Origin of the sequence: Streptosporangium sp. NPDC000396 (assembly GCF_042898655.1) — a bacterium.
Classification (GTDB): Bacteria; Actinomycetota; Actinomycetes; order Streptosporangiales; family Streptosporangiaceae; genus Streptosporangium.
In genome coordinates, this window is sequence record NZ_JBIAZA010000003.1 from 340,551 (window position 1) to 516,770 (window position 176,220).

165 protein-coding genes and 1 riboswitch (1 of these 166 cut by a window edge) are annotated in these 176,220 nt (G+C 70.6%); of the genes, 88 read left to right on the plus strand and 77 right to left on the minus strand.

The window, feature by feature from the left end; all coding sequences use genetic code 11:
- Window positions 1–1,247, minus strand: the 5' portion of a protein-coding gene (locus ACFY2X_RS06490; RefSeq protein ID WP_389933215.1) for a sensor histidine kinase. Its footprint begins 286 nt before the window's first position; the window shows 1,247 of its 1,533 coding nt (coding positions 1–1,247); it begins with the start codon at window positions 1,245–1,247; its stop codon lies off the left edge, out of view.
- A gap of 222 nt (window positions 1,248–1,469) precedes the next feature.
- Here ACFY2X_RS06490 and ACFY2X_RS06495 point away from each other — a divergent pair, with 222 nt between their 5' ends.
- Genes ACFY2X_RS06495 through ACFY2X_RS06520 form a run of 6 tightly spaced genes read left to right on the plus strand, consistent with a single transcriptional unit; the run spans window position 1,470 to window position 8,168 of the window.
- Complete coding sequence (locus tag ACFY2X_RS06495) at window positions 1,470–3,272, plus strand: ABC transporter substrate-binding protein (protein ID WP_389933218.1); 1,803 nt, start codon at window positions 1,470–1,472, stop codon at window positions 3,270–3,272.
- A gap of 3 nt (window positions 3,273–3,275) precedes the next feature.
- Window positions 3,276–4,286, plus strand: coding sequence for an ABC transporter permease (locus ACFY2X_RS06500; protein ID WP_389933220.1), 1,011 nt, complete (start codon window positions 3,276–3,278; stop codon window positions 4,284–4,286).
- Entirely contained in the window at window positions 4,283–5,185 is a 903-nt protein-coding gene (locus tag ACFY2X_RS06505) for an ABC transporter permease (protein WP_389933223.1), read from the plus strand. The genes ACFY2X_RS06500 and ACFY2X_RS06505 overlap by 4 nt, the downstream gene beginning before the upstream one ends.
- A gap of 33 nt (window positions 5,186–5,218) precedes the next feature.
- Window positions 5,219–6,295 carry an ABC transporter ATP-binding protein gene (locus tag ACFY2X_RS06510; protein WP_389933224.1) on the plus strand — a complete coding sequence of 359 codons (1,077 nt, stop codon included), beginning with the start codon at window positions 5,219–5,221 and terminating at the stop codon, window positions 6,293–6,295.
- Window positions 6,292–7,302, plus strand: a complete 1,011-nt coding sequence (locus tag ACFY2X_RS06515; RefSeq protein ID WP_389933225.1) for an ABC transporter ATP-binding protein — start codon at window positions 6,292–6,294, stop codon at window positions 7,300–7,302. Before ACFY2X_RS06510 ends, ACFY2X_RS06515 begins: the two co-directional genes overlap by 4 nt.
- A gap of 5 nt (window positions 7,303–7,307) precedes the next feature.
- The gene (locus ACFY2X_RS06520) at window positions 7,308–8,168 is read left to right on the plus strand and encodes a GNAT family N-acetyltransferase (RefSeq protein ID WP_389933228.1); all 861 of its coding nucleotides are present in this window, start codon (window positions 7,308–7,310) and stop codon (window positions 8,166–8,168) included.
- Between the two features lie 20 nt (window positions 8,169–8,188).
- On the opposite strand, the gene ACFY2X_RS06525 is transcribed toward ACFY2X_RS06520, so the two are convergent.
- Window positions 8,189–9,334 carry an exo-beta-N-acetylmuramidase NamZ domain-containing protein gene (locus ACFY2X_RS06525; RefSeq protein ID WP_389933231.1) on the minus strand — a complete coding sequence of 382 codons (1,146 nt, stop codon included), beginning with the start codon at window positions 9,332–9,334 and terminating at the stop codon, window positions 8,189–8,191.
- Window positions 9,335–9,401: 67 nt separating this feature from the next.
- Between ACFY2X_RS06525 and murQ the strand changes: the two genes are divergently transcribed.
- Both murQ and ACFY2X_RS06535 read left to right on the plus strand, forming a co-directional pair.
- On the plus strand, window positions 9,402–10,331 hold the full coding sequence (gene murQ / locus ACFY2X_RS06530; protein WP_389933234.1) for an N-acetylmuramic acid 6-phosphate etherase: 930 nt from the start codon (window positions 9,402–9,404) through the stop codon (window positions 10,329–10,331).
- Window positions 10,324–11,382 (plus strand): serine hydrolase domain-containing protein, encoded by a 1,059-nt coding sequence (locus ACFY2X_RS06535; protein ID WP_389933237.1) that lies wholly within the window; start codon window positions 10,324–10,326, stop codon window positions 11,380–11,382. Before murQ ends, ACFY2X_RS06535 begins: the two co-directional genes overlap by 8 nt.
- A 123-nt stretch (window positions 11,383–11,505) precedes the next feature.
- Here ACFY2X_RS06535 and ACFY2X_RS06540 read toward each other — a convergent pair whose 3' ends face one another.
- Both ACFY2X_RS06540 and ACFY2X_RS06545 read right to left on the minus strand, forming a co-directional pair.
- Window positions 11,506–12,399 carry a MurR/RpiR family transcriptional regulator gene (locus tag ACFY2X_RS06540; protein ID WP_389933240.1) on the minus strand — a complete coding sequence of 298 codons (894 nt, stop codon included), beginning with the start codon at window positions 12,397–12,399 and terminating at the stop codon, window positions 11,506–11,508.
- Window positions 12,400–12,426: 27 nt separating this feature from the next.
- The gene (locus ACFY2X_RS06545) at window positions 12,427–14,010 is read right to left on the minus strand and encodes a glycoside hydrolase family 3 protein (protein ID WP_389933242.1); all 1,584 of its coding nucleotides are present in this window, start codon (window positions 14,008–14,010) and stop codon (window positions 12,427–12,429) included.
- A gap of 199 nt (window positions 14,011–14,209) precedes the next feature.
- Between ACFY2X_RS06545 and ACFY2X_RS06550 the strand changes: the two genes are divergently transcribed.
- Both ACFY2X_RS06550 and ACFY2X_RS06555 read left to right on the plus strand, forming a co-directional pair.
- Complete coding sequence (locus ACFY2X_RS06550; RefSeq protein WP_389933244.1) at window positions 14,210–15,763, plus strand: glycoside hydrolase family 10 protein; 1,554 nt, start codon at window positions 14,210–14,212, stop codon at window positions 15,761–15,763.
- A 528-nt stretch (window positions 15,764–16,291) separates the two neighbouring features.
- A complete protein-coding gene (locus ACFY2X_RS06555; protein ID WP_389933247.1) occupies window positions 16,292–17,248 on the plus strand; it encodes a hypothetical protein in 957 nt (318 codons plus the stop codon).
- Between the two features lie 97 nt (window positions 17,249–17,345).
- Here ACFY2X_RS06555 and ACFY2X_RS06560 read toward each other — a convergent pair whose 3' ends face one another.
- A complete protein-coding gene (locus tag ACFY2X_RS06560; protein ID WP_389933249.1) occupies window positions 17,346–18,290 on the minus strand; it encodes an N-acetylglucosamine kinase in 945 nt (314 codons plus the stop codon).
- Window positions 18,291–18,405: 115 nt separating this feature from the next.
- Window positions 18,406–19,152, minus strand: coding sequence for a metallophosphoesterase (locus tag ACFY2X_RS06565; RefSeq protein ID WP_389933252.1), 747 nt, complete (start codon window positions 19,150–19,152; stop codon window positions 18,406–18,408).
- 604 nt (window positions 19,153–19,756) lie between these two features.
- Here ACFY2X_RS06565 and ACFY2X_RS06570 point away from each other — a divergent pair.
- The 3 genes from ACFY2X_RS06570 (at window position 19,757) to ACFY2X_RS06580 (ending at window position 21,446) form a co-directional block, all read left to right on the plus strand.
- On the plus strand, window positions 19,757–20,293 hold the full coding sequence (locus tag ACFY2X_RS06570) for an NAD(P)H-dependent oxidoreductase (RefSeq protein ID WP_389933255.1): 537 nt from the start codon (window positions 19,757–19,759) through the stop codon (window positions 20,291–20,293).
- 94 nt (window positions 20,294–20,387) lie between these two features.
- A complete protein-coding gene (locus tag ACFY2X_RS06575) occupies window positions 20,388–20,849 on the plus strand; it encodes a cupin domain-containing protein (RefSeq protein ID WP_389933258.1) in 462 nt (153 codons plus the stop codon).
- A 90-nt stretch (window positions 20,850–20,939) separates the two neighbouring features.
- Window positions 20,940–21,446: a hypothetical protein gene (locus ACFY2X_RS06580; protein WP_389933261.1), complete on the plus strand. Its 507-nt coding sequence runs from the start codon at window positions 20,940–20,942 to the stop codon at window positions 21,444–21,446.
- Between the two features lie 15 nt (window positions 21,447–21,461).
- On the opposite strand, the gene pgm is transcribed toward ACFY2X_RS06580, so the two are convergent.
- From pgm to ACFY2X_RS06600, 4 genes are all read right to left on the minus strand, one after another.
- Window positions 21,462–23,111: a phosphoglucomutase (alpha-D-glucose-1,6-bisphosphate-dependent) gene (gene pgm / locus ACFY2X_RS06585; protein WP_389933264.1), complete on the minus strand. Its 1,650-nt coding sequence runs from the start codon at window positions 23,109–23,111 to the stop codon at window positions 21,462–21,464.
- 174 nt (window positions 23,112–23,285) lie between these two features.
- Window positions 23,286–23,723, minus strand: a complete 438-nt coding sequence (locus ACFY2X_RS06590; RefSeq protein WP_389933267.1) for a DUF4345 domain-containing protein — start codon at window positions 23,721–23,723, stop codon at window positions 23,286–23,288.
- Window positions 23,724–23,927: 204 nt separating this feature from the next.
- Window positions 23,928–24,341, minus strand: coding sequence for a DUF6463 family protein (locus ACFY2X_RS06595; RefSeq protein WP_389933269.1), 414 nt, complete (start codon window positions 24,339–24,341; stop codon window positions 23,928–23,930).
- The gene (locus tag ACFY2X_RS06600; protein WP_389933271.1) at window positions 24,338–24,898 is read right to left on the minus strand and encodes a TetR/AcrR family transcriptional regulator; all 561 of its coding nucleotides are present in this window, start codon (window positions 24,896–24,898) and stop codon (window positions 24,338–24,340) included. Before ACFY2X_RS06600 ends, ACFY2X_RS06595 begins: the two co-directional genes overlap by 4 nt.
- A gap of 284 nt (window positions 24,899–25,182) precedes the next feature.
- Between ACFY2X_RS06600 and ACFY2X_RS06605 the strand changes: the two genes are divergently transcribed.
- Window positions 25,183–25,854 (plus strand): fasciclin domain-containing protein, encoded by a 672-nt coding sequence (locus ACFY2X_RS06605; RefSeq protein ID WP_389933274.1) that lies wholly within the window; start codon window positions 25,183–25,185, stop codon window positions 25,852–25,854.
- Between the two features lie 132 nt (window positions 25,855–25,986).
- On the opposite strand, the gene ACFY2X_RS06610 is transcribed toward ACFY2X_RS06605, so the two are convergent.
- The 3 genes from ACFY2X_RS06610 to ACFY2X_RS06620 all read right to left on the minus strand — a co-directional run bounded on the left by ACFY2X_RS06610 (window position 25,987) and on the right by ACFY2X_RS06620 (window position 28,339).
- The gene (locus tag ACFY2X_RS06610) at window positions 25,987–26,805 is read right to left on the minus strand and encodes an SAM-dependent methyltransferase (RefSeq protein ID WP_389933277.1); all 819 of its coding nucleotides are present in this window, start codon (window positions 26,803–26,805) and stop codon (window positions 25,987–25,989) included.
- 106 nt (window positions 26,806–26,911) lie between these two features.
- Window positions 26,912–27,724: an SAM-dependent methyltransferase gene (locus ACFY2X_RS06615; RefSeq protein WP_389933280.1), complete on the minus strand. Its 813-nt coding sequence runs from the start codon at window positions 27,722–27,724 to the stop codon at window positions 26,912–26,914.
- A 111-nt stretch (window positions 27,725–27,835) separates the two neighbouring features.
- The gene (locus ACFY2X_RS06620) at window positions 27,836–28,339 is read right to left on the minus strand and encodes an ATP-binding protein (RefSeq protein WP_389933283.1); all 504 of its coding nucleotides are present in this window, start codon (window positions 28,337–28,339) and stop codon (window positions 27,836–27,838) included.
- Between the two features lie 228 nt (window positions 28,340–28,567).
- Here ACFY2X_RS06620 and ACFY2X_RS06625 point away from each other — a divergent pair, with 228 nt between their 5' ends.
- The 3 genes from ACFY2X_RS06625 (at window position 28,568) to ACFY2X_RS06635 (ending at window position 31,390) form a co-directional block, all read left to right on the plus strand.
- On the plus strand, window positions 28,568–28,813 hold the full coding sequence (locus tag ACFY2X_RS06625) for a DUF397 domain-containing protein (protein ID WP_389933286.1): 246 nt from the start codon (window positions 28,568–28,570) through the stop codon (window positions 28,811–28,813).
- 108 nt (window positions 28,814–28,921) lie between these two features.
- The gene (locus ACFY2X_RS06630) at window positions 28,922–29,827 is read left to right on the plus strand and encodes a helix-turn-helix domain-containing protein (protein ID WP_389933289.1); all 906 of its coding nucleotides are present in this window, start codon (window positions 28,922–28,924) and stop codon (window positions 29,825–29,827) included.
- A 60-nt stretch (window positions 29,828–29,887) separates the two neighbouring features.
- A complete protein-coding gene (locus ACFY2X_RS06635; RefSeq protein ID WP_389933293.1) occupies window positions 29,888–31,390 on the plus strand; it encodes an SDR family oxidoreductase in 1,503 nt (500 codons plus the stop codon).
- Here the strand turns inward: ACFY2X_RS06635 and ACFY2X_RS06640 are convergent.
- Both ACFY2X_RS06640 and ACFY2X_RS06645 read right to left on the minus strand, forming a co-directional pair.
- Window positions 31,351–31,653, minus strand: coding sequence for a TetR-like C-terminal domain-containing protein (locus ACFY2X_RS06640; protein ID WP_389933296.1), 303 nt, complete (start codon window positions 31,651–31,653; stop codon window positions 31,351–31,353). The two genes, ACFY2X_RS06635 and ACFY2X_RS06640, sit on opposite strands and share 40 nt — an antisense overlap.
- A gap of 82 nt (window positions 31,654–31,735) precedes the next feature.
- Window positions 31,736–32,128: a VOC family protein gene (locus tag ACFY2X_RS06645; protein WP_389933299.1), complete on the minus strand. Its 393-nt coding sequence runs from the start codon at window positions 32,126–32,128 to the stop codon at window positions 31,736–31,738.
- 265 nt (window positions 32,129–32,393) lie between these two features.
- Between ACFY2X_RS06645 and ACFY2X_RS06650 the strand changes: the two genes are divergently transcribed.
- The gene (locus ACFY2X_RS06650) at window positions 32,394–33,215 is read left to right on the plus strand and encodes a MerR family transcriptional regulator (protein ID WP_389933301.1); all 822 of its coding nucleotides are present in this window, start codon (window positions 32,394–32,396) and stop codon (window positions 33,213–33,215) included.
- A 97-nt stretch (window positions 33,216–33,312) separates the two neighbouring features.
- On the opposite strand, the gene ACFY2X_RS06655 is transcribed toward ACFY2X_RS06650, so the two are convergent.
- Window positions 33,313–33,855: a TetR/AcrR family transcriptional regulator gene (locus tag ACFY2X_RS06655; RefSeq protein ID WP_389933304.1), complete on the minus strand. Its 543-nt coding sequence runs from the start codon at window positions 33,853–33,855 to the stop codon at window positions 33,313–33,315.
- 82 nt (window positions 33,856–33,937) lie between these two features.
- Here ACFY2X_RS06655 and ACFY2X_RS06660 point away from each other — a divergent pair, with 82 nt between their 5' ends.
- Both ACFY2X_RS06660 and ACFY2X_RS06665 read left to right on the plus strand, forming a co-directional pair.
- Window positions 33,938–36,451, plus strand: coding sequence for a molybdopterin-dependent oxidoreductase (locus tag ACFY2X_RS06660; RefSeq protein ID WP_389933307.1), 2,514 nt, complete (start codon window positions 33,938–33,940; stop codon window positions 36,449–36,451).
- Window positions 36,448–37,374: an FAD binding domain-containing protein gene (locus ACFY2X_RS06665; RefSeq protein WP_389933310.1), complete on the plus strand. Its 927-nt coding sequence runs from the start codon at window positions 36,448–36,450 to the stop codon at window positions 37,372–37,374. The genes ACFY2X_RS06660 and ACFY2X_RS06665 overlap by 4 nt, the downstream gene beginning before the upstream one ends.
- On the opposite strand, the gene ACFY2X_RS06670 is transcribed toward ACFY2X_RS06665, so the two are convergent.
- On the minus strand, window positions 37,355–38,041 hold the full coding sequence (locus ACFY2X_RS06670) for a response regulator (RefSeq protein ID WP_389933694.1): 687 nt from the start codon (window positions 38,039–38,041) through the stop codon (window positions 37,355–37,357). The two genes, ACFY2X_RS06665 and ACFY2X_RS06670, sit on opposite strands and share 20 nt — an antisense overlap.
- Window positions 38,038–39,216 (minus strand): sensor histidine kinase, encoded by a 1,179-nt coding sequence (locus ACFY2X_RS06675; RefSeq protein WP_389933313.1) that lies wholly within the window; start codon window positions 39,214–39,216, stop codon window positions 38,038–38,040. The genes ACFY2X_RS06670 and ACFY2X_RS06675 overlap by 4 nt, the downstream gene beginning before the upstream one ends.
- A 167-nt stretch (window positions 39,217–39,383) precedes the next feature.
- Between ACFY2X_RS06675 and ACFY2X_RS06680 the strand changes: the two genes are divergently transcribed.
- From ACFY2X_RS06680 to cobM, 11 genes are all read left to right on the plus strand, one after another.
- Window positions 39,384–40,325 (plus strand): ABC transporter ATP-binding protein, encoded by a 942-nt coding sequence (locus ACFY2X_RS06680; RefSeq protein WP_389933315.1) that lies wholly within the window; start codon window positions 39,384–39,386, stop codon window positions 40,323–40,325.
- A complete protein-coding gene (locus ACFY2X_RS06685; protein ID WP_389933318.1) occupies window positions 40,322–41,113 on the plus strand; it encodes an ABC transporter permease in 792 nt (263 codons plus the stop codon). Before ACFY2X_RS06680 ends, ACFY2X_RS06685 begins: the two co-directional genes overlap by 4 nt.
- Before the next feature lie 227 nt (window positions 41,114–41,340).
- Window positions 41,341–41,907 (plus strand): NifU family protein, encoded by a 567-nt coding sequence (locus ACFY2X_RS06690; protein WP_389933321.1) that lies wholly within the window; start codon window positions 41,341–41,343, stop codon window positions 41,905–41,907.
- Entirely contained in the window at window positions 41,904–42,533 is a 630-nt protein-coding gene (locus ACFY2X_RS06695) for a DUF5947 family protein (RefSeq protein WP_389933324.1), read from the plus strand. The genes ACFY2X_RS06690 and ACFY2X_RS06695 overlap by 4 nt, the downstream gene beginning before the upstream one ends.
- Entirely contained in the window at window positions 42,526–43,164 is a 639-nt protein-coding gene (locus tag ACFY2X_RS06700; protein ID WP_389933327.1) for a DUF6084 family protein, read from the plus strand. The genes ACFY2X_RS06695 and ACFY2X_RS06700 overlap by 8 nt, the downstream gene beginning before the upstream one ends.
- Window positions 43,164–43,289, plus strand: coding sequence for a hypothetical protein (locus ACFY2X_RS06705; protein WP_389933330.1), 126 nt, complete (start codon window positions 43,164–43,166; stop codon window positions 43,287–43,289). Before ACFY2X_RS06700 ends, ACFY2X_RS06705 begins: the two co-directional genes overlap by 1 nt.
- Window positions 43,290–43,310: 21 nt before the next feature.
- On the plus strand, window positions 43,311–43,415 hold the full coding sequence (locus ACFY2X_RS06710; protein ID WP_389933333.1) for a DUF6893 family small protein: 105 nt from the start codon (window positions 43,311–43,313) through the stop codon (window positions 43,413–43,415).
- A gap of 195 nt (window positions 43,416–43,610) precedes the next feature.
- Window positions 43,611–44,009: a TIGR03618 family F420-dependent PPOX class oxidoreductase gene (locus ACFY2X_RS06715; RefSeq protein WP_389933336.1), complete on the plus strand. Its 399-nt coding sequence runs from the start codon at window positions 43,611–43,613 to the stop codon at window positions 44,007–44,009.
- A gap of 110 nt (window positions 44,010–44,119) precedes the next feature.
- Entirely contained in the window at window positions 44,120–44,512 is a 393-nt protein-coding gene (locus ACFY2X_RS06720) for a pyridoxamine 5'-phosphate oxidase family protein (protein ID WP_389933339.1), read from the plus strand.
- On the plus strand, window positions 44,505–45,734 hold the full coding sequence (gene cbiE, locus ACFY2X_RS06725) for a precorrin-6y C5,15-methyltransferase (decarboxylating) subunit CbiE (protein ID WP_389933341.1): 1,230 nt from the start codon (window positions 44,505–44,507) through the stop codon (window positions 45,732–45,734). Before ACFY2X_RS06720 ends, cbiE begins: the two co-directional genes overlap by 8 nt.
- On the plus strand, window positions 45,731–46,474 hold the full coding sequence (gene cobM / locus ACFY2X_RS06730) for a precorrin-4 C(11)-methyltransferase (protein WP_389933344.1): 744 nt from the start codon (window positions 45,731–45,733) through the stop codon (window positions 46,472–46,474). Before cbiE ends, cobM begins: the two co-directional genes overlap by 4 nt.
- Window positions 46,475–46,603: 129 nt before the next feature.
- On the opposite strand, the gene ACFY2X_RS06735 is transcribed toward cobM, so the two are convergent.
- On the minus strand, window positions 46,604–47,677 hold the full coding sequence (locus ACFY2X_RS06735; RefSeq protein WP_389933347.1) for a cobalt-precorrin-5B (C(1))-methyltransferase: 1,074 nt from the start codon (window positions 47,675–47,677) through the stop codon (window positions 46,604–46,606).
- Window positions 47,678–47,745: 68 nt separating this feature from the next.
- Between ACFY2X_RS06735 and ACFY2X_RS06740 the strand changes: the two genes are divergently transcribed.
- On the plus strand, window positions 47,746–48,519 hold the full coding sequence (locus ACFY2X_RS06740) for a cobalt-precorrin-6A reductase (protein ID WP_389933349.1): 774 nt from the start codon (window positions 47,746–47,748) through the stop codon (window positions 48,517–48,519).
- On the opposite strand, the gene ACFY2X_RS06745 is transcribed toward ACFY2X_RS06740, so the two are convergent.
- The 3 genes from ACFY2X_RS06745 to cobG all read right to left on the minus strand — a co-directional run bounded on the left by ACFY2X_RS06745 (window position 48,507) and on the right by cobG (window position 52,107).
- On the minus strand, window positions 48,507–50,036 hold the full coding sequence (locus ACFY2X_RS06745; protein WP_389933352.1) for a precorrin-2 C(20)-methyltransferase: 1,530 nt from the start codon (window positions 50,034–50,036) through the stop codon (window positions 48,507–48,509). The two genes, ACFY2X_RS06740 and ACFY2X_RS06745, sit on opposite strands and share 13 nt — an antisense overlap.
- A complete protein-coding gene (locus ACFY2X_RS06750) occupies window positions 50,033–50,659 on the minus strand; it encodes a precorrin-8X methylmutase (protein ID WP_389933355.1) in 627 nt (208 codons plus the stop codon). The genes ACFY2X_RS06745 and ACFY2X_RS06750 overlap by 4 nt, the downstream gene beginning before the upstream one ends.
- The gene (gene cobG / locus ACFY2X_RS06755) at window positions 50,656–52,107 is read right to left on the minus strand and encodes a precorrin-3B synthase (protein WP_389933358.1); all 1,452 of its coding nucleotides are present in this window, start codon (window positions 52,105–52,107) and stop codon (window positions 50,656–50,658) included. Before cobG ends, ACFY2X_RS06750 begins: the two co-directional genes overlap by 4 nt.
- Window positions 52,072–52,268, plus strand: a riboswitch (cobalamin riboswitch). Its footprint overlaps the gene before it by 36 nt.
- A gap of 113 nt (window positions 52,269–52,381) precedes the next feature.
- On the opposite strand from cobG, the gene cobN reads away from it, so the two are divergent.
- Window positions 52,382–56,131 (plus strand): cobaltochelatase subunit CobN, encoded by a 3,750-nt coding sequence (gene cobN, locus ACFY2X_RS06760; RefSeq protein ID WP_389933361.1) that lies wholly within the window; start codon window positions 52,382–52,384, stop codon window positions 56,129–56,131.
- 82 nt (window positions 56,132–56,213) lie between these two features.
- On the opposite strand, the gene ACFY2X_RS06765 is transcribed toward cobN, so the two are convergent.
- From ACFY2X_RS06765 to ACFY2X_RS06780, 4 genes are all read right to left on the minus strand, one after another.
- On the minus strand, window positions 56,214–57,281 hold the full coding sequence (locus ACFY2X_RS06765) for a TauD/TfdA family dioxygenase (protein ID WP_389933364.1): 1,068 nt from the start codon (window positions 57,279–57,281) through the stop codon (window positions 56,214–56,216).
- Window positions 57,278–62,698: an amino acid adenylation domain-containing protein gene (locus ACFY2X_RS06770; RefSeq protein WP_389933367.1), complete on the minus strand. Its 5,421-nt coding sequence runs from the start codon at window positions 62,696–62,698 to the stop codon at window positions 57,278–57,280. Before ACFY2X_RS06770 ends, ACFY2X_RS06765 begins: the two co-directional genes overlap by 4 nt.
- A gap of 27 nt (window positions 62,699–62,725) precedes the next feature.
- Window positions 62,726–67,678 (minus strand): amino acid adenylation domain-containing protein, encoded by a 4,953-nt coding sequence (locus tag ACFY2X_RS06775; RefSeq protein ID WP_389933369.1) that lies wholly within the window; start codon window positions 67,676–67,678, stop codon window positions 62,726–62,728.
- A gap of 146 nt (window positions 67,679–67,824) precedes the next feature.
- Window positions 67,825–68,025 (minus strand): MbtH family protein, encoded by a 201-nt coding sequence (locus tag ACFY2X_RS06780; protein WP_389933372.1) that lies wholly within the window; start codon window positions 68,023–68,025, stop codon window positions 67,825–67,827.
- Between the two features lie 227 nt (window positions 68,026–68,252).
- Here ACFY2X_RS06780 and ACFY2X_RS06785 point away from each other — a divergent pair, with 227 nt between their 5' ends.
- Together ACFY2X_RS06785 and ACFY2X_RS06790 are read left to right on the plus strand one after the other, a co-directional pair.
- Window positions 68,253–68,771 carry a YbhB/YbcL family Raf kinase inhibitor-like protein gene (locus ACFY2X_RS06785; RefSeq protein WP_389933375.1) on the plus strand — a complete coding sequence of 173 codons (519 nt, stop codon included), beginning with the start codon at window positions 68,253–68,255 and terminating at the stop codon, window positions 68,769–68,771.
- A gap of 130 nt (window positions 68,772–68,901) precedes the next feature.
- Complete coding sequence (locus ACFY2X_RS06790; RefSeq protein ID WP_389933378.1) at window positions 68,902–69,297, plus strand: hypothetical protein; 396 nt, start codon at window positions 68,902–68,904, stop codon at window positions 69,295–69,297.
- On the opposite strand, the gene lysA is transcribed toward ACFY2X_RS06790, so the two are convergent.
- Entirely contained in the window at window positions 69,288–70,568 is a 1,281-nt protein-coding gene (lysA, locus tag ACFY2X_RS06795; RefSeq protein WP_389933381.1) for a diaminopimelate decarboxylase, read from the minus strand. The genes ACFY2X_RS06790 and lysA overlap by 10 nt on opposite strands.
- A gap of 143 nt (window positions 70,569–70,711) precedes the next feature.
- Here lysA and ACFY2X_RS06800 point away from each other — a divergent pair, with 143 nt between their 5' ends.
- From ACFY2X_RS06800 to ACFY2X_RS06820, 5 genes are all read left to right on the plus strand, one after another.
- Complete coding sequence (locus tag ACFY2X_RS06800; protein WP_389933384.1) at window positions 70,712–71,596, plus strand: ABC transporter substrate-binding protein; 885 nt, start codon at window positions 70,712–70,714, stop codon at window positions 71,594–71,596.
- Window positions 71,593–72,507, plus strand: a complete 915-nt coding sequence (locus ACFY2X_RS06805) for an amino acid ABC transporter permease (protein WP_389933386.1) — start codon at window positions 71,593–71,595, stop codon at window positions 72,505–72,507. Before ACFY2X_RS06800 ends, ACFY2X_RS06805 begins: the two co-directional genes overlap by 4 nt.
- Entirely contained in the window at window positions 72,507–73,271 is a 765-nt protein-coding gene (locus tag ACFY2X_RS06810) for an amino acid ABC transporter ATP-binding protein (RefSeq protein WP_389933389.1), read from the plus strand. Before ACFY2X_RS06805 ends, ACFY2X_RS06810 begins: the two co-directional genes overlap by 1 nt.
- Before the next feature lie 232 nt (window positions 73,272–73,503).
- Window positions 73,504–75,108, plus strand: a complete 1,605-nt coding sequence (locus ACFY2X_RS06815; RefSeq protein WP_389933392.1) for an amidohydrolase family protein — start codon at window positions 73,504–73,506, stop codon at window positions 75,106–75,108.
- Between the two features lie 115 nt (window positions 75,109–75,223).
- The gene (locus ACFY2X_RS06820; RefSeq protein ID WP_389933396.1) at window positions 75,224–76,021 is read left to right on the plus strand and encodes a serine hydrolase; all 798 of its coding nucleotides are present in this window, start codon (window positions 75,224–75,226) and stop codon (window positions 76,019–76,021) included.
- Window positions 76,022–76,068: 47 nt separating this feature from the next.
- Here the strand turns inward: ACFY2X_RS06820 and ACFY2X_RS06825 are convergent, their stop codons facing one another.
- Both ACFY2X_RS06825 and ACFY2X_RS06830 read right to left on the minus strand, forming a co-directional pair.
- The gene (locus ACFY2X_RS06825; RefSeq protein ID WP_389933399.1) at window positions 76,069–76,980 is read right to left on the minus strand and encodes a LysR family transcriptional regulator; all 912 of its coding nucleotides are present in this window, start codon (window positions 76,978–76,980) and stop codon (window positions 76,069–76,071) included.
- Between the two features lie 81 nt (window positions 76,981–77,061).
- Entirely contained in the window at window positions 77,062–77,991 is a 930-nt protein-coding gene (locus ACFY2X_RS06830) for a siderophore-interacting protein (protein ID WP_389933402.1), read from the minus strand.
- A gap of 180 nt (window positions 77,992–78,171) precedes the next feature.
- Here ACFY2X_RS06830 and ACFY2X_RS06835 point away from each other — a divergent pair, with 180 nt between their 5' ends.
- The 3 genes from ACFY2X_RS06835 (at window position 78,172) to cydB (ending at window position 81,238) form a co-directional block, all read left to right on the plus strand.
- A complete protein-coding gene (locus tag ACFY2X_RS06835) occupies window positions 78,172–78,621 on the plus strand; it encodes a hypothetical protein (protein ID WP_389933405.1) in 450 nt (149 codons plus the stop codon).
- A 197-nt stretch (window positions 78,622–78,818) separates the two neighbouring features.
- Window positions 78,819–80,207, plus strand: a complete 1,389-nt coding sequence (locus tag ACFY2X_RS06840) for a cytochrome ubiquinol oxidase subunit I (RefSeq protein ID WP_389933408.1) — start codon at window positions 78,819–78,821, stop codon at window positions 80,205–80,207.
- A 32-nt stretch (window positions 80,208–80,239) separates the two neighbouring features.
- Window positions 80,240–81,238, plus strand: a complete 999-nt coding sequence (gene cydB, locus ACFY2X_RS06845) for a cytochrome d ubiquinol oxidase subunit II (RefSeq protein WP_389933411.1) — start codon at window positions 80,240–80,242, stop codon at window positions 81,236–81,238.
- 98 nt (window positions 81,239–81,336) lie between these two features.
- Here the strand turns inward: cydB and ACFY2X_RS06850 are convergent, their stop codons facing one another.
- Window positions 81,337–81,798 carry a universal stress protein gene (locus ACFY2X_RS06850; RefSeq protein ID WP_389933414.1) on the minus strand — a complete coding sequence of 154 codons (462 nt, stop codon included), beginning with the start codon at window positions 81,796–81,798 and terminating at the stop codon, window positions 81,337–81,339.
- A 250-nt stretch (window positions 81,799–82,048) separates the two neighbouring features.
- Window positions 82,049–82,648 (minus strand): HPP family protein, encoded by a 600-nt coding sequence (locus ACFY2X_RS06855; protein ID WP_389933416.1) that lies wholly within the window; start codon window positions 82,646–82,648, stop codon window positions 82,049–82,051.
- Between the two features lie 334 nt (window positions 82,649–82,982).
- On the opposite strand from ACFY2X_RS06855, the gene ACFY2X_RS06860 reads away from it, so the two are divergent.
- Window positions 82,983–84,164 carry a globin domain-containing protein gene (locus tag ACFY2X_RS06860; protein ID WP_389933418.1) on the plus strand — a complete coding sequence of 394 codons (1,182 nt, stop codon included), beginning with the start codon at window positions 82,983–82,985 and terminating at the stop codon, window positions 84,162–84,164.
- A 92-nt stretch (window positions 84,165–84,256) separates the two neighbouring features.
- Here ACFY2X_RS06860 and ACFY2X_RS06865 read toward each other — a convergent pair whose 3' ends face one another.
- Complete coding sequence (locus ACFY2X_RS06865) at window positions 84,257–85,177, minus strand: LysR family transcriptional regulator (protein WP_389933421.1); 921 nt, start codon at window positions 85,175–85,177, stop codon at window positions 84,257–84,259.
- A 77-nt stretch (window positions 85,178–85,254) separates the two neighbouring features.
- Here ACFY2X_RS06865 and ACFY2X_RS06870 point away from each other — a divergent pair, with 77 nt between their 5' ends.
- The gene (locus tag ACFY2X_RS06870; RefSeq protein ID WP_389933424.1) at window positions 85,255–85,947 is read left to right on the plus strand and encodes an aspartate/glutamate racemase family protein; all 693 of its coding nucleotides are present in this window, start codon (window positions 85,255–85,257) and stop codon (window positions 85,945–85,947) included.
- Window positions 85,948–86,007: 60 nt separating this feature from the next.
- Here ACFY2X_RS06870 and ACFY2X_RS06875 read toward each other — a convergent pair whose 3' ends face one another.
- Together ACFY2X_RS06875 and ACFY2X_RS06880 are read right to left on the minus strand one after the other, a co-directional pair.
- The gene (locus ACFY2X_RS06875; RefSeq protein ID WP_389933428.1) at window positions 86,008–86,469 is read right to left on the minus strand and encodes an ATP-binding protein; all 462 of its coding nucleotides are present in this window, start codon (window positions 86,467–86,469) and stop codon (window positions 86,008–86,010) included.
- Between the two features lie 125 nt (window positions 86,470–86,594).
- Window positions 86,595–87,296 carry a DUF3152 domain-containing protein gene (locus ACFY2X_RS06880; protein ID WP_389933431.1) on the minus strand — a complete coding sequence of 234 codons (702 nt, stop codon included), beginning with the start codon at window positions 87,294–87,296 and terminating at the stop codon, window positions 86,595–86,597.
- 225 nt (window positions 87,297–87,521) lie between these two features.
- Here ACFY2X_RS06880 and ACFY2X_RS06885 point away from each other — a divergent pair, with 225 nt between their 5' ends.
- Window positions 87,522–88,592 carry a class I SAM-dependent methyltransferase gene (locus ACFY2X_RS06885; RefSeq protein WP_389933434.1) on the plus strand — a complete coding sequence of 357 codons (1,071 nt, stop codon included), beginning with the start codon at window positions 87,522–87,524 and terminating at the stop codon, window positions 88,590–88,592.
- Between the two features lie 47 nt (window positions 88,593–88,639).
- Here ACFY2X_RS06885 and ACFY2X_RS06890 read toward each other — a convergent pair whose 3' ends face one another.
- Entirely contained in the window at window positions 88,640–89,182 is a 543-nt protein-coding gene (locus tag ACFY2X_RS06890) for an RNA 2'-phosphotransferase (protein ID WP_389933437.1), read from the minus strand.
- A gap of 128 nt (window positions 89,183–89,310) precedes the next feature.
- Here ACFY2X_RS06890 and ACFY2X_RS06895 point away from each other — a divergent pair, with 128 nt between their 5' ends.
- Window positions 89,311–90,174, plus strand: coding sequence for a hypothetical protein (locus tag ACFY2X_RS06895; protein ID WP_389933440.1), 864 nt, complete (start codon window positions 89,311–89,313; stop codon window positions 90,172–90,174).
- A gap of 15 nt (window positions 90,175–90,189) precedes the next feature.
- Here the strand turns inward: ACFY2X_RS06895 and ACFY2X_RS06900 are convergent, their stop codons facing one another.
- A complete protein-coding gene (locus ACFY2X_RS06900; RefSeq protein WP_389933442.1) occupies window positions 90,190–90,633 on the minus strand; it encodes a type II toxin-antitoxin system PemK/MazF family toxin in 444 nt (147 codons plus the stop codon).
- A gap of 20 nt (window positions 90,634–90,653) precedes the next feature.
- Window positions 90,654–91,676 (minus strand): alanine racemase, encoded by a 1,023-nt coding sequence (locus ACFY2X_RS06905; RefSeq protein WP_389933445.1) that lies wholly within the window; start codon window positions 91,674–91,676, stop codon window positions 90,654–90,656.
- 179 nt (window positions 91,677–91,855) lie between these two features.
- On the opposite strand from ACFY2X_RS06905, the gene ACFY2X_RS06910 reads away from it, so the two are divergent.
- From ACFY2X_RS06910 to ACFY2X_RS06930, 5 genes are all read left to right on the plus strand, one after another.
- Window positions 91,856–93,157, plus strand: a complete 1,302-nt coding sequence (locus ACFY2X_RS06910; RefSeq protein WP_389933447.1) for an ABC transporter substrate-binding protein — start codon at window positions 91,856–91,858, stop codon at window positions 93,155–93,157.
- Complete coding sequence (locus tag ACFY2X_RS06915) at window positions 93,154–94,089, plus strand: carbohydrate ABC transporter permease (protein ID WP_389933450.1); 936 nt, start codon at window positions 93,154–93,156, stop codon at window positions 94,087–94,089. Before ACFY2X_RS06910 ends, ACFY2X_RS06915 begins: the two co-directional genes overlap by 4 nt.
- The gene (locus tag ACFY2X_RS06920; RefSeq protein ID WP_389933452.1) at window positions 94,086–94,883 is read left to right on the plus strand and encodes a carbohydrate ABC transporter permease; all 798 of its coding nucleotides are present in this window, start codon (window positions 94,086–94,088) and stop codon (window positions 94,881–94,883) included. Before ACFY2X_RS06915 ends, ACFY2X_RS06920 begins: the two co-directional genes overlap by 4 nt.
- 222 nt (window positions 94,884–95,105) lie before the next feature.
- On the plus strand, window positions 95,106–95,870 hold the full coding sequence (locus ACFY2X_RS06925) for an IclR family transcriptional regulator (protein WP_389933455.1): 765 nt from the start codon (window positions 95,106–95,108) through the stop codon (window positions 95,868–95,870).
- An 86-nt stretch (window positions 95,871–95,956) separates the two neighbouring features.
- Window positions 95,957–96,922 (plus strand): endo alpha-1,4 polygalactosaminidase, encoded by a 966-nt coding sequence (locus ACFY2X_RS06930; protein WP_389933458.1) that lies wholly within the window; start codon window positions 95,957–95,959, stop codon window positions 96,920–96,922.
- A 117-nt stretch (window positions 96,923–97,039) separates the two neighbouring features.
- Here ACFY2X_RS06930 and ACFY2X_RS06935 read toward each other — a convergent pair whose 3' ends face one another.
- The 12 genes from ACFY2X_RS06935 to ACFY2X_RS06990 form a co-directional block, all read right to left on the minus strand.
- Window positions 97,040–98,275: a cytochrome P450 gene (locus ACFY2X_RS06935; protein ID WP_389933461.1), complete on the minus strand. Its 1,236-nt coding sequence runs from the start codon at window positions 98,273–98,275 to the stop codon at window positions 97,040–97,042.
- 38 nt (window positions 98,276–98,313) lie between these two features.
- Window positions 98,314–99,708, minus strand: a complete 1,395-nt coding sequence (locus ACFY2X_RS06940) for an NAD(P)/FAD-dependent oxidoreductase (protein WP_389933464.1) — start codon at window positions 99,706–99,708, stop codon at window positions 98,314–98,316.
- Entirely contained in the window at window positions 99,701–99,928 is a 228-nt protein-coding gene (locus ACFY2X_RS06945; protein WP_389933467.1) for a ferredoxin, read from the minus strand. The genes ACFY2X_RS06940 and ACFY2X_RS06945 overlap by 8 nt, the downstream gene beginning before the upstream one ends.
- Before the next feature lie 156 nt (window positions 99,929–100,084).
- Window positions 100,085–100,891 (minus strand): isocitrate lyase/phosphoenolpyruvate mutase family protein, encoded by an 807-nt coding sequence (locus ACFY2X_RS06950; RefSeq protein WP_389933469.1) that lies wholly within the window; start codon window positions 100,889–100,891, stop codon window positions 100,085–100,087.
- A gap of 258 nt (window positions 100,892–101,149) precedes the next feature.
- Window positions 101,150–101,494 (minus strand): RNA polymerase-binding protein RbpA, encoded by a 345-nt coding sequence (locus ACFY2X_RS06955; protein ID WP_389933472.1) that lies wholly within the window; start codon window positions 101,492–101,494, stop codon window positions 101,150–101,152.
- Between the two features lie 146 nt (window positions 101,495–101,640).
- The gene (locus ACFY2X_RS06960; protein WP_389933475.1) at window positions 101,641–102,996 is read right to left on the minus strand and encodes an MFS transporter; all 1,356 of its coding nucleotides are present in this window, start codon (window positions 102,994–102,996) and stop codon (window positions 101,641–101,643) included.
- A 57-nt stretch (window positions 102,997–103,053) separates the two neighbouring features.
- The gene (locus ACFY2X_RS06965) at window positions 103,054–103,851 is read right to left on the minus strand and encodes a glycerophosphodiester phosphodiesterase (protein WP_389933478.1); all 798 of its coding nucleotides are present in this window, start codon (window positions 103,849–103,851) and stop codon (window positions 103,054–103,056) included.
- Between the two features lie 80 nt (window positions 103,852–103,931).
- Window positions 103,932–104,492, minus strand: a complete 561-nt coding sequence (locus tag ACFY2X_RS06970) for a TrmH family RNA methyltransferase (RefSeq protein ID WP_389933480.1) — start codon at window positions 104,490–104,492, stop codon at window positions 103,932–103,934.
- Window positions 104,493–104,574: 82 nt separating this feature from the next.
- Window positions 104,575–105,186, minus strand: a complete 612-nt coding sequence (locus ACFY2X_RS06975) for a class I SAM-dependent methyltransferase (RefSeq protein ID WP_389933484.1) — start codon at window positions 105,184–105,186, stop codon at window positions 104,575–104,577.
- Between the two features lie 32 nt (window positions 105,187–105,218).
- The gene (locus ACFY2X_RS06980; RefSeq protein ID WP_389933487.1) at window positions 105,219–106,166 is read right to left on the minus strand and encodes a VWA domain-containing protein; all 948 of its coding nucleotides are present in this window, start codon (window positions 106,164–106,166) and stop codon (window positions 105,219–105,221) included.
- On the minus strand, window positions 106,163–107,122 hold the full coding sequence (locus ACFY2X_RS06985) for a DUF58 domain-containing protein (protein WP_389933489.1): 960 nt from the start codon (window positions 107,120–107,122) through the stop codon (window positions 106,163–106,165). The genes ACFY2X_RS06980 and ACFY2X_RS06985 overlap by 4 nt, the downstream gene beginning before the upstream one ends.
- The gene (locus ACFY2X_RS06990) at window positions 107,119–108,123 is read right to left on the minus strand and encodes an AAA family ATPase (protein ID WP_389933492.1); all 1,005 of its coding nucleotides are present in this window, start codon (window positions 108,121–108,123) and stop codon (window positions 107,119–107,121) included. Before ACFY2X_RS06990 ends, ACFY2X_RS06985 begins: the two co-directional genes overlap by 4 nt.
- Window positions 108,124–108,249: 126 nt before the next feature.
- On the opposite strand from ACFY2X_RS06990, the gene ACFY2X_RS06995 reads away from it, so the two are divergent.
- Both ACFY2X_RS06995 and ACFY2X_RS07000 read left to right on the plus strand, forming a co-directional pair.
- The gene (locus tag ACFY2X_RS06995; protein WP_389933494.1) at window positions 108,250–109,014 is read left to right on the plus strand and encodes a hypothetical protein; all 765 of its coding nucleotides are present in this window, start codon (window positions 108,250–108,252) and stop codon (window positions 109,012–109,014) included.
- A gap of 67 nt (window positions 109,015–109,081) precedes the next feature.
- Window positions 109,082–109,978 carry a DUF2268 domain-containing protein gene (locus ACFY2X_RS07000; RefSeq protein ID WP_389933499.1) on the plus strand — a complete coding sequence of 299 codons (897 nt, stop codon included), beginning with the start codon at window positions 109,082–109,084 and terminating at the stop codon, window positions 109,976–109,978.
- On the opposite strand, the gene ACFY2X_RS07005 is transcribed toward ACFY2X_RS07000, so the two are convergent.
- A complete protein-coding gene (locus ACFY2X_RS07005; protein WP_389933503.1) occupies window positions 109,955–110,596 on the minus strand; it encodes a response regulator in 642 nt (213 codons plus the stop codon). The two genes, ACFY2X_RS07000 and ACFY2X_RS07005, sit on opposite strands and share 24 nt — an antisense overlap.
- A 149-nt stretch (window positions 110,597–110,745) precedes the next feature.
- On the opposite strand from ACFY2X_RS07005, the gene ACFY2X_RS07010 reads away from it, so the two are divergent.
- The 4 genes from ACFY2X_RS07010 (at window position 110,746) to ACFY2X_RS07025 (ending at window position 114,518) form a co-directional block, all read left to right on the plus strand.
- Window positions 110,746–111,756, plus strand: coding sequence for a DNA topoisomerase IB (locus tag ACFY2X_RS07010; RefSeq protein ID WP_389933505.1), 1,011 nt, complete (start codon window positions 110,746–110,748; stop codon window positions 111,754–111,756).
- 95 nt (window positions 111,757–111,851) lie between these two features.
- Entirely contained in the window at window positions 111,852–112,244 is a 393-nt protein-coding gene (locus tag ACFY2X_RS07015) for a ChaB family protein (RefSeq protein ID WP_389933508.1), read from the plus strand.
- Window positions 112,245–112,418: 174 nt separating this feature from the next.
- The gene (locus ACFY2X_RS07020) at window positions 112,419–114,080 is read left to right on the plus strand and encodes a catalase (RefSeq protein ID WP_389933512.1); all 1,662 of its coding nucleotides are present in this window, start codon (window positions 112,419–112,421) and stop codon (window positions 114,078–114,080) included.
- Between the two features lie 153 nt (window positions 114,081–114,233).
- Window positions 114,234–114,518, plus strand: a complete 285-nt coding sequence (locus ACFY2X_RS07025) for a WhiB family transcriptional regulator (RefSeq protein WP_389933514.1) — start codon at window positions 114,234–114,236, stop codon at window positions 114,516–114,518.
- Window positions 114,519–114,650: 132 nt separating this feature from the next.
- Here ACFY2X_RS07025 and ACFY2X_RS07030 read toward each other — a convergent pair whose 3' ends face one another.
- The 3 genes from ACFY2X_RS07030 to ACFY2X_RS07040 form a co-directional block, all read right to left on the minus strand.
- Entirely contained in the window at window positions 114,651–115,592 is a 942-nt protein-coding gene (locus ACFY2X_RS07030) for a DUF72 domain-containing protein (protein WP_389933517.1), read from the minus strand.
- A gap of 85 nt (window positions 115,593–115,677) precedes the next feature.
- Window positions 115,678–116,727, minus strand: coding sequence for an NAD-dependent epimerase/dehydratase family protein (locus tag ACFY2X_RS07035; RefSeq protein WP_389933521.1), 1,050 nt, complete (start codon window positions 116,725–116,727; stop codon window positions 115,678–115,680).
- Window positions 116,728–116,800: 73 nt separating this feature from the next.
- Window positions 116,801–117,613 carry an SAM-dependent methyltransferase gene (locus ACFY2X_RS07040; protein WP_389933524.1) on the minus strand — a complete coding sequence of 271 codons (813 nt, stop codon included), beginning with the start codon at window positions 117,611–117,613 and terminating at the stop codon, window positions 116,801–116,803.
- A gap of 229 nt (window positions 117,614–117,842) precedes the next feature.
- Between ACFY2X_RS07040 and ACFY2X_RS07045 the strand changes: the two genes are divergently transcribed.
- The gene (locus tag ACFY2X_RS07045) at window positions 117,843–120,158 is read left to right on the plus strand and encodes a phosphoketolase (protein WP_389933527.1); all 2,316 of its coding nucleotides are present in this window, start codon (window positions 117,843–117,845) and stop codon (window positions 120,156–120,158) included.
- A gap of 266 nt (window positions 120,159–120,424) precedes the next feature.
- On the plus strand, window positions 120,425–121,606 hold the full coding sequence (locus ACFY2X_RS07050; RefSeq protein WP_389933529.1) for a zinc-dependent alcohol dehydrogenase: 1,182 nt from the start codon (window positions 120,425–120,427) through the stop codon (window positions 121,604–121,606).
- Window positions 121,607–121,842: 236 nt separating this feature from the next.
- Here ACFY2X_RS07050 and ACFY2X_RS07055 read toward each other — a convergent pair whose 3' ends face one another.
- Window positions 121,843–122,130 (minus strand): Fe-S cluster assembly protein HesB, encoded by a 288-nt coding sequence (locus tag ACFY2X_RS07055; protein ID WP_389933532.1) that lies wholly within the window; start codon window positions 122,128–122,130, stop codon window positions 121,843–121,845.
- 202 nt (window positions 122,131–122,332) lie between these two features.
- On the opposite strand from ACFY2X_RS07055, the gene ACFY2X_RS07060 reads away from it, so the two are divergent.
- Complete coding sequence (locus tag ACFY2X_RS07060) at window positions 122,333–123,322, plus strand: GlxA family transcriptional regulator (protein WP_389933535.1); 990 nt, start codon at window positions 122,333–122,335, stop codon at window positions 123,320–123,322.
- A gap of 163 nt (window positions 123,323–123,485) precedes the next feature.
- On the plus strand, window positions 123,486–124,901 hold the full coding sequence (locus ACFY2X_RS07065; protein WP_389933537.1) for a DJ-1/PfpI family protein: 1,416 nt from the start codon (window positions 123,486–123,488) through the stop codon (window positions 124,899–124,901).
- 129 nt (window positions 124,902–125,030) lie between these two features.
- Here the strand turns inward: ACFY2X_RS07065 and ACFY2X_RS07070 are convergent, their stop codons facing one another.
- Both ACFY2X_RS07070 and ACFY2X_RS07075 read right to left on the minus strand, forming a co-directional pair.
- Window positions 125,031–125,258 carry a hypothetical protein gene (locus ACFY2X_RS07070; protein WP_389933540.1) on the minus strand — a complete coding sequence of 76 codons (228 nt, stop codon included), beginning with the start codon at window positions 125,256–125,258 and terminating at the stop codon, window positions 125,031–125,033.
- Between the two features lie 173 nt (window positions 125,259–125,431).
- On the minus strand, window positions 125,432–126,682 hold the full coding sequence (locus tag ACFY2X_RS07075; protein WP_389933543.1) for a sensor histidine kinase: 1,251 nt from the start codon (window positions 126,680–126,682) through the stop codon (window positions 125,432–125,434).
- A gap of 119 nt (window positions 126,683–126,801) precedes the next feature.
- Between ACFY2X_RS07075 and ACFY2X_RS07080 the strand changes: the two genes are divergently transcribed.
- The gene (locus ACFY2X_RS07080) at window positions 126,802–127,566 is read left to right on the plus strand and encodes a TSUP family transporter (protein ID WP_389933546.1); all 765 of its coding nucleotides are present in this window, start codon (window positions 126,802–126,804) and stop codon (window positions 127,564–127,566) included.
- Window positions 127,567–127,577: 11 nt separating this feature from the next.
- Here ACFY2X_RS07080 and ACFY2X_RS07085 read toward each other — a convergent pair whose 3' ends face one another.
- On the minus strand, window positions 127,578–128,753 hold the full coding sequence (locus ACFY2X_RS07085) for an MFS transporter (RefSeq protein WP_389933549.1): 1,176 nt from the start codon (window positions 128,751–128,753) through the stop codon (window positions 127,578–127,580).
- A 15-nt stretch (window positions 128,754–128,768) separates the two neighbouring features.
- Window positions 128,769–129,545, minus strand: a complete 777-nt coding sequence (locus ACFY2X_RS07090) for a DeoR/GlpR family DNA-binding transcription regulator (protein WP_389933552.1) — start codon at window positions 129,543–129,545, stop codon at window positions 128,769–128,771.
- Between the two features lie 39 nt (window positions 129,546–129,584).
- On the opposite strand from ACFY2X_RS07090, the gene ACFY2X_RS07095 reads away from it, so the two are divergent.
- On the plus strand, window positions 129,585–130,568 hold the full coding sequence (locus tag ACFY2X_RS07095; protein WP_389933554.1) for a helix-turn-helix transcriptional regulator: 984 nt from the start codon (window positions 129,585–129,587) through the stop codon (window positions 130,566–130,568).
- A 97-nt stretch (window positions 130,569–130,665) separates the two neighbouring features.
- Here ACFY2X_RS07095 and clpX read toward each other — a convergent pair whose 3' ends face one another.
- The gene (gene clpX, locus ACFY2X_RS07100; RefSeq protein ID WP_389933557.1) at window positions 130,666–131,964 is read right to left on the minus strand and encodes an ATP-dependent Clp protease ATP-binding subunit ClpX; all 1,299 of its coding nucleotides are present in this window, start codon (window positions 131,962–131,964) and stop codon (window positions 130,666–130,668) included.
- A gap of 237 nt (window positions 131,965–132,201) precedes the next feature.
- Here clpX and ACFY2X_RS07105 point away from each other — a divergent pair, with 237 nt between their 5' ends.
- The 4 genes from ACFY2X_RS07105 (at window position 132,202) to ACFY2X_RS07120 (ending at window position 135,285) form a co-directional block, all read left to right on the plus strand.
- Window positions 132,202–133,296 (plus strand): TetR/AcrR family transcriptional regulator, encoded by a 1,095-nt coding sequence (locus tag ACFY2X_RS07105; protein ID WP_389933560.1) that lies wholly within the window; start codon window positions 132,202–132,204, stop codon window positions 133,294–133,296.
- Between the two features lie 232 nt (window positions 133,297–133,528).
- A complete protein-coding gene (locus ACFY2X_RS07110; protein WP_389933563.1) occupies window positions 133,529–133,813 on the plus strand; it encodes a trypco2 family protein in 285 nt (94 codons plus the stop codon).
- A gap of 209 nt (window positions 133,814–134,022) precedes the next feature.
- The gene (locus tag ACFY2X_RS07115; protein ID WP_389933566.1) at window positions 134,023–134,409 is read left to right on the plus strand and encodes a TraR/DksA family transcriptional regulator; all 387 of its coding nucleotides are present in this window, start codon (window positions 134,023–134,025) and stop codon (window positions 134,407–134,409) included.
- A 114-nt stretch (window positions 134,410–134,523) separates the two neighbouring features.
- On the plus strand, window positions 134,524–135,285 hold the full coding sequence (locus ACFY2X_RS07120; protein ID WP_389933569.1) for an HAD family hydrolase: 762 nt from the start codon (window positions 134,524–134,526) through the stop codon (window positions 135,283–135,285).
- A gap of 53 nt (window positions 135,286–135,338) precedes the next feature.
- On the opposite strand, the gene ACFY2X_RS07125 is transcribed toward ACFY2X_RS07120, so the two are convergent.
- From ACFY2X_RS07125 to ACFY2X_RS07135, 3 genes are all read right to left on the minus strand, one after another.
- A complete protein-coding gene (locus tag ACFY2X_RS07125) occupies window positions 135,339–135,530 on the minus strand; it encodes a ferredoxin (protein ID WP_389933570.1) in 192 nt (63 codons plus the stop codon).
- A gap of 10 nt (window positions 135,531–135,540) precedes the next feature.
- Window positions 135,541–136,737, minus strand: a complete 1,197-nt coding sequence (locus tag ACFY2X_RS07130; protein WP_389933573.1) for a cytochrome P450 — start codon at window positions 136,735–136,737, stop codon at window positions 135,541–135,543.
- Window positions 136,738–137,002: 265 nt separating this feature from the next.
- On the minus strand, window positions 137,003–137,611 hold the full coding sequence (locus tag ACFY2X_RS07135; protein WP_389933576.1) for a class I SAM-dependent methyltransferase: 609 nt from the start codon (window positions 137,609–137,611) through the stop codon (window positions 137,003–137,005).
- 438 nt (window positions 137,612–138,049) lie between these two features.
- Here ACFY2X_RS07135 and ACFY2X_RS07140 point away from each other — a divergent pair, with 438 nt between their 5' ends.
- The 6 genes from ACFY2X_RS07140 (at window position 138,050) to ACFY2X_RS07165 (ending at window position 143,239) form a co-directional block, all read left to right on the plus strand.
- Window positions 138,050–138,664, plus strand: a complete 615-nt coding sequence (locus ACFY2X_RS07140; protein ID WP_389933578.1) for an HAD family hydrolase — start codon at window positions 138,050–138,052, stop codon at window positions 138,662–138,664.
- Window positions 138,665–139,269: 605 nt separating this feature from the next.
- Complete coding sequence (locus ACFY2X_RS07145) at window positions 139,270–140,556, plus strand: hypothetical protein (RefSeq protein WP_389933581.1); 1,287 nt, start codon at window positions 139,270–139,272, stop codon at window positions 140,554–140,556.
- Between the two features lie 53 nt (window positions 140,557–140,609).
- Complete coding sequence (locus ACFY2X_RS07150) at window positions 140,610–141,002, plus strand: hypothetical protein (RefSeq protein WP_389933584.1); 393 nt, start codon at window positions 140,610–140,612, stop codon at window positions 141,000–141,002.
- Between the two features lie 191 nt (window positions 141,003–141,193).
- Window positions 141,194–141,592 (plus strand): plastocyanin/azurin family copper-binding protein, encoded by a 399-nt coding sequence (locus ACFY2X_RS07155; RefSeq protein WP_389933587.1) that lies wholly within the window; start codon window positions 141,194–141,196, stop codon window positions 141,590–141,592.
- A 302-nt stretch (window positions 141,593–141,894) separates the two neighbouring features.
- Window positions 141,895–142,320 carry a hypothetical protein gene (locus ACFY2X_RS07160; protein ID WP_389933589.1) on the plus strand — a complete coding sequence of 142 codons (426 nt, stop codon included), beginning with the start codon at window positions 141,895–141,897 and terminating at the stop codon, window positions 142,318–142,320.
- A gap of 187 nt (window positions 142,321–142,507) precedes the next feature.
- Entirely contained in the window at window positions 142,508–143,239 is a 732-nt protein-coding gene (locus ACFY2X_RS07165) for a class I SAM-dependent methyltransferase (RefSeq protein ID WP_389933592.1), read from the plus strand.
- A 127-nt stretch (window positions 143,240–143,366) separates the two neighbouring features.
- On the opposite strand, the gene ACFY2X_RS07170 is transcribed toward ACFY2X_RS07165, so the two are convergent.
- Together ACFY2X_RS07170 and ACFY2X_RS07175 are read right to left on the minus strand one after the other, a co-directional pair.
- Window positions 143,367–145,802 (minus strand): glycoside hydrolase N-terminal domain-containing protein, encoded by a 2,436-nt coding sequence (locus ACFY2X_RS07170; RefSeq protein ID WP_389933595.1) that lies wholly within the window; start codon window positions 145,800–145,802, stop codon window positions 143,367–143,369.
- A gap of 61 nt (window positions 145,803–145,863) precedes the next feature.
- Window positions 145,864–146,874: a LacI family DNA-binding transcriptional regulator gene (locus ACFY2X_RS07175; RefSeq protein WP_389933598.1), complete on the minus strand. Its 1,011-nt coding sequence runs from the start codon at window positions 146,872–146,874 to the stop codon at window positions 145,864–145,866.
- A 276-nt stretch (window positions 146,875–147,150) separates the two neighbouring features.
- Here ACFY2X_RS07175 and ACFY2X_RS07180 point away from each other — a divergent pair, with 276 nt between their 5' ends.
- From ACFY2X_RS07180 to ACFY2X_RS07200, 5 genes are all read left to right on the plus strand, one after another.
- Complete coding sequence (locus ACFY2X_RS07180; protein WP_389933601.1) at window positions 147,151–148,449, plus strand: ABC transporter substrate-binding protein; 1,299 nt, start codon at window positions 147,151–147,153, stop codon at window positions 148,447–148,449.
- A 12-nt stretch (window positions 148,450–148,461) separates the two neighbouring features.
- Entirely contained in the window at window positions 148,462–149,418 is a 957-nt protein-coding gene (locus ACFY2X_RS07185) for a carbohydrate ABC transporter permease (protein WP_389933605.1), read from the plus strand.
- 14 nt (window positions 149,419–149,432) lie between these two features.
- The gene (locus ACFY2X_RS07190) at window positions 149,433–150,278 is read left to right on the plus strand and encodes a carbohydrate ABC transporter permease (protein ID WP_389933608.1); all 846 of its coding nucleotides are present in this window, start codon (window positions 149,433–149,435) and stop codon (window positions 150,276–150,278) included.
- Complete coding sequence (locus ACFY2X_RS07195; protein ID WP_389933610.1) at window positions 150,275–152,158, plus strand: DUF5107 domain-containing protein; 1,884 nt, start codon at window positions 150,275–150,277, stop codon at window positions 152,156–152,158. Before ACFY2X_RS07190 ends, ACFY2X_RS07195 begins: the two co-directional genes overlap by 4 nt.
- 151 nt (window positions 152,159–152,309) lie before the next feature.
- The gene (locus ACFY2X_RS07200) at window positions 152,310–154,766 is read left to right on the plus strand and encodes an RICIN domain-containing protein (protein WP_389933612.1); all 2,457 of its coding nucleotides are present in this window, start codon (window positions 152,310–152,312) and stop codon (window positions 154,764–154,766) included.
- A gap of 68 nt (window positions 154,767–154,834) precedes the next feature.
- Here ACFY2X_RS07200 and ACFY2X_RS07205 read toward each other — a convergent pair whose 3' ends face one another.
- From ACFY2X_RS07205 to ACFY2X_RS07220, 4 genes are all read right to left on the minus strand, one after another.
- The gene (locus tag ACFY2X_RS07205) at window positions 154,835–155,020 is read right to left on the minus strand and encodes a hypothetical protein (protein WP_389933614.1); all 186 of its coding nucleotides are present in this window, start codon (window positions 155,018–155,020) and stop codon (window positions 154,835–154,837) included.
- Between the two features lie 89 nt (window positions 155,021–155,109).
- A complete protein-coding gene (locus ACFY2X_RS07210) occupies window positions 155,110–155,892 on the minus strand; it encodes a hypothetical protein (RefSeq protein WP_389933616.1) in 783 nt (260 codons plus the stop codon).
- A gap of 54 nt (window positions 155,893–155,946) precedes the next feature.
- Entirely contained in the window at window positions 155,947–157,257 is a 1,311-nt protein-coding gene (locus ACFY2X_RS07215) for an NAD(P)/FAD-dependent oxidoreductase (protein ID WP_389933618.1), read from the minus strand.
- Window positions 157,258–157,412: 155 nt separating this feature from the next.
- The gene (locus ACFY2X_RS07220) at window positions 157,413–157,715 is read right to left on the minus strand and encodes a hypothetical protein (protein ID WP_389933621.1); all 303 of its coding nucleotides are present in this window, start codon (window positions 157,713–157,715) and stop codon (window positions 157,413–157,415) included.
- A 213-nt stretch (window positions 157,716–157,928) separates the two neighbouring features.
- Here ACFY2X_RS07220 and ACFY2X_RS07225 point away from each other — a divergent pair, with 213 nt between their 5' ends.
- The 3 genes from ACFY2X_RS07225 (at window position 157,929) to ACFY2X_RS07235 (ending at window position 159,808) form a co-directional block, all read left to right on the plus strand.
- On the plus strand, window positions 157,929–158,714 hold the full coding sequence (locus ACFY2X_RS07225; RefSeq protein ID WP_389933624.1) for a DeoR/GlpR family DNA-binding transcription regulator: 786 nt from the start codon (window positions 157,929–157,931) through the stop codon (window positions 158,712–158,714).
- An 84-nt stretch (window positions 158,715–158,798) separates the two neighbouring features.
- The gene (locus tag ACFY2X_RS07230; RefSeq protein ID WP_389933627.1) at window positions 158,799–159,152 is read left to right on the plus strand and encodes a hypothetical protein; all 354 of its coding nucleotides are present in this window, start codon (window positions 158,799–158,801) and stop codon (window positions 159,150–159,152) included.
- Window positions 159,149–159,808 (plus strand): NUDIX domain-containing protein, encoded by a 660-nt coding sequence (locus ACFY2X_RS07235; RefSeq protein ID WP_389933630.1) that lies wholly within the window; start codon window positions 159,149–159,151, stop codon window positions 159,806–159,808. Before ACFY2X_RS07230 ends, ACFY2X_RS07235 begins: the two co-directional genes overlap by 4 nt.
- 65 nt (window positions 159,809–159,873) lie before the next feature.
- Here the strand turns inward: ACFY2X_RS07235 and ACFY2X_RS07240 are convergent, their stop codons facing one another.
- Window positions 159,874–160,761 carry a PaaX family transcriptional regulator C-terminal domain-containing protein gene (locus ACFY2X_RS07240; RefSeq protein ID WP_389933633.1) on the minus strand — a complete coding sequence of 296 codons (888 nt, stop codon included), beginning with the start codon at window positions 160,759–160,761 and terminating at the stop codon, window positions 159,874–159,876.
- Window positions 160,762–160,934: 173 nt separating this feature from the next.
- On the opposite strand from ACFY2X_RS07240, the gene ACFY2X_RS07245 reads away from it, so the two are divergent.
- The gene (locus ACFY2X_RS07245; RefSeq protein WP_389933636.1) at window positions 160,935–161,942 is read left to right on the plus strand and encodes an alpha/beta hydrolase family protein; all 1,008 of its coding nucleotides are present in this window, start codon (window positions 160,935–160,937) and stop codon (window positions 161,940–161,942) included.
- Between the two features lie 313 nt (window positions 161,943–162,255).
- A complete protein-coding gene (locus ACFY2X_RS07250; protein WP_389933639.1) occupies window positions 162,256–164,304 on the plus strand; it encodes a phosphocholine-specific phospholipase C in 2,049 nt (682 codons plus the stop codon).
- A 52-nt stretch (window positions 164,305–164,356) separates the two neighbouring features.
- Here ACFY2X_RS07250 and ACFY2X_RS07255 read toward each other — a convergent pair whose 3' ends face one another.
- Window positions 164,357–165,538, minus strand: coding sequence for an MFS transporter (locus ACFY2X_RS07255; RefSeq protein ID WP_389933642.1), 1,182 nt, complete (start codon window positions 165,536–165,538; stop codon window positions 164,357–164,359).
- Between the two features lie 763 nt (window positions 165,539–166,301).
- Here ACFY2X_RS07255 and ACFY2X_RS07260 point away from each other — a divergent pair.
- Window positions 166,302–166,943 carry a polysaccharide deacetylase family protein gene (locus ACFY2X_RS07260; RefSeq protein WP_389933696.1) on the plus strand — a complete coding sequence of 214 codons (642 nt, stop codon included), beginning with the start codon at window positions 166,302–166,304 and terminating at the stop codon, window positions 166,941–166,943.
- 44 nt (window positions 166,944–166,987) lie between these two features.
- On the opposite strand, the gene ACFY2X_RS07265 is transcribed toward ACFY2X_RS07260, so the two are convergent.
- On the minus strand, window positions 166,988–167,956 hold the full coding sequence (locus ACFY2X_RS07265; RefSeq protein ID WP_389933645.1) for a cation diffusion facilitator family transporter: 969 nt from the start codon (window positions 167,954–167,956) through the stop codon (window positions 166,988–166,990).
- Between the two features lie 180 nt (window positions 167,957–168,136).
- Between ACFY2X_RS07265 and ACFY2X_RS07270 the strand changes: the two genes are divergently transcribed.
- Complete coding sequence (locus ACFY2X_RS07270) at window positions 168,137–168,496, plus strand: ArsR/SmtB family transcription factor (RefSeq protein WP_389933648.1); 360 nt, start codon at window positions 168,137–168,139, stop codon at window positions 168,494–168,496.
- Between the two features lie 84 nt (window positions 168,497–168,580).
- Here the strand turns inward: ACFY2X_RS07270 and ACFY2X_RS07275 are convergent, their stop codons facing one another.
- From ACFY2X_RS07275 to ACFY2X_RS07290, 4 genes are all read right to left on the minus strand, one after another.
- Window positions 168,581–168,853, minus strand: a complete 273-nt coding sequence (locus ACFY2X_RS07275; RefSeq protein WP_389933649.1) for a GlsB/YeaQ/YmgE family stress response membrane protein — start codon at window positions 168,851–168,853, stop codon at window positions 168,581–168,583.
- A 183-nt stretch (window positions 168,854–169,036) separates the two neighbouring features.
- Window positions 169,037–169,741, minus strand: a complete 705-nt coding sequence (locus ACFY2X_RS07280) for a hypothetical protein (RefSeq protein WP_389933652.1) — start codon at window positions 169,739–169,741, stop codon at window positions 169,037–169,039.
- A gap of 260 nt (window positions 169,742–170,001) precedes the next feature.
- Entirely contained in the window at window positions 170,002–172,890 is a 2,889-nt protein-coding gene (locus ACFY2X_RS07285) for an ankyrin repeat domain-containing protein (RefSeq protein WP_389933654.1), read from the minus strand.
- Between the two features lie 131 nt (window positions 172,891–173,021).
- Window positions 173,022–173,375, minus strand: coding sequence for a LysR substrate-binding domain-containing protein (locus ACFY2X_RS07290; RefSeq protein WP_389933656.1), 354 nt, complete (start codon window positions 173,373–173,375; stop codon window positions 173,022–173,024).
- 27 nt (window positions 173,376–173,402) lie between these two features.
- Here ACFY2X_RS07290 and ACFY2X_RS07295 point away from each other — a divergent pair, with 27 nt between their 5' ends.
- Window positions 173,403–173,819 carry a hypothetical protein gene (locus tag ACFY2X_RS07295; RefSeq protein ID WP_389933659.1) on the plus strand — a complete coding sequence of 139 codons (417 nt, stop codon included), beginning with the start codon at window positions 173,403–173,405 and terminating at the stop codon, window positions 173,817–173,819.
- A gap of 141 nt (window positions 173,820–173,960) precedes the next feature.
- Here ACFY2X_RS07295 and ACFY2X_RS07300 read toward each other — a convergent pair whose 3' ends face one another.
- Window positions 173,961–174,860, minus strand: a complete 900-nt coding sequence (locus ACFY2X_RS07300) for a LysR family transcriptional regulator (protein ID WP_389933662.1) — start codon at window positions 174,858–174,860, stop codon at window positions 173,961–173,963.
- Between the two features lie 72 nt (window positions 174,861–174,932).
- On the opposite strand from ACFY2X_RS07300, the gene ACFY2X_RS07305 reads away from it, so the two are divergent.
- Window positions 174,933–175,334, plus strand: coding sequence for a RidA family protein (locus tag ACFY2X_RS07305; RefSeq protein ID WP_389933665.1), 402 nt, complete (start codon window positions 174,933–174,935; stop codon window positions 175,332–175,334).
- Between the two features lie 262 nt (window positions 175,335–175,596).
- Here ACFY2X_RS07305 and ACFY2X_RS07310 read toward each other — a convergent pair whose 3' ends face one another.
- A complete protein-coding gene (locus tag ACFY2X_RS07310) occupies window positions 175,597–176,028 on the minus strand; it encodes a CBS domain-containing protein (RefSeq protein WP_389933667.1) in 432 nt (143 codons plus the stop codon).
- Between the last annotated feature and the right edge of the window lie 192 nt (window positions 176,029–176,220).

Here is a 176,220-nt window from a genome sequence, read left to right on the forward strand (position 1 = left end):
AGCGGGGCCAGGACGGTCTGCGCCAGGCGGCGGCGCATCTGCCGCTGGGCGTGCGCCAGCTCCCTGGCCGAGGTGGTGGGGTAAGGGGCGGCGGGGAGCGGTGCCGCGCCCGTGGCGGCCGGCAGTTCGGCCGCGACCTCGAACCCGCCGTCGGGGGTGGGGCCCGCGCGCAGCACGCCGCCCGCCAGCCGTACCCGCTCGTCCAGCCCCACGAGCCCGGCGCCGCCCGAGGCGACACCCGCCAGCGGCGCCGCCGCGGCGGGGGCGTTGACCACGCTGAGGCGCAGCGTCCCGGCGTCGCGTACGAGCCTGACGCGCACCGCCGCGCCGGGCGCGTGCTTGGCGGAGTTCGTCAGGGCTTCCTGCACGAGGCGGTGTACGGCGAGGCCGACCATGGGGGGCAGGCCCTCCAGGTCGTCCAGGCGTTCCGCGGTGACCGCGACTCCGGAGGCTCGCGCGCGCTCGATCAGCGCCTCGGGGCCCTCGCCGGGTGGGCTCCCGGGTGCCTGCTCGTCGTCCACCCGCAGTACGCCGATGATTTCCCGCAGCCGTTCGGTCGCGCCCGCGGCGGCTTCCCGCAGCTCGGCGACGGCCGCCTGATGCCGGGGATCCAGTGTGGGATCGAGCTGCAGGGCGCCGGCCCGTACGGCCAGCAGCGTCAGGTCGTGGCCGAGCGAGTCGTGCATGTCGCCCGCGATGCGGGCCCGCTCGCGGATGCGGGCGCGGTCGGCGGCGGTTTTCTGCTCGCGCTCCATGCGGTCGGCCAGCCGCCACCCGGCACGGGCCAGCGCGGCGTACTGGCGACGGTATCGGCCCAGCAGCATCGGCAGCCCCGCGAACAGGAGCAGCATCAGCAGCAGCGTGGGCCAGCCCCACAGGTGATCGGGTGAGAGGAGGACGCACAACGGCAGCCCGGTGACCGCGACGGCCGCGAAGAACCACAGCGCCGGACGGGCCGTCGTCATCCGGTCTCCGGCCAGGTAGCCGAGAACCGCCAGTGCCGTCCAGTACGGCGGGGCGAGCATCTCCACGTTCAGGGCCAGGCCGAGCGCCACCGGAATGGCCAGCGCCGCCAGCGGCCACCGCCGGCGCGACGCCACCGCGACCCCCAGCAGCGGGACCCCCGCCGCCGACACCAGCGCGGCCCTGCCGTGCAGGAGGACGGCCCCCAGGACCGGCGGTGTGCTCACCAGCAGCCACAGCCCGGCGTCACGGTGCCGGGCGAGCCGGCCGAACAGATCGCGCATGCCGTGCATGCTCTCAGACCGTCGGCGGCGGGCCACCGCGATCTTTCCGGCCGGGGCGAACGGATCATGCCGGGACGGCGTGAAGGCCCCCTGAGCAGGCAATGAAGGAAAGCTCCACAATGTTAAAGAAAATTGGAGATAATTGACATAGCTCCGCCGGTGAACGTAAGGTCCGGACAACCCCAGCTCCCGGACCAGGAAAGACCTCTCACGGAGCGGTTCATGAAGCGACTAGCGGCTGTAGCGGCGTCACTCGGTCTCGCCGCCGTCACGGCGTGTGGCGGTGCCGGAGGCAAGTCCGCCGAGAGTGGTGATCTTTACACCACGATCGACGCCCTCAAACCGGGGATCGACGCGAACGCGCCGATCAACCCGTTCAACCCCAAGGGCAACGCCTTCCGGGGATACAACTCCATGTCGCTCGGGTGGACCAAGAACCACCTGACCGATCCCAACCAGTTCTACCCGGGCATCGCGGAGAGCTGGGAGATCGCCCCCGACCAGTCGTCGATCACCATCAGGCTCCAGCGGGACAACAAGTGGTCCGACGGCAGGCCCGTCACCGCCGAGGACGTGAAGTTCTCGATCGGCCTGGCCTACACCCAGGGCGGCACCGCCTACGCCCTCAACCCGGGCGCGGCGGGCGCGGCCTCCGACATCCAGGTCGTCGACGACAAGACGATCAAGGTCACGCAGTCGGCGGAGAACCCGAGCGCCACCTTCGTCCGGAGCATCATGGAGACCGTCGTCGTCCCCGCTCACGTCTGGGCCGGCGTGCTTCCCGCCGACTTCTGGGAGAAGGTCAAGCTCGCGCGGGGCGAAGGCCCCCGGGCCGAGGCCGCGCGGGCCGAGATCACCGCGCTGGCCGAGAAGGTCACGTCCTTCGCCCCGCCGAAGGACGTCTCGGCCGGGCCGTTCGTGCTCAAGCGGGTGAACCCGGGTGAGGCGCTGCTGGTCAAGAACAAGAACTTCTACAACACCGCCAAGATCGCCCCCTCCTATGTGAAGATCCTCAACTACACCGGCAACGAGCAGGTCTGGAACTACCTGATCGCCGGGAAGCTGGACAACGCGCCGTTCATCGCGGCTCCGGCCGGCGTGATGAAGCGCATCGGCGAGACCTCCGGCAGCGGCATCGTCAAGGGCTACTCGCCGGTCGGCGAGGCGCTGGCGTTCAACCGGTCGAAGAAGCCCTACGACAACGTGCACGTCCGCCGGGCGCTGGCCTACATGATCGACCGCGAGCAGGTGACCAAGATCGCCTCGCCGGAGGGCGGCGCCGCCTCGGTGACGACCTCGGGCATGCACCAGAGGGCCGGCAAGGCGTGGCTGGGCGACGGGTTCGCCGCGCTGGAGCCGTACAAGGTCGACCTCGCCAAGGCGGGGGAGGAGCTCAGGGCCGCCGGCATGAAGAAGAACGGTGCCAGGTGGGTCATGCCGGACGGCAGGCCCTGGAAGGTCACCATCGCCGTGCCCGCGCCGTTCTCCGACTGGCTGGCCGGGGCGAAGGCCGTCACCAGCCAGCTCAACGACGCCGGGGTGGAGGCCGAGGTGGTCACCACCGCCGACTATCCGCTCTACCTCGAAGAGCTGGCGGCCGGCAAATACGACATCGGGTTCTGGCTGGTCGCGCTCGGGCCCGCGCCGTACAACATCTTCCAGCGTCTGTACGGCGCGTCGAACGGCTGGCAGCTCTTCGGCGGCAGGCTCAGGCACGTGGCCCCCGGCAAGGAGGGCAACTGGATGGGCGGCCCCGAGACCCTCGACGTCGAAGGCGTCGGCAAGGTCAACCCCGGGGAGCTGGCGGTCAAACTCAACTCGGCCCCGGAGGCCGAGCAGAAAAAGATCATCGCGATCCTCGCCAAGGCCGCGAATCAGGACCTCCCGGTGATCCAGTTGTGGGACTACGTCAACACCCAGTTCGTCAACACCACGCGCTTCACCGGTTTTCCCGGGACCGACAGCGACCTGCTGCGGCTCACGTCGGGTGTCTGGCTCCAGCTGGGCATGATCAAGAAGAAGTAGCTTATGACGCTAATCGCACGCCGACTCTCGGGCCACCTGGCCCGCGGGTTCGTCATGGTCCTGGTGGTCACCACGATCAGCTTCGTGATCATCAGAAACATTCCCGGCGACCCCATGCTCGCCCGCTACGAGAAGCTGATCGAGCAGGGCATGTCGCCGGAGCAGGCCGAGAGCGCCACGGCCGTGATGTACGGCTTCATGCCGAAGGGCACCCTGTGGGAGCAGTACGTCGACTACATGTCGGGCCTGCTCCGCTTCGACCTGGGCCAGTCGGTGAGCACGCCGGGCGCCTCGGTCGTCGAGGTGCTCGCCTCGGCGGCCAAGTGGACCATCCTGCCGGTCCTGGTCGGCACCCTGCTGAGCTTCCTGGTCGGCATCACGATGGGCGTATACGCGGCGATCAAGCGGTCGGGCAGGCTGGGCGACGTCCTGGCCGTCTCGGGCTCGCTCCTGCACGGTGTGCCGCAGTACGTTCTCGCGCTGCTGCTCGGCGCGATCTTCGCGACCCTGTGGCCGATCCTCCCGTCGAGCGGCACGGCGGACATCATGTTCGACCCGGGCTTCAACGCCCAGTACATCGGCTCGCTGATCGAGCACGCCACGCTCCCGATCGTGACCTACGCGCTGGCCAGCTACGGAGGCTGGACCCTGGCGATGAAGTCGAGCGTGGTCACCGTCCTCGGCGACGACTTCATCCTCGCCGCCGAACTGCGCGGCATCAAACGCGGTGTCATCTTCCGCTACGTGGCCCGCAACGCCATCCTGCCGCTGTTCACCATCCTCGCGCTCTCGATGGGGCTGCTCTTCGGCGGCGCGATCTTCATCGAGCGGATCTTCACCTATCCCGGGCTGGGACTGCTGCTCATCGACAGCGTCACCAACCGTGACTACGCGCTGATGGGCGGGGCCTTCCTGCTGATCACCGCGGCGATCGTCGTCGCCAACATCGTGGCCGACATGCTCTACACCGTGATCGACCCGCGCGTGCGGAGCGGAGAGGAGGTGGCGGGATGACCGAGTCGGTCATCACCGCGGGCGGGTCCCGCGCGGCACTGCGGCGCAACTTCTGGCGCGGGGTCTGGCGGGTGCTCAGGCGCAAGCCCAGCCGGATGCTGGGCGTGGCCATCATCGCCGGGTTCGCGCTCATGGGCACCCTCGGGCCGATGCTCTACCCCGAGCGGCTGCCGCGCGAAAGGGACGCCCTCTACGCCCCGCCGAGCTGGGGACACCCCTTCGGCACCGACTTCGAGGGCACCGACGTGCTCGCGCTGGTGATCACCGGATCGCGGTACGTGCTGATGACGGCCCTGGTGACCGCGGTCATCACGGTCGTGCTGGGCACCGCGATCGGGCTGTTCGCCGGGTTCAGGCGCGGGCGCTGGGACAACGTGCTCATGCGGCTCACCGACATGAAGCTGACCATCCCGGGCCTGCCGCTGCTGCTGGTGCTGTCGACCGTGTGGAAGTTCAACAGCCCGATCGAGATGGGACTGGTGCTCGGGATGCTCGGCTGGGGCGGTGTGGCGCGGGCCGTGCGCTCGCAGACCCTGTCCCTGCGCGAGCGCGGCTTCATCGAGGCGGCCAGGGGGCTGGGGCTGCCCACGACGCACATCATCGGCAGGGAACTGCTGCCCAGCATGGCCCCCTTCATCGCGATGAACATGCTCATCGCCGTCACCGGCGCGGTCTACGCCCAGGTGGGCCTGTTCTTCCTCGGGGTGCTGCCGTTCGAGGCCAACAACTGGGGCGTGATGCTCAACCTCGCGGTGTTCGGGGGCGGCGCGATGTCGTCGACCGCCGCGCTGCCGTACATGATGGCGCCGCTGCTGGCGATCCTGCTGCTGACCCTGGGCATCGTGCTCATCGTCGACGCCATGGACGAGATCTTCAATCCCCGCTTGCGTGAGGAGTGACCGGTGTACTTGACCTCTGAAAAGCCGGCGCCGGTGACCTCTGTGAAGAAGGCGCCGGGAGTGCGTGTCAACGGCCTGTCCGTCGTCTACCGGACGCCGGCGGGCGAGCTTCCCGCGATCTCCGGGATCGACCTGGAGCTCGTGCCCGGGTCGATCACCGGGGTGGTCGGCGAGTCGGGCTCCGGCAAGTCCACCCTCGCGCTGTCGCTGCTCAACGCCGTCCAGCCGCCCGGCAGGATCAGCGCGGGCAGCGTGGAGATCGACGGTCTCGGTGACGTCGTGAAGCTGAGGGGAGAGGACCTGCGCAAGGCGAGGGGGCGGCACATCGGATACGTCTTCCAGGCCGCGCAGAACTCCCTCAACCCCCTCAAGACGGTCGGAAAGCAGCTGCTCGATCTGGGCCGTTCGCACGACGTGGAGGACCTGCGCGCGCTCGTCAGGGACGCCAAGGACCTGCTCGGCCGGATGGGCATGGACGGCGCGCGCGTTCTCGACTCCCACCAGCACGAGCTGTCCGGCGGGATGCGCCAGCGGGTCGGCATCATGCTCGCGCTGGTGCTCAACGCCCATCTCGTGGTGCTGGACGAGCCCACGACCGCGCTCGACATGATCACTCAGGCGAACATCCTGCGGATCATCCGCGAGGTCCACGAGGAACGCGGGCTCACCACGATGGTCATCACCCACGACCTCGGCGTGGTGGCCGAGGTGGCCGACCGGCTGGCCGTCATGTACGGCGGGAGCCTGGTCGAGCAGGGCCCGACCAGGGACGTGCTGAGCGCCCCCCGCCACCCCTACACCCAGGGCCTGCTCCAGGCGATCCCGCGTCTGGTGGGCGACATCGACGAGGCCAGGGCGCTGCCCGGCCGCCCGCCGACGCTGGGCACGATCCCGGAACGGGGCTGTGTGTTCAGGGAGCGCTGTGTCTCGCGCATGGACGTCTGCGAGACGGAGAAACCGCCCGTCGTCTCCGACGGGGCGTCGATCGTGGCGTGCCACGTGGCTGGTACGGGCCGGTACGGGCAGGCGGGACAGGAACACCGCGTGCGGCAGGCCGTGGGGGCGCGGGGCGCCACCGGGGTAGAAGGAGTGCGGAGGGAGCGGGCGTGATCACGGGGAAAGGCATCACCAAGACCTTCAGGCAGCGGGGCAGTGTGCTCGGCGGCCGAGAGGTGATGGCGCTGCGCGGTGTCGACTTCGCCATCGAGAAGGGCGGAGCGGTCTCGTTCATCGGCGAGTCCGGCTGCGGCAAGACGACGCTGGGACGGATCCTCGCCGGGCTGGAGAGCCATGACTCCGGCGAGATCACCATCGACGGGACTCCCATGTCGTCGCTGCGGCCACGGCAGCGGCAGCAGTACTTCCGCCGGATCCAGCTCATCCACCAGGACCCGTACTCGGCGCTCAACCCGACCCGCACGGTGCACCAGACGCTGAACGCGCCCCTGGCCCTGCGGGCGAAGCAGACCGGCCGCCCGCAGTCGTGGGTCGACGAGCGGGCCGGAGAGCTGCTGGCGCTGGTCGGGCTCGACCCGGGCTACGTGCTGCCGCGCTATCCCCACCAGCTGTCCGGCGGCATGCGCCAGCGAGTGGTCATCGCCCGGGCGCTCACGATGGATCCCGAGATGCTCGTCGCCGACGAGGCCACCTCGATGATCGACGTGTCGCTGCGGCTGGGCATCCTGGCGCTGCTGAAGGATCTGCGCGAGCGGCTCGGCGTGAGCGTGCTGTTCATCACCCACGACGTCGCGACCGCGCGCTACATCGGTGACGACGGCGAGCTCTACGTCATCTACCGGGGGCAGGTCGTCGAACGGGGCCGCGTGGAGACGGTCATCTCCGACCCCGTCCACCCCTACACGCAGTCGCTGCTGTCGGCCATTCCGGTGCTGCACGGCCTGGAGCGGCCGGGTGAGCAGCCGGTGACGCCGACCGAGGCGCTGAACGAGAGCCATCACGACGCGGGCTGCCTGTTCGCCCGGCGCTGCCCGTTCCGCACCGGCCGCTGCGAGTCCGAGCGTCCGGTGCTCGGCCACGGCGAGGGCACGCCCCAGGAGCACGCCTGCTTCCACCCCGAACGCCGCAGCGTCGTCGCCATGCCGGTGGGCCGAGGGTGAGCCCCGTGGAGAAGGCCGCGGCGGCCGACATGACGGCGCTCGGCGAGCTCGCCGGAGCCGCGCTCACCCTCGACGCCGGGGAGGGGGCGCACCTGGTGGCCCGGCTCTCCTCGCCGCCGCCGGAGCGCCGGTGGGCCGCCCTGGCCGACGGCGATCTCGACGGCGTGGTGTTCACCTCGATGTCGGCGCGCGAGGCAGGGGTCGGGCACATCGACCTGCTCGCCGTACGCCCCGAGGTGCAGGGCCGGGGGCGTGGCCGTGCGCTGGTCGCCGCGGCCGAGGAGTGGCTGCGGGCCGAGGGGGCGACCGAGGTCCGGTTCGCCGGCAACCCGCCCTGTTACGCCTGGCCGGGCATCGACGTGCGCTACACCCCGGCGGCCTGCCTGGCCGAGAGCCTCGAGTACGAGCGGTACAGGGTCGCGTGGAACATGACCGTCGACCTCACGGCCGACCTGTCCACCGACGCCGATCTCGTACGGCTGGCGGAGGCGGGGGTCACCGTGCGCGCGGCCGGGCCCGGGGATCGCGCCGCCGTGACCGCCTTCGTCCGGGAGCACTGGAACGACAACTGGGCCTGGGAGGCGGAGCAGGCGAGCGGCTGTCACTACGCCCACCGGGGCGGGGAGATCCTCGGCTTCGCCGCGTGGGGCACCAGACCCAGCTGGTTCGGGCCCATGGGCACCGCGCCGGCCGCGCGGGGCCTGGGCGTCGGCCGCGTGCTGCTGCGCCGCTGCCTGGCCGAGCAGCGGGCGGCCGGCCAGGTCAGCGCGCAGATCGCCTGGGTGGGGCCACTGGGGTTCTACTCCCGGGCGGTCGGCGCGACAGCCGAGCGGGTCTTCTGGCTCTACCGCCGCGGCCTGCGGTGACGGCTGGGTGTTTTCCGATGTCAGTGGTAGAGCAGCGGTCCGCCGTCCGTCCAGACCTCCGGGTGTTCCGGCGGCGGGCACAGGGCGCGCGGGTCGCCTCCCGCGTCGATGACGCGGCGCAGCGTGTCGGAGCCCCACAGCAGGTCCGCGAAGTACGGCCCGCCGTCCTGGCCGTCGTGCCAGGCGAACTCCTCCGGGTGGAGCGAGCGCGCCAGGCCCAGCATCGACACCCCCGTCAGCACCGGCCGGAACGCTTCCGGGTCGTGCACGTGGAGCTGCACGCCCCGCACGGTCACGCCCGCGTGTTTGTGGAAGGTCGGCGCGAACCACATGTCGCGGAACCGCACGCCGGGCAGGCCCAGGCCGTTCAGCTCGGCGGCGAACCTGCCGTCGAGGTAGGGGGCGCCGACCAGCTCGAAGGGCCGGGTGGTGCCACGGCCCTCCGACAGGTTGGTGCCCTCGAACAGGCCGGTGCCCGGATAGACCAGGGCGGTCTCCAGGGTCGGCATGTTCGCCGAGGGCATCACCCACGGCAGGCCCGTGGCCGCCCACGGTGTGTCCCGTCGCCAGCCCTCGGCCGCGATCACCTGAAGGTCGGCGCCGAGAAGCCGGTTGACGTGCACGGCCAGCTCGCCGGCGGTGAGGCCGTGCCGTATCGGGACGGCGGCCCGGCCCACGAAGCTGGCGTAGGCGGGGTCGAGTGCGGGCCCCTCCGCGACGGTCCCTCCGAGGGGGTTGGGCCGGTCCAGTACGGCGAAGCGCAGCCCGAGCCGGGCGGCCGACGCCATGAGGTCGTACATCGTCCAGACATAGGTGTAGAACCGCGTGCCGATGTCGGCGATGTCGAAGACGAGGGCGTCGATCTCGGAGGACGCCACCAGCTCGTCCAGGGCGGGGCCGTCCTTGCCGTAGGTGTCGAAGACCGGCAGGCCGGTCACCGGATCGGGTCCGGCCGGCTCGCCGTGGCCGGCCTGAGCCGCGCCGCGTATTCCCTGCTCGGGACTGAACAGCGCGGTCAGCGGCACGCCCGCCGACCGCAGGGTGACCGCGCCCGGCGTCAGGTCGGGCAGGACGCCCGTGGGATTGGTGACGAGGCCGATCCGGCTATGGGGAAGGAGGCCGGGATCGGACACAAGTCGCTGGAGTCCGGTGCGCACAAGTGACATGACTCCATTCTTGGAAGACAATTTGCATAAGAGAAGACTTTAATGAAAATTAGCAACATGAGGTGCCATGATTGATCCATTTTCCGACCTGTCAACCGAGCAGAGCGATCCCCGCTACGGAGAGATCGACCGGCTCTCCACCGAGCAGGTGGCCCGGCTGATGAACGCGGCCGACGCCATGGTCCCCGCGGCGGTGTCCACGGCGGTCCCGGCGGTCTCCGCGGCGATCGACGCCATCGTCGACCGGATGAAGAGAGGCGGGCGCCTCATCTACGTGGGGGCGGGAACCTCGGGCCGGCTGGCCGTGCTGGACGCCTCCGAGTGCCCGCCGACCTTCGGCACCGACCCGGAGCTGGTGCAGGGCATCATCGCGGGCGGCACGCCCGCGCTGACCCGCTCGGTCGAGGGCGCCGAGGACGACGCCGCCGCGGGAGCCGCCGCGATCGGCGACCGGAAAGTGGGCGAACTCGACTCGGTGGTGGGTGTCTCCGCCAGCGGCCGGGCGCCGTTCGTGCTCGGCGCGCTCGCGGAGGCGAGCCGTCGCGGAGCCCTGACCGTGGGGCTGTCGTGCAACGCCGGAACCCCGCTCTCCGGAGCGGCGCTGCACCCGATCGAGGTGGTCGTCGGCCCCGAGGTGGTGGCCGGCTCGACCAGGCTCAAGGCCGGGACCGCGCAGAAGCTGGTCCTCAACATGATCTCCACGATCTCGATGGTGAGGCTGGGCCGTACCTACGGAAACAGCATGATCGAAGTGTCGGCGGCGAACTCCAAGCTCGCCGACCGGGCCACGCGGATGGTCAGTGACATCACCGGCGCGGGCCTGCCCGTCGCCCGCCCCGCGCTGGAGGCGGCCGGGTGGAACGTGAAGGTCGCGGTGCTGATGATCGAGCACGACCTCGACGCCGACGACGCCCGGACCCTGCTGGAGGCCCACGATCACCGGCTGGAGGCGGCGCTGGCGGCCGAGCGGGAGGTGGAGGACGTGCGAGGTGCCTGACCCGCTCGGCGATGTCCTGGCGGCTGCCGTGCCGGGGGTGTGCTCCGCGGCGGTCGCCGTGGTCGCCGTGGACGGAACCATGGTGGCCGCCGCGACGGCGGGAGAGCTGGAACGATACTCGGGGGCCTCGGAGGCGCTTCTGGCCGACCGCCCGGCCGTCGGCGAAGACTCGATCTTCGACCTCGCGTCGGTCACCAAGCTCTTCACGACGGCCGTCATCCTGTCCCTGGCCGAGGAGGGCCTCCTCGATCTGGACGAACCCGTCACGACCTGGTTGCCCGGCGGGCCCGGCGGGGTCACCCTGAGGCACCTGCTCACCCACACGGCAGGCCTGCCGTCCAGCCGACGGCCCGGCCACCAGGCTCTCGGAAGCGGGCCCGAGACCCGTGCCGCCCATCTGGAGCACGTCCTGTCCACGCCGCCGCTGAACCCGCTCGGGGAGCGCTACCTCTACTCCGACGTGGGCATGGTCATCGCGGGCCGGGTGGCGGAGATCGCCGGGGGAGACTCCCTGGACGAGCTGCTCCGCGGCCGGATCACCGGTCCGCTGGGCCTGCGCGACACCGGCTACCGGCCCGCGCCGTCACTGCGTCCCCGGATCGCAGCCACGGAGGACAAAGCCGAACGCCCCGGCCCGGGATGCGTGCGCGGCGAGGTGCACGACGAGACCGCATACGACCTGGGCGGGATCGCCGGGCACGCTGGAATCTTCTCCACCGCGGGCGACGTGCTGCGCTTCGCCGAGGCTTTGCGCACCGGCGGAGGCCCGATCCTGCACCCCGGAACCGTCACCGAGATGACCCGCGACCACGGCGTCAAGGGCGCCGGTTTCGGGCAGGGGCTCGGGGTGCGCATCGGCGACCCCGCCATCGTCGGCCCGCTGGGCGGCGCCTACGGCCACTCCGGGTTCACCGGCACCTCGCTCGTCGTCGCCCCCGAACGAGCCCTGACGGTCGTTCTGCTGACCAACAACGTCCACCCGCTCCGAGGCCGCGCGGGCATTCGCGATCTGCGGCACGCCGTCGCCGCCGAGGCTCTGCGCCTGTCGTGACGAGCGCGTGCGCCGCCGAGGCTGCACCTGCCGTGACGAGCGCGCGGCCACGGGTTCCCGCCTCCGGGGCGGGACCGGAGCGGTGAGGCCGAGCCGCCCGCCCCGCCTGCCCCGCCCGCCGCGCTAACGGTTGCGGCGGCGCGTGTCCGTCATGTATCCGTCGAGCGCGTCCCGGGTGGCCCGCAACGCCGCGTCCGAGGTTTCGAACGTGCGCTGTGCGATGCCGACGAAGATGCAGTCCACGATCAGGAGCTGGCTGATCCGGCTGGCCAGCGCGCCGGGACGGAACGCGGTCTCCCGGCCCGCCGAGACCAGGACGTGGTCGGCGAGCTCCGCCAGCGAGGAGCGCGGGTTGTTGGTGATCGCCACCGTGGTCGCGCCGGCCTTGCCCGCCAGGCGCATGGGCGCGAGCACGTCGGGGGTCTCGCCGGTGCAGCTCACCCCCACCGCGACGTCGTCCTGACGGGCCAGCGCGGCACTGGTCAGCGCGAGGTGGGCGTCGGTGAAGGCGTGCCCGGACAGGCCGATTCGCATCAGCTTCTGCGCCATGTCGACCGCCACCAGGCCGGAGGCACCGACCCCGTAGACGTCCACCCGGCGGGCGTCGGCCATGGCCTCGACCACGATGCTCAGCCGGTCGGGGTTGAGCTGCGCCGCAGTGTCGGCCAGCGCCTCGGACTCGGCCCTGGTCACTTTCGCGATCACGTCGGTGAGCGGGTCGTCCGGCCCCAGGTCGCCGGGGACGAGCCGTTCGGGCTCCTCCCTGGCCACCGCGGCGGCCAGGGCGAAGCGCAGCTGCGAGTAGCCCGCGAAGCCGAGGGCCCTGGCGGTGCGCACGATCGTGGCCTCGCTCGTCCCCGAGACCCCGCTCAGCTCGGTGATGGTGCTGCGGGCCACCATGCCCGGATCGTTGAGGATGAGGCGGGCGATGGCCTGGGCCGCGGGGGTGAGGGAGGGCAGGAGCGCCCTTACCGTTGCCACCAGATTCCCCGGGGTGGGGTCGTCGTGGTCGTTCATGCGAAACCTCTTCTGTCGAGATCAAGCTTATTGGCCACCGGTCAGCCATAGGGCAACAGCTTGGGCCGAAGCTCGCGAAATCCCGTGTGTGGCGATATATACGGCACCGGCGGGCTCGCCGGGCAGCCCGGTCTCGACCACGATCGCGTCGGGGCGCAGCCGTACGGCCTGTGCCAGCAGGTCCCGGACCCAGGCGTGGCGCAAGGCGTCGTGCACCACCAGCACGAGCGGCCGTTCGCGGTCGCCGAGGTCGGGGAGCTTCGCCGTCTCGGCGGTGACGGTGTGTCCCGTGGTATCGGGCAGCAGTTCGATCATGGCGCCGATGAGGCCGGTGGGGGTGGCGGGATCGACCGCCGGATTCAACCGCGGGGCGATGTCGACGACCAAGGGCGGCCGGGACAGGATGGGCGGGGCGGGCGGAGCGGACAGGGCGGACGGGGCGGGCGGAGCGGACAGGGCGGACGGGGCGGCGGAGCCGTCCTTCGCGACGACCACGCGCATGGCCGCGCGGGCGGCTCGCAGGCCCAGCTCCTCGCCCTCTTCCTCCCTTCGCGCCCGCGTCGCCTCCCGCGGGCCCTCCGGGAGGACGTCGTGCGCCCGCGCGGCGTTTCCGGCGTGCCAGCCCGCCAGGGCGAGCACCCGTGCCGCGGCCTCGGCCAGGCGGTCCTCGGGCAGCCTCCCGTCGTGTACGGCCTCCACGATCGCCTCGCGCAGCGCGTGGACGCTCTCCCCGCCGGGGGAGGAAACGCCGACGCAGATCGCGTCCGCCCCCGCCGCCAGCGCGCGGGCCGCGATCTCGCCGGGAGGGTGCAGGGCGGCGACGGCGCCCATCTCGATCGCGTCGGTGACCAGCAGGCCGCCGAAACCCAGCTCCTCTCTGAGCAGGCCGGTCAGGATCCGCCTGCTCAGAGAGGAGGGGTTGTCCGGGTCGAGGGCGGGCACCAGCAGGTGACCGCACATCACGGCCTGAACCCCGGCCTCGACCGCCGCGCGGAACGGCGGCAGGTCACGTTCCCTGAGGAGTTCGAGGTCGGCGTGCACGGTCGGCAGCGCGTGGTGGGAGTCGGTGACGGTGTCGCCGTGGCCCGGGAAGTGCTTGGCGCAGGCCGCCACTCCGGCGCTCTGCAGCCCCGTGATCCAGGCCGCGGCATGCCGGGAGACGAGCCCGGGGTCGGGGCCGAAGGAGCGGATGCCGATCACCGGGTTGGCCGGGTTGGCGTTGACGTCCACCACGGGGGCGTAGTTCAGGGTGATGTCGGCCGCGGACAGGAGGCGGCCGATCTGGCGGGCGACCCGCTCGGTGAGCTCGACGTCGTCGGCCACGCCGAGCGCCCGGTTGCCCGGCCAGGAACTGCCGGTCCTCGCCTCCAGGCGGGTGACCGCCCCGCCTTCCTCGTCCACCGCCACCACCACGGCCGGGTTCTCCCGCCGCAGCCCGGTGACGAGTTCGGCGGTCTGCTCCGGGTCGGCGAGGTTGCGGGCGAACAGCACGGCCCCGCCTAGGCCCTCGCCGAGCGCCCGGCGCAGCCAGTCGGGCGGCGCGGTGCCGTCGAAGCCGGGCTGAAGCACGGTCATGGCCAGCCGGGCCAGGTCGGGACTGCTATGAGGCATGGGGCACCTTCTCAGGAGACGTCTCCGGGCAGGTTACACATCAATGACACTTTCTTTCATCCTCGTTGCCTGGAAAGTAAATTTCTGTCATTCTCGCCGTCGAGACCCTCGTGATCAGCTTCGTGTTCGTCCAACGGCGCCTGGCCCGCGGCCTCACACCGCAGGAGGCCAGGAACCGAGCACCCCCCTTGGAGTCTGCATGAGCTCACCCACCCGGCGCACCGTCCTGCGCGGCCTCGCCCTCGCGACGGCGGCGACCGCCGTACCCCTGCCTGCCTTCGCCTCAGTCTCCACCTCCCCGGCCGAATATGTGCCGCCGCTGCGCCAGATGCGCGGCATGTGGATCGCCTCGGTCGTCAACATCAACTGGCCGTCGAAGGCCGGGCTGACCGCCGACCAGCAGAAGGCCGAATATCTCGCCTGGCTGGACCTGGCGCAGGCCCGCAAGCTGAACTCGGTGTTCGTGCAGATCCGGCCGACCGCCGACGCCTTCTGGCCCTCGCCGTTCGAGCCCTGGTCGCAGTATCTGACCGGTACCCAGGGTCAGGACCCCGGATACGATCCGCTGGAGTTCCTGGTCAGGGAAACGCACAGGCGGGGCCTGGCCTTCCACGCGTGGTTCAACCCCTATCGGGTGTCGATGCAGGCCGACCCCGCCAAGCTCCACCCCGACCACCCGGGCAGGAAACACCCCGACTGGATCGTCCCCTACGGCGGCAAGCTCTACTACAACCCGGGCATGCCCGAGGTCCGCGCGTTCGTGCAGGACGCGATGATGGACGCGGTCACCAAGTACGACATCGACGGCCTGCACTTCGACGACTACTTCTACCCGGTCAACACCGCCGCCTTCGACGACAGCGCGGCCTTCGCCAAATACGGCCAGGGCTTCCCCGACCTCGCGGCCTGGCGGCGCAACAACGTGGACCTGCTCGTGCAGGAGATGCGGCAGCGAGTACGGCAGGCCAAACCGGAGATCGCCTGGGGCATCAGCCCGTCCGGCATCTGGCGGAACAAGGCGACAGACCCCCTGGGCTCGGAGACGAGCGGCAGCCAGTCCTACGACAACCTGCACGCCGACACCCGGGGCTGGGTCAAAAAGGGCTGGCTGGACTACATCGCGCCGCAGCTCTACTGGTACATCGGTCAGTCGAACGCCGACTACGCCAAGCTGGTTCCCTGGTGGTCCGACGTCGCGGCGGGCACCGGCACGCAGCTCTGGATCGGCCAGGCGGCCTACAAGGCGGGGGCGGCCGGGCAGCCCGTCCAGTGGTCCCAGCCGGAGGAGCTCACCAAGCACCTGACCCTCAACCGGAACCACCCGGAGGTCGGCGGCGACATCTGGTACAACTCGGGTGACGTGCGCGAGGACCGGCTCGGCTCGATCACCACCGTCGTGGCCGACCACTACACGCGCCCCGCGCTCGCCCCGCTGCTGCCCAGGCTCGCGGAGGGCCGGGCCCCGCGCCGCCCGGTGCTGGTGTGGGCGCGCCGGGTGGACGGCGGCGCCGAGCTGCGCATCCTCGCCACGGACAAGGACGTCCCGTTCCAGTACGCGATCTTCCGGTTCGACCGGCCCGCCAGGCCCGAGAACTTCACCGACGCCCGCAACCTGGTCGCCGTCATCCCCGCCGACCGGCACGTGCGCTGGGTCGACCCGGCGGGAGCCAGGGGCGCCTACTACTACGTGACGGCCGTCGACCGGGCCAACAGGCAGAGCCCGCCGAGCCACGGCCGCCGCGTGCAGTGGTGATCTCCTGAGAGGCGCCGCCCCTGCGCGCCGCGAACCCGTCCTCACGGGAACCGCAGCGCGCCGGGGCGCCGCCGTTCGGCGAACGGCCGCCCAGGTTTCGAGGTGAATCTCCCGGGAAAGGTGCTGCCTTGAGAGCGAGCCCCCCTGGCCCGTAGGCGAAGGGGAGCTGGGTCGGTTGAATTCACAGGCGGCACCCTCACACCGGCGGGCACCTCGGCTCCGGCGCGCGGGCTTCGGATTCCTCTTCGCGATCGCAGGCGTGGCCGCACCGGCCGCGTGCGGTGGCAGGTCCGATTCGCCCACGGTGACCGTCACGATCGTGACATCCTCCCCTTCCCCCACGGAAGGGCGACCGAGCACGTCGCGCACGCACGGCGGGGGCGACGACGTTCCCGAGCCTCGTCCGTCGGTGATGGAATCGCCGTCGCCAGAGCCGGACGTCGAACCCCCTCCCACTCCCACCGAGCCTTCTCCCTCCGGCTCGTCCCCGGCGTCCGCATCTCCCACGGATCAGGACTCGGAACAGCCGTGACCGGAGCAGGGGCAGGCGGCGGGTCCTCTCCCGCCGAGGACGCGGGCGCCGCGCCGAAGCGGGCCCCGCAAGATTCCCCGCACCGGGAGCTGAGAGCGGTCATCGGTTTTCTGACGGGGGCCGCCTCCCTGGCCGCCGCCACCCTCGTCTACATGGGCTGGGCGTATACCGACGCATATCTCGGCCATTTCTATCTGCGGGCCCTCGACCTGGAATTCGGGTTCCTGGAATACGCGCTGCGGGGGCTCACCCTTTTCACGCCGAATCTGGTCACCGTCGCCGTGCTCGTCATCCTCCTTCTCGCGGCACTGGCGAGGCGGTCGGCGCTGCGGTCGCTCCTGCCGCGAAAGGCCAGGGACTTCGAGACGAGAATGGTGGAACGATCAGGTCTCAGGAGGAACGCCGATCGCGTGGCCCGGGTCTCGGGGGTTCTTCTCACGGTCGGAGGGCTCGTCCTGCTGATCTGGCTGGCTGACCGGATTCCCGGCCGATCCCACGAGAAGACGTATGCCGTTCTGGCCCTGCTCGGGTTGGGGCCGCTCGTTTTGACCTGGTCGATTCGAGGGACGCCCGCGGGCAGGATCGCCTTCACCATGGCCCTGGTGACAGCGAGCGTGTGCTTGTTGTGGGCGGCCTCGCTGCATGCGAATGCCACGGGGATATCGAGCGCGAATCGGATGATCGCCAAGCTGCCCTGGAGTCCCTCGGTCTCCATATATAGCGTCGACCAGCTGGCTCTGAAAGACGACAGCGTGAACCGGGTGGACCTGCGGCACGGCAGATACAGGTACCGGTATGACGGGTTACGGCTCCTGATGATCCGCGGGGGCCGCTATTACCTTCTTCCCGTCGTCTCCCGGGACGATTGGGCGAAGGGCGGCGGGCGTGTCATCGTGATCACCGATGACGACGAGGTGCGCGTCGAAATCCTGCCGGGCTACAGGCCGCCCTGACCGGTCGGCGGCGCGTGAGCGCCCTGGCCGCCACCTCCACCGGCAGGTCCTCTCGCGCGGCATGCCGGGGCGGGGCCCGCACGGACGGGGACGGGGGTCAGGGTTCCTGGGCGATCAGCCGCCGGTGGGCGGCGAGGGGCCGCGGGCTGATGCCGTGCAACGCGAGGGCGGCGGCGCCGGCGGCGCTGTCGCGGGCGGTGATCACGGTGCCGTGGGCGACGGCTCCGGCACCGTCCAGCTCGGCGCGGACCTTCGCGGCGAGCAGGGTGGGCTCGGTGAGCAAGGAGCCCGCCAGCACCAGCGGCCCGGAATCGGGGCCCAGCGACCGGGCGGTGCCGACGAGTGACCGCGCGGCCTCCTGAAGGATCGCGAGGGCAGCCGCGTCGCCCGCTCTCGCCGCCGATTCCACCGACGGCGCCAGCCGCGCCAGCCAGGCGGGCCCGGCCTCGGCGACCCCCTCGTGGACCATGCTCACGATCCGCTGGGGCGAGGTGTCATCGAGGATTCCCCCGCGCAGCGCGGTGGGCCCGGCCCGGCCGTCGAGCGAGGCCAGCACGGCCTGTACGGCACGCCGTCCGATCCACGTCCCCGATCCCTCGTCGCCGAGCAGCCAGCCGTATCCGTCGGCCCGGCCGGTGACCTGCCTGCCTTCGACCCGGGCGGCCACCGCGCCGGTGCCCGCGATCAGGACCGTCCCTGCGGGCTCCTCGGTGGCCCCGGCGAAGGCCGCGAGCATGTCGGGCACCACAGCGGGCCGCCCCGGCAGACCTGCTGTGCGCCATACCTCCGTGACGAGGGCCTCAGCCTGTTCGCGTGCCGATCCGGCGCCCGCCAGCCCGAACACGCCGCCGGCCACCAGCCCCGGGTCGAGGTCCCCCAGCGCGGTCCGCAGTGCCGCGCGCAGGCTTCCGCCGGGGTCGGCGGCCGAGAGCGTGTTGGCTCCCTGCCCGTATCCCCGCCCGGCCACCTGCCCGGACTCCGTCGCCACCACGCAGCGGGTGCTCGTCCCGCCTCCGTCGACGCCGATGACCAGTGTCGTCACGCGCACCCCACATGCAGATAATCTCCTGAGGTCTATATTCTTATGAAGATTTTCTGCGCAGAGAAGGCCCCCGGGCCTTTTCGTGGAGCGCCGGGCCGCGCCTCGGCCGAAGCGGTCAGGTGACCACCCGGTAGTGGGTCGTCAGCCGCCCGTCGTCGAGGACGTGAAAGGCCAGGGCGGGAGGAAGCCGGTAGTCGACGTAGTCGTCGCTCGGGCCGTGTTCCCAGGGAAGCCTGAGGGTGGAGGCGACGCCAGGCGCCACGAGCAGGGGCCGCCCCGCGAACGTGGTCGCCGCCGGGGTGTGGGCGTGCCCGCACAGGACCGCCGCGACATTCGGGTGCCGGGTGACGAGCTCGGCGAGCCGCTGCTCGCCGTTCAGCCGGATGGCGTCCAGGAACGGGCTGTGCAGGGCGACGGGCGGGTGGTGGAAGGCGATGAACACCGGCACGTCATCCGCCGTTTCGCCGAGGAGGGCCTCAAGCCAGGTGACGGTCTCCTCGGCGAGGTGGCCGTCGTCCTGCCCGGGGATCGACGAGTCGCAGAGGGCGAAGACCGCCCCGGGGGTGTGGTACGCCCGGTTGATCGGGTCCTGCGTGGCGGGCTCGTCGAGCAGGACCTGGCGGAACGCCGCACGGACGTCGTGGTTGCCGGGGCAGGTGAGCACCGGATGCCGCGAGCCCAGGAGCTTGCGCGCCTCCTCGTATTCGGAGACCAGGCCGTGGTCGGCGATGTCCCCGGTGACCAGCACCGCCTCAAGGTCGTACGGCAGGCCGTTGAGATAGTCCATGACCGCTCTCATGCGATCGGCGCTGCGCGGGGTGCCGTCGATATGGGTGTCGCTGAGGTGCGCGAACACGAGCACGTCGTGGTCCTTCCTGGTGGGAGATGACGGCGAGCCTATGCACCCACCGGGCCAATCATAAGATCCAGTGTCATGCCGGAAGATTGGTCCACTTCCGGACCGTCCGCACGTCGAGGTCGGCACCGCCGCGGGGGCGCCGCCCCGGCCCGGAAGGCGCCTGCGCGCGAGGCCGTACGGGACGGGCGCCTGGCGGGACTCCCGGGTCACGCCCACCCGGACGCTCGCCACGGCGATCCGAGGCCTGTCCGGCGCACACGCTGTGCTTGGTGAAGAAATAGCCGTTTTATGCTCGATCACTACTGTCGGATCCCGTTCGATGACCCTTTTTGAGGGCAGGTCCAGGGCGTGACGGAGCGTGAAGTCCGGCGGCGGTGACGCGGCGGTGACGAGCAGGACATGCCCGGTGTCATGGGTCCCGTGAGCGGCTGGGCGGCTGCGGCTCCGCCGTAGGCGAACCTTCCGCGATGGATCACGTAACGCCGTTCAGCGGTTTTTCCGGAACAGTGTGGGGTTCTCGTATCGCCGGCCGCGTTCGCGTGACCGAAGTCCATGGGGCGCCCCTCGCTCGTGGTGTCGCGTCACCGCGACAGGGATGAGGTCGGAGATGAAGATCATCGGAATCGCGGGCAGCATTCGCTCGCGGGCATACATCCACAGGCTGCTGGAGGCCTCGGGGCGGGAGCTGCCCCCATCGGTGGACTTCGAGATCTGGGACGGGCTGGATCAGATGCCGCCGCTGGCGGACGGCCCGCTTCCGCCCGGGGTGGACGAGCTGTGTCACACGCTCGCCACGGCGGACGGCCTGCTGGTCGCGGCGCCGGCGCACAGCGCCCTGCCGTCCCAGCTCGGTCACGCGCTCGACTGGGTGTCGTCCGGGCGTGGCGGCGCGATCCTGGTAGGCAAACCGGTCGTCGTGGTGACCGGCTGCCTGCGCGCCCATGAGGCATTGTGGACACAGGCCGAGCTCGGCCGGGCCCTGGCCGCCGCCGGCGCGATCGTGTACGGCGTCGACCTGACCGTGTCGCCGACCGTGAGCCATTTCGACTCCACCGGCAGGCTCGTCGACCCGGCGTTCCGCGACCGGCTGGGCAGGGCGCTGGAGGAACTGTGCTCGGAGGCGCTCGCGAGGTCTTCCGTGTGAGCGTCACGCCCGCCGGCCAGACCGGCGGGCCGTCGCCCGCTCTCCGCGAGGACCGGGGAGAACCCCGTCCTCCCGACGGCACCAGGAGCCGCTGATGACGATCATCCTTCCCGAGGATCCTTTCCACCGCCGGCTGCACCACATCGCACCCGGCGGGCTGACCTCGGAGACGGCGCAGAGCCCGGGAATGCGCCGGCGTGCCGCGATCAGCGGTGCCACCGTCGGATCCAGGCGCCTGTGGATGGGCCAGAGCCATGTCGCGCCGGCCACCGTATCCGCCAACCACCATCACGGGGAGTCCGAGACCGCCATCTACGTCGTCAGCGGCACCCCGTCGTTCGTCTTCTTCGACATCGACGCCGACGAGCCCGCCGAGGTGCGCATCGACACCAAGCCGGGTGACTACGTCTTCGTGCCGCCCTACGTCCCGCACCGGGAGGAGAACCCCGACCCCGAACTGGAGGCGATCGTGGTGATCGCGCGCAGCACGCAGGAGGCGATCGTGGTCAATCTCGACGAGCTGAGATGGACCGGCCCGGTCCTGACCACGGGCTGACGTCCCGGTCGCGGCGCCGGACCGGGCCGTACGGAAGACGTTCCGGCCGTGGCGCCGCGCCGTACGAGAACGGGAGGCAGGGAGGTCGTCGTGGATGACCCGGCGGAGGAGCGGGCGCTGCGGGAGCTGCGGGCGGTGCTCGACGCGAACGCTCCGATCGTCCGCCACGAGCGCGAGGAGTTCCCCGAGGGCACGCCGTTCCTCCGGGTGAGCCTTCCCGGGACGGACGATGTGGCCGTCTTCCTCGACGACCGTCAGTGGATCTGCCTGAGCGAGCCGAAGCCCGGACGTGTGCCCGTGGAGTTCGTCGCCGGCCGGATCGACGACGATCCCGTGCTCGTCGTCGATCGGCTGGTGTCCGCCCTGGTGCCGGCCCGCAGGCGGTCCAGCGACCTCGCGCGCACCCTGAAGGCGTCCGGGGTCGGCCTCGCCGCCGGTACCGGCGTGGGCCTGCTGGGCATGTTGGTCATGGCGGTACTTGTCGGGGGCAGCGGTTACCTCTCCGACACGACGATCGCCGCCGTGTATGTCCTGGCCATCCTGCTCGGCGCCGGTGCCGGCCTCTGGGCCGCCATCCGCTGGTGGCATCTGGGCTGACCCGGCGCGGCCCCGTCATCCCCCGCTTCGCCCGAGCGACTCCGACACCAGCTTCCTGGCCGCATCCTGCACCTCGGCGAGGTGCTCGGGCCCCTTGAAGGACTCGGCATAGATCTTGTACACGTCCTCGGTGCCGGAAGGCCGGGCGGCGAACCAGGCGTCGGCCGTGCTGACCTTGACCCCGCCGAGGGGGGCTCCGTTGCCGGGGGCCGAGGTGAGCACCTCCGTGATCGGCTCACCGGCGAGCGTCGTGGCGGTGACCTGCTCGGCCGAGAGCTTGGAGAGTACGGCCTTCTCCTCCCGGCCGGCCGGAGCGTCGACCCGGGCGTAGGCCGGATCGCCGAACCTGGAGGTCAGGCCGGCGTAGTGCTCGCTGGGCGAACGGCCGGTGGTCGCGATGATCTCCGATGCCAGCAGCGCCAGGATGATGCCGTCCTTGTCGGTGGTCCACACGGAGCCGTCGCGGCGCAGGAACGACGCCCCCGCGCTCTCCTCGCCGCCGAAGCCCAGCGAGCCGTCGAGCAGCCCGGGTACGAACCACTTGAATCCGACGGGCACCTCCATCAGCCGCCTGCCCAGATCGGCCGCCACCCGGTCGATCATGCTGCTGCTCACCATCGTCTTGCCGACCCCGGCGTCCGCGGGCCAGTCGGGCCGGTGGGAGTAAAGGTAGGAGATCGCCACGGCGAGGTAGTGGTTGGGATTCATCAGGCCCCCGTCGGGAGTGACGATGCCATGGCGGTCGGCGTCGGCGTCGTTGCCCGTGGAGACGTCGAACGCGTCACGGTTGGCGATGAGGGAGGCCATCGCGTACGGGGACGAGCAGTCCATCCGGATCTTGCCGTCCCAGTCCAGCGTCATGAACCGCCACGTCGGGTCGGTCAGCGGGTTCACCACCGTGAGGTCCAGCCGGTGCCGATCGGCGATCTCGCCCCAGTAGGCCACGCTCGCCCCGCCCAGCGGGTCGGCGCCGACGCGCACCCCGGCGTTCCTGATCGCCTCGATGTCCAGCACCGAAGGCAGGTCGTCGACGTATTCGCCGAGGAAGTCGTGGCGGCCGGTCGTGTCGGCGGTCAGGGCCCTGGCGTAGGGGATTCGCCTGACCTCCTTCAGCCCGCCCGCGATCAGCGCGTTGGCGCGGTCCTGGATCCAGGAGGTGGCGTCGGTGTCGGCCGGGCCGCCGTTCGGCGGGTTGTACTTGAAGCCGCCGTCGCTGGGCGGGTTGTGCGAGGGGGTCACCACCACGCCGTCGGCCGGCCCCGCCGTACGCCCCCGGTTGTAGGTGAGGATCGCGTGGGAGACCGCCGGCGTCGGGGTGTGACCGTCGCGGCTGTCGATCAGGACCCTGACCCCGTTGGCCGCGAACACCTCCAGCGCCGACACCTGCGCGGGCTCCGACAGGGCATGGCTGTCGGCGCCGAGGAACAGCGGGCCGTCCACTCCCTGCGCCGCGCGGTACTCCACGATGGCCTGGCTGGTCGCAAGGATGTGATCTTCGTTGAAGGCGGTGTTCAGAGATGAGCCGCGATGCCCTGAGGTTCCGAACGCCACCCGCTGGCCGACCTCCGAGGGGTCGGGGTGCAGGGCGTAGTAGGCGGTCACCAGGCGGGCCACGTCGACCAGGTCGGACGGCTGCGCCTGCTGTCCCGCGCGCTCGTGGGTCATTGCAATCTCCTTATGTCATCACGGCCAACGGTACCCATCCTCAAACGGGCAGAACTCCATTGAAAGCCGTTGTTTCCCCCTTGATCCTCTCCTTCCCTCAGAGTTCGGGAAACATCAAGAGGAGCCGCGCGGGTTTCCAGGTCGGCGGCTCTCGCCGACCGCATGACGGCCGGCCTACGAGGCGACGGGGCTGCTCACCGCCGAGCTCCCGGAGCGGGCCAGGCGGCTCTGCCAGACGACCAGCACGAGCGGGGTCAGCAGCTCCACGCCGATGAACGCGGCGAACAGCGGGTGCGGCGGACCGGCCACGGCAAGGGAGAGAACCCGGGCCAGCCCGCCCAGGAACACGGCGCCGCAGACCGCGCGCAACGCGGGCCCGGAGTGCTCCACGCGGCGGGCGAGCGTCAGCATGACGATGCCGAGGGCGAACCAGACGCCCGCGAAGAAGCGGTAGTTACTGTCGAGGGTCGCGTTCACCTGGGTCTGGGCATGGTCGGGCAGCGCGGCGGGCCCGAACGCGATGTCGTTCACGGCGGTTCCCAGGACGACCAGGCCCAGCAGGACGACGGCCGTCTGAAGCGCTCGGCGGGACAACACGGTAGCGACCTCCATCAGGTCTAGTGAGGGGACTGCCGGGTTCACCCGGCAGGGGAATCGCTTCCCCGTCATGGTTCCTTCGTTTGAAACGGTCAGGGCTTGGCCGTCGCCTGCCTCTGCCGAGGGGGGCGAGAAGCCGCTCTCTTCAGGGAGCGGAGGAGTCACCGGCCTCGGTGTCGAAGATCCGGGACGAATATGGAACGGGAACGGTGGGTGCCCTCACCTCGAGAGGGCGCCCTCGCCGCCGCGCGGCCCGGCCGGCCGGCGGGCGGCGATCAGCGCGAGCACGCCGATGACGACCAGCGCCCAGCTGCCGGTGACCGGGAAATAGATGGCGCACATGGGTACTCCGGTCGCCAGCAGATACCACCCGACCTGCGCGGGAAGTCGCCCGGTCGTCCGGACCACGTGCAGGGACAGCGTGCCCATGGCGAGGATCACGATGCCCGCCGCCATGAACCAGATGCTCGCCTCGCGCGGGTAGTACTCGGGCGCGTTCGGGTCGATGGCCGTCCTGACGAATCCGTCTCCGACGATTCCGGCCCAGTCGTTGGGCTGGGCTAACGCCCAGACGAAGTGCAACACCGCCGTTGCGATGATCAGCCGGGGTACCCAGCGGGCCAGCGGGTTCATTCACTCCTCCTCGGGTTGTCGCCCGGAACCAGGCGCAGCGCCAGCCTGTAGATGTCGCGCAGGTCTTCGACGGACACCGGCGGGACGACGTGTCCGGCCCCGACGAGCACCAGATACAGCAGGCGGGCCATGGGCGTGTCGTCCGCCTCGGCGCCGCCGGCCTCCCGCCACAGGGAGCTCAGGTAGTCGATGCGCAGACGGTCGACGCGTTCCTGTGCCGCGCGGACCTCCGCGTCCTGCGCGGCCCAGGCGCGTATGGCGACCTCCAGACCGAGTCCGTCGCCCAGCTCGGCCAGGACCAGCTCCAGCAGATGATCCAGCCTGGCCTGCGGCGGACCCGCGGTGTGGTCCGCCGCGTCGAGATATCGGACGGTGCGCTTCTCCTCGAAATGCTGGAGCAGGTCGGTTTTGAACCCGGCCATGCCCTTGAAGTGGTGGTAGAAGGAGCCCTTGGTCAGGCCGAGCCGCCCGCACAGCCGCTCGACGGTCAGCGCGGGCGCCCCCTCCTCGCTCAGCACCTTGAACCCTTCCTCCAGCCAGTCGTGCCTGCTCGCCATCTGTCCTGCCCGTTCGTCCTCCGGCTTGGGAGATCAAACATACCATACGGTACGGTATGGCCTCGATCCGGTGCTCGGTGCTCACCTGATTGCTTCATATTCGTACGGCAATATGCCTCTGTGATCTCATATCTGATCGTTTAGGGAGATAAGTGGTCAAGAGTCCCTTTGTGGGGCATTTATCGCAAAAGTAGAGGGAATCGATCTACGAATAGACCGATGAGCGCCCTCGGGACCGGACCCATGGATCCCGGAGCGTTCATCAGCCAAGCAAGGAGATCATCGTGAAGAAGAAACCTCTTCTCGCCTCGGCCCTGGCCGCGCTCATCCTGACCGCAGTCCCGGCCGCCCAGGCGGCCACCACGAGTTCCCTTCCCGGCCTCTCTCCCACGCCTGTCCCCACGGACATGACCTCGCCCGAGCCCTCGGACATGATTTCCGCCTCGCCTTCGGAGGGGATGGGGGAGCCGATCGGCTCCGGTTGCGCCTCCCTGCCGAACCAGGGCAAGGGCCTGGAGGACAGGCCGATCGCCTCCGCGCTGGCCGACATCCCGGCGCTGGAGCCTCTGGTCAAGGCCCTCCAGGAGTCCCAGCTGGCCGAGACTCTCAACTCCGCCAAGGAGATCACGGTGTTCGCGCCCACCAGGGAGGCGTTCGCCAAGGTGCCGAAGGAGACCCTCACCAAGCTCATGGGCGACAGGGCCCAGCTCAAGGAGATCCTCACCTATCACGTCGTCCCGAAGAAGGTGACCCCGACGGATCTCGAGGCCGGGATGCTGGAGACGCTCCAGGGCGGCAAGCTGACCGTCAAGGAGGAGAACGGCGAGTACATGGTCAACGACGCCAAGGTCGTCTGCGGCAACATTCCCACCAAGAACGCCACCGTCTACATCATCGATTCGGTGCTGATGCCTCAGGCCGAAGCGTCACCGACTTCCGAGGTGTCGCCGAGCTGAGCGCCCTTCCGGAGCATCGCCGATCCGAGCAGCTGGAGGGGTGCCCGTCGGGCGCCCCTCACCATGCCTCCTGCCGTAGGGCCGGTGCGCCCGTTCGCGGACGTCGATCCGGCCGGCCTTCCGGCGGCCCCGTCAGTCCTCGGCCTTGCGGGCGACTCCGCCCACGGTCCACGTCTTCTCCGGACCCTGGACGGTGAGGGGGTTGTCGGGATGCCAGTGGCGGAGGTAGACGAGCCCGGGGTCGACCAGCTCCAGCCCGTCGAAGAAGCGCAGCACCTGCTTGCGCGTGCGTGAGGCGTCTTCGGTCCGGTTGAGGATCTGCCGGTAGATGTCGACGATCGGCCCCGCGGCCTCCGGGCGCATGTCGAAGACGGCGTGGGCGATGACGAGGTGGCTGCCGACCGGCAACGAGTCGCGCAGCAGGGCCACGCTCTTGAACGGGTCGTCCTCGTCGGGAATGAACTGGAGCGCGGACGTGATCAGGACGGCCACCGGCCGGTTCAGGTCGATGAGCTTCCGCAGCTCGGGGTCGGCGAGCAACTCGCCGGGATGGAGCACGTCGCCCTCGACGACGGCGGTGTCGGGATTCGTGGCGAGGAGGGCCCGGGCGTGGGAGAGCACGATCGGGTCGTCGGCGACGTAGACCACGCGGGTGCCCGGCACGAGCGACTGGGCGACCTGATGGACGTTCTGCTGGGTGGGAAGTCCCCAGCCGACGGCCAGGAACTGGGTGAGGCCCCGCTCGACGAGATAGCGCACCACCCGGCCGAGAAAGGCCTGGGCCTCCTTCGCCATGGCCTTGATCTCCGGGGCGATGGCGAGAACTCGGTCGGCGGCCTCGCGGTCGGCTGCGAAGTTGTCCTTGCCGCCGAGGAAGTAGTCGTTCATGCGGGCGATGTTCGGCACGGTCGTGTCCAGACTCGCCGGTGGCCGCCGGGCCGCGTCGCTCATGCGTCATCTCCTAGGTTCTCTGCGAGATTAGAGAACCGCGACGCCCGTGGATAGATGCCAATTGCCAGTTGATGAGAGAAAAACGTTGATTGGTCCGCGGGGTGAGTCACTTCTTGCGGCCGACGCCACCGACGATCCATATGGAATCGGGCCGGTGGAGCATGGTCTCTTCGGGCCGCCACTGCGGGACATAGACGACTCCGGGCTCGACGAGCGTGAGCCCGTCGAAGAAGTGCTCGACCTCGGCCTTGGTGCGAAGGTTGTCACGGTGGGGTCCGGTGATCGAGCCCCGGGCCTGGTAGAGGGCGGCGAGTTTCGCGGTCGTCTCCGGGCGCAGGTCGGAGACCGCGTGGGAGATGGCCATGTGGCTGCCCGGCGTGATCGCCTTGTGCAGGTCGGTGACGACCTGCATGGCCAGGACGTCGTCGGTGATGTCCTGCAGCAGGGCGAAGAGAAGGATCGCCACGGGCTGATCGAAGTCGATCATGCCGGTGAGCCCCGGATGGGCGAGCATCCGCTCGGTGTCGCGCACGTCGGCTTCGACGACCGTGGTCAGGGGGCCGTCCGGAAGCAGGGCCTGGGCGTGGACGACGACCATCGGGTCGTTGTCGACGTGCACCACCCGCGCGTCGGGTGCGACGGCACGGACGATCTCGTGCACGTTGCCCTGGGTCGGCAGGCCGCAGCCGATGTCGACGAACTGCCGGATGCCGGCGCCGGCGAGGAAGCGGACCGCCCGGCCGAGGAACCGGCGGCCCTCCCTGGACATGGCGGGAAGCTCTGGCGCGAGTGCGAGCGCCACCTGGGCGGCTTCGCGGTCGGCTGCGAAGTTGTCTTTGCCGCCGAGGAAGTAGTCGGCTATCCGCCCGGCGTTCGGGATCGTGGTATCGAACCTGGGCCGCTCAGGCTTCGACGACACGATGACGCCCTCCGTCCAGCGCTGCGAGTTTTAGCGGACCTTATCCGTCTTTAAGTCAGCACGGGACCTATTTCGGCTAATCGGCGCTCCGGCGCCGTGTGCGTATGGGTGTCAGCGGCAGGCCTCCAGATGGCGTGCCGTCCTCGCCGGGAGGGTGAACGCCGCCCACACGGCCTTGCCGTGGGAGGCGAGGGGAGCCCATCCCCACATCTGGCTGATTCCCTGGACGACCTGGAGCCCGCGTCCGCTTTCCGCCTCGTAGTCGGGTTCGCGCAGGCTGGGCCCCTGGTCGCTGGGGTCGGTGACCGCGCACAGCACCGAGCGCTCGGCGTGGCACAGGATGACTCTGACGTCCTCGGCGGAATGGGCGCCGACCCGGCCTCGCACGCCGTGCCGTACGGCGTTGGTCACCAGCTCGGAGACCACCACGCCGGTGTCGTCGACGAGGAGGTCCAGCTCCCAGGCGCGTAGGGCGGTGGAGGTGAACTCGCGGGCGGTCCGTGCCGCGCACGGATCGTGACGGAGACTCCGTACGGCCATCTGCATGTGGTCGAGATGGCTGTCGCCGTCCGCCCAGGGCGGCAGGCCACTTGGCGGGAGGATGTGATCGAGCATTGACAACCACCGTTCCCACCCGCCGATCTCTGTATGAATGGGGGTGGCTTGATGTCTTTGGTAACCAGTCATCGGCGACCTTGGGGAGGTGTGGCGATCGCGTAACACGGCAATCCGTCTAGTTATCTTGCCTGTGACGATGTGCATAAGCAAGTACAGATGCACGTGCATCTGCACAAAGCTCTATGCTGTATCTGTGTTTTTCCTGCCTAACGGTGAGAGGCGAGGATGAATCAGCTGTATAACGGCATGTCGGCGGCTCTGCTGGCCGGGGCCCTCTGGCGCAAGAGTCACTTCAGCAATCCCAGCGGCAACTGTGTGGAGCTGGCCGCGCTGCCGGGCGACCGGATCGCGATCCGCAATTCGCGAGACCCGGAGGGGCCCGCGCTGATCTACACTCGCCGTGAGATCGACATCTTCGTCCGAGGCGTGAAGGGTGGCGACTTCGACGACCTGCTTGCCTCGATTGATTGAAGAATAAAATTCTGTGTAGCCGTGAACGCGTGACCGGAGTACCGTGAAGGCTCGCGGCGACCACAAAGGGTGGACAGGGGCTCGCAATCCGCGCTTGAAGGACTGTAGATGATCGCACCTTACGCCGATGGCGAGCCGGTTCGCCCGACATCCATAGCCGTGCCGCGAGGAAGCTCGACCGTGCTGAGGATCGTGCTGGGCGCGCAGCTCCGCCGCCTCCGCGAGCGGCGGCAGATCACCCTGGAAGCGGCGGGGCACGCCATCCGCGCCTCCCACTCGAAGATCAGCCGGATGGAACTCGGCAGGGTGAGCTTCCGGACCAGAGACGTGGCCGATCTGCTCACGCTGTACGGCGTGACGGACGAGGAAGACCGGCAGGCCCTGCTGGCCCTCGTCGAGCGGGCCAACGTCACCGGATGGTGGCACAACTACAACGACATCCTGCCCAGCTGGTTCGAGACCTACGTGGGCCTGGAGGAGTCGGCCACCGGCATCCGCAACTACGAGGTCCAGTTCGTGCCCGGCCTGCTCCAGAGCGAGGACTACGCGCGGGCCGTCGTCCGGCTGGGCTTCCCCAACGCCCCCGCCGCGGAGATCGAGCGGCGGGTGCAGCTGCGCATGGCGCGCCAGAGGCTCCTGCACAACCCGGATCCGCCCCACCTGTGGGCGGTGCTGGACGAGGCGGTGCTGCGCCGCCCGCTCGGCGGGGCCGAGGTGATGCGGGGCCAGATCGACCACATCCTCCAGGCGCTCGAACTGCCCAACGTGACCGTCCAGATCGTGCCGTTCAACGTCGGCGGTCACGCCGCGGCCGGTGGGCCCTTCAGCATCCTGCGGTTCTCCCAGCCCGATCTGCCCGACGTGGTCTACATGGAGCAGCTCACCAGCGCGGTGTATCTCGAAAAGCGCGATGACGTGGAGCGCTACCTTGAGGTGATGGAGCGCCTGTGCATCGAGGCCGAGCCCGCGACGCGCACGCGGGAGATCCTCACCCGGATCCGCGAAGAACTGTAGGGACGCAAACGAGGCGCCCGCGCCGGCAACCTTCCAGGGCGGCCGTACGAAGATAGTCAGATGAGATGTCTCGTGACCGGCGCGACGGGATACATCGGTGGGCGGCTCGTGCCCGAGCTGCTCGACGCGGGTCATGACGTCCGGTGCATGGTGCGTGAGGCGAGCCGCCTGCGCGATCAGCCGTGGGTATCGCGTGTGGAGATCGCCCAGGCCGATGCGACCGACGCCGCCCGGACGGGAAAGGCGCTCGACGGCGTCGACGTGGCCTACTACCTCATCCACACGATGGGCGGGGGAGAGGACTTCGCCGTCGCCGACCGCCGTGCGGCCACCACGTTCGCCATAGCGGCCGGGGAGGCGGGGGTACGCCGCATCCTCTACCTCGGCGGTCTCGCACCGCAGGACGAGCTCTCGCCCCACATGCGCTCCCGGACCGAGGTGGGGGAGATCTTCCTGCGCTACCAGGTTCCGGCCGTGGTGCTGCGAGCGGCCGCCATCATCGGATCGGGGTCGGCCTCGTTCGAGATGCTGCGCTACCTCACCGAGCGGCTGCCGGTGATGACGACGCCGCGGTGGGTGGGCACCAGGACGCAGCCCATCGCGATCCGCGACGTCCTGCGCTATCTCGTGGGGTGGGCGGTCATCGAGGAGGAGGTGAACCGCTCCTTCGACATCGGCGGCCCGGACATGCTGACCTACGCCGACATGATGCGCGTCTACGCCGACGTCGCCGGGCTGTCGCGCCGGTTAATCATTCCGGTCCCGCTGCTCACCCCCGGTCTGTCGAGCCACTGGGTGGGGTTGGTCACCCCCGTCCCCGCGAAGATTGCCCGGCCCCTGGTGGAGTCGCTGCGCAATGAAGCCGTCTGCCGCGAACATGACATCGTCGGCTACGTCCCGGATCCGCCCGGCGGCTTGATCGGGTTCAGGGAAGCCGTCGCGCTGGCTCTGCAGCGGATCAAGGATGCGAAGGTCGCCACCCGCTGGTCCTCCGCCTCGACGCCGGGAGCGCCGAGCGATCCACTGCCGACCGACCCCGCCTGGGCGGGCGGCAGCCTCTACGTCGACAGGCGGGCCCGCCTCGTCGGGGCCTCCCCGCAGGCGCTCTGGGTGGTGATCGAGGCGATAGGCGGAGAGATGGGCTGGTACTCCCTGCCCATCGCCTGGCGCCTCCGAGGCTTCCTCGACCGGCTCGTCGGCGGTGTAGGGCTGCGCTGTGGACGTCGTGATCCGCGCCGGCTTCGCGTGGGCGACTCGGTCGACTTCTGGCGGGTCGAGGAGGTCGATCCCGGACGCCTGCTCCGGCTGCGCGCGGAGATGCGCCTGCCCGGCCTCGCGTGGCTGGAGCTGAGCGTGCACCAGAGCCGGGGCCGAACCGTGTACGGCCAGCGCGCGATCTTCCATCCCCGGGGGCTGGCGGGTCATCTCTACTGGTGGCTGATCTCGCCCTTCCACGGCCTGATCTTCGGCCGGATGCCGCGCAATGTGGCGGCGGCGGCCGAGCGCGGCGATATCCGCGGGGCTCAGGATCGGCCGACCTGGCTGGGATCGCCGATGAGGTGATCGATCAGCAGGTCGAGCCCTCCGAACGCCTCCTTCAGCGGTGCGGGGGTCTCGCTGGTTCCCCCGAAGGTCACGTCGATGGGCATAACGAACATCGCCTCGTACAGGGCCGGCCGGGTGACCGCGAAGTTCAGGTAGGTGTCCGCCAGGCGGCGTGTCGTCACCGCGTCCCAGCCTTCGGCCTCGGCCAGTTCGCGTGCGGCCGTGATGATCAACTGGCGGGGCTGGGCTCGCTCGCGCTCACGACGTGTCTTTATGGACATCGCATGGCCTTAGCATTGCTATGCAATATATCTATGTTATTCAGAACCTCCTTGATATGGTTCCTAGCTCTGCTAGAGAAGGTCACCCGTTCGTGACGTAGGGATGGGTGAGGAATTCGATGGCATGCCCGTCAGGGTCGTCGACATACACACCCCGGCCACGGTGGAGGTGATTAATCCGCTGAGGCTCCTGGTGGCCGGGGTCGGCCCAATGGGGCAGTTCGCGCTCGACGATCCGGGCGTAGATCTCGTCGAACTCGTCCTCGGAGACGAGAAACGCCAGATGCTGCGAGACGATCCGGTCGGGGGCGACGAGGGAGTCGGCGTAGTCGACGGTCACGCCGTTGGCGAGCGGGACGGTGGCGAACGGCCCGTACGCCTTGGGCTCGGGCGCCCCGAGCAGGTCGGTGACGAAGCGCGCGGAGGCGAAGCGGTCGCTGCTGTGCACGATCAGGTGGTCGAGCTGCGCGGGCATGGGATCTCCAGACGGTCGGCTGTGAAGTGACCTCGCACCTTTGACATTACGACCGGAGCCCGTGCCCGGCATCGGACCTTCGTCCTAGGGCTTGTTCTCAACAGGCGGGTCACGGTCATTCGTCGGTGCAGCGGCTCCAGGACCGCCCACTGTGCGGCGGTCGGGTTCCCGCGACTCACCCATGGATCTTGGAACAGGTCCTAGGTTGACCTTGTCCCTGGGGCAGACCACACGCTCGTGGTGACAAGGACGAGGGAGGCGGGCCATGGAGTGGCTGACGATCGGAGCGTTCTCGCGAGCGTCGCGGCTGTCGCAGAAGGCGTTGCGGCTCTACGACGAGTTGGGCCTGCTGGTCCCGGCACGAACTGATCCGTTCAACGGCTACCGGCTCTACGACCCCGCCCAGCTCGACCGCGCCAGGCTCGTGGCCTGGCTGCGCCGGCTCGACATGCCCCTGGCGCGGATCAAGGCCGTGTGCGACCTGCCTCCCGGGCAGGCGGCCGGCGAGGTCGCGGCCTACTGGGCGCGGGCCGAGCGCAAGCACACCGAACGCGCCGAGCTGGCCGCCCTCCTCGTCGAGCACTTATCGGGAAGGACATCCCACATGTTCGACGTCAAGCTCCGCCACATCCGGGAACGCGTGATCATCTGCGCCAAGCGCCACCTCACCGCCGACGAGCTCGCCGGCTTCGCCATGGAGCTGACCAGGCGCGCCGGTGACGGCACCGTACCCGCCCTGCCAGGACTCGACGGTGCGCCGTTCCTCATCTACCACGGCGAGGTGGGCGCCGACAGCGACGGCCCGGTGGAGTGGTGCAGGCCGGTGCCCGCCGACCACGCGCAGGAGATCGCCGCCCGCTTCCCCGACCTGGAACTGCGTACCGACCCTGCGCACACGGAGGCTTTCGTACGGCTGTGCAAGGGACGACTCGACGCGGCTCATTCCCTGCGTGCCCTGCAGACGCTGGGCGCCTGGGAACGGGCCGGGGAGTTCACCGGCCCGCCCAGGCAGGTCTTCTTCGCCGACCCCAGGACGGCGGGAGAAGACGAGCCGGTGAGCGACATGGTCGCGCCACTACCCGAGTGACAGTGATCCATTTTTGAAACAGGCGCTGCTCCGGAGGCCCGGTGCCGGATGTCCCAAGCCGTACGGCGCCGGGCGCCCGGAACGGCGGACGCGATCCTCATGACGCCACCAGGACGTCGATGACGTCCTGGTGGCTGAGCCCCTTGTGGGTGAGATGCCCGGTCGTGGCCAGCTCGGCCAGGCCGTGGGCGGTGCACAGCAGGGCCATCGTCGCGGCCTTGGAGGCGGACTGGTCGGCGGCGACCTCCACGCCGAGCGCCGTCATCACCTCGTCGACCGCTCTCTCCAGCTCCGGATGGTCCCCGATGAAGAACTCCGGGGCGAACACGAGCCGGTACTCCTCGCGGTGCCCCACGGCGTATTCGACGTAGCTCGCGTAGAAGGCGCGCAGCCGGTCGTGGCGGCCGGTCTGTTTCAGGACCGCTTCGGCGACGTGTGCGCTGAGATCCGCTATGACCCGGACCGCGAGCGCGGCGAGCAGCGCGGTCTTGTCGGTGAAGTGGCGGTAGGGGGCCATACGGGACAGGCCGGTCAGGTCGCCGACCGCGCGCAGCGTCACGGCGTCGAGGCCCTCTTCGCGCAGCAGGCTGAGGGCGCTCTCGACCAACCGGGTTCTGGTGTCGTCCACCACGTCGTTCACCTTCTCACACTCCTTGTGTTGACAACGTCAACGTTGAGGTTGACACTGTCAACACGACGTTGACGACGTCAACTGGAGAGCTATGAAGATCATGGTGAACGGCGCCCAGGCTGCGGCGGACGCCGACCGGGACGACGCGATCGTGGACGTCCTGCGCGACGGCCTGGGCCTCACCGGGACCAAGGCGGCCTGCCGTACCGGAGTGTGCGGGGCGTGCACGGTCATGGTGGACGGCACGCCGCAGGTGAGCTGCCTGCTGCCCGCCGCCGCGGTGGAAGGACGGGAGATCGTCACCGTGGAGGGGCTGGACCATCCCGTCCAGCGGGCGTTCGCGGCCCACGACGGCCTGCAGTGCGGCTACTGCACCCCCGGGTTCGTGGTGGAGGCCGCCGCGTTCGTGGACGAGTGGCGCCGCGAGCACGGCGACGTCACGCCGCCGCGCGAGCGGGTCGCCGCCGCCATGGCCGGTCACCTGTGCCGCTGCGGCGCCTACGAGGGGATCCACGCGGCGATAGCGGCAGCCTGCCGGGGAGAGCATGACACCGCCGCCGAGGCCCCCGCGCGGGTGGAGGCGATGGACAAGGTCACCGGCCGCGCCCGCTACACCACCGACATCCGGTTGGACGGCCAGCTGGAGGGCGTGATCATCCGCTCCGCGAGGGCGCACGCGCGGGTCGTGGCGGTGAGGGTGGACGGCGCCCGGCCGGTCGACCTGCTGCCGCCCGACCGGATCGTCCGCTACGCCGGCCAGCCCGTCGCGGCCGTCGCCGCGCCCACACGCCGCCAGGCGCTGGCGATCGCGGCAGGCGCGGAGATCGACTACGACCCGCTACCGGCCGCGCTCGACGACACGCCCGGCGCGCCGCCGGTCTACGACGAGCGGAGCAGGCAACACGCTCCCAGCTCCAGCGAGGGAGTCGACCTGCCGGGCGGCTGGAACGGCAACGTGCGCGGCCCCTTCACCCTGGCGAGCTGGCGCGGCCGTACCGCGACGAGCCGGATCGAGACCGCCCGGCGGCGCGCCGACCCCCGCCTGGTGACCGGGACGTTCACCACCGCGGTGCAGGTCCACACGCCGATGGAGCCGCATGCGTGCGTGGCCCGGTGGGACGCCGAAGGCGACCTCCACCTGCACCTGTCGACCCAGACCGTGGGTTTGGCGGCCGAGCAGGCCGCCAAGCGCTGGAACCTCGCGGTGGAGCGGGTTCACATCGTCACCGACCACGTCGGCGGCGGGTTCGGGGCCAAGAGCGGGGTCACCGCGGAGACGATCGCGGCGGTCGAGCTCGCGCGGGCCTGCGGCGCGCCGGTGCGCGTGGTGCTGAGCCGCGAGGAGGAACTCACCGACGCGGGGAACCGGCCCGGCACCCGCACCCGGCTCGAGCTGCTCACCGACGACAGGGGCGACCTCGCCGCACTCGCCATGGACGTCCACGGCCGCGGAGGGGTGTCCATCGGATCGGCGGTCGCGCTGTTCGCCCGCCTCATGTACGGCACGGCGCCCCGGCGGCTACGCGACTTCGACGTGGTCACCAACGAGCCGCCCGGCACGCCGTTCCGCGGGCCCGGAGCGCCGCCCATGCTCTGGGCCCTGGAGCAGGCCGTGGACGAGGTGGCCCACCGCCGCGGAGAGGATCCGATCGCGCTGCGCCGCCGCTGGGACGGCAACCGCAAGCGGCACGCGCTCTACGACTGGGCGGCGGGCCTCCCCACATGGCTCGACAGGCCGCGGACCGGCTCGCAGACGGGCCGGTTCCGCAGGGGGGTCGGGGTGGCCGCCGCCAACTGGGCCTACATGCTCGATTCCGCCACCGAGGTCGAGCTCGAAGTCGAGGGGGACGTGGTCGTCGCCCGCACGACGACCCAGGACATCGGGACCGGCATCCGCAGCGTCATCGCCGAGGTCCTGCGCGAGGAACTCGGCCTGCCGCCCGAGCGGATCCGCGTGGAGATCGGCAGGACGGGCACCGTGCACGGACCGCCCTCCATCGGCAGCCGCACCACGGCCTCGGTGGCGCCGGCCGTGCGGGACGCCGCGCGGCGGCTGCGGGCGCAGGGCCTCGGTGACGGCCGCAGGGTCGTCGGCAGGCGCCGGGGCGACCGGCGCGGCTACCTCACCCCGATCGCGATGGCCGGTACGACGCTGGGCCGGGGGTTCAGCGGGGCGGTCCACGTCACCGAGGTCGAGGTGGACACCCGTCTGGGCACGATCAGGCCGCTACGGGTGTGGGGCGGGATCGCGGTCGGCCACATCTACGCCGAGCGGCTGGCACGCAGCCAGTGCGAGGGCGGCATCGTCCAGGGCATCGGCTACGCGCTGTACGAGGAGCGCCACGTCGACCCGGTGACGGGAGCCGTGCTGACCACGAACCTGGAGGACTACCGGATCCCCGGCATCGGGGACACCCCGGAGATGGTCATCCACTTCCACGAGGACGGATGGGAGCACGTCAACGGCCGCGGCGTCGGGGTGGGCGAGGTCTCCACGATCGGCGTGGCAGCCTCGGTGGGCAACGCCGTCCACAACGCCACCGGCTGGCGTCCTCATGACCTGCCCATCCGGCCCGACCGGCTCCTCGAAGGGATCAGCCGTTGACCGCCCTCACCGACATCGGCGAAGCCGCCCGGCGCGGAGGCGAGTTCCGCGCGGGCGGCACCGATCTGATGGCCCGGCGCCCGGCCGGGCCGTACGTGGACCTGCGCGGGCTGCCGGATCTGTCCGGCATGACCTGGCGGCCGGACGGCTCGGTCCGGATCGGCGCGCTGACCACGGCGGCGGAACTCGCCGGCGACGTACGGCTCCGCGCCGCCCACCCCTCCCTGGCCCTGACGGCGGCGGCGCTGGCGACTCCCCAGATCCGGGCGGTGGCCACCATCGGCGGCAACCTGCTCCAGCGCAACCGCTGCTGCTACTACCGCAACCCGTCCTTCTCCTGCCACCAGAACGGCGGCGACTCCTGTCCGGCCCGGACCGGGCTCACCCTGCACTCCGCGGTGATCGACACCGGACCCTGCGTGGCCCCGCACCCGTCGTCGCTGGCGATGGCCCTGCTCGGCTGCGACGCGTCCGTCGAGGTTCACGGCAGGGATCCGTTCCCGGTCCGGGACCTGTACGGAGACGGCTCCGACCCGGCCCGCGACCACCTGCTGGAGCCGGGCGAGATCCTCGTCGCGATCGACCTGCCGCCACCCGTGCAGGGCGAACGGGCCGCCTACCACCGCGCGATCGGCAGGTCCGAGGCCGAGTGGCCGCTGGTGGAGGCGGTGGCGCGGCTGGCCTCGGACGGTGAGAGGATCACCTTCGCCGCGGTGGCCGCGGGCGGCGTCGCCCGCGTCCCCGTGCGCCTGCCCGAGGTCGAGGAGGCGATCCTGGCCGGTGAACCCCTCGACCGCGCGGCCGAGACGGCCACCGCCCGATGCGCCCCGACGGCCCAGAACGGTTACAAGGTGGGGCTGCTCGCCGCGACGGTCCTGGAGGTGCTGGAGCGTGCCGCCGGGGTCACCGGCGGCCCGGCGTGACCGATCGCGGCGCGGCCGAGACCAGGCCGGTCTCGTAGGCGACGATGACCAGTTGAGCCCGGTCACGGGCGCCGAGCTTGCCGAGCAGCCTGCCGATGTGCGTCTTGACGGTCGCGAGGCTGAGGTTCAGGTGATCGGCGATCTCGGTGTTGGACAGCCCCCGGGCGATGAGGGCGAGCACGTCGCGTTCCCGATCGGTGACGCCGTCGAGCTCGCGCGCGAGCGGCCGTGCCGGCTCGGGACGCCGGGAGAACTCGGCGATGAGGCGGCGCGTCACCGTCGGGGCGAGCAGCCCTTCACCGGAGGCGATGACGCGGATCGCCGCCAGCAGCTCGCCCGGCGGCGTGTCCTTGAGCAGGAAGCCGCTGGCTCCCGCCCGCAGCGCCGCGTAGACGTATTCGTCCAGGTCGAACGTGGTGAGCATGAGCACGCGAACGCCCGCCGTGTCGGCCGAGCCGCAGATGCGCCGGGTCGCCTCGATCCCGTCCATCTCCGGCATGCGCACATCCATGAGCACCACGTCCGGGGACTCGCTGCGGGCCAGGTCGACGGCTTCGACCCCGGTCCCGGCCTCGCCGACCGCCGTCAGGTCGGGGGCGGTGTCCACCAGGATGCGGAAGCTGCCGCGCAGCAGGGCCTGGTCGTCGGCGACCAGCACGCGGATCACGCGGTCTCCCCGTACGGCAGCCACGCCGACACCTCGAACCCGCCTTCCGGCCGTCGCCGGGCCGTGAAGCTTCCGCCGTACATGATGACCCTCTCCCGCATCCCGATCAGCCCGTGGCCCGGTCGTCCCGGCAGGACCCGATGGCCCGGCCCGTCGTCGGTCACCTCGATCCGCACCGCGTTCCCGTCAGCCTCGACCACCACCCGGCACCGGGCGGGGGCCGCGTGTTTGACCACGTTCGTCAGAGCCTCCTGCACGATCCGGTAGACCGACAACTCGACGCCCTCCGGGAGCGTCGTGGCGGTGACGTTCAAGTCGACGTGGACCCCGGCCATCGCCGCCCGGCCGGCGAGCGCGGGCAGGCCGGAGAGCCCGGGGGCGGGGGAGAGGCCGGAGACCGTGTCCGCGGCCGGGTCGGAGCCGGAACGCATCACACCCAGCAGATGACGCATCTCGGTGAGCGCGCTCCGGCTGGTGGTCTCGATGACCCGTAGCGCGTCCCTCGCCTCCTCCGGCCGGGCCTCCGCGACGTGGTTGGCGATCCCCGCCTTGACCGCGATGAGGCTCATGCTGTGCGCCACGACGTCGTGCAACTCGCGCGCGATGCGCAGGCGTTCCTCGGTGACCGCCCGGTCGGCGAGTTGCTCCGCCGAGCGCGCCGCGTACGCGCGCCGCTCGCGTACGGCGCGGCCGATCGCCCAGGCGCAGCCCATGCACGCCGCGTCGGCCAGGAACACGCCGAGGTCGGGGGCCCACCAGACGGGGGCGGAGCCGCCCGCCACCGAAAGCAGGAGCAGGACCGCCGCGCTGAGCGCACCGATCGCGGCCGTGGGTTCCCACCGGAGCCGGGGCCGGGTGAGCGCGACGGGATAGAGCGCGAACGCCGCCGCGACGAACCCGTCGTGCACCAGGTCGAAGAACGCCGACACCAGGGAGATCCCGAGGGTGACGCAGAAGACGGGCAGGGGCCACAGCCGCCGTACGGCGAGCGCCGCCCCGGCCCCGGCCCCGAGCAGGCACTGTGCCCACAGGGGGAGGGCCGCGGCGGGACGCGCGACCGCGAACAGCGTGAGCACGATCGCGTATCCCGCCCCGACCAGGGCGTCGAACGCCATGAGCTGACCGTCGCTCCATCGCCGGAGGAAAAGCGAATCGTCCACGTTGAGATCGTCCACCTTGAGACGGTATCCACTCGGGTCCGCTCCGGCCTCCCCCCGGAGACCGTCATCCTCAGGTCTGACTTTCCACGGGCAGGGCCGTCATCGCCGGACCGGGAGCCGACGGTGAAGTGCGGTCCGTGGTCCGACGCGCCACAGGTCCCGCGTGCGAAACCCTCGGCAGCATGATCGAAGTCAAGGAACTGACCAAACGCTACGGCCCGGCCGTCGTGGTGGACGGGCTGTCGTTCCAGGTGAAGCCGGGAGTGGTGACCGGTTTCCTGGGGCCCAACGGCGCGGGAAAGTCGACCACCATGCGCATGCTGCTCGGCCTGGACACGCCCACCTCGGGGGAGGGGCTCGTCAACGGCCGCCGCTACGTCACGATCCGGCGCCCGATGCGCGAGGTGGGTGCGCTGCTCGACGCGAACGCCGTTCACCCGCACCGCAGCGCCTTCAACCATCTGAGCTGCCTGGCGCGGAGCAACCGCATCGGCGTGCGGCGGGTGGTGGAGGTGCTGGAGCAGGTCGGCCTGGCCGGGGTCGCGCGTAAGCGGGCCGGCGAGCTCTCCCTCGGAATGCGGCAGAGGCTGGGGATCGCCACGGCACTGCTCGGCGATCCGGGTGTGCTGATGTTCGACGAGCCGGTCAACGGGCTGGATCCGGAGGGCGTGCGATGGATCCGTCACCTGATGCGCTCGCTGGCCGCGGAGGGCCGTACCGTCCTGCTCTCCAGCCACCTGATGAGCGAGATGGCGCTCACCGCGGACCGTCTCGTCGTCATCGGGCGCGGCCGGTTGATCGCCGAGACCTCGGTCGGGGATCTGGCCGCCCGCTTCGATCGGGGTGTGCTGGTGCGCTCCCCGCGCGCCGCGGAGCTGACCGGTGTGCTTGAAGCCGCCGGAGCGACGGTCCTGGTGGAGCCCGACGGAGGGCTTGCCGTGAAGGGGCTGGAGGTGGCGGAGATCGGCGACCTCGCCGCCGGGTACGGGCTCGCCGTACATGAGGTGACGCCGCGCAGCGCCTCCCTGGAGGAGGCGTATATGGAGCTCACCGGTGACAGCGTCGAGTATCGGGCGGCCGGACGGCCCGGTGAGGGCATCGGCCGGCGGGAGGCGGGGCGATGATCGACGCGCTCGCCTCCGAGTGGCTGAAGCTGCGCTCCGTCCGCTCCACCTGGCACATCCTCGGCGCCGTCGTGGCCTTCGTGCTGCTCATGGCCGGATTCACGTTCTACGTGGGGAGCCTCTGGGACGGCCTGCCGGCCGGGCAACGGGCCACCTTGCGAGCCGCCCAGCCCGAGCGGCTCATCCTGATGCCCGCGCAGATCTGCCTGGCGGTGCTCGGCGTCCTCACGATGACCTCGGAGTACGCCACCGGGATGATCCGCACCAGCCTCGTGGCGGTGCCGCGGCGGCACACGGTGCTGGCGGCAAAGGCGGCGGTCGTCGCCGCCGTCGCACTCGTCGCGGGGGAGGTGAGCGTGTTCGTGACGTTCTTCACCGGCCGGGCGATCATAGGGGATCGTCTCATCCGCGATTTCGCGGCACCGATGGCCGAGGAACTTCCCAAACTGTTCGCCACGGGTCTGTCCGTGCCGATGCTCGCCATGGTCGGGCTCGGTCTGGGCGCCGTCCTGCGATCCACGGCGGGGGCGATCACCACCGTCGTCGGCCTGCTGTTCGTGGTTCCGCGATTCGTCGTTTTCCTGCCCAGTCCCTGGAACGCCCGGGTCGGCTCGGTGCTGCCGGAGGATCTGACCCTCCAGGCGGCGGGCGAGGTTCCCCTGGCGGTGGGCCTCGGAAAGGCCGCCGGGGTCGGCCTGTCCCCGGCGGCGGCGTTGACCGTGATGGCCCTGTACGCCGTCGCCGCCCTCGGCACGGGAGCCGTCATGTTCACCCGAACAGACGTCTGACCTGGGAAGGCGCCGAACGGGGAGGGGCCGGCGAGATCGGATCGCTTGGGACTCCGAAAAGAAGAGTACTTTTACGAAATATCCGATTTTTATTGCGTTTAGCCCTTACGTCCGGTCGTACGGTCGGTAGACGGAACGACGTTCATCTGAAGGAACCGTGAGGAAGTGGTCCGCGATGGACCAGGCGGTGCCGACCTCCGTACAGGAAGTCAAGGAAGCCGGGGCAGATGCGGCAAGCCCATGACGTTCAGGCGGCCGGGGACCGGGTCGAGGCGCTGCTGGCCGAGTTGGCCGGGCTCGGCGGCCCGGCGCGGGACGCGGCCGAGGAACTGGTCCGGGTTCTGGTCGAGTTGTACGGCGCGGGCCTGGAGCGGGTCATGGAGATCGTCACCGAGGCCGAGGCGGCCGAGGTGCTGCGCCGCCTGGCCGCCGACGATCTGGTCGCGGCGCTGCTGGTGCTGCACGACCTGCACCCGCTGAGCACCGAGGAGCGGGTGCGCGCGGCGCTGGAGGACATCCGGCCCTATCTCGGCACCCATGCCGGGGACGTGGAGCTGGTGAGCGTCGAGGAGACGGGCGTGGTGCGGTTGCGGCTGCGGGGCACCTGCCACGGCTGCCCCTCCTCACAGCTCACGGTGAAGCTGGCGATCGAACGGGCGATAGCGGAGGCGGCACCCGAAGTCTCCCACGTGGAGGTGGAGGGCATGGTCGGCCAGGAGGCCCCGCTGCTCCAGATCGAGACGCGGCCACCGCCCGGCCCGTGCCCGGTTCCCGACAGGACGGCAGCGCGGTGAGCACGGGACTCCGGCGGTTCAGGGAACCTCGCCCCGCACCGCTCCAGGCGGCGGAGGAACGCTGCGAGATGTGCGCCGAGCCGATCGGCGCCGAGCACGGTCACGTGGTGAACGTCGAGACACGCGCCCTGATATGCGCCTGCCGGAGCTGCTATCTGCTCTTCACGGTGGAGGGCGCGGCGATGGGGAAGTTCCTGGCGGTGCCGGACCGCTATCTGTACGATCCGTCGTTCCGGCTGAACGCGGCCGACTGGGACGAACTGCAGATCCCGGTGCGCATGGCGTTCTTCTTCCGCAACTCCGCGCTCGGCCGTACGGTCGCCTTCTACCCGAGCCCCGGCGGGGCCACCCAGTCCGAGCTCCCGCTGGAGACCTGGGAGCGGGTCCTGGCGGCCAACCCGGCGCTGGCCGGCGCCCTGCCCGACGTCGAGGCGCTGCTCATCGACCGCCGCGGAGACGGGTGCGCCTGCCATCTCGTCCCGGTCGACGCCTGCTACCGGCTCGTCGGCCTGGTCCGGACGCGCTGGAAGGGCTTCGACGGCGGCCAGGAGGCATGGCAGGCCATCGACGGCTTCTTCGCCGACCTGCGTGAGCGCAGCCGCATAGTGGGCGGTGACCATGGCTGATCTCGATTTCACCTGCGTCGACGTCCGAGCCGACCGCTTCGCGGCCTCCCCGACGCTCCAGTGCCGGCTGCGGCTCACCGAGGCGAGCGGCGGCGTCGTGCAGGCCATCGCGCTGCACTGCCAGATCCGCATCGAGCCGCAGCGGCGCCGCTACACGCCCGAGGAGGCCGCCTTGCTCGGTGACCTGTTCGGCGACCTCTCCCGGTGGGGCGCCACGCTGAAACCCCTGCAGTTCGCCAACGTCTCGATCATGGTCCCCGGCTTCACCGGGACGACGGAGGCCGACCTGCCGGTACCCGTCACCTACGACCTTGAGGTGGCCGCGGGCAAATACTTCGCCGCGCTCGACGACGGCGAGATTCCCCTGCTCATGCTCTTCAGCGGAACCGTGTTCACCAAGGCGCCCGCCGGCTTCTCGGTCGATCGGGTGCCGTGGGACCGCGAGGCGCGCTACCGGCTGCCGGTGGCCGTGTGGCGGGAGCTGATGGATCACTACTTCCCCGGTGAGGGATGGGTACGGCTGAGCCGGGACACGCTGCGTGCCCTGAACCGCTTCAAGTCCACCCGGGCGCTCGCGACGTGGGACGAGGCCATGCGGGCGCTGCTGGCGCAGGCAGAGGAGACGGCCTGATGAGCACCCCGCTGGAGATCGCGCGCAAGGTGGCAGACGCGGTGCTGCGCGTGCGGGCCGACCGGCTCGCCGTGCCGTTTCCTCTACTTCTCACCCGACGAGGCCGAGCCGCTGGGGGATGGTGAGTGACCGAAAAGGGGGGAACCATGATTCGACGCCTGCTGATCGGGGCGATCGTCATCGGGATAGCGATTGTGATCGTGCAGTCCCTGCCCGACATCGTCCGCTACAAGCGGATCAGGGACATGTGAGCGGTGACCGGCGACACGCGCACCCTCTCGGCGAGGGCGCCGCGCTCATCGGCCACGTCAAGGACGACCCGCCCGGAGCCCGCCGAGGCCTTGGGCGCGAGAGCCGTTTCCCGATATTCGCGTGTGGCGATGGATCATTCGCGGGCTGTGATGTGTGATTGTCTCGCAGACACACCGCTGATTGTGGAGGTACCCGTGGGAAAGCTGAACGAGGAAGTGAAGGCACTGTTCAGGCAGCCGATCTACGGCTGGGTGACCACCGTTCGGCCTGACGGCTCGCTGCACAGCACGGTCGTCTGGGTGGACGTCGACGGAGACGACGTCATCTTCAACACGGCCGTCGGCCGCGCCAAGGAGCGCCACCTGCGCGACGACCCGCGGGTGTCGGTGAGCGTGCTGGACCCCAAGGACGCCTTCCACCTGGCCAGCGTCTCGGGCAACGCGAAGCTGGAGCTTGAGGGCGCCGACGGGGTCATCGACGGGCTGGCGAAGAAATACCTCGGCGTGGACACCTACCCCTACCGGCAGCCGGGCGAGCAGCGCATCACGGTCAGGGTGACGCCCGACCAGGTGATCTACAGCCCCGGAAGCTGAACGGCGATCCACGACGGCCCGATCCCGGCGCCCCCGGCGGAGGCGGTCCTCCGCCGGGATTCTCTCCCGGCTAGCATGTCGCGCGATACCGGGACATCGGGAAGGGCTGGGTGTTGAAAGATCTCGGAGATGGGTTCCGCGGCTTCTGGCGGGAGCGTCACCTGTCCACGCTGACCACCGTACGGGCCGACGGCACGCCCCACGTCGTCCCCGTGGGGGTGACGCTGGACGCCGACTCCGGGGTCGCCCGGGTGATCACCTCTGGCGGCTCCCACAAGGTTCGCCACGTGCTCGCCGCCGGAGACGAAGGAGCGGCGGTCGCGCTCTGCCAGGTGGACGGGCGTCGCTGGTCGACCCTGGAGGGACGGGCGACGATCCGCCGGGACGCCGAGTCGGTGGCCGACGCCGAGCGCCGGTACGAAGAGCGCTACCGCCGGCCCCGCGAGAACCCCGCCCGTGTCGTGATCGAGATCCGTGTCACCCGGGTGCTGGGCAATGTCTGACCTGGTCACCGTGGTCGGCATCGGAGCCGACGGCTGGGCGGGCCTGTCGCCCGCGGCGCGGCGCGAGCTGCACGCGGCCGAGGTCCTGATGGGCAGCGCCCGGCAGCTCGCACTGGTCCCAGAGCCGACCGCCGAGCGCGTCGCCTGGCCCTCGCCGTTGCTTCCGGCCCTGCCCGCGCTGATCGCCTCCCACCAGGGGCGCCGGGTGTGCGTGCTGGCCAGCGGCGACCCCATGTTCCACGGCATCGGCACGACGCTGGTCAGGCTGCTCGGCGCGGATCGGGTCAGGGTGCTGCCGCACCCGTCGTCCGTCTCGCTGGCCTGCGCGCGGCTCGGCTGGGCCGCCGACCAGGTCGAGGTGGTCAGTCTCGTGACGCGACCGGTCGAGTCGGTGCACACGGCGATCCACGAGGGGCGCCGGGTGCTGGTCCTCAGCGCCGACGGCCGCACCCCGGCCCAGGTCGCCGCGCTGCTGACCGCGCGCGGGTACGGCGGGAGCCCGATGACGGTGCTGGAGCGGCTCGGTGCCGCCGAAGAGCGCGTGATCTCCGGCACGGCCGGTCGCTGGCCGCTGTCGGTGGCGCATGACCTCAACATCGTCGCCGTGGAGTGCCGGGTGGACGCCGGAGTCGTGCCCCTGCCGTGCGTCCCCGGACTGCCGGACGGGGCGTTCGAGCACGACGGCCAGCTCACCAAGAGCGAGGTGCGCGCGGTGACCCTGTCCCGGCTCGCGCCCGCCCCCGGGGAGCTGCTGTGGGACGTCGGCGCCGGAGCGGGCAGCGTCGCGATCGAGTGGATGCGTGGCCACCCGGCCAACCGGGCGGTGGCGGTGGAGGGCCACCCCGAGCGGGCGGAGAGGATCGCCCGCAACGCCCGTGGGCTCGGCGTGCCCGGTCTGAACGTGGTGACCGGGACGGCTCCCGAGGCGCTCGCCGGGCTGGAGCCGCCCGACGCCGTCTTCATCGGCGGCGGGGTGACCATTCCCGGTGTGGTGGAGGGCTGCTGGGAGGCGCTGCGGCCCGGCGGCAGGCTGGTGGCCAATGCGGTGACCGTCGAGTCCGAGGCCGTACTGGCCTCCTGGCACGGCGAGCTCGGCGGTGATCTGGTGCGGCTGGCGGTCAGCAGGGCGGCCCCGGTCGGCGGGTTCACCGGCTGGCGGCCCATGATGCCGGTGACGATCTGGACCGTGGTCAAGCCCGTTCTTCCGGAGGTGGAGCGATGACGGTGCGGTTCGTCGGGGCGGGCCCGGGCGCCGCGGATCTGATCACCGTGCGCGGGCAGCGGGTGATCGCGTCTTCGCCGGTCTGCCTGTATGCCGGTTCCCTGGTCCCGGCCGAGCTGCTGGAGTGCTGCCCTCCGGGGGCGCGGCTGGTGGACACCGCCAAGATGGCGCTGGAGGAGATCGTGGCGGAGATGCTCTCCGCCCACGCCGCCGGTCATGACGTGGCCCGGCTGCACTCCGGTGATCCGTCGGTGTTCAGCGCGATGGCCGAGCAGATGAGGCGGCTGGACGCGGAGGGGGTGCCCTACGAGGTGGTCCCCGGCGTGCCCGCGTTCGCCGCGGCCGCCGCGTCGCTGAAACGGGAGCTCACCGTGCCCGGGGTGGGTCAGACGATCGTGCTGACCCGGACCTCGGTGCGTGCCACGCCCATGCCCGAGGGTGAGGACCTGGACACGCTCGGCCGTAGCCGGGCGACGATGGTCCTCCACCTGGCCGTGCAGCGCATCGAGGCGGTCGCCGAGGAGCTGATCCCCAATTACGGCGCCGACTGCCCGGTGGCCGTGGTGGCCCGGGCCAGCCGGGACGACGAGGTGATCCTGCGCGGAACCCTGGCCGACATCGCCGGCAAGGCCCGCACCGCCGGGATCGTCCGCACCGCGGTGATCGTCGTCGGCCGCGTGCTGACCGCGTCGGAGTTCCCCGACAGCCACCTGTACTCGGCCGCCCGCTGCCGTGACTGAACCCGGCACCCCCCGTGCCGGGGCGTCCTCGCCCGCCGCACCCGGACGCCGCCCCGGGCCGTTCCGTCCGGCTCGTGTGGCGGGCGCGTGGCCGTACCGGGGCACTCCTTCGGCGATCGCACGGCCGGGTCAGCCCGCGCGGCCGACGATCGTGCCCGCGCGGTCGATGACCACCACGTCCACCGTCACGGGAGCCTCGCGCAGCACGCCGGCGGCCGTCAGGCGGGCCCGCTCAGCGACCAGGTCGCCCAGCGGCAGGCCCGCCTCCTGGCAGAGCCGGAGCGCGTGCAGGGCCGTGTTGGCCTCCAGCACCCGCCCGGCCAGCGCCTCGTCCCCGCCCGCCGAGCGGACGATCTCGGCGAGCATGCCCGGATTGACCTGCGAGCGGCCCGAGTGAAGGTCCAGATGACCGTCGGCGAGTTTGGAGAGCTTGCCGATGCCCCCGGCGACGGTCAGCCGGGGCACGGGGTGCCTGCGCAGATACTTCAGCACGGCTCCCGCGAAATCCCCCATGTCGAGCAGGGCGTCCTCCGGCAGCCCGTACAGTTCGGCCGCGACCCTCTCCGACGTGCTGCCGGTGCAGCCGGCGACGTGCTCGTGGCCCGCCGCCCTGGCCACGTCGATGCCGCGCCGGATGCTGTCGATCCAGGCCGAGCAGGAGTAGGGCACCACGATGCCGGTCGTTCCGAGGATCGACAGCCCGCCCAGGATCCCCAGCCGGGGGTTCCAGGTCTTCCTCGCCAGCTCCTCGCCGTGCGCCACCGAGATCTCCACGATCACGTCACCGGTCCCGCCGTGCCGGGCGGCCACCTCGGCGACATGCTCGCGCATCATCCGCCGGGGAACCGGATTGATCGCCGGTTCGCCCACGTCCAGTGGGAGTCCCGGCTTGGTCACGGTGCCGACCCCGGGCCCCGCGGCGAACACCACGCCGGTGCCGGGGGCGCCGTGCCGTACGGTCGAGGAGATCAGGGCGCCGTGCGTCACGTCGGGGTCGTCGCCGGCGTCCTTGACCACCGCGGCCATGGCCGCGCCGTCCCTCAGCGCCTCCTGGGCCAGCGCGAACGCCGGGCGCTGCCCCTTGGGCAGGGCGATCTCCACCGGGTCGAGGAAGTCGCCGGTCAGCAGTGCGGTGTAGGCGGCGGTGGTGGCCGCGGTCGCGCAGGCGCCGGTGGTCCACCCGTGGCGCAGCGGCGCGCTCATGGTTCGATCACCATCGGGTACGGCAGGGCGACGTCCTGCGACGGAAAAGTCGGAAGAAAGGCGGCGATGTGCTGAACATTCTGGTGCTGGGCGGCACGGACGAGGCCAGGCGGCTGGCCGCCGCCCTCGCCGGACGTGCCGGAACGCACGTGGTCTCCTCGCTGGCGGGCCGGGTGCGCGACCCCAAGCTGCCGGTCGGCGAGGTGCACGAGGGCGGCTTCGGCGGTCCCGACGGGCTCCGGGCGTGGATCGGGGAACGCCGGATCGACGTCGTGGTGGACGCCACCCACCCGTTCGCCGCCCGGATGACCGCCTCGGCGGTCGAGGCGACCGGCCGCGCCGGGGTGCCGCTGCTGATTCTGCGGCGGCCGGGCTGGCAGGCGGGCCCCGGCGACGACTGGCGCTGGGTGCCGTCGCTCACCGCGGCCGCCGAGCTGCTGCCCGCGCTGGGGGAGAGGGTGTTCCTGACCACCGGGCGCCGGAGCCTGCCGGTTTTCGCGGGCCTGGACGGCCTGTGGTTCCTGGCCCGTTCCGTGGACCCGCCGGAGCCCCCCGCCCCGCGCCGCCTGGAGGTGCTGCTCAGCCGGGGCCCGTTCACGGTGGAGGGCGAGCTGGCCCTCATGCGCGAGCACCGCGTGGACATGGTGGTCACCAAGGACAGCGGCGGAGAGATGACCACGGCCAAGCTGCTCGCCGCCCGCGAGCTCGGGCTGCCGGTCGTGATCGTACGGCGTCCGCCCTCGCCCGCGGGCGTCCCCGCGGTGGAGACGGTCGAGGCGGCGGTCGGCTGGCTGGATCGGCATGGGACCGATGACCGGAGCGAGGCCGGTCACGCCGGGTAACGGCGAGGGGTGAACACCACCCGGCCGCCGTCACCCCGCTCGACCAGCCGGGTGGTCGAGGAGCCCACCAGCAGCAGGCAGCGCATGTCCACCATGGCCGGATCGAGCTCGGCGAGGGTGGTGACGGTCATGCTCTCACCGGCTCCGCCGACGTCACGGCCGATGACCACGGGAGTCTCGGGCGCGCGGTGCTCCAGCAGCAGGTCGCGCGCCGCGGCCACCTGCCAGGTGCGGCTCTTCGAGGCGGGGTTGTAGATCGCCAGGACCAGATCGGCCTTCGCCGCGGCGGTGATCCGGCCGGCGACGACCTCCCACGGCTTGAGCAGGTCCGACAGCGACAGCACGCAGTAGTCGTGGCCCAGCGGCGCCCCCGCCCGGCTCGCCACCGCGTGCGCCGCGGTCAGACCCGGCAGCACCCGCACCGGGACGTCCGCGAACCGTGGCTCGCAGGCCACCTCCAGCACGGCGCTGGCCATCGCGAACACCCCGGGGTCGCCCGAGGACACCACGGCGACCCGGGATCCGGCCGCCGCCAGCTCCAGCGCGTGCGCGGCACGTTCGGCCTCCACCCGGTTGTCGGTGGGATGGCGGCGCTGGCGCGGGTTCGGCGGGACCCGGTCCAGGTAGGGGCCGTACCCGATGAGCTCGTCGGCGGCGGCCAGCGCGTCCTGCGCCTCCGGGGTCAGCCACGGCCGCCCGGCCGGGCCGAGCCCGACCACGACCACCTCGCCGGAGCCGACGGCCGGGGGCGCGGGCTCGGCTTCCTCCGCCGGCGCGGGCCGCGCCGCGTTGACCGGGCTCGGGATCAGCGCCAGCGAGAAGTACGGCACGCCGTCCGGGTCCACCTCGGCGAGCGGGGCCAGGCGCTGGCCGCCGGTGGTGGCGCGCTCCACGTACCAGGCCTCGTCGAGGCGACCGGCCTGGGCCAGCGCGTCACGCACCTTGGTGAACGTCCGGCCGAGCTTGAGGATCGCCACCGAGTCGGTGGCGGCGACGCGCTCGGCGAGGACCTCCGCGGGAAGCGTCCCGGGCAGCACGGTGAGCGTCTCGTCCCGTTCGACCAGAGGCCGGCCGAGGACCGCCGCGGCACCGCTCACCGAGGTCACCCCGGGGACCACCTCGGTGACGTAGCGATGGGACAGGCGCTTGTGCATGTGCATGTAGGAGCCGTAGAAGAGCGGGTCGCCCTCGCACAGCACCACCACGTCGCGGCCCGCGTCCAGGTGTGCGGCCAGCCGCAGCGCGCAGTCGGCGTAGAAGTCGTCGATGGCACCCTGGTAGCCGCCGGGATGATCGGTGGTCTCCGTGGTGAGCGGGTAGATGAGGGCTTCCTCGATCTGACCGTCACGCAGGTACGGCGCGGCCACCGAGCGGGCGATGCTCCTGCCGTGGCGGGCGCTGTGGAAGGCGATCACGTCCGCCTCACCGATCAGGCGGGCGGCCTTGACGGTCACCAGCTCCGGATCGCCCGGCCCGAGCCCCACTCCCCACAGCCGTCCGGTCACGTTGTCGCTCATTCTTCCTCGCTCGCGATCGCGTTGACCGCGGCGGCGGTCATCGCGCTTCCACCCCGGCGGCCGTGCACGACCAGGTACTCCAGGCCCGCCGGGTGCTCGGCCAGGGCCTGCTTGGACTCGGCGGCGCCGATGAAGCCGACCGGGATCCCGAGCACGGCGGCCGGCCGCCCGGCGCCCTCCTCGACCATCTCCAGCAGCCGGAACAGCGCGGTCGGCGCGTTGCCGATCGCGACCACGGATCCCTCCAGCCGGTCGCGCCACAGCTCCAGCGCCGCGGCGCTGCGGGTGGTGCCCAGCCGCTCGGCGAGCTCCGGCACGCCCGGCTCGCCCAGCGTGCAGATCACCTCGTTGCCGGCGGGCAGCCGGCGGCGGGTCACCCCGGAGGCGACCATCATCGCGTCGCACAGCACCGGCGCGCCCGCGCGCAGGGCCGCGCGCGCCGAGGCGACCACGCCGGGTGACCATCCGAGGTCGGTGACCAGGTCGACCATCCCGCAGGAGTGGATCATGCGGACCGCCACCTGGGCGACATCCGCGGGCAGACCTCCCAGGTCGGCCTCGGCGCGGATGGTGGCGAAGGAACGGCGGTAGATCTCCGCGCCGTCGCGGACGTAGTCGATCACGTTCCTCCTCTGACGGCCGTCAACGCGGCCGTGGTCTCTTCGATGCCCGCACAGGTCACGCCGCGGCCGTCCAGGTCCACGCGGTAGCCGTCGCCGGTGGCGACCACGTCGGCGACTCGCCCCCGGGGACGGCCGCAGCGCCGTTCGCAGCCCGCCCAGTGCACGGGGAGCGTACCGGTGCGCGGGGAATCCGCCACACGCGGGGCGACGGCACGGGCCGCGTCGGCCTGCACGTCGGCCAGCGACCTGGCGCAGCCGGGGCGGCCGGTGCAGGCCGTCACGCCGATCCACGGCGAGGCGGGGTCGGTGACCAGGCCCGCGTCCGCCAGCAGGCCGATCGCCCGGGAGACTTCGGCACGGGCCAGACCGGGCAGGACCACGCCCCGCCACGGCGTCAGCCGTACCTCGCCGGAGCCGGAGGAGGCCAGGCGGGCGAGCAGTTCCGCCTGGGCGGAGGTCAGCCGCCCGAGGGGTATCGCGACCCCGAGGGCGACCTCTGGGCCGGTGGTGGTGCGCGATCGTTCGATGACGCCTACCGGGCCGAGCGTGACGGGGCGAAGCCGTACGCGGTCGGAGGACGTGAGCGCGGCGCGGGACGGCACCGGCGCGGGGGCGGCGGGATCGGCGGGCGCGGTCGTGGCGCGGGTCTGACCGACGCCGACGGCCGGGGCGGCGGAGGCGAGCATGGCGCCGGCCCGGGCCGCGACCCGTGCGGGACCGTCGGCCAGCTCGCCGATCCGCCAGGCGCCGGTTCCCTGGGCGGACGACTCCGCGAGGAACGCCTCGGCGGCGGCGAGCAGGGCGGGCACCATCGAGACCGCCGGCACGCGCAGGCCGCTGTCGGTGCCCGCGAGGATGACGGCGGCCTCCTCCGGGCCTGCCGGCAGGAGGCAGGCGTCGGCGCCGAGCCCGGCCACGTCCCCCCGGCCGTCGTCGAGGGCGAACATGAACCGCCCCGAGAGGGCGGCGAGGGCGGGCCGGGCGCACAGGCGCCGGTCCAGTTCGGCGACCAGGGGGGTGACGTCGAGAAGCCCGTCGCCGTCGAGCCCGGTCAGCGGGGAGGCGAGGATGTTGCGGACTTTCTCGTGGGTGGGCGACGGCAGCAGCCCCGCCGCGGCCATCCGGCTCGCGAACGCGTCCACGCCTCCCGGGCCGCCCGCCGGACCGGGGCCGGTGGCGAGGCCGCGGATCTGGACGTTCGCGCGGGAGGTCAGCTCGATGACGCCGCTCCCGCAGACGGTGGCGGCCTCGGCGAGGTCGCGCAGCTGGGAGGCGGTCAACCGGCCGCCGGGAATCCTGATCCGCGCCAGGCCGCCGTCGGCGGCGGCGTGCACCTGAAGTGCCCCCGGACATGCGTCTGAGCGCGATCGTCCGAAAGAGTCGCCTGTGACCACGCTGAGGATGTTAACTCCAGTTTCTTGCAAAGAGCCGGGCTGCCGTAGTCTCATCGTGGCGACGGCACAGGGAGGAAGCCGGTGTGAATCCGGCGCGGTCCCGCCACTGTAACCGGGGAGCGAACCCCACCCAGGCCACTGTCCGGCGACGGACGGGAAGGCCGGGGGGAGCACCGATCCGGGAGCCAGGAGACTCCAGCCGTCGTGGCCGACGACGACCCGGGGCGAGGACCCCGAGGGAGGAAGCTCTGTTGCGCTTTTCGCCGTTCCCCTGCGCCCCCGCGGCACCGCTGGGCCGTACCGCCTCGCTTCCCGTGGAGCGTGGCGCGTGATCCTCCTGCTCTCGACCTCGGACACCGACCTGCTCAGCGCCCGCGCGAGCGGCGCGGACTACCGGCTGGGCAACCCCGCCCGGCTCACCGCCGAAGATCTGCCGTCCCTGACGGAGGGCGCCGACCTGGTCGTGGTCCGGCTGCTCGGCGGGCGCCGCGCCTGGGAGGAGGGCCTGGACGCCCTGCTCGCCGGGCCCCGCCCCGTCGTCGTCCTCGGCGGCGAGCAGGCGCCGGACGCCGAGCTGATGGAACTGTCCACCGTGCCCGGCGGCGTCTGCGCCGAAGCGCACGCCTACCTCGCGCACGGCGGACCGGCCAACCTCGCCGAGCTCCACCGCTTCCTGTCCGACACCCTGCTGCTGACCGGACACGGGTTCGCCGCGCCCGCCCCCACCCCCGCCTGGGGCGTGCTGGAACGCCAGGCCCGCCGCGAGGACGGCCCGGTCGTCGGGGTGCTCTACTACCGGGCACACCATGTCGCGGGGAACACCGCCTTCGTCGAGACCCTCTGCTCGGCCGTCGAGGACGCGGGCGGCCGGGCTCTGCCCGTCTACTGCGCCTCCCTGCGCAGCGCGGAGCCCGGCCTGCTGGAGACCCTGCGCGCTGTGGACGCCCTGGTGGTGACCGTGCTCGCGGCCGGTGGCACCCGGCCGGCCACCGCGTCGGCGGGCGAGGACGACGAGGCCTGGGACGTCGGCGCGCTCGCCGAGCTGGACGTGCCGATCCTGCAGGGTCTGTGCCTGACGAGCAGCCGGGCGTCCTGGGAGGACAACGACGACGGCCTGTCCCCGCTCGACGCGGCCACCCAGGTCGCGATCCCCGAGTTCGACGGGCGGATCATCACGGTCCCGTTCTCCTTCAAGGAGATCGACGAGGACGGGCTGACCGTCTACGCGGCCGACCCGGAGCGCGCTGCGCGCGTGGCCGGCATCGCGGTACGGCACGCCGTGCTCCGGCACGTCCCGGCCGGCGAGCGGCGGATCGTGCTGATGCTCTCGGCCTATCCCACCAAGCATTCCCGGATCGGCAACGCCGTCGGCCTGGACACCCCCGCGAGCCTCGTCAGGCTGCTGGCCGCCCTGCGCGAGCACGGTTACGACATCGGCGCAGAGGGCGAGCTGCCGGGCGTGGCCGAGCAGGACGGCGACGCGCTGATCCACGCGCTCATCGCGGCGGGCGGGCAGGACCAGGAGTGGCTCACCGAGGAGCAACTGGCCGCCAACCCGGTCCGCGTCGCGGCGAGCCGGTACGCCGAGTGGTACGGCACGCTGCCGGCGGACCTGCGAGCCGGAATGGAGGAGCACTGGGGCCCCGCGCCGGGCGAGCTGTTCGTGGACAGGTCGCAGGACCCGGACGGCGAGATCGTGCTGGCCGCGCTGCGCGCCGGAAACGTCGTGGTCATGGTGCAGCCGCCGCGCGGGTTCGGCGAGAACCCCATCGCCATCTACCACGACCCCGATCTGCCGCCCAGCCATCACTACCTGGCGGCCTACCGCTGGCTGGCCGACGACTTCGGCGCGCACGCCGTGGTGCACGTGGGCAAGCACGGCAACCTGGAGTGGCTGCCCGGCAAGTCCGCGGGGCTGTCCGCCTCCTGCGGCCCCGACGCCGCGCTCGGCGACCTGCCGCTGATCTATCCCTTCCTCGTCAACGACCCCGGCGAGGGCACCCAGGCCAAGCGCCGCGCCCACGCCACCCTGGTCGACCACCTCGTTCCTCCGATGGCCCGCGCCGACACCTACGGGGACATGGCCAGGCTGGAGCAGCTCCTCGACGAGCACGCCTCCATCGCCGCGATGGACCCGGCGAAGCTTCCCGCGATCCGCGCCCAGATCTGGACCCTGATCCAGGCCGCCAGGCTCGACCACGACCTCGGCATCGAGGACCGCCCGCACGACGCGGAGTTCGACGACTTCCTGCTGCACGTCGACGGCTGGCTGTGCGAGGTCAAAGACGTCCAGATCCGTGACGGGCTCCACGTGCTGGGCGTGGCGCCCGAAGGCGGGACGCGCGTCGACCTGGTGCTCGCGATGCTCCGCGCCCGTCAGATATGGGCCGGCAGCCAGGCAACGGCGGGACTCCGCGAGGCCTTGGGCCTGACGGAGGACGGTACGGCCGGCCGTACCGGCACGGATGAGGCCGAGACCCTCGCCCGCGCGCTGGTCGAGGCGATGGAGGAGCGGGACTGGGACCCGGCCGCCGCCGCCGAGGTGACCACCACCGTCCTTCGTCCGGCCTCGTCCCCCGCTTCGGCTGACGTGACCGCCCCGGCTGCGGCCGCGCCTGCCGCCGCAGGGGAGGAGACCGCCACTGCTCCGGGGACGGCCGCCACCGCTCCGGGGACGGCTGTCGCCGATTCCGAGGCGGAGCCGAGGACGGGCGCCCCGGCGGACCTCGGGATGGTGGAGCGGATCCTGCGGTTCGCGGCCACCGAGGTCGTGCCCCGGCTGGCCCGGACCACGGATGAGATCGGCGCGATCCTGCACGCCCTCGACGGAGGGTATGTCCCGGCGGGGCCGAGCGGGTCGCCGTTGCGCGGGCTGATCAACGTGCTTCCCACCGGCCGTAACTTCTACTCGGTCGACCCCAAGGCCGTGCCGAGCAGGCTGGCCTGGGAGACCGGGCAGGCGATGGCCGACTCCCTCCTGGAGCGTTACCGGGCGGACACCGGCGACTGGCCGCGCTCGGTCGGGCTGTCGGTGTGGGGGACCAGCGCCATGCGCACGGCCGGGGACGACGTGGCGGAGGTGCTGGCGCTGCTCGGCGTGCGGCCGGTGTGGGATGAGGCGTCGCGACGGGTCACCGGGCTGGAGGCGATCCCCGCCGAGGAACTGGGGCGCCCGCGCGTGGACGTCACTGTCCGGATCAGCGGATTCTTCCGCGACGCGTTCCCGCACGTCGTGGCCCTGCTCGACGACGCGGTACGGCTGGCCGCCGGGCTTGAGGAGCCCGAGGAGCTCAACTACGTCCGGGCGCATGTCCTCGCCGACCAGGCACGTCACGGGGACGGGCGCAGGGCCACCATGCGGATCTTCGGGTCCCGGCCGGGAGCCTACGGCGCCGGGCTGCTGCCGCTGATCGACAGCCGTAACTGGCGCGACGACGCCGACCTGGCCGAGGTCTACGCGGTGTGGGGTGGCTTCGCCTACGGCCGGGGCATCGACGGGGTCCCCGCCAGGCAGGACATGGAGACGGCCTACCGGCGGATCGCGGTGGCGGCCAAGAACGTCGACACCCGCGAGCACGACATCGCCGACTCCGACGACTACTTCCAGTATCACGGCGGGATGATCGCCACCGTCCGCGCGCTCACCGGGAAGGCGCCGGCCGCCTACATCGGCGACAGCACCCGCCCGGACGCGGTCCGCACCCGGACGCTCTCGGAGGAGACCTCCAGGATCTTCCGCGCCCGGGTGGTCAACCCCCGCTGGCTGGCCGCCATGCGCAGGCACGGCTACAAGGGGGCCTTCGAACTCGCCGCCACCGTCGACTACCTGTTCGGCTACGACGCCACCACAGGCGTGGTCGCCGACTGGATGTACGACAAGCTGGCCGCCACCTACGTGCTGGACCAGGAGAACCAGGACTTCCTGATCAGGTCCAACCCGTGGGCGCTGCACGGCATCGCCGAACGCCTGCTGGAGGCGGCGAACCGCGGAATGTGGGAGCACCCCGATCCCGGCATCCTGCGTGATCTCCAGGAGGTCTACCTCAAGTCGGAGGGAGACCTGGAGGACGGCGCCTGATCGGAGAGCCCGGTGTCTCCCCGCGGTTTCGTTCCGCGGGGAGACACCGGGCCGCCGTCAGGAGCGGCCGAACCAGCGGCTGTCAGGAGCGGCGGCCGAACCAGCGGCGCCCCTTCGCGGGCTTGGCGGCCTCCCCGGTCCCGGCCTTGGCGAAGCCGGCCTGCGGCGGGACGGTCGGGGAGCAGGCGTCCAGGGCGACCGGGTCGCCCATGGTGACCACGATCTTGCGGGAGCCCTTGAAGGCCTCGCGCGCGTGCGCGGACAGGATGTTGTCGACGATCAGGATGTCGCCCGGCCGCCACGTCTCCCTGACCGTCGCCTGGCGGTAGGCCTCGTCGATGGTCTCCACGTCCTCCTTGGAGATCGGCTCGCCGTCGCCGTAGGCGGTGTTGAAGGGCAGGTTCTCGTGCCCCAGATCCTCCAGGAACACCTCGCGGACCTCCGGCTCAAGCGTCCACTCGTTCCAGAAGACCGTGTGGTTGAACCAGACCTCCTCGCCGGTTCCGGGGTGGCGGATGGTCGCCGAACGGCGCTGGACGGTGCGGAGCTGGTCGTCGCCCACCCACTCGTGGGCGATGTGGTTCTCGGCGCAGTAGGCGGCGACCTCCTCCCTGTCCTCGGTGCCGAAGGCGGTGCGCCAGCCGAGGCTGATGTGGTCGCCGTAGTTGCGCACCAGGGACCAGCCGTGCGCGCGGAACCGGTCGGCGAGCGGTTGCGGGATGCTCCTGAGCACCTTGCGCACGTCGGTCACCGGGGTCGCGCCGCCCTCGTCGGGGGCGATCAGGCAGCCGAACATCAGCAGCCCGGGGAAGTTGAGCGCGTAGCTGTTCTCGTTGTGCGGGCGGATCGCGTGGGACGGCGGCAGGTCGGTGGACGAGTAGACGTCCTTGCCGAAGTGGCTGCGCGGGGTGGCCTTCTCGACGTATCCGGCGAGCTTGGAGACCAGGGCGTCGCGCACCTCGGCGAAGTCCTCCACGCCCTTCACCGGCAGCCCTCGCAGGTACAGCGCCCCGTGCTCGTCCAGGCCCGCGCGGATGGCGTCGCGGTTCTCCCGCAGCCAGTCGCAGGTCTCGCCCAGGTCCGACCCCTGGGCGTCGGCCGCGGCGGGCCTGCCCTCCCTGACCTCCCAGTCGATGGCGATGGTGTTCACGATGCGTGGGTCCTTTCCAGCTCTTCGATGCCGACGAGGTCGTCGGGCTTGGCGTCGGGCACGTCGTCGTCGAAGCGCGCCAGGGTTCTGATCCGGGTGCCGGCGAGCACCAGCAGGGCCATGCCGAGGCCGCACAGCAGGTAGAGCAGCCCGATCCCGCGTCCCGGTCCGGTGCCGATGACCGCGCCGACCGTGCCCGCGAGCGGGCCGCCCGCAGCCAGCAGCGGGTCGAGGAGCGGGCCGGCGAGCGGGGCGATGACGCCGAAGCCGAGAGGCACGGTAGCCGCGGCGATCATGGTGTTGACCGCGATGATCCGGCCCTGGAAGCGCTGCGGCACCTTCACCTGGATGATCGTCATGATGGTGCCGTTGATCAGGGCCAGCGCGAAGGACATGCCGAAGGCGCCGACGCCGATCAGCCAGAGGCTGGGCCGCAGCCCGGTCAGCACGCCCGCGACCGCCATCAGCATCGTCGCGGCGATCGCGCCGCGCAGCCTGCGGTGGGTCGGGCCTCCCCAAAGGCTCATGACGACGCCGCCGGCGACCGCGCCCGCACCGGCCGCGACCGCCACGGCCCCGGCGGCGGTCAGCGGGGCGAAGGAGAGGACCAGCGGCGAGACCATGACGAACATGGGCGCCAGGAACAGGTTCACACCGGCGAAGAAGAAAAGCATGCCGCGGAAGCTCCGGTGCCCCAGCGAGAATCGGAAGCCGTTCGCGATCTCGGCGGACATCGGCTCCCGGCGGCGAAGCCCCAGCGTGGTGGGGAACCTGACGAGCAGGACCACGACGACGGCGAACGCGTAGGCCGCGACCTGAATGGTCAGGATGCCCTTCAGCCCGATCGCGGCGAGCATGCCGACCGCGACGAGCGGGACCAGGAACTGGGCGGTGCCGATCGCGAGCTGCACGATGCCGTTGGCGTGCCCGAGGTAGCGCTTGGGCACCAGCTGCGGGATCGACGCCTGGTAGGCGAGCCGCTGGAACGTCACCGAGACGGAGACGACGGCTATCAGCACGTAGAGGGGGGCGACCGTGAGCCGGTCGGTCAGCAGCAGGGCGAGCATCGCCGCCTGCGAGACGCCCGACACCACGTCACCGGCGATCATCACCCGGCGCCGGTCGTAGCGGTCGACCACGGCGCCGGCCAAGGGCGCCACGCAGATGCCCGGCACGAGGGCGAGCAGGGCGATGAGCCCGAAATGGGCCATCGACCCGGTGACCGTGTAGATCCAGATCGGCACCGCGAACTCGGTGAGCGCCGACCCGGTGAGCGAGACCAGCTGCCCCAGCGCGACGGGCAGGAACCGGCGCATGCTCGGCTCGCGGTCCTGCCGTACGGCCTGCCGCTCCACGGAGTCCTGGAGCCACCAGGTGCCGCCCGCCTCGCGCGAGTGCGCCTCGCGCCAGGCCGTGTCGGCGGTGTGGGTGCCCGTGAGGATCTGGGCGAGCTCGCCGGCCCGGTACTTGGGGAAGAAGTGCCCGGCCTCGTCGATGACGACCAGGGAGGCCGAGTCGGACAGGAAGCACCACTCCTTGAAGCGCTCCTGGTAGAACTCGGTGCTCGGGTCGCGCTCGCCGACGACCGAGATGATGGGCGCCTTCAGCCGGGGCTGCTCGGTGCTCAGGATCCTGGTGAAGTACTCCTCGGCCATCCGGCCGTCCTCGCGCATCAGCTCGACCGTGAAGGCCACCTGCTCCTCGTCGAGGCCGGACATGTCGCCGCCGAGCGCGCGCAGCTCGGCGGCGACCGTGCGGGTGCCGTGCAGGCGGTCGTTGAGCAGCCTGCTGAGCGAGCCGAGGAAGCGGCCCTTGGGACGGGCGAAGGGGAAGATGCCGCCCAGGTAGAGGGCGTCCAGCTCGCGCCCCGACGCCTCGACGCGCTGGGCCAGCTCCACGGCCAGCGCGCTGCCGGGGGCGCAGTGCCCGTAGATCACGATCGGGCCGCTGATGTGCTGGGCGATCTCCTCGACGCAGAGCCTGGCCACCTCCTCGAAGGGCAGCTGCTTGTCCTCCCCGGGCTCGCGGCCGGGGGCGGCGACCGCGTAGAGGGAGTATCCGGCGGGCATCGAGTCGGCGAGCGTCTGGTAGACGACCGCGTTGGCGCCGCCGTACGGCACGCAGATGACGGAGCCGAGACGGTCCTTCGGATCGATCGGGCGGGTCAGCTCCGCCAGTATCCGGCGCTGGGCGGTCGTCTCCCCGCGGCGCTCGGTGACGAGCCTGGCGAGTTCGGCGACCGTCGGGTGCTTGAACATCTCCAGCACGCCGATCGGCGGCTTGCTGTCCGGGAAGGCCTTGCGCATCCTCGCCACGACCTGGGTGGCCAGCAGCGAGTGACCGCCAAGCTCGAAGAAGTTGTCGCCGGTGCCGACCCTTTCGACGTCGAGGACGCCCGCCCAGATCGCGGCGATGGCCTCCTCGATCGGGTCGGCCGGGGCGACGTAGCCGGGCCGCTGGTCAAGACGCTCGGGCTCGGGATCCGGCAGCGCCCTGCGGTCCACCTTGCCGTGGGCCTGGAGCGGGAAGCGGTCGAGCCAGGCGAAACGTCCGGGCACCATGTACTCGGGCAGCCGGTCGAGCAGGTGCGCCCGCAGCTCGGCCACGGGGGCCTCCTCGGCGCCCGGCTCCTTCTCCAGCCAGGCGACGAGGAGGTCGCCGCGCAGGTCCACGACACCCTGGACGACCCCGGGGAGCGTGCCGAGCGCGGCCTCGATCTCGCCGAGCTCCACCCGGTAACCACGGATCTTCACCTGGTGGTCGGTGCGGCCGAGGAATTCCAGGCGCCCGTCGTCGAGCCTGCGGACCAGGTCGCCCGTGCGGTACATCCGCGCGCCCGGCTCGCCGTACGGGTCGGCGACGAAGCGCTCGGCGGTCAGGCCCGGGCGGCCGAGATAACCACGGGCCAGGGTGTCGCCGCCGATGTAGAGCTCTCCCGCGACGCCCGGCGGGACGAGGCGCAGCGCCTGGTCCAGGACGTAGACGCGCGCGTCGGGGAGCGGACGGCCGATGGGCCAGGCCGTCCCGGCCGCGGGCGCCTCGGGGTCCACCCGCTCGGTGGTCACCGCGACGACCGTCTCGGTGGGGCCGTAGCTGTTGAAGATCGCGCAGCCGGCGCGGGTGGCCAGCTCGCGGACCCACGCGGTCGGCGACGCCTCGCCCGCGAGGACGAGGGCGCGCCGCGGCAGCAGCCGCTCGGGCTCGACCTCCGCGCCCAGCGCGGCGAGGTGGGAGGGCGTCATCTTCAGGTAGTCGAGACTCGCTATGGCCTCGGCCAGCTCGGGCCCGGAGCCGCGGCGGGGCAGCTGGTGGAGGGTCCCGCCACCGGTGAGCGGCAGGTAGAACATCAGCATGCTGAAGTCGAAGGCGAGCGACTGGAGCAGGCCGAAGGCGGCGCCGGGCACGATGTCGTAGGCCTCGCGGATGTATTCGAGGTAGGCCACGATGTGCCGGTGCTGGACGCCGACCCCCTTGGGCCGTCCGGTGGTGCCGGAGGTGTAGATCACGTAGGCGAGGTGGTCGGGGCCGGCGAGCGGCTCCAGCGGCGTGTCGTCGCCCTCGCCGGTCAGCCGGTCCAGCTCGACGATCGGGCCGGTGAAGCCGCCCGCCCGGTCGCGCAGCGCCGAGTCGGTGACCAGAAGGACGGCCGACGAGTCGGCGAGCAGGAACTCCAGCCGGTCGCGAGGCTGCTCGGGGTCGAGCGGCAGGTAGGCGCCGCCCGCCTTGAGCACCGCGAGGATCGCGACGGCGGCGTCCACGGCCCCGTCCAGGCAGATCGCGACGCGCGCGTCGGGGCCGACGCCGGAGTCCCGCAGATGCCTGGCCAGCCGGTTCGCCCGGCGGTGCAGCTCGGCGAAGGCGAGCGAGCGCTCCCCGGTGACAAGGGCGAGCGCGTCCGGGGTCCGCGCGGCCTGGGCCTCGGCCATCTCACCGAGCGTGCGGTGCGAGGGCCGCCAGGTGCGGGTGCCCGCCCAGTCGCCGAGCAGCAGCTCGCGCTCCTCGTCGGCGAGCAGCGACACCTCGGACAGGCGGCGGTCCGGGCCGTCGACGGCCTCCCGGAGGAAGCGCAGCATCGAGTGCTCGATCCGCTCGACGGAGGCGGGCTCGAACAGGTCGGTGCGGTAGGTGAAGAAGCCGGTCAGTCCTTCGTCGGTCTCGGTGGTGTAGAGCGCGAGGTCGAACTGGGTGATCGCGAGCGGGGTGTCGAACGGGCCGACGCGCAGCCCCGCAACGGTCTCCTCGCGGGCCGCCTGGTTGGTGAGCGTGAAGGTCGCCTGGAAGATCGCCGAACGGCTGGGGTCCCGCTCCACGCGCAGGTCGTTGACGAGCTGGTGGAAGGGGTAGTCCTGGTGTGCGAGCGCGCCGAGCACGGTCTCCCTGGTGCGGAGCAGATGCTGGGCGACGGTGGGGTCGTTCCCGGTACGGCTGCGCAGGGTCACCATGTTGACGAAGGAGCCGACCACGACCTCCAGCTCGCGGTAGGGCCGTCCGGCCACCGGCGAGCCCACGGCGAAGTCGTCCTGGCCCGCGTGCCGGGCGAGCACCGCCTGGTAGGCCGAGAGGAGGGTCATGTAGAGCGTGGCGCCGTTCGCCCTGCCGAGCTCGCGCAGGGCCTCGGTCAGCTCGGCGTCCCAGGTGAAGGAGTGAACCGCGCCGTCGAAGCGCTGCTCGGCCGGGCGCGGACGGTCGGTGGGGAGCTCCAGGTCGGGCAGTCCGGCCAGCTGCTCGCGCCAGAACGCGAGGTCGGACTCCACCGCGGGCCCCGCCAGCCGCTCGCGCTCCCACACGGCGAAGTCGCCGAACTGCACGGGCGGTTCGGGCAGCGCCGCCGGTGACCCCTCGCGGAGCCCGGCGTACAACCGGAGAAGCTCGTCGGCCATGATCTCCAGCGACTGGCCGTCGCTGACGATGTGGTGGACGGCGAGGAGGAGCACGTGGTCGTCCGGTGCGACGCGGACCAGCAGGGCCCGCAGCAGCGTGTCGGCCGCCAGGTCGAACGGGCGGGTCAGCTCCTCGCCGACGAGTTCGGCCGCCCGCTCGGGGGTGCTCGCCTCGACGACCTTCAGCGTGGCGGGTCCCGGTTCGTCGACGACGACCTTCGGCCGCCCGTCCTGGCTGGGGAAGCGCATCCGCAGGGCCTCGTGCCTGGCCACCAGCGCCGTCAGCGCGTCCTTGAGCAGCGCGGCGTCCAGCTCACCTCGCAGGCGCTTGACCAGCGGGATCGTGTAGGCGATGTTCCCTGGAGCCAGCTGCTCCATGAACCACAGGCGCTCCTGGCCGCTGGACGGCGGCGGCTCTGCCCCCGGGGGGCGGGGCTGGACGGTGGTGCTCGCCGCCCGGCCGCGCAATCGCTGCGACAGGAGGGCACGCTTGTCGGCCGGGAGGGCGACGGCGCGCTCCGACAGCTGCTCGGTCATCCGAGGCTTCTTCCTTCCGTACTGGTATTACTGGTTCTGTCCCTCGATGTCCGCGATCAGCAACGCCTCGACGGCATCGGCCAGCTTCTCGAGAGTGGGGTTGGTGAAGATCGCGTCGATCGGGACCTCCAGGTCCACGGCCGCCCTGATCCTGGCGACGACCCTGATGGCCAGCAGGGAGTTGCCGCCGAGCGCGAAGAAGTTGTCGTGCACGCCGGCCCGGTCCACACCGAGCACCTCGGCCCAGACCTCCGCGACCAGCTCCTCCGCCTCGGTCCGGGGCCCCTGCGTCACGACGACCGGCTCCTGCCACGCGGGGGCGGGCAGCGCGTGGCGGTCGACCTTGCCGTTGTGGTTGAGCGGCAGTCGGTCCAGCACGACGAAGGCCGACGGCACCATGTAGGCGGGCAGTGTCTCCTGGGCGTGGCTTCGCACCCGCGCGGAGAGCTCCTCCCGGTCCTCGTCGCCGGAGGCGGCGGTGTGCGGGACCAGGTAGGCGACCAGGCGTTTGTCTCCGGGCTGGTCCTCTCTGACCAGGACCGTGAGCTGGGCCACGGCGGGGTGCCGGGCGAGGGTGGCCTCCACCTCGCCGAGCTCGATCCGGATGCCGCGGATCTTGACTTGGTCGTCGGCGCGTCCGAGGTAGTCGAGGAGGCCGTCGGGGAGGCGGCGGACGAGGTCGCCGGTGCGGTACATGCGTGTTCCGGGTTTGCCGTGGGGGTCGGCGACGAAGCGTTCGGCGGTCAGGCCCGGGCGGCCGAGGTAGCCGCGGGCCAGGTGATCTCCCGCGAGATAGAGCTCGCCGGGCACGCCTGCGGGCACCGGCTGCAGTTTCTCGTCCAGGACGTATGCGCGCGTGTTGTCGAGCGGGCGGCCGATCGGGACGACGGCGCCGGGGTCGGTCACATGGTGGGCGGTGGCGTAGATGGTGGTCTCGGTGGGGCCGTAGCCGTTGTGGACGTTGCCGCCCGCCCGCAGGACGCGCTCCACCGTGACGGGGGAGGCGGCCTCGCCCGCGATCCACAGTTCCGGGACGGCGGCCAGTACGGCGGGCGACTCCTCGGCCAGCACGTTGAACAGGCCGGTCGTCAGGAACACCCCGGTGACGCGTTCCTCCTCAAGTGCCCACCGCACCACCGACGCGTCCACCACCCCGGGCGGGGCCACGACGACGGTCCCGCCGTTCAGCAGCGGCACCCACAGCTCGTACATGGAGACGTCGAAGGAGGACGCCGTGTGGAACAGGACCCTGCGGTGTTCGGGACCGTGCCAGAGGCGGTCGGTGGCGAAGGCGGCGACGTTGCGGTGGGTCACCGCGACGCCCTTGGGCACCCCCGTCGAACCGGAGGTGAACATCGCGTACGCCAGCCGGTGCGGGCCGATCTCCAGGCCGGGGCTCTGAGGATCGCTCTCCGGCCCCACCACCATGGCGTGGACGTGCTCCATCAGCTCGTGCCCGGCGAAGACCTCGTCGGTCAGCACGACCCGGGCGCCGGTCTCCTCGACGACCCAGCGCATCCGCCCCACCGGGTAACCCGGATGCAGCGGCACGTACACCCCGCCGGCCTTCACCACCGCCAGCAGCGCCACCACCACATCCGCCGACCGTTCCATCAGCACCACGACCGGCGACTCAGGTCCGATCCCGGCGGCCGTCAGCCGCCGGGCCAGCGCGTTCGCCCGCGCGTCCAGCTCCGCCGCCGAGAGCCGCACCTGCCCGCAGACCACCGCCTCGGCGTCCGGATCCGCCGCCACCCGCGCCTCGAACAGCTGGGCCAGGCTGCCCGGGGGCGTCGGGACCGCCGTGTCGTTCCACTTCTCCAGCAGCGTGTGCCGCTCCTCCGGCGAGAGCAGTTCCACCGCGCCCACCCGGACGTCCGGATCCGCCGACACCGCCTCCAGCAGCCTCACCAGCCGCGCGGCGATCGACTCCGCCGTGTCGCGGTCGAACAGGTCGGCTGCGTACTCCAGCACCCCGTCGACTCCGGCGGGGGTGGCGTCGGAGTCGAAGCGCTCGGTGAGGCCGAACAGCAGGTCGAACTTGGCGCCGCCGAAGCCGTACAGCGAGTAGGCGGGGTCCGGCACCGCCGTCAGGCCCGGCAGCCCGGCCTCGCCGTCCGGGGTGTTCAGGAGGGCGAGCATCACCTGGAAGAGCGGGTGACGGCCGGGCACCCGCGTGGGGTTGAGCGCGTCGACCAGGTTCTCGAACGGCACGTCCTGGTGCGCGTACGCCGCCAGGTCCGTCTCCCTGACCCCGGCCAGCAGCTCTCGGAAGCTCGGGTCCCCCGAGGTGTCGGTGCGCAGCACCAGCGTGTTGACGAAGAAGCCGACCAGATCGTCCAGCGCCTCGTCGGTACGGCCGGCCACGGGTGCGCCGATCGGCACGTCGGTTCCCGCCCCCAGCCGGGTCAGCAGCGCCGCCAGCCCGGCCTGCACGGCCATGAACAGCGTGGCCTGGTGCGCTCTCGCGACGGCGAGCAGCCGCCCGTGCAGCTCAGGTGAGAGCCTCAAGGGCACGGTCCCGCCCCGATGCCCGGTCACCGGCGGCCGGGGCCTGTCGGCGGGCAGCGCCAGCTCCTCGGGCAGCCCTGCCAGGGCCTTCCGCCAGTAGCCGGTCTGCGTGCTCATGAGGCTGTCCGGGTCCGCCGCGTCCCCGAGCAGCTCGTGCTGCCACAGGGCGTAGTCCGAGTAGCGCACGGGCAGCGGCTCCCACGCGGGGGCCTCACCGCGCGTCCGGGCCGCGTAGGCCAGGGCCAGGTCACGCCTGAGCGGGTCCAGCGACCATCCGTCGACGGCGATGTGATGAAGCAGCAGGACCAGCACGTGCTCGTCGTGCTCGCCGGGGGCGCCAGGCCGCAGGGCGAACAGGCACGCCCGTACCGGCAGCTCGGACGCGAGGTCGAAGGCCCCCGTCACCGCCTTGTCGATCGCGGGGCCGAGCTCCGCCTCGTCGATCTCCGTCACCGACAGCTCGGGCACGGCGTCCAGCACCCGCTGCCACGGCCGGCCGTCCCGCGAGGGGAAGACCGTCCGCAGCGTCTCGTGCCGCCGCGCCACATCCCCGAGGGCGGCCTCCAGCGCGGCCCTGTCCAGCCGCCCGGACAGCCGCAGGACCAGCGGGACGGTGTAGACCCCGCCCCGCTCCCCGAGCTGGTCGACGATCCAGAGCCGGTGCTGGGCGAAGGAGAGCGGCGGCTGTTCCTGTTCCCCCGTGCGGACGAGCGGCGGCCTGGTCCTGCCGGCGCCCTCGCTCCTCGCCGCCTCGACCCTGGCCGCGAGTCCGGCGACGGTGGGAGCCTCGAAGACCGTCCGCACCTGCAGCTCGACGGAGAGCGCCGCCCTGATTCCGGTCACCACGCGCATGGCCAGCAGCGAATGCCCGCCCAGGGCGAAGAAGTCGTCGTCGATCCCGACCCCCGGTACGGCGAGCACCTGCGTGAACAGCCCGCAAAGGATCTCCTCCACCGGAGTGCGCGCTGCCCCGCCGGAGGCCGCGGTCTCGGGGGCGGGCAGTGCGTGGCGGTCGACCTTGCCGTTGTGGTTGAGCGGCAGCCGGTCCAGCACGACGAAGGCCGACGGCACCATGTAGGCGGGCAGTGTCTCCTGGGCGTGGCCTCGCACCCGCGCGGAGAGCTCCTCCCGGTCCTCGTCGCCGGAGGCGGCGGTGTGCGGGACCAGGTAGGCGACCAGGCGTTTGTCTCCGGGCTGGTCCTCTCTGACCAGGACCGTGAGCTGGGCCACGGCGGGGTGCCGGGCGAGGGTGGCCTCCACCTCGCCGAGCTCGATGCGGAAACCGCGGATCTTGACTTGGTCGTCGGCGCGTCCGAGGTAGTCGAGGAGGCCGTCGGGGAGGCGGCGGACGAGGTCGCCGGTGCGGTACATGCGTGTTCCGGGTTTGCCGTGGGGGTCGGCGACGAAGCGTTCGGCGGTCAGGCCCGGGCGGCCGAGGTAGCCGCGGGCCAGGTGATCTCCCGCGAGATAGAGCTCACCCTCCGAGGCCGGCTGCAGTTTCTCGTCCAGGACGTAGGCACCGATCGCATCCAGCGGGCGGCCGATCGGGACGCTGCCCGGAGACGGCTCTCCCGCCCGGTGGGAGACCGCGAACGTCGTCGTCTCGGTGGGCCCGTAACCGTTGTTGACGGCACCACCGGCGAGGATGACCCGCTCCACAGCGGCGGGGGAGGCGGCCTCGCCGCCGATCCACAGTTCCGGGACGGCGGCCAGTACGGCGGGCGACTCCTCGGCCAGCACGTTGAACAGGCCGGTCGTCAGGAACACCCCGGTGACGCGTTCCTCCTCGAGCGCCCACCGCACCACCGACGCGTCCACCACCCCGGGCGGGGCCACGACCACGGTCCCGCCGTTCAGCAGCGGCACCCACAGCTCGTAGGTGGAGGCGTCGAAGGCGAACGGGGAGTGCGACAGCACGCGGTGATGCCCCCGCCAGCGGTGGTCGGCGGCGAAAGCCGTGATGTTGCGGTGGGTCACCGCGACGCCCTTGGGCACCCCCGTCGAACCCGAGGTGAACATCGTGTAGGCCAGCCGGTCCGGATCGACCGGTGACCCCGGATTCTCCCTTTCGCTCTCCGTCCCCACCGTCATGGCGTGGACGTGCTCCATCAGCTCGTGCCCGGCGAAGACCTCGTCGGTCAGCACGACCCGGGCGCCGGTCTCCTCGACGATGTGGCGCATCCGTGCCACCGGCAGGCTCGGGTGCAGCGGCACGTACATCCCGCCGGCCTTCACCACCGCCAGCAGCGCCACCACCACATCCGCCGACCGTTCCATCAGCACCACGACCGGCGACTCAGGTCCGATCCCGGCGGCCGTCAGCCGCCGGGCCAGCGCGTTCGCCCGCGCGTCCAGCTCCGCCGCCGAGAGCCGCACCTGCCCGCAGACCACCGCCTCGGCGTCCGGATCCGCCGCCACCCGCGCCTCGAAAACCTCGGCCAGGCTTTTTCGGAAAGAGAGCGGATTCACAGAGTCTCCAGATATGTGGCACGTCGATATGACGGAACGGGGGAGAATGACCGGCGAGGCGAACGCCGGTCGATCACCTGGAAGAAAGGCACGCCTGAACGCGACCGACAGTGGACGCTGCGTGAAAACGGGAGCTCAGGAGCCGTTCAAGGCGTCGAGAGGCTGCGGGGCCGTATGTCGGCCCAGTTCGCGTTGATGAAATCCAGACATCCCTGCCGGGAGTCTTCCCCGTGTACGAGATCCCAGCCGCGAGGAACCTCGACGGCCAGGGGCCAGAGAGAGTGCTGCCCCTCGGCGTTGGTCAAGACGAGATAACGGCCGTTCTCATCATCGAACGGATTGCTCATGGGAAACTCCGTGCTGTTGGATACGGTCTTTTGAACCATTTCGTCTTCGTCGGAACGCAGGGTTACCGCATATCACCGGAAGGCGACCGATCCCATTATCTATGTGACTAATGCCCCAAGTGCGGAGTATGCCGCTAAATCCAGTGGCAATGTCAACCCTTGACAAACAAGAAAAAAGCCAGCAAGATCCACTGCGGCCGGGCGGTCCCGGCGGGAACGGGGGAACGATGACTCAGCGCGCGCCGCTGCCCTATGACTATCTGCGACAGGTTCCGGCGTTCACGATCGCCAGCGACGACCTCGTGGACGGGGGTGTGCTACCCGACGCGCACGTTTACGAGCTGGGCAACCTCTCCCCGCACCTGCGCTGGTCGGGCGCCCCGGAGGGGACGAGAGGCTACGCGGTCACCTGCTTCGACCCCGACGCCCCCACCGGCAGCGGCTGGTGGCACTGGCTGCTGGTCGACATCCCGGCCGACGTGACCGAACTGCCGCGCGGTGCCGGGAGCGGCGCGATGGAGGGGCTGCCCGAGGGGGCGATTCACGGCCGAAACGACTACGGCGCCTTCGATTTCGGCGGGGCCGCCCCGCCTCCCGGGCCGCCGCACCGCTACGTCTTCGCCGTCCACGCCCTCGGAGTCGAGAGCATTCAGGTCACTGTGGACCAGACGGCCGCCGTCTTCGCCGGCACGGTCAACCACCATGCCCTGGCCCGCGCGGTGCTCACCGTGGAGTACGGGGTGTGATCCGCCTTCCCCGTGCCTGGCCACGGGAATGTCACCCGGGTTCCATGCGCTCGACGGGACGTGCTCCCCGGCCCCGCCGTACAGGGGAGTGCGCCCACGGGCCGGTGCCGGACGCCCTGCCGTACGGAGGGTGAGCGGTGAACTTCTAATTTTGTCCTTCCGTAAATGGAAATATCGGAAATGGGCACATGACGGGGGTCTGCCGGTCAGGGTGGCCGTCGAAGTCAAGGTGATCTTGCATCGTCTGATCACCGTGAGGTCGCCCCAGGTAACCGTCGGCTCAATCGAGGGGTTGGAGCTCCGCGTCAACTGGGAAGTTGAGCGCGCTCGTCATTATGGGAGCGCTCCCCCTCACCCTGATGGGGACCAGAACGTCATCCAGGCGGTGAGGAAGATCGGCTACGCCGATCCAGGATTCACCGCCAACCACCACAACATGTTTTCCGGCGGTCCGAGCCGGCTGGGCGCCGGCTCGTGCCACGCACCGGTCGGCACGTCCCTTTCCGCGGGCGCCGTTCAGGTGTAGAGGCGCAGCAGGTCCTCCTCGGTCTCGCGGCGCACGAGCACCCTGGCCGATCCGTCGCGGACGGCGATCACCGGGGGCCTGGTCACATGGTTGTAGTTGCTCGCCATCGACCGCTGGTAGGCCCCCGAGGCGGGGACGGCCAGCAGGTCGCCTGGCCGTACGTCGGCGGGCAGCGGCAGATCGCGGACGAGCACGTCGCCGCTCTCGCAGTGCTTGCCGACCACGGTGACCTCGCGGAGGGGGACCGCTGAGGAACGGGAGGCCAGGACCGCGGTGTAGGCGGCGCCGTACATGGCGGGGCGGGGGTTGTCGCTCATCCCGCCGTCCACGCTGACATAGGTGTTGACGCCGGGAATCTCCTTGACCGTGCCCACTTCGTAGAGGGCGACGGTCGTGGGGCCGGCGATCGAGCGGCCCGGCTCCACGGCGAGCCGCACGTGGGCCGGCAGGGCCTCACGCAGCGCCGCGACCACCTCGGCCGGGTGCGGCGGAACCGGGTCGCCGGGGCGGTAGACGATACCCAGGCCGCCGCCGAGGTCGAGCTTGGGAACGGCCACGCCGTGCTCGCGCTCGACGGCCAGCAGGAATCCGGCCATCCGGCGGGCGGCCAGGGTGAAGCCGCCGAGGTCGGTGATCTGCGAGCCGATGTGAGAGTGCAGCCCGGTCAGTTCCAGCGAGACGGTGGCGAGGACACGGCGGACCGCCTCGGCGGCCAGTCCGGCGTTGAGTGAGAAGCCGAACTTCGAGTCGTCGCCTCCGGTGGCGATGAACTCGTGGGTGTGCGCCGCCACGCCGGGGGTGACCCGGATCATCACGCGCTGCCGTACCCCCGCCTCGTCCGCCAGCGCGGCCAGGCGCTCGATCTCGGTGAACGAGTCCACGACCACGCAGCCGACGCCCCAGGCGATGGCGCGGCGCAGCTCGGCGGCGGACTTGTTGTTGCCGTGGAAGACCACCCGTCCGGGGTCCATGCCCCCGGCCGCGGCCACGGCCAGCTCGCCTCCGGTGCACACGTCGAGACAGAGCCCGGTCGTGTCGAGCCAGCGCACCACCTCGGGACAGAGGAAGGCCTTGCCGCCGTAGTGCACCTCCCCGTCGGGGAGCGCGTCGCGCCACTGCGCGCAGCGGGCGAGGAACTCCTCCTCGTCGATGACGTAGGCGGGGGTGCCGAACTCCCCGGCGAGCTCTCGCACACCGATCCCGCCGATGTGAAGTTCATCGCCGGTCCATGCCGCGGTGCGTGGCCAGCCGTTCTCGATCACCAAGCTCATGGGTCGAAGGTAGGGCGTGATGGCTTTCGCCCGATCTCAGCCTCGAAGTCTTCGATGCCAAGACTCACAAGCATTCACCTCTGTTGGGGTCGTTGCCTGGCATCGGCACCATGAGCTCAACCAATCGCAAAGCGGGAGATTTTATGACAAAACGCCTTTCTCTGGTCATTGCTGCCGCGCTGCTCGTCTCGGTATCGGCCGGCGGCTGCGGACGCTCGTCGTCGGGAACCGGCACGAGCGGAGGCGCCGCCTCGACGGCCGGCAAGTCCGCCAGGGATCTGGTGCCCGAGACGGTGCGCGAGGCGGGCGAGCTCCGAATGGCGACCTCGGAGGGCTACCCGCCGATGGAGATGTACAAGGCGGGAACGCAGGAGCTCATCGGCGTGGACCCCGATCTGGCCGCCGCGATCGCGGCCAAGCTCGGCCTGAAGGTCAAGGTCACCAACGCCGCCTTCGACGGCCTGCTCCCCGGCCTGCAGGCGGGGCGGTGGGACGTGGCGATGTCGTCCATGAGCGACACCCAGGAGCGCCGGGCGGCCGTCGACTTCGTCGACTACTTCAACGCCGGCGGAGCCATCATGGTCAAGAAGGGCAACCCCGAGGGCGTCAAGAACCTGGAGGACCTCTGCGGCCGCGCCGTCGTGCTGGCCAAGGGCAGCTCGAATCTCGCGATCGGGCAGCGGCAGGACGACAGGTGCGCCAAGAAGATGCAGATCATGCAGAGCGAGGACGCGCCGACCGGCCTGCTGAGCATCGACTCCGGGCGCGCCGTCGCCACCATCGTCGACTCGCCCGTCGCGGCGATGTTCGCCAAGGAGACCGGCAAATACGACGTGCTGCCCGAGCAGTACGACGCCGGCCCCTGGGGCATCGCGATCGACCGGCGCAACACCGCGCTGCGCGACGCCGTGGTCAAGGCCATGCAGGAGCTGCTGGCCGACGGCGGCTACCGGGCGATCCTGGAGAAGTACGGCGTGGCGGCCAACGCCGTGCCCGAGGTGACGGTGAACACCAAGCCGTGGAATTGACCAAGCCCCCCGGGGCCGTCGAGGCCCCGGACCTGCCGATTGACGCGATCCGGCCGCCGAGGCCCGGCCGGTGGATCGCGGCGCTGCTCGCCGGATCCGCTCTGGTCTGGCTGGCCTACACGATCATCATCAATGAGAATCTGCACTGGGACGTCGTCGCCGGCTACCTCGCGGACGGCAGGATCCTCGGCGGCCTGTGGGTCACGATCCAGCTCACCGTGCTGTCCATGGCGATCGGCCTGGCACTGGGAATCCTCGCCGCGGTGATGCAGCTGTCCGGCAGCCCCGTGCTGCGGGGCGTCGCGGGACTTTACACCTGGTTCTTCCGCGGCACCCCGCTGCTGGTTCAGCTGATCTTCTGGTTCAACATCGGGCTGGTCTTCCCCACCTTCGGCATCGGCATCCCGTTCGACGGCCCCAAACTGGTCGAATGGCAGGCCAACGAGCTGATCACACCCTTCACCGCGGCCCTTCTCGGCCTGGCGATCAACGAGGGCGCCTACATGGCCGAGATCGTCCGGGCGGGCATCCGCTCGGTTGATCCCGGCCAGCGTGAGGCGGCCGAGGCGCTCGGCATGTCGCACCGGCAGGTGCTGCGCCGGGTGGTGCTTCCCCAGGCGATGCGGGTGATCATCCCGCCCACCGGCAACCAGTTCATCTCGATGCTCAAGACCACCTCGATGGTCTCGGTCATCGCCGGAGCCGAACTGCTGACCGTGTCCCAGCGCGTCTACCTGGGTAACTTCGAGGTGATCGCACTGCTCATCGTGGCGTCCATCTGGTACATCGTGCTCACCACCATCGCGAGCATCGGGCAGCACTTCGTCGAGAATCGGTTCGAACGAGGCCACCGGGCGCTTCCGGCCAGGGTCCGCCGTAACCTGCGGCCGTTCGGCGGGGGGAGCGTGTGATGGCCGGACCCATGGTGAAGATCCGCTCGGTGCGCAAGCGTTTCGGCTCCGTCGAGGTGCTCAAGGGCATCAGCCTGGACGTGCCCGAGGGCGGCGTGGTCTGCGTCGTCGGTCCCTCGGGATCCGGCAAGTCGACGCTGCTGCGCTGCGTCAACCGGCTGGAGACCATCGACTCCGGCCGCATCTGGGTGGACGGCGATCTCATCGGCTACGCCGAGCGGGGCGACCGGCTCCATCACCTCCGCCCCGCCCAGCTCTGCCGCCAGCGGCGGGACATCGGCATGGTGTTCCAGCGCTTCCACCTGTTCCCGCACCGCACGGCGCTGGAGAACGTCATGGAGGGCCCGATCGCCGTCAGGGGCGTGGCGAGACAGCACGCCCGGAAACGGGCGCTGGAACTGCTGGAACGCGTGGGCCTGGCCGACCGCGCGGGCCATTACCCGGCCCAGCTGTCCGGAGGCCAGCAGCAGCGTGTGGCGATCGCCCGCAGCCTGGCCATGGACCCCAAGCTGATGCTCTTCGACGAGCCGACGAGCGCGCTCGACCCCGAGCTGGTCCAGGAGGTGCTCGCGGTGATGCGGGACCTGGCCGCCAGCGGCATGACGATGATGGTGGTGACCCACGAGATGGGTTTCGCGCGCGAGGTCGGCGACGACCTCGTCTTCATCGACGGCGGAGTGATCGTCGAGCGGGGTCACCCCCGCGACGTGCTCGCCGCCCCGCGTCACGAACGCCTCCGCGCCTTCCTCGGGCAGGTGCTTTGACATTCCCATCGAGCGGGGAGGCCGGGGATCCCCGGCCGGCCCCGTGCACACTCCCGTCCGGCGGCCGGAGGGATCTTCGCGCCGCCGTCCCACGCCCTGGGACGGTCCGGCACGCCAACGGCCCGGCCGTCACCGCGGGCAAGCCCGCCACAGCGAAAGGAGCCGGCGGACTTCCGATGAACGCCGTTCCCCTCCCATCCGAAGCGCGCCGCGGCATCCCGGTGAGACCCCGGTGACCGGCTTCGACCTGCTGCTGCGGGGCGGCCTGGTGATCGACGGTACGGCGGCGCCCGACGCCGCCCGCCACGCCGACATCGGCGTCCTCGCCGGTCGCCTCACCCTGCTCCCCCCGGGAAGCCCGGCCGCCTCGCGCGAGACCCGGGACATGACCGGTCTCATCCTCGCCCCCGGGTTCATCGACGTGCACACCCACTCCGACGGCGTCGCCCTGCTCGACCTGGGCGCGGACCGCGAGCTGGTCCGCGCCTCCGTCCTGCAGGGGGTGACCACCGAGATCTGCGGCAACTGCGGCTCCAGTCTGTTTCCCGCGCTGCCGGAGCGGCTGGCCGCGATGCGCGCGGAGACCCGGATCTCCTTCGGCGGTGACGTCGGGATGTATGAGGGCTTCGCCGAGTTCGCGGCCGCGCACGCGGCCGTTCCCCGGGCCAACCATCTCGCCTCCCTGGCCGGGCACGGCACGCTGCGCGCCGGAGTGGTCGGTCCCGTCGACCGGCCCGCCACCCCCGGCGAGCTGGAGACCATGTGCGCGCTGCTCGACAAGGCGCTGTCGGCGGGTGCGGCGGGGCTCTCGACCGGCCTGATCTACGCCCCCGGCACCTACGCGGACACGGACGAGGTGGTCGCGCTGGCAGCCGTCGCGGCCAGGCACGGCAAGCCCTATGTCACCCACCTGCGCGACGAGATGTCCCGCGTGGAGGAGGCGTTGGAGGAGGCCGTGGAAATCGCGCTCAGGAGCGGCGCCCCGCTGCACCTGTCCCACCATAAAACCGCCGGCAAGCATGCCTGGGGACGCACCGAGCGCACTCTGCCGAGGATCGCCGCCCTGCGCGCCGAAGGCATGGATGTGACCTGCGACGTCTACCCCTACACGGCCGGAAGCACGGCGCTGGCGGCGATGCTCCCGCCCTGGGCCTCCGACGGCGGCCTCTCCGCGCTGACGGCACGGCTGGCCGACCCCGGCCAGCGTGACCGGATGCGCCTGGCCATCGCCGAAGGCGTCCCCGGCTGGGAGAACACCGTCGGCAACGGCGGATGGGACCGCATCTCGGTCGCCTGCGCGCCACGCCACCCCGAGACGGAAGGGCACACGATCGCCGAGCTGGCCGCGATCCGCGGCGAGGACCCCCTCGACACGGCGGCAGCCCTGCTCATCGCCGAACAGGGCGAGGTCACGATCATCAGCCACTCCATGGTCGAGGACGATGTGCGGCGCGTGCTGGCCGCGCCGTACTCGATGATCGGCTCCGACGGCGTGCCCAAGCCAGGCGGCCGTCCCCACCCGCGCTGGGCGGGGACGTTCCCGCGCGTGCTCGGGCATTACGTCAGGGAACTGGGACTGCTCAGTCTGGAGACCGCGGTGCACAAGATGACCGGCATGGCCGCGGCCAGGTTCGGGCTGGCGGGGCGCGGCGTGATCAGCGACGGCGCCCATGCCGACCTGGTGGTCTTCGACCCCGCCGCGGTCGCCGACGGCGCCACCTTCACCGCCCCGCTCGTCCCGCCGGCCGGCGTTCACTCGGTGATCGTCGCGGGGGAGACCGTGGTCCGTGACGGAGCCGAGACTGGGGCCCGGCCGGGGACGGTGCTGTCGGTATGAGCGAGAACTCCGGGATCGGCCGCGATCGCGGCCTTCGAAGGAAGCGGTCCTGGAAGGAGGCGGGCTCGGGACGGGTGCGCTTCGGGTGGGCGGCCGGCTGGGGGAGGATGAGACGATGACAGAGACCGACGCGCCGCGTGACGGCGGCTCGTGCACGGTGGCCGTGTCCGTGCCGGGGCTGATCTCCCTCGACGACGACGTCGAGCTGACCCTGGCGAGCACCGGCAAGCTGCTGCTGCTCGCCGAGGCGGCCCGGGGGATCGCCGAGGGGAGACTCGATCCCGCCGAGGTCGTGGAACTTCGGGACGACGACCGCTGCGGTGGTTCCGGGCTCCTCGGAGCCCTGTCCGGCCGCCGCTGGCCGATCGAGGACCTCGCCGTCCTCACCGCGTCGGTGAGTGACAACACCGCGACGAACGCGCTGCTGCGCCGGATCGGCCTGGACCGGGTGGCCGAGGGCGCCGCCGAGCTCGGCTTCGTGCGGACGCGGATCCTCGATCGAATCCGTGAGCCGCGGCTGCCGTCACATCCGCCCGCCTTCGCCATGGGTACGGCGGGTGAGCTCGCCCGGTTCGCCGCCGGGCTCGACGGCAGGCGGGAATGGACCCGACTCCTGCTGGGCTGGATGGCCTGCAACACCGACCGGAGCCTGGTCCCCGCCCTGCTGCCGCACGAACCGGAGGACCGCGAGGTCCCCGGCGTCGTCCCTCCCGGGACGGTCTGGGTGGCCAACAAGACCGGCACCGACGTCGGCGTGCGGGCCGACGTGGGCGTGATGATCGGTGCCGGGCGCCGGATCGGCTACGCCGTGCTGGCCAACGGTCCCGCGGGGTCCGAACACGCCCTGGTGGAGCGCGTCCGCCAGGCGGGCCTGGCCATCGGCCGTCTCACGGACTCGCCGCCCGCGCCCTGACGGGCGGCGCCCGGCGGCACCCGTGCGGTCAGGCGCCGGAGGGATGCTCAGCGCAGGGCGTTGAGCAGCTGGGCCGAGGCGTCACGCAGGTAGCCGATGAAGGAGCGCAGCGCCGGGTTGGGGTTGGTCGGGCGGGTGGCGGCGCCGATCCTGCGATAGAGCCGGGGCCCGTCCAACCGGCACACCTGGATGCCCGGCGCGCCCCGCGCGCCGAGGCTGGGCACCAGCGCCACCCCGAGCCCGGCCCGGACCAGTCCCAGTGTGACCTCGTAGTGGTCGCTGCGGCAGCGGATCATGGGGCTGAACCCTTCCAGCGCGCTGGCCCGCTCCAGCACCGAGACCGGGGTGCCGGTGCCGTAGGTGGTGATCCACGGCTCGTCGGCCAGGTCGGCGAGCCGTACCCGCTGCCGTTGCGCCGCTGGATGGCCCGGCGGCACCACCAGCAGCTGCGGCTCGTCGAACAGGTGGGTGATCTCGACCCCCTCCGGCGGCTTCCACGGGTCGAGCGCGTGCTCGAAGACCACCAGGACGTCGAGCGCGCCACGCTCCAGGTCGGGAAGGAGCTCGTGGGGCTGGCCGAGCACCAGATCGAGTTCCACGGCGGGATGGCGGGCGGTGAAGCCCGACAGCGCCAACGGCAGCAGCCGGTATCCGGCGGAGGCGAAGAACCCGATCCGGAGCTGTCCGGCATCGGCCCTGGCCTGCGCCAGCAGGTCCTTCTCCGCGGCCTCGATGATGTCGAGCACCTCCTGCGCCCGGGTGGCGAGCCGCCGCCCGGCCGGGGTCAGCCGAAGGCTCTGCGCACCCCGTTCGACCAGGCCCACGCCGGCCTCCTCCTCCAGCTTGGACAGCTGGTGGGACACGGCGGACGGCGACAGGCGCAGGGTGCGCGCGGCTGCCGCGATGCTTCCCGTCCTGAAGACCTCCAGAAACACCCGCAGGCGGTTACTGCTCAGCACGGGTACAACGTATCGGCGCGGGCGGCCGGGCGGATCCCCCCAGGTCCGCGAGACGGCGCCGGCCCGCCGCGCGGCCCGTGTTCAGCCGGTCTCCGCGCGCCCCAGCCGCCAGTAGCCCATGAACGCCACCGACGAGCGGTCGATCCCGGCGTCCTGCACGAGGTGGCGGCGGAGCGACCTGATCACGCCGGCCTCGCCGGCCAGCCAGGCGTAGAGGCCGTCACGGCCCGTGGCCTGAGGGACCTCCCACAGGATCTCCGCGTCGACGTCGATGTCCTCCAGAGAGGCGTCCGCGCCGGCATCGGGCACGACGAGCTCGCCGAGAGCGTCTCGTACGGCGGGGACGAGCAGCTCGCCGTGACGGGCCCCCTTCCGGGGCAACCAGGTGATCTCCACACCCGGCCGGACGTCCAGGGCGAGAACGTCGGCGGTCTCGGGGACCTCCAGCAGGACCCTGGCCCGCGCGTCGCCGGAGAGGCTCTCGGCGATGGCGGCGACGGCGGGGACGGCGGTCTCGTCACCGGCCAGCAGCAGGTTCGTCGCCCCGGCCGGTGGGGCCCATTCCTGGCCGCCGACGGGCCCGGGGTGGATCGCGTTGGGGCCGACGACTATGACCGGGTCACCGGGCACGGCATGGGTCGCCCACCGGGAGGCGGGGCCGGTCTCGCCGTGGAGCACGAAGTCGACGTCGAGTTCGTGCCGCTCCGGCCGTACGGCGCGCACGGTGTAGGTGCGGATCGGGTTCCGCAGCTCGGCCGGCAGCGCCCGCCACCGCTGGTACCAGTCGGCTCCGTCGCCGACGGGGGTGAAACCTCCGCCGGGCAGGGGGAACATCATCTTGATCCGCTGGTCGAACCCGTTGTCGGCGAAGTCCAGCAGATCCTCGCCACCGAAGGTGATCCGGACGAAGTTCGGGCTGAGCCGCAGCTTCCGCAGGACTCGGACGTGAAAGACGCGATAGGCCGGGACCTCGCGGATGCGCTCCAGTGTCTGCGGACTTCCGGCTGTCATCGTGGCGCCTTCGCTCGGGAACATGGTCACGAGTAAATTAGCTTTGCCTAACCTAATTAATCAAGCCGGGTTCCCCTTGGCACGCGCTCACGGCCGGTGAGACCGCAAACCGGGCGTCGCATGGTCGAATAGCATGTGGTCGCATTTGTACGGCATGAGCGAAGGGCGGAGCGGGCTTCCATGTTCGACGACAAGACACGGGAGACTCTCCGCAGGCTTCTGGACCTGGCCGAACATCCCGCGACCCCGCAGCCCGAGCGGACCCTGGCCGTCACGCGGATCCGGGCGCTCATCATGGTGCCCGACGACGACGTCCGGCGCGCGCCGGTCACCGGGGCGATGGACGCCGACATCCTCAAGAAGATCCGGCCGCTGACCCGGCGGGTCGACGAGGACCTGGTGGACGAGGTGCACGGGGACCTCTACGCCTTCAGCACCCGCTACCGGATGATCGGCGAGGTCGCCGACGAGATGGCCCGCCTGCTCGAACGCTGGAGCGGCGCCGTCCCCGAGAAGCGGCACCGGCACGAGGACATGGTCCGGGTCATGGCCTCGAAACTCGCCTATCTCCTGGAACGTCGCGACCTGTTCCGCAAGCCCAGGTGGAGCAACCACCCGAGGGCGAAGTAGGCCTCATGGGCCGCGCGGGCGGCCAGGCGCCGCCGTACCGTGCGAAGGCTCCGGGAGGCCGCCGTCGCCGGGACGTCCGGCGGCCGGTTCGGCCCGCGCGATAGGACCAAGGTCCCTCCAAGCCGGGTCCGCCGACCCTACGGCGGGTCCGCCCGTCCCAAGGACCCTTGGGGGACCCTTGTTGACTTGGAGCGCCCATGGACGTCTTGGACCTGTCTCGCTGGCAGTTCGGTATAACGACCGTCTACCACTTTCTCTTCGTGCCGCTGACGATCGGTCTGTCGATCATCGTCGCCGGATTCCAGACGGCCTGGTACCGCACCAGGAAGCCCGACTACCTGCGGCTGACCAAATTCTGGGGCAAGCTTTTTCTGATCAACTTCGCGATGGGCGTCGTCACCGGCATCGTGCAGGAGTTCCAGTTCGGGATGAACTGGAGCGACTACTCGCGCTTCGTCGGCGACGTCTTCGGCGCCCCGCTGGCCATGGAGGGGCTGATGGCCTTCTTCCTGGAGTCCACCTTCCTCGGGCTGTGGATCTTCGGCTGGGACAAGCTGTCACCCAAGCTCCACCTGGCGGCCATCTGGCTGGCCGCGATCGGCACGAACATCTCCGCCTACTTCATCCTGGCGGCCAACTCCTGGATGCAGCACCCGGTCGGATACCGGCTCAACCCCATCACCGGCCGGGCCGAGCTGACCGACATCTGGGCGGTGCTCACCAACTCCACCACCCTGGTGACGTTCCCGCACGTGATCTTCGGTGCGTTCGTCACCGCCGGCGCGTTCGTCCTCGGAGTGAGCGCCTGGCAGCTGGCGCGCAAGAAGGACGTCGAGCTGTTCCGGATCGCCGCCCGCACGGCGATGGCCGTCACCCTGGTCGCCTCCGTCGGAGTCGCCCTGTCCGGCCACTGGCAGGCACAGATCATGACCGAGCAGCAGCCGATGAAGATGGCCGCCGCCGAGGCGCTGTGGGAGGACGAGACCTCCGCCGGCTTCTCCGTGTTCGCCGTCGGTGACGTCGAGAACGGCCGCAACCACATCAACCTGCAGATCCCGTACGGCCTGAGCCTGCTGTCGACCAATACGCTGGACGGCCGCGTCGAGGGCATCAACGACATCCAAGCCCGCTACGAGGCCACTTACGGTCCGGGCGACTACAAGCCCGTCGTGGGCATCGCCTACTGGTCCTTCCGCCTGATGATCGGCTTCGGGGCGCTGGCCGCGCTGCTCGCGCTCGCCGCCCTCTGGGCGACCCGGCGCGGACGGCTGCCGCGGAACCCGTGGTTCTACCGGCTGGCGATCGCGGGTATCGGCCTGCCGTTCCTGGCCAACTCCCTGGGGTGGATCTTCACCGAGATGGGCCGCCAGCCGTGGACCGTCTTCGGGATCATGCGCACCGCCGCCGCGGTCTCACCCGGCGTGGACATCACCGAGGTCGCCATCACCCTGGCCGGTTTCACCCTGGTCTACGCCGCGCTCGCGGTCATCGAGATCCGGCTGCTGCTGAAGTTCATCCGGATCGGCCCCGACGCCGAGGGCGAGCCCGACCACCCCGCCGACACCGCTCCGGCCCTGGCCTACTGACGTTCTCGCCCTGTCTTACCGAAGGAGTAGCTGTGGAGCTGACCACAGTCTGGTTTCTGCTGATCGCCGTGTTGTGGACCGGTTATTTCGTGCTGGAGGGCTTCGACTTCGGCGTGGGCATCCTGCTCCCGCTGCTGGGCCGGGACGAGCTCGACCGGCGCACCCTCGTCCAGACCATCGGGCCGGTGTGGGACGGCAACGAGGTCTGGCTGCTCGTGGCCGGCGGCGCGACCTTCGCCGCCTTCCCCGAGTGGTACGCGACCCTGTTCTCCGGCTTCTACCTGCCGCTGTTCCTCATCCTGCTGGCTCTCATCGTGCGCGGCGTCGCTCTGGAGTACCGCAACAAGAGCGACAGCTCGCGCGGCTGGGACCGCGCCTTCTTCTGGGGATCGCTCGGCCCGGCCTTCCTGTGGGGCGTGGCCTTCGCCAACATCGTGCGCGGGGTCCCGCTGGACGCGGACCACGAATACACCGGCTCGCTGCTCACCTTGCTCAACCCTTACGCCCTGCTGGGCGGCCTGGCCGCGCTCACGCTCTTCACCCTGCACGGCGCGCTCTTCGTCCAGCTGAAGACCGAGGGGGAGCTGCGGGAGCGCGCCGCGCGGCTGGTTCGCACGCTCGGCCCGGCCGCGCTGGTCGTCGGCGGCTTCTTTCTTGTGACGACCCAGCTGATGGTGGGCAAGCCCGTCACCTGGGCCGCCGTGGCGGTGGCCGCCGCGGCGATCGCGGGCGCCCTGGTCGCGACACTGCGCGGGCGTGACGGCTGGGCGTTCGCGGCCAACACGGTGGCCATCGTCGCGGTCACCGTCACCCTGTTCGCCGGCCTGTGGCCCAACGTGATGCCCGCGCTCGACCCGGCCAACAGCCTCACCGTGGACAACGCCGCCTCCACCCCGTACACGCTCACGGTGATGACCTGGGTCGCGGCCCTCTTCACGCCCGTGGTGCTCGCCTACCAGGGCTGGACGTACTGGGTGTTCCGGCGCCGTCTCGTCCGGCCGCTCGGCGACGGGCAGACGGCCCGCGGCTGAAGCCTGGGCCCGCGTCCCTTCACCGGCTTGGTTCCCAGCCACGTCGCGGTGCGCGGGCACCGGCTCGGTCGTGTTTTCTCGGGTGGCACCGAGTCGCGCTATCGACGGCAGGCCAGGGTGCGGGCGGGCAGCCGGACCGTCCATGACATGCGGCCAGGCAGGTCCGGGGACGAGCAGACCAGGACGGGGCAGTGGCAGCCGCGCAGGACCGCCGCGATCGTCGAGCCGTCGAAGGGCGGACGCTCGAACGCGGCTCCGATCAGCAGCAGGTCCGCCTTCTCGGCGTGATCGATGATCGCGTCGGCGGGGTCGCCATGAACGATCACCGTGCTGGCGGCCACGGCCGGTTGCCGCCGAAGGGCGACCTCGACGAGCGTGCTCATCATCGCCTCGCCCGCGACCCGGTGAACCTGGTCGCCGGCCGCCGTCTCCGGAACGGCGTGCACGACGACCAGCTCCGCCCCGGACGAGACCGTCTCCGCCACTCCTCGGTGAAGCGCGGCGATGGAGTTGGGAGAACCGTCGAGGGCGACGACGTGACGCCGGTGGGAGGAGGGCATCGCGAGGGGCTCCGTTCGGTGGGGGTGAGAGGTACGCGAGTCACTCTGGAGGCTCCGATGGATCGTTCCCAGAGCCTCAAGACCTCCACATGCCCGCCATTGGTCCCGAAACGGAGATAGCCCTCATGTGGCGGCGCGGGGCCGAAGGTTCTCACCTGGGACGACAGTTCGCTCCGCGCCCGCGCGCCCTCCCCGGCCTTCACGGAGGGAAGAGCGTGCGGGCCGCGGCGGGGTGGCCTTGTCCGCGGCCTCATCCGTCCAGGTGCCGGACCCGGATGATGCCGGGGACGGTGCGGGCGAGCAGATCGGCGATCTGGTCGGCGTGCTCGCCGTAGTGGCCGCGCAGCTCCGCCACCCCGTCGCGGACGACCACGTCCCAGCTCGGGCCGCCGGGGTACTGCTCGCTCAGCGCGGAGATCACGTCGGTGCGCAGTTCCTCGTCCGGCCTGGCGAGCATGGTCAGCAGGTCGCGCCGGCTCACCATGCCGACCACGCGGCCGTCCCTGACGACGGGCACGCTTTTGATCCGCTTGCACACCATCAGATCGATCAGCGTCACCACGTCGGTCGTCTCGGTCACCGTCACCACCTCGGGCGTCATGACCTCCTCGACCCGTAGCGGCACACGGCCGCCATGGCCGAGCACCGCGCGGGCACTGGCCCGGGGGTCGCGCTGGAACTCCCCGCGCAGCAGGTCCATCTCGCTGACGATGCCGGCCAGGCGGCCCGCCTCATCCAGGACGGGCGCGGTGGTGATGTCGGCCGCATGCAGCGCCCGGACGGCCCGCCGTACCGGATCCGTCCGGCGGATCGTGATGACCGGGCTGGTCATGACCTCCCGGACCAGCATGGCTTCACCCCTTTCCCGCGGTGCGTGTCACCCACGCTCCGTTCCAGTCTGCCGGGCACGCCCGGTATCGGCGGGCCGGCCGCACCCCGGCCGGGCGTCGCCGTGTCGCATCTCCATCCCACTGCCGAGCGGGACGCGGATACAGAGGCCGTAGGTCCCTCATGCCCGGGTCTTTCGGCCACTGCGGGGAAGTGTCGCAAAGCGGTCAGATAGGGGCAGACCTGAGGAGAGATGATCATCCGCCTCGGCGTCCAGGAGTGGCCGAGACCCGCCCCCGGGCCTGTTCTGCTTGCCGGCAAACAAGAAGATCAATTACCAGTTTGGAGAATAGTCAATGCTCTCCCCGGAGTCGGCCGCGATCGTCCGCGACACCCTGCCGGTTGTCGGCGGCGCCATCGAAGAGATCGCTTCGACCTTCTACCGGTCGATGTTCGCCGACAACCCCGAACTGCTGAGGGATCTGTTCAACCGGGGCCACCAGGCCAGCGGTGAGCAGCGCAAGGCCCTCGCCGGATCGATCGCCGTCTTCGCCACCATCCTGGTGAACCACCCCGATGACCGGCCCGACGCCATGCTCGCCCGGATCGCGCACAAGCACGCCTCGCTCGGGGTCACCGCAGACCAGTACCACATAGTTCACAAATACCTGTTCGCCGCCATCGCCGAGGTGCTCGGCGACGCCGTCACCCCCGCGGTGGCCGAGGCATGGGACGAGGTCTACTGGCTGATGGCCAACGCGCTGATCGCCCTGGAGGCCGACCTCTACCGTGAGTCGGGGGAGGGCTGGCTGCGGATGAGGGTGGTCGGGAAGCGGCGCGAGACGCCCGACGCGCTCTCCTTCACCCTCCGGCCCCAGATCCCGCTGTCCTTCAAGCCCGGCCAGTACATCAGCGTCGCGGTCACCCTGCCCGACGGTGCCCGGCAGATCCGCCAGTACAGCCTGTCGTGCGCCCCCGGACACGACGAATGGCGGATCACGGTCAAGCGGGTGCGCGGGGGCGCCACCCCCGAGGGGGAGGTGTCCAACTGGCTGCACGCGAACATCGAGGTCGGCGACACGCTCACCGTCTCCGCGCCCTTCGGCGATCTCACCCTGCCCGAGGGCGACACCCCTCTGCTGCTCGCCTCGGCCGGAATCGGCATCACCCCGATGCTCTCGATGATCGGCCACCTCGCCGCCACGGGCTCCACCCGTCAGGTGACCGTCATCCACGCCGATCGTTCCCCGGCCGACCACGCCCACCGCGAGGAACTCGAGCGGCTGGTCCGGGCATTGCCCGGTGCCACCCTGCACCGGTGGTACGAGGAGGTGGGCGACTGCTCCTGCGAGCCCGCTCCCGGAATCGGCCAGGTCGATCTGACCGGCATCGACCTGCCGGAGGGAACGGTCGCCTACCTGTGCGGGCCGCTGCCGTTCATGCGGAACGTCCGCACGGGTCTTCTCCGGCGGGGCACGCACGCCTCGAACATCCACTACGAGGTGTTCGGCCCCGACCTCTGGCTCGGCCAGGACTGATCGTCAAGCCGCTTGCGAGCAGATCGTCGCGGCACGGGGACCCCGAACCTCGCCGCCGGGACCGTCGTGAGGCGACGTCCGGAGACCGTGACTCACGACGAGCCCGGTGGCGGGGGAGAGGCCGTGTCGTGGATGGCACGTACGGCGCTGCGGACCGCGGGGATGTGATCGGCCTCGCGATGATGGATCAGGTGCAGGGCCCGGGGACGAAGCCCCGCCGCCGCGCGAACGGTGACGCCGGGATTCCGGAAGGCGTCGAGGGCGAGCTGCGGGAGCAGCCCGATCCCCAGGTCACGGGCGATCAGCGCCTGGGTGACCACGTAGTCGTCGGTGCTGTGACGGATGTCCGGGGCGAAGCCGGCGCCCTGGCAGGCCTGGAGCAGGTTCGCGGTGCATCGTTCACAACCCGCGATCCACCGGTCCTCTGACAGCAGCCGCAGGTCCACCGGCCGGCCGGGTGATGTGGCGTGCGCCTGCGGGTGGGAGGGAGGCAGGACCAGCCGCACCGGATCCTCTCCCAGCACGGTCCGCACCAGCCCGGGATGGTCGGCCGGATGCTCTCCCGCGTGGGTGAACGTCATGGCCAGATCCACCTCGCCGGCGGCGAGAAGGCTCAGCGCTTCGGGAGGCTCCGCCTCGCGAAGCCGTACGTCCATGCCGGGATGGCGCTGGGCCAGCAGGCTGATGGCGGCGGGAACGAGTGCGGCGCTGGCGGAGGGGAACGCGGCGAGCCGGACGGTGCCCTCCCGCAGCTGGGCCAGCGCGTTGAGGTCGTCGCCGGCGGCATGCAGCCGCGTGGCGATGGCGTCGGCGTGACCTAGCAGGAGCGCTCCCGCTTCGGTGAGCTGGATTCCGCGCGGGCGGCGCAGCACGAGCGCCATCCCGACCTGGCGCTCCAGATGGCGCAGATGCTGGCTGACCGCCGGCTGCGTCCACCCGAGCGAGCGGGCCGCCCCCGCGATCGAACCGGAATGCGCGATCTGCCGGAAGATGAGCAGGCGGTGGGCGTCCATGCCATAAGTATTGCTTGGGGTCTGTCCAAGAAACACAGGCCTACCTATGAGCTTCACCCATGAGCCACCATGAAGCCATGACACGGACCATTGGCCTGATCGGCGGCATGAGCTGGGAATCCTCCGCCGAGTACTACCGGTTGCTCAACGAGGAGACCCGCAGGCGGCTGGGCGGACATCACTGCGCCCGGAGCCTGCTGCTGACCCTGGACTTCGCCGAGATCGAGGCCATGCAGCGCGCGGGAGACTGGGAGGCCGCCGGGCGGCGGCTCGCCCAGGCGGCCAAGACCCTCGAACAGGGCGGCGCGGAGATGGTCTTGCTCTGCACCAACACCATGCACCGGGTCGCCGAGACCGTCGAGGCGGCGATCGGTGTTCCCTTCGTCCACATCGTCGACGCGACGGCGGAACGGATCACTCGCGCCGGCCTCACGACCGTGGGGCTGCTGGGCACCCGCTTCACCATGGAGATGGACTTCTACCGATCCCGGATGCTCGGGCACGGGCTGGAGATCCTGGTGCCCGACGAGCCCGGCCGCACGCTCGTGCACGACGTCATCTACCGGGAACTCACCCAAGGCCGGGTCGAGGACTCCTCCCGCGAGGCCTACCGGCGGATCATCGCCGATCTGGCCGATCGCGGCGCCCAGGGGGTCATCCTGGGCTGTACCGAGATCACCCTTCTCATCGGCCCCCAGGACAGCGGCGTCCCCGTGTTCGACTCCACCCGCATCCACGTCGAACACGCCGTCGACCTGGCGTTGCGGTGAACGGCGCGGCCCGCGCCGGGGTCCGCTGATCGATCGGGACGCCGAGCCGGACGCCCGATGTCACGGCCAGGCCACCAGCTGGAACCAGACCGACTTGCCGTGGGGTTTGCGCGTCCAGCCCCAGTCGTGTGAGAGGTCGCGGACCAGCTGGAGTCCTCTGCCCGACGACTCCAGGTAGCCCGTTCTCCTCAGCCGTGGCGGGGCCGTACAGGAATCGTGGACGTCCACGGCCATCAACTTCCCCTCACGGCTGACCGTGACGTGGATGGTGCTAGCCGTGGGGACGGCCGCCGCCCCGTGGGTGAGCGCGTTGGTGACGAGTTCGGACACCAGGAGCTCGGCGATCTCCGGAACCTCCTGCGCCGTGTTCCAGTCGGCGGCGGCGTCACGCACGAACCGGCGGGCGGAGGCCACGCATCTCTCCTCGCGCGGTATCCACTTCTCTCCCAGGACGAGGACGGGAGAGGCCGGTGCGCGGTGGTATCCGGCCGGTGCCGAACGAGCGTTGAGAACCTCTGTCATGCCCTCTCCCTGCGGCGGGGACCGGAGAACAGTCTTGACCGGGCCGCTGCACGATCGCTGTACTCGCCGCCGGCAGCCGTGAAGGACCGGTGAAGCGGCAGCTCAGGCACCCGGGGGCGGACACCTCATCGCCGGGGTGACGGCCAGGGGTTGGGGCGGCAGCCGTACAGCGACTTGGTCTGCTGGAGCATCACGGGAGCCCGCCTGCCCGGTCCCGGGCACGGCCTGTGGTCGTGCCCGAGGCCGTGGCCGACCTCGTGGTTGATGACGTACTCGCGGTAGGAGGCGACGTCGCGCCCGTAGCCTCGCGTGCCCGCGTTCCAGCGCATCGCGTTGATGACCGCGCGCCCGCGGTTCCAGCAGGACAGCGCGCCGAAGGTGATCATCGGACGGCATCGCCGGTCCGTCATCGCGGGACTGGACAGCGACACCCTGATCTTCACCGGGCCGCGTCCCACCCGTTTGAACCGGAACCCCCAGCTGCGCCGGTCGTTGAGGATCCGGTGCACCTCGTCGGCGAACTCGCGCGCGTCGAACGGCAGGCCGCGCTCGACCTCGACCAGATACCGGATCACCTTTCCCCTGCGGCCTGCGGGAGGCGGGGACTCGCCGGCGACGACGGCGTAGCGGCCGTTGGCCGACGCCGGAACCGCCACCTTCAGCGGCTGCCGCCGCCCGTTGGCGAGGAGGAACTCCCGCTCGGGTCTCCGGTCCTGGGGCGACGCCGACGGTTCGGGCGGCGGGGTGGGCGTCACCGAGACCTCGGGCAGGGCCACGGCGGGTGGTGCGGATATGTCCGGAACCGGTGCGAGGCGACCGTCCAGCACGGAACTGCCGCTGACCAGGAGAGATACTGAAGTACTGAGGACAAGAAGCCGCAGAACGGGTTTAAGGTCACGACTCTTTACGTTCCTGAACATAGGTCGTAAACCTTATTACTCCGTAGCCCTCACCGATCCTTTTGGATGGTTTTGATCATGTGACAGCGCAGCCAGGGAGTGGCCGACTTTCGTGCCGCCGGTGCCGGAGACCGGCGACGGAACGGAGACGCGATGACGACACAGACGCCGCAGGCATCGATCACGCAGACGGCGGAGGACTTCGCCGACCGCCTGTTGCGCTCCACGCTGGGCGCCGTGGAGGTGCTCTCGATCCATCTGGGCGACCGGCTGGGCTGGTATCGAGGGCTGGCCGAGCACGGTCCGGCCACCGCCGCCGAGCTGACCGCCCGCGCCGGCGGTCACGAGCGATACGCCCGGGAGTGGCTGGAGCAGCAGGCCGCCTACGGCATCCTGACCGCCGGGAAGGACGGCCGCTTCGCCCTCCCGGAGGGCGCGGCGGAGGTGCTGACCGACGAGTCCAGCCTCGCCTACCTCGCGCCGCTGGCCCGGATGATCGCCGGAGCCGCCGCACAGATGCCCGCGCTGGTGCGGGCCTACCGCGACGGCGGCGGCGTCAGCTGGGCGACGTTCGGGACGGACGTGCGAGAGTCCCAGGCCGAGATGAACCGCCCCTGGTTCGAGTACGCGCTCCCGGAGGCCCTTGCCGGGGTGCCCGACCTCGACGCGGTGCTGCGCCGGCCCGGTGCCCGCGTCGCCGACGTCGGATGCGGAGGCGGCTGGTCCACCATCGCCCTGGCCAGGGCCTATCCGCAGGCGTCCGTCGAGGGAGTCGACATCGACGAGCCTTCGATCGAGCTGGCCGTACGCAACGCCGGGGAGGCCGGAGTCGACGTGGCCTTCCACCACGGTGACGCGCACGCCCTCGCCGGGGACTACGACGCGATCTTCGCCTTCGAGTGCATCCACGACATGTCCCAGCCGGTCGACACACTGGTCGCGATCCGGCGGGCGCTCAGGCCCGGCGGGATGGCCGTCATCATGGACGAGGCCACCGGTGAGTCCTTCACCGCACCCGCCGACGACACCGAGCGGCTGCTGTACGGCTTCAGCCTGCTCATCTGCCTGCCCGACGGCATGTCCCATCAGCCTTCCGCGGGCACCGGCACCGTGATGCGCCCCGATGTGCTGCGCGGCTACGCCGTCGAGGCAGGCTTCCGCGACATCGAGATCCTGCCGATCAGCGACTTCGGGTTCTGGCGCTTCTACCGGCTGCTGTCCTGAACGTCCGCGCCGCCGGTGACGGCCCGGAACGGCGTCCGCCCGGGCGGTCAGCCGGGGAAGGATATGTAGGCGGCCGGGACATGGTCGGCGAGCCAGACGCCGTTGGCGCTGAGCCGGAACTCGTGGCCCGCCCGATGCATGTCCCCTGAGCGCACCACCAGCACGACCGCCCTGCCGCGTCGCGCGCCGACGCGGGTCGCCGTCTCGCGGTCGGGGGACAGATGGACGGCGTGCCGGCTCATCGGCCGCAGCCCCTCCTCCCGGATGGCCGTGAGGTAGGCGCCCACCGTGCCGTGGAAGAGGACCTCGGGCGGCTCCACCACCGGGAGGTCCAGATCGACGGCGATGGAGTGTCCCTGGTTGGCGCGGATCCGGTCGCCGTCGACGGTGAAGCGCTGCTTGTCGTTGCCGGCGACCACCTGCGCGAGTTCGTCGCGGGTGATGGCGAAGCCGTGCCGCCCGGCGGCCTCCAGCAGGGCGCCGATCTCCGCCCAGCCCTGCGGGTCGAGGGTCAGCCCGATGCGCTCGGGCTGGTGACGCAGGTGCTTGGAGAGGTATTTGGACACCCGGATGAGTCGTCTGCCGTCCATGGAACTCCAGCATGCTGGCCTGCCCGGCCGTTTTCCAACGGGTTTGCGAGCGGTGTCCCCTCGGGAGGCCACGCCACCGGTGTCCCCATGAGGGAGGAGCGGGTGCCCCGGATGGGTACATGTACCCCATGGGGTGTTGGATCCACTGGCCCGATGTCGTGGATCGGGCCCGCGAGATCGTCGTCGGGTACGACGGTGACGTCACCCTGCGGCAGGTCCACTATCGCCTGGTCGCCGCAGGGTTGATCCCGAACACCCTCGCGACGTACCGCGGGCTGTCCGCACGGCTGACCCAGGCCTGGCGAGAGGATCGCTTCCCCGGCCTGGTCGACACCCTGCCCAGGACGCAGGTGCCCCGGACCTGGCCCGACGCGGGAGCCTTCCTGGCCGACGCCCCGGACTGGTTCCGCCTGGACCGCACCCGCGGCCAGGAGCACGCCGTGTACGTGGCGGCGGAAAAGGACACGCTCCGGCTGATGTTCGCCGACTGGCTGGCCGACTTCGGCATCCCCGTGCTGATGGTGCGCGGGTTCGCCGGTCAGCGCTCCGCCGACGTCGTCCGGAACCGCACGAGCACCGACCCGCGACCGCCGGTGCTGCTCTATGTGGGTGATCTCAACTGCTCGGCGGCCGACATGGAGCGGGACTGGGTGACCCGTACGGGGCACTGGGCCCACATTGAGCGGGTCATGCTCACCTACGCGCAGATCCTTGCCTACGAGTTGCCGGCGGCGGAGGGCAACCGTGACGATCCCCGCTGGCCCCGCTTCGCCGCGCGGTACGGCCTCAACGTCGACGACCCGGTGCAGTGGGAGGTCGAGGCCCTCGATCCGACCGAGCTTCAGCGTCTGGTCATGGCCGCCGTCCACCCGTACGTGGACCGGGCCGTTCTCGCGGCGGTGCTCACCGACGAAGCGCGGCAGCGCCGCGCGCTGGACCTCTTCGTAGCCCGGTGGCCGGATGCTCGCGGCGGACGCGGCGAACAGGGCTGACTGCCCGCCGACGGCTCACGAGCCGTCGGCGGCCCAGCCGTGGATCCTTCTCAGGACGGCGGCGACGCGGGCGAACCGGTCGCGGTCCAGGATCGCCCCCTCACGCCGGATGTCGTCCTCGCCGAGCTCGAAGATCCGGTCCAGGCGAAGACGGGAGACCCGGTTGTCCCGATCCCAGAGACCGGAGCCGAGCTCCAGCCACTCGCTGGGATCGTCGTCGCCGTGGCTGGACAGCATCATCGCGAGCAGTCTTCGCCCGTGACGACCGACGACCAGCAGCGGCCGGTCCTTGCCTCGGCCCGGGTCCTCCTCGTAGGGGACCCAGGCCCAGACGATCTCACCGGGATCGGCGAGACCGTCCAGGTCGGGGGAGTAGTCGAGGGTCGCCGCCCGGTCCACGCCGTAGACTTCCCGGACCGCGCCACGGGCCGGTCGCGGGTCTTCGCCAAGATCGCGCATTGGGGCATTTTAGCTGGTGGTCATGCCACCCTGCCGCGAGCGGCGATCGGCAGCTCTTGGACGACCTCGCCGCCGCGCGTCCCGGCGGCCACGTCGAACAGGTTGACCACGGGACAGATGTGGAACGGGATCAGCTCCAGCCGGTCACCGATCTGGGGGCCCTCGCCGTACCAGACGCCGTGTTCGTCGCTGAGGAAGGCGAGTGTCAGGTCCGGCCGCCCGGCGACGGCTGTGCCCTCACCGGCACCCAGGGTCTTCGACCCCGCGTCGACCACGAACCGGTCCGGCGCGGGCCGCGCCACCACGGTCGTGACCACGCGCGCGGCCACGGTGTCCTCGGTCGCCGCGCCCGCGCGGATCGTCATCCCGTCGTTGAAGACGTATGCCCCCGGCCGGATCTCGGTCACGCCGGGTACGGCCGCGGCGTGCCTGGCCGTCGGCGTCGAGCCGACGCTGATCTCCCGCAGGCCCAGGTCCCGGCAGAGGCCGGCGGTCTCCACGAGGGAGGAGACCTCGTGCACGGCCGCCGCGCGGGGGTCGGCGGCCCGGTAGGAATGGCCCGCGTGGGTCAGCAGTCCCACGACTTCGATGCCCGGTATCCGGGCGATGTCCCTCACCAGCCGCGCGGTCGGTTCGCCGGGTGGGCGCCCAAGCCGGCCGAGCCCGGTGTCGACCTCGACCAGGACCTCGATGCCGCCGAGCGCCGAGAGCCCCTCGGCCACCTCGACCGAATCGAGGCTGACCCTTACCCTGGCCCGCTCCCGCAGGGCGCGCAACCGGTCCAGCTTGAGCGGCCCCACCACGGGATAGGCGAGCAGGATGTCGTCGAAACCCGCGTCGGCCATCACCTCGGCCTCACCGAGCTTGGCGCAGGTGATCCCGGCCGCTCCCGCGTCGAGCTGGAGCCGGGCGAGATCGGGCATCTTGTGGGCCTTGGCGTGCGGGCGCAGCCGTACGGCGTGCCGCTCGGCCACGGCGGCCATCTCGGCGATGTTGGCTTCCACGATGTCGAGGTCGACGACGAGGGCTGGGGTGTCGGTCATGCGGTGACCCTAGAGCATTATCTGCATAGCGGACTATCATTCCACAATGCGGAAATTTTTGGATTTGGTGTCCTCGCTGCGACCGGGGAACCCTTGACCGTTTCGATGGATGGCTGTTAGCTTGGCCAGAATTCGGAAAGCAATTCCGTATTGCGGAATTCTCGCCCTCAGGGGACCGCATGAAGAAGATCGCATTGATGACGGCCGCGATGCTCGCCTGCGCCGCCGCCTGCTCCTCCGGTGAGACCGGCGGCGCCGGTCAGGGGGGCCGGTCTCCGGGAACCGTCGAAATCACGATGTGGCACGGCCAGGAGGACACCTCGGCGGACTCCGTCGAGAAACTGGTCGCCGAGTTCAACCGGACACACCCCACGATCAAGGTGACCACCGACTCCGGCGGCGTCACCGCGGACGCGATGCTCCCCAAGGTGACGACGGCACTGGCCGCCGACACCTATCCCGACATCGCCTACATGTACGGCTCGTGGAGCGCCAATATCGCCCGCAGTCCCAAGGCCGTCGACCTGACGTCCTACGTCAAGGATCCGAAGGTCGGCTGGGACGACTTCTGGCCCAACACCCGCGCGACGGTCACGGTGAGGGACAAGGTCATCGGCTTTCCCGCCGTGGTGGACGACCTCGCCGTCCTCTACAACAGGAAACTGCTGGCCAAGGCCGGGCTCAAGGAGCCGTCGAAGGACTGGACCTGGGACGACTTCCGGGCCATGGCCCGCTCGATGACCGACCCCGCGACCAAGACCTACGGCACCACCTGGGCGGTCAGCGGCGGTGAGGAGACCACCTGGGGCCTGTGGCCCCTGCTGTGGCAGAACGGTGGCCAGATCCTCGCCCCCGGAGACAAGAAGGCCGCCTTCAACTCCCCGGCCGGGGTGCAGGCGCTGACCGTGCTCCAGCAGATGGCGGTGGTCGACAAGTCGGTCTACGTGGATTCGAGCCCGGCGGAGAAGGGGCAGAAGCTCTTCGAGTCGGGTCGCCTCGGCCTCATGCTCGCCGGTCCGTGGGTCCTGCCCGACCTGCAGAAGGCGAAGGTCGACTTCGGCATCGCCGTGCTGCCGGGGACCGGCGGGGACCACCAGACGATCTCCGGGCCGGACAACTGGGTCGTCCTGGACCGGGGAGAAGACCGCGTCAAGGCCTCGGTCGAGTTCCTCGCCTGGCTCACCGCCCCCGAGCAGCAGATGGTCTGGATGAAGGACACCGGTTCGCTGCCGACCCGTAAGTCGATCACCGCACTGCCGGGATACAAGGACTTCGTCGCGAAATATCCGGGCATTCAGGTGGTGACCGACAACCTGGTCAACGCCAAGCAGGTGCGCCCCGCCTCCACCAAGTATCCGCGGGTCTCCGCCTACGTGGCCGAGGCCATCGCCGCGGTGCTCATCGGGCGCAAGGATCCGAAGTCCGCCCTGGACGAGGCGGCCGTCAAGTCCGACGCCGTTCTCGCGGTGCCCGGCCAATGAGCGCGCCCGCCGCCCCCGCCGTGATCACCGGGACCTCCCGCGGGCAGTCGGTCCGCCGGGCTCGCCGAGTCCGCGAAAGCATCGTCGGTTGGTCCTTCGCCGGGCCGTCGACCCTGCTGGTGCTGGGCTTCGCGATCATCCCCATGGGCTGGGCTCTGCGCCTGTCGTTCACCGACTCCGACCTGGTGACCGGAGGCCAGGACGTCGGCCTCGACAACTACCGGGCGCTCGCCCAGGACCCGCTCTTCTGGGAGGCGATCCGCAACACGCTGACGCTCATGGCGATCTACATTCCCGTGTCGCTGGTGTCCGCGTTGCTCGTCGCCCAGCTGCTGAACAAGCCGATCAGGGGGATCGGGGTCTACCGAGCCTGCTTCCTGGCGCCCTTCATCGCCTCGAAGGCCGCCGTCGGCCTCGTCATGGCCTATGTCTTCGACAAGGACTTCGGCGTCCTGAACGGCCTGATCACCAGTGCCGGGCTGCCCGCCCAGGGCTTTCTCGACGATCCGTCGCAGGCGATCTACGTGATCGCCGCCGTTTTCGTCTGGACGCAGCTCGGCTTCAACGTGGTGATCTATCTCGCCGCCCTCCAGGAGATCCCGAAGGAGGTCATGGAGGCCGCCTCGCTGGACGGGGCGGGCCCCGTGACGACGTTCCGCCGCATCGTCGTGCCGTCGGTGCGGTCCGTCACCCTCTTCCTGGGGGTCTGGGGACTGATCGACACGCTGCAGTTCTTCGACCTGATCCTCACCACCACCAAGGGCGGCCCGGTCAACTCCACGATCACGATCGTGTACTACGTCTGGCAGCTCGCCTTCGATTTCTTTACCGCCGGGTACGGTGCCGCCGTCGCCTACACGCTCTTCGCGGGGACCATCGCCGTGATCGGCCTCGTGCTGCTCCTCGGAGGCCGGAAAGGACTGCTGCGGTGAGACGTCACCTCATCCTCGCCCCGCTGTCGCTGCTGATGGTGGCGCCGTTCGTCTACATGCTGCTCAGCTCCGTAATGACGAGCGTCGAACTGCACCGTTTCCCGCCGCCGCTCATCCCGGAGGGAATCGACCTGACCGGCTACCGGAAGGTGCTGGCCGGCTCCCAGTTCCCCCGGTGGTTTCTCAACAGCGTGATCGTGACCGGAATCATCGTGGTCTCCCAGATCGTGCTGTGCACGCTGGCCGGGTACGGCTACGCCAGGCTGCGCTTCGCGGGGCGCAAGATCGCGCTCTTCATGCTGATCGCGACGATGGTGATCCCCTTCCAGCTCACCGTCATCCCGACCTTCCTGATCTTCACCAAGCTGAACCTGATCAACACGCTGGGCGCGCTGATCGTGCCCCAGCTCGCCTCGGCGCTGGGGGTCTACCTGATGACGTCGTTCTTCCAGTCCTTCCCCAGGGAACTGGAGGAGGCGGCGCGCATGGACGGCTGCTCGCGCTGGGGGATGTTCTTCCGCGTGGTGCTGCCGGTGGCCCGCCCGGCGGTCGCCGCCCTGGCTATGATCACGTTCATCTACTCCTGGAACGACCTGTTCTGGCCGCTGGTGGCGATCTCCTCCGACGAGAGCTACACGCTCCAGGTGGGGCTGGCCACCTTCCAGGGCCAGCACCGCGCCGACTGGGCCCAGATCATGGCCGGCACCGTGCTGACCACCGTTCCGGTCTTCGTCGTCTTCGTCGTCGGTCAGCGCCGCTTCGTCCAGGCGCTGACCGGAGCCGTCAAGGGATAGATCTCTGTGCGGCCCCCTCCCCCGACGGGGCCGCACAGAGAGATCATGGACAGGCAGGCGTCGCCCGACCGGGCGGTCGCTCGCCGGCGAACGCCTTCCGGCGGGGCGGCCCCGTGCACCGCGGTCATCTCGTCGTCCGGGCACGGGAACGAGCAGAATCTAGCAGCCATCCACAGTACGGGCTAGTATTCCGTAATACGGAAACCTCGGAAAAGGAGCGCTGTGACTGAGAAAGAGTCCCCGGTGGGAAGCGTCGACCGTGCCCTGCGCATCATCCAGCTGCTGTCGGAGAGCGGGCAGGGCGCGACGCTGGAGGAGCTCGTGGCACGTTCCGGCCTGCCGCGCAGCTCTCTGCACCGGCTGCTCAGCGCGCTCAAACACCGGGGGTTCGCCGCCCAGCCCGAGCCGAACGGGCGGTACTTCCTCGGCACGGAGATGCTGGCCGCCGCGTTCCGCTACTACGACCGGCTCGACCTGCGCGCCCTGGTCCACCCCGTGCTGCTGCGGCTGCGCGCGGAGTTCAACGAGACCGTGCACATGGCGGTGCTGGACGGAGTCGAGATCGTCTATCTCGACAAGGTCGAGGCCCTGCACGCCATCACGATGAGCTCGGTGATCGGCGGGCGGAATCCGGCCCACGCGACCGGGGTGGGCAAGGCCCTGCTGTCCTGGACCTATCCGACGGACGAGGCCGTCCAGCTGTGGGCCTCCATGCACGGGCCGCTGTCCGCGCGCACCCGGCACACCATCACCTCCCCCGGACGGCTCGCCGAGGAGATGCGTCTCATCCGCGAGCAGGGATACGCCCTCGACCTGGAGGAGAGTGAGGACGGGGTGCGCTGCGCCGCCGTGCCGATCTTCCTCGGCAGGTCCACGCCGGTCGCGGGGATCAGCGTGACGGCGCCCAAGGACCGTTTCCCGCAGGTCCGGCTGGTGGAGGTGGCGACCCGGCTGCGCGAGATCGTCGCCGAGGAGATCGACCACTAGAAGATCGGGTCTTGACGCTGCCGAGGAAAGACTGGTTGCCTATTGGGCGGAAATTAATTCCGCTATACGGAATGGGGGAAGCTCGCATGAGAATTCGAGCCTTCGTCGTAGCTCTTCTGGCGGCCGTCTCCGCGGCGGCGCCGTCGGCGGCCTTCGCGGCGGGGCCCGCCGAGGCCGCGAGGCCCGCTGAGGCCAAGGCAGGCCCGATCTGGCGCCCGCCGGTCAACGCCCGCTGGCAGTACCAGCTCTCCGGCAACGCGGCCTACGCCTCCACCGGGGGCATCAACGTCAACATCTGCGCCAAGCCGGCCAACGGCTCCACCTGTGTCAAGCCGCAGGTCTTCGACATCGACCTGTACGCCGACGCGAACGTGGTCGGAAACAACCACACCCTCAACACCGCCGCCGTCCGGGCCATCCACGCCCAGGGCGCGAAGGCGATCTGCTACGTCGACGCGGGCAGCGTCGAGAAGGGCCGTCCCGACTACCAGCAGTTCGTGGACTGGGACAAGGCCCATGGCAACTCCCTGATCGGCAACGCCTACCCGGACTTCCCCGACGAGAACTACGCCAACATCAACAACGACAAGGGCCAGCGCGACTTCCTGCTGAAGATGCAGGAGGCGCGGGTGGCCAAGTGCGTGCAGGCCGGCTTCGACGGTGTCGAGTTCGACGTCGTCAACACCCACGAGGAGGGCAAGGAGACGACCGGCTGGGACATCAGCCCCGCCACCCAGCTCATCTACAACAAGGCCCTGGCCAACCTGGCCCACCGCTACAACCTGTCGGTCGCGCTCAAGAACGACCTCAGTCAGATCGACGAGCTGGTGGACTCCTTCGACTACGCGGTCAACGAGCAGTGCTTCGAGTTCAGCGAGTGCGACGACCTCAAGCTCTTCGTCAAGGCGGGCAAGCCGGTCTTCCAGGTCGAGTACAAGAAGTCCCCGTCGAGCTTCTGCTCGAAGGCCAACTCCTCCACCTGGAACTTCAACGCCATCAAGAAGGGCAGCGACCAGGCCCTCAAGGACACCCCCTACACCCCCTGCCGCTAGGGCGACCGCGGTAGGCGGAAGGGTCCACGAAACAGGCTCTGACCGCCGGAAGGCCGGCCCGTTCGCCGGTCTTCCGCGCCTCCGGCCGGTTCCCGGTGTGCCCGGGGCCGGCCGGAGCTACGCCAGCAGGCCGTCGAAGGCGACCTGGAGATGGCGGGGGCCGCGGAGGACCGCGTTCTGCCGGTACGGCGGCGGATCCTCCACGAGCCGGGGGTTGCCGAGCCGGCGGGCGAGTTCGGTCAGCGCGATCTGCGCCTCCAGCCGGGCGAGCGGCGCGCCGAAGCAGTAGTGGATGCCGTTGCCGAAGCCCAGATGCTGGTTGTCATGGCGCTCGGGATCGAACCGGTCGGGATCGGGGAAGCGCTGAGGGTCCCGGTTGCCGGAGGCCAGGGCGAGCCAGATCGTCGCGCCCCTGGGAATGGTGGTGCCGGCGATGTCGATGTCGGCCAGGGTGGTGCGCTGCGGCAGCAGCTGCACCGGCGGTTCGTAGCGCAGCAGCTCCTCCACCAGCGGGATGGCCAGGCCGGGCTCCTCGCGCAGCCGCTTGAGCACGTCGGGGTGGCGCAACAGGGTGAGCATCCCGTTGGTGATGAGGTTGACGGTGGTCTCGTGGCCGGCGATGAGGAGCAGGATGGCGGTGATGACCAGCTCCACCGGCGACATCTGCCCGTCGGGGCTGTCGTGGTCGGTGACCAGTGCGGAGAGCATGTCGTCGCCGGGCGCGCGGCGGTGCTCTTCGATGAGCCCGGCGAGGTACAGCCCCATCTCGGAGCGGGCCTGCTGGACGGTGCGCTGCCGTTCGGCGGGGCCCTCGGCGGGGTTGGGGTCGAGGGCGGAGATGATCGTCTCGGCCCAGGCGTGGAAGCGCGCCTCGTCCTCGTGGGGAACCCCGAGGAGCTTGCAGATCACCATCACGGGGAAGGGGTAGGCGAAGTCGTCGACGATGTCGGCCTGGTCCCTGCCCTGGAAACCGTCGATCAGGCCGGAGACCATCCGGGCCAGCTCGCCGCGCATGTTGTGGACCCGCCTGGGGCTCTTCGGCGGCCCGAACGGCCGTGTGGCCAGGCGCCGCAGCCGGTCGTGCTCGGGCGGGTCGAGCCTGATGAAGCTGGGCGGTAGCCCGGTGTCCTCCTCCGGGGGAAGACCGCCGTCCGCCTGCGGGAGGCGGTTGCGCGTGTCGGAGCTGATCCGCGGATCCTGGAGCAGGCTGAGGATCTCCCAGTAGGTGCTGACGACGTAGACGCCGTCATCCTGACGCGACACCGGCGTCCTGCGGAGCTCGGCATAGAGAGGATAGGGATCGGCGCGGTTGGCGTAGTCGGTGATCTGCTGCAGAAGGGTACCGGGCGTCATGGCGGAGTCCTTGAACGTGTTCGGCGGGGCGCTCGCCGTCAGGCACGGGCCGGGACGAACGTCAGCCGCTGGTCGCTGGGCGAGTAGCCACTCAAGGTGACGGTGGGCCCGTGGCTGGGCAGGGCGGGATCCGGGAAGTCGGGCGAGATCGGCCGCAGCCCTTCGGGGCGCCGGTCCACGGTGGCGAAGTCAGGCGGGAACGGCGTGGCGGATTCGATCATCCGCCGGTAGAAGTCCAGCCATCTGGCATGGTCGAAGGAGACCGCGGCGATGACGCGGCCCTGGAAGCCGTAGGCCGCGACGAAGCGGCGTTCGGCGAGCGCCCCCTGGGCGACGACGAGCTCGTCACCCATCGGCGGGACGCCGACGGACTTGATGTTGACGCCGAACTGGGCGGACCAGAAGGCCGGCACCCACAGGTGCGGGCGTCGCTCGGGCCCGGAGCTGACGATGTTGTGGGCGGCGACCTCGGCCTGCGCGACCGCGTTGCCCCAGTGCTCCAGGGAGAGGAACTGGTAGCCGAAGAGCGGGTGGGGGGAACGGGCGACGTCACCGGCGACGAAGACGTCGTCGGTGACGATGCCGTGGATGTCGAAGGCCCGGCATCCGGCGTCGCAGGCGATCCCTCGCGGGCCGGCGGCCAGCCCGGAACCGGCGAGCCACTCGGTGTTGCGCATCGCGCCGAGCGCGATCACCGCCACATCGGTGTCGAGGGTGGTGCCGTCGGACAGGTGGGCGCACCTGAGCCGGCCGGTCAGGTCGCCCTCCAGCGAGGTCAGCGTGATGCCGCAGCGCAGGTCGACGCCGTGCTCGCGCTGCAGCTGCGCCGCGACCGAGCCGATGACGCCGCCGAGCGCCCCCACGAGGGGGGCCGGCCCGCGCTCGATGACCGTGACGTCGAGCGCCCGCTCCCGGCAGGCGGAGGCGATCTCCGAGCCGGTGAACCCGGCGCCGACGATGAGCACCCGGCGGGGCCTGGCGGCCAGCCGCCGGTTGAGCTTGGCCGCGTCGTCACTGGTGCGCAGGACGAAGACCCCGTCCAGGCCGGCTTCCGTCTCCCTGACCCATGGCCGGGCCCGGGTGCCGGTGGCGATCAGCAGGCGGTCGAACGGGATCTCTTCGCCGTCGGCCAGGCGCACTTTTTTCTCGGTCAGATCCAGCCCCGTGGCCGCGACCCCGAGCCGCCACTGCGCGTCGAGCGCGCGGCGCCGGGGCAGGGCGGTGCCGTCCGCCGGAATCCGGCCGAGCAGGACCTGCTTGGACAGCGGCGGCCGGTCGTAAGGATCGTGCGGCTCGTCGCCGATCATGGTCAGCGATCCCGTGAACCCCTTCTCGCGCAGCGTCTCGGCGGCACGCAGACCCGCCAGGGAGGCTCCGACGACCACGACGCGGCCGTTACGCCTGAACGCGCGCGCCGATCCGTTGTCAGGCATCGGCGTCCCCTTCCGCCCTCGGCGGCACGTCGGCCAGATCGACGAGGATGGCCTGGACAGGGCAGGCCGCCGCGGCCCTCAGGACGTTCTCGCGCTGCACCTCGTCGGCGTTCGGGTTGTACATCAGTGCTTCCTCACCGTGCATGGTGAAGACGTCCGGCGCGAGGAAGGCGCACTGCGCGTATCCCTGGCAGCGGTTGAGGTCGACGACAAGCCTCATGAGGACCCATGTCCCTTCAGCGGGTGTGGTCATCAGATGCTGCCGAGCATAGGGGCCTGAACAGGACAAACGCCGCCAGGAATCGCCGCGTTGCGGCTTTTGGAGCTGTCTTTGCCGCCTTCCTTCCAAATGGTGGGCGATGGGCGCCGGCCGGTGTCAGGGCGCGGAGGTCTCCGGGGCGTACGGGCTGCGCCCGGCCTGGATCGCCGCGATCATCTGGGCGGTGTAGGCCTGCACGGCCAGGTGCAGGCCGTGCCCGAAGCTCACGCGGGCCACCCCGAGCGCGGCCAGTTCCCCGAGCGACGGGGTGTCGCGGCGGAACAGGACGTTGATCGGGCCGTCGATCTCCTGAGCCAGGGTCCGGATCGCGCCGGCCTCGGAGACGAGGATCGGGTAGACGCAGTCGGCGCCGGCCTGCAGGTAGAGGCGCCCGCGCCGGATCGATTCGGCGAGCCTGCCGGCGGGTGATCCCGTGCCGTTCAGGTGGACGTCGACGCGCGCGTTGATCACCAGGTCGATGCCCGCGCCGTCGGCCGCCGCGCGGACGGCGGCCAGGAAGGCCGCCTGTTCCTCGGCGTCGACCATCTCGCCCGTGCGGGGGTCGGAGTCTTCCAGGTTGCAGCCGACCGCGCCGGTGGCGGCGAGGCGTTCCACCAGCTCCGCCGGCTTGAGCCCGTAGCCGCGCTCCATGTCGGCGGTGACGGGGACGCGGACCGACCGGGCGATGCGGCCGACCGCGGCGAGCATCTCCTCGACCGGTGTGGCCTCCCCGTCGTCGTATCCGAGCACCGGGGCGATCGCGGCGCTGCCGGTGGCGACCGCGGGGAACCCGGCCGCCTCGACGGTGCGGGCCGACGCGGCGTCCCAGACGTTGGGCAGGACCAGTGGGCTGCCCGGTACGTGCAGCGCTCGCAGTGCCGTCGCCTTCTCGGAGGCTGTCGTGTTCGTCGCGTCGTCAGTCATGGCAGCGATCTTAGAGGGGGCAGGTGGACCGGTTTAAGGTCCAATCCCGTGCCAGTGGACTGGGCCGCTTCCGCAGGCGGCCGGCTGGTCCGTGTGCGGAGTTCCAGGGCGCGGGGCGTGAGGCCGGTGGCGGGCCGAGGGCACGGGGCCGGTGACAGGCCGAGGGATGTGAGGCCGGTGACAGGCCCGGGAGAGCGTCGAAGGCCCCCGGCGTCCGAAAGGACGCCGGGGGCCTTCGACGACGGTTGCCCCGGCCGGTCAGGCGCTCTTACGGCGTTGGGCACGCAGGATCGCCAGTCGCTCGTTGAGTACCTCCTCCAGGTCCTCGATCGTGCGGCGCTCCAGCAGCATGTCCCAGTGCGTCCGTGGGGGCTTGGCCTTCTTGGCCTCCGGCAGTTCGCCGTCCACCCGCAGGCCGGTCGCGCCGCACATGCGGCATTCCCAGGTCGCCGGAATCTCGGCCTCGGCGGCGAGCGGAACGTCGAACTGATGGCCCTTCGGGCAAATGTAGGACACCTCCTGACGCGGAGCCAGATCGGTGTTGCGGTCGTTCTCGTAGCTGGTCGCCCCGAGTCGGGTGCCGCGTAGCGCACGCTCGCCCATGTCTCAATGCCTCCTGAGGGCCCCGTCGTGAGGGGTTCGTCTCCCACGGCGTACAACGCTTGATACCGTGTGTGGATTCCCACACATGGGGTGATCCAATCGCGCGTTCTTGACCTGGTCTGCGATCCGCCCCTTCGGAGGGGTTCTCAGATGCGTTCCGGCACCGGATTCCCGGCGGCCCTGATGGCCTTGGGAAGGTTGACGGCGGCCAGCAGGGCGAAGCCGACCACGAAGAAGATCACCAGCGAGACGATGCCCAGGCGGTAGCTGTCGGTGAGCTGGAGCGCCAGGCCCAGGGTGAACGAGCCGAGGAATGTCGAGCCCTTGTCGCTGATCTCGTACAGGCTGTAATATTCCGCCTCCTTGCCCGCCGGGATCACGTGGGAGAACAGCGACCGCGACAGGGCCTGGGTGCCCCCCATCACGATGGCGATGGCGAAGCCGAGCGCGAAGAACGGCAGCGCCGAGCCCCTGGGCAGGAAGTAGGCCACGCCCACCACGGCGGTCCAGGCGACCAGCGCGGCCATCACGACCCGTTTGGCCCCGTAGGACGCGGCCAGCCGGCCGAGCAGCAGGGCACCGCCGAACGCGACGAACTGCACCATCAGGATCGCCGCGATCCGCACCTCCTGGCTCAGCCCCAGCTCCTTGTCGGCGTAGGTGGCCGAGAAGGAGATGACGGTCTGCACGCCGTCGTTGTAGATGAGGTAGGCGACCAGGAAGCCCAGCGTCAGCGGGTACCGGCGCAGGTCCCTGATCGTACGGCCGAGCTGCCGGAAGCTTCCCGCCACGGCCTGCCCGGCGCTTTCGGCGCCCGAGGCGAGCGCGTGCCGGTTGCGCAGCCGCAGCAGCGGGATGATCGTGAAACCGGCCCACCACAGGCCGGCGGAGGACAGGGCGATGCGCACGGCCTCGCCCTCGGAGACGCCGAAGGACTCGTGGTAGAGGAAGAGACCGAGGTTGATGGCGAGCAGCAGGCCGCCGCCGAGGTAGCCGAAACCCCAGCCCTGGGCCGAGACCCTGTCGCGCTCGTCGGCCGTGGCGATCTCCGGCAGGAACGAGTTGTAGATGACGAACGCGGCGGCGAAGCAGACGTTGGCGATCAGGAACAGCGCGCCGCCCAGCAGGTAGCGCCCGTCGGAGACGAACCAGAAGCACATCGTGGCCCCGGCGCCCAGGTAGGCGAACAGGCCCATGAGCTCCTTCTTGCGGCCGATGTGGTCGGCCAGGGCCCCGGCGACGGGCATCAGGATGATCTGCAGGATGGCTGCGGCGCCCACCACGAAGGAGTAGTAGGCGCTGGGCCGCACGTCGAACCAGAGCACGTCCACATAGGGGCGGCCCCCGGCGGCGTTCTGAGCGATCGTCGTCAGATACGGGCCGAGGAAGACCGTCAGGACCGTGGTGGGGAAGGCGGAGTTCGCCCAGTCGTAGAAGTACCAGCCGCGCTGTTCGCGGCGGCGGGCCTGGGGGGAGTCCTCGACGACCTGGTCGGCGGTCATGGGCGGTCCTCGGTTCGCTGGGGGGATTTCTCGGGGGGTGTACGGCTGGGGCGGCGTTCAGGCGGCCATGCGGCCGGGGTGCCACTGGCCACGTGCCTCCAGCACCTCGCGGAGGCCGGAGATGTTGTCGGTCATCACGCCGTCCACACCGAGGTCGAGCAGGCGCTTCATCTCCCCGGGGTCGTTGATCGTCCACACGTGGATCTGCATGCCGAGGGCGTGCGCCGTACGGATGAAGGCGGGCGTGATGATCCGCAGGCCGCGGAAGCCCACCGGCACCTGCGCGCAGGGCACCCCGGCCCGCGCCAGGCGGGCCAGCAGCCGGCCGTAGCCGGAGGTGGCCGCGGCGGCGCGCAGGGTCGCGACACCGCGCGGGCCGAGCGAGGAGCACACCTCGCGGCCGATCGCGGCACGGGCGCGGGCCAGCCGCTCGTCGGAGAAGGAGGTGACGCAGATCCTGTCGTAGGCGTTGGTCCGCTTGATCACCTCGGCCAGCGGGGCGATGGCCTCGGCCTCCTTGACGTCGATGTTGAAACGCGCCTCCGGCCAGGAGCCCAGCAGGTCCTCCATGAGCGGGATCTCGTCCACGCCCCCGATCCGCGCCTCACGCACCACCCGGTAGGGCAGGCCGGCGATCCGGCCGCGCCGGTCGGTGACCCGGTCCAGGGTGTGGTCGTGGAAGGCCAGCAGCACCCCGTCGGCGGTGGCGTGCGCGTCGGTCTCCAGGTAGGAGTAGCCGAGCTCCACGGCGCGGGCGAACGCGGCATGGGTGTTCTCCCGGCCCTCGGACGCCCCGCCCCGGTGGGCGAAGGCGAGCGGGAGAGGATGATCGAGGAAGGGGTAACGGTGCTGCACGTGCAGGAGTATGCCCGTTATGGGCATGACTCGTCATCGCGGGCAGGTGAACGTTTAGATCACGGGCTCCCAAGCCGCCCTTATTCCTCGCCCGGGGGCTCCTTGCCGGACCACTCCTGGCGGCGGACCTCGGCCACTGTGATCGCGGTCGCGACCGCCACGTTGAAGGAGCCCACCCGGCCGACCTGGGGGATGTAGCAGACGCCGTCGGCGGCCTCCAGCAGCGCGGGGGAGCAGCCGTGATCCTCGCTGCCCACCACCAGGCACACGTCACCGCCGAGTTTCGCCTCGGGCAGCGGCACCGCGTCTCCGGTCAGCTCCACCGCGACCACGGTGAACCCGTCGTCCTTGGCGGCCCGTACGGCCTCCAGAACGGGGACCGGCCCCTCCCAGGCCACCAGGCGGTCGGTGCCCAGCGCGGTCTTCTGCGCCTTGGGATTGGTCGGGGGAGTGGCGTTGCCCGCCAGCCAGATCCGCTCCACCCCGAAGGCGGCGGCCGTACGGAAGATGGAACCGATGTTGAACGGGCCGGTCACCGACTCCACGATCAGGGCGAGCCGCCCCCCGGTGTTCCTGCGCCAGGTGCGGTTGAGCCGCTTGACGTCGGTCGGCCGCAGCTGCCTGCGCGGGTTTGCGGTCATCGGTCGTTCACCGTTCCTCGTTCGTTCCTGGTTAGTTCCGCGCTCGTTCCGGGGGAGGGGCGCGCCTGGCCTGTCGTTTCGCTCACCGCTCCGGACCGGCCGCCCGCGCCTTGACCTCAAGGATCCGGTAGGAGGACCGGGAGGCCGCGCGAGTCGTGGGCCAGCCCTGCTCGTTCAGCCAGCGCTGCAGGGAGTCGGACCCCAGATGTTTCTGGATCACCAGATAGGCGACGCCGTCCGGGGTCAGCCGGGACAGCCAGCGGGTCAGCATCTCGTGCATGGCGGCCTTGCCGATGCGGATCGCGGGGTTGGACCAGATGGCCTTGAACCGGATCTCCGGCGGGACCTCGTCGACGTGAAGCGACCTTACTTTGTCAAGGGCGGCGGCCTGGGCGTTCCTGGCGCACAACTCCACCGACCGCCGGTTGACGTCCACCGCCCACACCGTCGCGCCGGGGGCCCGCGAGGCCATCGTCAGCGCGATCGGCCCGTAACCGCAGCCCAGATCCAGCAGGTCGCCCTCGGCCGGGGGAGGGGGCACGGTCTCCAGCAGGATCCGGGTGCCCTGGTCGACGCGTTCGGGGGAGAAGACCCCGCTGTCGGTCTCCAGCCTCAGATGAAGGTCGGGGAGCACGAGCGTGACCGAGCCGGGACGGCTGGCGGCCGCGGGACGCTCCTCGAAGTAATGTGCCACGTCGTAGAACGTTACCAATGGCCGTGACCCGCTCAGGGCAGCCGCAACCCCAGCACCGCGGTCGCCGCCGCGACCAGCAGCCCCGTCACGATCGCCGCCACGACGAACCACTGGCTGATCTCCTGGTGGACCGTGCGGTAGCCGAGCGAGGTGCCGATCTGCTCGTACACCTCCCGCAGCTGGGTGCCCGACTCGGCCTCGTAGGCCCGGCCGCCGGTGCCGTCCGACAGGGTCTGCAGGGTGGCCTTGTTCACCGGCACGTTCACGTCGCGGCCGTCGATCGAGACGGTGCCGTCCTGGGTTCCGTAGGCGATCGTGGAGACCGGCACGCGCGCGTTCATCGCCGCCTCGATCGCCTCGGCCACCGACCGGCCCGAGGTGTTGTCGCCGTCGGACAGCAGCACGACGGCGGAGGGCGGCGGATCGGTGACCGCCTGCTGGTCGAAGGAGCGGATGGAGTCGAGCGAGTTGAACACCGCCTCGCCGATCGCGGTGCCCGCCCGGGTGGTGAGATTGCCCAGCGAGGTGACCACCGCCTGGTGGTCGGTGGTGGGGGAGACCACGACCGAGGCGGAACGGGCGAAGGCGACCACCCCGACGTTGAACCGTTCCGGCAGATCCCTGACGAACTTCTGGGCCGCCGCCTTGGCGGCGACGATCCGGCTCGGCTGGACGTCGTCGGCCTCCATCGACAGCGAGACGTCCAGCGCGATGATGATGGTCGCGCGGTCGCGGGGGACCCGTACGGAGTCGGCCGGCCGGGCCGCGGCGAGCACCAGCAGGCCCATCATCAGCAGAAACAGCATCGGGGCGATGTGCCGGCGCCAGCCCGGGCCGGAGGGGGCCACCAGCGTCAGCAGCGGCAGGTTGGTGAAACGCACGGCGTAGCGGCGCCGGGCGAACTGGGCGGCCACGTAGCCCGCCGCGGCCAGCGCGAGCGCCGCGAACAGCCACAGCCAGGCCGGAGATAGGAAGGTCACCGCGCCGCTCCCGAGGTCGGAGGCCGGTGCGTCAGATGCGCCATGCGCCGCTGCCGCAGGACGAACTGGGCGATGTCGAAGATCCAGTCGCGGTCGGTGCGCAGCACCAGGTGCGCCACCCCGCAACGGCGCAGCGCCATCCGGGTCATCGCCCGCTGCGCGGCGGCCGCCTCCGCGTAGGCCGCGCGCACCTTGGAGGTGAGCCGGACCTGGCGGCTCCGCCCGGACTCCGGATCGGTCAGGCTGACCAGCCCCACCGGCGGCAGCTCCAGCTCGCGAGGGTCGATCACCTCGATGGCGAGGACCTGGTGGCGGGCGGCCAGGCGGCGGATCGGCCGCTCCCAGGGCAGCTCCAGACCGGGGTCCAGGGTGGGTTCGGCGTCCAGGAAATCGGAGACGATCACCCGCAGGCCGCGCCGGCGCCGGCCCGCGGCCAGTACCCCGATCGCCTCGGCCAGGTCGGGAGCGTCGGTGACGGGGCGTCCCCGGGGTGCCTCCATCAGCGAGTGCAGCAGGCCGTACAGGGCTGGACGGCCGCCCCTGGCGGGCATGCGGTGGACGTATTCGTCGTGCAGGACGTAGGCGCCGAAGCGGTTGCCGATCCGGCCGGACAGGAAACCGACCGCGCCGACCGCAGCCACCACCAGGTCTCGTTTCTCCATCTTGGCGGTGCCGAAGTCCATGCTGGGCGACAGGTCGGCCAGCGCCCAGGTCTCCAGCTCCCGGTCGGCGATCAGATCGCGCACGTGCGGGACGGTGGTGCGGGCGGTCACCGCCCAGTCCATCCGGCGGATGTCGTCCTCGCCGGGGACATAGACCCGGCTGTCGCCGAACTCGCTGCCCGGGCCCGGAAGGAAGCCCTGGTAGGAACCGTGCAGCAGTCCGTCGAGCCGGCGGACGATGCTCAGTTCGAGCCGGCGCAGCGCCTGCTCGGCCGTGGTCGCGGTCGCGGTCATCGGGAGCCCTGGTTCCAGACGACCAGCGGCGGGGGCACGGCGGCCAGGATCCGCCTGACCACGTCCTCGGGATCCACCCCGTCGGCCAGCGCGTCGAAGGTGAGCATCAGGCGGTGGGACATCACGTCCACGGCCACGTCGCGGACGTCGTCGGGGAGCAGATAGTCACGGCCCCGCAGCAGGGCCAGGCCGCGCCCGGCGGCGACGAGACCGAGCGTGGCGCGGGGGCTGACCCCGATCTCGATGTTCTCCTCAAGGTCGGACAGGCCGTACTCGGCGGGGGAGCGGGTGGCCATCACGAGCCTGACCACGTAGTCGGCGACGAGCTGGTGCACCGAGACCTGGTCGGCCATGGCCTGCAGCGCGGCCAGCCGCGCGGGGTCGAGCACCGTTCTCGGGACGGGAGGGGCCACGCTCATCCGGTGCAGGATCTCCAGCTCCTCGTGGGCGGTGGGATGGGCGACGCGGACCTTGAAGAGGAACCGGTCGCGCTGGACCTCGGGGAGCGGGTAGACGCCCTCGGACTCGATCGGGTTCTGGGTGGCCAGCACGATGAACGGCTTGGGCAGCGGGTGGGTCTGTCCCGCCAGGGTCACCTGCCGCTCGGCCATGACCTCCAGCAGCGCGGACTGCACCTTGGCCGGGGCGCGGTTGATCTCGTCGGCGAGCAGGAAGTTGACGAACACCGGGCCGAGCTCGACGTCGAAGGACTCGCGGGAGGGATGGTAGACGCGCGTTCCCACGATGTCGCTGGGAACCAGGTCGGGGGTGAACTGGATGCGGGCGAAGTCGCCGCCCACCACGGTGGCCAGCGTGGAGGCGGCCAGGGTCTTGGCGACGCCGGGCACGCCCTCCAGCAGGCAGTGGCCCCGGGCGAGGAGCGCCACGAGCAGCCGCTCCACCATGTGCTCCTGGCCCACGATGACCCGCCGGACCTCGGCCAGGGCCTCACGCAACAGTCCGGTGTCGGTTTCACTCGGCAGTTCTTCGGCGACGGTCATGTTGATATTCCACCAAATGAAATTCCGGATCGCACAGCTGGCCTGGTGCGTTTTTCCTGTTGGTACCCATGTGGGTTCTGTGTCAGCACCCCCACGGACACAACATGATCGTCATCGTGTGCTTTCATGGCAGGCGTGGCCAGTCCGCTCCAGTATGGTGACCCGCCCCATCTGGGTCCCTTCGTTCTCCAGGCCCGCCTGCGGGTGGGTCCCGCAGGGCTGGTCTACCTCGGGCAGGGAGCCGACGGCCGGGCGGTCTCGGTCGCGGTGCTGACCAGGGGGGCCGCGCTCGACCCGGCGGCCCGCGATCGGTTCGTCACCGGGATCCGCGAGGCCGTCGCCAGCCGTTCGGGCGTCCGGGGCTGGATGGCCAGGGCGACGCGCGGCCGGACCGCCGTGGCGGACACGGCCCCGCAGGTGCTGGCCATGGACGGCGGGAGGGCGCCGTGGGTGGCCACGCCGTACGAACCGGACCGGGCGGGGGCGGAGCGGTTCCTGGAGCCGGTGCTGGTGCGGGGCACGCTGATCGGCGAGCGGCACGGTCCGGACTTCGCGCCGTACTGGGTGGGAGACCGCTCGCCCGCGCTGCCCGCACCGCCCGAGGGCGCGCCGCCGCTCACCGAGACGCGCAGGTCGGTGATCATCGCCGGGACCGTGCTGGCCGTGCTGCTGGTGTTGCTGGTGACGATGATCTGGCTGCTGCTGCCCCGGGAGGAGGAGAGCCAGTCGCCGTCGAGGCCGTTGCCGACGACGGTGTTCGTGCCGACCCCGCCACCGGTCCCGGCGACCCCGGACCCGGGGCGGCCGACCACCACGCCGTCTCCTTCGCAGAGCGGGACGGGGACTCCCGGGCCGCGGCAGGGCGACGAGGACGAGGGCGCCCCAATCTAAGCGGGCGGCTCGCGGATCCGTTTACTCGCTTGATCCTCCCGTAACGGGAGACTTTAGCGTGCCGGGCATGGAAATCATCGTTCACGACACCCCGCGGGTCATGCTCGACCTGGTGGGGCTTCCTCTTGAGCGGCGCCCCGGCGCGCTGCGCGACATGCTGGCGCCGATGCGCGAGGCCATCCGAATGCCCGGCGACAGCGTCGACATCCACCACGGAGGCGGCGGTTTCCGGGTGGACCGGGATGACGACCGTTACGCGCCGGCGCTGCGCCGGATGGTCGACGAGGACGTCCGAGGCCAGGTCGAGGGCGCTCTCACCGCCGCGTGGCAGTATCTCGGCGACGCGGTGCCGGGCATCAAGGCCCCCGAAACCCTCCAGGTCATGATGGTGCTCGGCGACCCCGACGACGAGTATCTGATGACGACCGCCGGCGGTTATTACGGCATGGGGGGCGCGCCGGGCTGGCTCTACCTGCTGGTCTGGCCCTCCGACGACGTCATCGGCCGGATCGCCCACTGCGCGGTGCACGAGCTCCACCACCAGGTGCGCTACCAGAACGTGGACTGGAACCCCGTGACGGTCACGGTCGGGGAGCACGTGGTGGCCGAGGGCCTGGCCGAGGCGTTCGTCCGCGAGCTGTCCGGCTCCGAGGCCATGGGCCCGTGGTCGGGGATGGTGACCGGAACGGAGCTCGACCGCGCCTACGACAAGATCGTCGCGAACGCCGGTCTCGCCGGCATGCAGCACACCCCCGGCTACGTGCTGGGCGACGCGGCCATGCGCAGGTTCGGCCAGGAGCCGCTCGGCATCCCGGACATGGCCGGGTACGGCGTGGGCCTGCGCATCGTCGACGCCCACCTGGCCGCGTCGGGCCTGACCGCGGCGGCGAGCACGGTGCTGCCCGGTGCGGACATCCTGGCCGGCGCGGGAGTGGCCGTCTCAGCGCGGGGAGACGAAGCCTGACTCGTAGGCGGTGATGACGGCCTGGGTGCGGTCGCGGGCCTCAAGCTTGGCCAGCACGTTGCCCACGTGGGTCTTGACGGTCTCCATGCTGACGACCAGCTCGGCGGCGATCTCCCCGTTGGACAGGCCGCGGGTCATCAGGCGTAGCACGTCGCCCTCACGCGAGGTCAGCCGGGAGATGCCGGGGATGGTCCGGCTGCCCTCGTGGCGCGCGGCGAGGCCGCGGATGGCGGCGGGGAACAGCAGAGAGTCGCCGGTGGCCACCGTCCGGATCGCCTGGACGAGATCGCCGGGGCGGGCGCGCTTGAGCAGGAAGCCGCTCGCCCCGGCACGCAGGGCCTCGTAGACGTAGTCGTCGTTCTCGAAGGTGGTGACCACGACGACCTTGGGCGGCTCGGGCAGCGCGGCCAGCCGCCGGGTGGCCTGGATGCCGTCCACGGCCGGCATGCGCACGTCCATCAGCACCACGTCCGGCCGGTGCTCGCGCACCACGGGCACCACGGCCGCTCCGTCCGCGGCCTCGCCCACCACGGTGAGATCGGGCTCCGAGTCAATGATGATCCGCAGTCCCATGCGGATCAGGTCTTCGTCGTCGGCGATCACCACACGCAGCGTCATGGGCACGACCCTACAGAAGAGCGATCACGGCGCGGAAAACCGCCGGGGGAGAGCCGGCGGCGGCGGGCCTGAGCCGCGCGTCTCATGAGCGTGACCTGCCTGGGCGGCGTGCGCCTCATGAGCGTGACCTTCCTGGGTAGAGGGCCTCCGTGACCGAACTCCGCGAGAGCAACCCAGCCGAACCGGGCATCCGGCGGCGGCGCAGGGGGCGTGGTTTCACCTACCTGCGTCCCGATGGCACACCGGTCCGCGACCGCCGTACCCTCGTCAGGATCAGGGCGCTGGCGATCCCGCCGGCCTGGACCGACGTCTGGATCTGCCGGTCGCCGGACGGCCACATCCAGGCGGTCGGCACCGACTCGGCCGGGCGGCGCCAGTATCGCTATCACGACGTCTGGCGCGTGGAGCAGGACCGGGCGAAGTTCGACCGGGTGCGTGAGATGGCCGAGCGGCTGCCGAAGTTCCGGGAGCGGGTCGCCGAGCATCTGGGGCAGCGGGGGCTGACACGCGAACGGGTGCTGGCCGCCGCGGCGAGAATGCTCGACATCGGGTTCTTCCGGGTGGGCGGTGAGGCCTACGAGTCGTTCGGGCTGGCCACCCTGCGGTTGGAACACGTCACCTGTACGGCGGGCAGGGTCGTCTGCGCCTACCCGGCCAAGGGGGGCAAACCGCGGGAGGTGGAGATCGCGGACGCCGACGTGTGCAAGGTGGTCACCGCTCTGCGGCGGACCGGGGAGGAGGGGGAACTGCTGCGCTACGAGAACGGCTCCGGATGGGTGGACGTGCGCAGCGACGACATCAACGCCTATCTTCGCGAGACGTTCGAGTCCGAGGTGTCGGCCAAGGACTTCAGGACCTGGCACGCGACGGTGCTGGCCGCCGTGGGCCTGGCGGTCTCCTCGCGCGTCCGGTCCAGGACCGGCAGGCGGCGCGCGATCAACCGGGTGATCAAGGAGGTGGCCGACTACCTGGGTGACACTCCGGCCGTCGCCCGCGCCTCCTACGTGGACCCTCGCGTCATCGAGGCCTATGGAAAGGGCCGGACCATCGCGCGGGCGCTTTCCGAGCTCGGCGCCGACACCGGCTTCGGCCAGCTGGCCACGCACGGCGGCGTGGAGCGGGCGGTCGCCTCCCTCCTGCGGCGCTCGGCGCTGACGTGAACCCAGGCAACGGGAACACGGCGGCGGGAACACGGTGACATGAACGGGAACGGCGTGGGCAGGGGGTCTTCGACGAGCGAAAGAGGTGATTTCAGATGCCGGCACGAGAAGAGCTGCCGTCGACCTTGCGACGCTCACCGAAGAAGGCGCAGGAGACGTGGATCAAGGCCCACGATTCCGCGGTGGAGACCTACGGTGAGGGAGCGCGGGCACACCGTACGGCCTTCGCGGCGTTGAAGCACTCCTTCGAGAAGATCGGCGACCACTGGGAGCAGAAGAAGGCCAAGGGCCCCTCCGACGCCCAGGCGGCCAGGAGCACCCCGAAGCCGGGAAAGACCGCTGAGGGGGTCGACGCCAACGCCTCCAAGCAGCATCTGTACGAGGTGGCCAGACGCCTGGACGTCAGGGGGCGGTCCACGATGAGCAAGGGTGAGCTCGTCAACGCCATCAAGAAGGCCAACCGCAGGGCCACGGCGAAGGCCCGGTGACCGATCGGCCGGTCCCCGCGATCGGGGACCGGCCGCCAGTCATGTGATCTTCTTTCTTGCGAAGATTCTCTGTTCTTCGGGATATAAGCCGCTTTTCGCCGGACATGGAACCTCCAGGTGCCGGCACGACCCGGCACGCCGCAAGTGATCGCCGCGTGGGGGGGAAGCGTCATCATGACGGACGGGACGAGCAAGGAGCCGCAGCCGGGTGAAAGACGCCGGGTGCTGACCGATCGGCAGGGGCACCCGGTCTACGACAACCAGAACCAGCGCACGGTCGGCGCGCGGGGCCCGGCCACACTGGAGAACTACCACTTCCTGGAGAAGATCAGCCACTTCGACCGGGAACGGATCCCCGAACGGGTGGTCCATGCCCGCGGGGTGACCGCCTACGGCTACTTCGAGGCCTACGGCAAGCTGGGTGAAGAGCCGATCAGCCGCTACACCAGGGCGAAGCTGTTCCAGAGGACGGGCAAGCGGACCGACGTGGCCGTGCGGTTCTCCACGGTGATCGGAGGCAGGGACTCCTCCGAGGCCGCGCGGGACCCGCGCGGGTTCGCGGTGAAGTTCTACACTGAGGACGGCAACTGGGACCTTGTCGGCAACAACCTGGCGGTCTTCTTCATCAGGGACGCGATCAAGTTCCCCGACGTGATCCACGCGCTCAAGCCCGACCCGGTGAGCTTCCGGCAGGAACCCAACCGGATCTTCGACTTCATGTCGCAGACGCCGGAGAGCATGCACATGCTGGTGAACCTCTTCAGCCCCCGCGGCATCCCGGCCGACTACCGCCACATGCAGGGATTCGGCGTCAACACCTACCGATGGGTCAACCGGGAGGGCCGGACGCACCTGGTGAAGTACCACTGGATGCCCAAGCAGGGCGTGCGGAGCATGACCGCCGAGGACGCGGCGGCCGTACAGGGACAGGAGCTCGGGCACGCCACCAAGGACCTCCAGGAGGCGATCGACCGCGGTGACTTCCCCGAGTGGGAACTGCTGGTGCAGATCATGACCGACGAGGAGCATCCGGAGCTCGACTTCGACCCGCTGGACGACACCAAGGTGTGGCCGGAGAACGAGTTCCCGCCCCGGCCGGTCGGCCGGATGGTGCTGAACCGGAACGTGGTCAACATCTTCGCCGAGAACGAGCAGATCTCCTTCGGCACCGGAGTCCTGGTCGACGGGCTCGACTTCTCCGACGACAAGATGCTGGTCGGCCGGACGTTCTCCTACAGCGACACCCAGCGCTACCGGGTGGGGCCGAACTACCTGCAGCTGCCGGTGAACCAGGCCAGAAACGCCGAGGTGCGCACCAACCAGCGCGACGGCCTGATGACCTACCACGTCGATGGCCAGGGGGAGAGCCCGCACGTCAACTACGAACCCTCCGTCACCGGAGGGCTGAGCGAGGCGCCGCGTCCCGCCCACGACGAACTGGGCCCGGTCGTCTCGGGGCGCCTGACCCGCAGGCGGATCCCGCGGACCAACGACTACACCCAGGCCGGCCAGCGCTACACGCTGATGGAGCCGTGGGAGCGCGACGACCTCGTGCTGAACTTCGTCACCCTGCTGTCGCAGGCAGACCGTCTCATCCAGGAGCGCATGGTCTGGCATTTCCTCATCGTCGACGACGACCTCGGGCTGCGCGTCGGGGAGGGACTCGGGATCGGCCCCGAGGACGTCGTCCACCTCGAACCGCTGGCGAACCAGGATCTCACGGAGGAGGATCGCGAGAGGCTGTCCAGGCTGGGTAAGAACGGGCCGCGCGACGTGACCGGCCTGAGGATGACCCACTGCGTCCCCAACGGGCAGGCGCGGACGGCCACCGGCTGATCATCCCCCGACGCCCCCGGGCTTCCATGAAAACCCGAGGTCAAAGCCATGTGATTTTTCACCGGATAAGGTATGAATGCCCTTCCTGGGGGCACCCGATCCAGAAGCTGGGCCGCTCACCGTCGAGTTTCTTCACCTTCGTTTGGATCGCCTATGTCTACCCGGGGCAACGTCGTTCCCATCATTCACTGGTCTCGCCGCTCCTCCTGCCTCACCGAGGACCCGGAGCTCTTCTTTCCCGTGTCGTCCGAAGGGCCGGGCCGGGCGCAGTACGAGCAGGCCAAGGCCGTCTGCCGCCGCTGCCCGGTGCGCCTGCGCTGCCTGGACTACGCCTTGAGCACCCACCAGATGCACGGCGTGTGGGGAGGCACGACGCCCGACGAGCGCAGAAGCGTCATGATGGCGATGAGACGCGGCGAAGTCGCCGGTTCCTCGTGATTTTCCGCGTGATTTTCCGTGGCGAGGCCGCGGTGGCCGGAGCGTCCGGCCTGAAATGGCCGTCTTGGCCGCCTGCCGCCTGCCGCCTGCCGCCTGCCGTCTGGTCGCCCGGCCGTTGGGCCGCCTGGCCGTTCAGTCAGACCCGTGTTCCACACCTGAGGCGTCACGGTGGCAGACGAGGGCGGCGAATCGTTCCGCGTTGCGCTGGGAGTTGTCCGCGCAGCAGTTGTTGAAGATCACGTTGGTGGTCCTGGCATCCTCGGCGAGCTGCTCGATTCTGGCCGCCCACCGCCTGAGCTCGGCTTCGGAGTACAGATAGGCGAAGCGCTCTTCGATGTTCCCGCTGGTCCACCTGCCGGAGTGCCCGTGGAGGCGGATCACCGCGAGGCCGGAGGTCACGGCCAGGATCGGTGGGATCGACGACGGATGGCCCTGGGGCATGTCGACGCAGACGTAGGGAATGTCGTGCGAGGCGAGGAAGTCGAGCGTCCTGGCCCGGTTCTTCTCGTCCATCCAGGTGTGGTTGCGGAACTCCACGCAGACGCGCATGGGCCGGCAGCGCCGCGCGCACTCAAGGATGTAGCTCCTGCCGGCCTTCCCGATCGGGAACCACGGCGGGAACTGGAAGAGGATGGCGCCCAGTTTTCCCGCCTCCTGCAGGGGGCTCAGCGCGCTGAGGAACCGCTGCCAGACCTCCTCGGTGATCTCCGGCCCGACGTCGCGCAGGTAGAGGTTCCGCTTCGGCGTCCCGAGCTTTTCCCGGAGGTCCTTGTAGAGGGACTGCGGCCTGGTGGGGTGGTTGGTCAGCAGGGCGAAGGCCTTGACGTTGAAGACGAAGCCGTCGGGGGTGCGGTCCCGCCAGATCTCCACGGTGCGTTGCGCGGGCGGATGGTAATAGGTGGCGTCCACCTCGACGATCGGAAAGCGCGACGCGTAGTAGGCCAGGCGTTCGGCCGGGGTGGACGCGTCATCGGGATACCAGCCCGAGTCGAGCAGCGACCTGTTCGTCCACGAGGCCGTGCCGACGAGGATCTTTCCCGCGCCGGCCCGATCCCCGGCGCCCGGGGACGGCACCGCCCTCATCGTGGCGGCGGCCCCGTGTGGCGGGGTGCGCCCATCGCCCGGGGCGGAAGGCGCCGCACCGGTCCCTCCTCGCCGGTCACGGCCACGTGCCGGCCCCGCTCGTCACCTCGCCGATCCGCGCCGGGCCGCCGGTGTGGGCGGACAGCGGCGGGGTGTCGATGTCCTCGGCGGAACGAAGCCCTTCCAGCAGCTCCTTCAGGGCGTAGACCGCGGTGTGGCGGGGCTGCCAGCCGAGCTCGGTGCGGGCCCGGCTGACGTCCATGACCGGGACCCTGAGCACCATGTCGACCAGGGCCGGCGAGGCGGGCACCAGGTGCATGTGCCAGGCCACCGCGGCGGCGCTCCTGAGCATCCAGCCCGATACGGGCATCAGCCGGGCGCCGAGCACCTCTGCCAGGACGGCGGGATCGATCACGGGGTCGGCGGCGATGTTGAAGGCACCCGACACCGGCCGGCTCACCGCCAGGCGATAGGCCTCGCCGATGTCGTCACCGTGGACAGCCTGGAACCTGAGCCCGGGAGTGTCGGGGATGAAGGGGATCAGGCCGGGCCGTACCAGTCGCTGGGGCACGAACGGCCCGCCGAACAACCTCCGCTGCTCGGTGGCGGCCTCCCGCTTGAAGATGAAGCCCGGTCGCAGCCGCACGACCCGGATGTCCCGGTGATCCCGTTCGAACACGTCGAGCAGGCGCTCCACGTATGCCTTCTCCCGGCCGTAGGCGGCACCGGGCCAGCCGTGCGTGGGCCACTCCTCGGTGACCGGCCGGTCCTTCGGCCCGGGGGAGTAGGCGCCCACAGAGGAGGCGTGGACCAGAACGGGGACCTTCGCCCGCGCCACGGCCTCGAAAACCCGCGAACTGCCCAGGACGTTGACCCGCCAGGTCGTCACCGGATTACGGGTGGGCTGGAACAGCCACGCCAGGTGCACGACCGCGTCGGCCCCGGCGAGGTACGGTGCCAGGTCTGCGGTGGAGGCATCCACGGCGTGCCAGGTGGTCTTGTCCGGACGCCAGTCCGGCAGCCGGCGAGCCAGGCCCACGATGGATGTGACGTTCCGGTCGGCCGCGAGGGCGGACACCACGCTCGTGCCCACGTTTCCGGTCGCGCCGACGACTACTACGCGCATGTGTAACGGCTTGCCCTCGGTGAGGAGGCCAAACCACCGCCGGGCAGGGCTTTGCCGTACGGTGCCCTTCCCGCTACGGCCGCACGCCCACGGCGCCCTCGATCCTGAGCTGCGGCGTCTCGTGCCCCGGCAGCAGGAGCGGATCCTCGCTGTTGCGCCAGTCCTGCACGGGCACCAGGCCCGGCTCCAGCAGCTCGAACCCGTCGAACAGCGCCAGCACCCGATCGTGGGAGCGGAAGGTCGGCTGGGCGGGAGAGTTCGCCGTCGCGGCTTTCAGCTGGGCGAGCGCCTCCGGCGCGCTCTCGGCCATCCCGTGCGAGATCGCCAGGTGACTGCCGGCGGCCATGGGCTCGCGGAAGGCCGCGATGATGCCGGCCGGGTCCTCGGCCTCGGTGATGTAGTGCAGCAGCCCGATCATCAGCACTCCGATCGGCTGGGAGAAGTCGATGAGCCGGGTGACCTCCGGATCGTCCAGGACGGCCCGGGGCCGGCGGACGTCGGCCTGGATGCTCGCCACGTTCTTGTCGTGGGCGAGCAGCACCTCGGCGTGCAGGCGCACGACGGGGTCGTAGTCGACGTACACCACCGAAGCCGAGGGGACGATCTCGCGCGCGAGCTCGTGCACGTTGGGGGAGGTCGGTATGCCAGTGCCCAGGTCGATGAACTGGCGGACGCCTCGCCGGGCCATCAGCCGCACGGCCCTGGCCAGGAAGTTCCGATTGGCGCGAGCCGTCAGACGGCTGTCGGGAGCCACCGACAGCAGCCGCTCGGCGACGGCCCGGTCAATCGTGAGGTTGTCCTTGCCACCCAGGAGGTAGTCGTAGACGCGGGCTGAGCTCGGCACACTCGGGTCGACGCCTGGAGGAACGCGTTCCAGCTCCGTCACCGCGCGATCTCCTTCGTCCGTGAATCGGAGTGTTGATCATACTAGGGGGCGCCCCGCGCGGTCAGGGGATACTTTCACGACCGGGCTCGCCTCCAGCCAGGCGGGGCCGCGCCGTACCCCCTCGTGCCCCCTCGTGCTCGTCCGTGTCTCGGACGCCGGTCCTTGGTCTCGCGCTCGCAGAGACCAAGGCCTCTAGTAGATCAAGAATATTTGGGGAAGTTTCGCTTGCATGGAGAAGCTACAGAGCATCGACGCCTACTGGCGGGCGGCGAACTACCTGTCGGTCGGGCAGATCTACCTGCTGGACAACCCGCTGCTGACCGAGCCGCTCCGCCCGGAGCACATCAAGCCGCGCCTGCTGGGCCACTGGGGGACCACCCCGGGGCTGAACTTCTGCTTCGCGCATCTCAACCGGATCATCGCCGAGCGCGACCAGGACATGATCTATATCGCGGGTCCGGGGCACGGCGGCCCGGCCGCAGTCGCCCACGCCTGGCTGGAGGGCTCCTACACCGAGAAATACCCGCACATCGGGCGGGACGCCGAGGGGATGCGGCGGCTTTTCCGGCAGTTCTCCTTTCCCGGGGGCATTCCGAGCCATGTCGCGCCCGAGACGCCCGGGTCGATCCATGAGGGCGGGGAACTGGGCTACGCGCTGGCGCACGCCTACGGGGCGGCCTTCGACAACCCGGACCTGGTGGTGGCCTGCGTGATCGGCGACGGCGAGGCCGAGACCGGGCCGCTGGCCGCGAGCTGGCACTCCAACAAGTTCCTCACCCCGGGCCGAGACGGGGTGGTGCTGCCGATCCTGCACCTGAACGGCTACAAAATCGCCAATCCGACCGTGCTGGCGCGCATCCCCGAGGACGAGCTGATCATGCTCATGCGCGGGTACGGCTACCGCCCGCACATCGTGGCCGGCGACGACCCCGCGGTGGTGCACCAGATCATGGCCGACACCCTGGAGGTGGTGTTCGACGAGATCGCCGAGGTCAAGGACGGCCGGGCCGACCGGCTGCCGATGATCGTGCTGCGCACGCCGAAGGGCTGGACCGGCCCGCGCCAGGTGGACGGCCTGCCGGTGGAGGGCACCTGGCGCGCCCACCAGGTCCCGCTGGCCGGGGTGCGCGACAACCCCGCGCATCTGGCGCTGCTGGAGCAGTGGATGCGCTCCTACCGGCCGCAGGAGCTCTTCGAACCCGACGGGCGGCCCGTCGCGCAGATCGTGCAGACGGTGCCCGACGGCCCACGCCGGATGAGCGCCAACCCGCACGCCAACGGCGGTGAGCTGCTGCGGCCGCTGACCCTGCCGGATTTCCGCGCCCACGCCGTCGAGGTCAAGGCCCCCGCCGTGCAGTCCAGCGAACCGACCCGGGTGCTGGGCGGCCTGGTGCGCGACGTCATCGCCGCAAACCCGGACAACTTCCGGCTGATGGGACCCGACGAGACCGCCTCCAACCGGCTGTCGGCGGTGTTCGAGGTCACCGACCGGGCCTGGGACGCCGAGACGATGCCGACCGATGAGCATCTGGGCCCGGACGGGCGGGTGATGGAGGTGCTCAGCGAGCATCTGTGCCAGGGCTGGCTGGAGGGCTACCTGCTGACCGGCCGACACGGCCTGTTCAACTGCTACGAGGCGTTCATCCACATCATCGACGCCATGTTCAACCAGCACGCCAAGTGGCTGGAATCCTCCCGGAAGATCGTCTGGCGGTGGCCGGTGGCCTCGCTGAACTACCTGCTGTCCTCCCACGTGTGGCGCCAGGACCACAACGGCTTCAGCCACCAGGACCCCGGCTTCCTCGACGTCGTGGTCAACAAGAAGGCCGAGGTGGTCCGGGTCTACCTGCCGCCGGACGCCAACACCCTGCTGTCGGTCACCGACCACGTGCTGCGCTCACGCGACTACGTCAACGTGATCGTGGCCGGCAAGCAGCCGGTGCTGGACCTGTTCACCGTGGACGAGGCGATCACCCACTGCACCCGGGGGCTGGGCATCCTGGAATGGGCCGGCACCGATGCCACGGCCGAGCCTGACGTGGTCCTCGCCTGCGCCGGTGATGTGCCGACGCTGGAGACCCTGGCCGCGGCCGCGCTGCTCCGCGAGCACCTGCCCGCCCTGGCGGTGCGGGTGGTCAACGTCGTGGACCTGATGCGGCTGCAACCCCCTTCGGAGCACCCGCACGGCCTGGCCGACGCCGAGTTCGACGCGGTGTTCACCACCGACCGGCCGGTTATCTTCAACTTCCACGGCTATCCCTCGCTGATCCACCAGCTGACCTACCGCCGTCACGGGCACGCCAACATCCACGTGCGCGGCTACAAGGAGGAGGGCACCACCACCACCCCCTTCGACATGGCCATGCTCAACGACATCGACCGCTTCCACCTGGTGATGGACGTCATCGACCGGGTGCCCGGTCTGGGGGTCAAGGCGGCGCACGTGCGTCAGCGCATGGCCGACGCCCGGCTGCGCGCCCGTGCTCACACCCGTGAGCACGGCGAGGACCCGGCCGAGATCCGCGACTGGACCTGGCCGTACTGACCCGCCGCGCAGGCGCCGCGGCCGGCTCGCGCCGTCACGAAAGCGAATTCGGATGATCTGTTTGACCTCACCCGCGGGGGTATGGGGACAGCGCCGCGGCATGAGACCGAGGAGGTGAAGACGACCACGCCCGGATTTCCCCTCGGTGAAGAACACGGCTCCTGGGAGCCGGTACGGCAGGCGGGACTCGCCGAGCGGGGTCCTCCGGCTTCCACGCCGGAGAGATTCCGCCGAGAGTGCGCCGAACGTCCGGATAGGAGAAGACAATGAAGGCTCTCACCTGGCACGGCAAGCGCGACGTGCGGGTCGAGGAGGTTCCAGATCCGGCGATCAAGGAACCCAGCGACGCGATCATCAAGCTCACCACCACCGCGATCTGCGGCTCCGACCTGCATCTGTATGAGCTCTTGGGGCCGTTCATCGCCGAGGGGGACATCCTTGGTCACGAACCGATGGGAGTCGTCGAGGAGGTCGGCGCGGAGGTCACTCACATCAAGCCCGGAGACCGGGTCGTCATCCCGTTCAACATCAGCTGCGGTCACTGCCACATGTGCGACATGGAACTGTACGCCCAGTGTGAGACCACACAGGTGCGCGACCACGGCATGGGCGCCGCACTGTTCGGCTACACCAAGCTGTACGGCGAGGTCCCCGGGGCGCAGGCCGAGTATCTGCGGGTCCCGCAGGCCCAGTTCGGCCCGATCAAGGTCCCCGAGGGGCCGCCGGACGAGCGGTTCGTCTACCTGTCGGATGTGCTGCCCACCGCGTGGCAGGCGGTGCGCTACGCCGACGTCCCCGACGGCGGCAGCGTCGTGATCTTCGGCCTGGGGCCGATCGGGCAGATGTCATCCAGGATCGCCAAGCATCTCGGTTACCGGGCCATCGGGGTCGACGGGGTTCCGGAGCGGCTTGAGATGGCGAGCAGGCACGGCGTGGAGGTGCTGGACGCCTCGGTGACCGGCGACGTTCCCGAGGCGATCCGCCAGCTGACCGGCGGGCGCGGTCCCGATTCCGTCATCGACGCGGTCGGCATGGAGGCGCATGGCTCCCCGGTCGCCAAGTTCACCCAGACCCTCACCACGATGCTGCCTCACGCGGTCGCCGCCCCGCTGATGTCCGCCGCGGGCGTGGACCGGCTGGCCGCCCTGAACCAGTCCATCGAGACGGTACGGCGCGGCGGCACGATCTCGATCATCGGCGTCTACGGAGGCATGGCGGACCCGATGCCGATGCTGAGGATGTTCGACAAGGGCATCACCCTGCGCATGGGCCAAGCCCACGTCAAACGCTGGATAGACGAGCTGATGCCGTTGGTGACCGACGACTCGGACCCGCTCGGGGTCATGGATCTGGCCACTCACAGGCTTCCGCTGGACCAGGCCCCGCACGGCTACGAGATCTTCCAGAAGAAGCGGGACGGGGCCATCAAGGTCCTGCTCAACCCGTAGAACCCGGCATCCTCCCGGGCCTTGGAGGGCCGGGGCTTCCGGCCGAAGCCGGGCGATTCGGAGTTCGCGACCCCGCCCGGCCGGAGGGCTCCCCGCGCTCCGGGCGCCTGGTGGTCCGCAGGGAGCCGTGGACGGCCCGTCACGCGATCGGATCGCAGGATCCCGCCGGTGACCTGGGGCGGCGGCGAGGGGGACGCAGGCCCCAGGTCATCGGGAACCTGAGGCCCGCGACCGGGTCAGGGGTTCTGCTCGGTGACGAGGAAGGCGACCGACCCCCCTTCGTCGATGTCGGCGTCCAGGGCCTTGTCGTCGAGCATGTCCGCGGCGGTGGGATCAAGGAAGATCTTTGCTCCGTCCGCCTCGACTACCTTGTCATCGGATTCCGGGCCGTCCACGACCGACAGCAGCAGCGATCCTGTGCCGTCGGCCTGGGACGAGATTCGGACACCGGGATCGGCGGAGTCCGATACTTGCGAGCTTAGATCCCGGATCACCTGAGCAGCGGTGTCCGTCAATGTGAGCATTGTGACTCCTTGTCGGGATTCGGGTTGAGATTCTTCGCCCTTGCCCGCTCTGAACTCGCCCAATCATCTCCTCAAGGATTTCTGCCGAGCCCCTGGAGCGCGCCGCGAGGTGAAACCGGTGGCACGGGCAGTGCCTGATCCGTCCGGTACGGGGCCTGTACGGCCCTGCCGTGAGGGATCGGGGCGGCCTAACGTAACGGCCGTGGACGATGCGGTGGACGGCGGCGGCCGAATGGCGGGTGGCCGCCGGATAGTGGTGCTGGTGCTGCCAGAGGTGAACCTGCTCGACCTGGGAGGCCCGGTGCAGGTGTTCGACGCCGCGACCTATCGGGGCGCCGGCTATCGGGTCGAGTACGTCGCGGACTCGCCCGAGGTGACGTCGGCGCAGGGGCTGCGGCTGGGCGGGTGCGGGCCGCTGCCGGAAACCGGCCCCGGAGACCTGGTGCTGATACCGGGCCCGCGGCTACGGGCGCCGGAACCGGATCGGCCCCTGGTCGCCGAAACGGTGGTGCGGTGGCTGCGAGCCGCCTGCCACGCGGGTGCGCGGGTCGCCTCGGTGTGCTCGGGGGCGGTGGCACTCGGCGAGGCCGGACTGCTGGACGGCCGCCGGTGCACCACCCACTGGTCGCTGATCGATCCGATGCGCCGGCGCTACCCGGCCGCCCATGTGCAGGATGCGGTGCTCTACGTCCACGACGGGCCGGTGAGCACCAGCGCGGGGATATCGGCCGGCATCGACCTGGCGTTGTCGCTGGTCGAGCGTGACCATGGGCCGATGCTCACCGCCGCCGTCGCCCGCGAACTGGTGGTGTACCTGCGCCGGGCCGGCTCGGGTGAGCAGGTCAGCCCGTTCCTGGAGCATCGCGCGCACCTCAACTCGGCCGTCCACCGCGTGCAGGACCACCTGGCTCAGAACCTCGACGTCCAGCACACCCTCGCCGGGCTCGCGGCCGTGGCGCACCTTTCACCTCGCGGGCTGAGCCGGGCGTTCACCACGACGATCGGCATCACTCCGCTGGAGTACCAGCAGCGGCTTCGGCTGGAACTGGCCGCCACCCTGCTGGCCGAGACGAGCCTGACCGTCGAGGCGGTGGCCGCCAGGTGCGGCTTCCGCGACGCGCGTCACTTCCGCCGGCTCTTCGGAGCCCGGTACGGCGCACCGCCGTCGGCATCACGCCGCAAACCAGCCTGACCCCCAAGCCGGCCTGACCCCACAGGTCAGCCTGACCCCGTAAATCAGCCTGATCTCGTAAACCGGCCTGGCCCTGTCTCACGGCCACGACCCGCGCTGAGCCGATCTCGCGCCGGGTCTCTTTCGCGATCCCGATTCCGATCTTGATTTTCAGGAGTTCACCATGTCGTTCTCGCTGTGCCGTCGTGCCCGCACGCTGGCCCATGTCCTGCTTGGCGGCGCCCTGTCCGCCACCGTCGTGGCCGGGGTGTGCGTGGCCGGTGTGTCCGTGTCGATGGCCGACAGCTTTCCGTCCACGTCACAGGCTGCTCCGTCACAGGGGTGGCCGGCGGCGGCGGCCGCTCCACCCGGGCGCACGGTCGTCGCGGTGGTGACCGGTGACACGGGCTCCGTCGTCAGCGACGTACTCGCGCCGTACGAGGTGTTCGCCCGCTCGAAGGCGTTCTTCGTGTACACGATCTCCGCTCGCCGGGCGCCGGTGCCGCTGTCCGGCGGGCTGAACCTGCTGCCGGATCACACGCCGGCCGAGGTGGACGCCGGCAGGGCACCCGAACCGGATGTGGTCGTGGTCCCGGCGGTGGTCGATCCGGCGGGCGAGCGGGAGGCACCGCTGCGCGAGTGGATCACCCGGCAGGCCGGCCGGGGCGCCCGGGTCCTGGGAGTGTGCGCCGGGTCGAAGCTGCTGGCCGAGACCGGCCTGCTCGACGGCCACCGGGCCACCTCGTTCTGGGAGAACATCGAGGGGCTGCGGCGCAGCCACCCGCAGGTGAAATGGGTGAGTGGCCGGCGCTACGTCCAGGACGGCCCGATCACCACCACCGCCGGGGTGACGTCCGGGGTCGTCGGGGCCCTGCGCCTGGTGGAACAGCTGGCCGGAGCCGCCGAGGCCGAGCGCGTCGGCCGGGAGGTGGCATACCCGCACTGGTCGCTGAAGGGGTCGACCGAGATCGCCGTCAACCGGCTGGCCCTTTCGGACCTGCCGTACGGCCTCAACGTCGCCTTCCCGTGGTGGCGCCCGACGGTCGCCGTCGGGCTGGTCGAGGGGGTCGGCGAGATCGACGTCGCCGCCGCCTTCGAGATCTACTCCGGCACGTCGTTCGCCGCCCGTGCCATTCCCGTCGCCGGCCGGCAGGTGGTCACCACACGGCACGGCGCCGTGCTCGTCGCCGAGCCCGCCGGTACGGGGGTCGCCCACGCCGACCGCCTGGTCGTGCCGGGCGCTCGCACCCCCGCCGAGGCCGGCCCGCTCCTGGCCGAATGGGCGGCGGGCCGTGGCCTCGACCTCGAGCTGCCGCACAGCGGGCGCGCGGACGGTGAGTTCAGCTTCGACCCCGTGCTCCGCGACGTCGCCGCCCACGGCGACCGGGCAACCGCTCGCGCCGCCGCCAAGTTCACCGAATATCCCGCGGACCACCTCGAACTCACCGGCGCAGCCTGGCCCTGGCGGTCCACCGCGCTGTTCGCCCTCACCCTCGTCGTGGCCGTCGGCGCAGGCTTCCTTCCGGCCGCGGTCGCTCGCCGTCGCCGGCGGCGCAGCGGGGTCACCGGTGACCCGGAGACGACCACCGGCCGGTCGTGATCTCACCGCCCGGCCACTCCGCGCCCGGGCAGCCGTGAACACCCGCTCCGCGTCGACACCCGCCCCGCGGGCCGACGGCCGGCGATCCGGGGCCGCGCCGCATACCCTGCGATCGTCCCCGGCGGGAAGTTACGGGCAGGACGCGTCTCCCCGGAACGCCGCCGCACCGGCCGCGTCGCGGAGTCCGACGGTCATGGTGCAGGAGGCGGCAGCGGCTCGTTTCGTGCCGGGCCCGTGGTGGTGGGCCGGAGGGGAGTGCGCGACAACGCATATCCCGACATGCACCAGCACGATGATGTCAAGCACGGCCATGCACACCGCGCACAAGGTGCTTTCACGCCGTGTGATCTGTCGCATCGATACGATCATGACCACAAATGTACATTACACTCCGTATCGATTAGTTACGGGGGGTGACTTTGGTGGGGTGGTAATATCCGGCGGCCTGCGCGTGCGATCAGATTGTGGACTTGCGGGCCTGATCGAGCTCGGCCACCACGGTGTCGACGTCGTCGGCCCGGGCGCGGTGGTCAGGCACCTGTATAGCGCCCAGGTTCGTCGAACTCCTGCCCGCCGCGCAGCGGGAGCCGTACGGCCACCTGCCACTCCCCGTCCCGGGTGCCGGCGTCCAGGCCGCCGCCCAGCAACGCCGCCCGCTCCCGCATGCCCGTTATCCCGCGTCCGCCGGTCGGCCGGGCTGACCCTTCGCGGGTCCGGTTGCGCACCCGCAGTTCAAGGTGATCGTCCGTTACGGCCGCCGCCAGCCGGACCGCGCCGGAGCCGTACCGGATCGCGTTGGTCAGCGCCTCCTGCGCGATCCGATACGCCTCTCGTGACACCAGCGCGGGAAGCGCGGTGAGATCGCCGGTGATCTCGGTGGTGGCGCCGGTGGAGCGGACCAGCTCGGGCAGGTCGGCCAGAGTCCTGACGGGAGCGCGGTCGTCGCTCTCCTCCTCGCGCAGCACCCCGAGCACGTGATCCAGGTCCTCCAGCGCGGCCCGCGCCGACTCCTCGATCGCCGTCAGCGCGGTACGCGCCGCCTGCGGGTCGCGGTCGAGGAGCCGCCCGGCCGCGCCCGCCTGGATGGTCACCACACTGAGCGCGTGCCCGACCGAGTCGTGCAGTTCCCGGGCGATCCGGTTGCGTGCGGCCAGCCGCCGGGCCCGTTCCTCCAGGACGGCCAGCCGGTCGGCCGGTGACGGCCCGAGCAGCGCCGGGGCGAACCGCGCCAGCAGCCTCCCCGCACCCGACGCCGCGTAGATGAGCAGGGCGAGCGTCACCACCGCTGCCGCGGGTCCCCACGCGCTGTCCCATCCGGCCTCCAGCTCGATGCTCAGAAAGCCGAGCCGATCACCCAGAACGGGCAGGAGGAGCAGCCAGATCGCGAACGGCACCAGCGCGAGCGTCGTTCCCGCCAGCACCGCGCCGATTCCCAGATGCAAGGTGAACCAGGTCGCGGTGCGGCGGCGTTCGGCCCAGGTTCGCCTGGACCGGGCCGGGGGCGAGTCGATCTGGACGCCCAGGAGGCCGCGGGCGGCGGTCAGCTCCAGCGCGCGGACCGGCAGGAAGAGGCCGGTGAGCGAGATCAGGGGGAGAACCCCGGCGAAGATGATCGGATCGAGGGGCACCACCTGGTATGCCCCGGCCGCGGGCAAACTCAGCAACCCCCAGACGATCGAGCCGACCATCATGTACGGCATGGCCAGCGCGCCCCCCAGGATGAGGCACGTCCACCTGAGATAGGTGGCCGGGCTGGTCAGCGGAGTCAGGATGCGTCGCACGTGTCCGATCCTTCCAGGCCGCGTGAACGTGTGCTTCCCGCCGCAGGGGGAGCACCTCCCTCGGCCGGGGGAGAGATCGGTACGCTCTGCCAGGCAAACATGTGATTTGGGGGCTTGGCATGGATATGTCGCAGATCATCCTGTTGCTCGTGGCCGCGGCCGGGGCGGGATGGGTCGACGCCGTGGTCGGCGGGGGAGGGCTGCTGCAGCTTCCCGCGCTCCTGGTGGCGGGGGTTTCGCCGGTCCAGGCCCTGGCGACCAACAAGCTCGCCGCGGTCTTCGGCACGTCTTCGGCCGCCGTCACCTACGCCAGGACCACGAAGATCGACAGCCGGGTGGCGATGCCCGCGGGGCTGGCCGCGGTGGTCTTCTCCGGGCTCGGCGCGGCCTCGGCGGCGGCGATCTCCAAGGACGCGCTGATGCCACTGGTGATGGCCGTCCTGCTGGCGGTGGCGCTGTTCGTCACCTTCCGCCCGGCCTTCGGCGCCCATCCTCACCACCATCTGCGCACCCGTGCCCGGACCCTCACCGCGATCGCCGTCACCGGCGGCGGGGTCGCCTTCTACGACGGCATCGTCGGCCCCGGCACCGGCACCTTCCTGATCATCGCCTTCACCACGATCCTCGGCATGGATTTCGTGAGCGGGTCGGCCCACTCCAAAATCATCAACTCCTGCACGAATCTCGGCGCCCTGCTCGTGTTCGGCTATCAGGGGCATGTGCTGTGGCTGCTCGGCCTCGGCATGGCCGTGTGCAACATCGCCGGGGCCCAGGTCGGCGCGCGGATGGCGTTGCGCAGGGGAACGGGCTTCGTGCGGATCGTCCTGCTGTGCGTGGTGACCGTACTGGTGGTCAAGCTCGGCTACGAGCAGTTCGCCGCGTGATCGCTATTAATCTACTTTGTAAAGGGCGTGGGCCGCAGCGCGGACGCGGCCAATGCCACGAACCCCGCCAGCAGGACGGGAACGGCCAGGGCGCGCGGTAGACCCAGGGCTTCGGCCACGCTGCCGATCAGCACCGGGCCGGTGAGAAAACCCACATAGGCAAGGCTCGCCACCCGGGCCAGCGCCTGCCCCGCGCGCGCCGGGTCGCGGCGGCCGGCGGCGGAGAACACCTGCGGGACGATGCACGACAGACCGGCGCCGAAACAGGCGAAGCCGATGACACCGGCCACCGGATGGCCCACCAGCAGGGCGGCTCCGAGTCCGGAGGCCGCCAGCGCCCCGCAGCCGCGCACGAGTGTCACGGGACCCAGCCGGGCCGCCAGCCGGTCTCCGGCCAGCCGGCCGGCGGTCATCATGACGGAGAACGCGGCGTAGGCGGCCGCGGCGAACCCGGCCGAGCTGCCCAGCTCGTCGCGCAGGTAGACGGAGCTCCAGTCGGCCGCCGCTCCTTCTCCGACCATGCAGCAGATGCCGAGCACGCCCAGGAACAGCACGCCGCGGCTCTTGCCCGGCGTGCCCGTGACGCCGGCCTCCGGGGTGGAGGGCTCGGGGGCCGGGACGAACGCCCATCGGGCTGCCCACAGGGCGAGGAGCGCGATGGCGGCGGCTACGGCGACGAAGGTGGTCGCGGGGGTGAGGGCGGCGTGCGCGAGCAGTCCACCGACGGCGGCGCCGAGGAACCCGCCGATGCTGAACACCGCGTGGAAGGACGACATGAGCGGCCGGCCCGTGGCCCGCTCGACCTCGACGGCGTTGGCGTTCATCGCCACGTCGAGGGTGCCGTGCACCGCGCCGAAGGCGAACAGCGCGAGCGTCAGCCCCGCCAGGTTCGGCATGCAGGCCGGAAGGACGAGGGCGGCGCCCTGCCCGAAGGCCATCGGCACCATCACCTTGACGCTGCCGTGGCGGTCGATCAGGCGGCCCACCACCTGCATCCCGGTGATCGCTCCGGCCGCGATGCCGAGCAGGCCCAGGCTGAGCTGGCCGTCGCTCAGCGTCAGTTGTTGTTTGATCGACGGGATCCGCGCCGTCCACGTGCCGATGGCCATGCCGGACAGCAGGAAGAGCAGGCAGACCGCGACCCGGCCGCGGACGAGCGCGCTCCGGTCGAGGGTGGTGACGTGCATGAAGGGGGACTCCGGTCAGACGATGCGGACGATGACGCCCGCGGCGGTCAGGGCGTCGTGTTCGGCGGGAGGGAGCGCGTCGTCGGTCACCACCATGTCGAGGCGGTCCAGGGGACATACGGCGCCGAAGGCGGTGCGGGTGAACTTGCTGGAGTCGGTGGCGACGACGACGCGCCGGGCCGAGGCGATCGCCGCCTGCTTGACGGCGACGTCGGACAGGTCGTGGGCGGTCATGCCGTGCGCGGCGGACAGGCCGCAGCAGCCGATGATCGCGGTGTCGAAACGCAGGGAGCGGATGGCGTTCTCGGTCAGGGGGCCGGTGAAGTTGAGCTCGCCGGGGCGGACCTCGCCGCCGGGGAGCACCAGGCGGATCCGCGGAGCCGTACCGAGCTCGTGGGCGGACTGCAGGCAGAGCGGCAGGACCGTCAGGCGGCGGTCGCGGATCGCTCTGGCGACCTCCAGGCCGGTGGTGCCGCCGTCGAGCAGCACGGCCTCGCCGTCGGTGAGCAGCGTCGCGACCTCGGCGGCGATGCGTCGTTTGACCTCGATCGCCTCGCGTGCGCGCACGCCGAACGGCGGCTCCTCCCCGCGGAGCAGCAGGCTCACCGCGCCGCCGCGCACTCGTCTGACCACGCCCTGCTGGGCGAGCTCGTCGAGGTCGCGGCGAATGGTCATCTCGGACACCGCGTGCTCGACTGCCAGCTCCGTCACCGACACTGTGTCGTTGACGCGAAGCGCTGACATGATTGCTCGAATCCGATCTGCACTCTCCATGTGTTCATTTGAACACATGGGATGTGAGTTAGGCAATCGTGCGGGACAATGGACGTCATGCGCGCGAGTCGTCTGTTGTCACTTTTGCTGCTTCTGCAGACCCGGGGGCGGATGACGGCCACCGAGCTGTCCGAGGAGCTGGAGGTCTCGATCCGGACGGTCTACCGCGATGTCGAGGCGTTGTCCTCGGCCGGGATCCCGGTGTACGCCGATCGCGGGCCCGCCGGTGGATACCAGCTGCTGGACGGCTATCGCACCCGCCTCAACGGCCTGACCGCCGAAGAGGCGTCCTCGCTCTTCCTGGCCGGGCTGCCCGGCCCCGCCGCCGAGCTCGGGCTGGGAGAGGTGGCCGCCAACGCCGAGCTGAAACTGCTCGCCGCGTTGCCGCCCGAACCGCGCTCTCACGCCGCCCGCATGCGCGAGCGCTTCCACCTGGACGTCCCGGGGTGGTACCGGGACGCCGACCAGGTGCCCTTCCTGAGCGAGGTCACCGAGGCGGTGTGGGACCAGCGGCCGCTGCGCATGACCTACCGGCGCTGGGGTCCGCGCGATGTCGAGCGTCTGGCCCACCCCTACGGCCTGGTGCTCAAGGGCGGGACGTGGTACATGGTGGCGGCCGCCGACGGGGGAGAACCGCGCACTTACCGGGTGTCGCGGATCGTGGCCGCCGAACTCTCCGGCGGCCGGTTCGAGCGGCCCGACGACTTCGACCTGGCCGCCTACTGGGAACGCTACGCGGCCGATTTCCGGGCGCGGATGCACACCGGTGAGGCTCTGGTGCGGGTGGCGCCCGGCATCGAGGGACTGCTGCGCTACACCGTCGGCACCGAGGTCGCCGACGCCGCGCTGGCCGAGGCCGGCCCGCCCGACGAGGACGGCTGGGTCGTCGTGCGCCTGCCGACGGAGTCGGTCCGGCACGCCCACTGGTTGCTGCTGCGCCTGGGCGCTGACATCGAGGTTCTGGAGCCACCCGAGCTGCGCGCCCAGATGGCTCACACGGTCGCCAAACTCGCCGAGCTGTACGGCACGCCCCGCGACTGAGCTCCAGCCGGAGCACGGGCGTCCGTGACGATGACGGGATGTTCCTCCGGGTGCGGTGAGGCGGGCCGGGGAAAAGCGTCAGGCGGACTTTCCGGCGTCAGGCGGACTTTTCGCGGTGCTCCCGTTCGCGGCCGGGGTGCTCGCGCGGCATCAGGGTCGGGTTGACCTTGTCGAGCACGGTGTCGCGGTCGACCACGACGCGGGCCACGTCGTCTCGGCTCGGCACCTCGTACATCACATCGAGCAGGACCTCTTCGAGGATCGCGCGGATCGCCCGGGCGCCGGTACGGCGGAGCAGTGCCTGCTCGGCGATCGCGCCGACGGCTTCCTCGGTGAACTCCAGCTCGATGCCGTCCATCTCGAACAGCTTCCGGTATTGCTTGATCAGCGCGTTGCGCGGCTCGGTGAGAATGCGCGTCAACGCCGCCCGGTCCAGCGGCTGGAAGGTGGTCACCACGGGCAGCCGACCGACGAATTCCGGGATCAGCCCGAACTTCAGCAGGTCCTCGGGCGTCACCTCGGCGAGGAGGTCCTCCTTCTCCCGTTCTTCCGTGGCGTGGAGCGCGGCGCCGAAGCCGGCGCCCCTGCGGCGGGCCCGCCGCTCGATGATCTGCTCCAGGCCGGCGAACGCGCCGCCGACGATGAACAGCACGTTGGTGGTGTCGATCTGGATGAAGTCCTGGTGGGGGTGCTTGCGCCCGCCCTGCGGCGGCACGCTCGCGGTCGTGCCCTCCAGGATCTTCAGCAGCGCCTGCTGGACGCCCTCACCGGAGACGTCCCTGGTGATCGACGGGTTCTCGCTCTTGCGAGCGATCTTGTCGATCTCGTCGATGTAGATGATGCCGGTCTCGGCCTTCTTGACGTCGTGGTCGGCGGCCTGGATCAGCTTGAGAAGAATGTTCTCGACGTCCTCGCCCACGTAGCCCGCCTCCGTCAGGGCGGTGGCGTCGGCGATGGCGAACGGCACGTTCAGCATCTTCGCCAACGTCTGGGCGAGCAGTGTCTTGCCGGAACCGGTCGGGCCGATCAGCAGGATGTTGGACTTGCCGAGCTCGACGGTCTCTTCCTGCGCGGCGCGCCGCCCGGCCCCGCCGGCTTCGGGCCGGATGCGTTTGTAGTGGTTGTAGACCGCCACCGCGAGCGCTTTCTTGGCGCTGTCCTGGCCGATGACGTACTGCTCAAGGAAGTCGTGGATCTCCCTCGGTTTCGGCAGCTCCCGCGGCCCGCTCCCGGAGGATTCGCCGAGCTCTTCCTCGATGAGCTCGTTGCACAGCTCGACGCACTCGTCGCAGATGTGGACACCGGCCGGGCCCGCGATGAGCTTGCGGACCTGCTTCTGGCTCTTCCCGCAGAACGAGCACGTCAGCAGGTCGCCGCGGTCACCGATGCGTGCCACTGGAAACGTCTCCTCAACGGTTGTGGGCCGGACCCGCCGGGGTCGGCCGGGGCGTGGATGTCAGAGGGTCACGGGCAGCGGGATCGCGCGGCACCTCGGGGGCGCCGGGCCCGGTCTCAGGGGGTCACGGATCCTTGTCATTCTCAATGATGTCATCATTCAGATGATCCAATCATCTGAATGATGACGCTATCTTGGATCGGGAGGTACGGCAAACGCCGGAGAACAAGGAGAACGATGGCCCGCCTCAGCAGGGCAGAGACGCAAGAGCGTAACCGTGCCAAGGTTCTGGCCGCTGCCCGGGACGAATTCGCCGAGCGGGGTTTCCGCAACGCGAAGATCGACAACATCGCCGAGCGTGCCGAGCTCACCCGTGGCGCGGTCTACTCCAACTTCCCCGGCAAGCGGGCCCTCTACTTCGCCGTCCTGGCCGACCTCGCCGAGCGCGCGCCCGATCCGCCGCACACGCGGCCGGGCCGTACCGCTCGTGAGGCGCTGCGTGCCTTCGCCCGCGCCTGGCTCGCCCGGCTCCCGCTCGCCACCGACGAGGGCGTGGCCCGGCTCGGCATGGACCTGATGCCCGAAGTGCTCGCCGACGAGCGTACTCGGCGACCGTTCGCGCAACTGATGAAGCTCGACGCGATCCTGTTCGGGCTCGCTCTCGAACGGGTGAGCCCGCCCGGCTCCGCTCGCCTGGTGCGCGTGGCCGAGGCCGTGCTCACCACCTTGCACGGCGCGAGCCAGATGGCCGCCGCAGCGCCCGGCTTCGTCGAGCCCTTCGACGTCGTCAGTGCCTGCGAGCAGCTGGCCGGCCTTGAACTCGGCGACGGGTGGCCGCCCCCGCACGTGCCCTGGATCCCGCGGGCGCTGTCCGTCGACGAGCCGTGGTCCCCGCCCGACGCGGTGGACGCGACACGTGGCGAACTCGCGCGGCTCTCGGGCGACGGCGTGGTGGCGGTCCTCGGGCTGCACCGGCTCGCCGCCGCCGAGGAAGCGGTGCGGGCCGCACCGCCCGGGGCCGAGGTCACCGCCGTCCTGGTCACCGGCGACCCCGGCGAGCTGGCGTCGTTGGCGCGGCTGGCCGTCGCCGACGTCTGCGGCTGTCTGCGCCAGGCCTTCCCGCCGTCGGCCTGGCCGCGCCTGCAGGTGGTGCACGACGAGTCGGGCGCCCTCGCCGCGGCGGCCGGTGTGTCCGCCGTCAGCGACGCGACCGAGGTCGCCGTCCGCGTCGAAGCCGGCCGAATCGTCGCCCGCGCCGACGGCTTCGGCGCGGGCCACGCGGCCGCGTCCGCCGATCAGCCCCAGACCTCGCCGGAGCGGCACCGCGGGTAGCCGGCGAACCGCCTCGCCCAGCCGATGAGCGGGGGTGCGGACGGCGTGATCAGGGTGTCCCGCCCTCTCGCAGGGAAGATGTCATTGTTGGTGCACCTTGGCCTGATTCTTACCAACACCTCCGTACCGGGGATGGGGCGGCGGGAATGACTTCACTGGAATCAGCCACCACGGCCGATCGGTGGTGGCTGGTTCCGGTGAGAGAGCGGGACGGGCTGCGGAGGGGAACGACATGGATCATGAGCCGCTGTCGCTGGCCGATGCGATGAACCTGATGCGCGGGGAGATCGGCAAAGCGCGCATCCAGGCCGAGGTGCTGGACGAGGAGGTGCGGTTCATCGTCGGTGTCGTGGAGGCGGAGTTCCTGGTCCAGATCTTTCGCGACGGGAAGGACGAGCTGAAGCTGGGCGTGGTGGAGGCCGCCGCCCCGGGCGGGGAGGGCAGGGGTGAAGTCCAGCGCGTCGTGTTCCATCTGGCCCCTTCGTCGACCGAGCCGATCGTCCCGCCGCCTCTTTGACGACTGGATGCGGTGGTCGGGGGGCGGTTCCAGCCGTGCGCGGGATCTCCGCATGATCTCTGGTTCGGAGGGCAGATGACCGCTACCGCGCTCGCCGGTACCGCACCGGCGACGGTGATCTCCAGGTGCCTTCGTCGAAGACCGCGGGCGGCGAGTCCGCGCCGTCGCGGTCAGGGGCATGAGCTTGGGGCAGGGGGTTGGCGAACAAGATGACAAAACAATCCTTCAGCGCCGTGCTGTCTCCCTCGGAGCAGGCGGTCATGCACGATCTGCTGGTCGCGGACCGCGAAAGCACGGTGCTTCAGATCGCGGCGCTGACGCGCGACTGGGACGGCCTCGTCGAGTCATCGGTGCTGATGGCCACCGACGACGAACATGATCCGGAAGGCTCGACGATCGCGTTCGAGCGGGCTCATGTCCAGGCCCTGCTCGACCAGGCCCATGACCACCTCGCCGACCTGGACCAGATGGCCGAGAGGCTTCGCCAGGGCACCTACGGCGTGTGCGAGCGCTGCGGGCAGACCATCGCCTTCGACCGCCTGCGGGCACGCCCGGTGGCGAGAACCTGCATCGCCTGCGCATCCGGCAAGCGATGACGAGGGCTTCTCGGCCCGCCGCACGCGGGCCGGTCTCCGGCCCTCCCGGAAACCGGCGCCGCCCCGTGAGGCGGATCAGGCGGGGCGCTCCTCCCGAGAGACGGGCGACCGGTCATGCGCTATCGCGCTCTGGCCTGTGACTATGACGGGACGCTGGCCACCGGTGGCCGCGTCGGCGACGACACCGTGGCCGCCCTCGAACGCCTCGCCCGCTCCGGGCGGCGGCTGATCCTGGTCACCGGCCGGGAGCTGGACGGGCTCATGCGGGTCTTTCCGCGGCTGGACCTGTTCGACCGGGTCATCGCCGAGAACGGGGCTGTGCTCTACCGTCCGGGCGAGCGGACGAGTTCGCCGCTTGCCGAGCCGCCGCCCGCGGCCTTCGCCGAGCGCCTGCGCGAGCTGGGCGTGGACCCGCTCAGCACCGGTTCGGTGATCGTGGCCACCGAGGAACCGTACGGTGAGACCGTGCGCGGGGTGATCCGCGACCTCGGTCTGGAATCACAGGTGATCCTCAACAAGGGCGCGGTGATGGTCCTGCCCTCCGGCGTCGACAAGGCGAGCGGTCTGGCCGCGGCCCTGGCCGAACTCGGGATACCGGCACACGGCACGGTGGGCGTGGGAGACGCCGAGAACGACCAGGTCCTGCTGTCCGCCTGTGCGTGCGCGGTGGCGGTGGCCAACGCGCTGCCCGCGGTCAAAGAGCGCTGTGATCTGGTGACCGAGCGGGATCACGGCGCCGGGGTCGCCGAGCTGGCCGACAGGCTCGTCGAAGACGACCTGGCCGGAGTGGACACCGGTCCCGTCCGTGGCTCCGGATGCGCCGCGGGCCCTGCCCCGGGTGGCCGCCGTGGTGCCGGATCCGGTTTTCTCGCCTAGGAGACGGGCATTCCGGATCCGGCGGCCAGGACCCGTCTCAGCCGGGACGGCGGTCATAAGACCGACAGCGCCCCCGACGGGCAGAGCTGCACCGCGCGGCGCACCGCCGCCTCCTGGGAGGCCGAAGGCTCTGACTCGAGCACCACCACGGTGCCGTCGTCCTCGCTCTGGTCGAACACCCCCGGTACGGTGAGCACGCACATTCCGGCGCCGATGCACACCTCGGTATTCGCCTTGATCTTCATGAGAATCTCCCTACCAGGTGACCGGCAACCGGTCAACCCCGTAGACGGCCATGTTGGTCCGCATCGGCACCTGCTCCGGCGGTACGGCGAGGCGCAGGCCGGGGAAGCGCCGCAGCAGCGCCGGGTAGGCGATGCTCATCTCGGTCCGGGCCAGTTGCTGGCCCAGGCATTGGTGAACGCCGTGGCCGAAGGACAGATGGCCTGTCGACGGCCGGGTGACGTCGAGCGTCCCGGGGGCGTCGAACCGCTCCTGATCACGGTTGGCGGCGGTCAGCGCGAGCATCACGGACTGGCCCGCCTTGATCAGCCGGCCGTCCAGCTCGACGTCCTCCAGCGCGGTCCGGATCGGGCCGAGATGGGCGATGGTGAGATAGCGCAGGAGCTCTTCGACGGCGCCGTCGACCACCGAGGGGTCGTCGCGCACCGCGGCCAGCTGTGACGGGTTCGCCAGCAGCGCGAAGGTGCCCAGAGCGATCATGTTCGCGGTCGTCTCGTGCCCGGCGACGAGGAGAAGCATCGAGATGCCGGTCAGTTCCTCGTCGGTCAGCCCTCCGCTTTCCAGCAGGCCGCCGATCAGGTCGTCTGCCGGCTTGGCGCGCTTGTGCCGTACGAGGTCCAGCAGATATCCCATCAGGTTGGCGGTCGCCGCCTCTGCCTCGCCGGGGGTGGAGTCGAGGTTGAGCAGAGCCGTGGAATCCCACTGGAACTGGGAGCGGTCGGCATAGGGCACACCGAGCAGCTCGCAGATGACGAGCGAGGGGATGGGCAGGGCGAAGGACTGGACCAGGTCGGTGGGCGGCCCGTCGAGTTCCATGGCGTCCAGCCGCTCGGCGGTGATCGTCTCGATCCAGGGCTCCAGCTGCTTCATCCGGCGCACGGTGAACTGGCCGGTCAGCAGCCGCCGGTATCGGGTGTGCTCCGGCGGATCCATCCGCAGGAAGAACCCGGGACGCCGTATCCTCTGCCGCTCGACCAGGTGCGGGGAGGTCGGCGGATGCATGAGTTCTGGCCGGGCGCTGAAGCGGGGGTCGGCCAGTACGGCACGCGCGGCGGCGAAGCCGGTGACCAGCCATCCCTCATGGCCGTCCGCGTAAGTCATGGGGCGGATCGGGGTCTCCTGTGCCCATCGCACCAGCATTTCGGGCGGGTCAAATTGATTCTCGCGAATGGTTGGAAAAGTCACCGAGTTTGGTGTGGCTTCAGTCATGACGCCTTCCTCGCCGGTTGACGCATTGGGAGTGTTGTAGGAAACGTGTCATCAGGCTAGACAAGTCGTTTCGCGTGGCCTGGGCAGCGCTGGTCTTTCCGGTGCATCGATCCGTCGACCTTTCTGTGATGCTGCGCGGTGAGCCGGTGACGTGCGAATCTTGAGCTATTTGCGGCCAATGGTGCTTTTCTTGCCGGAATCCCTGTGACGTAATCTCCGGTCCGGTGGGGAATCGAGCCGTCTTGTCCCGTGGGCCGCCGCCGGGTCAGGGTCTCTCCCACACGATGGAGTAACGCCACAGAAGGTGACGGCGGAAGCGGCAGCCGGGCAGCAGATGCCGGGCCGCGCGGCGGACCTCGCCCCAGCTCATGTCGGGGTCTTCGACGGGCATGCCGGGCGGGTTGCCCTTGCCGCCGTGCCGTAGCGCCTGGATGCGGGACGCGGGGAGCCCGGCGCCACTGATGATCCAGTCGAGCGGGGTCCGGTTGCCCGCCAGGCCGACGATCACCAAGCGCCCCGCCGGTGCGAGCAGTCGCGTCAGGCCGGTGACCGCGGCTTCGAAGCTCATGTGATGCACGACGGCGACGGCACTGACGAAGTCGTATTTACCTTCGGGAAGACGGCCCTCGGGGTCGTTGAGGAAATCCGCCTCCACGAACGACACATTGCCGGTGTGCGCGCTGTGCTCGCGGGCGAGAGAAATCATTTCGGCGGAGCGGTCCACCCCTGTCACGTGACGGGCGCGACCGGCCAGCTTGCGGGCGAGCAGGCCGTCTCCGCATCCGATGTCCACCGCCTCGCCACATGCGTCCGGCACGGCGTCGAGCACCATCGGGTGATAGTGCACGTTGTGATTCCAATAGTCGTCGGGCATCAGCGCACTCTACTTTGCCGTTTCGCGAACCGCGCTCGCGTGGTACGGCGAGACGCTCAGGGAGCGGTTCGAGAAGCGCCTCGCCATTTTCGGGAAACCTCGAAACCGGAACCGGCCGCAGGGGGCCGCGGCGCCGTGTCCCTCCGTGCGGCAGATGTCCGGCGGCAAGCGGCGGACGGCGGGCGCACATGATTCGCACCTTTCCCATGTTCATTCAAACGTGGTACATGTTAGAAGACCAGCTGACCGAACACCGCCGGAGGCGACACCACGTGAGGCTTTCCGCGCATGGAGCCGTCCGGAGAGACCGTGCGGCGGCGCTGCGTGCCGTGCCGTCCGTGCCGTGCCGTCCGTGGTGCCGAATCGCGGAGACCGGCACCGCCGTCGTGGTCGCCGGCAGCTGGAGGATCTCGCCGCCGGACCACCTGTGGAGTGCCTGTGAAATGGGTTGTTTTCGACTATGCCGGTGTCATCAGCCTTCCTCCGCCCGAGCACGCGGGCGCCTTGCTGCCGCAGTCCCTCGATGTCGCGCCGGAGCGGTTCTGGTCCGCGTACTGGGAAGATCGGCAGGCCTACGACCTTGGTGCGGTGGACGCATCCCGTTTCTGGGGCGACGTGTGCGCGCGGCTGGGCGCGGACGCGGACGCGGATCTCCTCGAGATACTGGTCGCCCTCGACCTCAAGGCATGGACATATCTGAACCCGGACACCATGACGCTCCTGGAGGAGCTGGCAGGCACGGGCGTTTCGCTCGCACTGCTGTCGAACGCCCCGGTGGAGTTGGCCCGGCTGATCGATGACCAACCCTGGGCCCACCTGTTCCGGCGCCGGCTCTTCAGCGCCGATCTCCAGCTGGTCAAACCCGACCCGAGGGCATTCCGGCAGACGTGTGAACGGCTCGGCGCGCGGCCGGGCGACCTGCTGTTCGTCGACGACAGGCAGGAGAACGTCACCGCAGCCGAGGCTGCCGGAATCGAATCCGTGCTCTTCACCGACGCTCTCCGGCTGCGTTCCGACCTCGCACGCGTGCTCGGCGGGGAAACGACTCGATGACCGAAAGGGCCGGCCACGGCCCATCGTGGTGACCGGCTCCGCCACGGACGCCCCCGAGGGGGGTTTCCCCGCATAGGGGAGTTCCACGGCCGAAATCCGCGGAAGGCTGACGGGCATGACTTTCGCGGAGCCGTCACCGGTTGCTTGATGAGCCGCCTGGGCCGGAGCCGTCGCGCTCGGTCCCCACGTGGTGATGAAGATCCGCCGGGTATGGGGCCGGGCTGCCAGCGATCCTCCAGCGGCCTGCCATTCACTCGCCAGGCGCCACCGGCAACCTGAAGATCACACCGAGGTTCACGGTTCGGATGGGGCGTGGGCAGCGGCGGTGGCGTCTGCCGTGCGGCAGCACGGCGCGTCGTCGTCGCCCGCGTCCCACCGGCGAAACGGAACCGGAAACAGCGATCAGGAAGGGTACGGCCGCCATGTTCATGGCCGCGTCTTCATTCCTCATCCGGGTTCATGGCCGGTCCGCCACCAGGAAATCTCCGGTGAACCTGCCCACGCCGACAGCCGAAGCCGCGGTTCAAAAGGACGTGACGAGGACGGCCTGGGGCCCTCGTCGCCAGCGTGACCGATGTTGCGAAACCGCTGTGAAAGGTGAACGCATGAAACTCCGTAACCGATTAGTCGCCATGGCCGTCGTCGTCTCCGGCGCCCTCGCCGTGATCACCACTCCGCCGGCCACGGCCGACTCCGACACCCAGCCCACTGCGACGGTGAACGGGAAGCAACTCGACGGATCGACCCTCCCCGGCTCGTTCGTCGTCGACTTCGCCGGCCCCGACGAGCTGACCGGCGTTCACTTCTGGCTCGACGGGGACATCCTCGGCGAGGACAAGGAAGCCCCCTACTTCTGGCCCGTCATCACCGGCGAGGGAAAGCACCGGTTCAAGGTCTTCGCCAACGATCACATCGGTGAGATGCGGCAGCAGCTGGAGGTCGACTTCGTCGTCACCGGCGCCGACCCCGTGGCGGAGAAGACCTACGAGGCCATCACGGCCGTGCCCGATGTGATCGCCGAAACCGTTCCCGGCACCGCCAAGCTGACGGGCGACTCGCTGTCGGACGGCGTGACCCTGACCGCGCCGGGGATCACCACCCTGACCGCGCCGGACGGCGGGGCGGCCACCACGGTTCCCAGCGGCGACCCGCTCACCTTGTCCGTCGCCATGCCGGCCGCCACCGAGCCGCTGGCCAACCAGGGCTCGGCCGCCGCCGAGCCCGGCGACTTCGGCACCACGGGTCTGGCGGCGAGCACGACCGACCTGCCGAGCACCAGCGTCGCCGTCCAGTCGCTCGCCGACGGCCTGCGCCTGATGACCGTCGCGCGTGACGCCAACGCCCCGGCCAAGACCAGCTTCGACCTGACGCTGCCCGAAGGCGCCACGCTCCGCACCACCACCGACAGCGAGACCGACGACACCACCGGCGCCGGGATCGCGGTCGTCAGGAACGGCGCGGTGATCGGCGAGGTGACCGCGCCGTGGGCGCACGACGCCACCGGCCGCAAACTGCCGACCTCCTACACCGTCGAGGGCAACCGGGTCACCCAGGTCGTCGACTACACCGGAGCCGTCTTCCCGGTGGTGGCCGACCCCCGGCTGTCCTTCGGCTGGAACGTCTACGTCACCTGGAACCGCTCCGAGGTGTGGAACTACCGCAACAAGGTCTCCTACGTGCAGGGCCTGCTGTCGGTCTGCGCCGCCATCCCGCACGCCGCGGCGAAGGTCATCTGCGGCGGTCTCGGCTACGTCAAGATGACCCAGCTCAGGAACGTGTGGGGCTACGCCGCCGGCAACAACCGGTGCGTGCAGTTCGTCATCCCCTACTGGACGCTGAACAACCCGCTGAACACCGCCTGGTACACGCAGATCAAGCACATCAACTGCTGACCGAGGCAATACCGGCACCGATTAATACGGCATCGATTGAATTGAGGAGAGAAATGAAGAGCAAGCGCCGTACCCTTGCGACCCTGGGCGCCACGGGTGCCATCCTGGCCGCCACCTTCGCCGCCACGGCGACCCCTGCCCACGCGGCCGGCGGCGGCGGTTGCAACGGCTGGGCCGTACGGGCCTGCATCAGCGTGAACGGCAGCGGAAACGTGGTCGCCGACGGTTACCTGAACAGCGTCCCGTCCGGGTGCCACCATGTGACCATCGCCCTGGTCGACAGGAACCTGGCCACCATCAAGAGTGCCGGCACCACCTGCCACACCGGCTGGCTCGGCTCCCAGGCCGACCTGTTCAGGAGCGGCCAGACGTACTACAGCCGGGTACGGGTCTGGAACAGCAGCAACGGTGTCATCGCCGAGACCGTGAGCCCGGCCCAGTACTGAGATCGCGGGCCCGGCCCGCTACCGATCGCCCCGCGGCAGTTTCCGCCGCGGGGCGATCCGCGTAAAGCCGTTGTGGCGAACGTTCTGCGCACTGCTGAAGGTCCCGCGGGTCTAGCGTTACGCGTGCTGGGGAATGGGCACATCGCCTCTGCCATGGCTGACATCGGTGCCGCGATGAAGGGATGGCGATCATGTTTGCTGCGATTCGTTCCAGAGGCAGGCCAGGCCCGGCGATGGGTCTCGTCGCCGCCGCGCTGACGCTGGCGGTCTGCGGGGGCACGACCGTCGCGGTGACGCCTCAAGCCTGGGCGAGCGACACTCCGGTCAAAGTGACCGAGCGGGAGTTCTCCATCGGGCTCTCGAAGAAGAGCCTCAGCCCAGGGACCTACACGTTCAAGATCAAGAACGTGGGGACCGTTCCGCATGGCCTGTCGGTCAAGGGCCCCGGCGTCGACTCGACCTCCAGCATCGTTCCGGGCGGAAAGGCGACAGAGCTCACGGTCACGCTGAAGAAGGGAAAGTACCGGCTGTGGTGCCCGGTGGACAAGCACCGCGCGATGGGGATGGTGAAGACGATCAAAGTGAGATAGCGAACCCGCGTGTGGGGGCCGCCGGCTGTGAGGTGGGCCTGACCTGCATGGTCAGCTCGACGTCTGGGAAAGATGAGCGCAGGGATCAGCGTCAGGGCAGTTCCATGAGGTGGTGACCGAGAATGCGGGCGGACGATCCGATTCCGGTTTTTCCCGCTCGCTCCTCGGGCGCCGCTCCTGGACCCGATGACGCCCCCGGGAGAAGGACGCCGGCACATGCGGACCACGTTCCGGGCGCCGGACGCGGTGTCGCGGATGCCACGACGGCTCGGCACCGCCCGTTCATCGACGCGTACCAACGGGTGGCGCCGAGCTGGGTGGTGCGGTGCGCGGACTGCAGCTGGGCACAGACCGTCAACGAAGACCTGCACAAAGAGGCGGAGGAACGGCTGCTGGCCTGGCATGTCGCCCATCCCGATCAGGGGTTCGACCATCTCTCCGGGCGAGATCTCGGCTCGGGACTGCGGATTCCGGACTATGTGCGCTGGTCCGACAATGGATCCGGGTTGCTGTCCCTGCTCGACCGGCGCACCGGCGGCCGTTATGACCGCTACAACGGCGAGTGCCTGGCGATCTTCATGTCCGTGGCGGCGACGAACGGCCTGGAGGACGCGGTGATCAGCAGCGCCCGCAGGCGGAGCGTCGGCCGCGGGCGGGCCCTGGATGACATCGTGCTCGTGGCCGCGGGCCTGTATCGAGACGGTCTGCTCCAGCCGCTGATCGCCTGACCAGGCCGAAGCGTCAGCCCGGCCGCGGCGTCGAGAACAGCCGGGCGGACGTGCTGGAGAGGCTCCAGGTGATCGCCGTCGTTATGTGGCCGATTGGCATCTAAGGGGTTGTTTCACCTGGTGAGCGGGTGGCGAGGCGCCGGAAATGATGTAGCCGGGCATTCGGCTGAATGCTTAGGGTGCAGGCGTGAATCCTGCTGATTTCTACACGGGCATCGTCGCCGAGCTGTATGGGCCGCTGAAGTCCGTCGCCCAAGATCCAGAGCCCTACGCGGCCTTTGTCCAAGAGACCGGTTCCCCGGCTCTGGAGCTGGGGTGCGGAGACGGCGATCCGTTGCTCGACCTGCGTCGGCGCGGCCTGGACGTCGAGGGCGTCGACTCCTCGGCGGACATGCTGGACAGGTGCCGTCGCCGGGCGCGGAAGCAAGGCGTCGATGTCGTCCTCTACCACCAGCGCATGGAGGCGCTCGATTTGCCACGCCGCTATCGTGCGATCTTCCTTGCCGGGCCGACTTTCAATCTGCTTCCCGACGACTCCACCGCTCTGGCTGCCCTCCGCGGCATCCGCAACCACCTCGCCGTGGGCGGCACCGCCCTGGTGCCCCTCTTTGTCCCATCGCCCACACCTTCCGAACAGATCGGCCGAGTGCGCACCGCTACGGCGGACGACGGCGCTGAGCTGCGTGTCTCGGTGCTATCCGAGGAACGTAGCGACTCCACGCGGACGCAGACGACGGTGCTGCGCTACGAGCGGCACCGCGACGGCGAGAGCACCATCGTGGACCGCCCCTGGGTACTGCACTGGTACACCCGCTCAGGATTCGAGGGCCTTGCCACGGCCGCCGGCCTGATCGCGGTGTCGGTCCTGGAGACGCCAGGCGCCTCCGACGTGCAATTCCAGCTGCAAGCCGCCGGTTGAGACGCATATGGTGCCATGTCACGCGGCGAGCCGCAGACAGTTGATGAGGCTGGTGGCGATGGTGGTAAAGGCGAGGAAGCGCTTGGGTTCGCGTTCGTAGCGTCACGATGGAGGCGGCGGCATCCGGCTAGCGCTGCCCGACAGCCAATCGAGCAGCCGGGAGTTCTCCGGCAGTCGCGGAAAGCCGGTAGGTCGCGCCCGCGTCGACCGTGATGCCGAGGTGCAGCCCGGCCCGGGTACGGACGGTTTCGGCCTCGACCGCTCGGCCGGTGTGCTCGGTCACGGTGAGGTCGGGCGTGCCGGGCGGAAGCAGGATGCTGAGGGTCTGCGCGCGGTTGACGCGCAGGGCGGCCTCGGTGAGACGTCCCCGCTCCCACGCCAGGTCGACGCCGACACCGCCACGGGCGCGCAGGCCTTCGACTCGCCCGGTGGGCCACGCCCGGGGTAGCGCGGGCAGCAGGCGTAGGACGCCGTTGTGGCTCTGCATCAGCATCTCGGCGATCGCGGCGGTGACGCCGAAGTTCCCGTCGATCTGGAACAGGCCGGGCGGGTGCAGGCCGAACAGGTTGGGGGCGGTGAAGTCGGCCAGCAGCCCGCGGACGCTGTGGTGGGCCAGGTCGGCGTCGCCGAGGCGTGCCGCGAGTGCCGCCACCCAGGCCCGGCTCCAACCGGTTCCGCCGCCGCCGTGCTTGAGACGGCGGGCCAGGGCCAGCCGGGCGGACTCGGCGAGCGCCGGGTCGAGGAGCGGGTCGATCGCGCTGCCGGGGTAGAGACCGTAGAGGTGGGACAGGTGCCGGTGACCGGGGTCCTCCTCGGGGAGGTCCTCCCACCACTCCAGGAGCCGTCCGGTCTCGTCGGTCTTCGGGGGACGCAGCCGGGAGCGGGCCGTGTCGAGGGCGTCGGCCAGGTCGTGGTCGACGCCGAGCCGGCGGGCCGCCGCAGCGGTGTTCGCGAAGAGCTCGGCGGCCAGCCAGTGGTCCATGGTGGTCTGGGCGGAGACGGCGGCCAGGGTGCCGTCCGGCAGGCGGAAGCGGTGCTCCGGCGAGGTCGAGGGGCAGGTGACCAGGCGGCCGTCCTGGTCCTCGGTGAGGAAGTCCAGCAGGAACCGCGCCGCGCCGCGCATCAGGGGATAGGCCCGCGAGGCGAGGAATTCGGGGTCGCCGTCGAAGAGATGGCGGTCCCACAAGTGCGCGCACAGCCAGACACCGGCCATCGGCCAGTTCGCCCAGACCGGTGAGCCGGAGACCGGGTTGGCCGTGCGCCACAGGTCGACGTTGTGGTGGACGGTCCAGCCGCCGGCGCCGTAGTAGGCGGCGGCCGTGCGGGCGCCGGTCTCCGCGAGGTCGGCGATGAGGTCGAAGAGCGGTTCGTGGCAGGCGGCGAGGCCGGTGGTCTCGGCGGGCCAGTAGTTCATCTGCAGGTTGATGTTGGTGGTCCAGTTGGAGTTCCACGGCGGGGCGACCTCCGTGTTCCAGATGCCCTGCAGCGTGGCGGGCTGGGTGCCGGGGCGCGAGGAGGCGATCAGCAGGTAGCGGCCGTAGGCGAACTGGAGGGCCGCCAGACCGGGGTCGTCTCCTCCGGCACGCAGCGCGGCGAGCCGTTCGTCGGTGGAAAGGCCGCTGGCCGGCAGGTCCCGGCCGAGGTGGAGCGTCGTGCCACGGTACAGTCGCCGGTGGTCGGCGACGTGGGCGGCGAGCATCGGCTCGTACGGCTGGGCGGCGGCCGCGTCCAGGAGCCGTTCGACGGCGCCCGCCGGTTCGTCGTCGGGGCCGGCGGGAGGCTCGGTGTGCCCGCGGTAGCCGGTTTCGGCGGCGATCAGGAGGACGACCTCGTCCGCTCCGCTGACCGTCACCGTGTCCCGCGCCCGCTCGACCCGGCCGCCGGTGGCGACCACGTGGAGCCCAGCCGCGAACCCCATGCCCTCGTCGGCGCGGTAGCGCGCGGCGTCGTCCTCGCCGAAGGCGACGTGCGCGGGCGCCCGTCCCGAGACGACCAGGCGGTTCCTGCCCATGCCGTCGCGCCGGAGGCCGGGGTGCGGGGTGCTGAACCGTGCGGTGAGGTCGATCAGCCCGGGCAGCGACGAGGTGATCCGGGTGACGAGCACTCCGGCCGGGGCCGAGACGAAGGACTCGCGCAGGATGTCCGCGCCGCCCATGCGATACGAGACACGGTGGACGGCCGAGTCCAGGTCCAGCGACCGGACGTAGTCGTCGAACCGGCCGTCGCCGAACGCGAGATGGAGCGTGGCGAGCGGCTGGTACGCCTCCGAATAGGGGCCCTGCATGCGTTCCGCGGCTCTGTCCGCGCGGGCGTAGTCGCGGTCGGCCAGGACGGCGGTGCGGAGGGCAGGCAGGTGGGCGGCCGATCCGGAGCGGTCGCGCGTGCTGGGGCCGCCGGACCACAGGGTGTCGGCGTTGAGGGTGACGGTCTCTCCCGGACCGTCTTCGCCCCCGCCTCCGTGGAACATCGCGCCCAGGCGTCCGTTGCCGAGGGGCAGGGCTTCGAGGAAGGAGGCGGCCGGCTGGCGATACCACAGGCGGTCCGGGGCGGGAACGTGGTCCATCGACAACGGGGATGTCCTTTCGGGGGAACCGGCGGCGGTGTCCGAGGCGGCCTGCGGCGGATCAGACCCCGATCTCGCCGACCGGGCCGGTGCTGTCCCGTACGACCAGCTCGGGCCGGAGCAGCTGGAGCGAGTTGGCAGGGGTGCCCGACTTGGTGACGGCGCGCAGCAGCAGCTCGACCGCCTGCCGGGCCATCGCCCGCTTGGGGATGGCCACGGTGGTGAGCGCCGGGTGCGACAGCCGTACTTCGGGGTTGTCGTCGTGGCCGACAACCGACAGGTCCCGCGGGACGGAGCAGCCGGCGACCCGCGCGGCCTCCAGGGCGCCGAGGGCGAGGATGTCGTGGGTCGCGAAGAGCGCGGTCGGGCGAGGGCCGGCCGCGAGCGCCGCGCCGGCCGAGGCGAAGCCACCGCCGAACGTCGGCTCGGGTGCCATGTGAACGGCGCTGTCGGGGACCGTGAGGCCGTCGGCGGCGAACGCCCGCCGGAAGCCCGCCACGCGGACGGTGTGATCGGGACTGGCCAGGACGGCGACTCGCTCGTGGCCGAGTTCGCGCAGATGGCGCCCGGCCAGGTATCCGGCGCGCTCGTAGTCGATGGTGACCACCGGGAACGTGTCGGGAGCCTCGGTCTCCCACGCGCACAGCACCACCGGGAAGCGGGCGTCCGCCAGCAGCGGCAGGTGGTCGATCAGGTCCCGGTCCCCGGCGATCAGCAGCGCGTCCACCGAGCGGCTGGTCAGACCGGCCAGGTGCCGCCGGGCCCGCTCGCCGTCGAGGCGGGTGGTGCACAGCAGCAGGTGGTAGCCGTGCTCCTCCAGGACGTCCTCGACCTCCTCGACGATCTCGGAGTAGAAGGAGCCCGCCACGGTGGGAACGAACAGGCCGACCGTTCGCGTGCTGCCGGTGGCAAGGGAGCGGGCTACCAGATTGGGCGTGTAGCCCAGTTCCTCGATCGCCGCGCGCACCCGGGCCGCGGTCGCCGGGCGAACGACCACCCGGCCGCTGATGACGTTGGAGACGGTCTGTTTCGTCACCCCGGCACGCTTGGCCACGTCCTGCATCGTCACCATCGATGGATCCCCCGTTTTGACCGGTCAATCTCAAATGCTCGAAAAGTAGCCCCACCTCGGAGATCCGTCAAGCCTGGTCCACTCCATGGATCGGCTGTTCGGCTCAGTTTACGCCGACCAACGATGCCGATCATCCCTCCTCCAGTCGGAAAGTTTTGCGCCCCTCTTGTTTTACCGGTCAAAAGAGACGTACCGTTCCCAACCATTCAGCGGGTCTCGTGCGACCTCGCTGGCGACACGTCCGCGCGTCCTTTCGCGCCTCCGAGAGGAAACATCATGGGTAGATCGACCATGTCCGCCGCCCGCGTCGTCGGAGCCGCGGCGGCCGCCGCGCTCGTGCTGGGCGTGAGCGCGTGCGGAAGCGGCTCGGGCGGCAACATGGAGGCCGCCGACGGGTTCACCTACTGGTCGATGTGGCGCGCCGACGAGCCGCAATCCCAGGTCCTCAAGGCCGCGATCGCCGACTTCACCGCGTCCACGGGCATCAAGGTCACCGCCGACTGGGCCGGCCGGGACGTCTCGAAGAAGATAGGTCCGGCGATCGCCGCGAATCAGGCACCTGACCTGTGGGACCAGGCCAACGACGCGATCTTCGGCGCCACGGCCTCGGCGGGCCAGGCCCTGGACCTTTCCCCCGTGCTGGCGATGCGGGTGCCCGGCGAGAACGTACCGGTGTCCAAGGTCATCCCGGCCAAGTACTTCGAGATGCTGCCGAAGGACCCGTCGGGCTCGAACCATTACATGATCCCCTACGAGGTCGCCACGACCGGCATGTACTACAACGCGGCCGACCCGGACGTCGCCGCGGCCATGCCGAGCGCCCCGGCCGACTGGGCGGGCCTGCTCAAGGTCTGCGACACCCTCAAGGGCCGGGGCAAGCCGTGTATCGCCTCCGAAGGTGAGGACCCGTGGACCAACGGGCTGTACTTCGACTACCTGCTGAACGCGGGAGGCATCGACGTGAGCAAGCTCGCCGCGGACAAGACCGGCGCGGCGTGGGACGCTCCGGCTGTGCTGGCGGCGGCGCAGAAGGTGGAGCAGCTGGTCAGGGGCGGCTACCTCATCCCCGGTTACGACGCGACGAAGTACCCGGCGCAGGAGACCAACTGGGCCAACGGCAAGGCGGCCTTCTACATGAACGGAAGCTGGGTCACCTCCGAGGTCTCCAAGCAGATCCCTGCGACCTGGAAGTTCGCCTCGATACTGCCACCCGGGGTGAAGAGTCCGGACGCCGCGCTGTTCGGCTTCTCGATTCCGAAGCGGGCCAAGCACGCTGATGCGGCCGAGAAGTTCATCGCCTTCTTCATGCAGAAGAAGCAGATGTCCGGCATGGCGACCACCGCGCTGAACATCACCCCGCGCGAGGACATCCCGGCTCCCGCCGAGCTGGCCGACGCGCAGAAGGCGCTGAGCGGTGCGACCGTCCGCCTGGCCTACGACGGTGTCGCCGGCGACTGGTCGCCGAAGGTCCTTGACCAGAACTACCTGGACCTGTGGCACGGCAAGATCACCGCCGCCCAGTTCGTCGCGAAGTGCAGGACCGACCAGGTCTCGTACTGGCAGGCCCGGGGCTGAGCCTTGTCCGTCATGTTCCACGACAGCCCCCGGACGAGCCCGGGCCGGGGAACGGTTCCCGTCTCCGCCCGCCGGAGGGCCGGCGCGCACGAGCGTCGGCAACGCCGGATGTTCTGGCCGTTCACCGCGCCCGCACTCGTCGTCTACGCCGTGCTGTTCCTCGCGCCGGTCGGATACGCGATCTGGACCAGCCTCTACCGGTGGGACGGCATGGGGCCGATGGAGTGGCGCGGCCTGAGCAACTACGAGCTGCTGTTCCGGGACCCGTTCTTCCGGAGGTCGCTGGTGAACACCCTGGAGCTGATGTTCGTCGGCGGGGTGGTCACCTTCGCGATCAGCTTCGCGCTGACCCTTGTCCTGCGGGAGATGAGGGCCCGGTTGTTCGCCAGGTCCGTGCTCTTCTTCCCCTGCCTGGTCAACGGGATGGTCTTCGGCATCGCGGCCGGGTTCCTGTTCTCCCCGACCGGTCCGGTCAACCAGGCCCTGCGTTTCGTCGGGGTCACCGCTCCTCCGAAGTGGCTGTCGACGGACAACCTCTTCCCGATGATCCTCGGGACGCTGGTGTGGACGGCGACCGGCTACTACACGTCGATCATCATGGCTTCCGTCGACCAGATCCCCGGCTACCTCTACGAGGCGGCCGAGCTGGACGGGGCCAACGCCTTCCAGCGCTTCCGCCATGTCACCCTGCCGCTGGCCTGGGACGTCATCTCAGTCTGCGCGGTCCTCTGGACGGTCAGCTCCGTGAAGATCTTCGAGCTGATCCTGTTGTTCGGCGGAAGCAGCAGCGCCTATCCGCCGGCGAGCAGCTGGAACACCGCCTTGTACGTCTACGCCGAGGCGTTCCCCCAGGCCACGACCCCGCGGCTGGGGGTCGCCACGGCCGCCGCCGTCACCAGCCTGCTGATGGTCACCGTGGTGACGCTGGTCATGCGTCGGCTGATGCGCCGCGAGTCCCTCGAGTACTGAGAAAGGTCACAGACGTGCGAAGCAAACGCGGGTCGACCGGGCCGGCGATACGGATCGGCACGGCACTCGTCTGGTGCGTGGTGGCCGCGGACCTCTTGCTGATCCTCTGGATCTTCCTGACGTCACTACGCGGCAGTTCGGACATCCTCCAGCACGCCTTCGGACTTCCGACGCCGCCGAGGATCGAAAACTACGCCACGGCCCTGGACGGTGGCGGCTTCGCACAGGCGGCGCTCAACAGCGTCGTCGTCGCGGTCGCCTCCTCGGTCCTCGCCGTCGCGTTCGCCGCGCCGTGCGCCTACGCGCTGGCCCGTCACCGTTCGCGGGTCTCCTCCGCGCTGACCATGACCTTCGCGATGGGCCTCGGCGTCCCCGGACAGGTGCTGGTGGTGCCGCTGTTCATCGGCCTGGCGCAAACCGATCTGACGGACAGCCATATCGGACTGACCCTGGTCTACGTCGGCCTGGCCATGCCCTTCACCGTGTTCGTGCTGACGGGATTCTTCGCCGGGATCCCGGCCGTACTGGAGGAGGCCGCGGCGCTGGACGGCGCCGGCCCCGTGCGCACCTTCCTCCAGGTGGTGCTCCCGGTCGCCCGCGGCGGAATGATCACGGCGTTCCTGCTGCAGTTCATCAGCGCCTGGAACGAGACCCTGTTCGCCATCATCCTGACGCACAGCCAGGACCGGATCACCCTGCCGGTGGCGCTGGCGGAGTTCGTCGCCGCCGCGCAGTTCAACGGCATGGACTACGGGACGATGTTCGCCGGAGTCTGCATCATCGTCGCCCCGATGATCGCGTTGTTCTCCTGGATGGGGACGCGGATCGTCCAGGGCATGACCGTGGGGATCGGCAAATGACCTCGACACTGCGCACGGACGTTCTGCGAATCGAGGGAGCCGCCGACCCGGTCGGCACGCTGCCGATTCTGCACGGCATCTCCTCCCACACCGCCGAAGGCGCCGGGATCGACGCCGAGATGCGCCGCAACCTCGCCTATGGAGTCCCGCACTCGCTGCTGCCCTACACCAGGCAGGACCGCTACGACCGCATCCGCACCGAACGCGAGCTGCCGGTCGTGGTCCTGGAGAACGAGACGCTCACCGCCGTGTTCCTCCCCGGGTTCGGCGGGCGCCTGTGGTCGCTGACCCACCGGCCGACGGGCCGGGAGCTGCTGCACCGCAACCCGATCCTGCAACCGGCCAACCTCGCGCTGCGCGACGCGTGGCTGGCCGGTGGGGTGGAGTGGAACCTCGGGGTGACCGGGCACTGGCCGCTGACCTGCGAACCGCTGCACGCGGTACGGGTCGGCGCCCCGGACGGAACCCCGGTACTGCGGATGTTCGCCTTCGAGCGCCTGCGTCGCCTCGTCCTGCGGATGGACGCCTGGCTGCCCGCCGGCTCGCCCGTCCTTTACGTCCACGTCCGCCTCCACAACCCGTCACCGGAGGAGACACCGGTCTACTGGTGGTCGAACATCGCGGTGCCGCAGAGCGCGGACGTCCGCGTGGTCGGCCCGGCAGAGCACGCCTTCCACTGCGACTACGTCAGCGACCTCAAGCGGGTGGAGTTCCCGCACTTCGACGGCGCCGACCGCAGCTACCCGGGGCGGGTCGCACGTGCCGCCGACTACTTCCTCGACGTACCGGCGGGTGAGCGCCGCTGGATCGCGGCGCTGGACGGGACAGGCGCCGGTCTCGTCCAGACGTCCACCGACCTGCTGCGCGGCCGCAAGCTCTTCTGCTGGGGAACGGCCACCGGCGGGACGCACTGGCAGGAGTGGCTGTCCGGTCCCGGCTCGGCGTATCTGGAGATCCAGGCAGGACTGGCCCGGACCCAGCTGGAACACCTCCCGATGCCCGCGGGTGCGGCCTGGTCCTGGACCGAGGCGTACGGCATGCTCCAGGTCGATCCCCAGGCCGTGCACGGCACCTGGGACGAGGCCCGGCCGGCCGTCGCCGACGCCCTGGCGCGGCTGCTCCCACCTGCGGACCTGGATCGTGCCCTGGCATTGGCCTCCGAGTTCGGCGAACCCGAGAAGTCGCTGGCGGAGGGTTCCGGCTGGGCCGCGCTGGAGATCGAGGCCGGATCCCTCCCCGCGTCGCCCCTGCTTCCCTTCGGCGCACCCGGCGCCGAGCAGGAACCCTGGCGACGACTGCTGGCGACCGGAACGCTCCCGATCAGCGATCCGCCCGCCGCCCCGGTCACCGGACGGCGCTGGCGCGAGCTGCTGGAGGCGGGCGCACGGGACTGGCACGCCCTCTACCACCTCGGCTTGATACGCCTGGCCGACGGGGAGGAGGAGGCCGCGCGCGAGGCGTGGAGGCGCTCGCTCGGCGAACGGCCCTCACCGTGGGCGCTGCGGGGACTCGCCTTTCTGGCCTCCTCTCCGCAGGAGGCGGCGGATCTCATGGCCGAGGCGCATCGGCTCCGCCCGGACCTGCGGGAGCTGACCGTCGAGGTGCTCGACTCCCTGCTGCGGGCCGGTCGTCCAGCAGAAGCCCTCGCCGTCATCGAGGCGCTGCCCGAACCCGCCCGCGGCCACGGCCGGGTCCGGCTGGCCGAGGCGAACGCCGCGCACGCCCGCGGTGACGACGACCGGGTCAGACGGCTGCTGGCCGAGGGGATCCGCGTCGACAACATGCGCGAGGGCGAGGTTTCGCTGGACACGCTCTGGCTGGCGGTCCACCCAGGGCAGCCGGTGCCGCCGGCATACGACTTCCGCATGTCGGAAGGCTGAGATCCGGTTCCCTCCGTGGGGGAGGGGACCGGACACAGAGGGGGGACAGACCGGGCCGGGCCACGCCTCGGCCCCGCTGGTGCCGGGTGAGGCATCCAGCCCACCGGGGGTGCGCGGGAGGCGCACCCTCGCCAACCAGAAGGAGTACCTGTTGTCAGCTCCTCGAAGAAAGCTCGTCAGCCTGGTCGTCGCCGCGGCTCTGGCCGTGCTCGGCAGCATCGAGCCGGCGTCGGCGGCGCCGTCCGCCGCCACGTACACGATCTCCGTCGGATCGACCGGTTCCTACGCGTACGCGACCGACACCCCGGCCGGCGCGTACATCGACAAGGACGGCACCTTCTACTTCCAGCAGTCCGCCGCCCTGTACGGCAGGAACGACCCCCGCTACTGGGAGTTCTACACCGGCACCGACTTCGACGCCGCGACCAGGTCGACCGCGATCAGCGACGCGGTGAACCCCGCCAACTCCAACGACAGGAACAACGACACCACCTGGCGGTGCAACAACAGCCCGACCGGCCTGGAGGCGACCGCCGCCGGCGGCAACTCGGGCTACTCCCAGAAGAACTACTGCGACCTGATCGGGCTCTGGGTCGACCCGGACACCGGGCACTGGTACGGCCTGGTGCACAACGAATTCACCCCGCAGCCGTTCGGCGACGGACTGCACTACGACTCGATCGACCACGCGGTGTCGACCGACCAGGGCCGGACATGGACCATCAAGGGCCACGCGATCACCTCCCCCTACATCACCAGGCGGGCGGACAACGCGGCCTTCCCGAACCAGACCTACGACTACGGCGACGGCGACCCGCGGCTGTTCGCCGACCCGGCCTCCGGCTACTTCTACGTCTTCTACGGCTCGCGGATCGTGCCGAAGGGTGGCGTCGGCGGCGGTAACGGCGGCCTGGCGCATGTCGCCCGCGCCCCGATCTCCTCGAAGATGGCGACCGGCTCGTGGCAGAAGTGGTACGACGGCTCCTGGTCGCAGCCCGGCGTGGGCGGCCGGGAGAGCAACATGGTGCCGGTGACCCCGGCCAACCCGACCGGCTACACACCGGTCGGGGACGACTACGACCCGGCCAACACCGGTACCGTGGACCAGCAGGTCGCGGCGGGCCAACTGCCCGCCAAGTCGGACCTGTTCATCATGAACATCACCTACGACGCCCACCTGGGGCTGTACATCGGAGAGCCAGAGGTCGTCTCAGGTACGGCACCGCAGCGCTTCTACGTCACCGACGACCTCGCCACCCAGAAGTGGACCCTGATCGGCGACTCCGGCGGTTACACCTCCGGGTCCTGGTACCGCTGGTTCGTCGACAGCGCGAACCGGACCAACTCCACCATCGTCGGGAAGTCCTTCCGGTCCTACTGCTCGATCGCATGCGCCACCTCCGACGGTGAGTACGCCAACATCACCGTGGACTCCACCTCTCCCGCCGCCTCACCGTTCGACCCCGCCAAGACGTACCGGATCGGCAACGGGAACGGGCGTGTGCTCGCCCAGGTCTCCGGCAGCCCGGCCGTCACCTCACTGGCGGCCGGCACCGGCTCCGCCCTGGAGTCGTGGATCTTCACCGCGAACGGCGACGGCTCCTACCGGATCGCCAACGCCTCCACCGGGCGGCTTCTCGGCGTCGACTCCACCTCCACGGCCAACCGGGCCTGGGGCACCGCCCCGGCCGTCACCGCCGCCGGGGCGGGTGGTCCCGCCGTCGGGCAGCAGTGGTTCGCCGTTCCCAACGCCTCCGCCCCGGGCACCTACCGGCTGGTCAACCGCTACAGCGGCCTGGGGCTCGGCATGTCCGGCACCTCCGGCCGGCTCAGCGAGACCACGCCCGTCCGCTCCTGGACCGACACCACGGGCAACCCGGTCGGCGGGGCACGCACCGCCGCCGAGCAGATCCTGACCTTCACCGCGACCGGAACCGCGCCCGAGACGGTCGCGGTCACCAACCCCGGCGACCAGTCCGGCAACGTCAACACGGCGGTCTCGCTCCAGCTGACCGCCACCGACTCCGCCGGCAAGGCCCTGACCTTCTCCGGCACCGGCCTGCCCGCCGGACTTTCCATCAACTCCTCCGGACTGATCTCCGGAACACCCACCACTCCAGGAACGTCGACCGTCACGGTCACCGCGTCCTCCGGCACGGCCAGCGGCTCGGTCTCCTTCACCTGGACGATCAGCCCCGTTTTCAGCGGCACCCACACGCTCGTCACCGGCGGCAAGGCCCTCGACGACCCCAACAGCAGCACAACCGCCGGCACCCAGCTCATCACCTGGGCCACCAACAGCGGAGCCAATCAGAACTGGCGGTTCAACCAGCAGCCCGACGGCTCCTACGAGCTCGTCAACGGCACATCGGGGATGTGCGCCGACGTCAGCGACGGCTCCACCGCCCCGGGCGCCAAGGTGATCCAGTGGCCCTGCAATGGCGGCACCAACCAGCGCTGGATCTTCACCCGGCTGGCCAACGGCTCCTACACCGTCACCTCGGTGAGAAGCCAGCTCCTGCTCACCACCACTTCCACCTCCAATGGAGCTCCCGTCACACAGCAGGCGAACACCAACTCGCCACTGCAGCAGTGGACGATCAACTGACCCGGGCCCGCATGCGGGTGCGGGCCTGACAGCCGGGTTCCCGGGACACCGTTTCCGGGAACCCGGCGTCAGGCTCCGGTCGGCTTCTCGTAGCCCTCGTCCTGCCCGTGAACCCGGTCGTCCGGATCGTCTTCGGGCTGTCCGGCGGGATCGGTGGGGGAGGGAGCGGACTCCTCGGCGAAGTCAGGTTCGTCGTGATCTTCCTCCGGGTCGCGCCTGTCGGCGAGCGGAGCCGTCTCGTCTGGCTGTGACATGATTCCCCCCTGTCGCTGCCTGGACGGTCATGCCCAGGCAGGCTCGATACCCCCTGTGGCCACCCCCACTCACGGGGCGCCTTCCGGCGTCACCTTTCCCGTTCGTACAGCTCCCGCAAGGCGAGCAGCTCCGCCGCCGGTACCGACAGCCGGATCTCGTCTCCGCCGAGGGACGCGACCTGATCCCAGGTCACGAACCGGCTGCCGCTGTGCAGCCACCGGATCACCGAGCGGACCAGCCAGGGCGCCCGACCGCCAGGCCCGCGCTCGTAGCCGAACAGCTGGCCGGTGTGCCGGGGAACCACGACGAGCCCCTCGATCCGGAAGGCGTACTGGACACCGCCCAGCAGCGGCCCTTCCTGACTGAATTGCAGATCGGCCACCTGGCCGACGATCCGGCCCTCGGCGTCGGTGACCGTGACTCCGATGAGTCCGCTCAGGCGGGTCGCGTCCGGGGAACCACGCTCCGGCGGGTTTCCCGGCTCGCGGGGCTCGATCTGGCCGCTGCCGGGAATCGGGGCGATGATGTTGTCGCGGGTCCAGCGCTCCAGGGTCAGCTCCTCCAGCTCGCCACCCGCGGTGATCGCGCTGCCGATCTCCGAGACCAGGGCCATCGGGATCCGCGGAGGTTCCGGGCGCTCCTCCGGCCGCAGCAACTCGGTGACGGCGACCATCATCCGGCCGACGGTCCCGCCGATCCGGGGTCCCAGCGCGAGCGGCCCGGCGAGGATCGCCGAGATGTACGGCCGGCCGTCCGGCTCGCTCTCCAGCTCCAGGTCGTCCACCTTGCAGATCAGCCGGCCGTCCCGGGCGTGGACCACCTGCCGGTCGAGCAGGTGCAGCTGGGCGTGCAGGCGCCGGGCGGTGCTCATCGGCCGGCCTCCGCGGTGATCGTCATGTGGCTCCTCCTCGGGTTCTGGGCGGCATCAGCCGCTGAGACCGCCGGGCCGCTCGGGGGAGGTGGAGGTGAGGGGGACCGCCGGGCCGCGAACCAGGTCGAGCTGCACGGTCTGGCGCGGCAACAGCGTGTCCAGCAGCCAGTTTCCGGCGATGCGCGCGCGACCGCCGGGCATGGCCAGCAGGTGGTATCCCCGGGTGACCACCTTGGCCGGGAAGCCGGACAGCGGCACGCCCAGAGGGTTCGCCGCGGCCTTGGCGCCGCCCAGGTCGACGACGAACCCCAGATCGTTGTGCCTGTACGGCTTGCGCTCTCCGCGGCCGTAGGAGGCGGCGACGTTGCGCGCGACCTGCTTGCCCTGGCGGCTGGCGTGCTGAGCGGTCATCGCGGTGTATTTGCCCGGATTGGCCAGGTCCGGCACCGCGGCCGCGTCCCCGCAGGCGAAAATCTCCGGGTGGCCGGGTACGTTGAGATACTCGTCCACCAGCAGCCGCCCCTTCTCGGTGGGAAGCCCCAGCGACTCCACGAGCGGGTCGGGCCGTACACCCACGCACCAGATCAGCGAGCGGGTCGGCACGAACTCCCCGTCGGAGAGCTCGACTCCCTCGGTGGTCGCCTCGGCCACGCTGGTGCCGGTGCGGATCTCCACCCCGCGTCCGGCCAGGGTTCGGTGCGCGGTTCGCGACAGCCGCTCGTCCAGCTCGGGCAGGATGCGCGGGGCCAGGTCGGCGAGGATCCAGCGGATCGGCTGGTCGCGCAGGGCCGGCCGGCTTCTGCGCGTGTCGAGGGTCAGAAGCTGTCCCTGCGCGGTCACCTCGGTCCCGGTGTATCCGGCGCCCACGACGACGAACGTGCAGCGCGCCTGCCGTTCCTTGGGGTCGCCGGTGGCGTCGGCGAGTTCGATCTGGCGGATGAGGTGGTCGCGCAGGTAGAGGGCTTCGGCGATGCTGCGGAAACCGTGCGCGTGCTCGGCCACTCCGGGGACCGGCAGCAACTTGTTGACGCTGCCCACCGCGATCACCAGGCGGTCGTAACCGAGATCGCGGGGGTTGCCCTCGGCGTCGGTGCATCTCAGCCGCCGGTTGCCGGCATCGACGGAGTCCACGCCGGCCAGGAGGTGCCGTACTCCCGGGCAGACGCCGGCCAGGGGGATCGCGACCTTGCGCGGATCGAGGATCCCGGCCGCGACCTCCGGTAGCAGCGGCAGGTAGAGGAAGTAGTCGGTCGGGTTGATCAGGACGATCTCGATCGCACCGCGGGCCATCCGGGAGAGGGTCCGCGCCGCGGTGAATCCGGCGAAGCCCCCTCCCACGACCGCGACCCTCTGCTTCTCGGACATTCCATGGGTCCTTCCCCGTCGCTGAATCGCTGTCTTAGCCGCGTGCCCTTTTTGCGGCCCATCAAGCGTTCTCGCGGGAACGGGGGATGGGCGTCGAGCGGGTGGCGCGGGCAAGGACGGCTGGCGAGCCTCACGACACGGGGCGTCTTCGACCGTTACGAAGACCGGCCGTCACCCGGGCGGAAGCTGGTGAGCAGGCGCTGGGCGTAGAAGGACTCCCAGGGCTCGGTCCGCTCTTTCGCGGTGTACTCCTTGTGCAGCCCCACCAGCTCGTAGACGAGCTCGCTGCGCACCGGCGTGGTCTCCAGCAGGTCCGGCAGGGCGGAGAGGCTGAGCAGCCAGTCGGCATACCAGGACGCCCAGTCCTCATCGGCGCCGTCGACGATCCGGTAGACCTGGTGATGTGTCTCGGCCGCTTCGTGCAGGACCTCGGAGATCTGCTTCACACGCTTGTCCATGCGACACCTTCCTTCGGTTCTCCACCGCGATGCGCGTCACGAGCGAGTACGCCACAGCTGCTCCCAGTGTAATCGTACGGTGCCACAGTGTGATCGCCGAGCGTGCGGGGCGTCCGGGGGAACGGCGGGTGTGCCGGGTGTGAAGGGAGTCTGCCACGTCCCGAATCTCACATGAATCTGTTAATTCGAACATTGTCATGGTAGAAATACCGCATGGCAATCGCGAACCGCCTTGACGTCACGCTGCGTCTGGTGCAGGGGGCCGGCCGGATGTCGGTCGCCGAGCTGTCCGACCGTCTCGGAGTTTCCGAGATGACCGTACGGCGCGACCTCGACGAACTGGAACGCCAGGGGCTGGCCCGGCGGGTGCGCGGCGGCGCGGTCGCCACCCGCCCCCGCGAGGAGGGCAACGGGTTCGCGGCGCGGGAGCACTGGCAGGCGGCGACCAAGGACCGTCTCAGCGCGGCGGTCGCCGCCCTGGTGGAGCCGGGGCAGACGGTGCTGCTGGACGCCGGGACGACGACCGTGCACGTCGCCGGGCACCTGATCACACGTGCCCCGCTGACGGTCGCCGTGCTCAGCCTGCAGGCCGCGGTACGGCTCGCCGACCAGCCGGGGATCCAGCTGCTGGTCCTGGGCGGAAAGGCCCGGCCGGGGGAGCAGTCCCTGGTCGGCCCGCTGGCTCTGCGGGCGGTGGACGCGCTCGCCTTCGACTGCTTCGTGATGTCGATCGGAGGAGTGCACGCCGACCACGGCTGGTCGGAATTCTCCCTGGACGACTGCGCGGTCAAGCAGGCCGCCCTCGCGCGGGCGCGGCGCACCGTCGCCGTGGCGGACGCCACCAAGCTCGGCGTCCAGGCGTTCAGCAGGGTCGCCGACCTGGGCGCCGTCGACGCCTTCGTCACCGACGCCGCGGGCGCGGACGCCACCATTCACCCCGGCGGACCCCCGACGCTCGCCGCGCTGCGCGACGCCGGGGTGACCACCATCCTGGTTTGACCCGTCCGGGCCGCCCGGCACGGACACGTACGCGCAGGAACCCAGAGAGGCCGATCGCCGTTGCACACCGCTCCCCGTCCGCTGATGATCCTGGTCGCCGGTCCGTACCGCTCGGGGACCGGAGACGATCCGGCCAAACTGGCCGCCAATGTCAGGACCATGAACGACGCCGCCCTCACGCTTTTCCGCGCCGGGCACCTGCCGGTCACCGGCGAGGCCCTCGCCCTGCCGTTGATCGAGACCGCCGGGTCCGCCGCCGTCGGTGACCCGATCTTCGATGAGATCTTCCACCCCATCGCCGAGCGCCTTCTGTCGCGCTGCGACGCCGTCCTGCGGATCGGCGGTCCCTCCGCCGGCGCCGACCTGATGGTCGCGCGCGCCCGTGATCACGGCAAGGCGATCTTCCGTAGCCTCGGCGACATCCCCGCCGCCCGATGACCGAAGGCGTCGACGTCCCCGACCGTCGCGGACGCACCGGCCTGGACCAGGCCGGACGTGACCTCACCGGAAACCCGGCCGTCCGGGTCCGCGACGTCCGGCTGCTGTCGTGCCACTGGTACGTCCTGCGCACCACCACCTTCGACTACCGGCACGCCGACGGCCGCTGGAGCACCGAGCAGCGGGAGACCTACGACCGCGGCAACGGCGCCACCATCCTGCTGTACGACACCGGCCGTGGCACCGTCCTGCTCACCCGTCAGTTCCGCTACCCCGCCTACGTCAACGGGCATCCCGACGGGATGCTGCTGGAGACCGCCGCCGGGCTGCTCGACGACGACGCCCCCGAGCGGGCCATCCGGCGTGAGGCGGCGGAGGAGACCGGCCACGTCGTCGGTGAGGTGGAGCACGTCTTCGACGTCTACATGAGCCCCGGCTCGGTCACCGAACGCGTCCACTTCTACGCCGCTCCCTACAGTTCCGCCACCCGCGCCACCGCCGGCGGCGGACTGGCCGAGGAGGGCGAGGACATCGAGGTCGTGGAGATCCCCTTCGCCCGAGCCCTCGGCCTCGTCCGCAGCGGCGCCATCGTCGACGCCAAGACGATCATGCTGTTGCAGTGGGCCGCCCTGGACGGCCCCTTCGCGCGGGCGTGACCTCCCGGCCGGTGATCGCCGGCGCCAGGCGGCCGCCGGCGTGCCGTGGCGGGCGGCCTGGCGGCTCAGTTCCCGGGGAGGTCCGCCACTTCGCGGACGACGTCGGCGTAAAGGCGGAACAGCCGGGGAGGCGCGGCCTGATCGTCCTGGTGGAGCAGCCGTGACCAGCATTGGGCGATGAGGGCACGTGCCCGCGCGCCGGGCCAGGGCTGGGGGAGCAGCTCGGGGGGCAGCAGCGGGTCGGGCTCCGTGGCGCGGGTGAACTCCGCGGCGAGTTCGATGGCGATGGTGAGGCGTTCGGCCGAGCGCAGCGCGCCGGGAGCCAGCAGGCGGTCCAGGCGGGGGCGGGCGACGTCGATGAGCCGCGTGTGGGCCTTGGCGATCTCCTCCAGCGGCCACAGGCGAGCGGCCAGCGTGCGCGGATCCGTCTCCTCGCCGATGCGCAGGTTGTCGCTGGTGATGAAGGTGACGCAGTCGAGGACGCCGAGCCGGCCGGCCTCGGCCTCGACGAGGTCCTCCCAGGCGTTCGCGGAGACGTACAGGCCGCCGTGGAGAGGCGCCCCGCCGAGCCGCACGATGGTGTCGCGCAGCGCGTCGCGGGCGGGCCGGGCCGTCTCGGGGACCGCGAAGGCGACCAGGTGCCATGTCCCGTCCCAGGGAGCCTGCCCCCGATCCTGCTGGTACATGTAGCGCACGAACTCGACATTGGGTGCGATCGACCGGCGGACGTCGGCCGTCGATCGCAGCAGAACCCTCCGGCCCCGGCCCTCGCGGGTGAACTGCCCGTCCGTGACGAGGCGGTTGATGCACAGGCGCACCTGCTGGTCGGTCATTCCCAGGGTGTCGGCCACGCTGTACAGCTCGCCGCCGTCGACCGTGCCGTCCTCGCGGACCATGCCCTCCACCAGGGCCCGGGTGGATATCTCCACGCCGCCGTGTCGCGTGTCGTTCATCAGCTGCCCCTCACCGTGTTCTTGCCGCATCGACAGACCTTCATATTGCTCGTATATATTACGATCGTATCGGAAACGATAGTTTCCTCGTTGCCTATTGGAGGATCATGATGAATTCCGGACCATCTCCGGCCCCTCCGCCTACCCGGCCCCGGCGTCGCCGGCTCAGGTGGGTGCTCAGGTCGGTGCTGGCCGTGGTGCTGCTGGCCGCCGGGCTCGGGGCCGTGGTGGTCTACCAGAGTGACTACGACATCCGGGAGGAACAGGTCACCGTCACCGGCGGCACGCAGCCGCTGAAGGGTGTCCTGGCCTGGCCGACAAAGGGTAAGGGCCCGTTCGGGCTGGTGGTGTTCGTGCACGGCGACGGCCCGATCGACGCCACGCACGACACGAACTACCGGCCGCTGTGGGAGGCGTTCGCCCAGTCCGGTTACGCCTCCCTGTCGTGGAACAAGCCCGGCGTGGGAGGGGCGCCGGGCAACTGGCTGGACCAGAGCATGGAGGACCGGGCGCGCGAGACCATGGCCGCCATCGCCTGGGCGAAGTCGCGGCCCGGAATCGACGGTCACCGGATCGGGCTGTGGGGGGCCAGCCAGGCGGGCTGGGTGATGCCGAAGGTCGCGGCACGCATGCCCGATCTGCGGTTCGTCATCGCGGTCTCTCCCGCCATCAACTGGCTGCAGCAGGGCCGCTTCAACACGATGGCCGAGCTGCGCGCCAAGAACACCCCGGAGCCGGAGATCCAGGCCGAGCTGGCAAAGCGGGAGACCCGCCTGAAGCTGCTGCGCAAGGGCGTGACCTTCGATGAGTACCGGGCCGCGATCGGCGACGTGCAGGGTCTCACCGCCGACCGCTGGCGGTTCATCAACAAGAACTACACCTCCGACGCCAAGAAGGACCTCGCGGCGATGCGCACCCCGGTGCTGCTGGCCCTGGGCGGCCATGACATCAACGTCGATGTGGCGGACACCGAGGCCGGCTACCGCAAGCTGCTGCGCGAGCCCGGCCGGCTGCAGGTCAAGCACTACCCCGACGCCACCCACGGGATCGTTCCCAAGGATATCGAGGATTCGAAGCTCAAGATCACCCTTGTCGTGCTGTTCGCTCCTCGCTTGGTGTACGCCTCGGGCTTCCTGGCGGACCAGCGCCGGTTCCTGGAGAAGGTCGGCGGCGGGGCGTGACCCGGCACACGTCGGACCGGGTGATCGGCCACCTGCGTTCTCATTGTTCGCCTCCGCGTCATCCGGCGACACCGTGGAGGTCATCGAAGGCCGCGACCATGTCTTCGCCGTCCTCGCCGAGTGCCGCCTGCGCGAGCGACCGGCTCGAAATTGATCGGAGAGTCGCCGTTTCGGGCAAGAACGCAAATCTCATCATTGACCCCGGCGGTCCCAAAGCTTATGTTCCGTCTCTGAGAGTTGCATTTTTCCCATCATGTTGCGCATGGCGCAACAGCGGTCGCGGCTTACCCCCCTTCCCCCATAGGAGACACCGATGTCCTCTCTCAATCGGCGCCGTTTCATGCAGTTAGCCGGAGGCGCGGCCGCGCTCTCGCTGCTCCCGGAGAGCATCGCCCGTGCCGCCTCGATCCCCGCGGCCGTCACCACCGGCACCCTGCAGGACGTCGAGCACATCGTCGTCCTCATGCAGGAGAACCGCTCCTTCGACCACTACTTCGGCATGCTGCGCGGTGTGCGCGGGTTCGGTGACCCCCGGCCCGTGGTGCTGCCGAGCGGCAAGCCCGTGTGGTACCAGTCCGACGGCAGGAAGGAGGTCCTGCCGTTCCACCCGGACGCCGACGACCTCGGCATGCAGTTCCTCGCCGGCCTCAACCACGACTGGAACGGCGGGCACGACGCCTTCAACAACGGCAACTACGACAGGTGGATCCCGGCCAAGACCGCGGAGACGATGGCCTACCTGACCCGGGACGACATCCCGTACCACTACGCACTGGCGGACGCGTTCACGATCTGCGACGCCTACCACTGCTCGTTCATCGGGGCCACCGACCCCAACCGCTACTACATGCTGACCGGCTACACCGGCAACGACGGCACCGGTGGCGGCCCGGTCCTCGGCAACGAAGAGGCCGGATACGGGTGGACGACCTACGCCGAGCGGCTGGAGCAGGCCGGGGTTTCCTGGAAGGTCTATCAGGACATCGGCGACGGCCTGGACGCGGCCGGCGGCTGGGGCTGGACCGGCGACCCTTACATCGGCAACTACGGCGACAACTCGCTGCTGTACTTCAACCGGTTCAGGAACGCCCAGCCGGGCAGCCCGCTCTACGACAAGGCCCGCACGGGCACGAACGTCAAGAACGGCGGCACCTTCTTCGACATCCTCAAGCAGGACGTCATGAACGGCGCGCTCCCGCAGGTCTCCTGGATCGCCGCGCCCGAGGCGTTCACCGAACACCCGAACTGGCCGGTCAACTACGGCGCCTGGTACATCGCCCAGGTGCTGAACGCCCTCACCGCCAACCCCGCCGTGTGGAGCAAGACCGTCCTGCTGATCACCTACGACGAGAACGACGGCTTCTTCGACCACGTCGTGCCCCCGTACCCGGGCAACTCGACCGTGAGCACGACGGCCGACGTCTACACCAAGTCCGGCGGCAGCTACAACAGCGGCGTGTACGGCCTGGGACCGCGTGTCCCCATGATCGTCGTATCGCCGTGGAGCAAGGGCGGGTGGGTCAACTCGCAGGTGTTCGACCACACCTCGATCATCCAGTTGATGGAGAAGCGCTTCGGCGTGCAGGAGCCCGACATCTCCCCTTGGCGGCGGGCGATCTGCGGTGACCTCACCTCGGCCCTCGACTTCACCCAGGCCGACCCGGCGGCGCCCGCCCTGCCCGACACCAGCGGTTACGCCCCGCCGGACCGGATGCGGCACCCGGACTACGTGCCCGCCGTACCGGCCAACCCCGCCATGCCCCGGCAGGAGCCGGGCCTGCGTCCCGCCCGCGCCCTGCCGTACGACCTGGGCGTCACGGGCCGCACCGACGCGGCCACCGGCAGCGTCGTGGTCGACTTCGCCAGCCGGGGCGCGGCCGGGGCCACGTTCTACGTGACCTCCTTCGCCGGGCCGCGGACCTACACCGTCGAGGCGGGCAAGTCGCTGCAGGGCACGTGGACCCCGCCGCGCAAGAGCAAGGGCGCCTACAACCTGGCGGTGTACGGCCCGGCCGGCTTCCTGCGCGTCCTGCGCGGCACCGTGCCGGCGAAGGGCACGGGCCCGGCCGACCCGGAGGTGAGCGCCCGCTACGAGAACGGTGACATCGCGCTGGTGCTGACCAACCGGGGTGGCGCGGCGTGCGGGGTCACGGTCACCGACGCGTACGGCACCGGCGCGACGGCCTCCTACCAGCTCCAGCCCGGCGCCAGCGCCACCCACCGGGTGCCGCTGGCCACCAGCCACCGCTGGTACGACCTGTCGGTCACCTCCGACGCGGACGCCACGTTCCTGCGCCGCCTGGCCGGCCACGTCGAGACGGGGCAGCCGAGCATGAGCGACCCGGCGACCCTGACCCTCTGACCCCCGCCTCGCCCCGCCCGGCCGGACACCGGCCGGGCACGGGTGGTCCGTGTCATTCCATGCCTCCGGCGGGAAGCTCGACAGGCCGGAAGATCCTCCACAGGGCCAGGTCGTAGGCGCTCTTGGCGACGCCGGCGACCAGAAACGGCAGGGCCGCGCCCAACGGCTGCAGCAGCCCGGCCAGGACGGGCCCTGCGGGGCGGGCGAGGTAGCGGGCGGTGTTGGTGAGCGCCGCCGCGCCGGTGCGTTCGCCGGGTGGGACCAGCGCCATGACATAGGCCTGCCGGGTGGGGACGTCCATCTGTGACAGGCATGCCCGCGCCAGCAGCAGCCCCGCCGCCACGGCGAACGTCGGAGCGACGGCGACGGACGCCAGCAGCAGGTTGGAGGGCAGGTGGGTGAAGACCATCGTGGGCAGTAACCCGATCCGGTTCGCCACGACGGGGGCGAGGAGGAACGAGACGGTCTGCAGCAGCCCGACGGCGGCGAACAGCAGCCCGATCGTCGTCGTGGTGGCCTGGTAATGAACGTTGAGCCAGTAGGCCAGATAGGCCTGCACCACGAATCCTCCGGCGAGGCTGTCGAGGGCGAACAGGCTCGCGAGCCTTGTCACGATCGCGCGCGAACGTACCGGCGGGGACGCCGAGCCCGGATCCGGCAGGTGGACCTCGACACTGGCGGGCAGCCGGGCCGCGAGCAGTGCTCCCGTCACCCCGACCGCGATCAACACCCCGCCGAGCAGGCGCCGGTCGGGCGGCAATGTCCCCAGCAGCGCCCCGGCCAGGCCGGCGGTGGCGGCGACCGCGTTGTAGAGGCCGAACCCGCGCACCACCTGCCGGTCGGCCGCTCCGGTTCCGGCGAGCATGACCTGCTCCAGGGTGGTGAACGGCCCTGATTCGATCACTTCGACCGACAGGGCCCCCGACAGGGCCGCCAGGCCCAGCAGCCACGGGGGCGCCCCCGTGGCGATCAGCGCTCCGCAGCCTGCCAGGGCGAGGTAGAGGGCGGCGTAGGCGTGGCGGCGGCCGAACCGGTCCGCCCACCTGGCCAGGGCCAGGCTGGCCAGGGCGCCGCCGGCCACGATGGCGGTCAGCATGAGCCCGACCTGCGCCGGCCCCAGGCCGCCGTCGTGCAGGATGGTGCCGAGCTGGACGGCTGTCAGGCCGTACCCCAGGCCGCGCAGCGCCTGTGCCGAGAGCACCAGGCACATCACGCGGCGGCGGGGGTCGCTCACGCGGGTTCCCCTGGAACGGCTCCGGCGAGCCACGCGGCGGTGATCCTGCTCGTGGCCGCCCCGTGCGGGCAGGCGAACAGGGTTGTTCCACCCATCCGGTCTCCAATGACTGCAACCATGGTTACCGTAACCACGGCCGCCCCGGAAAGGGAAGGAGCCACGGCTTCCGGCGCCGTGCGTCTCTCGCCTGCTTCGCGAATGCGATCTTCGCCGTGGTTTTCGGGTGACCCTGGCCTGCGACACGAACCTGTCACGTTCTGGCTACCGCCTGAACATGTTATTTGTCCCACGATGGGATGGCAGCGGTCAGGCAAGGGATGTCGGAACAGGCTCGCCCATTGCGTGAGGGTGAAAATTCATCCGGGCGCCCGGATTATTCACATATATGCGATAGTAAAATGGTTTTGTCTTATTCGGGGGCAAACGCGCCGTAGGTCGAAACGATGTCTTGTCCAGTGAATCGCCCGGCCGGCATTCCACGGGGGAGTGGCCGAAGGTCGCGGTGGGCCCCGCATCGGTGTGAAGGAGAAGCGTGCGAGCAGGCAGGGCATCGATCGCACTGACGGTATGGGCCGCGTCGATCGCCGGTTGCGGCGCCGTCGGCCCGGCGGGAAATCCCCTTTCTTCTGTCGGCGCGATGCCGGCCCACACCGGATCGCCTGCGGCCTCGCCCGGCGCCCGGGCGGCGGGCCCCAACCCTGAGACGCAGGCGGCACGGCTGGCGGCCGCGCGACCCGGCCGGTCCGCGTCGCGGCATCCGGCCGTGCCCGCGCCACGGGATATCGACTGTAAACATGTGAAATGCGTGGCACTCACTTTCGACGACGGGCCCGGGGCCTACACGTCGACATTGCTCGACATGCTGGCCAAGCGCGGAGCGCGAGCGACGTTTTTCGTCGTAGGCCAGATGGCTGCCAGGGATTCAAAGAACAACCTGGTGCGAATGGTCCGTGAGGGTCACGAAATCGGCAACCACACCTGGAGCCACAGGCAGTTGACCGCCATCTCGCGATCGAGCATGAAGGCCGAGATCGCCCGCACCCAGAAGCTGATCGAGAACAGGACCGGCGTGCGGGCCACGATCATGCGGCCTCCGTACGGTTCCACCAACAGGAGCGTCACCGCCGAGGCCCGCCGTGAGGGGCTCGCGCAGATCCTGTGGAGTGTCGACACCAAGGACTGGCGTGATCGCGACTCCGGCGTCGTGCGGCGCAGAGGAGCCGCCGCCAAGCCCGGCTCCATCGTGCTGTTCCACGACATCCACAGGACAACCGTGCGGGCCGTGCCCGCGCTGCTCAAGGATCTCCAGCGTAAGGGTTTCACCTTCGTGACGCTGTCGGAGCTCTACGGTAGGCGCTCGCTCACCCCTGGAAGCCGCTACCCCGCGGGGTGGGGCAAAGGCTGAACCTCCGGTACGGCTCGGCGAGCTCCTTGAGCGAGGAGATCGGGCTATCGGTGGGAAACCAAGGCGGCGTGATGGTCGGCGCCGTCGGGGCCGTCCGGATCGGCGTGCACCGTGGCGGCTCTCAGCCGGGGCAGGTCGTGGATGAGCCGGTGCTCGGCGTCCACCGCCACGGCGTGCGCCTCCACCAGTGACAGGTTGTGGTCGACCACGATGTCGACCTCGGCCCGCAGCGCGTGGCCGATCCAGCGCAGCCGTATCGACCCCACGTGCCGGACGCCCGGTGTCGAGGTGAGGATCCGCTCGGCCTGGTCCAGAAGGGCCGGGTCGACGGCGTCCATCAGCCGGTGGTAGATCTCGCGGGCCGCGTCCCGCAGCACGAAGCAGATCGCGACGGTGATCAGCAGGCCGACGATCGGGTCGGCGATCGGGAAGCCCAGCGCCGCGCCACCCGCGCCGAGCAGTACGGCCAGCGAGGTGAAGCCGTCGGTGCGGGCGTGCAGCCCGTCGGCGACCAGCGCCGCCGAGCCGATCTGGCGGCCGACCCTGATCCGGTAGCGGGCCACCCACTCGTTGCCGAGGAAGCCGACCACTCCAGCGGCGGCGACCCAGCCGAGCGCCCGCACGTCCTCCGGGGTGATCAGGCGCTTGACGGCCTCGTATCCGGCGAACGCGGCGGAGGCCGTGATGATCAGCACGATGACGATCCCCGCCAGGTCCTCGGCACGGCCGTACCCGTAGGTGAACCTGCGGGTGGCCGCACGCCGCCCGAGGGAGAAGGCGATCGCCAGCGGCACCGCGGTCAGGGCGTCGGCGAAGTTGTGCAGCGTGTCGCCCAGCAACGCCACCGAGCCGGAGAACGCCACGATCGCCGCCTGGATCACGGCGGTCACCACGAGGGCGGCGAAGGAGACGGCCAGCACACGCATCCCGCGGCTGCTGGACTCCAGGGCCGCATCGGTCTTGTCGGCGCTGTCGTGGCTGTGTGGCGTGAAAGCGTGGCCGGCCCGCGACATCAAGCGCCTGAATCGGCCGCCTCCAAGCGGCTCTTCGTGGCCGTGACCGTGGCTGTGCTCATGACCGTGTCCGTGTCCGTGTTCGCGGGGTTCATGGGGGGATAAAGAACCGGCATCCTGCTGGTCGGACATCGCTACCTCACTTGCGACCGGTGCCTTTCGTCCGGATTATATGTAGTCATGTATGCACGCGACAACGTCTCAGGTGCCAACCTGTCGCAGAAGCAACCCACAAGCGCCCAGGTAGAGGCCGCCGTCGAAGCCTTCCGGATGCTCAGTGACGCCACCCGGCTCCGCCTGATGTGGCTGCTGTCGTCCGGCGAATACGATGTCGGCTCGCTCGCCGAGGCCGTCGGAGTCGCGCGCCCCTCGGTCTCCCAGCACCTGGCCAAACTCCGCCTCGCGGGTCTGGTGCACACCCGGCGGGACGGCCGTCGTGTGCTCTACCGAGCCCGTGACGTCCACGTCCGCGCCCTCATCGGCGAAGCGCTCTTCCACGCCGACCACGAGGTGTCCGGCATCCCGCGCCACCAGGACTGACAAGCGGGTCGGCGGGCGGGAAACCGGACGTGGGGCGGCCCGTGCCGGTAACGGCCCCGGACGCCTTGGGCTCCTTGGACGGGGTCAGCGGATCCCGCGCCTGCCGTACATGTTCACCGCGGCCGCGACGCCACCGGCGGCCAGCGCCACCTGGATGGCCAGCTCGATCCAGTCGATCCCGCGAGTGTCGGCCACTCCGAGCACGGTGGCGACGGCTGTGCCGATGAGCGCGGCGACCGCTCCGATCACAACGGTGAGCCAGATCGGGATGGACTGGCGTCCCGGGACCACCAGCCGTCCGAGTGCTCCGATGACGATTCCGATGACGAGGGCGGAGATGATGCCGGTCACTTCCATGCTGCACGCTCCCGAAGGTGGCCGCCGGCCCGTGTCCGCTGAGTGCGATGAGCCGGTCACTTCGCCCAACGATCCCGTCCAACTCGCGGTTCCTGGCGACCGGTCGACGGTGTGACGCTCCTCGCCCCAACCTGGCCGGACCGTGCCCGTGAACCCGCGACGGCGGATCGGTCGTATCGGTTTTCAGCGGGCGAAGACCCCGTGCGCGGCGGTGATGCGTTCCACTTCCGGGTGGAGGATCATGATCACTGAGGTGGCGGCGATCCACAGCGCGAACGCGATGCCCATGGCGTAGGCCAGGAGCATCACGATCCCGGACGAGGTGGCGAGGAAGCTGCCGATGCCCGTGACCAGCCCGATCACCGCGACGACCATGCCCAGCAGGCCCAGCCACGGTCCCGCCAGTTCCCGGCGCACCATGGCGGCCCCGGTGCTCACCGCGAACAGCGCCGTCAGCAGGCCGATCGGCCCGAGAGAGAGCTGGTGCATGCCGTACAGGACGCGTACCGCCTCGAACTCGCCGAGCGCCGTCGGCCGGGCGGTCAGCTTGGCCAGCGCCATGAGCGGCACCATGCTCAGCGCGCATACCGTGGCCAGGCTCACGCCGGAGACCAGCACCACCGGGGAGAACGCCTCCGCGCCGCCCTCGGCCCGCTGCAGCACGTGCCGCAGATGCGCGACGAACCACAGGAACGCCACCACGGCCAGCGTGATCAGCATGGAAGCCGCGAGCACCTCTACCCGGTGCTCGTCGAGATAGCGGGCGATGATGATCGGACGGGCATCCAGCCCGGGAGCGCCCGGAGCCACCACGAAGGCTGCCACCAGTAACGCCGCGGCCGTCAACCCGCTGACCGCGCCCATGCGCTCCCAGGTTCGTTCGTTCATGGCCGCCTCCCGTTGTTGGGAGCCACTGGCGGCGCAGGCCGCCAGGCCCGCTATGTCGTTGACGGACCGAAGGCCGGACGGAGCCTGGCGAGCAAGGAGTCCGCGCCTTCGCCGACTCCACTCCTCGACACCGGCCCAATGCGTCGGATTTATACCCATTTACTCCTTTTGGTATCCGGGTGTGGATGGCCGGCCGTGCGGGGATAGCCGTTTGCCCTATACCTGCCGGCGTTCTTCTTCGGCTACGCGCTCACCATCGGTCATTTCTCGGCCGGCCTCATGCGGTCGCCCAGGCGGCGCTGGAGCGCCTCGATCTCCGCAACGCGCTCGCGGGTCTCCTCCACCTCCGTGTCGTCGATGGAGCCCGCACCCCGATTCCACGGTTGAACGATCTCCCATCCGTTCAAGCGATGCTGGGCGGTGAGGTACTCGTGCAGGACCGTGAGGAGGGACTGGCCGGAGGGCTCGACGAACAGTTCGCCGCCTTCATCGGCCCTGTGCCACGGGACGGCGACCACGGTGCTGCGGCCGACAGCGAGCTCACTCAGGCGGTAACAGTGGATTCGGTCGCCGTGAGGCACCTGCGGCTGCGGCTTTTTGGCGCCGTGGTCGACCCGGCCATCGCCGTACAGCGCGACGAGCGGGACGAGATCCGGGTCCCAGGAGAAGATCCGCCGCTCAGCGGGCCACATCATCGGCAAGGGCCGTACCATGGGACCACCCCGATCGAGCGGGACGGCCAGCTTCCACGGCAGGTTGGCCACCTCCCCGGGGGTCGCGTCGTGGGGATCTGCATCGACGATCACGAAGAACTCGTCCGGGAAGGCCACCCCGAAGCACTCGGCCAGCACCTCACGCGGGCCCAGCCCGGTGGCGTACAGCGCCCGCGCCAGGCGGCTCATCGACCGATAGTCGCCACGCGACGCCCGCGCCCGCAGCGTCGCCAGTGGAGCCGTCGTCGGGGATACCGTCGCCGGCGCGAGGTCGGCGGTGGTCCGGATCAGGGCCTCGACCTTGTCTAGCGCCGCTCGGTGGTCGGTCAGTCGCTGCTGGGTGACGGGGTCCGGTGCATGTCGCTCCAGCGTCTCCAGCCGATCGACGACGGTGGCATGGTGGTCCCGCAGAACCGCGAGCAGGGAAGCGCCGCACCGCTCCACCTCTTCGCCGGGGTCGAGGGCGTCGATCCCGAAGACCGCGGACCGGCCGGCGGCGAGCTCGGTCACCCGGTAGCACAGGGTCAGGCCGCCGTGCTCGGTGTAGTGGTCGTCCAGGTCCAGCAGCGGGATCAGGTCCCGATCGCGCTTGAGGATCCTCTCGTCGTCAACGTTGTCGTCGAGGTCGGCGAAGGGTCCGGATCGCGGCCAGACCGGGCCGCCCTGGTCCGGTGGAACGGCCAGTTTCCAGGCGTGGTGGTCGAAGTTCTCGGGCCGGTGGCCGGGCAGCGGCCCGTGCTCGGCGAGCTGGAGGAACTCGTCCGGGAACGTGACCCCGAAGCATTCGGTCAGCACCTCGCGCGGGCCCAGCCCCGTGAGATACAGGCCCCGCGCCAGGCGGACCCGGGAGCGGTAGCGGCCGCGCTTGGCCGCCTTGCGCAATCGCCGGAGCTCCGCGGCGGCCGGCGCAGGCCGCTGCTGCCAGACGGCGTCCTCCGGCGGGGGCGGTGTCCGGACGACCTCGCTCCCGAGGCAGCCCATCGCCCCCCGCTGCCGGCATGTGTCGGTGCCGCCGGCGTCGATGAGCCGGTCGATGAGGTCGTCGGCGTGCCGCCGCGCGGACAGCCATTCGGCTGCGGCGTGCAGTGGGGTGCGCCCCTCCGCGTCGGGCGTGTTGATGTGCAGGCCGGCGGCGAGCAGCCTTGGCAAAAGCACCTCGTGGTCGAGGTGGGCCAGCAGATGCAGCAGCGTCTCACCCGCGTCGTTGCGGGTCATCGGGTCGAATCCCGCGTCCAGCAGCGCCACCACGCCGGGCGTGTCACCGTGGTACGCCCGATCCAGCAGCTCCTCCTGCCGCTCGGTGTCAGTGCCGGCGGCTGACCGCGGTGGCGGTGGCGGCCCGCTGCCGGCCGGGTCGCGCGCCGGGAACAGCGCCCGGGCGACCAGCGGGTGCAGATCGCCCGGCTGCAGGTAGCCGAAGCGCAGCAGGTCGAAGTCGATCGGATGGCGGTACTCGGGAATGGTCACGATCAGGCTCTCGCCGATCGGGTGGTTGCGGCGGCGCGCCGTGACCCTCCCGGCGCGGCCGAACGTCAGCTCCACATCTGGAAAGACCTGCGTCTCGTCCCCGCCGTCCAGCCACACCGTCGGCTTGGAACGCCGAGGCGGACTCACCAGGGGCGGTTCGGGCACGCCGTGGTCCAGGACGTTCCTGGCATCGGCCACCAGCCGCTCCACCGCCACCTGTGGCCGGACCTCCCAGATGTTCGGCTCGCCGGGCTCGAGGGTGATCCCGCACTCGGCCAGAGCCTCGCCGACGCGGCCATGGTCCCACAGCATGGTCAGCCACTCCACGTCGGCGACCGGATCGTCGGGGCTCGGCCCGCCAGGGAGCTCGTCCACGTCCAGCGGGCGGCCGTCCGCGTGGAAGAACGGGATGCGATCCGTCCCGCCGCAGCGTTCCCGCAGCTCATCGGTGTGCCGGGTGTCCCAGCAGGACCGGTGCAAGTGGTACATGTGCGATCCCCGGTCGTGCACCGCCTCGTTTCCCGCCCGTGGGATCACCACCCGCAGCTTCAGCCGTACGGGATCCTTCCACGCTTTGTCCACCAACAGGACCGCGCCGCCTCCGGCAGGGTAGCGTCGGAGCACGCCAGAGGCGTGCCAAATCGGCCCCGGCGGGTCGTCGAGCACCCGGGGCATGTGCCAGCGCAGCAGGTCGGGGGCCAGATGGCGTAGGTCGTCCGCGATCAGATCGGCGGTCTCCCGGCCGCACGCCCGCGCCACAGCCGCACGATCGACATCCAGGTCGATGCCCGCCGCCGCGCAGGCGCCCGCCACGTCACCGGCCAGCCGCCGCTCGGCCGCGGCTTCGATCATCCACATCGGCACCGCGTACCGGCGCACCCGCTGGTACATCGCCAGCACCGCCCGGCGTCCCTCGGGAAGCTCATCGGCATGGACCGGGCGCGGGGAGCCCACCTCGTCACGGGTCACCGGCGCTCATCGAAGAGGCTCGCGGCATTGTCCGCGATGGACGAGACCCAACCGAACTGTGCCCGTTCCATATCAAACTCCCCGGTCCGCCTGAGCTTCCGCAGAACCTTCGCACAGCGTCCCTGGAAGGGCTACCGGAATTCGACTGGCGTGTGCGAAGGATTGCGGTCTTGCTGGAAGGCCTCGGGCATGTCGGCGGCTACCAGGATCACCGGATGATCGGCTGATTCCTCCATCGACACCGCCTGATGGCCGGCCAGCGGGTGCTCGGCCGCGACCGCCGGCATCCGCGGCTCGGACAGCAGGACCGGTCCGGCCGTCACGTCGGGCTGGGAGGCGATGAGGATGTCGGTGATCAACACGTCGATCTCGCCGCCACGCAGCCGGGTGACGGCATCGTGGCCCTGGGTTTCGTGAATGTGCACCTCGCAGTCGGGATGCGGCTTGTTGACGGGTGCCGTGCTCGCCCGTGACAGTGAATTCATCGTGATCACGAGTGCGGGGAGGTTGCGATGCCGGAGGACGGAAAGACCACTCCTGCGCGGCGCCGGCGCGTTGCGGCCGGTGCCCGGGCGGCGGGACTGCTGGCGGCGGCGACCTTCGTCAACTACATGATCTGGCTGGGATGGGATCAGGAGAAGGATGAGGCGCCCTATGGCGGTCTCAGCGGCCCTTACCAGCCCTGGCAGGTGGTGGGGGTGGTGCTGGGGCTGGGGGCCCTGGCCGCCGCCGGGGGATGGCGAGGGCATCCGGTGGCCGCCGCCGTGGCCGTCACGCTCACGATGACGGTGTGCTGGTCGGTCGACGCCGCCACCTCGGACGACAGCGGTCTGTGGGCCGTGGGTGCGGTGATGGTGCTCGTCGGAACGTCGCTGGGGGTGGGCGTGGTCGCCCTCTGCGCGGCGGCGCTCCGCGGACGTGGTCGTTGACGAGCGGTACGGTACAGCGGGAGGCCCCGCCTCGCCGGGCCGTGCATAGGGCAAACACGTAAAAGCGGCGCTCCTGGCCGGGAAGCCCCGCCGCGCCGGGCCGTGCGGGACCCACCCGCCGCGCTCGCAGGCGGCCCGCTCTCATGTGGGCGGCTCGCTGCGGGCGGCCTCCAGGAATCGCGCGATCAGCGGGTTCCTGTCATCGTGGCGCCAGCACACCGCGACGGTGGTGCGTGCGGTGTCCGGCTCGATCCGGCGGTACGCCACGCCCTTGAGCCGGATCCGGCGGATGCTCGCCGGGGCGAGGGAGACGCCGAGTCCCGCCTCGACAAGCGCGGAGACCGTCTGCCACTCCACCGCGAACTGGCCGATGCGGGGCTCGAAGCCCGCCGCGCGGCACAGGCCGAGGATCCGGTCGTGGACCGTCGGCCCGGTGGCGCGGGGCAACAGCACGAACGGTTCTCCGGCCAGTGCCGCGACCGGGACGACGCGCCGGGTGGCGAGGGGGTGGCCGACCGGCAGGACCGCGACGAACTCCTCGGAAAGGATCGGCTCGGCCACCAGGCCCTGTTCGTCCGGCGGCTCCCGCAGGAGCCCGATGTCGATCGCGTGCTCATGCAGGGCGGCCACCTGCGGCGCCGTCGTCATCTCGCGGATCTCCATCTCCACTTCCGGATACCGGGCACGATAGGCGCGCAGTATCCCCGGCAGGATGGTCAGCGCGAGCGACGCCGCGAAGCCGATCCGGATGCGGCCGGTCTCTCCTTCGCCGGTGCGCCGCGCCGCGTCCAGCCCGCCCGCGACCTCCTCGAGCGCGCGCCGGGCCGCGGGCAGGAGCTCGTGTCCCGCCGCGGTCAGGACGACCCGACCTGACCGCCGATCGAACAGCGGATGCCCGACCTTCTGCTCCAGCCGCCGGATCTGCTGGCTCAGCGGCGGTTGCGCGATGCCCAGCCGCTCGGCGGCACGTCCGAAGTGAAGCTCCTCGGAGAGTACGGCGAAGGCGTACAGCTGGTGAAGCGCGAGCTCGGGGCGGTCCATATGCAGAGAGATATCACGTCATCCGTGAAAACGTATTAGACGTATCACTGCTGATTGCCTAACGTTCCCTCCATGGCAGAACGACGTGTGATCCTGAGCGGCTCCACCTTCGAGGAGGAGATCGGATACGCCCGGGCGGTAGTGGACGGCGACTGGGTTCACGTGTCGGGGACGACCGGTTTCGACTACGCGGCCATGACGATCTCCGATGACGTGGTCGAGCAGGCCGAGCAGTGCCTGCGCAACATCGAAGCGGTACTGGCCGAGGCGGGTTGCTCGTTCTCCGACGTCGTCCGGGTCCGGTACCTGCTGCCCGACAGGGAGGACTTCGAGCCGTGCTGGCCGACCCTGCGCCGCTGTTTCGGCGAGGTTCGCCCGGCCGCCACGATGCTCGTGTGCGGTCTCGCCGACCCCCGCATGAAAATCGAGATCGAGGTGTACGCGCGGCGGCCCGCCGCGGCCGAGCCCGGCTGACCGCCGGCGGGCCGCGTGTCCGGGGCCGGTCGACGGCTGGTTCCGCGGGCGTGCCGGTGCCTCGAGAATCATCGGAAAGCTGAACGCGAAAGCCCGGAATCCTCGGTTGTCAAAGACGGTGTGGCTCGCAGCGGCCGGAGGCGAACCGGCCCTGGGGAGGATCGGGCCGGACTTCGGCGCCAGGACCTGGCGGCGACCGCGGAAGCGGGCGTGACGGCCGAGGCGTTCCCGTACGGCTTGACCTGATCCTCCCCGGAGGTCGTCAGGCGTGCGCGTAGACCCGGTGGACGAACTCGGCGAGCTTGTCGTCGGGCAGTTCATTGGCCAGGTCGGCTTCGCTGATCATGCCGACGATGCGGTGGTTCTCGATCACGGGCAGACGCTTGATCTGGTGCTGTTCCATCTTGGACAGCGCTTCCTCGATGCTGGTGCGAGCCTCGGTCCACACCAGCCCGCGGGCGAGCTCCCCGGCCGTGGCCCGGTCGATGTCCATCCCCTCGGCGCAGCACTTGACCACGATGTCCCGGTCGGTGATGATCCCCTTGAGCCGGTCGTCATCACCGCAGATCGGCAGCGCGCCGACATTCAGATCACGCATCATCTGCGCGGCCGTGCGCAGGCTGTCGTGCTCGCCGATGCACTGGGCTCCCCGATGCATTACATCCTGAACCGTCTTGCCGACTCCTGCTGTCATCGCTGACCTCCCGGTAAGAATCGGTGACTTTATGGGTTTATACCCGTTATGTCCGAGATTAGCGGTCGGGGGGGGGCGGCCGCCGCCCCCCCCCGCCCCCCCCCCCCCCCCCCCCCCCCAACACCCGCGGGGCGGGGCCCGGGGGGGGGGCCCCCCCCCCCCCCCCCCCCCCCCAACACACCCCCCCCCCCC

What these genes read in the sequence shown, in the direction of transcription:
- ACFY2X_RS06495 (WP_389933218.1), top strand. Translation starts at nt 1,470, where the DNA reads ATGAAGCGACTAGCGGCTGTAGCGGCGTCACTCGGTCTCGCCGCCGTC.
- ACFY2X_RS06500 (WP_389933220.1), top strand. Translation starts at nt 3,276, where the DNA reads ATGACGCTAATCGCACGCCGACTCTCGGGCCACCTGGCCCGCGGGTTC.
- ACFY2X_RS06505 (WP_389933223.1), top strand. Translation starts at nt 4,283, where the DNA reads ATGACCGAGTCGGTCATCACCGCGGGCGGGTCCCGCGCGGCACTGCGG.
- ACFY2X_RS06525 (WP_389933231.1), bottom strand. Translation starts at nt 9,334, where the DNA reads ATGTCACTTGTGCGCACCGGACTCCAGCGACTTGTGTCCGATCCCGGC.
- murQ (WP_389933234.1), top strand. Translation starts at nt 9,402, where the DNA reads ATGATTGATCCATTTTCCGACCTGTCAACCGAGCAGAGCGATCCCCGC.
- ACFY2X_RS06540 (WP_389933240.1), bottom strand. Translation starts at nt 12,399, where the DNA reads ATGAACGACCACGACGACCCCACCCCGGGGAATCTGGTGGCAACGGTA.
- ACFY2X_RS06545 (WP_389933242.1), bottom strand. Translation starts at nt 14,010, where the DNA reads ATGCCTCATAGCAGTCCCGACCTGGCCCGGCTGGCCATGACCGTGCTT.
- ACFY2X_RS06550 (WP_389933244.1), top strand. Translation starts at nt 14,210, where the DNA reads ATGAGCTCACCCACCCGGCGCACCGTCCTGCGCGGCCTCGCCCTCGCG.
- ACFY2X_RS06570 (WP_389933255.1), top strand. Translation starts at nt 19,757, where the DNA reads ATGAAGATCATCGGAATCGCGGGCAGCATTCGCTCGCGGGCATACATC.
- ACFY2X_RS06575 (WP_389933258.1), top strand. Translation starts at nt 20,388, where the DNA reads ATGACGATCATCCTTCCCGAGGATCCTTTCCACCGCCGGCTGCACCAC.
- pgm (WP_389933264.1), bottom strand. Translation starts at nt 23,111, where the DNA reads ATGACCCACGAGCGCGCGGGACAGCAGGCGCAGCCGTCCGACCTGGTC.
- ACFY2X_RS06590 (WP_389933267.1), bottom strand. Translation starts at nt 23,723, where the DNA reads ATGGAGGTCGCTACCGTGTTGTCCCGCCGAGCGCTTCAGACGGCCGTC.
- ACFY2X_RS06595 (WP_389933269.1), bottom strand. Translation starts at nt 24,341, where the DNA reads ATGAACCCGCTGGCCCGCTGGGTACCCCGGCTGATCATCGCAACGGCG.
- ACFY2X_RS06600 (WP_389933271.1), bottom strand. Translation starts at nt 24,898, where the DNA reads ATGGCGAGCAGGCACGACTGGCTGGAGGAAGGGTTCAAGGTGCTGAGC.
- ACFY2X_RS06610 (WP_389933277.1), bottom strand. Translation starts at nt 26,805, where the DNA reads ATGAGCGACGCGGCCCGGCGGCCACCGGCGAGTCTGGACACGACCGTG.
- ACFY2X_RS06620 (WP_389933283.1), bottom strand. Translation starts at nt 28,339, where the DNA reads ATGCTCGATCACATCCTCCCGCCAAGTGGCCTGCCGCCCTGGGCGGAC.
- ACFY2X_RS06625 (WP_389933286.1), top strand. Translation starts at nt 28,568, where the DNA reads ATGAATCAGCTGTATAACGGCATGTCGGCGGCTCTGCTGGCCGGGGCC.
- ACFY2X_RS06630 (WP_389933289.1), top strand. Translation starts at nt 28,922, where the DNA reads ATGATCGCACCTTACGCCGATGGCGAGCCGGTTCGCCCGACATCCATA.
- ACFY2X_RS06635 (WP_389933293.1), top strand. Translation starts at nt 29,888, where the DNA reads ATGAGATGTCTCGTGACCGGCGCGACGGGATACATCGGTGGGCGGCTC.
- ACFY2X_RS06640 (WP_389933296.1), bottom strand. Translation starts at nt 31,653, where the DNA reads ATGTCCATAAAGACACGTCGTGAGCGCGAGCGAGCCCAGCCCCGCCAG.
- ACFY2X_RS06645 (WP_389933299.1), bottom strand. Translation starts at nt 32,128, where the DNA reads ATGCCCGCGCAGCTCGACCACCTGATCGTGCACAGCAGCGACCGCTTC.
- ACFY2X_RS06650 (WP_389933301.1), top strand. Translation starts at nt 32,394, where the DNA reads ATGGAGTGGCTGACGATCGGAGCGTTCTCGCGAGCGTCGCGGCTGTCG.
- ACFY2X_RS06660 (WP_389933307.1), top strand. Translation starts at nt 33,938, where the DNA reads ATGAAGATCATGGTGAACGGCGCCCAGGCTGCGGCGGACGCCGACCGG.
- ACFY2X_RS06680 (WP_389933315.1), top strand. Translation starts at nt 39,384, where the DNA reads ATGATCGAAGTCAAGGAACTGACCAAACGCTACGGCCCGGCCGTCGTG.
- ACFY2X_RS06685 (WP_389933318.1), top strand. Translation starts at nt 40,322, where the DNA reads ATGATCGACGCGCTCGCCTCCGAGTGGCTGAAGCTGCGCTCCGTCCGC.
- ACFY2X_RS06690 (WP_389933321.1), top strand. Translation starts at nt 41,341, where the DNA reads ATGCGGCAAGCCCATGACGTTCAGGCGGCCGGGGACCGGGTCGAGGCG.
- ACFY2X_RS06700 (WP_389933327.1), top strand. Translation starts at nt 42,526, where the DNA reads ATGGCTGATCTCGATTTCACCTGCGTCGACGTCCGAGCCGACCGCTTC.
- ACFY2X_RS06705 (WP_389933330.1), top strand. Translation starts at nt 43,164, where the DNA reads ATGAGCACCCCGCTGGAGATCGCGCGCAAGGTGGCAGACGCGGTGCTG.
- ACFY2X_RS06710 (WP_389933333.1), top strand. Translation starts at nt 43,311, where the DNA reads ATGATTCGACGCCTGCTGATCGGGGCGATCGTCATCGGGATAGCGATT.
- cbiE (WP_389933341.1), top strand. Translation starts at nt 44,505, where the DNA reads ATGTCTGACCTGGTCACCGTGGTCGGCATCGGAGCCGACGGCTGGGCG.
- cobM (WP_389933344.1), top strand. Translation starts at nt 45,731, where the DNA reads ATGACGGTGCGGTTCGTCGGGGCGGGCCCGGGCGCCGCGGATCTGATC.
- ACFY2X_RS06735 (WP_389933347.1), bottom strand. Translation starts at nt 47,677, where the DNA reads ATGAGCGCGCCGCTGCGCCACGGGTGGACCACCGGCGCCTGCGCGACC.
- ACFY2X_RS06745 (WP_389933352.1), bottom strand. Translation starts at nt 50,036, where the DNA reads ATGAGCGACAACGTGACCGGACGGCTGTGGGGAGTGGGGCTCGGGCCG.
- cobG (WP_389933358.1), bottom strand. Translation starts at nt 52,107, where the DNA reads ATGAGACTACGGCAGCCCGGCTCTTTGCAAGAAACTGGAGTTAACATC.
- ACFY2X_RS06770 (WP_389933367.1), bottom strand. Translation starts at nt 62,698, where the DNA reads ATGACCGAGCAGCTGTCGGAGCGCGCCGTCGCCCTCCCGGCCGACAAG.
- ACFY2X_RS06780 (WP_389933372.1), bottom strand. Translation starts at nt 68,025, where the DNA reads ATGAGCAATCCGTTCGATGATGAGAACGGCCGTTATCTCGTCTTGACC.
- ACFY2X_RS06785 (WP_389933375.1), top strand. Translation starts at nt 68,253, where the DNA reads ATGACTCAGCGCGCGCCGCTGCCCTATGACTATCTGCGACAGGTTCCG.
- lysA (WP_389933381.1), bottom strand. Translation starts at nt 70,568, where the DNA reads ATGAGCTTGGTGATCGAGAACGGCTGGCCACGCACCGCGGCATGGACC.
- ACFY2X_RS06800 (WP_389933384.1), top strand. Translation starts at nt 70,712, where the DNA reads ATGACAAAACGCCTTTCTCTGGTCATTGCTGCCGCGCTGCTCGTCTCG.
- ACFY2X_RS06810 (WP_389933389.1), top strand. Translation starts at nt 72,507, where the DNA reads ATGGCCGGACCCATGGTGAAGATCCGCTCGGTGCGCAAGCGTTTCGGC.
- ACFY2X_RS06820 (WP_389933396.1), top strand. Translation starts at nt 75,224, where the DNA reads ATGACAGAGACCGACGCGCCGCGTGACGGCGGCTCGTGCACGGTGGCC.
- ACFY2X_RS06830 (WP_389933402.1), bottom strand. Translation starts at nt 77,991, where the DNA reads ATGACAGCCGGAAGTCCGCAGACACTGGAGCGCATCCGCGAGGTCCCG.
- ACFY2X_RS06835 (WP_389933405.1), top strand. Translation starts at nt 78,172, where the DNA reads ATGTTCGACGACAAGACACGGGAGACTCTCCGCAGGCTTCTGGACCTG.
- ACFY2X_RS06840 (WP_389933408.1), top strand. Translation starts at nt 78,819, where the DNA reads ATGGACGTCTTGGACCTGTCTCGCTGGCAGTTCGGTATAACGACCGTC.
- ACFY2X_RS06850 (WP_389933414.1), bottom strand. Translation starts at nt 81,798, where the DNA reads ATGCCCTCCTCCCACCGGCGTCACGTCGTCGCCCTCGACGGTTCTCCC.
- ACFY2X_RS06855 (WP_389933416.1), bottom strand. Translation starts at nt 82,648, where the DNA reads ATGCTGGTCCGGGAGGTCATGACCAGCCCGGTCATCACGATCCGCCGG.
- ACFY2X_RS06860 (WP_389933418.1), top strand. Translation starts at nt 82,983, where the DNA reads ATGCTCTCCCCGGAGTCGGCCGCGATCGTCCGCGACACCCTGCCGGTT.
- ACFY2X_RS06865 (WP_389933421.1), bottom strand. Translation starts at nt 85,177, where the DNA reads ATGGACGCCCACCGCCTGCTCATCTTCCGGCAGATCGCGCATTCCGGT.
- ACFY2X_RS06870 (WP_389933424.1), top strand. Translation starts at nt 85,255, where the DNA reads ATGACACGGACCATTGGCCTGATCGGCGGCATGAGCTGGGAATCCTCC.
- ACFY2X_RS06875 (WP_389933428.1), bottom strand. Translation starts at nt 86,469, where the DNA reads ATGACAGAGGTTCTCAACGCTCGTTCGGCACCGGCCGGATACCACCGC.
- ACFY2X_RS06885 (WP_389933434.1), top strand. Translation starts at nt 87,522, where the DNA reads ATGACGACACAGACGCCGCAGGCATCGATCACGCAGACGGCGGAGGAC.
- ACFY2X_RS06890 (WP_389933437.1), bottom strand. Translation starts at nt 89,182, where the DNA reads ATGGACGGCAGACGACTCATCCGGGTGTCCAAATACCTCTCCAAGCAC.
- ACFY2X_RS06895 (WP_389933440.1), top strand. Translation starts at nt 89,311, where the DNA reads ATGGGGTGTTGGATCCACTGGCCCGATGTCGTGGATCGGGCCCGCGAG.
- ACFY2X_RS06900 (WP_389933442.1), bottom strand. Translation starts at nt 90,633, where the DNA reads ATGCGCGATCTTGGCGAAGACCCGCGACCGGCCCGTGGCGCGGTCCGG.
- ACFY2X_RS06905 (WP_389933445.1), bottom strand. Translation starts at nt 91,676, where the DNA reads ATGACCGACACCCCAGCCCTCGTCGTCGACCTCGACATCGTGGAAGCC.
- ACFY2X_RS06910 (WP_389933447.1), top strand. Translation starts at nt 91,856, where the DNA reads ATGAAGAAGATCGCATTGATGACGGCCGCGATGCTCGCCTGCGCCGCC.
- ACFY2X_RS06915 (WP_389933450.1), top strand. Translation starts at nt 93,154, where the DNA reads ATGAGCGCGCCCGCCGCCCCCGCCGTGATCACCGGGACCTCCCGCGGG.
- ACFY2X_RS06930 (WP_389933458.1), top strand. Translation starts at nt 95,957, where the DNA reads ATGAGAATTCGAGCCTTCGTCGTAGCTCTTCTGGCGGCCGTCTCCGCG.
- ACFY2X_RS06935 (WP_389933461.1), bottom strand. Translation starts at nt 98,275, where the DNA reads ATGACGCCCGGTACCCTTCTGCAGCAGATCACCGACTACGCCAACCGC.
- ACFY2X_RS06940 (WP_389933464.1), bottom strand. Translation starts at nt 99,708, where the DNA reads ATGCCTGACAACGGATCGGCGCGCGCGTTCAGGCGTAACGGCCGCGTC.
- ACFY2X_RS06945 (WP_389933467.1), bottom strand. Translation starts at nt 99,928, where the DNA reads ATGAGGCTTGTCGTCGACCTCAACCGCTGCCAGGGATACGCGCAGTGC.
- ACFY2X_RS06950 (WP_389933469.1), bottom strand. Translation starts at nt 100,891, where the DNA reads ATGACTGACGACGCGACGAACACGACAGCCTCCGAGAAGGCGACGGCA.
- ACFY2X_RS06955 (WP_389933472.1), bottom strand. Translation starts at nt 101,494, where the DNA reads ATGGGCGAGCGTGCGCTACGCGGCACCCGACTCGGGGCGACCAGCTAC.
- ACFY2X_RS06960 (WP_389933475.1), bottom strand. Translation starts at nt 102,996, where the DNA reads ATGACCGCCGACCAGGTCGTCGAGGACTCCCCCCAGGCCCGCCGCCGC.
- ACFY2X_RS06970 (WP_389933480.1), bottom strand. Translation starts at nt 104,492, where the DNA reads ATGACCGCAAACCCGCGCAGGCAGCTGCGGCCGACCGACGTCAAGCGG.
- ACFY2X_RS06985 (WP_389933489.1), bottom strand. Translation starts at nt 107,122, where the DNA reads ATGACCGCGACCGCGACCACGGCCGAGCAGGCGCTGCGCCGGCTCGAA.
- ACFY2X_RS06990 (WP_389933492.1), bottom strand. Translation starts at nt 108,123, where the DNA reads ATGACCGTCGCCGAAGAACTGCCGAGTGAAACCGACACCGGACTGTTG.
- ACFY2X_RS06995 (WP_389933494.1), top strand. Translation starts at nt 108,250, where the DNA reads ATGGCAGGCGTGGCCAGTCCGCTCCAGTATGGTGACCCGCCCCATCTG.
- ACFY2X_RS07000 (WP_389933499.1), top strand. Translation starts at nt 109,082, where the DNA reads ATGGAAATCATCGTTCACGACACCCCGCGGGTCATGCTCGACCTGGTG.
- ACFY2X_RS07005 (WP_389933503.1), bottom strand. Translation starts at nt 110,596, where the DNA reads ATGACGCTGCGTGTGGTGATCGCCGACGACGAAGACCTGATCCGCATG.
- ACFY2X_RS07015 (WP_389933508.1), top strand. Translation starts at nt 111,852, where the DNA reads ATGCCGGCACGAGAAGAGCTGCCGTCGACCTTGCGACGCTCACCGAAG.
- ACFY2X_RS07020 (WP_389933512.1), top strand. Translation starts at nt 112,419, where the DNA reads ATGACGGACGGGACGAGCAAGGAGCCGCAGCCGGGTGAAAGACGCCGG.
- ACFY2X_RS07025 (WP_389933514.1), top strand. Translation starts at nt 114,234, where the DNA reads ATGTCTACCCGGGGCAACGTCGTTCCCATCATTCACTGGTCTCGCCGC.
- ACFY2X_RS07035 (WP_389933521.1), bottom strand. Translation starts at nt 116,727, where the DNA reads ATGCGCGTAGTAGTCGTCGGCGCGACCGGAAACGTGGGCACGAGCGTG.
- ACFY2X_RS07045 (WP_389933527.1), top strand. Translation starts at nt 117,843, where the DNA reads ATGGAGAAGCTACAGAGCATCGACGCCTACTGGCGGGCGGCGAACTAC.
- ACFY2X_RS07050 (WP_389933529.1), top strand. Translation starts at nt 120,425, where the DNA reads ATGAAGGCTCTCACCTGGCACGGCAAGCGCGACGTGCGGGTCGAGGAG.
- ACFY2X_RS07055 (WP_389933532.1), bottom strand. Translation starts at nt 122,130, where the DNA reads ATGCTCACATTGACGGACACCGCTGCTCAGGTGATCCGGGATCTAAGC.
- ACFY2X_RS07065 (WP_389933537.1), top strand. Translation starts at nt 123,486, where the DNA reads ATGTCGTTCTCGCTGTGCCGTCGTGCCCGCACGCTGGCCCATGTCCTG.
- ACFY2X_RS07070 (WP_389933540.1), bottom strand. Translation starts at nt 125,258, where the DNA reads ATGCGACAGATCACACGGCGTGAAAGCACCTTGTGCGCGGTGTGCATG.
- ACFY2X_RS07080 (WP_389933546.1), top strand. Translation starts at nt 126,802, where the DNA reads ATGGATATGTCGCAGATCATCCTGTTGCTCGTGGCCGCGGCCGGGGCG.
- ACFY2X_RS07085 (WP_389933549.1), bottom strand. Translation starts at nt 128,753, where the DNA reads ATGCACGTCACCACCCTCGACCGGAGCGCGCTCGTCCGCGGCCGGGTC.
- ACFY2X_RS07090 (WP_389933552.1), bottom strand. Translation starts at nt 129,545, where the DNA reads ATGTGTTCAAATGAACACATGGAGAGTGCAGATCGGATTCGAGCAATC.
- ACFY2X_RS07095 (WP_389933554.1), top strand. Translation starts at nt 129,585, where the DNA reads ATGCGCGCGAGTCGTCTGTTGTCACTTTTGCTGCTTCTGCAGACCCGG.
- ACFY2X_RS07105 (WP_389933560.1), top strand. Translation starts at nt 132,202, where the DNA reads ATGGCCCGCCTCAGCAGGGCAGAGACGCAAGAGCGTAACCGTGCCAAG.
- ACFY2X_RS07110 (WP_389933563.1), top strand. Translation starts at nt 133,529, where the DNA reads ATGGATCATGAGCCGCTGTCGCTGGCCGATGCGATGAACCTGATGCGC.
- ACFY2X_RS07115 (WP_389933566.1), top strand. Translation starts at nt 134,023, where the DNA reads ATGACAAAACAATCCTTCAGCGCCGTGCTGTCTCCCTCGGAGCAGGCG.
- ACFY2X_RS07120 (WP_389933569.1), top strand. Translation starts at nt 134,524, where the DNA reads ATGCGCTATCGCGCTCTGGCCTGTGACTATGACGGGACGCTGGCCACC.
- ACFY2X_RS07125 (WP_389933570.1), bottom strand. Translation starts at nt 135,530, where the DNA reads ATGAAGATCAAGGCGAATACCGAGGTGTGCATCGGCGCCGGAATGTGC.
- ACFY2X_RS07130 (WP_389933573.1), bottom strand. Translation starts at nt 136,737, where the DNA reads ATGACTGAAGCCACACCAAACTCGGTGACTTTTCCAACCATTCGCGAG.
- ACFY2X_RS07135 (WP_389933576.1), bottom strand. Translation starts at nt 137,611, where the DNA reads ATGCCCGACGACTATTGGAATCACAACGTGCACTATCACCCGATGGTG.
- ACFY2X_RS07145 (WP_389933581.1), top strand. Translation starts at nt 139,270, where the DNA reads ATGAAACTCCGTAACCGATTAGTCGCCATGGCCGTCGTCGTCTCCGGC.
- ACFY2X_RS07150 (WP_389933584.1), top strand. Translation starts at nt 140,610, where the DNA reads ATGAAGAGCAAGCGCCGTACCCTTGCGACCCTGGGCGCCACGGGTGCC.
- ACFY2X_RS07155 (WP_389933587.1), top strand. Translation starts at nt 141,194, where the DNA reads ATGTTTGCTGCGATTCGTTCCAGAGGCAGGCCAGGCCCGGCGATGGGT.
- ACFY2X_RS07170 (WP_389933595.1), bottom strand. Translation starts at nt 145,802, where the DNA reads ATGGACCACGTTCCCGCCCCGGACCGCCTGTGGTATCGCCAGCCGGCC.
- ACFY2X_RS07175 (WP_389933598.1), bottom strand. Translation starts at nt 146,874, where the DNA reads ATGGTGACGATGCAGGACGTGGCCAAGCGTGCCGGGGTGACGAAACAG.
- ACFY2X_RS07180 (WP_389933601.1), top strand. Translation starts at nt 147,151, where the DNA reads ATGGGTAGATCGACCATGTCCGCCGCCCGCGTCGTCGGAGCCGCGGCG.
- ACFY2X_RS07185 (WP_389933605.1), top strand. Translation starts at nt 148,462, where the DNA reads ATGTTCCACGACAGCCCCCGGACGAGCCCGGGCCGGGGAACGGTTCCC.
- ACFY2X_RS07195 (WP_389933610.1), top strand. Translation starts at nt 150,275, where the DNA reads ATGACCTCGACACTGCGCACGGACGTTCTGCGAATCGAGGGAGCCGCC.
- ACFY2X_RS07205 (WP_389933614.1), bottom strand. Translation starts at nt 155,020, where the DNA reads ATGTCACAGCCAGACGAGACGGCTCCGCTCGCCGACAGGCGCGACCCG.
- ACFY2X_RS07210 (WP_389933616.1), bottom strand. Translation starts at nt 155,892, where the DNA reads ATGAGCACCGCCCGGCGCCTGCACGCCCAGCTGCACCTGCTCGACCGG.
- ACFY2X_RS07215 (WP_389933618.1), bottom strand. Translation starts at nt 157,257, where the DNA reads ATGTCCGAGAAGCAGAGGGTCGCGGTCGTGGGAGGGGGCTTCGCCGGA.
- ACFY2X_RS07220 (WP_389933621.1), bottom strand. Translation starts at nt 157,715, where the DNA reads ATGGACAAGCGTGTGAAGCAGATCTCCGAGGTCCTGCACGAAGCGGCC.
- ACFY2X_RS07225 (WP_389933624.1), top strand. Translation starts at nt 157,929, where the DNA reads ATGGCAATCGCGAACCGCCTTGACGTCACGCTGCGTCTGGTGCAGGGG.
- ACFY2X_RS07230 (WP_389933627.1), top strand. Translation starts at nt 158,799, where the DNA reads ATGATCCTGGTCGCCGGTCCGTACCGCTCGGGGACCGGAGACGATCCG.
- ACFY2X_RS07235 (WP_389933630.1), top strand. Translation starts at nt 159,149, where the DNA reads ATGACCGAAGGCGTCGACGTCCCCGACCGTCGCGGACGCACCGGCCTG.
- ACFY2X_RS07240 (WP_389933633.1), bottom strand. Translation starts at nt 160,761, where the DNA reads ATGAACGACACGCGACACGGCGGCGTGGAGATATCCACCCGGGCCCTG.
- ACFY2X_RS07250 (WP_389933639.1), top strand. Translation starts at nt 162,256, where the DNA reads ATGTCCTCTCTCAATCGGCGCCGTTTCATGCAGTTAGCCGGAGGCGCG.
- ACFY2X_RS07265 (WP_389933645.1), bottom strand. Translation starts at nt 167,956, where the DNA reads ATGTCGCGGGCCGGCCACGCTTTCACGCCACACAGCCACGACAGCGCC.
- ACFY2X_RS07270 (WP_389933648.1), top strand. Translation starts at nt 168,137, where the DNA reads ATGTATGCACGCGACAACGTCTCAGGTGCCAACCTGTCGCAGAAGCAA.
- ACFY2X_RS07275 (WP_389933649.1), bottom strand. Translation starts at nt 168,853, where the DNA reads ATGGAAGTGACCGGCATCATCTCCGCCCTCGTCATCGGAATCGTCATC.
- ACFY2X_RS07280 (WP_389933652.1), bottom strand. Translation starts at nt 169,741, where the DNA reads ATGAACGAACGAACCTGGGAGCGCATGGGCGCGGTCAGCGGGTTGACG.
- ACFY2X_RS07290 (WP_389933656.1), bottom strand. Translation starts at nt 173,375, where the DNA reads ATGAATTCACTGTCACGGGCGAGCACGGCACCCGTCAACAAGCCGCAT.
- ACFY2X_RS07295 (WP_389933659.1), top strand. Translation starts at nt 173,403, where the DNA reads ATGCCGGAGGACGGAAAGACCACTCCTGCGCGGCGCCGGCGCGTTGCG.
- ACFY2X_RS07300 (WP_389933662.1), bottom strand. Translation starts at nt 174,860, where the DNA reads ATGGACCGCCCCGAGCTCGCGCTTCACCAGCTGTACGCCTTCGCCGTA.
- ACFY2X_RS07305 (WP_389933665.1), top strand. Translation starts at nt 174,933, where the DNA reads ATGGCAGAACGACGTGTGATCCTGAGCGGCTCCACCTTCGAGGAGGAG.
- ACFY2X_RS07310 (WP_389933667.1), bottom strand. Translation starts at nt 176,028, where the DNA reads ATGACAGCAGGAGTCGGCAAGACGGTTCAGGATGTAATGCATCGGGGA.